226 protein-coding genes, 4 pseudogenes, 1 riboswitch and 1 other annotated feature (2 of these 232 only partly in view) are annotated in these 230,686 nt (G+C 38.4%); of the genes and pseudogenes, 179 read left to right on the forward strand and 51 right to left on the reverse strand.

The features are described from left to right. Window positions 1-48 carry the 5' portion of a hypothetical protein gene (locus tag G7057_RS06305; RefSeq protein WP_166162123.1) on the reverse strand. It extends 1,023 nt beyond the left edge of the window, so the window shows 48 of its 1,071 coding nt (coding positions 1-48); its start codon is at window positions 46-48; its stop codon lies beyond the left edge, outside the window. A gap of 217 nt (window positions 49-265) precedes the next feature. Between G7057_RS06305 and G7057_RS06310 the strand changes: the two genes are divergently transcribed. Beyond that, entirely contained in the window at window positions 266-856 is a 591-nt protein-coding gene (locus tag G7057_RS06310) for a hypothetical protein (RefSeq protein ID WP_166162125.1), read from the forward strand. A 421-nt stretch (window positions 857-1,277) separates the two neighbouring features. Here the strand turns inward: G7057_RS06310 and G7057_RS06315 are convergent, their stop codons facing one another. Then, entirely contained in the window at window positions 1,278-1,829 is a 552-nt protein-coding gene (locus G7057_RS06315; protein ID WP_166162127.1) for a tyrosine-type recombinase/integrase, read from the reverse strand. A 211-nt stretch (window positions 1,830-2,040) separates the two neighbouring features. Here G7057_RS06315 and G7057_RS06320 point away from each other — a divergent pair, with 211 nt between their 5' ends. From G7057_RS06320 to G7057_RS06345, 6 genes and pseudogenes are all read left to right on the forward strand, one after another. Beyond that, on the forward strand, window positions 2,041-2,319 hold the full coding sequence (locus G7057_RS06320) for a hypothetical protein (RefSeq protein ID WP_166162129.1): 279 nt from the start codon (window positions 2,041-2,043) through the stop codon (window positions 2,317-2,319). A gap of 406 nt (window positions 2,320-2,725) precedes the next feature. Beyond that, complete coding sequence (locus tag G7057_RS06325) at window positions 2,726-3,064, forward strand: PadR family transcriptional regulator (protein WP_166063447.1); 339 nt, start codon at window positions 2,726-2,728, stop codon at window positions 3,062-3,064. Continuing rightward, window positions 3,042-4,502 (forward strand): DUF2812 domain-containing protein, encoded by a 1,461-nt coding sequence (locus G7057_RS06330; RefSeq protein ID WP_166063448.1) that lies wholly within the window; start codon window positions 3,042-3,044, stop codon window positions 4,500-4,502. The genes G7057_RS06325 and G7057_RS06330 overlap by 23 nt, the downstream gene beginning before the upstream one ends. Before the next feature lie 136 nt (window positions 4,503-4,638). Then, window positions 4,639-5,127 carry a hypothetical protein gene (locus G7057_RS06335; protein WP_166162131.1) on the forward strand — a complete coding sequence of 163 codons (489 nt, stop codon included), beginning with the start codon at window positions 4,639-4,641 and terminating at the stop codon, window positions 5,125-5,127. 424 nt (window positions 5,128-5,551) lie between these two features. Then, window positions 5,552-5,908 carry a DnaD domain protein gene (locus G7057_RS06340; protein ID WP_227004695.1) on the forward strand — a complete coding sequence of 119 codons (357 nt, stop codon included), beginning with the start codon at window positions 5,552-5,554 and terminating at the stop codon, window positions 5,906-5,908. 146 nt (window positions 5,909-6,054) lie between these two features. Next, window positions 6,055-6,333: pseudogene (locus G7057_RS06345) on the forward strand (DUF2812 domain-containing protein); the annotation flags it as partial. Between the two features lie 89 nt (window positions 6,334-6,422). Here the strand turns inward: G7057_RS06345 and G7057_RS06350 are convergent. Together G7057_RS06350 and G7057_RS06355 are read right to left on the reverse strand one after the other, a co-directional pair. Beyond that, on the reverse strand, window positions 6,423-6,884 hold the full coding sequence (locus tag G7057_RS06350; protein WP_166162133.1) for a DUF3021 domain-containing protein: 462 nt from the start codon (window positions 6,882-6,884) through the stop codon (window positions 6,423-6,425). Further along, complete coding sequence (locus G7057_RS06355) at window positions 6,881-7,312, reverse strand: LytTR family DNA-binding domain-containing protein (protein ID WP_166162135.1); 432 nt, start codon at window positions 7,310-7,312, stop codon at window positions 6,881-6,883. Before G7057_RS06355 ends, G7057_RS06350 begins: the two co-directional genes overlap by 4 nt. Window positions 7,313-7,562: 250 nt before the next feature. Between G7057_RS06355 and G7057_RS06360 the strand changes: the two genes are divergently transcribed. The 12 genes and pseudogenes from G7057_RS06360 to G7057_RS06415 all read left to right on the forward strand — a co-directional run bounded on the left by G7057_RS06360 (window position 7,563) and on the right by G7057_RS06415 (window position 16,031). After that, a complete protein-coding gene (locus tag G7057_RS06360) occupies window positions 7,563-7,733 on the forward strand; it encodes a hypothetical protein (RefSeq protein ID WP_000713595.1) in 171 nt (56 codons plus the stop codon). A 13-nt stretch (window positions 7,734-7,746) separates the two neighbouring features. After that, window positions 7,747-8,364: a recombinase family protein gene (locus tag G7057_RS06365; RefSeq protein ID WP_001062587.1), complete on the forward strand. Its 618-nt coding sequence runs from the start codon at window positions 7,747-7,749 to the stop codon at window positions 8,362-8,364. Beyond that, window positions 8,364-10,508 (forward strand): type IA DNA topoisomerase, encoded by a 2,145-nt coding sequence (locus G7057_RS06370; protein WP_000108743.1) that lies wholly within the window; start codon window positions 8,364-8,366, stop codon window positions 10,506-10,508. Before G7057_RS06365 ends, G7057_RS06370 begins: the two co-directional genes overlap by 1 nt. Before the next feature lie 133 nt (window positions 10,509-10,641). Then, a complete protein-coding gene (locus G7057_RS06375; protein ID WP_000635249.1) occupies window positions 10,642-10,881 on the forward strand; it encodes a peptide-binding protein in 240 nt (79 codons plus the stop codon). A 48-nt stretch (window positions 10,882-10,929) separates the two neighbouring features. Beyond that, complete coding sequence (locus tag G7057_RS06380) at window positions 10,930-11,013, forward strand: 23S rRNA methyltransferase attenuation leader peptide (RefSeq protein WP_001814874.1); 84 nt, start codon at window positions 10,930-10,932, stop codon at window positions 11,011-11,013. Between the two features lie 124 nt (window positions 11,014-11,137). Continuing rightward, window positions 11,138-11,875, forward strand: coding sequence for a 23S rRNA (adenine(2058)-N(6))-methyltransferase Erm(B) (gene erm(B), locus G7057_RS06385; protein ID WP_001038795.1), 738 nt, complete (start codon window positions 11,138-11,140; stop codon window positions 11,873-11,875). A 169-nt stretch (window positions 11,876-12,044) separates the two neighbouring features. Then, a pseudogene (locus tag G7057_RS06390) lies at window positions 12,045-12,305 on the forward strand (topoisomerase DNA-binding C4 zinc finger domain-containing protein); the annotation flags it as partial. Window positions 12,306-12,444: 139 nt separating this feature from the next. Further along, the gene (locus G7057_RS06395) at window positions 12,445-13,155 is read left to right on the forward strand and encodes a methyltransferase domain-containing protein (protein ID WP_193566074.1); all 711 of its coding nucleotides are present in this window, start codon (window positions 12,445-12,447) and stop codon (window positions 13,153-13,155) included. Between the two features lie 32 nt (window positions 13,156-13,187). Continuing rightward, window positions 13,188-14,051, forward strand: coding sequence for an aminoglycoside nucleotidyltransferase ANT(6)-Ia (locus G7057_RS06400; RefSeq protein ID WP_002294505.1), 864 nt, complete (start codon window positions 13,188-13,190; stop codon window positions 14,049-14,051). A gap of 43 nt (window positions 14,052-14,094) precedes the next feature. Beyond that, complete coding sequence (locus G7057_RS06405; protein WP_002294507.1) at window positions 14,095-14,622, forward strand: phosphoribosyltransferase family protein; 528 nt, start codon at window positions 14,095-14,097, stop codon at window positions 14,620-14,622. A 131-nt stretch (window positions 14,623-14,753) separates the two neighbouring features. Next, window positions 14,754-15,562, forward strand: a pseudogene (gene ant(9), locus G7057_RS06410) (aminoglycoside nucleotidyltransferase ANT(9)). Between the two features lie 217 nt (window positions 15,563-15,779). Further along, a complete protein-coding gene (locus G7057_RS06415) occupies window positions 15,780-16,031 on the forward strand; it encodes a hypothetical protein (protein WP_002294510.1) in 252 nt (83 codons plus the stop codon). A 50-nt stretch (window positions 16,032-16,081) separates the two neighbouring features. Here G7057_RS06415 and G7057_RS06420 read toward each other — a convergent pair whose 3' ends face one another. Next, complete coding sequence (locus tag G7057_RS06420; RefSeq protein WP_002325145.1) at window positions 16,082-16,540, reverse strand: hypothetical protein; 459 nt, start codon at window positions 16,538-16,540, stop codon at window positions 16,082-16,084. Between the two features lie 67 nt (window positions 16,541-16,607). On the opposite strand from G7057_RS06420, the gene G7057_RS06425 reads away from it, so the two are divergent. The 15 genes and pseudogenes from G7057_RS06425 (at window position 16,608) to G7057_RS06495 (ending at window position 28,732) form a co-directional block, all read left to right on the forward strand. Next, a complete protein-coding gene (locus G7057_RS06425) occupies window positions 16,608-17,186 on the forward strand; it encodes a recombinase zinc beta ribbon domain-containing protein (RefSeq protein ID WP_088186203.1) in 579 nt (192 codons plus the stop codon). A gap of 442 nt (window positions 17,187-17,628) precedes the next feature. After that, on the forward strand, window positions 17,629-19,113 hold the full coding sequence (gene lsa(E), locus G7057_RS06430) for an ABC-F type ribosomal protection protein Lsa(E) (protein WP_002294513.1): 1,485 nt from the start codon (window positions 17,629-17,631) through the stop codon (window positions 19,111-19,113). A 53-nt stretch (window positions 19,114-19,166) separates the two neighbouring features. Continuing rightward, window positions 19,167-19,970: a lincosamide nucleotidyltransferase Lnu(B) gene (gene lnu(B) / locus G7057_RS06435; RefSeq protein ID WP_002294514.1), complete on the forward strand. Its 804-nt coding sequence runs from the start codon at window positions 19,167-19,169 to the stop codon at window positions 19,968-19,970. A gap of 674 nt (window positions 19,971-20,644) precedes the next feature. Continuing rightward, window positions 20,645-20,890, forward strand: a pseudogene (locus G7057_RS06440) (topoisomerase C-terminal repeat-containing protein); the annotation flags it as partial. A gap of 102 nt (window positions 20,891-20,992) precedes the next feature. Then, the gene (locus G7057_RS06445) at window positions 20,993-21,889 is read left to right on the forward strand and encodes a ParA family protein (protein WP_193566075.1); all 897 of its coding nucleotides are present in this window, start codon (window positions 20,993-20,995) and stop codon (window positions 21,887-21,889) included. A 91-nt stretch (window positions 21,890-21,980) separates the two neighbouring features. After that, window positions 21,981-22,196 carry a peptide-binding protein gene (locus G7057_RS06450; protein ID WP_001835296.1) on the forward strand — a complete coding sequence of 72 codons (216 nt, stop codon included), beginning with the start codon at window positions 21,981-21,983 and terminating at the stop codon, window positions 22,194-22,196. A 17-nt stretch (window positions 22,197-22,213) separates the two neighbouring features. After that, window positions 22,214-22,486 (forward strand): antitoxin, encoded by a 273-nt coding sequence (locus G7057_RS06455; protein ID WP_002326825.1) that lies wholly within the window; start codon window positions 22,214-22,216, stop codon window positions 22,484-22,486. A 1-nt stretch (window position 22,487) separates the two neighbouring features. Beyond that, window positions 22,488-23,351, forward strand: a complete 864-nt coding sequence (locus tag G7057_RS06460; RefSeq protein WP_166162141.1) for a zeta toxin family protein — start codon at window positions 22,488-22,490, stop codon at window positions 23,349-23,351. Between the two features lie 109 nt (window positions 23,352-23,460). After that, on the forward strand, window positions 23,461-23,760 hold the full coding sequence (locus tag G7057_RS06465; protein WP_227004551.1) for a hypothetical protein: 300 nt from the start codon (window positions 23,461-23,463) through the stop codon (window positions 23,758-23,760). Between the two features lie 650 nt (window positions 23,761-24,410). Next, complete coding sequence (locus G7057_RS06470) at window positions 24,411-24,617, forward strand: helix-turn-helix transcriptional regulator (RefSeq protein ID WP_166162143.1); 207 nt, start codon at window positions 24,411-24,413, stop codon at window positions 24,615-24,617. Between the two features lies 1 nt (window position 24,618). Next, window positions 24,619-25,059: a DUF2207 domain-containing protein gene (locus tag G7057_RS06475; RefSeq protein ID WP_166162144.1), complete on the forward strand. Its 441-nt coding sequence runs from the start codon at window positions 24,619-24,621 to the stop codon at window positions 25,057-25,059. Between the two features lie 254 nt (window positions 25,060-25,313). Further along, window positions 25,314-25,646 carry a TetR/AcrR family transcriptional regulator gene (locus tag G7057_RS06480; RefSeq protein WP_227004696.1) on the forward strand — a complete coding sequence of 111 codons (333 nt, stop codon included), beginning with the start codon at window positions 25,314-25,316 and terminating at the stop codon, window positions 25,644-25,646. Between the two features lie 5 nt (window positions 25,647-25,651). Further along, entirely contained in the window at window positions 25,652-26,023 is a 372-nt protein-coding gene (locus tag G7057_RS06485; RefSeq protein WP_166162146.1) for a hypothetical protein, read from the forward strand. 167 nt (window positions 26,024-26,190) lie between these two features. Then, complete coding sequence (locus tag G7057_RS06490; RefSeq protein WP_166162147.1) at window positions 26,191-26,961, forward strand: CPBP family intramembrane glutamic endopeptidase; 771 nt, start codon at window positions 26,191-26,193, stop codon at window positions 26,959-26,961. A gap of 262 nt (window positions 26,962-27,223) precedes the next feature. Next, window positions 27,224-28,732, forward strand: coding sequence for an IS3 family transposase (locus G7057_RS06495; RefSeq protein ID WP_166162085.1), 1,509 nt, complete (start codon window positions 27,224-27,226; stop codon window positions 28,730-28,732). 115 nt (window positions 28,733-28,847) lie between these two features. On the opposite strand, the gene istB is transcribed toward G7057_RS06495, so the two are convergent. The 4 genes from istB to G7057_RS06510 all read right to left on the reverse strand — a co-directional run bounded on the left by istB (window position 28,848) and on the right by G7057_RS06510 (window position 32,136). After that, on the reverse strand, window positions 28,848-29,615 hold the full coding sequence (gene istB, locus G7057_RS06500) for an IS21-like element helper ATPase IstB (RefSeq protein ID WP_068561764.1): 768 nt from the start codon (window positions 29,613-29,615) through the stop codon (window positions 28,848-28,850). Further along, window positions 29,612-31,162, reverse strand: coding sequence for an IS21 family transposase (gene istA, locus G7057_RS06505; protein WP_227004697.1), 1,551 nt, complete (start codon window positions 31,160-31,162; stop codon window positions 29,612-29,614). Before istA ends, istB begins: the two co-directional genes overlap by 4 nt. Next, entirely contained in the window at window positions 31,068-31,262 is a 195-nt protein-coding gene (locus G7057_RS11830; protein ID WP_227004714.1) for a hypothetical protein, read from the reverse strand. Before G7057_RS11830 ends, istA begins: the two co-directional genes overlap by 95 nt. Before the next feature lie 199 nt (window positions 31,263-31,461). Further along, the gene (locus G7057_RS06510; RefSeq protein WP_076768365.1) at window positions 31,462-32,136 is read right to left on the reverse strand and encodes a GNAT family N-acetyltransferase; all 675 of its coding nucleotides are present in this window, start codon (window positions 32,134-32,136) and stop codon (window positions 31,462-31,464) included. A gap of 153 nt (window positions 32,137-32,289) precedes the next feature. Here G7057_RS06510 and G7057_RS06515 point away from each other — a divergent pair, with 153 nt between their 5' ends. The 5 genes from G7057_RS06515 to G7057_RS06535 all read left to right on the forward strand — a co-directional run bounded on the left by G7057_RS06515 (window position 32,290) and on the right by G7057_RS06535 (window position 34,908). Continuing rightward, window positions 32,290-32,568, forward strand: a complete 279-nt coding sequence (locus G7057_RS06515) for a hypothetical protein (RefSeq protein WP_166162129.1) — start codon at window positions 32,290-32,292, stop codon at window positions 32,566-32,568. A gap of 339 nt (window positions 32,569-32,907) precedes the next feature. After that, window positions 32,908-33,135 (forward strand): helix-turn-helix transcriptional regulator, encoded by a 228-nt coding sequence (locus tag G7057_RS06520; RefSeq protein ID WP_373821140.1) that lies wholly within the window; start codon window positions 32,908-32,910, stop codon window positions 33,133-33,135. Then, window positions 33,116-33,583, forward strand: coding sequence for a hypothetical protein (locus G7057_RS06525; protein WP_166162149.1), 468 nt, complete (start codon window positions 33,116-33,118; stop codon window positions 33,581-33,583). Before G7057_RS06520 ends, G7057_RS06525 begins: the two co-directional genes overlap by 20 nt. Window positions 33,584-34,301: 718 nt before the next feature. Further along, entirely contained in the window at window positions 34,302-34,631 is a 330-nt protein-coding gene (locus G7057_RS06530) for an AbrB/MazE/SpoVT family DNA-binding domain-containing protein (RefSeq protein ID WP_166063455.1), read from the forward strand. After that, window positions 34,621-34,908: a type II toxin-antitoxin system RelE/ParE family toxin gene (locus G7057_RS06535; RefSeq protein WP_166063456.1), complete on the forward strand. Its 288-nt coding sequence runs from the start codon at window positions 34,621-34,623 to the stop codon at window positions 34,906-34,908. The genes G7057_RS06530 and G7057_RS06535 overlap by 11 nt, the downstream gene beginning before the upstream one ends. 279 nt (window positions 34,909-35,187) lie before the next feature. Here G7057_RS06535 and G7057_RS06540 read toward each other — a convergent pair whose 3' ends face one another. Continuing rightward, window positions 35,188-35,751, reverse strand: a complete 564-nt coding sequence (locus G7057_RS06540) for a recombinase family protein (protein WP_166063457.1) — start codon at window positions 35,749-35,751, stop codon at window positions 35,188-35,190. 404 nt (window positions 35,752-36,155) lie between these two features. Between G7057_RS06540 and G7057_RS06545 the strand changes: the two genes are divergently transcribed. The 10 genes from G7057_RS06545 (at window position 36,156) to G7057_RS06590 (ending at window position 45,739) form a co-directional block, all read left to right on the forward strand. Beyond that, window positions 36,156-36,755 carry a GNAT family N-acetyltransferase gene (locus G7057_RS06545; protein WP_166162151.1) on the forward strand — a complete coding sequence of 200 codons (600 nt, stop codon included), beginning with the start codon at window positions 36,156-36,158 and terminating at the stop codon, window positions 36,753-36,755. A gap of 120 nt (window positions 36,756-36,875) precedes the next feature. Then, window positions 36,876-37,313: a recombinase family protein gene (locus G7057_RS06550; protein ID WP_227004698.1), complete on the forward strand. Its 438-nt coding sequence runs from the start codon at window positions 36,876-36,878 to the stop codon at window positions 37,311-37,313. Between the two features lie 560 nt (window positions 37,314-37,873). Then, window positions 37,874-38,692 (forward strand): undecaprenyl-diphosphate phosphatase, encoded by an 819-nt coding sequence (locus tag G7057_RS06555; protein ID WP_166162153.1) that lies wholly within the window; start codon window positions 37,874-37,876, stop codon window positions 38,690-38,692. A gap of 53 nt (window positions 38,693-38,745) precedes the next feature. After that, complete coding sequence (locus G7057_RS06560; RefSeq protein WP_166162155.1) at window positions 38,746-39,069, forward strand: glycosyltransferase; 324 nt, start codon at window positions 38,746-38,748, stop codon at window positions 39,067-39,069. Between the two features lie 129 nt (window positions 39,070-39,198). Then, on the forward strand, window positions 39,199-39,786 hold the full coding sequence (locus tag G7057_RS06565) for a CDP-archaeol synthase (RefSeq protein WP_166162157.1): 588 nt from the start codon (window positions 39,199-39,201) through the stop codon (window positions 39,784-39,786). A gap of 16 nt (window positions 39,787-39,802) precedes the next feature. Continuing rightward, window positions 39,803-40,438, forward strand: a complete 636-nt coding sequence (locus tag G7057_RS06570; protein WP_166162159.1) for a CDP-alcohol phosphatidyltransferase family protein — start codon at window positions 39,803-39,805, stop codon at window positions 40,436-40,438. Between the two features lie 4 nt (window positions 40,439-40,442). Beyond that, window positions 40,443-41,312 carry a phosphatidylserine decarboxylase gene (locus G7057_RS06575; protein WP_166162161.1) on the forward strand — a complete coding sequence of 290 codons (870 nt, stop codon included), beginning with the start codon at window positions 40,443-40,445 and terminating at the stop codon, window positions 41,310-41,312. Beyond that, window positions 41,305-42,189 carry a UbiA family prenyltransferase gene (locus G7057_RS06580; RefSeq protein ID WP_166162163.1) on the forward strand — a complete coding sequence of 295 codons (885 nt, stop codon included), beginning with the start codon at window positions 41,305-41,307 and terminating at the stop codon, window positions 42,187-42,189. The genes G7057_RS06575 and G7057_RS06580 overlap by 8 nt, the downstream gene beginning before the upstream one ends. 18 nt (window positions 42,190-42,207) lie before the next feature. Beyond that, window positions 42,208-44,670: a PEP/pyruvate-binding domain-containing protein gene (locus G7057_RS06585; protein ID WP_166162165.1), complete on the forward strand. Its 2,463-nt coding sequence runs from the start codon at window positions 42,208-42,210 to the stop codon at window positions 44,668-44,670. After that, on the forward strand, window positions 44,660-45,739 hold the full coding sequence (locus G7057_RS06590; RefSeq protein WP_166162167.1) for a hypothetical protein: 1,080 nt from the start codon (window positions 44,660-44,662) through the stop codon (window positions 45,737-45,739). The genes G7057_RS06585 and G7057_RS06590 overlap by 11 nt, the downstream gene beginning before the upstream one ends. 43 nt (window positions 45,740-45,782) lie before the next feature. Here the strand turns inward: G7057_RS06590 and G7057_RS06595 are convergent, their stop codons facing one another. Next, entirely contained in the window at window positions 45,783-46,694 is a 912-nt protein-coding gene (locus G7057_RS06595) for an exonuclease domain-containing protein (RefSeq protein WP_166162169.1), read from the reverse strand. Between the two features lie 93 nt (window positions 46,695-46,787). Here G7057_RS06595 and G7057_RS06600 point away from each other — a divergent pair, with 93 nt between their 5' ends. The 3 genes from G7057_RS06600 (at window position 46,788) to G7057_RS06610 (ending at window position 49,004) form a co-directional block, all read left to right on the forward strand. Further along, complete coding sequence (locus G7057_RS06600) at window positions 46,788-47,408, forward strand: flavin reductase family protein (protein ID WP_166162171.1); 621 nt, start codon at window positions 46,788-46,790, stop codon at window positions 47,406-47,408. 67 nt (window positions 47,409-47,475) lie between these two features. Continuing rightward, window positions 47,476-48,141 carry a rhamnogalacturonan acetylesterase gene (locus tag G7057_RS06605; protein ID WP_166162173.1) on the forward strand — a complete coding sequence of 222 codons (666 nt, stop codon included), beginning with the start codon at window positions 47,476-47,478 and terminating at the stop codon, window positions 48,139-48,141. Window positions 48,142-48,158: 17 nt separating this feature from the next. Then, a complete protein-coding gene (locus G7057_RS06610; protein ID WP_166162175.1) occupies window positions 48,159-49,004 on the forward strand; it encodes a sugar phosphate isomerase/epimerase family protein in 846 nt (281 codons plus the stop codon). A 48-nt stretch (window positions 49,005-49,052) separates the two neighbouring features. Here the strand turns inward: G7057_RS06610 and G7057_RS06615 are convergent, their stop codons facing one another. After that, a complete protein-coding gene (locus G7057_RS06615; protein ID WP_166162177.1) occupies window positions 49,053-49,967 on the reverse strand; it encodes a carbohydrate ABC transporter permease in 915 nt (304 codons plus the stop codon). A gap of 428 nt (window positions 49,968-50,395) precedes the next feature. On the opposite strand from G7057_RS06615, the gene G7057_RS06620 reads away from it, so the two are divergent. The 5 genes from G7057_RS06620 to G7057_RS06640 all read left to right on the forward strand — a co-directional run bounded on the left by G7057_RS06620 (window position 50,396) and on the right by G7057_RS06640 (window position 55,196). Beyond that, a complete protein-coding gene (locus G7057_RS06620; RefSeq protein ID WP_227004552.1) occupies window positions 50,396-51,367 on the forward strand; it encodes an ABC transporter permease in 972 nt (323 codons plus the stop codon). A gap of 28 nt (window positions 51,368-51,395) precedes the next feature. After that, the gene (locus tag G7057_RS06625) at window positions 51,396-52,043 is read left to right on the forward strand and encodes a YesL family protein (protein WP_166162179.1); all 648 of its coding nucleotides are present in this window, start codon (window positions 51,396-51,398) and stop codon (window positions 52,041-52,043) included. Between the two features lies 1 nt (window position 52,044). Continuing rightward, on the forward strand, window positions 52,045-53,589 hold the full coding sequence (locus G7057_RS06630; protein ID WP_166162181.1) for an extracellular solute-binding protein: 1,545 nt from the start codon (window positions 52,045-52,047) through the stop codon (window positions 53,587-53,589). A gap of 81 nt (window positions 53,590-53,670) precedes the next feature. Beyond that, complete coding sequence (locus G7057_RS06635; RefSeq protein ID WP_227004553.1) at window positions 53,671-54,783, forward strand: glycoside hydrolase family 88/105 protein; 1,113 nt, start codon at window positions 53,671-53,673, stop codon at window positions 54,781-54,783. 14 nt (window positions 54,784-54,797) lie between these two features. Continuing rightward, window positions 54,798-55,196, forward strand: coding sequence for a DUF4064 domain-containing protein (locus tag G7057_RS06640; RefSeq protein ID WP_166162183.1), 399 nt, complete (start codon window positions 54,798-54,800; stop codon window positions 55,194-55,196). 42 nt (window positions 55,197-55,238) lie between these two features. Here the strand turns inward: G7057_RS06640 and G7057_RS06645 are convergent, their stop codons facing one another. Continuing rightward, the gene (locus tag G7057_RS06645) at window positions 55,239-57,536 is read right to left on the reverse strand and encodes a helix-turn-helix domain-containing protein (protein WP_166162185.1); all 2,298 of its coding nucleotides are present in this window, start codon (window positions 57,534-57,536) and stop codon (window positions 55,239-55,241) included. Window positions 57,537-57,841: 305 nt separating this feature from the next. Between G7057_RS06645 and G7057_RS06650 the strand changes: the two genes are divergently transcribed. The 12 genes from G7057_RS06650 to G7057_RS06705 all read left to right on the forward strand — a co-directional run bounded on the left by G7057_RS06650 (window position 57,842) and on the right by G7057_RS06705 (window position 73,574). Continuing rightward, the gene (locus G7057_RS06650) at window positions 57,842-59,179 is read left to right on the forward strand and encodes a glycoside hydrolase family 28 protein (RefSeq protein WP_227004699.1); all 1,338 of its coding nucleotides are present in this window, start codon (window positions 57,842-57,844) and stop codon (window positions 59,177-59,179) included. A 24-nt stretch (window positions 59,180-59,203) separates the two neighbouring features. Further along, entirely contained in the window at window positions 59,204-60,109 is a 906-nt protein-coding gene (locus tag G7057_RS06655) for a dienelactone hydrolase family protein (protein ID WP_166162189.1), read from the forward strand. Then, entirely contained in the window at window positions 60,106-61,080 is a 975-nt protein-coding gene (locus G7057_RS06660) for a pectinesterase family protein (RefSeq protein ID WP_227004554.1), read from the forward strand. The genes G7057_RS06655 and G7057_RS06660 overlap by 4 nt, the downstream gene beginning before the upstream one ends. Beyond that, on the forward strand, window positions 61,064-62,632 hold the full coding sequence (locus G7057_RS06665; RefSeq protein WP_227004555.1) for a glycoside hydrolase family 43 protein: 1,569 nt from the start codon (window positions 61,064-61,066) through the stop codon (window positions 62,630-62,632). The genes G7057_RS06660 and G7057_RS06665 overlap by 17 nt, the downstream gene beginning before the upstream one ends. A 27-nt stretch (window positions 62,633-62,659) precedes the next feature. Next, entirely contained in the window at window positions 62,660-64,156 is a 1,497-nt protein-coding gene (locus G7057_RS06670; RefSeq protein WP_227004556.1) for a tagaturonate epimerase family protein, read from the forward strand. Between the two features lie 80 nt (window positions 64,157-64,236). Next, a complete protein-coding gene (uxaC, locus tag G7057_RS06675) occupies window positions 64,237-65,643 on the forward strand; it encodes a glucuronate isomerase (RefSeq protein ID WP_166162193.1) in 1,407 nt (468 codons plus the stop codon). Window positions 65,644-65,856: 213 nt separating this feature from the next. Then, window positions 65,857-67,626, forward strand: coding sequence for a sensor histidine kinase (locus G7057_RS06680; protein WP_166162195.1), 1,770 nt, complete (start codon window positions 65,857-65,859; stop codon window positions 67,624-67,626). After that, complete coding sequence (locus G7057_RS06685) at window positions 67,619-69,118, forward strand: response regulator transcription factor (protein ID WP_166162197.1); 1,500 nt, start codon at window positions 67,619-67,621, stop codon at window positions 69,116-69,118. The genes G7057_RS06680 and G7057_RS06685 overlap by 8 nt, the downstream gene beginning before the upstream one ends. Before the next feature lie 134 nt (window positions 69,119-69,252). Then, window positions 69,253-70,182, forward strand: coding sequence for a carbohydrate ABC transporter permease (locus G7057_RS06690; protein WP_166162199.1), 930 nt, complete (start codon window positions 69,253-69,255; stop codon window positions 70,180-70,182). Window positions 70,183-70,184: 2 nt separating this feature from the next. Beyond that, on the forward strand, window positions 70,185-71,024 hold the full coding sequence (locus G7057_RS06695; RefSeq protein WP_166162201.1) for a carbohydrate ABC transporter permease: 840 nt from the start codon (window positions 70,185-70,187) through the stop codon (window positions 71,022-71,024). Between the two features lie 22 nt (window positions 71,025-71,046). After that, window positions 71,047-72,390: a sugar ABC transporter substrate-binding protein gene (locus G7057_RS06700; RefSeq protein WP_227004557.1), complete on the forward strand. Its 1,344-nt coding sequence runs from the start codon at window positions 71,047-71,049 to the stop codon at window positions 72,388-72,390. 83 nt (window positions 72,391-72,473) lie between these two features. Continuing rightward, window positions 72,474-73,574: a glycoside hydrolase family 88/105 protein gene (locus G7057_RS06705; protein ID WP_166162205.1), complete on the forward strand. Its 1,101-nt coding sequence runs from the start codon at window positions 72,474-72,476 to the stop codon at window positions 73,572-73,574. 42 nt (window positions 73,575-73,616) lie between these two features. Here G7057_RS06705 and G7057_RS06710 read toward each other — a convergent pair whose 3' ends face one another. Both G7057_RS06710 and G7057_RS06715 read right to left on the reverse strand, forming a co-directional pair. Next, entirely contained in the window at window positions 73,617-74,099 is a 483-nt protein-coding gene (locus G7057_RS06710; RefSeq protein ID WP_076767505.1) for an LURP-one-related/scramblase family protein, read from the reverse strand. 14 nt (window positions 74,100-74,113) lie between these two features. After that, window positions 74,114-74,797, reverse strand: coding sequence for a YjjG family noncanonical pyrimidine nucleotidase (locus tag G7057_RS06715; RefSeq protein WP_166162207.1), 684 nt, complete (start codon window positions 74,795-74,797; stop codon window positions 74,114-74,116). Between the two features lie 102 nt (window positions 74,798-74,899). Here G7057_RS06715 and G7057_RS06720 point away from each other — a divergent pair, with 102 nt between their 5' ends. Next, complete coding sequence (locus G7057_RS06720; RefSeq protein WP_166162209.1) at window positions 74,900-75,589, forward strand: class A sortase; 690 nt, start codon at window positions 74,900-74,902, stop codon at window positions 75,587-75,589. Between the two features lie 253 nt (window positions 75,590-75,842). Here the strand turns inward: G7057_RS06720 and G7057_RS06725 are convergent, their stop codons facing one another. Continuing rightward, complete coding sequence (locus G7057_RS06725; RefSeq protein ID WP_227004558.1) at window positions 75,843-76,283, reverse strand: VanZ family protein; 441 nt, start codon at window positions 76,281-76,283, stop codon at window positions 75,843-75,845. Window positions 76,284-76,370: 87 nt separating this feature from the next. Here G7057_RS06725 and G7057_RS06730 point away from each other — a divergent pair, with 87 nt between their 5' ends. Beyond that, window positions 76,371-76,700 carry a thioredoxin family protein gene (locus tag G7057_RS06730; protein WP_166162211.1) on the forward strand — a complete coding sequence of 110 codons (330 nt, stop codon included), beginning with the start codon at window positions 76,371-76,373 and terminating at the stop codon, window positions 76,698-76,700. An 18-nt stretch (window positions 76,701-76,718) separates the two neighbouring features. Then, window positions 76,719-76,979 carry a DUF6718 family protein gene (locus G7057_RS06735; protein ID WP_166162213.1) on the forward strand — a complete coding sequence of 87 codons (261 nt, stop codon included), beginning with the start codon at window positions 76,719-76,721 and terminating at the stop codon, window positions 76,977-76,979. A gap of 102 nt (window positions 76,980-77,081) precedes the next feature. On the opposite strand, the gene G7057_RS06740 is transcribed toward G7057_RS06735, so the two are convergent. Together G7057_RS06740 and G7057_RS06745 are read right to left on the reverse strand one after the other, a co-directional pair. Next, the gene (locus G7057_RS06740; RefSeq protein WP_227004700.1) at window positions 77,082-78,293 is read right to left on the reverse strand and encodes an MFS transporter; all 1,212 of its coding nucleotides are present in this window, start codon (window positions 78,291-78,293) and stop codon (window positions 77,082-77,084) included. A 73-nt stretch (window positions 78,294-78,366) separates the two neighbouring features. Continuing rightward, window positions 78,367-78,993 carry a histidine phosphatase family protein gene (locus tag G7057_RS06745; protein WP_166162217.1) on the reverse strand — a complete coding sequence of 209 codons (627 nt, stop codon included), beginning with the start codon at window positions 78,991-78,993 and terminating at the stop codon, window positions 78,367-78,369. A 128-nt stretch (window positions 78,994-79,121) separates the two neighbouring features. On the opposite strand from G7057_RS06745, the gene G7057_RS06750 reads away from it, so the two are divergent. The 5 genes from G7057_RS06750 (at window position 79,122) to G7057_RS06770 (ending at window position 84,333) form a co-directional block, all read left to right on the forward strand. After that, window positions 79,122-80,186: a DUF871 domain-containing protein gene (locus tag G7057_RS06750; protein ID WP_166162219.1), complete on the forward strand. Its 1,065-nt coding sequence runs from the start codon at window positions 79,122-79,124 to the stop codon at window positions 80,184-80,186. Window positions 80,187-80,188: 2 nt separating this feature from the next. Beyond that, window positions 80,189-81,079, forward strand: a complete 891-nt coding sequence (murQ, locus tag G7057_RS06755) for an N-acetylmuramic acid 6-phosphate etherase (protein WP_166162221.1) — start codon at window positions 80,189-80,191, stop codon at window positions 81,077-81,079. 27 nt (window positions 81,080-81,106) lie between these two features. Continuing rightward, entirely contained in the window at window positions 81,107-82,594 is a 1,488-nt protein-coding gene (locus tag G7057_RS06760) for a PTS transporter subunit EIIC (RefSeq protein ID WP_227004559.1), read from the forward strand. A gap of 63 nt (window positions 82,595-82,657) precedes the next feature. Next, complete coding sequence (locus G7057_RS06765; protein WP_227004560.1) at window positions 82,658-83,536, forward strand: MurR/RpiR family transcriptional regulator; 879 nt, start codon at window positions 82,658-82,660, stop codon at window positions 83,534-83,536. Between the two features lie 107 nt (window positions 83,537-83,643). Beyond that, the gene (locus tag G7057_RS06770; RefSeq protein ID WP_227004561.1) at window positions 83,644-84,333 is read left to right on the forward strand and encodes a hypothetical protein; all 690 of its coding nucleotides are present in this window, start codon (window positions 83,644-83,646) and stop codon (window positions 84,331-84,333) included. Between the two features lie 25 nt (window positions 84,334-84,358). On the opposite strand, the gene G7057_RS06775 is transcribed toward G7057_RS06770, so the two are convergent. Both G7057_RS06775 and G7057_RS06780 read right to left on the reverse strand, forming a co-directional pair. After that, a complete protein-coding gene (locus G7057_RS06775) occupies window positions 84,359-85,549 on the reverse strand; it encodes a coenzyme F420-0:L-glutamate ligase (RefSeq protein ID WP_166162225.1) in 1,191 nt (396 codons plus the stop codon). A 366-nt stretch (window positions 85,550-85,915) separates the two neighbouring features. After that, entirely contained in the window at window positions 85,916-86,572 is a 657-nt protein-coding gene (locus tag G7057_RS06780; RefSeq protein WP_166162227.1) for a YczE/YyaS/YitT family protein, read from the reverse strand. A gap of 473 nt (window positions 86,573-87,045) precedes the next feature. Between G7057_RS06780 and G7057_RS06785 the strand changes: the two genes are divergently transcribed. The 3 genes from G7057_RS06785 to G7057_RS06795 all read left to right on the forward strand — a co-directional run bounded on the left by G7057_RS06785 (window position 87,046) and on the right by G7057_RS06795 (window position 91,415). Next, window positions 87,046-88,560, forward strand: coding sequence for an MFS transporter (locus G7057_RS06785; protein ID WP_227004562.1), 1,515 nt, complete (start codon window positions 87,046-87,048; stop codon window positions 88,558-88,560). 497 nt (window positions 88,561-89,057) lie between these two features. After that, the gene (locus G7057_RS06790; protein WP_166162229.1) at window positions 89,058-90,518 is read left to right on the forward strand and encodes an MFS transporter; all 1,461 of its coding nucleotides are present in this window, start codon (window positions 89,058-89,060) and stop codon (window positions 90,516-90,518) included. 120 nt (window positions 90,519-90,638) lie between these two features. Continuing rightward, a complete protein-coding gene (locus G7057_RS06795; protein ID WP_166162231.1) occupies window positions 90,639-91,415 on the forward strand; it encodes an AraC family transcriptional regulator in 777 nt (258 codons plus the stop codon). Between the two features lies 1 nt (window position 91,416). Here the strand turns inward: G7057_RS06795 and G7057_RS06800 are convergent, their stop codons facing one another. Further along, window positions 91,417-92,259, reverse strand: a complete 843-nt coding sequence (locus G7057_RS06800; RefSeq protein WP_166162233.1) for a DUF72 domain-containing protein — start codon at window positions 92,257-92,259, stop codon at window positions 91,417-91,419. A 133-nt stretch (window positions 92,260-92,392) separates the two neighbouring features. Here G7057_RS06800 and G7057_RS06805 point away from each other — a divergent pair, with 133 nt between their 5' ends. Continuing rightward, the gene (locus G7057_RS06805; RefSeq protein ID WP_076767481.1) at window positions 92,393-92,566 is read left to right on the forward strand and encodes a tautomerase family protein; all 174 of its coding nucleotides are present in this window, start codon (window positions 92,393-92,395) and stop codon (window positions 92,564-92,566) included. A gap of 329 nt (window positions 92,567-92,895) precedes the next feature. Here the strand turns inward: G7057_RS06805 and G7057_RS06810 are convergent, their stop codons facing one another. Continuing rightward, on the reverse strand, window positions 92,896-93,942 hold the full coding sequence (locus G7057_RS06810) for an aldose epimerase family protein (protein ID WP_166162235.1): 1,047 nt from the start codon (window positions 93,940-93,942) through the stop codon (window positions 92,896-92,898). A 235-nt stretch (window positions 93,943-94,177) separates the two neighbouring features. Between G7057_RS06810 and G7057_RS06815 the strand changes: the two genes are divergently transcribed. The 3 genes from G7057_RS06815 (at window position 94,178) to G7057_RS06825 (ending at window position 97,840) form a co-directional block, all read left to right on the forward strand. After that, window positions 94,178-95,077, forward strand: coding sequence for a Gfo/Idh/MocA family protein (locus G7057_RS06815; protein ID WP_166162237.1), 900 nt, complete (start codon window positions 94,178-94,180; stop codon window positions 95,075-95,077). Between the two features lie 64 nt (window positions 95,078-95,141). Further along, a complete protein-coding gene (gene tkt / locus G7057_RS06820; protein WP_166162239.1) occupies window positions 95,142-97,142 on the forward strand; it encodes a transketolase in 2,001 nt (666 codons plus the stop codon). 332 nt (window positions 97,143-97,474) lie between these two features. Beyond that, window positions 97,475-97,840 carry a YccF domain-containing protein gene (locus G7057_RS06825; protein ID WP_166162241.1) on the forward strand — a complete coding sequence of 122 codons (366 nt, stop codon included), beginning with the start codon at window positions 97,475-97,477 and terminating at the stop codon, window positions 97,838-97,840. Between the two features lie 37 nt (window positions 97,841-97,877). Here G7057_RS06825 and G7057_RS06830 read toward each other — a convergent pair whose 3' ends face one another. The 3 genes from G7057_RS06830 to G7057_RS06840 form a co-directional block, all read right to left on the reverse strand. After that, window positions 97,878-98,855 carry an aldo/keto reductase family protein gene (locus G7057_RS06830; protein ID WP_166162243.1) on the reverse strand — a complete coding sequence of 326 codons (978 nt, stop codon included), beginning with the start codon at window positions 98,853-98,855 and terminating at the stop codon, window positions 97,878-97,880. A gap of 102 nt (window positions 98,856-98,957) precedes the next feature. Beyond that, the gene (locus tag G7057_RS06835) at window positions 98,958-99,815 is read right to left on the reverse strand and encodes a DegV family protein (RefSeq protein ID WP_166162245.1); all 858 of its coding nucleotides are present in this window, start codon (window positions 99,813-99,815) and stop codon (window positions 98,958-98,960) included. After that, window positions 99,805-100,362 carry a DUF1836 domain-containing protein gene (locus G7057_RS06840; protein ID WP_166162247.1) on the reverse strand — a complete coding sequence of 186 codons (558 nt, stop codon included), beginning with the start codon at window positions 100,360-100,362 and terminating at the stop codon, window positions 99,805-99,807. Before G7057_RS06840 ends, G7057_RS06835 begins: the two co-directional genes overlap by 11 nt. Window positions 100,363-100,502: 140 nt before the next feature. Between G7057_RS06840 and G7057_RS06845 the strand changes: the two genes are divergently transcribed. Continuing rightward, window positions 100,503-100,778: a DUF503 domain-containing protein gene (locus tag G7057_RS06845; RefSeq protein ID WP_166162249.1), complete on the forward strand. Its 276-nt coding sequence runs from the start codon at window positions 100,503-100,505 to the stop codon at window positions 100,776-100,778. Window positions 100,779-100,838: 60 nt separating this feature from the next. Then, window positions 100,839-101,672, forward strand: coding sequence for a DUF4352 domain-containing protein (locus tag G7057_RS06850; RefSeq protein ID WP_166162251.1), 834 nt, complete (start codon window positions 100,839-100,841; stop codon window positions 101,670-101,672). A gap of 51 nt (window positions 101,673-101,723) precedes the next feature. Here G7057_RS06850 and G7057_RS06855 read toward each other — a convergent pair whose 3' ends face one another. After that, a complete protein-coding gene (locus tag G7057_RS06855; RefSeq protein WP_166162253.1) occupies window positions 101,724-102,158 on the reverse strand; it encodes a universal stress protein in 435 nt (144 codons plus the stop codon). Between the two features lie 192 nt (window positions 102,159-102,350). Between G7057_RS06855 and G7057_RS06860 the strand changes: the two genes are divergently transcribed. From G7057_RS06860 to G7057_RS06875, 4 genes are all read left to right on the forward strand, one after another. Then, the gene (locus tag G7057_RS06860) at window positions 102,351-102,797 is read left to right on the forward strand and encodes a hypothetical protein (RefSeq protein ID WP_166162255.1); all 447 of its coding nucleotides are present in this window, start codon (window positions 102,351-102,353) and stop codon (window positions 102,795-102,797) included. Further along, a complete protein-coding gene (locus G7057_RS06865) occupies window positions 102,790-103,353 on the forward strand; it encodes a GNAT family N-acetyltransferase (RefSeq protein ID WP_166162257.1) in 564 nt (187 codons plus the stop codon). The genes G7057_RS06860 and G7057_RS06865 overlap by 8 nt, the downstream gene beginning before the upstream one ends. A 327-nt stretch (window positions 103,354-103,680) precedes the next feature. Next, complete coding sequence (proS, locus tag G7057_RS06870) at window positions 103,681-105,120, forward strand: proline--tRNA ligase (RefSeq protein ID WP_166162259.1); 1,440 nt, start codon at window positions 103,681-103,683, stop codon at window positions 105,118-105,120. Window positions 105,121-105,189: 69 nt separating this feature from the next. After that, the gene (locus tag G7057_RS06875; RefSeq protein ID WP_166162261.1) at window positions 105,190-105,720 is read left to right on the forward strand and encodes an acyl-CoA thioesterase; all 531 of its coding nucleotides are present in this window, start codon (window positions 105,190-105,192) and stop codon (window positions 105,718-105,720) included. 261 nt (window positions 105,721-105,981) lie between these two features. Here the strand turns inward: G7057_RS06875 and G7057_RS06880 are convergent, their stop codons facing one another. From G7057_RS06880 to G7057_RS06890, 3 genes are all read right to left on the reverse strand, one after another. Next, window positions 105,982-106,266: a DUF896 domain-containing protein gene (locus tag G7057_RS06880; RefSeq protein ID WP_166162263.1), complete on the reverse strand. Its 285-nt coding sequence runs from the start codon at window positions 106,264-106,266 to the stop codon at window positions 105,982-105,984. Between the two features lie 42 nt (window positions 106,267-106,308). Then, complete coding sequence (locus tag G7057_RS06885; protein WP_166162265.1) at window positions 106,309-106,920, reverse strand: alpha/beta hydrolase; 612 nt, start codon at window positions 106,918-106,920, stop codon at window positions 106,309-106,311. A 90-nt stretch (window positions 106,921-107,010) separates the two neighbouring features. Beyond that, window positions 107,011-108,177 (reverse strand): ROK family transcriptional regulator, encoded by a 1,167-nt coding sequence (locus tag G7057_RS06890; protein ID WP_166162267.1) that lies wholly within the window; start codon window positions 108,175-108,177, stop codon window positions 107,011-107,013. Window positions 108,178-108,380: 203 nt separating this feature from the next. Between G7057_RS06890 and xylA the strand changes: the two genes are divergently transcribed. From xylA to G7057_RS06905, 3 genes are all read left to right on the forward strand, one after another. Further along, entirely contained in the window at window positions 108,381-109,691 is a 1,311-nt protein-coding gene (gene xylA, locus G7057_RS06895) for a xylose isomerase (protein WP_166162269.1), read from the forward strand. An 18-nt stretch (window positions 109,692-109,709) separates the two neighbouring features. Next, window positions 109,710-111,200, forward strand: a complete 1,491-nt coding sequence (gene xylB, locus G7057_RS06900; protein ID WP_166162271.1) for a xylulokinase — start codon at window positions 109,710-109,712, stop codon at window positions 111,198-111,200. A 124-nt stretch (window positions 111,201-111,324) separates the two neighbouring features. Next, on the forward strand, window positions 111,325-112,818 hold the full coding sequence (locus G7057_RS06905) for a UDP-glucose--hexose-1-phosphate uridylyltransferase (RefSeq protein WP_227004563.1): 1,494 nt from the start codon (window positions 111,325-111,327) through the stop codon (window positions 112,816-112,818). Between the two features lie 215 nt (window positions 112,819-113,033). On the opposite strand, the gene G7057_RS06910 is transcribed toward G7057_RS06905, so the two are convergent. Then, window positions 113,034-113,261 (reverse strand): CsbD family protein, encoded by a 228-nt coding sequence (locus G7057_RS06910; protein ID WP_166162273.1) that lies wholly within the window; start codon window positions 113,259-113,261, stop codon window positions 113,034-113,036. Between the two features lie 223 nt (window positions 113,262-113,484). Between G7057_RS06910 and tsaB the strand changes: the two genes are divergently transcribed. From tsaB to G7057_RS06935, 5 genes are all read left to right on the forward strand, one after another. Then, window positions 113,485-114,210: a tRNA (adenosine(37)-N6)-threonylcarbamoyltransferase complex dimerization subunit type 1 TsaB gene (gene tsaB / locus G7057_RS06915; protein WP_166162275.1), complete on the forward strand. Its 726-nt coding sequence runs from the start codon at window positions 113,485-113,487 to the stop codon at window positions 114,208-114,210. Beyond that, entirely contained in the window at window positions 114,194-114,781 is a 588-nt protein-coding gene (rimI, locus tag G7057_RS06920; protein ID WP_166162277.1) for a ribosomal protein S18-alanine N-acetyltransferase, read from the forward strand. The genes tsaB and rimI (G7057_RS06920) overlap by 17 nt, the downstream gene beginning before the upstream one ends. Before the next feature lie 21 nt (window positions 114,782-114,802). Beyond that, window positions 114,803-115,267 carry a ribosomal protein S18-alanine N-acetyltransferase gene (gene rimI / locus G7057_RS06925; protein ID WP_166162279.1) on the forward strand — a complete coding sequence of 155 codons (465 nt, stop codon included), beginning with the start codon at window positions 114,803-114,805 and terminating at the stop codon, window positions 115,265-115,267. Window positions 115,268-115,297: 30 nt separating this feature from the next. Further along, window positions 115,298-116,314, forward strand: coding sequence for a tRNA (adenosine(37)-N6)-threonylcarbamoyltransferase complex transferase subunit TsaD (tsaD, locus tag G7057_RS06930; protein ID WP_166162281.1), 1,017 nt, complete (start codon window positions 115,298-115,300; stop codon window positions 116,312-116,314). 66 nt (window positions 116,315-116,380) lie between these two features. Then, complete coding sequence (locus G7057_RS06935; RefSeq protein WP_166162283.1) at window positions 116,381-117,175, forward strand: SDR family NAD(P)-dependent oxidoreductase; 795 nt, start codon at window positions 116,381-116,383, stop codon at window positions 117,173-117,175. Window positions 117,176-117,210: 35 nt separating this feature from the next. On the opposite strand, the gene G7057_RS06940 is transcribed toward G7057_RS06935, so the two are convergent. After that, complete coding sequence (locus G7057_RS06940) at window positions 117,211-119,157, reverse strand: ABC-F family ATP-binding cassette domain-containing protein (protein WP_166162285.1); 1,947 nt, start codon at window positions 119,155-119,157, stop codon at window positions 117,211-117,213. A 321-nt stretch (window positions 119,158-119,478) separates the two neighbouring features. Here G7057_RS06940 and G7057_RS06945 point away from each other — a divergent pair, with 321 nt between their 5' ends. Continuing rightward, window positions 119,479-120,108, forward strand: a complete 630-nt coding sequence (locus tag G7057_RS06945; RefSeq protein ID WP_166162287.1) for a redox-sensing transcriptional repressor Rex — start codon at window positions 119,479-119,481, stop codon at window positions 120,106-120,108. Window positions 120,109-120,141: 33 nt separating this feature from the next. Here G7057_RS06945 and G7057_RS06950 read toward each other — a convergent pair whose 3' ends face one another. Together G7057_RS06950 and G7057_RS06955 are read right to left on the reverse strand one after the other, a co-directional pair. Further along, a complete protein-coding gene (locus tag G7057_RS06950) occupies window positions 120,142-120,348 on the reverse strand; it encodes a YdiK family protein (protein ID WP_166162289.1) in 207 nt (68 codons plus the stop codon). A 36-nt stretch (window positions 120,349-120,384) separates the two neighbouring features. Next, on the reverse strand, window positions 120,385-121,056 hold the full coding sequence (locus G7057_RS06955; protein ID WP_166162291.1) for a CPBP family intramembrane glutamic endopeptidase: 672 nt from the start codon (window positions 121,054-121,056) through the stop codon (window positions 120,385-120,387). A 211-nt stretch (window positions 121,057-121,267) separates the two neighbouring features. Here G7057_RS06955 and groES point away from each other — a divergent pair, with 211 nt between their 5' ends. From groES to G7057_RS07015, 12 genes are all read left to right on the forward strand, one after another. Beyond that, complete coding sequence (gene groES, locus G7057_RS06960; protein WP_166162293.1) at window positions 121,268-121,552, forward strand: co-chaperone GroES; 285 nt, start codon at window positions 121,268-121,270, stop codon at window positions 121,550-121,552. Window positions 121,553-121,578: 26 nt separating this feature from the next. Further along, a complete protein-coding gene (gene groL, locus G7057_RS06965; protein ID WP_166162295.1) occupies window positions 121,579-123,195 on the forward strand; it encodes a chaperonin GroEL in 1,617 nt (538 codons plus the stop codon). A gap of 194 nt (window positions 123,196-123,389) precedes the next feature. Further along, window positions 123,390-123,686, forward strand: coding sequence for a hypothetical protein (locus G7057_RS06970; protein WP_166162297.1), 297 nt, complete (start codon window positions 123,390-123,392; stop codon window positions 123,684-123,686). After that, on the forward strand, window positions 123,683-124,489 hold the full coding sequence (locus G7057_RS06975) for a DeoR/GlpR family DNA-binding transcription regulator (RefSeq protein ID WP_227004564.1): 807 nt from the start codon (window positions 123,683-123,685) through the stop codon (window positions 124,487-124,489). The genes G7057_RS06970 and G7057_RS06975 overlap by 4 nt, the downstream gene beginning before the upstream one ends. Then, entirely contained in the window at window positions 124,489-125,427 is a 939-nt protein-coding gene (gene pfkB, locus G7057_RS06980; protein ID WP_166162299.1) for a 1-phosphofructokinase, read from the forward strand. Before G7057_RS06975 ends, pfkB begins: the two co-directional genes overlap by 1 nt. Next, window positions 125,414-127,276: a PTS fructose transporter subunit IIABC gene (locus G7057_RS06985; protein ID WP_166162301.1), complete on the forward strand. Its 1,863-nt coding sequence runs from the start codon at window positions 125,414-125,416 to the stop codon at window positions 127,274-127,276. The genes pfkB and G7057_RS06985 overlap by 14 nt, the downstream gene beginning before the upstream one ends. A gap of 130 nt (window positions 127,277-127,406) precedes the next feature. After that, a complete protein-coding gene (locus G7057_RS06990; protein ID WP_227004565.1) occupies window positions 127,407-129,293 on the forward strand; it encodes an alpha-amylase family glycosyl hydrolase in 1,887 nt (628 codons plus the stop codon). Between the two features lie 96 nt (window positions 129,294-129,389). Beyond that, window positions 129,390-130,784, forward strand: a complete 1,395-nt coding sequence (locus G7057_RS06995; protein ID WP_166162303.1) for a sugar transferase — start codon at window positions 129,390-129,392, stop codon at window positions 130,782-130,784. Window positions 130,785-130,953: 169 nt separating this feature from the next. Continuing rightward, window positions 130,954-132,426, forward strand: coding sequence for a nicotinate phosphoribosyltransferase (locus G7057_RS07000; protein WP_193566076.1), 1,473 nt, complete (start codon window positions 130,954-130,956; stop codon window positions 132,424-132,426). A 15-nt stretch (window positions 132,427-132,441) separates the two neighbouring features. After that, window positions 132,442-133,275 (forward strand): ammonia-dependent NAD(+) synthetase, encoded by an 834-nt coding sequence (nadE, locus tag G7057_RS07005; RefSeq protein ID WP_166162307.1) that lies wholly within the window; start codon window positions 132,442-132,444, stop codon window positions 133,273-133,275. Between the two features lie 21 nt (window positions 133,276-133,296). Continuing rightward, complete coding sequence (locus tag G7057_RS07010) at window positions 133,297-135,138, forward strand: LTA synthase family protein (protein WP_166162309.1); 1,842 nt, start codon at window positions 133,297-133,299, stop codon at window positions 135,136-135,138. A 15-nt stretch (window positions 135,139-135,153) separates the two neighbouring features. After that, window positions 135,154-136,248, forward strand: coding sequence for a glycosyltransferase family 4 protein (locus G7057_RS07015; RefSeq protein WP_166162311.1), 1,095 nt, complete (start codon window positions 135,154-135,156; stop codon window positions 136,246-136,248). A gap of 37 nt (window positions 136,249-136,285) precedes the next feature. On the opposite strand, the gene G7057_RS07020 is transcribed toward G7057_RS07015, so the two are convergent. Next, window positions 136,286-136,960 (reverse strand): YigZ family protein, encoded by a 675-nt coding sequence (locus G7057_RS07020; RefSeq protein WP_166162313.1) that lies wholly within the window; start codon window positions 136,958-136,960, stop codon window positions 136,286-136,288. 170 nt (window positions 136,961-137,130) lie between these two features. Between G7057_RS07020 and G7057_RS07025 the strand changes: the two genes are divergently transcribed. From G7057_RS07025 to trxB, 27 genes are all read left to right on the forward strand, one after another. Then, window positions 137,131-138,630, forward strand: coding sequence for a UDP-N-acetylmuramoyl-L-alanyl-D-glutamate--2,6-diaminopimelate ligase (locus G7057_RS07025; protein ID WP_166162315.1), 1,500 nt, complete (start codon window positions 137,131-137,133; stop codon window positions 138,628-138,630). Window positions 138,631-138,662: 32 nt separating this feature from the next. Next, on the forward strand, window positions 138,663-139,532 hold the full coding sequence (locus G7057_RS07030) for a DegV family protein (protein ID WP_166162317.1): 870 nt from the start codon (window positions 138,663-138,665) through the stop codon (window positions 139,530-139,532). 11 nt (window positions 139,533-139,543) lie between these two features. Continuing rightward, the gene (thpR, locus tag G7057_RS07035) at window positions 139,544-140,089 is read left to right on the forward strand and encodes an RNA 2',3'-cyclic phosphodiesterase (RefSeq protein WP_166162319.1); all 546 of its coding nucleotides are present in this window, start codon (window positions 139,544-139,546) and stop codon (window positions 140,087-140,089) included. Window positions 140,090-140,154: 65 nt separating this feature from the next. Then, window positions 140,155-141,516, forward strand: a complete 1,362-nt coding sequence (locus tag G7057_RS07040; RefSeq protein WP_166162321.1) for a DEAD/DEAH box helicase — start codon at window positions 140,155-140,157, stop codon at window positions 141,514-141,516. After that, entirely contained in the window at window positions 141,494-142,177 is a 684-nt protein-coding gene (locus G7057_RS07045; RefSeq protein ID WP_166162323.1) for a ComF family protein, read from the forward strand. The genes G7057_RS07040 and G7057_RS07045 overlap by 23 nt, the downstream gene beginning before the upstream one ends. Window positions 142,178-142,297: 120 nt before the next feature. Next, a complete protein-coding gene (gene hpf / locus G7057_RS07050; RefSeq protein WP_166162325.1) occupies window positions 142,298-142,858 on the forward strand; it encodes a ribosome hibernation-promoting factor, HPF/YfiA family in 561 nt (186 codons plus the stop codon). Between the two features lie 197 nt (window positions 142,859-143,055). Continuing rightward, entirely contained in the window at window positions 143,056-145,719 is a 2,664-nt protein-coding gene (gene secA, locus G7057_RS07055) for a preprotein translocase subunit SecA (protein WP_166162327.1), read from the forward strand. Window positions 145,720-145,793: 74 nt separating this feature from the next. Beyond that, a protein-coding gene (gene prfB / locus G7057_RS07060; protein WP_405002615.1) for a peptide chain release factor 2 occupies window positions 145,794-146,907 on the forward strand; the annotation gives its coding sequence in 2 pieces (ribosomal slippage) (window positions 145,794-145,853 and window positions 145,855-146,907; 1,113 coding nt in all). Window positions 146,908-147,139: 232 nt separating this feature from the next. Next, window positions 147,140-147,826 (forward strand): cell division ATP-binding protein FtsE, encoded by a 687-nt coding sequence (gene ftsE, locus G7057_RS07065; RefSeq protein WP_076767386.1) that lies wholly within the window; start codon window positions 147,140-147,142, stop codon window positions 147,824-147,826. Continuing rightward, the gene (gene ftsX, locus G7057_RS07070) at window positions 147,816-148,703 is read left to right on the forward strand and encodes a permease-like cell division protein FtsX (protein WP_166162329.1); all 888 of its coding nucleotides are present in this window, start codon (window positions 147,816-147,818) and stop codon (window positions 148,701-148,703) included. Before ftsE ends, ftsX begins: the two co-directional genes overlap by 11 nt. Before the next feature lie 172 nt (window positions 148,704-148,875). Continuing rightward, window positions 148,876-149,616 (forward strand): response regulator transcription factor, encoded by a 741-nt coding sequence (locus G7057_RS07075; RefSeq protein WP_076767382.1) that lies wholly within the window; start codon window positions 148,876-148,878, stop codon window positions 149,614-149,616. Beyond that, window positions 149,616-151,391, forward strand: coding sequence for a two-component system histidine kinase PnpS (gene pnpS / locus G7057_RS07080; protein ID WP_227004566.1), 1,776 nt, complete (start codon window positions 149,616-149,618; stop codon window positions 151,389-151,391). The genes G7057_RS07075 and pnpS overlap by 1 nt, the downstream gene beginning before the upstream one ends. Window positions 151,392-151,645: 254 nt before the next feature. Next, a complete protein-coding gene (locus tag G7057_RS07085; RefSeq protein ID WP_166162331.1) occupies window positions 151,646-152,539 on the forward strand; it encodes a substrate-binding domain-containing protein in 894 nt (297 codons plus the stop codon). A gap of 130 nt (window positions 152,540-152,669) precedes the next feature. Further along, window positions 152,670-153,530, forward strand: a complete 861-nt coding sequence (gene pstC, locus G7057_RS07090) for a phosphate ABC transporter permease subunit PstC (protein ID WP_166162333.1) — start codon at window positions 152,670-152,672, stop codon at window positions 153,528-153,530. A gap of 2 nt (window positions 153,531-153,532) precedes the next feature. Continuing rightward, window positions 153,533-154,348: a phosphate ABC transporter permease PstA gene (gene pstA / locus G7057_RS07095; protein WP_166162335.1), complete on the forward strand. Its 816-nt coding sequence runs from the start codon at window positions 153,533-153,535 to the stop codon at window positions 154,346-154,348. Between the two features lie 2 nt (window positions 154,349-154,350). Further along, window positions 154,351-155,103, forward strand: coding sequence for a phosphate ABC transporter ATP-binding protein PstB (pstB, locus tag G7057_RS07100; RefSeq protein ID WP_193566078.1), 753 nt, complete (start codon window positions 154,351-154,353; stop codon window positions 155,101-155,103). Window positions 155,104-155,156: 53 nt separating this feature from the next. Beyond that, window positions 155,157-155,816, forward strand: a complete 660-nt coding sequence (gene phoU, locus G7057_RS07105; RefSeq protein ID WP_166162339.1) for a phosphate signaling complex protein PhoU — start codon at window positions 155,157-155,159, stop codon at window positions 155,814-155,816. Window positions 155,817-155,923: 107 nt separating this feature from the next. Beyond that, complete coding sequence (locus tag G7057_RS07110; protein ID WP_166162341.1) at window positions 155,924-156,223, forward strand: ArsR/SmtB family transcription factor; 300 nt, start codon at window positions 155,924-155,926, stop codon at window positions 156,221-156,223. 82 nt (window positions 156,224-156,305) lie between these two features. Continuing rightward, window positions 156,306-159,146 carry an excinuclease ABC subunit UvrA gene (uvrA, locus tag G7057_RS07115; protein ID WP_166162343.1) on the forward strand — a complete coding sequence of 947 codons (2,841 nt, stop codon included), beginning with the start codon at window positions 156,306-156,308 and terminating at the stop codon, window positions 159,144-159,146. Window positions 159,147-159,333: 187 nt separating this feature from the next. Continuing rightward, window positions 159,334-160,851: a daptomycin-sensing surface protein LiaX gene (gene liaX / locus G7057_RS07120; protein ID WP_166162345.1), complete on the forward strand. Its 1,518-nt coding sequence runs from the start codon at window positions 159,334-159,336 to the stop codon at window positions 160,849-160,851. A 16-nt stretch (window positions 160,852-160,867) separates the two neighbouring features. Continuing rightward, complete coding sequence (locus tag G7057_RS07125; RefSeq protein ID WP_166162347.1) at window positions 160,868-161,149, forward strand: PspC domain-containing protein; 282 nt, start codon at window positions 160,868-160,870, stop codon at window positions 161,147-161,149. Further along, window positions 161,149-161,490, forward strand: a complete 342-nt coding sequence (locus G7057_RS07130; RefSeq protein WP_166162349.1) for a phage holin family protein — start codon at window positions 161,149-161,151, stop codon at window positions 161,488-161,490. The genes G7057_RS07125 and G7057_RS07130 overlap by 1 nt, the downstream gene beginning before the upstream one ends. Window positions 161,491-161,622: 132 nt before the next feature. Beyond that, window positions 161,623-162,558: an HPr(Ser) kinase/phosphatase gene (gene hprK, locus G7057_RS07135; protein ID WP_166162351.1), complete on the forward strand. Its 936-nt coding sequence runs from the start codon at window positions 161,623-161,625 to the stop codon at window positions 162,556-162,558. Between the two features lie 22 nt (window positions 162,559-162,580). Next, a complete protein-coding gene (gene lgt, locus G7057_RS07140; RefSeq protein WP_166162353.1) occupies window positions 162,581-163,432 on the forward strand; it encodes a prolipoprotein diacylglyceryl transferase in 852 nt (283 codons plus the stop codon). Between the two features lie 25 nt (window positions 163,433-163,457). After that, complete coding sequence (locus tag G7057_RS07145) at window positions 163,458-164,465, forward strand: NAD(P)H-dependent glycerol-3-phosphate dehydrogenase (RefSeq protein WP_166162355.1); 1,008 nt, start codon at window positions 163,458-163,460, stop codon at window positions 164,463-164,465. Between the two features lie 21 nt (window positions 164,466-164,486). Next, window positions 164,487-165,374, forward strand: a complete 888-nt coding sequence (gene galU / locus G7057_RS07150; RefSeq protein ID WP_166162357.1) for a UTP--glucose-1-phosphate uridylyltransferase GalU — start codon at window positions 164,487-164,489, stop codon at window positions 165,372-165,374. 92 nt (window positions 165,375-165,466) lie between these two features. Then, window positions 165,467-166,408: a thioredoxin-disulfide reductase gene (trxB, locus tag G7057_RS07155; protein ID WP_166162359.1), complete on the forward strand. Its 942-nt coding sequence runs from the start codon at window positions 165,467-165,469 to the stop codon at window positions 166,406-166,408. A gap of 90 nt (window positions 166,409-166,498) precedes the next feature. Here the strand turns inward: trxB and G7057_RS11840 are convergent, their stop codons facing one another. Both G7057_RS11840 and G7057_RS11845 read right to left on the reverse strand, forming a co-directional pair. Then, window positions 166,499-167,158 (reverse strand): amino acid ABC transporter permease, encoded by a 660-nt coding sequence (locus G7057_RS11840; protein ID WP_076767350.1) that lies wholly within the window; start codon window positions 167,156-167,158, stop codon window positions 166,499-166,501. Between the two features lie 79 nt (window positions 167,159-167,237). Continuing rightward, the gene (locus G7057_RS11845) at window positions 167,238-168,014 is read right to left on the reverse strand and encodes a transporter substrate-binding domain-containing protein (RefSeq protein WP_227004567.1); all 777 of its coding nucleotides are present in this window, start codon (window positions 168,012-168,014) and stop codon (window positions 167,238-167,240) included. A 298-nt stretch (window positions 168,015-168,312) separates the two neighbouring features. Here G7057_RS11845 and G7057_RS07170 point away from each other — a divergent pair, with 298 nt between their 5' ends. Continuing rightward, entirely contained in the window at window positions 168,313-170,040 is a 1,728-nt protein-coding gene (locus tag G7057_RS07170) for a phospho-sugar mutase (protein ID WP_166162363.1), read from the forward strand. Between the two features lie 207 nt (window positions 170,041-170,247). On the opposite strand, the gene G7057_RS07175 is transcribed toward G7057_RS07170, so the two are convergent. The 4 genes from G7057_RS07175 to G7057_RS07190 are packed head-to-tail and all read right to left on the reverse strand — an operon-like array spanning window position 170,248 to window position 173,706. After that, window positions 170,248-170,916: an ABC transporter permease gene (locus G7057_RS07175; protein ID WP_166164141.1), complete on the reverse strand. Its 669-nt coding sequence runs from the start codon at window positions 170,914-170,916 to the stop codon at window positions 170,248-170,250. A 5-nt stretch (window positions 170,917-170,921) separates the two neighbouring features. Beyond that, window positions 170,922-171,869, reverse strand: a complete 948-nt coding sequence (locus G7057_RS07180) for an osmoprotectant ABC transporter substrate-binding protein (RefSeq protein WP_166162365.1) — start codon at window positions 171,867-171,869, stop codon at window positions 170,922-170,924. Continuing rightward, window positions 171,866-172,510 (reverse strand): ABC transporter permease, encoded by a 645-nt coding sequence (locus G7057_RS07185; protein ID WP_166164143.1) that lies wholly within the window; start codon window positions 172,508-172,510, stop codon window positions 171,866-171,868. Before G7057_RS07185 ends, G7057_RS07180 begins: the two co-directional genes overlap by 4 nt. Further along, window positions 172,507-173,706: an ABC transporter ATP-binding protein gene (locus G7057_RS07190; RefSeq protein ID WP_166162367.1), complete on the reverse strand. Its 1,200-nt coding sequence runs from the start codon at window positions 173,704-173,706 to the stop codon at window positions 172,507-172,509. Before G7057_RS07190 ends, G7057_RS07185 begins: the two co-directional genes overlap by 4 nt. 318 nt (window positions 173,707-174,024) lie before the next feature. Here G7057_RS07190 and rapZ point away from each other — a divergent pair, with 318 nt between their 5' ends. From rapZ to whiA, 3 genes are read left to right on the forward strand one after another with little or no spacing between them, the layout of a single operon-like run. Then, the gene (gene rapZ / locus G7057_RS07195; RefSeq protein ID WP_166162369.1) at window positions 174,025-174,915 is read left to right on the forward strand and encodes an RNase adapter RapZ; all 891 of its coding nucleotides are present in this window, start codon (window positions 174,025-174,027) and stop codon (window positions 174,913-174,915) included. Continuing rightward, window positions 174,912-175,922 carry a gluconeogenesis factor YvcK family protein gene (locus G7057_RS07200; protein ID WP_166162371.1) on the forward strand — a complete coding sequence of 337 codons (1,011 nt, stop codon included), beginning with the start codon at window positions 174,912-174,914 and terminating at the stop codon, window positions 175,920-175,922. The genes rapZ and G7057_RS07200 overlap by 4 nt, the downstream gene beginning before the upstream one ends. Before the next feature lie 32 nt (window positions 175,923-175,954). Beyond that, window positions 175,955-176,896 (forward strand): DNA-binding protein WhiA, encoded by a 942-nt coding sequence (gene whiA, locus G7057_RS07205; RefSeq protein ID WP_076767333.1) that lies wholly within the window; start codon window positions 175,955-175,957, stop codon window positions 176,894-176,896. Between the two features lie 73 nt (window positions 176,897-176,969). Here whiA and G7057_RS07210 read toward each other — a convergent pair whose 3' ends face one another. Then, window positions 176,970-177,347, reverse strand: a complete 378-nt coding sequence (locus tag G7057_RS07210; RefSeq protein ID WP_166162373.1) for a single-stranded DNA-binding protein — start codon at window positions 177,345-177,347, stop codon at window positions 176,970-176,972. 178 nt (window positions 177,348-177,525) lie between these two features. Here G7057_RS07210 and G7057_RS07215 point away from each other — a divergent pair, with 178 nt between their 5' ends. Beyond that, window positions 177,526-178,239 (forward strand): response regulator transcription factor, encoded by a 714-nt coding sequence (locus G7057_RS07215; protein ID WP_076767329.1) that lies wholly within the window; start codon window positions 177,526-177,528, stop codon window positions 178,237-178,239. 11 nt (window positions 178,240-178,250) lie between these two features. Continuing rightward, the gene (locus tag G7057_RS07220) at window positions 178,251-179,660 is read left to right on the forward strand and encodes a sensor histidine kinase (protein ID WP_227004568.1); all 1,410 of its coding nucleotides are present in this window, start codon (window positions 178,251-178,253) and stop codon (window positions 179,658-179,660) included. 227 nt (window positions 179,661-179,887) lie between these two features. On the opposite strand, the gene G7057_RS07225 is transcribed toward G7057_RS07220, so the two are convergent. Then, window positions 179,888-180,121 (reverse strand): hypothetical protein, encoded by a 234-nt coding sequence (locus tag G7057_RS07225; RefSeq protein WP_166162375.1) that lies wholly within the window; start codon window positions 180,119-180,121, stop codon window positions 179,888-179,890. A gap of 81 nt (window positions 180,122-180,202) precedes the next feature. Continuing rightward, entirely contained in the window at window positions 180,203-182,389 is a 2,187-nt protein-coding gene (locus G7057_RS07230; RefSeq protein WP_166162377.1) for an LTA synthase family protein, read from the reverse strand. Between the two features lie 217 nt (window positions 182,390-182,606). Here G7057_RS07230 and G7057_RS07235 point away from each other — a divergent pair, with 217 nt between their 5' ends. After that, window positions 182,607-183,797 (forward strand): class I SAM-dependent rRNA methyltransferase, encoded by a 1,191-nt coding sequence (locus G7057_RS07235; protein WP_166162379.1) that lies wholly within the window; start codon window positions 182,607-182,609, stop codon window positions 183,795-183,797. A 453-nt stretch (window positions 183,798-184,250) separates the two neighbouring features. Here G7057_RS07235 and G7057_RS07240 read toward each other — a convergent pair whose 3' ends face one another. After that, complete coding sequence (locus tag G7057_RS07240) at window positions 184,251-185,513, reverse strand: BaiN/RdsA family NAD(P)/FAD-dependent oxidoreductase (RefSeq protein ID WP_166162381.1); 1,263 nt, start codon at window positions 185,511-185,513, stop codon at window positions 184,251-184,253. Between the two features lie 186 nt (window positions 185,514-185,699). Between G7057_RS07240 and G7057_RS07245 the strand changes: the two genes are divergently transcribed. The 20 genes from G7057_RS07245 to gatB all read left to right on the forward strand — a co-directional run bounded on the left by G7057_RS07245 (window position 185,700) and on the right by gatB (window position 209,480). Beyond that, window positions 185,700-186,230, forward strand: coding sequence for a nitroreductase family protein (locus G7057_RS07245; RefSeq protein ID WP_166162383.1), 531 nt, complete (start codon window positions 185,700-185,702; stop codon window positions 186,228-186,230). A 125-nt stretch (window positions 186,231-186,355) separates the two neighbouring features. Next, a complete protein-coding gene (locus G7057_RS07250; RefSeq protein WP_166162385.1) occupies window positions 186,356-187,057 on the forward strand; it encodes an ABC transporter ATP-binding protein in 702 nt (233 codons plus the stop codon). 16 nt (window positions 187,058-187,073) lie between these two features. Then, window positions 187,074-190,904 (forward strand): FtsX-like permease family protein, encoded by a 3,831-nt coding sequence (locus G7057_RS07255; RefSeq protein WP_166162387.1) that lies wholly within the window; start codon window positions 187,074-187,076, stop codon window positions 190,902-190,904. Window positions 190,905-191,161: 257 nt separating this feature from the next. Then, the gene (locus G7057_RS07260) at window positions 191,162-192,325 is read left to right on the forward strand and encodes an ABC transporter substrate-binding protein (protein ID WP_166162389.1); all 1,164 of its coding nucleotides are present in this window, start codon (window positions 191,162-191,164) and stop codon (window positions 192,323-192,325) included. A gap of 107 nt (window positions 192,326-192,432) precedes the next feature. Then, on the forward strand, window positions 192,433-193,311 hold the full coding sequence (locus tag G7057_RS07265; protein WP_076767309.1) for a branched-chain amino acid ABC transporter permease: 879 nt from the start codon (window positions 192,433-192,435) through the stop codon (window positions 193,309-193,311). A gap of 9 nt (window positions 193,312-193,320) precedes the next feature. Next, window positions 193,321-194,310, forward strand: coding sequence for a branched-chain amino acid ABC transporter permease (locus G7057_RS07270; RefSeq protein WP_166162391.1), 990 nt, complete (start codon window positions 193,321-193,323; stop codon window positions 194,308-194,310). Continuing rightward, window positions 194,307-195,080, forward strand: a complete 774-nt coding sequence (locus tag G7057_RS07275; protein WP_166162393.1) for an ABC transporter ATP-binding protein — start codon at window positions 194,307-194,309, stop codon at window positions 195,078-195,080. The genes G7057_RS07270 and G7057_RS07275 overlap by 4 nt, the downstream gene beginning before the upstream one ends. A 2-nt stretch (window positions 195,081-195,082) precedes the next feature. Beyond that, complete coding sequence (locus G7057_RS07280; protein ID WP_166162395.1) at window positions 195,083-195,787, forward strand: ABC transporter ATP-binding protein; 705 nt, start codon at window positions 195,083-195,085, stop codon at window positions 195,785-195,787. 3 nt (window positions 195,788-195,790) lie between these two features. Next, window positions 195,791-196,447, forward strand: coding sequence for a CBS and ACT domain-containing protein (locus G7057_RS07285; RefSeq protein WP_166162397.1), 657 nt, complete (start codon window positions 195,791-195,793; stop codon window positions 196,445-196,447). A 128-nt stretch (window positions 196,448-196,575) separates the two neighbouring features. Further along, the gene (locus tag G7057_RS07290; RefSeq protein WP_166162399.1) at window positions 196,576-196,977 is read left to right on the forward strand and encodes an SMP-30/gluconolactonase/LRE family protein; all 402 of its coding nucleotides are present in this window, start codon (window positions 196,576-196,578) and stop codon (window positions 196,975-196,977) included. A 194-nt stretch (window positions 196,978-197,171) separates the two neighbouring features. Next, a complete protein-coding gene (locus G7057_RS07295) occupies window positions 197,172-197,708 on the forward strand; it encodes a hypothetical protein (RefSeq protein ID WP_166162401.1) in 537 nt (178 codons plus the stop codon). A gap of 30 nt (window positions 197,709-197,738) precedes the next feature. Continuing rightward, on the forward strand, window positions 197,739-198,617 hold the full coding sequence (locus G7057_RS07300; RefSeq protein ID WP_166162403.1) for a M15 family metallopeptidase: 879 nt from the start codon (window positions 197,739-197,741) through the stop codon (window positions 198,615-198,617). 33 nt (window positions 198,618-198,650) lie between these two features. Further along, on the forward strand, window positions 198,651-199,274 hold the full coding sequence (locus tag G7057_RS07305; protein ID WP_166162405.1) for a glycoside hydrolase family 73 protein: 624 nt from the start codon (window positions 198,651-198,653) through the stop codon (window positions 199,272-199,274). A gap of 34 nt (window positions 199,275-199,308) precedes the next feature. Further along, window positions 199,309-200,418, forward strand: a complete 1,110-nt coding sequence (locus tag G7057_RS07310; RefSeq protein WP_166162407.1) for an ATP-grasp domain-containing protein — start codon at window positions 199,309-199,311, stop codon at window positions 200,416-200,418. Between the two features lie 263 nt (window positions 200,419-200,681). Further along, window positions 200,682-202,955 (forward strand): DNA helicase PcrA, encoded by a 2,274-nt coding sequence (gene pcrA / locus G7057_RS07315; RefSeq protein ID WP_166164147.1) that lies wholly within the window; start codon window positions 200,682-200,684, stop codon window positions 202,953-202,955. Window positions 202,956-203,017: 62 nt separating this feature from the next. Further along, window positions 203,018-205,063 carry an NAD-dependent DNA ligase LigA gene (gene ligA / locus G7057_RS07320; protein WP_193566117.1) on the forward strand — a complete coding sequence of 682 codons (2,046 nt, stop codon included), beginning with the start codon at window positions 203,018-203,020 and terminating at the stop codon, window positions 205,061-205,063. Next, a complete protein-coding gene (locus G7057_RS07325) occupies window positions 205,056-206,183 on the forward strand; it encodes a CamS family sex pheromone protein (RefSeq protein ID WP_166164151.1) in 1,128 nt (375 codons plus the stop codon). Before ligA ends, G7057_RS07325 begins: the two co-directional genes overlap by 8 nt. A 94-nt stretch (window positions 206,184-206,277) precedes the next feature. Next, entirely contained in the window at window positions 206,278-206,583 is a 306-nt protein-coding gene (gene gatC, locus G7057_RS07330; protein WP_076767287.1) for an Asp-tRNA(Asn)/Glu-tRNA(Gln) amidotransferase subunit GatC, read from the forward strand. Then, window positions 206,580-208,037 (forward strand): Asp-tRNA(Asn)/Glu-tRNA(Gln) amidotransferase subunit GatA, encoded by a 1,458-nt coding sequence (gatA, locus tag G7057_RS07335; RefSeq protein WP_166162409.1) that lies wholly within the window; start codon window positions 206,580-206,582, stop codon window positions 208,035-208,037. Before gatC ends, gatA begins: the two co-directional genes overlap by 4 nt. Window positions 208,038-208,049: 12 nt before the next feature. Then, window positions 208,050-209,480 (forward strand): Asp-tRNA(Asn)/Glu-tRNA(Gln) amidotransferase subunit GatB, encoded by a 1,431-nt coding sequence (gatB, locus tag G7057_RS07340; RefSeq protein WP_166162411.1) that lies wholly within the window; start codon window positions 208,050-208,052, stop codon window positions 209,478-209,480. A gap of 69 nt (window positions 209,481-209,549) precedes the next feature. On the opposite strand, the gene G7057_RS07345 is transcribed toward gatB, so the two are convergent. The 3 genes from G7057_RS07345 to G7057_RS07355 are packed head-to-tail and all read right to left on the reverse strand — an operon-like array spanning window position 209,550 to window position 213,552. Further along, window positions 209,550-210,578 carry a LacI family DNA-binding transcriptional regulator gene (locus tag G7057_RS07345; protein WP_166162413.1) on the reverse strand — a complete coding sequence of 343 codons (1,029 nt, stop codon included), beginning with the start codon at window positions 210,576-210,578 and terminating at the stop codon, window positions 209,550-209,552. 40 nt (window positions 210,579-210,618) lie between these two features. Further along, a complete protein-coding gene (pgmB, locus tag G7057_RS07350; protein WP_166162415.1) occupies window positions 210,619-211,287 on the reverse strand; it encodes a beta-phosphoglucomutase in 669 nt (222 codons plus the stop codon). Window positions 211,288-211,290: 3 nt separating this feature from the next. After that, on the reverse strand, window positions 211,291-213,552 hold the full coding sequence (locus G7057_RS07355) for a glycoside hydrolase family 65 protein (RefSeq protein WP_166162417.1): 2,262 nt from the start codon (window positions 213,550-213,552) through the stop codon (window positions 211,291-211,293). A gap of 213 nt (window positions 213,553-213,765) precedes the next feature. Here G7057_RS07355 and G7057_RS07360 point away from each other — a divergent pair, with 213 nt between their 5' ends. From G7057_RS07360 to G7057_RS07395, 8 genes are all read left to right on the forward strand, one after another. Then, window positions 213,766-215,898, forward strand: coding sequence for a PTS transporter subunit IIBC (locus G7057_RS07360; protein ID WP_166162419.1), 2,133 nt, complete (start codon window positions 213,766-213,768; stop codon window positions 215,896-215,898). A 67-nt stretch (window positions 215,899-215,965) separates the two neighbouring features. After that, a complete protein-coding gene (locus G7057_RS07365) occupies window positions 215,966-216,802 on the forward strand; it encodes an endonuclease/exonuclease/phosphatase family protein (RefSeq protein ID WP_227004571.1) in 837 nt (278 codons plus the stop codon). A 72-nt stretch (window positions 216,803-216,874) separates the two neighbouring features. Further along, complete coding sequence (locus G7057_RS07370) at window positions 216,875-217,858, forward strand: diacylglycerol kinase (RefSeq protein ID WP_166162421.1); 984 nt, start codon at window positions 216,875-216,877, stop codon at window positions 217,856-217,858. Between the two features lie 184 nt (window positions 217,859-218,042). Then, the gene (locus tag G7057_RS07375) at window positions 218,043-218,534 is read left to right on the forward strand and encodes a CarD family transcriptional regulator (RefSeq protein ID WP_227004702.1); all 492 of its coding nucleotides are present in this window, start codon (window positions 218,043-218,045) and stop codon (window positions 218,532-218,534) included. Between the two features lie 192 nt (window positions 218,535-218,726). Next, window positions 218,727-219,152, forward strand: coding sequence for a hypothetical protein (locus G7057_RS07380; RefSeq protein WP_227004572.1), 426 nt, complete (start codon window positions 218,727-218,729; stop codon window positions 219,150-219,152). A gap of 14 nt (window positions 219,153-219,166) precedes the next feature. Then, window positions 219,167-219,652 carry a ribonuclease domain-containing protein gene (locus G7057_RS07385; RefSeq protein WP_227004573.1) on the forward strand — a complete coding sequence of 162 codons (486 nt, stop codon included), beginning with the start codon at window positions 219,167-219,169 and terminating at the stop codon, window positions 219,650-219,652. A gap of 2 nt (window positions 219,653-219,654) precedes the next feature. Further along, on the forward strand, window positions 219,655-219,933 hold the full coding sequence (locus tag G7057_RS07390) for a barstar family protein (RefSeq protein WP_166162425.1): 279 nt from the start codon (window positions 219,655-219,657) through the stop codon (window positions 219,931-219,933). A gap of 14 nt (window positions 219,934-219,947) precedes the next feature. Then, complete coding sequence (locus G7057_RS07395) at window positions 219,948-220,682, forward strand: alpha/beta hydrolase (protein ID WP_166162427.1); 735 nt, start codon at window positions 219,948-219,950, stop codon at window positions 220,680-220,682. A 96-nt stretch (window positions 220,683-220,778) separates the two neighbouring features. On the opposite strand, the gene G7057_RS07400 is transcribed toward G7057_RS07395, so the two are convergent. Further along, window positions 220,779-221,201 carry a DUF2188 domain-containing protein gene (locus G7057_RS07400; RefSeq protein ID WP_166162429.1) on the reverse strand — a complete coding sequence of 141 codons (423 nt, stop codon included), beginning with the start codon at window positions 221,199-221,201 and terminating at the stop codon, window positions 220,779-220,781. A 130-nt stretch (window positions 221,202-221,331) separates the two neighbouring features. Continuing rightward, window positions 221,332-221,537, forward strand: a binding site (T-box leader). Window positions 221,538-221,617: 80 nt separating this feature from the next. Between G7057_RS07400 and argS the strand changes: the two genes are divergently transcribed. Next, window positions 221,618-223,309: an arginine--tRNA ligase gene (gene argS, locus G7057_RS07405; protein ID WP_166162431.1), complete on the forward strand. Its 1,692-nt coding sequence runs from the start codon at window positions 221,618-221,620 to the stop codon at window positions 223,307-223,309. A gap of 47 nt (window positions 223,310-223,356) precedes the next feature. Here argS and G7057_RS07410 read toward each other — a convergent pair whose 3' ends face one another. Further along, a complete protein-coding gene (locus G7057_RS07410) occupies window positions 223,357-223,971 on the reverse strand; it encodes a CAP domain-containing protein (protein ID WP_166162433.1) in 615 nt (204 codons plus the stop codon). Window positions 223,972-224,078: 107 nt separating this feature from the next. Between G7057_RS07410 and G7057_RS07415 the strand changes: the two genes are divergently transcribed. The 5 genes from G7057_RS07415 (at window position 224,079) to G7057_RS07440 (ending at window position 229,502) form a co-directional block, all read left to right on the forward strand. After that, window positions 224,079-224,858 carry a GyrI-like domain-containing protein gene (locus G7057_RS07415; RefSeq protein ID WP_166162435.1) on the forward strand — a complete coding sequence of 260 codons (780 nt, stop codon included), beginning with the start codon at window positions 224,079-224,081 and terminating at the stop codon, window positions 224,856-224,858. Between the two features lie 78 nt (window positions 224,859-224,936). Next, a riboswitch (Lysine riboswitch) is annotated at window positions 224,937-225,084 on the forward strand. 694 nt (window positions 225,085-225,778) lie between these two features. After that, window positions 225,779-225,991 carry a YdbC family protein gene (locus tag G7057_RS07425; RefSeq protein WP_166162439.1) on the forward strand — a complete coding sequence of 71 codons (213 nt, stop codon included), beginning with the start codon at window positions 225,779-225,781 and terminating at the stop codon, window positions 225,989-225,991. Window positions 225,992-226,014: 23 nt separating this feature from the next. Continuing rightward, window positions 226,015-226,389, forward strand: a complete 375-nt coding sequence (locus G7057_RS07430; RefSeq protein WP_166162441.1) for a zinc-ribbon domain-containing protein — start codon at window positions 226,015-226,017, stop codon at window positions 226,387-226,389. Between the two features lie 26 nt (window positions 226,390-226,415). Beyond that, a complete protein-coding gene (locus G7057_RS07435) occupies window positions 226,416-227,195 on the forward strand; it encodes a DUF975 family protein (RefSeq protein WP_166162443.1) in 780 nt (259 codons plus the stop codon). A gap of 321 nt (window positions 227,196-227,516) precedes the next feature. Continuing rightward, window positions 227,517-229,502, forward strand: coding sequence for an HIRAN domain-containing protein (locus tag G7057_RS07440; RefSeq protein ID WP_166162445.1), 1,986 nt, complete (start codon window positions 227,517-227,519; stop codon window positions 229,500-229,502). A 234-nt stretch (window positions 229,503-229,736) separates the two neighbouring features. Here the strand turns inward: G7057_RS07440 and G7057_RS07445 are convergent, their stop codons facing one another. Both G7057_RS07445 and uvrC read right to left on the reverse strand, forming a co-directional pair. Then, window positions 229,737-230,588 carry a DegV family protein gene (locus G7057_RS07445; protein WP_166162447.1) on the reverse strand — a complete coding sequence of 284 codons (852 nt, stop codon included), beginning with the start codon at window positions 230,586-230,588 and terminating at the stop codon, window positions 229,737-229,739. A gap of 70 nt (window positions 230,589-230,658) precedes the next feature. Continuing rightward, window positions 230,659-230,686 carry the final stretch of an excinuclease ABC subunit UvrC gene (uvrC, locus tag G7057_RS07450; protein ID WP_166162449.1) on the reverse strand. 1,775 nt of this gene lie beyond the right edge of the window, so 28 of the gene's 1,803 nt are visible here — the last part of the coding sequence; its start codon lies off the right edge, out of view; it ends in the stop codon at window positions 230,659-230,661.

The raw sequence follows: 230,686 nt of genomic DNA on the forward strand, positions 1-230,686 counted from the left end.
CAATACTTTATATTGTTCTTTATCAAAATACCAGCCTTCATTATCCATTTAGAGCCCTCCTATTTTGATTACTTGAAACACTATTCCCTTATAAAAAAAGATTTCCTGTAGATTTATACTATCTAATACATACATTATATTATTGCATTAAACATAAAATAAAACAGTATAATATAGATATGGAGAAAAGCAGTGTCAATTAAATTAAAAAATGAATTATTCACTACAACTTAATCCTGTAAGGAAGAAAAAGGAGGTCATTTATTTGTTATATAAAGATCCACTAATGGTTATTTACCAATCTGAAGATTTAAATACTGAAAACATTACTTATACAATAACAGAAGAAGAATTATCTTTACAAATTCAACAAACACATCAGTCTGCAATTCTTGGAGAATTAGCTGGAATGACTACTGAAATAATAGATATGCTCAATTCAGATTTTTTAGCCTCTGTTATAAATCTAAAAGAAGCTATTGCCATTGGTGCACTTCTTATTACAACTGCTAAAAAAGCTATTGAAAAAGGGAAGAAAGTAAAATTATCAGATAAAGCTATAGGGTATGTCGCAACAACTGAAAACCAAGAAGCAATTGTAGGTAACAAAGAGTTTCTAGGGACTGTGGGCCCATACTATATTCAAGACCCTAATACGACATTGGATCAGTTAACCAATATTAATATTTCTGGGTTAGATAGAGTATCTGGTGTATTAATTGCTTTTCAATTTAAAGAGGGTAATCGTATCCGGATCACTTGGGAAATTTACAATAATGAAATGAAGAAAGTATTGTACTGGAGTACTAGTCATAGAGCAGACGAGCAATCTCCTTTTCTAAAAAGTAAACTATAGAGAAACAATTATAAAAGTCAGCTCTTCAAATTGAGAAGCTGGCTTGTTCTGTCTCTTTTCATAGTCATAACTTAAGACTAATGATTATGTTGATAGTACATGATATTCAATGGCTTTTTTCATATCTATATCTTATGTTTATAAGTAAGATGATTTTTACAAAAAGACATAGTACCCATCAAATTAAAACGCATTTTAAGCTTCTTCATGGTTAATTACCCATCTATGAATCTGAAACAGCCTTAAAATGCGTTATTTTTACCTCTATATAATAGCGATAGAGGATGACTTTGCTAATACCGGTTATTTTAATCATTTCTTAGACGCTGTAGACTTGGCTAGCGTACAGTTTCACAGATCGAGTAACATTACGTTAGTTTACGCATGATCTCCTACCCTCATTATATGAGGATGTGAATGATCAAAAGCCTAATCGGAAGGTTAATAACGTTTCACTAATCTCGTCTTCATTAATCCCGATGTAGCGTTTGGTAATCTTCTCGCTGCTGTGACCAAAGATTTCCATTAAGGTGGCCACGTCTTTGGTTTTCTTGTAATAGTGGTAACCGAAGGTTTTTCGTAGAGTGTGGGTGCCGATATCATCGCGCCCCAACAGGTTAGCGACCTTTTGAAACATCTGATAGACCGTATTGACTTTTAAATGATTACCTTTGGTACTTGGAAATAGATAATCCTCTGGTTCTAGGTCTTTTGTATAGTCTTGGATTAAATCCTGCAAACTACTCAAATATAAAATGCGTGTTTTTCCGGTCTTTTGTTCCACAATCCGTGGATTCTTTGAGGAAATTACGTTTTTTTTCTTTAATTTCACGATATCAGACATACGTAAACCGCTATTAATACCGATCAGAAACAGAAAAACATCGCGTTCTGCGTTCTGATTGCGGCGTAAACAGAATAAAAAGTCGTTGATTTCTTGCTGCGTTCTTAATGGTTGGACGTTATAGGTCATTGAAATGCTCTCTCCTATCCTAAAACAGATACATGATTTCATTCATTATAGCGCTAAATCATGTATTGGACACCCTTATAAAAAAAGAACCCTATGGGTATAGGGTTCTCGATACACGATTTTATACAGTTTAATGTATTGATACGTCATAATAACTAGAATAAGATACTTATTATACTGAATGCAAATCAAAAAAATTGGAGGAATTATTATGTTTCTAATATTAGGAATTATTGCTATAGTAGCAACTGTTTTAAATCTTTATTTATATAAAGTAGGCAAAGATTATAAATTAGCAATGGCAATGGGATTATCATTCACAGCACTGACGCTTGTTGCAGGGTACAGCATGATATCCGGTTGGGTAAAGGTAAAAGATTGGGCTGCTTTATTAGATGCAGTACCTACTATGACAACAGTCCTATGGGGTTTAACGATTGTATCGATTTTATTAAATATAATTCCGATCCTTTTAGAGCAAAAAAAATAATTAAAACTAATCAACTATCTGATAAGAGTCTACTAAAATCAACACTTACTAGGTATTGATCTGATTGATTTTTCGCTGTCTATTATAAGTGTCGATTAAAATATTCAGGTTTCCTTACTTAAAAAAACGTGTATATATTCCCTTGAGATAATAAGGTTTTATATACACGACTTTAAGCAATTTCATGTATTTATAAAGCAGAAACTGAGTTTGTCACATTAAGAATTGAGTAAAACTCAGACAAATAATTAATAAATTATAATACTAACCAATAAAATTAAATGAATCATATAGATCGGTTGACGGTTTATATGATTTTTTTATTGACATATATCAGTACCTGATATACGATAATCGTATCAGGTGCTGATATAACTGTAGCCGATATGATTTCAAGGAGGGCAATATGAATAAGAAAACAACAAAAGTGCTGACACAGCCAATGTATTATATACTTTTAAGTTTAAAAGAAAAAAGACATGGATATGAAATTATGCAATATATAGATTGGCTTACTGATAGCCGTGTGAAGGTAGGACCAGGAACACTGTATTCACTTCTTTCTCGTTTTGAAGATGATAAGCTTATAAAACTTGTCTCAGATGATGATAATAAAAAGACTTATATAATTACAGATGAAGGTAAAGAGAGATTAAATCAAGAAGTAAAGAGATTAGGACAATTATTAGAAGATGCAAAGCTAGTAGAGGGAGGTCAAGAAGATGAATTTCAAGATAGAAAATAGATTTTTAGATATAACAAATTATCGATTAGTAGAGAAACACTTTGAAAAAATGGCTAGTCTTGGGTGGATGATCGATAAAATAACAATGGGAAGCTTGTTTATATATAAGAAAATAGATCCTGAAGAACTAGACTTTTCAATATCTCCATATGAAGTTGAAACAGCATTTACTGTAAAGAGTAAAGAAGAGTTAGAAGAGTTTCAATCTGTATGTGAGTCAGTAGGCTGGAACTATGCTATGAAGGCAAGTGATCTTCATATTTATTTCAAAAAGGCTGGAACAGAAGTGGTAGATATATCAACAGATGAAGAAGATGAGTTCAACACATTAGAAAGAATAGCTAGAAAACAATTGATATCATCTTATATCTTAATTCCTTTTTATATATACTTATCGTGGGCAATTCTAGGTGGAATATTTAAAGATATTCAAACTTTACAAAATGGAATGGTTCAGATAATAGCTCCTGTAATACCGATATTTCTCATATCAGCAATTTATCAAATAATAAGAATAAAAAAATTCTTAAAAATAAACAGGAAGAATATGGAACTCGGAGATTCATTAGAATATGTACACTCAAAATTTTACTTTGAAAAGGCGACTTCTTGCATATATTTATTATTCCTGATTTTATTTGTTTCATATAGTTTTTATTCAGCGTTTATATTAAACTCTAAGATTATTTTAATAGGATTTGTTCCTCTAGTAATAGGAGTAACAATAGGTATATTCTATAAAATCTTCATAAAACCATCTAAAAAAACTGTCAAATATAAGAAGGTGTTCTTAGGTCTAGCTCTTATACTATCAACACTAGCATCTATAAGTATAACTTTTATAAGTATCAATGCATTTGCAATGGATAGCAATAATCATGATATAGAAGAATACAAAGTACTTTCAGCTAATGATTTTAAAGAAAAACCTTCTGAAGATGAAGGAGATTTGATGAGAAATACTAGTTTTCTTATTCCAACATCTTACACATATTGGTCTTGGCCTAAAGGCGATATCTCTGTAAAGACTGAGTATTCAAATGGACTTACAGAAGGAATAGCTAAAAACCTAGTAGTGAGGTATATAAAGCAAGCTGAGAAATCTGTTGAGAATAGGATATCTTGGGAAATAGAGATTTTAGTGGAAGAAGATATCTATGATTATTCTCTAGAATCAAATGGTATAACAGAAGAAGAATTTGATCGTTTCAAGGTAAAATCAATTAAAGAAGCAGTAAAAGAAGCTATAAAGATAGCAAAAGAAAAAGCTATAATTAAGGACGATAAAAATCTATGGGATCTTGATGAAGTATACTTCTTAAACTATCGAAAAGATGAGATAGTTATAAGAAAAGGTAAAGAAGTGTTCTATATACATGGATTAGATTTTACCGATCTTAAAGTGATAGAGATAATAAAAAAGAGATTAGATTTATAAAATCTAATACCATTGAGTTTGTCTTAATGTCAATTAAGTAAAACCCAAGATTGTAAATTGATGAACATTAGTAGATAAATGCGACATTAAAATAATATGGATATATGAATAAATATAGATTTTACGGAGGTTGAAGATGCGAAATATTTATATAGATAGAACAGAATTTACTGGAGCTATAAGTGTATTTTCAAAAGATACTGAGATTATATCAGCAGGTACAACAATTTATTCTATGAGTGTTGGTGATAGAAATGAGGAGTATCAAAGATATGCTAACGATTATGATATTCAATTTATATTTGATGATTATATTCCACATTTAGAATTTTATACGGTTCCACAGGTAGATATTATGGCAAAAGATAGTAGAGGTGGATTTATCGGAACCATTGGCCAATCATGTGACTTAGAAAGTAACGCACCAATTTGTTATATCAATAAGGACTTAGAGTGCTTTATAATCGCTGAAAACGGAGCAGATTTTCTGAGTAATATAGAATCATGGCAAAACAATTTGAAACCCTATAATAAAATCATCTTTTATCGTTCAAAAGTAGAAGCAGAAATGAAACTAGAATTTATAGATTTATCTGATATAGGAACAGATGAAATTAATCTATAATTTTTAATACACATAATGAATAAAAATATTAATTATGTCGCATTATTAGAATTATACATCGTTAAAAAATTTATAATCCAGTTTGTCTTAATCTCAATTAAGACAAACTCAGAAAAAGTGCTAGAAGGACTGACAAGATTAAGATAGAGTAGATTTTATGCTCTATCTTTTTTCTTTTTAAGATGAAAAATAACCTTGATTACACAAGGTTTGGAACACATGATTTTATAAAATTTCATGTATTGAAAAAATACAATCTAACAAAGGGTGCCCAAATGTCATACGACTACAGAAAAGGAAAAAAGAAGAAAAACGGATCAATGATTTCCTCTCGAATACTTATTTTATTGTTATTCTCTAATTTATATTGTGATATAATAAAAAAATTACATATTATAATAAGAAAGAGTGATTAACTATTGAAATCCCGACAGAACAAGTCAAACAGAACTTAAAAACCTGGTTAACTGTTTTCGATTCAGATGTCATTTTAGAAGCAATGAATCGTACTCAATCAAAAGGCAAATCCTTTGTGTATTTAAATGCCATACTAACCGATTTCAAGCAAAAAGAAGTTAAGACTATTAAAGATATCAAAGAATATGATGAATCATTTAAGCATAAACAACAAAACTACACCAAACCATCACCTCGTAAGGAATCCCTACCAGAGTGGGCTTACTCAGGTTACACAATAAAAGACGAATTGGTTGACGGGGATGTTGACAAGCGCTTTAAAAATAAACTAGAAAAAATAAGAGCTAAAAACAGCACCCCTTAATCTGAATAGGGGAGGAGAGGAAGGGAAGAGTTAGTATGCACTCTAAGAAAAGTACATATAGTAAGTTTTCCGATAGAAAAGAACCGATTTACTGGATTGGTGGGTCTTCTTGTGCTGGAAAAAGTACATTTGCCAGGCAGTTTGCTGTAAAATATGGTTATACTTATGGAACTCTATTTTTATTGTATTTCTTTATTTTTTTTAGTAGTAATTCTTGGAATTTGGATAAGATATTGAACTTTAAATCATGGTATTTTACCCAAGGTTTATGGGAAATGGAGGGTATGTGGTTTTGGAAAGCGTTCATTTTTGAAACTCCGTTTGTTTTACTCCGTGTATTACCGTTATTTTTCTTTCTGTTTTTGGGTATCTATTATCTTTTACGTTCACTTATAAATGATGATTCAACAGTGATAACAAAATAAAATAAGGGAGTAACTTTTGGTTAGAGAAAGTTACTCCCTTATTTTATTTTTGGACAATAGAGTATATCCTAATGAGCTTATTTGGCGGATTACTTCTTATTTCTACGTTGTATCTTTTTATTAATTGAAGTTACTTCTTTTCTTGCAATATTCATAAAAACTAACCACATGATGATATAGATTACAATATAAATGACAGTAAAAATAAAAATATTGTTAAATTTCAAAGGAAACCATCCTGCTAAAATTGCTAATGGCAAGGACCCAATATAAGCAATTAAAAAATGAGTTATAGTCATTTTCAAAATACTCCAATCAGTGGCTTCAAAAATCAACGAACTGAAAGAAAAGACAAGACCTATGCAAGTCCATAAAAGAATAGACACTAACATTGCTGTTGCCGAATGTTCAAAATGATTCATAAATATTGTTGGGGCGGGAGAGTATCTTCCAGACGCAGAGACATAAGAAAATGCTATAGACATAACTAATCCTATAAATGTTCCATTAACAACGCCTGAATATAAGCATAGCGAAATTTTCTTTTTCATGATAATCGCTCCTTTATTTTTTTTAAGTACCTTCTTGATGAGGTTGTGATTTTTCCATTTTGGAATATAACTGTAGTCAAACCATTTGCTGTAAGCTGTAATTCTTTGACTACGTCTAAATTTATAATCTCGGTGTTAGATATTCTAATAAAATTCTCAGGAAGACTTTTTTCAAGTTCATATAAACGATAGTTAATCACTAATTCACTTTGGTTTGTACACCCAAATACTTTTTTTTGACTGGAATAAAAATTAATAAAATGATCAACAGGAATAAATAACTTTTGGTCATTTACAAGTCCATCGACAAAATATCTTCTTGTTTTGATATATGACACAATATCTTGTATGTTTTTTGTTTTTTCTTTTGTTGTTAAAATGACTAAATTATCCTTTAACTCGTTTTCTATCTGTAAATCAACTTCCATTGAAAACACCTCCTCTTCAAATTTAGAATAGCATAAAAATGTATATAATAATTAAATTTATGATAGGTGGTAGTTATATTAGGACAGGTGGTAAGTAGAAGTTATCACTGACTAGATAGTTTGTGTAATTCTCTATAAATTTGCTTCTATAAAGGTCAATAGAGTATACCTATTTGTCCTAATATGATTTTAGCAGTATAATTGACTTGGTGAATAGGTCATTTAAGTTGGGCATAATAGGAGGAGTAAAATGAAAAAATTTATTTATCGAGTTTTAGAAAATGACGAAGTGGTGGCTATTTTTAATGAGCAACAATATGCGCAAGATTTTATCGCTTACGAAAAGACAATTTCTGATAAGCAATTTGAAATTGAAAAAGTAGATATTGCTGATTGGTTATTGCAACCGAGAGAATTTTAGAGGTTGGTTGAAAATGGCTAAAATTGGTTATGCACGTGTCAGTAGCAAAGAACAGAACTTAGATCGGCAATTACAAGCGTTACAGGGCGTTTCTAAGGTCTTTTCAGACAAATTAAGCGGTCAATCGGTCGAACGCCCACAATTACAAGCTATGCTTAACTATATTCGTGAAGGGGATATTGTTATTGTTACTGAATTAGATCGATTAGGACGAAATAATAAAGAATTAACAGAATTGATGAATCAAATTCAAATTAAGGGGGCAACCCTGGAAGTCTTAAATTTACCCTCAATGAATGGTATTGAAGATGAAAATTTAAGGCGTTTGATTAATAGCCTTGTCATTGAATTGTACAAGTATCAAGCAGAATCAGAACGAAAAAAAATTAAGGAACGTCAGGCACAAGGAATCGAAATTGCTAAGAAAAAAGGCAAATTCAAAGGTCGTCAGCATAAATTTAAAGAAAATGATCCACGTTTAAAGCATGCTTTCGATTTGTTTTTGAATGGTTTATCCGATAAAGAAGTTGAAGAACAAACTGGAATCAATCGCCGAACGTTTAGAAGGTATCGAGCAAGATATAACGTGACAGTCGATCAAAGAAAAAACAATGAAAAGAGGGATAGTTAATGAGTACGGTTATTTTAGCTGAAAAACCAAGCCAGGCATTAGCCTACGCAAGTGCTTTAAAACAAAGCACCAAAAAAGACGGTTATTTTGAGATCAAAGACCCACTATTTACAGATGAAACGTTTATCACCTTTGGTTTTGGGCATTTAGTGGAATTAGCAGAACCAGGTCATTATGACGAAAAGTGGCAAAATTGGAAACTTGAATCTTTGCCGATTTTTCCTGATCGATACGATTTTGAAGTTGCAAAAGATAAGGGAAAGCAGTTTAAAATTGTTGCAGAACTTCTCAAAAAGGCAAATACAATTATTGTTGCAACAGATAGCGACAGAGAAGGTGAAAATATCGCCTGGTCGATTATCCATAAAGCAAATGCCTTTTCAAAAGATAAAACATTTAAAAGACTATGGATCAATAGCTTAGAAAAAGATGTAATCCGAAGCGGTTTTCAAAATTTGCAACCTGGAATGAATTACTATCCCTTTTATCAAGAAGCGCAAACACGCCAAATTGCCGATTGGTTGATCGGCATGAACGCAAGCCCTTTGTATACGTTAAATTTACAACAGAAGGGCGTACAAGGTACATTTTCACTAGGACGTGTTCAAACGCCCACCTTATACCTTATTTTTCAGCGCCAGGAAGCCATAGAGAATTTTAAAAAAGAACCTTTTTTCGAGGTGGAAGCTAGTATAAAAGTAAACCAAGGGTCGTTTAAGGGCGTTCTAAGCCCCACACAGCGTTTTAAAACCCAAGAGGAGCTTTTAGCTTTTGTTTCTTCTAAACAAGCTAAAATAGGCAATCAAGAGGGGATAATTGCTGATGTTCAAACCAAAGAGAAGAAAACGAATAGTCCGAGTTTGTTTTCTTTAAGTAGTTTGCAATCAAAAGTCAATCAGCTTTATAAAGCGACAGCGAGCCAAACTTTAAAAGCTATGCAAGGACTGTATGAAGCAAAATTATTGAGTTATCCAAGAACAGATACACCATTTATTACAGAGAACGAATTTGCTTATTTAAAAGCGAATTTTGGCAAATATAGCGGTTTTTTAGGACTTGATCTTGAAATGGTTCAAACAGAGCCTAGAAAGCGTTATGTGGACGGTAGTAAGGTACAGGAACACCACGCCATTATCCCAACAAAACAAGTACCTACCGAATCTGCATTAGCGAAAATGGACGATTTACAACGAAAAATTTATGCTTTAGTCGTTAAAACGACCGTTGCCATGTTTTTACCTGATTACTTGTATGAAGAAACCAAGATACAAACGAAAGTAGCTGATTTGCTGTTTCAATCGATCGGAAAGACACCAAAGCAAGAAGGGTGGAAAATTCTTTTCAAACAACAAACCAAAGAAGAAAAAGAGGACGTTCAAACGTTACCACTCGTTATCATTGGCGAACGTGCCGAAGTTGGTGTTAAGAGTGTTGAAAAAGAAACGCAACCGCCAAAAGCTTTTACAGAGGGTACATTATTAACTGCTATGAAAACGGCGAATAAAACGGTTGATGATGAAGAAGCAATCAAGATTTTACAAGAAGTTGAGGGGATTGGAACAGAAGCGACAAGAGCAAGTATTATTGAAGCGTTAAAACAAAAAGAATATATCCAAGTGATTAAGAATAAGCTTGTTGTAACTGAAAAAGGAAAATTATTGTGCCAGGCAGTTGAAAGTCAGCACCTTTTAACGAGTGCTGAAATGACGGCTAAATGGGAAACGTATTTAAAAAAAATCGGTAAAAGAGAAGGCAATCAAGAGAACTTTATTACGAATATCAAAAAATTCATTGTTCATTTACTGGAAGCTGTACCTAACGATATAGAAAAACTAAATTTTTCTGATTACCAGGAACAGAAAGAAAAAGAAGCAGAAAAAAGTATTGTAGGAAAATGTCCTAAGTGTGGCAACAATATTGTATTAAAAAAATCGTTTTATGGTTGTTCAAATTATCCTGAATGTAAGTTTACTTTAGCTGAACATTTTAGAAAGAAAAAACTAACCAAAACGAATGTAAAAGAATTACTGGAGGGAAAAGAAACCCTGGTAAAAGGAATCAAAAACAAAGAGAAAAAGCCCTACAATGCCGTTGTAAAAATTGGGGAAAAGGGATATATTGATTTTATATCTTTCTCAAAATAAACATAAAAGCCCTTTAAAGAGGGCTTTTATATATTAATCACAAATCACTTATCACAAATCACTTATCACAAATCACAAGTGATTTGTGATTGTTGATGATAAAATAAGAATAAGAAGAAATAGAAAGAAGTGAGTGATTGTGGGAAATTTAGGCGCACAAAAAGAAAAACGAAATGATACACCAATCAGTGCAAAAAAAGATATAATGGGAGATAAGACGGTTCGTGTTCGTGCTGACTTGCACCATATCATAAAAATCGAAACAGCAAAGAATGGCGGAAACGTAAAAGAAGTTATGGAAATAAGACTTAGAAGCAAACTTAAGAGTGTGTTGATAGTGCATTATCTTAAAATTTTGTATAATAGGAATTGAAGTTAAATTAGATGCTAAAAATTTGTAATTAAGAAGGAGGGATTCGTCATGTTGGTATTCCAAATGCGTAATGTAGATAAAACATCTACTGTTTTGAAACAGACTAAAAACAGTGATTACGCAGATAAATAAATACGTTAGATTAATTCCTACCAGTGACTAATCTTATGACTTTTTAAACAGATAACTAAAATTACAAACAAATCGTTTAACTTCTGTATTTATTTACAGATGTAATCACTTCAGGAGTGATTACATGAACAAAAATATAAAATATTCTCAAAACTTTTTAACGAGTGAAAAAGTACTCAACCAAATAATAAAACAATTGAATTTAAAAGAAACCGATACCGTTTACGAAATTGGAACAGGTAAAGGGCATTTAACGACGAAACTGGCTAAAATAAGTAAACAGGTAACGTCTATTGAATTAGACAGTCATCTATTCAACTTATCGTCAGAAAAATTAAAACTGAATACTCGTGTCACTTTAATTCACCAAGATATTCTACAGTTTCAATTCCCTAACAAACAGAGGTATAAAATTGTTGGGAATATTCCTTACCATTTAAGCACACAAATTATTAAAAAAGTGGTTTTTGAAAGCCGTGCGTCTGACATCTATCTGATTGTTGAAGAAGGATTCTACAAGCGTACCTTGGATATTCACCGAACACTAGGGTTGCTCTTGCACACTCAAGTCTCGATTCAGCAATTGCTTAAGCTGCCAGCGGAATGCTTTCATCCTAAACCAAAAGTAAACAGTGTCTTAATAAAACTTACCCGCCATACCACAGATGTTCCAGATAAATATTGGAAGCTATATACGTACTTTGTTTCAAAATGGGTCAATCGAGAATATCGTCAACTGTTTACTAAAAATCAGTTTCATCAAGCAATGAAACACGCCAAAGTAAACAATTTAAGTACCATTACTTATGAGCAAGTATTGTCTATTTTTAATAGTTATCTATTATTTAACGGGAGGAAATAATTCTATGAGTCGCTTTTGTAAATTTGGAAAGTTACACGTTACTAAAGGGAATGGAGATAAATTATTAGATATACTACTGACAGCTTCCAAGAAGCTAAAGAGGTCCCTAGCGCCTACGGGGAATTTGTATCGATAAGGGGTACAAATTCCCACTAAGCGCTCGGGACCCCTTGTAGGAAAATGTCCTAAGTGTGGCAACAATATTGTATTAAAAAAATCGTTTTATGGTTGTTCAAATTATCCTGAATGTAAGTTTACTTTAGCTGAACATTTTAGAAAGAAAAAACTAACCAAAACGAATGTAAAAGAATTACTGGAGGGAAAAGAAACCCTGGTAAAAGGAATCAAAAACAAAGAGAAAAAGCCCTACAATGCCGTTGTAAAAATTGGGGAAAAGGGATATATTGATTTTATATCTTTCTCAAAATAAACATAAAAGCCCTTTAAAGAGGGCTTTTATATATTAATCACAAATCACTTATCACAAATCACTTATCACAAATCACAAGTGATTTGTGATTGTTGATGATAAAATAAGAATAAGAAGAAATAGAAAGAAGTGAGTGATTGTGGGAAATTTAGGCGCACAAAAAGAAAAACGAAATGATACACCAATCAGTGCAAAAAAAGATATAATGGGAGATAAGACGGTTCGTGTTCGTGCTGACTTGCACCATATCATAAAAATCGAAACAGCAAAGAATGGCGGAAACGTAAAAGAAGTTATGGAAAACGGTGCTTCCTCTGTAGTAGGTGTTGATATTTCTCATAAAATGCTCGAAGTAGCAAAAGGAAAAACCCATTTTCCACAGATTGAATATGAATGCTGTGCCATAGAAGATGTGGATTTCCCAGAGGAGAGCTTTGATGTAATACTAAGTTCGCTTGCGTTTCATTATGTAGCAGACTATGAGAATTTAATAAAAAAGATATATAGGATGCTGAAGGCTGGTGGCAATTTAGTTTTTACAGTTGAACATCCTGTTTTTACTGCTCATGGAACACAAGACTGGTATTATAACGAAAAAGGAGAAATACTGCATTTCCCGGTGGACAATTATTATTATGAGGGCAAACGGACAGCTATGTTTTTGGAAGAAAAGGTTACAAAATATCATAGAACACTGACCACATATCTAAATACACTGCTTTCAAATAGTTTTATAATAAATCAGATTGTGGAGCCACAGCCGCCAGAGAACATGATGGATATTCCGGGGATGGCGGATGAAATGCGACGCCCAATGATGCTGATTGTATCGGCAAAAAAGAAGATGTAATAATATAGAAAAAATAAACGAGGAGTATGTAAATGAGATCAGAAAAAGAAATGATGGATTTAGTACTTTCTTTAGCAGAACAGGATGAACGTATTCGAATTGTGACCCTTGAGGGGTCACGCGCAAATATTAATATACCTAAAGATGAATTTCAGGATTATGATATTACATATTTTGTAAGTGATATAGAACCGTTTATATCTAATGATGACTGGCTTAATCAATTTGGGAATATAATAATGATGCAAAAGCCGGAGGATATGGAATTATTCCCACCTGAAGAAAAGGGATTTTCCTATCTTATGCTATTTGATGATTACAATAAAATTGATCTTACCTTATTGCCCTTGGAAGAGTTAGATAATTACCTAAAGGGCGATAAATTAATAAAGGTTCTAATTGATAAAGATTGTAGAATTAAAAGGGACATAGTTCCGACTGATATAGATTATCATGTAAGAAAGCCAAGCGCAAGGGAGTATGATGATTGCTGCAATGAATTTTGGAATGTAACACCTTATGTTATTAAAGGATTGTGCCGCAAAGAGATACTGTTTGCAATCGATCATCTGAACCAGATTCTACGGTTTGAACTACTTAGGATGATGTCGTGGAAGGTTGGGATAAAGACAGAATTTTCATTAAGTGTTGGGAAAAATTATAAGTATATTAACAAATACATTGATGAAGATCTATGGAATAGATTATTATCTACATATCGCATGGATTCCTATGAAAATATTTGGAAGTCATTATTTATATGCCACCAATTGTTCAGGGAAGTGTCCAAAGAGGTAGCAGAACTACTGGGGTTTGATTATCCAGAGTATGGTAAGAACATAACAAGATATACCGAGGACATGTATAAAAAATATGTTGAAAATGACTATTTTTAAAGATTAGCAAAGATTATTAACCATAAGCAAGGGGTGTAAATGTATGGAAAGTACTGATGTTATAAATGAAATTAGAGGTATATTACCTCGTAACTCAATTGGAAAATATGATTTACTAACTATTTTTACACATAAAACCGTTTTTGATAAAATTGTAAAAGTACTATCATTGGATTTTCAAAATAAAGTAGATTATGTGGCTGCCCCAGAAGCAATTGGATGGATACTAGGCACTGCCATAGCCAAAGAACTTGGAGTGGGGTTTATTGGAGTAAGAAAAGGTGATAAGCTGCCATACGCAAAAGAAGAGATTATTTCGACACATTTTACCGACTATTCAGGTCAAGATAAAAGCTTTGAAATATCTAAGAGTTCTATTGTGAGGAACAAAAGAGTTTTGATTGTAGATGATTGGATAGAGACAGGTTCTCAAATGAAGGCTTTAATAGCTTTGTTAGAGAAATTGGATTGCAGCATTATTGGGTTGGCTACTATTGGGATTGATATAAATGAGGTTACTCAAAAATGGATAGACAGCAGTTTTGTAGCTTATATTGGCTCAAACATATAATAAACCGAAAGAAAATCTTGAATCAAAATTTTGGATGGCGTTAATTTACAATACAACGAAAGATGTTTACTCTTTTTTTATAAATTTTAAGAGGCGTTAAAAAACAGTTTTCAGACGAAAGGAGATCGAAGTTGAGTATAGATTTAAGTAACAAAAAAATTCCGAAAGAAGCAATTCAAGCATTAAAAACTATAGCGGAACTACTTGATAATATGTTAATTGGGGTGTATTTGTATGGTTCGGCAGTAATGGGTGGTTTACGTATGAATAGCGATGTAGATATTTTGGTAATAACAAATCAAAGTTTATCTGAAAAAACTCGAAGGAATCTTACAAATAGGTTAATGCTTATATCTGGGAAAATAGGAAACATAAAAGATATGAGGCCTCTTGAAGTTACGGTCATAAATCAAAAGGATATTGTCCCTTGGCATTTCCCCCCAAATATGAATTTATGTATGGCGAGTGGCTAAGAGAGCAGTTTGAAAAGGGAGAAATTCCTGAGTCGACTTATGATCCGGATTTAGCAATACTTTTAGCACAACTAAGAAAAAATAGTATTAACCTTTTGGGACCAAAGGCAACAGAAGTAATTGAGCCTGTGCCAATGACAGATATTCGAAAAGCAATTAAAGAATCGTTGCCCGGGTTGATAGCTAGCATTAACGGTGACGAACGCAATGTGATTTTAACTTTAGCCAGAATGTGGCTGACAGCATCTACTGGTGAAATTCGCTCAAAAGATCTGGCAGCTGAATGGGCGATACCTCAATTACCCGATGAGCATGCTACTTTACTCAACAAAGCGAGAGAGGCTTATTTAGGAGAGTGTGTTGACAAGTGGGAAGGAATGGAATCTGAGGTGGCTGAACTCGTTAATCATATGAAAAAGTCTATAGAGTCTTCCCTTAATATCCAATTACCTTTTCGAATAGTTTAAATATAACAAAGACTAGTTGTTAATGTGCATTATTGATTGCTTCGATATGTTCCCCCATATATCAGTTTCTTAAAAAATAATCAAAATACCGTTGATACGTTCCCGCGAACGAAAGGGTTAAAAATCAGCTTAAGACATCAATGCCATCAACTCGAGCCACGTTGAGACGTGTGTTTTATTGTCCCACAAAAGTGCAGACGATTTTATCAGTGTAAAAATGGAGTACGCAGACGACCGAAAAATCCAGCCAGATCGTATCACCTACAGGCTTATTCAGGAGTATATCGAAGAAAAGTACGGCTTCAAAGTTCACACTGCAAACATTGCAGAGGTCAAAAGAAACTTAGGCCTGCCGATGTACGACGCACCAAACGCAGTTGAAGAACTAAAACGCCCATATAAACCAGCACCAGAATATAAAGTAGAAGCTATTAAAGACGCATTAAGGCACTTCAAGGTCATAGATTAAAGTAAAGTACCCTTTCAGCAGATCATTACTGTTGAGAGGGTCTTACTTTTTCAGAAGCCGGCCAATGTAAGGATAGCCCTACAAGATTGCGGGTCTTTCTCTTCGAGCCATGTTTCCAGATTGCTTATAGCGATATCCTTTTGAATATGGATGCTCTCTTCAAATCGATATTCGATTGCACATGTAAGGATATCAACAGGTTCATCAAGAACCTTACCGCCAAGAACTGGGTATTCGTCAATTACAATCCAGTCAGGTGGGAGACCATCAAAGAGAGCCTGCGGATACAATTCCCTAAAGTGAATCTCAATTTCCATAGCTTCGATCTCACCTTGTTCTTTATCTGGGTAACAAGTGGCATAAGATACATCGAAGCCTCTAGTGAGCAGCATCTGAACGACATTGATGAGTTCAATATCAACAGGAATGGTCTTATCGGCGCATTTACAACAAGGCTTCGACCAAATTTCACTGTATAGCTCTAAACATCGTGGACACATCGTCATCATACAATCACTTCCTTCACCAGTTTATAGAAAGTAGTTCTTTTAAGATTAAGTGCCTGCATAGTTGCAGTTGCAGTTTGCTCGCCAGTGCGGTGATATTTACCGCCGGGTACACTGGAATAACCGAGGTTACAAGTCTATTGTTTGGAGATGCGTCAGCCGTTTGGAGGAAAAAGGATCTGAATGTACTGCCCCTACCATAAACGAGGAAACATTGCAGACAGCAGTGGTCAAGGCTATTAACGAACTTTTGGCTAACAAAGAACCCTTCCTCCAGGCGTTGCAGAAAAACATAGCTACTATACTTAATGAAGAAAATGATAATGCCACCAATGATATTGATAGCAAATTGGAAGAATTACAACAACAGCTTCTTATCCAAGCAAAATCCAAGAATGACTATGAAGATGTGGCTGATGAAATCTACCACCTTCGAGAATTGAAGCAAAATGCACTTGTTGAAAATGCAGAGCGTGAAGGAAAAAGGCAACGAATCGCTGAAATGACTGATTTCTTTAATGAACAATCCTGTGAGTTAGAGGAATATGATGAGCAGTTAGTAAGGAGGCTTATAGAAAAAGTTACGGTATTTCATGATAAGTTCGCCGTTGAATTCAAATCAGGAGTCGAGATTGATGTAGAAGGGTAATCTTTAGAAAGAGAACAGAAGAATTATATTGGATTTTTAAAGATAATATGATATAATAAAACGACTTGGAGGTGGAAGAATGTATAACTTTTCTTGCTAATTATATGATGCATAATAAGATATTTAAAGAAACGGCTATAGAACCGTTTGTTTTGTTATGCAAATTGCAAGAAAGTTAAGTATTCTACACTCAATAATACATTACAGTAACCTTATGTTATGTATAACAAAAGGTAATAATAGTATTTGTTTTTGAGCCGTAAGAATTTACTTTCTTGCGGCTTTTAATATTTGTAAAAGAAAGGAAGATAAACGTGATAGACAATGATACTATGTCATTCATGACAAAATCCTTGCAGAGTTGGATAACATTATAGAGTAATTAATGCCGAAAACCGACTTTGCTTATAAAATTTTTATAATGTAAAGGAGGAAGAAATATATGTCCTTAATAAATGTTTCAAATCTAACTTTTTCATATGAAGGAAGTTATGACAATATTTTTGAAAATGTAAGTTTTCAGATAGATACAGATTGGAAACTCGGTTTTATTGGAAGAAACGGACGCGGTAAAACTACTTTCTTAAATTTACTGCTTGGCAAATATGCGTATTCCGGCAATATAAGTTCTACAGTTAAGTTTGAGTATTTTCCTTATGATGTGGAAGATAAGAGTCTATATACAATTGAAGTAATGAAGAGTATTTGTACGGAATGTATGGATTGGGAGATTTTTCGTGAAATATCATTGCTTGATGTTCAAGAAGATGCTTTATATCGTCCGTTTAATACATTGTCAAATGGTGAGCAAACGAAGGTCCTTCTTGCAGCTTTATTCCTTACAGCGAGTTGTTTCCTGCTTATTGATGAACCTACAAACCATCTTGACATCGATGCACGTAATGTAGTGCAAAACTATTTGAAACGCAAGAAGGGGTTTATTTTGGTATCTCATGATAGAAGCTTACTTGATCAATGTGTTGACCATATACTATCTATCAATAAAACGAATATCGAAATCCAAAAGGGAAATTTTACTTCTTGGTGGGAGAACAAAACGTTACAAGATAATTTTGAACTGGCAGAAAACAAGAAACTCCTTAAAGAAATAGGAAGGTTGTCTTATGCAGCAAAACGTAGTTCAAACTGGTCAAATAAAGTAGAAAAAAGTAAATATGGAACAACAAATTCTGGTTCAAAACTGGATAAGGGTTATGTTGGACATAAGGCTGCAAAAGCGATGAAACGTGCCAAAAATATTGAGTCAAGACATCAGGAAGCCGTTTTACAAAAATCAGAACTGCTCCACAACATTGAACAATATGATGACTTAAAAATTTCACCACTTGAATTTCACAAAGAGTGCTTAATAGAAGCGAATGATTTATCATTGTCTTATGGAGATAAAGAAGTATGCAGTAATCTTAATTTCAGAGTCAATATTGGTGATAGAGTTGCCATTATCGGAAAAAATGGGAGTGGTAAGTCTAGTATCCTAAAATTGATTAATGGAGATGATATTAAATTTACCGGAAATTTTATGCTAGCAAGTGGACTAAAAATTTCTTATATTTCGCAAGATACTTCATATTTAAAAGGTAATCTATCTGAATTTGCCTATAATAATAAGATCGATGAAACTCTATTTAAAACGATTCTTCGTAAACTGGATTTTAATAGAGAGCAGTTTGATAAGAACATGGTGGATTTTAGTGCTGGTCAGAAAAAGAAAGTACTAATTGCTAAAAGCCTTTGTGAAAGTGCACATTTGTATATATGGGATGAGCCATTGAACTATATTGATATTTTTTCACGTATCCAAATTGAAAAAATGATTTTGGAATATTGTCCTACACTATTGTTTGTGGAGCATGATGATGCTTTTTGCAATAACATTTGTACGAAAAATATTAATTTAGGTTTGTAGAGATTTTGAGTTGCCACAATAACTAAAAGATATTTACATGAAAGGGTGAAGAAATGTTAAAACAAAAAGAATTAATTGCAAACGTTAAGAATCTTACTGAGTCAGATGAACGAATTACAGCTTGTATGATGTATGGATCGTTTACCAAAGGAGAAGGTGACCAATACTCTGATATAGAGTTCTATATATTTTTGAAAGATAGTATAACCTCGAACTTTGATTCATCCAACTGGTTGTTTGACGTAGCTCCGTACTTGATGCTTTATAAAAATGAGTACGGAACAGAGGTAGTTATTTTTGATAATCTTATACGTGGGGAATTTCATTTCCTTTCTGAAAAAGATATGAACATAATCCCCTCGTTTAAAGATTCAGGTTATATTCCTGATACGAAGGCTATGCTTATTTACGATGAAACAGGGCAATTAGAAAATTATTTATCAGAGATAAGTGGTGCAAGACCAAATAGACTTACTGAAGAAAATGCTAATTTTTTGTTGTGTAATTTCTCTAATCTATGGTTGATGGGAATCAACGTTCTAAAAAGAGGAGAATATGCTCGTTCATTAGAACTCTTATCACAACTTCAAAAAAATACACTACAACTTATACGTATGGCAGAAAAAAATGCTGATAATTGGCTAAACATGAGTAAAAACCTTGAAAAAGAAATTAGCCTTGAAAATTATAAAAAATTTGCAAAGACCACTGCTCGATTAGATAAGGTAGAATTATTTGAAGCCTATAAAAATTCTTTGCTATTAGTTATGGATTTGCAAAGTCACCTTATTGAACAATACAACTTAAAAGTTACACATGACATTTTAGAAAGATTGTTGAATTACATTAGTGAATAGGAGAGTAACGTTATTCACAGTATTGGGTACTGAAAATTAACAGCATACCTCAGTTTTTCAAAAAACAGCGAAGCCTATGGATATGTTCCCGTCTACCGATAGTGCAAAAAGTGTCGTGGATATGTTTCCGAGAACGGACATACACAAATGACATTCATTCTGTCCTCTCAATCCATGTGGAAGCAGTATGTCTGTTAACAAGAAAATAATTATTGTTCGTCCTGACGAGTTGTTAGACTCGAAAAGGATAAACATCATTTTTAGAACCGGTAGCCGATTTTTGGCTAGCGGTTTTTTGGGCTCTTTGGCAAATAGTGGTGATTGAATCTCGCGCTATCCTATGGAAAACCGCCTTGTGTGAGGGGCTGCGAGACCGCTTCGATCCTAGAATTGCTGAAGCACGAATCTAGCGTCACTCACATTTCATCTTTTGACGTAGCTGAGACAAGGTGTTTTTCTTCGATCCGCTAGTGGTTAATCTCTTTTTGGTGCAAATATGGTTTAGAATTTCTTTGCATGGCTTAAGGGAGTGGAGAATCGGATATTAGTAGGATTTACATCCACAGATAAAAATAGGCTTGATTTTAACAGCGAAACTAAAATACCCTACTTAAATGAAGTGATAGATTAGATGTTGGGTTGTTAGGAGATGCTTAAAAATCCTATGCAATCAACCTAAGTGTGGTAACAATATTGTATTAAAAAAATCGTTTTATGGTTGTTCAAATTATCCTGAATGTAAGTTTACTTTAGCTGAACATTTTAGAAAGAAAAAACTAACCAAAACGAATGTAAAAGAATTACTGGAGGGAAAAGAAACCCTGGTAAAAGGAATCAAAAACAAAGAGAAAAAGCCCTACAATGCCGTTGTAAAAATCGGAGAAAAGGGATATATTGATTTTATCTCTTTCTCAAAATAAACATAAAAGCCCTTTAAACAGGGCTTTTATATATTAATCACAAATCACTTATCACAAATCACAAGTGATTAATCACAAATCACTTGTGATTTGTGATTCTTAATGATACAATATTACTATACAAAAAAAGAATGGGGCGTAGTTATGGAGAAGGAAAAACTAAAAATACTTGAAGAATTAAGACGTATTTTAAACAATAAAAATGAAGCAATTATTATCTTGAATAATTACTTTAAAGGTGGTGTTGGAAAGTCCAAATTATCGACTATGTTTGCTTACTTGACAGACAAATTGAATTTAAAAGTTTTAATGATCGATAAGGACTTACAGGCAACATTGACAAAAGACTTAGCAAAAACTTTTGAGGTAGAATTGCCACGTGTCAATTTTTATGAAGGCTTGAAAAATGGAAACTTGGCTTCTTCTATTGTTCATTTGACTGATAATTTAGACTTGATCCCTGGCACGTTTGATTTGATGTTACTGCCAAAATTAACTCGCTCATGGACTTTTGAAAATGAAAGTAGATTGCTTGCTACTCTTTTAGCACCTTTAAAAAGTGACTATGATCTCATTATTATTGATACTGTACCAACGCCAAGCGTTTATACAAATAATGCAATCGTGGCGAGTGATTACGTTATGATCCCTTTACAAGCAGAAGAAGAAAGTACAAACAACATTCAAAACTATATTTCCTATTTGATTGATTTACAAGAACAATTTAACCCTGGACTAGATATGATCGGTTTTGTTCCTTATTTAGTTGATAAGGACAGCGCAACGATAAAATCAAACCTGGAAGAACTGTACAAGCAACATAAAGAAGATAACTTGGTTTTCCAAAATATTATCAAGCGAAGTAATAAAGTAAGTACCTGGTCTAAAAATGGAATTACAGAACACAAAGGCTATGACAAAAAAGTTTTATCCATGTATGAGAACGTATTTTTTGAAATGCTTGAGCGAATTATTCAATTAGAAAACGAAAAAGAATAGAATCACAAATCACAAGTGATTAATCACAAATCACTTGTGATTTGTGATTGTTGATGATAAAATAAGAATAAGAAGAAATAGAAAGAAGTGAGTGATTGTGGGAAATTTAGGCGCACAAAAAGCAAAACGAAATGATACACCAATCAGTGCAAAAAAAGATATAATGGGAGATAAGACGGTTCGTGTTCGTGCTGACTTACACCATATTATAAAAATTGAAACAGCAAAAAATGGCGGAAACGTAAAAGAAGTTATGGATCAAGCCTTAGAAGAATATATACGGAAATATTTACCTGATAAACTTTAAAAAGGAGTGAAAATGAAATGGCAGTTACGTATGAAAAAACATTTGAAATAGAGATCATTAACGAATTATCGGCAAGCGTTTATAATCGAGTATTAAACTATGTTTTGAACCATGAACTAGATACTAAAAATACTCGTTTACTAGAAGTGAATCTTTTAAATCAATTAGAAGTGGCACAAGAAGTTGATTTATTTCAACAACCATTTGAAGAATTACAAGCTATTCATGAGTATTGGCGGTCAATGAATCAATATTCAAAACAAATTTTGACAAAAGAGAAAGTGGCTTAACATGGCGAATATTACTGACTTCACCGAAAAGCAATTTGAAGATCGTTTAGAAAAGAATGTTGAACGACTAACTAAAAATAGACTAGCGGTTGAATCGCCAACCGCTTTTTTACTTGGTGGGCAACCAGGATCAGGTAAAACTAGTTTGCGATCGGCAATTTCCGAAGAGACACAAGGAAATGTTGTTATCATTGATAATGATACGTTCAAACAACAGCACCCTAATTTTGATGAACTAGTGAAACTTTATGAAAAAGACGTAGTAAAATACGTTACCCCTTATTCTAATCGCATGACAGAAGCGATCATAAGCCGTTTGAGAGATAAAGGGTATAATTTAGTGATTGAAGGTACAGGACGAACAACAGACGTTCCTATTCAAACCGCAACAATGCTTCAAGCCAAAGATTATGAAACAAAAATGTATGTCATGGCAGTACCTAAAATCAACTCATATTTAGGAACAATTGAACGGTATGAAACTATGTATGCAGATGAACCTATGACAGCCAGGGCAACACCAAAGCAAGCACATGATATTGTTGTTAAAAATCTACCTAACAATTTAGAATTGCTTAAAAAAACGGGCTTATTTAGCGATATAAGGCTATATAACAGAGAAGGAGTGAAACTCTATTCAAGTTTGGAAACACCTTCTATTAGTCCAAAAGAAACCTTAGAAAAAGAATTAAATCGTAAAGTATCAAGTAAAGAAATTCAACCGACTTTAGAACGAATAGAGCAAAAAATGGTTCTAAATAAACACCAAGAAGCCCCTGAATTTAAAGCAATTCAACAAAAATTGGAAAGCTTGCGGCCACCTACACCACCAATACCCAAAACACCTAAGCTTCCAGGACTTTAAACCTTAAAATATGATAATATATCTTTAATAATGAGACGTGATAATACGACAATAGCAGATTTTATGGAAAATAAAGCAAACTTGGTAATAGTTACGAAAGGACAACTTTATGAAATATTATTACGAACATATACTTCCAAATGGAGTACATGTCATTATTAGAAGTGCGAATCCGAATGATGCAATTGAGTTGCATCACTTATTCAATAAAACTCACAGTGAAACAGATTTTTTAACAACCTATCCTGATGAATCTCATTTTGATTTAGAGAAAGAAATGGATAGTTACCAGAAATTAAACGATAGCGAAAATTCTTGTGAAATTTTAGCAGTAATTGATAATAAAATTATTGGAAGTGCTAGCCTAAACTCTGTTAGTCTAAAAGATAAGGAAAAACATAGAGCCTGAATAATTCATAATTTTTCAAAAAAGCTTCAAAAACCTTGTTATAACAGTCTATTTTGTTTCGTTCATCCGCACCCTTTGGGTGTACAAAAAGAACCCCTTTCTATGGTTGTTGGTAGTACATTAACCATAACAGATAGGGGTTCTTTTTTCACACCTTTTGGGTGCGAAAGTGAAATAAAGAATACGTTGATAGAACAACATTTCAAGGTATTTTCTGAAAACCTATGAATAATTCAGGATGAGAGATATAATTTAACTGGGAACGAAGAAGATGAAAAGATTATCATAAATGTTCATGATGTCAAAACAGATACACTAAAAAGAAAGATTGAGTTAGATAAACTAAGATTAATGCAACTGATCAAAAGATATGAAAAAACAGATCCAGATAAAATAACTTGGTATGATAGAACATTATTGGAATGGGGAGACCCTAAGAAGAAAAATAGATAAAAACATGAAATAGTTTTTATTATTGGAGTTTGTCTTAATAAGAATTGAGTAAAACTCAAATAGAATATAGAATTAAATAAAGTTATTTTAAAAGAGTGCGATAAAACGCACTCTTTTTTTGTATAGTCTGCTATACAAAAAATGCAAAGCGTGCTATACTAATATTCATACAAATTATATTCAAAAGGAGGCTAGTTTTGCAATCTAAAGTAAGAGTTTTACGAAAACAACATAAGTTATCACAAGAAGAACTGGCATTGGCTGTTGGTGTGACTCGTCAAACCATTACTTCAATCGAAAATGAAAAATATACTGCTTCGTTAGTTTTAGCCTATAAGATCGCACGATATTTTGAGATGTCGATTGAAGAAGTCTTTGATTTTACAAAAATAGAGGAGATTTAAGATGGAAAAATTTAAAGCGGAAATACAAAGTAGAAATAAGAGAGTAGTACTAGCTGCGTCAATTATATTTTTTGTCTATATTTATTTATCAAGGAAAACAGGAGTCCCAGATGCTATGAACGATCTTGTCGCAGGGTATAACTTAGGATTATTGATAGCTTTACAAGTAGGTGCAATTTATTTTATAACTAAATATAATAAAGCTTTAAAAAGTAATGATCAGTTAAAAAAACTGTATATAGAACTGCATGATGAACGAAAAAAACTTATACAGTACAAATCCTCAGTAATAGGAATGTCTATATTTATTTTTATTTTATTATTAGCTACAATTATTTCAGGATTTTATAATCTTATTGTTTTTTATACTTTATTAGGAGTTTGTTTAATGATTTTAATAACCTTAGTTTTTGTGAAGTTATATTTTCTCAAAAAAATATGAGTTTGTCTTAAATACAAGTATGACCAATCCAAGAGAATATTAAAGGACTAGTAAAAAAGGATAGTTATACTTCACACTCCGTACTTTTAAGATAAAAAAGATCCCTTTGGTTAAAGGATTCAGAATACACTATTTTATCTAATTTAATGTATCTATCTATAAAACAATTTCATAGTTGACCGAACAGTTAAATATGTTAAAATAAGCTTATGGGACGAAGAAAAAAATATGAGACTTACCAAGTCTTGCTTAAAATGGGCGAAATTTTTATAGAACATGGATATGAAGCTACATCTCTTGATGATTTAGAAAGGGAAACTGGACTTTTAAGGGGAAGCCTTTATAGAGAATTTGGAAGTAAAAGAACAATGTTCGAACTCTCTTTAAAAGAATATCTAGAGCGTGAACCTAATAGTAATACGACATTAGATCTATTACTAATAGGTTTTCAAGAATTGTCAGCAAGAGACCGTAGTTTGAGAATTTTTTTGAAAGAATGGTATTACTCTCAACGTAGTACTTCTGTATCGGAATTGTTAGGAAATAGATTAATTGAACGTTCAAAAATTTTAAATGAAAGTGAGTGAATAAAATGGAGAATAAAATATCAATTAAAAATAACAATTTAATTATACTACCACAAGGTTTAGATAAAGTTTGGTCATTAAAGAATAAACTAGAGATTCCTATGACTAATGTAATGGGAGCGACTATTGATAAAAATATATTAGATGTTAAAAAAGGATTTAGAGGACCTGGTCTAGAAATTCCAAACAAGTGGAGTGGAACGTGGACATTAAATGGAGAAAAAATTTTTTGGAATGTTACGCGAAAGGAAACTCCTGTAGTTATTCAATTGAAAAACGAAAAGTTTTCTCGTCTTATTTTAGGCTTAGATGATGCAATTGAATGGGTAGATGAAATTAATAATTCAATAAACACAAAGCATTACGAACTTGGTTAAATAATCTATTAGCCAGTATGTGATATTTATATAACCCTTGCAGAAAAGCGAACTTTATAATTAAGAAATCCGAATTTGAATTATATATTAGTTTAATAGAATACGTATTCTAAATCTAAATTTGTCTTAAATATCATTAAAGCAAACGTATAAGTTTAAGTAAGGAGATGTTAAAAATAAAAAAAATGCTAAAGAGTAAAGATTTTAAAACTAGTCTTACATTTTCTATTATAGGTCTAATCGCCAGTGTTTTTTTAGGAGTCTACCAGACTTCTACATTTACTGAGTCCATGGAACAACAAATTATTTCTCAACTTGGTTCGACACATGCACTTATTCTTGTAGCAGCAATGCAAGGATTCTTACTGACCTTTATAGCATCTTTTTTTGGTTTGAAAATAGCCAAAAAAGTCAGCTTATATTTAAATTTTAAATATGATAAAAAATCCATGATATTAGCAATCCTCATTGGATTCGCAACAGGATTAATAATCACATTCTCGGATCAATTTATTTTTGCCAAATATCTTTCATCTGAAATGACAAGCTATATTTTTTCCTTAGTATACTTTATTTCCAGTATTCTTTATGGTGGAATAGTCGAAGAAATACTACTCCGATTATTCATGATGTCGCTTTTGGTTTGGATACTTTGGAAATTATTTGCAAAATCTAAGGATTATTTGAATATACCTCATTGGATTTATATATTCTCTATCGTTCTTTCTTCAATCTTATTTGCAGCTGGTCATCTTCCTGCAACAGCTCAATTGTTTGGTATTTCTATACCTATATTAATCAGAATGTTTGTTTTAAATGGAATAGGTGGGCTAGGATTTGGTTATTTGTACTGGAAACATGGATTAGCCTATTCTATGGTTGCTCATGTAACAACACACATTTTTATGCAAATTTTATTTATACCAATTTTATCCTAAGTAAAACTTATAAATGTTAGTTGCAAGTTTGCCTGAAGCATAAGTATGACAAACTCAAAAAAATACATATAAAAGGGATAGGTTGCATTTTATGCTCTGTCCTTTTTTTATCAAAAAGGTGTATCGTATTGATAATTTCCTCTAAATGCCTTTGCTTTTAGAGGAAAAAAGAACCCTAATAACATAGGTGTCAGCGTCAAGTAGAATTGAACAGTTGGGCATGCGGACAAAATCTTAGACCAAATCGATTAGGAGGAAGTCTATGTATGCTTACGCTGAAAAATTAAAAGCCGTCAAACTTTACTTGAAGTACGAATCTTATGCGGCTGTCATCAATGAACTGGGGTATCCTTCGCGTATGGCTCTTCGGGATTGGATAGAGGCTTACCGTACGGATGGAGATGTTCAAAAAGAGATGACGCGAACGCCAAAATACACCGAAGAACAAAAACAAGCAGCAGTCACCCACTATCTTGAGCATGGTAAGTGTTATTCACGTACCTGCAGAAAACTTGGCTATCCAAGCCGGGGCTTATTAACAGAATGGATCATGGAGCGCGCACCTCAACCTCGCCAATTGATTAAAAAAGGGGTAAACTTAACACAACAAGAAAAAGAAGCCGCAGTTCTTGCACTGGTAACTCGGACCACATCCGCACAATCGATTGCGGATCAACTAGGTATTAGCCGAAATTCCCTCTACAATTATAAAGAACGGTGGCTCGGCAAGGACGTGCTTGGTATGGTCAATGACTCAAAGGAAACAGATGTTAATCAATTAAAAAGTCAAGTCAAGCAACTTCAAGAAGAGGTTCACCGCCTTCAGATTCAAAAAGACGTTCTTGAAAAAGCGGGTGAACTACTAAAAAAAGATCAGGGCATCCATCTAGAAGAACTCACCAATCAAGAGAAAACACTCCTGATTGATGCCCTTCGCCCTTTTTATCCGTTAAAGGAATTATTAGCCTGTGTCAGTATCCCTAAAAGCAGTTATAGTTATCACCACACTCAACTCGCTTTACCTGATAAATATTGCAAGGCTCGTACCATGATAATTGAAATTTTTCACAAGAATAAGCGGCGGTATGGCTATCGCCGAATTCATACTGCTCTGAAACATAAAGGGATGACTCTTTCAGAAAAAATTGTTCAACGTATCATGCGCGAAGAAAATCTCTTCGCTAAATCCGTTAAAATTAAGAAGTATAGTTCATACAAAGGAGAAATATCGCCTGCAGTTCCTAACATCCTAGAACGCGATTTTACAGCCAGTAAACCCAATACAAAATGGGTAACTGATCTAACAGAATTCCGTCTCCCTGCTGGAAAAGTTTACCTGTCTCCTATGATAGACTGTTTCGATGGTGCAATAGTGAGTTGGACGATTGGTGCTTCTCCTAATGCTGAATTGACTAATTCGATGCTAGATCAAGCGGTTTTAACGCTAAAAGAAGGTGAAAACCCGATAGTTCATTCGGACCGAGGGGCTCATTACCGCTGGCCAAGTTGGATTGAGCGAATGGAATCGCATCACTTAACTCGTTCTATGTCTAAAAAAGGTTGCACGCCTGATAATGCTGCGTGTGAAGGTTTTTTTGGGCGGTTAAAAAACGAATTCTTTTACGATGAGAATTGGTTAGATGTGTCAATTGAGCACTTTATACAACTTTTAAACAACTATCTTCATTGGTACAATCACGAAAGAATCAAGCTATCTTTAGGTGGGATGAGTATTATGGATTTTCGAAAAACACTTCCTTTAATAGCTTAAGGAATAATACCAATTCTTGTCCACTAGAAGTAAACAAACCTATTCAATAGGTTGCAACAAAAACAATCAACCGTATTTAGGTCCAAAATAATATCCGCACCCCCGTTAACGCCAATTAATTTTGAACACTTTCGCTCACAAACATGCTCTGGCGATGTTTCATACGGTAGCTAGCTTCATTCATGTGAACGACCTCCGCTCGATGCAGAATACGGTCTAAGATAGCCATTGCGACTCCCTCATCGCCCAATAATTCTCCCCATTGGTCGGGGCTCTTATTGGAGGTCAAGATGATTGAACTCCGTTCATATAGATGATTGATCAAATGAAAAAACAGGGTAGCTTCCCTTTGATCCATTGCCATATACATCAAATCATCAATAATCACTAAATCAGATGCTCGGATCCGATTGAGCTGGACCTGCGATTTCCGCGTGAATTCTTCAGTTTTCAGAAGGGAGAGTAGTTCTCCCATTGTCACGAATGTTACCTGAAACCCCTTCTGGATGGCCTCCATGCCTAAGGCAATGGACAAGTGCGTTTTCCCCACACCGCTCGGACCCAAAAAGATGAGATTATACTGCTGCTCAAGCCAAGTAAGCTCTTGGAGCTGGGTAAGCTGCCGTTTGCTCAGAGAAGTCTGATCTGATAGGTCGAATTCCGTCAGTGTTTTGTGGTACGGGAACTTAGCCCATCTCAATCGTTTCTGAACACTTTTTTCCTCGCGCTTCCTTAATTCGAAGCACACAATCTCCTGCACCAGTTCCCGGTAGGTCCAGGAGGCTTGTTCGGCTTTACGTAACAGCTCGGGCAACTCGCTCGCAGTTTCCACCAACCGCAACTGTCTGAACTGGCTTTGCAGCGCGTCCATGCTATCATTCATGAGGCGGCACCTCCCAGAATTTCCGTATAGGTACTCATCGGATGCGTCTCCACGTTGATATCAGCGCAATCCGATCGGACTGCTTGTACGGGTGGAACAGGCGGCGTCTCTTTCCGAGGGGCAGCCAAGTATTTAGCCACATCCGTAAAGTCATTCGCACTCATCAGATGTTCAGACATACACTTCTGTAGGGCCTCATCAATGACAGTGGGGTATTCGAGGGCCGCTTTCTGTAGAACGGCCAGTTGGTCTCTTTTATAGCGCGGATACTTCTCCATCAAGATATCAATGTATCGTGAGGCAAGCTCCAAATCTTTGAACTGCTGCGCAACGGTTTCCTTATAGCTTTGAATGCCCTTCGAACGATCGCGCCCATGGTTTTTATTTTTGATCAGTTTGCCTGTTGAAGTTTCCAGAGGATGGTTCGCCAGAATTTCCCCATCGGGCTGTTTTCTGATAATAAGCCGTTGTTGATCGTTCGTATCTTCCTTGATTTCAATAGCCACTGTATTCAGACCTTTCGGTCTGTAAGTGCCTAGTGGCACGGAATAACGGTTTGATTTATAAAAAACTGTATTGTCCTTGTTTACCGTTCTTGTTATACTTGAACCGGTGATACTCTCGGTTGAGAGTAGTTTAGAGACTGGTTTTAGGTGTTGCTTTTCGAGGAGAAACACTTCTACCGGTCTCTTTTTTGTTGTTCCATGAACCCTTCGGTTGCCCGTTCTTTCCAACCAGGCTAAACAGCGCTCATTCCAGTTCTCGATTGTCGTATAAATCCGGCTATCGGCGAAATTTCGTTTCACATACTTTACCGTACTCTCCACTTTTCCTTTGGATTCGGGGTCGGCTTTGCGGCATAAATGGACTCTGAACTTCCGTTGCTGTTTGTACGCTTGAAATTCAGCGGTCAGAATCATGTCTCCAGCGTGCTCACTCACAGTGATGAGGTGGTCCTGATCATAAACGATTTCTTCCGGCATGCCACCAAAGAATTCAAAGGCATTCTCGTGGCTTCGAATGGCATCACGAGTCGTAAAGGGGCGGTTTTGCCATTCCACATAGCGGTAGCGTGAATGGGAAAGTAAGAAACAAATGCAGTATAATTTGATTTCTCTTTGATCCTGTGTCTTTTGACGCGTTTCGCCCCAATCGACTTGCACCTGTTTTCCCATCGGTTGCTCTTCGACCGCTTCATATTGCCTTACAACTTTAGTTTTAGCTATCTGATATTCTTCGCGTATTTGATTCACATATAACCGCATCGTACTTTCACCAACGGTGAAGTCGGGGAATTTCTCAAGCAGCCAATCCTGTATTTGAGACGCATTCAGATGCGGATATTCTTGAAGCCAAGCAACAATCCAATCCTTGTATGGGTCCAATTTCTTCTTCCTCGAACCTAATGAATTGACCCATTCGAAAGCTTCTTCCGGTGTCTTCTCCATGTAGTTATAAACCGTTGTGCGGGATACCTTCAACTGCTTTGCGATTTGTTGGATGGAAAAGCCCCGCTCCTTCATCTGTTGAATTTCCAAATATAACATTAACTTCTTCTTCACCTTTCGTCCTCCAATAACCTAAGATACCTTTAAAAGTATACAGGATTGGAGATATTTTTTGCCGAAAGTGTTCAATCTTGTTCATCGAAAACTGTTCAATTTAGTTTAGCACTGACAATAGGATTCCCGATACATAGTTTTATAGAATTTCATTTATTATATGATTTTTATCTGTTTGAAGTTTTAACTATAAAAATAAGTCTGCTTTTCATACCTAAAATTAAATAAGGTTCTGCTAATATAACTTTCACTGGGTCCGATATACCACTCTGTAAAATACAAGATCACAGATACAACGCATAAGAATGTTCTACCATACAGTCTTCAATATCAAACAAGTCTAGATTCTGTGGATTGTAAACCCAGTAGTATCCTGAATCATAAACATAGGGCAGCTCATTACCTTTAGTGTCTAGAACCTCTATTTTTTCAGCTTCATTGTTTACTAAAAAAGAACCAATGTATTCATCTGTATTTTTTAAAGTCCCTTTAACTCGATGGTTTTTTGTTAATAAGGATGCACCTATTTTCTGATAGAGGTTATTAGCCGGTTTATCATCTCGAGTAAATATAGCTACATACTCGATTCTTTTTTCCCTTAATATTGTCAAAGCTTCCTTTATTAGAGCTTGAGCAATTCCTAATTTTTGATAATCCGGATGAACAGCAATTATATCCATATAAGATCCTTTATTTAAATGTTTTACATATGGGTAACTTTTATTTTGCTCATCGTCAAAAATACCAATATCAAGAATTCCAATAACAACATCATCTTGATTTAATGCAACTAATTCTATAGCTTCTAAATAACCCTCCTCAGAAGAATAGGTGTCTTTTTTAGCTTCAATTTGGTCATTAAAACGACTATATAAGTATGATAAAGCTTTACATCTAATCCAACTATCTTCAAAATCCTTATGATAGTGCGTAATATAGTAATTAATTTGTTTATTCATTCTATATAACTCCTTTGCTAATTATTATATCAGAATAGGATGTATTAATTTAGATACATGAAACTATCTAGTTTAATGTATTGATACGTCATAATAACTAGAATAAGATACTTATTATACTGAATGCAAATCAAAAAAATTGGAGGAATTATTATGTTTCTAATATTAGGAATTATTGCTATAGTAGCAACTGTTTTAAATCTTTATTTATATAAAGTAGGCAAAGATTATAAATTAGCAATGGCAATGGGATTATCATTCACAGCACTGACGCTTGTTGCAGGTTACAGCATGATATCCGGTTGGGTAAAGGTAAAAGATTGGGCTGCTTTATTAGATGCAGTACCTACTATGACAACAGTCCTATGGGGTTTAACGATTGTATCGATTTTATTAAATATAATTCCGATCCTTTTAGAGCAAAAAAAATAATTAAAACTAATCAACTATCTGATAAGAGTCTACTAAAATCAACACTTACTAGGTATTGATCTGATTGATTTTTCGCTGTCTATTATAAGTGTCGATTAAAATATTCAGGTTTCCTTACTTAAAAAAACGTGTATATATTCCCTTGAGATAATAAGGTTTTATATACACGACTTTAAGCAATTTCATGTATTTATAAAGCAGAAACTAGGGAAGAAGGATAATTGAAAACACAATATACGACAAGAGAATACCAGTCTTTCAAAGTGAAGTTGACTTCACTTTGAAAGACTGGTATAATTTATTTATTAAATGAAGTAAATAGATAGAGGGTGATCATTATTGGCAACTATAATAAATAAAGTGAAAGAAAAAAGGACTGAAAAAAAACTCACACAAGAAGAACTTGCAAATAAAGTTGGGGTTACTAGAAGAACCATCATTTCTTTGGAAAAAGGGAGTTATATTCCATCGCTATTGCTAGCTATCGATATCGCTCAGGTGCTAAACATTAGAATTGAAGATCTATTTTTTAAGGAGGAATGTAAAAATGAAAAAGATTATAGTTGAAACTGTTGGAAACTCAATTATGGTTAGTTTATTTGCCGCATCATTGGTTGAGTTTTTCTCAATGAATGCTCAATATACCGATAATGGGTTTGAATCTACAACGGGTAATATATCGATTGTATTTGTTGTTTATCTTGTTTTATTTGGATTGATTCGATGGGGGATCAGTAAAAGGAATAAAGATTATTCTTTAAAAGATGGTGAATTTAGTGCCTCTGATGAGAGAGAAAAAAATAATGCTTATTTTGCTTCTGTTGTTTCTTATAAAGCTATAATTACGAGTTTAATTATTTCTTTGTTTATATTTGTCTTTATAGAGATTACGACTAATCCACCTTTTAATAATACATTTGATTTATTTATTTCAGGAATAATACTATTTACAATTGTGATATGTGTAGGTTTTATTTCTTATGGAACAGCTTGGATATTTAAAGATACAAGATAGATAAGGTATTTTTGTTGAGTTTGTCAAAATCTCAATTAAGACAAACTCAGAAAAAGTGCTAGAAGGACTGACAAGATTAAGATAGAGTAGATTTTATGCTCTATCTTTTTTCTTTTTAAGATGAAAAATAACCTTGATTACACAAGGTTTGGAACACAAGATTTTATATAATTTCATGTATGACATTTACTAAATAACGAAATTTAATCAAACATGGTCTCTTGAATAAAGTGAAAAAATGAGCGATAATATCAATATCTATAAAGTTACATAAAAATAATAATTATAAGGAGTTTAAAAAATGAATAATATAGTTATTTTTTCACTTATTGCAACGCTATGTGTACTAATAATATCCCTTGCTCTAAGAATTAACCGGTTAAAATCAGATGTTGATCTTATAAAAATGAAATTGAATACTATGAGTGAGCATGTTGATCATTTGAACAAATAAGAATCCTTATTTTATAAAGGTTTTAGATACACGTTTTTAAGCAACTTCATGTATTGAAGTAAACTTACTTGCAAGTGCGTTTTTGGCTTCAAGTTAAAAACATATTATTATTCTACATAATTTCCTTCCTAATCAAATAAAACTCCTTTGGAAATTGTTCTAAAGGAGTTTTATTATTTTGTATTTCTACTAAAAATAGAGTACAATGTAATTACTAAGTAATTACATCGTGCTTACGAAGTGTTAAATGATGGAGGAAATAATATGATTACAAAAACAAGAAAACAAGGAAATTCTATTATGTTAACTGTCCCTAAAGAATTCGATGTTCCCAATGGTGTTGAAGTAGAAGCTAAGCTTGTAGAGAATGGTATACTTTATGAGTTTGTAGAGCCTAAAAAAGAGTTTTTTGATTTTAGTGAAGATGTTTTGGCTGATATTCTTTCAGAAGGTTATAATAAGCATGAGATATTAAAAGAATTTAGAAATAGAAAAAATGAGTTAACTTCTGCATTTAGATCTATTGCTGAAGAGACTGTTGCAAATTCTAAACCGATGACAAAAGAGGAGTTGGCAGCAGAAATTGGCTTATGAGATTCTACCTTCTAAACACGTAATAAAGTATCTAAAAAAATTAAAAGAGAAAACATTAAAAGAACAATTTTTAACGATAATTTATGATGAGATAGCAGTTCGTCCTTATTCGGGAGAAAAAAAAACGGGTGATTTATCAGGAATTTGGGCTATGGGATTCAAGTATGCAGGTACGACATATCGCGTTGCATATGAAATTAAAGATAATGCAGTGATACCTATCTTACTATGTGGAACGCATGAAAATTTTTATGAACAATTAAAAAAAATTAGGTAAGAACCCAACGTTATCAACTTGAGAGGATAGACTACACTTTAAAAGATAATTTTTAATAGCTGAGAGTTGTAATACCCTATATTTTTAAACCACTAACCTATATATTTATGAAAAATAGAAAAAATTAAAATGCATTTTAAGCCTCTTTCAAATCAAACGCTTCATCCTTATGCACAAAGAGGGCTTAAAATGCGTTATTTTATATTGTTTTTTAGTAATAATAAAAAAATCACTCTCATTCTCCCATAAATATTATAGATTCCTAAAGATTAAAATAGATTATTCCCTATTGTCTTTTAAGTAGCGGTAGAGTGTTGCCTTGCTAATACCAGTCATTTCCGTAATTTCTTTTACGCTATAAACCTGACTTTTATACAATTTTACTGCTCGATCAACATCTTTCTGGTTCACACGTGGACGGCCACCTTTACGACCTCTCGCACGTGCACTTTTCAAACCTTCTTTGGTACGTTCAACAATTAAATCACGTTCGAACTGACTAAATGCTTGGAAGACAGTCATCATTAAGCGTCCGTGAGGCGTGCTGGTATCGAAGTTTTCTTTCAAGCTCACCAGCTTAACATGGTGTTCTTCAAAATAGGTAACAAGATCAATCAAATCCTTTGTACTACGACCCAATCGAGAGAAACTTTCCACAATTACCGTATCTCCCGGACGAATTTTATCTTTTAAACGATTTAGTTGGGGACGATCCGCTTTGGTTCCCGTCATTTTCTCAGTTAGGATTTCATTACAATTTTGTTCATTGAGTAAGTCTAATTGACGATGTAGTTCTTGTGAACGCGTACTCACCCGGGCATAACCATAAATGTATCCACTCATGCTTTTCTTCCTTTCGTACTTTAATTCTGGTTTCATTGTATCATAAAAGGGTGTTATAGATACGTAGTTAATGTAACAAGTTATGATACAGAATATCGCCTCTTTTATTTAATAAAAGAGGCGATATGATTTTGTCTCATAATCGATTGTTTTTGATACAGAGGGATCCTCAGTCCTTTTGGAAATAAGGAATGGTAAAGAGTTTCCCTTTATATTATACTGAACAGATAAACAGAGAACAGGATATTCCATTTAATATCTGTAGCGGCCTTAAATGGAGTGACCATTCTACTTAGTATCGTGAAGGAGTGATTGCCATGTGGACGAAAAAGAGAATTACTTATAACACAGTGGTAGGAGGTAACACTGAAAACTAACCTCCGTTACTACAAAGGAGGATTTTTATGAAGATTCGAGAATACGAAGACCAAGACAAAACATCATGGATTCGCTGCCGAGTAGTATCCTTTTTGGACAGCTCCTATTTTGATGATGTTCAAAACTTTCGGGAAGAATACGAGAACCCTGTTATTCAAATGGTAGCAATAGAGAATGGGCAAGTCGTCGGCTTCCTGGATTGTGAGTATGAGGAGAAACCGGGAGATGCCTGCTACTTTGAGGGTTCAAAAGGCGGAGTGATTTGGCATTTAGGAGTCTTACCTGAATATAGGGGGCAGGGTTTAGCAACCGCGCTCTGGCGGGCAGCCCAAGAAAAGCTGAGAGAGAATGGGGTCGAACGGGTAGAGGTTTGGACCCAGGATGACATGGCTGCAACGCAGTGGTACCTTAAGCAAGGGTTCCTGTTCAGGGAAGCCTATCTGAATGCTTATTTGAAAGGGAATGCAAATAATTCGATATTACAGAGTTTTATCAGTTTTGAAAATATAGGAGAAGTATACGGGATCCGAAACTTCAACTTCGAAGCGCCAATCGAGCGAAAAGAAGAATTGGAAAAAATCTGCTACCGTCTTCATGAAGTGCGTGTCTATGAAATGAATATCTGAAGCAAGAAGGCCCTGAGTAAAATACTCAAGGTCTTCTTTAGTATAGTAGCTACAATTTCCGGAATCCGGTGAATAGTGCAGATAGATAACTCCTAAAAGAAATGCATAATAAATCCAAAAATAACGGGGACAAAAAGTGATCGACCGGAATTCCAAAAACTATTGCAGACGATTCAAACGGGTGATACATTGGTGGTCACAAAGTTAAACCGATTCGCACGCAGTACTCAAGACGAATTGAATACGATCAAGTACCTTTTTGAAAAGGGTGTTCGGATCAATGTCTTGAATCTAGGTGTGATTGAGAATACTTCAACGGGAAGATTAGTCTTTACCATATTCAGTGCCTTTGCGGATTGTGAACGGGACCTGATTGTGGAACGAACACAAGAAGGAAAGGAAATTGCCAAACAAAAGCCAGGTTTCAAGGAAGGGCGCCCTAAAAAGTTCTCCCCAAAGCAGATCGAATTGGTTATGAAGTTCCTAGAGACCCACTCCTATATGGAAGTCGAGAAGATGACAGGGATCAGTAAAAGTACGCTTACTCGATATAAGTGAAAGAGAGGAGATATGTCTTATGAGTGAAAATATATCAAATCAAGATAGCATAGAGCAAAGAAGTTTGGATTATCTGATCAGCAATTTGTTCAACTGAAAAGCTGGCTAGAGAGTGCCCATTTGAACACACACAGTACTAAATTTCCAGACATTGTATTTAATAACGGATTCATTGAGCATTTTGCTATTACCTCTTCATCTGAGGATAGAAAGGGAGCTCAGCAAACACGAGAATCAATAATTTTTAAAAAGAATAGTGAGATTAACTTTTTAAATAATTTAGACACTTAGCGCTCTACCTTATTCTCATCACACCTTCTCGCATTGGTATCGTAGATTGATCTGATGTAGGCGCTTGGATAGGGTATTATGGGGCCGTTTTAGGAGGAGTTATTACTTTACTTGTTATGGCTGAAATTGTCGAGTGACCATTTTTTCAGTGCTAGTCGACATTTTCCTAGCAAGTCTTAAAAAATTGCATAAATTTAATTCTTAGTGTTTCATAAAAGGAGCGGGTTTAGTAGAATAGACCTATTGAGTTTAAGGAGGAAATAATAAACATGATAGAAATATTGAAGGCAATCATTCTCGGTATTGTTGAAGGTATTACAGAGTGGTTACCGATTTCGAGTACAGGACATATGATTTTAGTTGAAGAATTTATTCAATTAGATATGACAGCCGCATTTAAAGAAATGTTTTTCGTGGTCATTCAATTGGGTGCTATTTTAGCAGTGGTGGTGCTTTACTTTAATAAATTAAATCCCTTCTCTTTTAAAAAGACTAAAGAAGAGAAAAAAGACACCATGGCAATTTGGTATAAGGTCATTGTTGGGGTCATTCCAGCTGCCGTTTTAGGTTTGCTGCTAGATGATTGGTTGAATGAGCACTTTTACAATTACTGGGTTGTTGCGATTATGCTGATCGTTTACGGTGTTTTATTTATTCTTGTTGAAAATCGTAACGAAGGTAAAAGCGGTAGTATCCACAGCTTCAGTGATTTATCTTATAAAACAGCACTAATGATTGGTTTTTTCCAATGCTTGTCTCTTATTCCAGGAACATCACGTTCTGGCGCAACGATTTTAGGGGCTATTATTTTAGGAACATCTCGTTTTATTGCAGCAGAATATTCCTTCTTCCTGTCGATTCCCGTTATGTTTGGCGCAAGCGCACTAAAACTAGTTAAGTTCGGTTTTGATTTTACTAGCCAAGAACTGACGATTTTATTAGTGGGCATGCTAGTTGCCTTTGTCGTTTCGATCGTTGCCATTAAATTCCTAATGCGTTACATCCAAAATAACGACTTTAAAGCCTTTGGTTGGTACCGAATTATTTTAGGAGCTTTAGTGATTGGTTACTTCGTTTTATTTGCCTAATCTTTTGAAGAAAATGCTATACTGAGAGTATTAAAAAGGGAAAAGGTGAGGCAATGTTCAGCCAAAGTGTTGTTGTGATACCAGCGTGCCAACTACTTGTACATGAGGTGAACCGTGGCAAAGGTCGCGCATTAAAAACCGCTTTTTCTTATATAAAAGAACAGCAGTTAGCAGTAAAAACCATTGTGACTGCCGACGCAGACGGGCAGCATGCTGCTGAAGATGTGATGGCACTTATCACTGTTGCCAAAGACTACCCTAACACGATTTTGCTAGGGGTACGTGACTTTGACCAAGACAATGTTCCCTCAAAAAACGATTTAAATAAATTGAAGAACCAGAACGCGGAAGCGTTCTGGTTCTTTTTGTTCCCATAGTGAATAGAACCGCCAAACTGAGTTTCTATTCACTCAAAATCCATCACCACCCATATGAAGAGGTTTTTCAGTGGCCTTATGCTATAATGCAGAAAAATAGAGGGCTAGTTTAAAGGAGTTTTTAGTGAGTTGAACATTATTTTAACGATGTATATTACCTTGATGCCTGTCATTTTGGCAGGTGTTGCTAATATGAAGCTGCTGAAATCCAACTGGTTATTAGGTTGGACAGCAAGGATTGATGGCGGAAAAACTTGGCGAGACGGCAGGCCTATTTTTGGTGAGAATAAAACATGGCGCGGGGCACTAGGAATGGTTGTGTGCAGTATCATTGCTATGATTATTTGGGGCTTTTTATGCCGTAGCTTTCCTTATCTGCAAAACCATAATCAGTTTTACCTAAACAATGACAACACCATCGTCTTTAATGGTTTCGTCGGTTTTTGGCTAGGAGTCGCTTATATTGTCTTTGAATTACCAAACAGTTTTTGGAAAAGACGGCAGGATATCCCAGCAGGTCAAGCATCAGAAGTGGCCCATCCATTAAAATATATGTGGCTGGATCAAATGGACTCCTTGTTTGGTTGCGCACTCGTCTTAGCCTACTTTCAACCGATTTCCATTTGGTTGTATCTGGCTTATGTCATTTTGGGGGCGGCGACCCACCTCATTATTAATACCGTATTAGTCAAGATGGGTTGGAAAAAATCAATTTAATAGAAAGGATGATTTTATGCGTAAATTAATGATTATTCCAGCATTTCACCGTGCCAACCTCCTTAGTTTAGTTGGTTTATGTTTTGCTATTTTAAGTATGTATACAACGATAACCGATCCCTTAACACGAGCAGTTATGTTTATGGTAGGGGCCGTTTTATGTGATTTATTTGATGGGAAATTTGCGTCACGTTTTGAGCGCAACACTGCTGAAAAGCAAATGGGAGAACTCGTCGATTCATTAGTCGACATGATTTCCTTTGTGGCATTACCGATTGTCTTTTTAATTATCGTAACTAACTTTTCACCATTATCAGTTGGGATTAGTTGCTTCTACGCGATTATGGCAGTGAGCCGTCTTAGCTATTTCCATGTCACCAAGGAAGACCAGCTAGAAGCAGACGGTCAGTACCGCTTTTTCATTGGCGTTCCCGTTACTTATATACTACTGGTTGTGCCGATTTTATATACACTATTTGAACTATTCGGGGCAGTCCAAACGACTGTTTTCCAAGCCATTTTACAAACCACTTATATTATCATGGGTGGCCTCTTTGTTTGGAAACGCCCCATCCCCAAACCAGCAGGCATGATGTATGCCGTCTTTGTCTTACTAGCGGTCATCATCCTAGCCGTTCTCATCAGTAGGTGATCAGATGGCAGACTACTACAATCGCCAAAAGGACACTATTGAAAAAGAAAAAGAAGTTGGCGGCAAAGCCATCGAATGGCTCTACCAAACTAGTTTCGGTCGACTGCTCTTAAAATTATTGGTCGGCCCAAGCTTTTCAAATTGGAAGGCCAAGCAAAATAGCAAACCGTCTTCAGCTAAGAAGATTGCGGATTTTGTTGAAAACTATGACATCGACTTATCAGAAGCAGAAAAGGATAGCTTTCATTCCTTCAATGATTTCTTTACACGTAAATTAAAACCAACTGCTCGGCCGATTGATTCTAATCCACAATCAGTGGTAGCCGTTTGCGATGGTAAGTTGCAAGTTTTCCCTTTGAATCATCAAACGCAGTTTACTATTAAGAATAGCCAATATAGTTTACTGGATATCATTCAAGACGAGACGCTAGCGGAAACCTTTAAGGGCGGTTATTGTTTCGTTTACCGATTAAGTATGGATGATTATCACCGTTATATTTATCCTGACGGGGGTCGTTGCTTAACAGAAGGCCGTATAAAAGGGAAGTTGCACACCGTCCGACCGATTGCCCATGAATTTGTATCTGTTTTTAGTGAAAATACTCGCCACTGGCAGTTGCTGGCGACCCAGCACTTTGGTCAGCTGCTGTATATGGAAGTGGGGGCAATGTTAGTAGGGAAAATTCAGAACCATGGGCATAGCCGTTTTGAAAGAGGGCAAGAAAAAGGTTACTTTGAATACGGCGCCTCAACGATTATTGTCTGCTATCAAAAAGATAAGCTAAAGGTAGCTGGTGATATTTTACGACAAAGTCGTGCAGGCGTAGAAGTAAAAGTTAAATTAGGAGAAAAGGTTGGCGAAGCATATGTTTAAAAGACTTAATGGGTATATCAATGAAATGTACCCGATTATACCGAGATTGCTTATTAGTTTATTAATGGTAGCTGTTCAGTATTTTGCGGTGATAACCTTCGCTCAAAATCAGCCAGCTTATCAGTTTAATTGGGCAGATGTGGGTGTTGTTTACACCGTCTTTGCTTTTTTATTTTTATTACGGATTGCAGATGAATTTAAAGATTTTGAAAATGATAAGATTAATTATCCAGAGCGTGCTTTACCATCTGGGCGTGTCTTTAAAAAAGATTTGTGGGCGTTAGGAATTATTTTGTTTATAACGATGGTAGCAGTGAATCTCTTGTTGCCGCAATCTGTTTTACCTTTTGCCTTAGTTGTTTTTTACGGCTTTTTGATGACAGTTTGGTTTTTCCAACGGGATAAAATTGAACCAAGTTTGGTATTAGCGCTTATTAGCCATAATCCAGTTCAGCTGATTTTAAGTTTTTACGTGATTCATTACGTTTGCTTTCGCTACCAGTTGCCTATTTGGACTTGGCAAAACATATGTGTGGCTTTAGCGCTCTATATTCCTGCCTTACTTTGGGAAATTTCTCGAAAAATTAAAGCACCGGAAGATGAAAATCAGTATGTGACTTATTCGCAAGTTTGGGGCTTTGAAGGCTCGTTGCGGGTTGTTTTGGCAGTTGCCGCTGTCGGTGTTTTCTTTGCCATGGTCTTAGTTTACCAACAAATGGGGTCCTTCTTACTAATTCTAGCTTACGGGGTATTGGTTTATTTCATTTATCGCTACTACCAAGCGCCTCAAGGCAAGCATTTGAAGGCATTAGTGCCAGCCTATTTAATTGCTCATTTGTTGATTTTCTTAGTCTTAATTTGTTTACGATACTTTTAGATGTTAGGAGATAGTCGCATGTGGTTGAAGGATAGTCAGCTAACCCTCCAAAATGCAGGGGGTAAAGCAACAGCATTGGCTGAAATGAAAAAAATAGGGCTCAATGTTCCCGATTTTATTGTCCTATCCGTTGCGGGTGGCGAAACAATCAGCGAACGATTAGAGCCTGCCTTAACAGAAAAAGAAAATGACCAACTATATCGTTTATTAGATGACTGCTGTTCGGATTATGACGTGTTTTCAGTGCGCTCTTCTGCTGTTAAAGAAGATAGTCATGACCTGTCTTTTGCCGGTTTATTCGATACGTATTTGAATGTGAGCCGCGATCAATTGGCTGAAAATATTGCTAAGTGTTTAGCATCAGCTCGTTCAAAACATGTGGAAGATTATGCTGATCATAACCAGTTAGACCAATCAGATTTGAAAATGGCAGTTATTATTCAAGGTATGGTTGCATCTGAAAAAGCGGGTGTTTTATTTACTGCTAACCCAAATGGTTTATTAAATGAACAAGTTTTAGTAGTTGGTAATGGTTTGGGAGATGGTATCGTCGATGGCATTGTGCCAGTTACGACTTACTATATTAAGGCAGATGAAGGTCTATCTTATTATGAACAAGACGAGGACTCACCGTTACTTGAGGCTGCGGAATTAGCAAGTTTGCTTCAACAGGCAAAGCAGTTGCAAACAACGAGTAAGAGCTATTTGGATTGTGAGTTTGCCATTTCAGGTGGTCAGGTTTATTATCTTCAATCGCGTCCGATTACGACACTAAAACCAAAAGACCAAGCGGGAACGCCGCTTATTTTAAATAACAGTAATTTGGTTGAAAGTTATCCGGGTATTAGTTCGCCATTAACAGAAAGTTTTATTCAGTATGCCTACCAGCAAGTTTTTAGAGGTGTCGCTTGGCGCTTTTCTAAATCAGACAGTCTACTAGAGGATTATGATGATGCTTTTTCAACCTTAGTGGTTAGCACTAATGGTCGCATGTACTACAACATGAATCATCTCTATAGCTTGCTTCAATTTCTACCCTTTCCGCAACAGGTCTTACCTATTTGGCAGGAAATGATGGGTTTTTCGCAAAAAGAAGTGATTTTAGCTCCCAATCTCAAGAAAAAAACGAGCCTCTTTGATAGTTTACGCATTTCTGCCCGCATACTGAAAGAGTTTTTCACGACACCAGGTCAGATGGCAGCCTTAAATCAATCCTTTGATCAAGTGGAAGATTATTTCAATGCCCACTACTCAGATCAAATGGGGATGGATGAGGTGAAGTCTCTTTATAACGGCTTAGCCGAGCGTATCTTAATGAAGTGGGATATTACCCTCGTCAATGATTTATATGCCTTTGTTTATACCGGTCTCTTGAAAAAGAGCTTATCTAAATGGGGCGGTGCGGAATCGGAAGAACAGTGGAATCAGTGGTTTTCTGGCATACCGGCCATTAGTAGTATGGAACCTGTTAGGGCCATGGAAGACTTGGCTAACTATGTTCTGCGTCACCAAATTTTGGATGACTTACTAGCACTTACTTCGGTAGATGAGCTAGAAGCTTATTTAGAAAAAGACCAAACAGGATTTGCACAACACTTTACCTACTATATTAATCGCTATGGCGACCGCTCGCTAGAAGAATTGAAACTAGAAACGGAAACGTTTCGCGCTAATCCGATGAAGGCAATCCAGCAACTGATTTCCTTTTGCCAGCACCCAACTAATCATGGGCAAACGAAACAAGCTGATCAATCCTTAACTTTTTCTGCTTCTTTTTGGAAAAAAGGATTGGTTCGTTATTTGAGTAAACATGCTCGCCTAGGAATTGAAAATCGTGAAATATCACGTCTAAACCGCAGCCGTATTTACGGTATGGTGCGGACGATGATGTTACGAATGGGGAAACTTGCAGAGGAAGCAGGTTGGTTAGACCATTCTCGAGATATTTTTTGGCTAACGATGGACGAAGTCATGACCTTGTCAGCAGAAACATCTGCCAAAGTAGTCGTTGAAGAACGACGTAACCGATATAACGGCTACGACCAATTGCCACCATACGGTTATTTGGTGTTTCAAGATCAAGTTGTTAATAAAGCTGTTCAAACGGTCCAATCATTGATAGATGATGAGCAGACTAATCATTTCCAAGGCATCGCAACGTCTAGTGGGAAAGTCAGTGGAGACGTGTTAGTGATTGCCAACCCCAATGAGGTAACGGAAAGTGTGATTGGGAAAATTCTAGTAACGACTATGACGGATCCGGGCTGGGTCTTTTTACTGACACAGGCTAAAGGGATTATCGCTGAAAAAGGGTCGCTCCTCTCCCATACAGCCATTATTTCAAGAGAGTTAAATATACCAGCTGTTGTTGGTATTAAACAAATTACCCAACGATTAAAGACCGGAGATCAGGTGGAATTAGATGCTAATACGGGGCGAGTAACGATTTTGAAGCGAAAGGGTGAGCAGAATGAAAGCTAACTGTCCCATTCTAACGGATAAAACGCTAGAGGCATTCGTTTCTTTTTCAACTCATTTATATGAACCCGCCTATCAGACTGAAAATCAAACAGAGTTAAGGGCGTTACTGACGACGAGCCATCCTTTAAGTCACTACTTTCAAATGATTCCCATTTGGGTTGTCGAGGATGACCACATTCTAGCCCGTGCTGTCTTGTCCATTTATCCGGACGATGATGCAGCTTACTTGGGTTATTTTGAAAGTGAAAACAATCCAGAAGCTGCTCGTTTACTCTTTGAAGAGGCAGTCCGTCAGAGTCGCTTGCATCAGAAGAAGCAGTTAGAAGGGCCGATGAATGCTAGTTTTTGGTTGGGCTATCGTTTGAAAACCAATCATTTCAACGACCAACCTTACTTTTCAGAAAGTTACCAACCGGACTATTACCAACAGCTTTGGGAAGCGAATAGCTTTAAACGGACTGACCGCTATTTTTCCAACCACTATGCGCCAGTCGATGAGCAGATGTCGCGGCATAAGTATGCGAAACGTTATCGCCAATTTCAAGAAAAAGGCTACATGATTAAGAGTCCAAGTCGAGCAACGTTGGATCAAGACTTTGCGGCTGTTGCCGAATTAATCCAAGACCGCTTCAAAAGCTTTCCCGTATTCAAACAAGTTAGCCCTGATGAGTTCATTTCCTTATTTTCAAACTTAAAACTGATTTTAAGGAAAAGGTACGTCAAATTGGCTTATACCTCTGCCGGCGAAATGGTGGGGTTTATCATTTCAGTTCCTGATTATGGCAATCTGTTTAACCGCCAGCAACTGACGGTGAAAACATTGCTATCCTTAGTTGCAATCAAATGTTTTAGTCGTCGTTACATTGTGATGAATATGGCTGTTAAAGAAGGGCATGAAGGATTAGGATCAGCGATGGTTTACGCCTTGATGACTGAATACAATAAACGCCGTATTCAAGCGACCTCGTCCTATATTCATGAGGGAAAAGTGTCGGGAAGCTATGTCTTTGGTAGTGTTGAAAGGCAAAGCGAGTATGCCTACTACGTGAGGGAAGTAGATGACGTCTGATGAAAATCAAAATAGGAGTTGGGACGTTCAAACGTCTCAACTCCTATTTGATTAGCAAGCGAAAGTCATCTTCAGATAGGAGATGGATATTTCGGCCTTGGCCTTGTAATTCGCGCACCATTTGAATTTTGCGACTTTCTAATGCGGTGCCGATTTTTTGCCAATCACTCATAGCAACTACCACATAGGTGGTTTCGTAGCTGAGTTGGCTGTCAAAATAGCCGCCAGCATTGGCAACAATTTGAGCGGCGTCGTCACGCTTAATGCCTTTTAGACGTCCGGTAAAGCACACATGTTTTTTATAAAAAGGATGACTAGGGTCAAAAGACTGGCTAGTTGGTTGAATCAGTGAGCGTTTCGGCGCAGGTTGACGGCGACTAGTTGCTTTAACAGGCCCGAAACGGTGAGAAAATAGTTTTCCCATCTGGTAGTTATGTTCAGTTAAAAAACGTTCAATGTCACCATCATAAGGACGCAAGAGGCGATTGGCAACTAAGCCGCATGCTTTTGCATCATCACCAGCATGGTGGTGGTGATCAATGGTTAAATCGTAATAAGCTAGTACACTTACTAGGCTGTTACTTGATAAATCGAGCAAGCGCTTGGCCATGGCACAACTACAAAAATAGTCATTTTCTAATTTAGGTAAATGATACCGTTCGATTGTTTTTTGCAAGCAGTTCACATCAAACGGGGCATAGTGAGCCACTAGCGGGTTGTCACCGATAAAGCCACGAATCTCATCATAAATTTGATCAAAACGAGGTGCATGGTGGACATCTTCTGGATAAATACCGTGAACAGCAATATTAGATGAATAAAACGGCTGCAAGGGATTGATTAACTGGTAGTAACGGTCAACTTCTTTTCCATTCGAAAAGCGACTCATCCCGATGGAGCAAATACTGTCTCCGCGGTTATTGGAGGTTTCGAAGTCAAGTGCGATAAAATCCAATTAAGCTCCCTCTTTCTAAATAAGTGTTAATCCCATTATACCGCACTTTATTTTGTTATAATAGAATTATTCAAACAGACAGGAGCTGGTGACATGCACCATTATTCAATAGAAGAGTTAGATAATAGTCGAATGTATAAAATGATTTCCGGAAGCATTATTCCGCGTGCCATCGGATGGATTACGACATTAGATGAAGAGAGTGAAGTCGTTAATGCTGCGCCATTTAGTTTTACAAGTGGTGTATCCAATGAAATGCCACTCATTTCAATGGCTATTTTAAGAAAAAATGGCGAAACTAAGGATTCTGCTCGCAACTTGCTTAAGTATAAAAATGGTGTTGTTCATATTGTGAGTGCCGATATTGTTGACGAAATGAACGAAACAGCTGCTAACTTAAAGGCAGACGAAAGTGAACTGGATCGCACCAACCTCCATTTAATTCCTAGTACTCGTGTCAAAACACCTGGTATTAAAGAAGCTAAAATTAGAATGGAAGTAACCGTTTATGATTATCATCCGGTCAAAGACCGTGCTGGTAAGATTGTGACCGACTTTTTCTTCTTAGAAGTCACCGATTTTCATTTTGATGAGGCAGTCTTTGATGTCGAAAAAGAATACATTAGCGTTGAAGCCTTACAACCTGTAGCGCGTTTGGCCGGACCTTATTATGCAACGTTGGACGATGTTTATCGCAAAGATCGCCCACAATAACAGAAGATGATTATTTACATTATCCCTCTTTTTAGCTAAGGTTTAGGAAAGGAGGGATTATGAATTCATGATACAAGAAAACCAACAGGCCATTTATATTATTGGCGATTCAACTGCTGCAGAAAAGACAGCCGATAAACGACCTGAAACAGGATGGGGCGAGTATATTGCCGATTATTTAGAGGGTTCTTATGAAATCCATAACCATGCTATGAATGGTCGTTCCACGCTGTCGTTTTTAGCAGAAGGCTTATTTGATGCAGTTGAAAATCAGTTGAAGGCTGGGGATTACCTGATTATCCAATTTGGCCACAATGATCAGAAGAAAGAGGATCCGAGCCGATATGCAGATCCTTACGGTAGTTATCAAGACCATATTCGCCATTATGTTGACCGTGCACGTCAAAAAGGTGCGACGCCGATTATTCTATCATCTATTACACGTCGGGATTTTATAGACGGTCAGGTTAATGCTGATATATTGGGCGAGTATCCAAGGTCAGCAATGGGATTGGCTAGCGAACTCGAGTTAGCTCATGCGGATATCTTTAAAAAAACACAAGCCTATATTAGCCAACTTGGTGAGGACGAGTCAAAATCACTCTACCTTCATTTAGAAGCTGGCGCTCACCCCAACTATCCAGACGGAATCAGTGATAATACGCATCTGAATGTAAACGGTGCCAAAAAGATTGCTGAACTTATCGCGGAAGAACTAAATTTAATTTTATAAGGAGGAATGTTAGAACAATGACAGCAGTAGACTTACAACTGGGTATTCGTGCCCACGATTTAGGCCAACTTCCCATCGAAGAATTAACGGATAAGATGATTGATTATGGCTTTAATCATGCCCACTTCGCAATTAAAAAATCCTTTCCCCATAGTGTGCCATCGGTTCAACAGATGACGCCTGGAACAGCTAACTATATTCATCAGCATTTTGCTAAAAAGGGAATTAAATTATCAATACTGGGAAGTTATGTGAATTTATCATCGTTAGATTTGGCTGTTCGAAAACAAGCGATTGCTGATTTTAAGAGTCATATCTATTTGGCTCATGAATTTGGTGCCGCTATGGTGGCAACCGAAACGGGTTCAGTTGGAAATGGTTATACAACTGATAACTTTACAGAAGAAGCCTATCAGATTGCCTTAGAATCAGTTAGAGAGATTGTTAAAGAAGCTGAACAATTTGGCGTAACGGTAGCGATTGAGGCAGGAATCAACCATCCGATTCATACAGCTGCCTTATTAAGACGACTGGTGGATGAAGTAAATTCGCCTAATATTAAAGTGATTTTAGATTGTGCTAATTTAATGGCTGTCGATAATTACGAGCGCCAAGAAGACGTTATTAATGAGGCACTTAGCCTATTAGATAAGTATATTATTGCCCTTCATATTAAAGATTTCATCGTTGAAGATGGAAAAATTAAAATCGTGCCAGTTGGCCATGGGTGGATGAATTACGAGGCTATTTTACGTTACGCTAAGTATCAAAAGCCACATATTTTTACTTCACTAGAAGCAACAACGGAACCTCATTTAACCGATAGTATTGCTCTTATTCAGGGCATCTACAACAAACTATAAAAAAGTCACCTGCTGGGGAGCAGGTGACTTTTTCATGGGGTAAACAGATTAACCTTTAACCGATCCAACCATAGCACCTTTTACAAAGTACTTTTGAACAAAAGGATAAGCAATTAACATCGGTAAAGTTGCAATAATGATAACAGCCATCTTAACTGATTGAGCAGGTGGAACAACATCAACCACTGATGCGTCAGCGTTCAGGCCACTTGAAACTAAAACGATTTGGCGAAGTAGCACTTGAACAGGCCATTTAGAAGAGTCATTAATATAGAGAATAGCAGATTGGTAAGTGTTCCAGTAGTTTACCGCATAGAATAGAGAGATTGTGGCAATTGATGGTAAGGATAGGGGTAAAATAATTCTAAAGAAGACCCCTAAGTCTGTACAACCATCCATTTTGGCAGATTCTTCTAAACTATCCGGAATCCCTTGGAAGAAGTTACGCATGATAATCATATTATAAGCACTAACTGCACCTGGTAAAATTAATGACCAAATGGAATCAATCAGTCCTAAGTTGTTAACAACTAAGAAAGTAGGAATCATACCACCACTAAATAACATAGTAAAGACAACCAAGAAGTTAACAAAACTTCTACCATGTAAATAGCGACGTGATAGAGCATAGGCCATAAATGATGTGAGAACCATACTAATAAATGTTCCGACAATGGTTACAAAAAGAGAAACGCCGATACTTTTAAAGATAGTGGGTGTCGATAAGATGTAACGATAAGCATCAAGTGAAAATGTTCTTGGGAAAAGAATAAAGGTACGAGTCGTAATTTCAGCAGGTGTTGCAAATGATGTTGCTAAGATATTAATAAATGGAACTAAGCACAGTAAAGAGAAAATAGTCAAAAATATAATGTTGACGATATCAAAGGCCTTTTCTCCTTTTGAGGCATATCTCCATTTATTAGCATCTTTTAAGCTAACTTTAGTTTTATTCTTGCTCATGTTTATACCTCCGTATAAGATTGATAGTCTAGTGTCATCGAGACGTTACTTGGATTATTATTTTTGCCGAAATAAAAATACAAAACGTTTACAGTTAAACTTTATCACGATGATGAGATGACGTAAATAATCAACAAACCACAAGGCCCATAAAACAAGTAAATGAGGTTGAAGAGTGGCGACTAAAATAAGATAATCATCTGGAAAATCCAACCTTATAAATGAGAATATGATACCGCTTACTCAAATAAAGCCTTCAAAATGGCGTAGTACCAACTAAAAAAAGGTAGCGCTTACACTAATCATGAAATGATTATTTCTGTAATGGCTATAATTGTGTAGGATAAATGTAGCCGAAATGAAACAAACGATTCACAACATACTATTCAATTATATTTCTATTAAATGATCGTTAGGAGGCATCCGTTTTGGAAAAAGCAACAGTAACAGCGACACCATTTCAACGGACAAAAAAAGAACTAAATGCACGTAAGCGCAAGAAAATGTGGGCGCAAATTAAATCAAATAAATATCTCTACTTAATGTTATTACCCGGCGTATTGTATTTTATTATTTTTAAATACTTGCCTATGGGTGGGTTGGTTATTGCCTTTCAAGATTATCAACCTTGGGCTGGGATTTCAGGAAGTCCATTTGTTGGCTTGAAACACTTTATTCGACTATTCACTGAAGATACCTTCATGATGCTGATGAGAAATACACTAGCCATATTTGCTCTTAATATCGTCTTCTCTTTCCCGTTTCCGATTCTACTTTCTCTCTTATTAAATGAATTGAGAAGTGACAAGATGAAAAAGGGTATTCAGACCATTATCTATCTGCCTCACTTTATGTCATGGGTAATCGTTGTTTCGATTTTCTATGTCTTATTAACAACAGAGGGCGGTGTGATTAACAATATTATTGTCGCAAACGGTGGACAACGCGTTTCCTTCCTGACAGAAGCAGCTTGGCTGAGACCGATGTATACCTTCCAACAAATTTGGAAAGGTGCAGGTTGGGGAACAATCGTTTACTTAGCAGCCATAACTAATGTGGATGAACAACTTTATGAAGCAGCAGATATGGATGGTGCTAATCGTTTTAGAAAAATTTGGCATATTACCTTGCCAGCCATTCGTCCAACCATCATTACCTTGTTAATTTTAAAAATTGGTGATGTTTTGGAATTAGGTTTTGAGCATATGTTCCTCTTAATGAACTCGATGAATAAGGAAGTCGCTCAAATATTTGATACCTTTGTCTATACAGCAGGTATTCAAAATGGTCAGTTAAGTTACTCAACAGCAGTAGGTTTGTTTAAAGGATTAGTTGGTCTGGTATTAGTTGTTGGCGCTAATAAGTTAGCAAAGAAATTAGGCGAAGACGGCGTTTACTAATTCATAGTCCTAAGAGGGGAGAAGAACAGTGCAAACATTAAACAAAATCGATAAACTTAACCATTATTTGATTGGGTTTTGGAAAATAATCTATCTGAATATGTTATGGCTGTTGTTCTCCTTATTAGGGTTAGGACTTTTTGGAGTGGGACCAGCGACTTATGCAGTAACAAAATATGTATTTAGGTGGTTGCATTTCAAAGAAGAACCAGCTGTTTTTCAAACAATTTGGGACTATTATCGAGAGAATTTCAAGCAGTCTAATATAGTGAGCTGGTTATTGATGGTAATCCTGCTAATAGTAACGATTAATCTTTTCAACGTGACGCAGTGGTACCTTCAAGTCGCTAATATACTAGTCTTATTAATGACTATCGTAGGCGGCACCCATTTGTTTAACGTAATGGCAGCCTTAGATTTTGATAATCTAAGAGATCAAATCCGAGCATCTCTGATGATGGGATTTGGTTACTTGCATTACACCATAATTTTGTGGTCAATAGTAATTGGGGTATACTATCTATTGTCCGCTACCTATCCAAGTCTAATATTCCTTTTTGGAAACGGATTCATCATCTTTTTAATCAGCTTTGTTGGAACTGTGATTGTAAAAGATTTTGAAAAAGTGACAAAAGAGGATGAAGAAATAAAAAAAAATTACTCAAAGGAGAGTTAAAATGAGCATAATCAAAAATGGTAAATTTTATACAGGTATTCTAACAGCTAGTTTATTACTAGCTGCTTGTGGGGGAAGTGGTAGTGAGACAGATTCAGCTACTGGCGGAAGCAGCTCTAAAGATAAGGAATCTTCTGAAACAGTAAGCTCAAAAGATACTATTTCATGGATGGCAATGTTGCATACGCCAACACCACCAAGTGGCGATGTTGAAGGATTGTTGGAAGATTATACTGGCGTAGACATTGAATTTAACTGGGTACCAGATGCATCTAAGGAAGAGCGTATTAACGCTGCTCTAGCATCAAATACACTAGCGGATGTTGTGTCATTAACACAAATTTCAAATACAACAGTACGCCAAGCATTAGGATCTGGCCTGTTCTGGGACGTTGAGCCTTATTTAGCAGACTATGAAAACTTAGCAGCGATTAGTGAAGCGACATTGGATGCGGCGCGAATTGGCGGCAAGGTATACGGTGTTCCTTTCCAAAAACCAATTGCACGTTATGGAACATTGGTGCGCAAGGATTGGTTAGACAACTTGGGATTGGAAGTGCCTCATACACTTGATGAGTTACGTGAAGTGGCACGTGCCTTTACAGAAGACGATCCAGATGGTAACGGTGTAGATGATACGGTTGGTTTTGTAGAACGTGCAGAGGCATTTGCCGTTGGTTTCCGTAACTTAACAGGTTACTTTGGAGCAGATAACTTCTTCACTGTGACAGAAGATAACAAAGTTATGCCATCATTCATGCAAGATGAATTTAAAGAAGCAATGGAATGGTACCGTGATATTTATGCAAATGGTTGGATGAACTCAGACTTTGCAGTTATGGCAAAAAATGATCAAAAAGATTACATTGTTAACGGAAAGGGCGGAATTGTCTTCTCTGGTTTGTTTGATGGAAACAACTATTTAACAGCAGCAGCAGGAACACCACAAGAAGAAGTAATGGATTGGGCATTAATTAATGATATGACTTATGGTGATGTAGACCGTCGTGTTCTTTCTGATACCAATGGTGGTATGGGTGGCTGGTTAGCTATTCCGAAAACAAATATTGAAACAGAAGAGGATCTACGCGTTGTCCTACAATTTATCAATGACTTGATAGACGAAGAACCATTTACATTGATGACACAAGGTATTGAAGGCGTTCACTACGAAGTTAGCAGTGAAGGCGTTTATGAACGTTTGGATGATACATTATGGCAACAAGAAGTTCAACCATTCTCAAGCTCTCGTCCATCAGAAGCTGTTATGACCTTTAAATCTAGCTCAGAGTTAACAAACCTTGCTAATGAATTAATTGCAGAAAATGCTGATTACGCTATTACAAACCCAGCACAATCATTGGATTCTGAAACATATACAGCAGAGTGGAGCACACTTAGCGAAGGAATCGAAGATGCCTTCTACAAATATATGATGGGTAATATTGAAATGGCTGACTTTGAAGCAGCAATTGAAACATTCCTAAACACAGGTGGCCAAGCAGTTATCGATGAATTTACAGCTAGCTACGCTAAAAATAACTAAATAACTAACATCTAATATGGCTTCCTTTCCAATTATTGGAAGGGAAGCTCTTTTATTAACTTACAATCGGAGGGTATATTGATGCTATCAACAAAAATAATGACGACACTATTGGAACGCTATCCTATTTTAGCTGAAAGTCATAACTATAAGGGTAAATGGTCGTATGATTATGGGGTTATTTTACGAGGTGTCTTAGCAGTCTTGAAGGAAGAGGAGCGCCCAGAATATATCGCTTATGTAGCCGATAATATGGACTACTTTATTGAAGAAGATGGCACTATTTCACGCTATAACTACGATGCGATGAACATCGACCACATTAATAATGGTAAAATTCTATTTTTCTTATATGAACAAACAAAGGAAGAGAAATATAAGATTGCTTTAGATCGTTTATTTGACCAGTTGGCTCATATGCCGCGTACATCTGAGGGAGGCTTCTGGCATAAACAAATTTACCCTTATCAAATGTGGCTAGATGGTTTGTATATGGGGGCACCATTTTATGCTGAATACCTCGTTCGATTTAAAGACGGAGAAGGCTTAGACGATGTTGTTAAACAATTTGAACTTTGTTACCGCCATACATTGGATGAGAAGACTGGCTTGCTTTACCATGCCTGGGATGAAAAGAGAGAGCAAGAATGGGCTGATCCACAAACAGGTCTTTCTCAGAACTTCTGGGGCCGTTCGATTGGTTGGTATATGATGGCTCTCGTTGATGTCATTGAATTATTAGCTGAAAGTTATGAAAAACGCCACATTCTGATTGATCAATATCGTAAGTTATTACAAGCACTTAAAGCCGTTCAAGACCCAAAAGCTAAAGTATGGTATCAAGTATTAGATAAGGGTCAAGAAAGAGGTAATTATTTAGAATCATCTGCGTCTAGCATGATTGTTTATGCCGCAGCAAAAGGCTACGATATGGGACTTCTTGATGATAGTTGGTTGGCATTTATTCAAGATAGCTTCCAAGGCTTGCAAGATGAATTTATTTTTTATACAAAAGAAGACTGGGTGAACTTAACACGTTCTTGTGAGGTAGCTGGTTTAGGCGGAGCCGATAAGCGTGATGGAAGCTATGTGTATTACATTAGTGAACCAATTATTACCAATGACTTCAAAGGATACGGCGCTTGTCTACAAGCAGCTGTGTATGCAGAAAAAGTACTGAATAAAGCCAACTAGAAAGAGGAATAGGTATGAATCGCAAACTAGAAAAAACGTTAGCTATAATAGGTGCTGGATTGGTGCTAGTATTGATGGGAGGATTTGCTTTAACGATTATGAATATTTCCTTTGATCAATTTGTCGAAGTGATTGCGCCTGCCTTCCAAGATAGCGTGGTAAATGTGGCATCAGAAGAGGGGTTTGAAACAGTCCGAACCTTAGCAGCTTGGTTTGCGGTGACAGCATTTGTAACCTTAGCTTTAGTATCGTTAGCCAATTTATTAATGAACCATTATCCTAAGCGGGCAGCCGTTTGCTATTTTGTAATAGGATTAGTTGTTTTGTTCGGCAGCCAGTTGATTGCTTATCCATTAGCCTTTATCTTCTTCGTTGTAGCAGCTTTGGCACTGTTGAGAAAAGAAACCGTATAACCAAATAAAGGCCAGTCTGAAAAAATCAGACTGGTCTTTATTTTATTCTGGTGTATGTTGTTTGCGATATTCACCCGGTGTCATATGTTCTTTTTTCTTAAAGGAACGAATGAAGTTTTGTGGGTTTCGATACTGTAGACGTTGTGAAATTTCCTTAACGGTAATATCAGTTTCGCGCAACCACTGCTTAGCAATATCGAAGCGGAAACCTGTTAAATAATCACTAAAGGTAATTCCGGTTTCTTTTTTGAAAATATTGCTTAGGTAGTTTGGATTGTAGTGAAGCCTATCGCCAATCGCCTCTAATGAAATATCTTCCGTATATTCTTCTTCAATAATCTTAATAATATTATCAGATAAACCTTGGAATTGCTCAGCAGTCTTTTCAAATATCTCTCGAGCGAGCGGTAAAATCGTGTCACACAATAACACGTTCTCAACTTCAGCAGGGTGCTTCCCTTCTAAAATCATGCTATACAACGCTACACCCTTATCTTGAGTCAAACTCGAAGCATTGGCTGACTGTGCCAGTTGCACTAAGTTTAATGTGAAGCGGAGCAAGGCTACTTGAATATTAATCGGATTGTTACTTGAACGGAAAATATCCTTTAATAGGGTTGTTCCTAATTCACTAGCTGTATCTACTTCACCTAAGCGAATGGCTTGGAAGAGTTGAGTCTCTAGTTCTTCTGGATAGCCCGTTACTTGGGGGACAGCAATCATACTTTCCACTTCATCGAAGAAAATGATGGCTTGATTACCCAATAAGAGATGATAAGTTAAAGTTTGTTTTCCTTTTTCTAAATTCTCTTTAGAAGCTAATAAATCTGTATAGAAAGGTGAAAAAGCTACACTGACAGAAATGCGCATATAGGTTCTTAAGGTATCAATAATGAGGTTAGCAAACTCCGTACATTTCTTCTTATTTGCTTCAGGATTCCCTTGATCTAAAGCAAGCAAGGTTACTTGCAGTTTATCATTTAAAACAACTGGTGTGAGACGACTGTCTGCAGGAATTAATTCACTAATCATTTGGTTAATTCCCACTAGGAAAACATCTTGATTTGTTAATTCGCGAGAACCGTAGTCATCAATTTGAATCAGCATGATGGTATAAATGTTGTTTGTTAGCTCTGGATAATGGTATAAATTCATTTTTTCTTTCAATTCGCTCTCGACAACGCGGTTGCGGTAAAGGTTACGCATAAATTGTTTTTCTAATTCAGGTTGATCACGCTCGTATAAGTTTTCCAATGTTTGCTTTTCCAATACAATAGCGTCCACTTGATCAGTGATAAATTCCCAATCGTTTACTCTCTCATCAGCAGAGGATGTAAAATTCAAGCGTGTTTTTAGCGTTTCAATCGGACGCGTGATTTTGTTAGCAATAAAGTAAGCAGCTAACCAACTCGCTGCTGTTATCATCAGCGCAAGAAAAATTAAACCATATCTCGTAAAGAGTAAGGCTTGATCAATTTCAGCACTTTCTAAAAAGGTGACATAGAGCCAATTGTTATAGTCTGACTTGGTATAAATCAAAGTGGATGAGGAAGAAGCTATTTCGATAATTCCAGATGAACGTTCATCGGAGGATTTTCGGATGTCTTCGATTAGCTGTTGGCTCAGCTCATCTTCAATTGGAGAACGTTCAATATTCGCAGAGAATAATAGGTCGTCATTACGATTTAAAATGAAAAATGGGCTGGAATCATTTGAAACATCTAATAAAGCTTGAATGCTCTTATTAGGGATTTCTGCAGATCCAACGGCTAACTTCTGAGTAGAGAAGACAGGCAGTAAACTAATCGATTGAATATAATCGTCACCTTTTATCCAATATAGGTTTTCTTCTCTTCCTTGGACGAAGTCTTCCTTAACTGTTTCAATTTCTTCTTCCGATAGCTGGGTTAATGTTCCTTCACGAACTTGCCAGCGTTGATCCAAACTAATAACGGAATAGACCGTTCCTGGCAGACTAAAAGTAGAAAAATAAGTGAGTTGAGAATTGATAGCACGATACTTTTGAAAATCTTGAATACCCATGGGTTGTTGGACCATATCGTAAAACTCATTGGTTGTACTATAAGCATTGTATAATTTTTCAATCGTCTGAATTTCTCGTTCAAAGGTATTTTTTAATTGATTTGTTGAAATAATTTTGCTGTCTTCTATATTGGTTTTAACAGAATCACGTGTTGATATATATAAAGCGGAAATGAAAAAAACAGCTAATGTCGTTGTAATAATAGCAATAACAAGGAAAATTTGGGTAAATGAGCTACCGTGTTTTCTAACAAAATCGACACGTGTTTTCTTCCATTTGGATAATAAGACCTTCATAGATAGACCTCCTTATAAGCATTCAAAAAACCATTATCAAAAATGATAACGGTTTAATAAAGCTAGTATAACACAATTATAAGTGTTCTGATGTCACGAATTTTTATAAGTGGGTAATCATTTACACAGACATAATCATTTTCAATGATAAATCTCAAGCTCATCCCTATCGCACGCCAACTATCCTTAAAAGATTATAGACGTAACCGCTTCCTAAAACTAAGCTGTAAGGGGTAACAAGCTAGGATAATTAGTAACTTTATCTGCTAGCTAATCACATTTAAGGAGAAGATATAGTCATGACTATTTTCAATATTTTGGATTATGGTGCCGTTGGTGATGGACAAACAGATGCGACAGAAAGTTTCAAGCAGGCCATTGCAGCAGCTGTTCAAGTAGGCGGTGGAACAATCTATGTGCCAAGTGGTATTTATAAAACGGGACCTATTCGTTTAGAGAGTCATATTTCGCTCGAAGTTAGTCCAGGCGCAACTTTGTCGTTTGTGACAAATCAAGATGCTTACCCCGTTGTTCATTCAAGATGGGAAGGGTGGACACAGGATGTGTATCAGTCTTGTATCTATGCGGAACATGCTGAAAATATAAAAATCTGTGGTGGCGGTATTATTGATGGTAATGGCGCTGAGTGGTGGGATCTATTCCGAAATCGCCGACAAGAATTACGTTATCCGAGACCAAAACTGATTAGTTTTGAACAATCAAATCGGATTACCATTCAAGATGTTGAGTTGCGTAACTCGCCAGCATGGACGATTAATCCGATTTTGTCTCATAACATTACGGTCGATAATGTGTCTATCATCAATCCAGCCGATTCACCAAATACGGACGGTATTGATCCGGAATCGTGTTCAAATGTCCGCATCTCCAACTGTAATATTGATGTGGGTGATGATTGTATCGCGATTAAGGCGGGAACAGAGGATGCACGTGAAAAAGTAGCTTGCGAGAACATTACGATTACAAACTGTACCATGATTCATGGTCATGGTGGTGTTGTTTTGGGTAGCGAGATGAGCGGAGACATCCGAAATGTGGTCATTTCAAATTGTATTTTCAAACAAACGGATAGAGGAATTCGTCTGAAGAGCCGTCGTGGTAGAGGTGGCGTGGTTGAAGACATTCGTGTTGATAATGTCATTATGGATGAGGTTATCTCGCCTTTCATTCTTAATCTCTATTATTTCTGTGGCCCTCGTGGTAAAGAAAAATACGTTTGGGACAAAAATCCTTATCCAATAACGGATGAGACGCCAACGTTTAGACGGATTCACTTTAACAATATTACCGCTCGAAATGTTCAAGGAGCAGCCGGCTTTATTTATGGATTGGCCGAAAATTATATTTCAGATATCAGTTTTAATAACATTTCTGTTGCCTTGGCAGAAGGTGTCGAGCCTGGACAGGTAGCAATGATGACGGGTCTAGATGATATGAATAATCGTGGTTTTTATGTAGGTAACGCGGAAGATGTGTTATTTAACCATGTGACCGTTGAAAACCATGAAGGACCGATGATTTATTTAGAAAATTGTCGAGATATCGTTGTTGAAAATAGTCATTCAAAACATACGAAACAAAAAGAAGAACTAGTCGTTGAAAAAAAAGTTGATTTTGCCTAAAGGGTAGAAGTGAGGGAATGTGTTATGGAAGCAGACCAATTATGGCGGTTATTGGGTGATTTGCCGCAACATCCGAGCTTATCAGCTGTGAAAATATCTGACGAACTGCACCCAGATGGCTATTATTTAGAAAAATGGTCGCTGGATTTGAATGGTGAAGAGATGGTTCCAGCATATGTTGCGCGTCCCATTAGCGTCAATGGTCGTGTGCCGTTAGTTCTTGTCAACCACTCGCATGGTGGTATGTATGACATGGGAAAAACAGAACTGCTTGAGCCGTCCCACTATTTACAATCGCCATCCTATGCTAAAACACTGACGGATATGGGCTATATTGCCGCTTGCATTGATATGTGGGGGTTCGGCGAACGCTCAGGCCGTAAGGAAAGTGAAATGGTGAAGGAAATGCTGTGGAAGGGTCAAGTTGTTTGGGGCATGATGCTCTACGATAATATGCGGTTTCTAGATATTTTGCTACAACGAGAAGATATTGATTCGAATCGTGTCGGCACGATGGGCATGTCAATGGGCGCTATGCAAGCGTGGTGGTTGGCTGCATTAGACCAACGAATAAAATTGGTTGTCGATATGGGTGGTCAAGTTGATGCCCATACGCTAATGGCAAATCGCTATCTTGATAAGCACGGCTTTTATTCGTATGTGCCTGGCTTATTGAAATATTTTGAAACAGCAGATATTCAAGAGCGGATCATTCCGCGCAAGCGCCTGACCTTAAATGGCGCATATGATCTGAATTGTCCTTTGGCCGGTGTGAAAAAGTTAGCAGTTAAATTAACAGAGGCTTACTCATCAGCAGGAGTTCCTAATCATTTCCAATCTTTATTATTTGGTTGTGGACACAAGGAAACTGCTGAAATGCGCTGGCACTGGCAACAGTTTTTCCAATCGGAATGGGGCGCTGACCAATGATTCTAGTTGGTAAAGCTCATTTTTGTCAGTTTAAGACGATTCAAAGTGCCGTTGATGCTCTTGAAAAACGTCCTCATCCACATTCAGATCGAACGATTTATATTTTAGAAGGCTACTATGAGGAGCAAGTGATGATTCAATCATCCCATCTTCATCTAAAGGGAATTGGACAGGTTGTGATTGATTATCACTTGAGTGCGAATCAGCTTGATGAAGATGGAGAACCATTAGGAACCTTTAAAACAGCCACCTTTTATCTAGCTGGTAGCCATCACTTAGTTGAGAATCTAACCATTATCAACTCGGCAGGCTATGGCGAACGTGTTGGACAAGCCATTGCGCTCTACGCTGATTGTGATGATACGGTCTTTCGTCAGTGCCGCATTATGGGCTATCAAGATACGCTATTTAGTGGACAGCTTCCAAGCAAACAAAAAGATGGAAGCGATTTTAAAACGATGGGTCATGACTTAGCTAAGCCCCGACACTATCGGCAGTATTACGAAGAGTGTTTGATTGCTGGTTCCGTTGATTTTATTTTTGGAGGCGCTCAGGCTTACTTTTATCGCTGTGAACTGCATAGTCGAAAGGAAGGCGAACGCCGCAATGGTTATATCACTGCAGCGTCAACACCTAAAGAACAAACGAATGGCTTTGTTTTTCAAGATTGCTTTTTGACTGCTGAAGAAGGGGTCAATCACGTTTACTTAGGTCGTCCTTGGCGGACTTATGCCAAAACAGTCTTTATAGACTGCCAATACGACTCCCATATTCATCCAGCTGGCTGGCATGACTGGTCAAAACCAAACAATCAGTTGACTGCCCGCTACTGTGAGTACAGTAAGCAAGCATTAGTAGAACGTGTAACTTGGGCAAAGCAATCAAAAGACCGCCCTCAAGATGATAAGCAATCGTTTTTCTCAGAAACTGATTTTATAAAAAGGATAGTGACATATGGAAAAGATGATTAAAAATCCTGTTTTACCTGGCTTTAATCCAGATCCCTGTATGATTCGTGTGGAAGATACTTACTACATCGCAGTGTCATCATTTGAATGGTTACCGGGTGTTCGTATTTATCAATCTCATGACTTAGTAAATTGGGACTATTGCACGGATGCTTTAACCGACCAAGTTGACTTAAGAGGGGATGCGACGGGTTGCGCCATTTGGGCACCGCAGCTGTCTTATGCGGATGGCCAGTTTCATTTACTGTATACCGATGTGAAAACGTCTGTCCGTCCCTTCAAGGACACGCCGAATTATTTGATTTCGGCACCGTCGATTCACGGGCCTTGGTCAGAACCGATATATTTGAATAGTAGTGGGTTTGACCCATCGCTATTCCATGATGACGATGGCCGCAAATGGTTGTCTAATGCCTTATGGGATTACCGAATGACGACACCAAACAAATCGTCAGGAATTGTTATTCAAGAATATGACCCAGAATTACAACAACTAGTGGGCGAACCACTAAAGATTTTTGATTGTACAGAGTTAGGTAAAACAGAGGCTCCGCATATTTATAAAATAAATGGCTATTATTACTTAATTATGGCAGAAGGCGGAACGGGCAGTGGTCATGCCGTGACGATTGCTCGATCAAAATCAGTAACCGGACCTTACGAGCTAGATCCGCATTATCCAATGATGACGGCTAGTCAACATCCTGAGTCACCGATTCAATGTTCAGGACATGCGAGTCTTGTCGAAACGCCAGATGGTGAGTGGTATATCGCTCATCTAGGAACGCGTCCATTAAAGGACCAACGTGCCATTTTAGGACGAGAAACATTTATCCAAAAAGTTGTTTGGGATGAAGATGGGTGGTTGCGACTAGCACATGGTGGTGTTGTGCCAGCAGTTGAGGTCGAAGCGCCAATTAGCTTTAACGGAGAGGTTCGTGCTTATGAGCATGACTTCCACGATGATTTTTCAAGTCCAAACTTAAAAGAAAATTGGAACAGTTTGCGGATGATGCCGAATGAAGAATGGTGCTCGTTAACGGAACGCGCTAATTATTTAAGGCTATACGGAGGCGAGTCGCTACACAGTTTATTTAAGCATCATTTATTAGCTATTCGTCAAACCGATTTTAACTTTAAGGCAACAACAAAAGTGATTTTCGAGCCAACGCTCTTTTTACAAATGGCAGGATTGATTTTATTTTTAAATGCGGAACATTATCTCTATGCCTATATTACCCATGAAGATGGGCGATATATTTTACGTGTGATTAAGGCGAATGGCGAGGTAACGGTAACCGATACAGTTGTGGAATTGCCGGAAGATATATCAGCTGGCATTGTCCTTTCAGTTGAGGTAGCAGGTGAAGAAGCTGTATTTAGCTATCAAACAGCTAGCCAAACAGAGGCAGCCGTTCTTTATAAAGAAACAGACTTGTCCTTCTTGTCAGGCGGATTTACTGGGAATTATGTGGGAATTGCCTGTCATGATATGAACCAATACAAAGGCTGCTATGCCGATTTTGAATACTTTGACTATAAAACAACAAACTAATTTAACTAAAGAATGGAGAACGACATCATGCAAGAGAGACAAACAAATCGCTTATTGGAAGAGGCATTTTTAGTAGAGGGTGGTTATAAAATTTACCCTAAATCAGTAACAGAACATGAAGAAACACAATTTGTAATGGTCAAGAAAGATGCTAAAAAGTATCTTTATGTCACAGGATCTGGCTCTTTATTTGATGCTTTAGAAGGAGAAATCGTTTCATCAGGAGCGAAGTTGGCGCCAGCCAACCACGCTAACCGCTTAGTGTTAAATACTTACTTTGATTGGACTAACCCACGTGCATTTGGAAATAAAGTAACAACTATGGGAGTGGGTGACCGTTTAGGTTTAGCGTCACCAGGCCATATTGCTGTTATGCGCAACTATCAAGTGAAACCGATTCTAGCACAACAAAGCATTCGCGAATTGACATTGATGGAGCGTAGTATTTATGATGTGTTAGATGCTGCAGCTTACGCAGCTGTTCAAGAAGGTTACACCGGCGGATTTGGAGCAGACGGTGACCACTTGAAACTAGAAGACGATATTAAATTAGCGTTGGATGCAGGTATGTCGATGTTGACACTAGACTGTTCTGACTATATTCGCAACGAAGTACCTGAGATGTCTGTTGAGGAACAAGAAGCAGAATACAACAAATTAGATGAATCACTTCGTAACCATTATGAAGCGGCTTACTTAGACCGTACCTTTGAAGCAGCCGGCATGTCAATTACTTTTGATAAAGCAGAATTGATTTATAACGTCTTACTTTATGCAGATGCCCTAACTTATATGGTTCATATTTACAAAGACTTTATCCAAAAAGCTGACCGTGCCATTGACTTCGAAGTGTCAATTGACGAAACAGCAACGGTTACGAAACCAGAATCGCATTTCTTTGTTGCCCAAGAATTAATTAATGAAGGTGTAACAGTGAACAGTTTAGCGCCGCGCTTTATTGGTGAATTCCAAAAGGGTGTTGATTACATGGGCGATCTAGAAGCTTTTGAAGTGGACTTAGCAAAACATGCAAACATTGCCAAATACTTTGACTATAAATTAAGTGTACATTCAGGCAGTGATAAATTCTCTGCATTCCCAATTGTTGCTAAACATACAGATGGGTTATTCCACTTGAAAACAGCTGGTACAAACTGGTTAGAAGCTGTTCGTGTTCTATCTAAACATAATACGGTTCTATTCCGTGAAATGCACAAGTATGCCTTCGATCATTTCCCTGAAGCGCAAGCTTATTACCATATTACACCTGATTTAGATGCGATTCGTCCGCTTGATGAAGTAAGTGACGAAGAACTGCCAGAATACATGAATGACCGCAATGCGCGTCAAGTATGGCATGTGACTTATGGTGTGTTATTAACAGCCGTTGATGAGGCAGGCGAGCGTCGCTTTAAACCAGAATTCTTCGCAAATATGGATGAGTTCGAGGAAGAATACCGTGAATCTCTAGTTGGCCATATCGGTAAGCATTTAGAAACACTACAACTTCCAAAAGCTGAATAAGACAATAATAAATAAAGAGGTTCAGCACAACTAAGGGTTTGAACCTCTTTTTATACTTAAAAATGGAGGCGGAACGATTTATGACTTTTATTCACCAAGACTTTATGTTAACTAATGAAACAGCTAAACACCTTTACCATAGCTATGCAGAAAAAATGCCTATTTTTGACTACCACTGTCATTTGATTCCAGATTGGATTGCGGATGACCATGTCTTCTCTGATATTACAGAATTATGGCTAGCAGGCGACCACTACAAGTGGCGGGCGATGCGAGCGAATGGTGTGCCTGAAGAAAAAATTACTGGCAATGCGTCACCAGAAGAAAAGTTTGCTGCGTGGGCAGAAACGGCAGAGAACACGATTGGGAACCCATTATTCCATTGGACGCAGTTGGAACTAAAACGTTACTTTGATATTGATGACTTATTAACGAAAGACAATTGGAAGGACATCTATGACCGTGCGAATCAAGTTCTAAAAGAAAAACAACTAACTGCTCGCAAGTTGATTGAACAATCAAACGTGACCTTTGTTGGAACAACTGATAACCCAACGGATGATTTAGCAGCACATGACCGTATTTTAGCTGATGAGTCATTTTCAGTTACCGTCGCACCATCATTTAGACCAGATGAGGCTTTCCATATTGAGGATAGCCGTTTTGTTGGTTTCTTAGACCGTATGACCGCTATTTTCGGTAATCCGCCAGCAACATATCAGGAATTACTGGCTCAATTGGAAGAACGCATTAACTACTTTGATGAGAGAGGAACACTTGCGTCAGACCATGCCTTAGAAAATATGGTTTATAGCCCTGCAACAGACGAGGAAATCGAAGCTATTTTCCAAAAAGCATTGCAACAAGCAAGCATTACAACCGATGAAAAAGAAAAATATTTGACTCGCATTCTGATTGATCTCGGCGAGTTATATGCAGATCGTGGTTGGGCAATGCAAATCCATTTTGGTGCGTTGCGCAACAATAACGATTACTGGTACGACCGCTTGGGAGCAGATGTTGGCTTCGACTCTATCCATGATTCAGTTAACGATGGTCGCCGTCTCAACCAATTGTTAAATGCGATGGCACGCAATGAAAAATTGCCAAAAATGATTATTTACAATTTAAACCCAACACAAAACTATGTTGTAGCTAGTGCGGTTGGAAACTTCCAAGTTAATAACGAAGGTATTAAGAGTAAGGTTCAATTTGGAGCTGGTTGGTGGTTTAACGATACGGAAGAAGGCATGCTCAACCAAATGAAAGCATTAGCTGATCACGGTTTATTAATGAACTTTGTTGGTATGCTGACAGATTCACGTAGTTTTGTCTCTTATCCGCGCCATGAGTATTTCCGCCGTATTTTATGTCAGTTCGTTGGCGAACAAGTGGAAAGTGGCAAGTTCCCTAACAGCGAACCTTTATTAAAACGACTGATTGAAAATGTTTGCTACCACAATGCTGTTAACTACTTTAAAAAATAAACGTTTATAGATTGATCACATTGCCGTAACAGCTGTTGCACAAATGTGATCAAAAAGGCAGCCCCGACATGCGTTTCCCGAATAATACTCGGATGGTCTACGACCACCCTGCGTTTTTTCGGTCCAACGATTCGGGGCTAAACGCCTTTTTTCCCACTCTCGTTAATGATTAGAAGATTAAATAAAGGAATAATAATGGAGGGTCTGGTTTGTATGTTGCTTAAAAAGAAACTGTTTCATTCACTTAGTTCAACCATCAATGCATTCTATCTAATTCTTATTCTTTTGTTTACCCTTTTAACGACTTCAATTATTTATTATGTGGCGAGCTCGCAAGTCTCTCGTAATACAGAAACGACCATGGATAGCGTCCTTCAACAGAAGATGTCTTATTTTTCTGACCTTTACCGTAATAGCTTTGAGCAGTTTTATCGATTAACAAAGGATCAAGCAGTTAGCCAATTAGCTGAAAGCGGTCGGCTGTCGTCTAATAATTATTTGGCCCTTTCAGAGCAGATGGAGCATCTTTTTCGGCAAAACGCCTCCTTCGTAGACTCGCTCTACTTAAATATTAATGGCTACGTGTTGACGCAAAGCGACCAGCAAAGTTTAAATCCTGACTTTAACCATTATGGGTTTTATGACTTATCAGTAAAGGGAAATGAGGATTACTATTGGCTGAATAACCATACGGATTATATCTTTGACCGCCAACAAGCAGTTCAAACCGTCTACCATTTAGTTAAAGATGAAGCTGACAACCCAATTGGGATTATTGTGATGAATTTAAAGACAGCTTTAGTAGAGCGGGCGCTGTTAGATCTATCATTGGGTGACTCGTACATGATGATTTTGTCGCCTGATACGTATCATGTTTCAGAAGATGCGCCTAGTAACACGGCTATTAACCATGTCATTTATCAAAGTTTTCGTAAAGGCCAATTGTCAACACTTGATCAACCCTTGGAAGATCATGATGGTAATCGTTATAACTTGAGAACGGCCATTCTCGGCACCAACAAGTGGCGGTTCGTACTCGTTACACCGAAAGCACGTCTGTTTGATTCAAAGATGACGCTCGTCTTACTCTTTAGTGTGCTGGCACTTTTATTAGCCTTAGTAGCGGTATTCTTTTTGAGAATGATTAACCGTTATTTGTCATCGCCTATTAAAAAAATGGCAGATAGCATGATGACAACAACTACCTATCATGAAAAACTAAGCTGGTCAGATGACATTCCACAAGAATTAGTCATTTTATATCAAACTTATAACCGCTTAACTGATCGTAATGTTCAGTTGGTTGAAGAGTCGACTGCTCAGCAACAGGAAAAGATGGCGCTAGAAGTTGCCTTATTACATGCTCAAATCAATCCGCATTTCTTATACAACACCTTATTTTCGATTAAGGGTTTGTGTGATATGGGAATGAATGAAGAGGCAAGTCTGATGATTAGTAATCTGTCTGATTTCTTCCGAACAAGTTTAAGTCGTGGTAAGGAAGTGATTAGTCTTGCTGAAGAAGTGAAAAATATCAAAAGTTATCTCTATATGATGGAGATGCGTTATGGTGACTTTTTTACTTACACTATAGCTATTCCAGAACGCTTTTATAGCTATCAAATTGTAAAGCTAAGCTTACAACCCCTTGTTGAGAATGCAATCTATCATGGCGTGATGAAGGATGAGAAGAAAGGCATGATTACCATAGTGGCCAAAGAAGAGGGGGATGATCTTATCATTATCGTTTCAGACAATGGAAAAGGGATTCCACCAAATCGCTTAAAGCTTATTCAAGACGAAATTCATACGCCTTATGTGACGGGGAGTCGGGAAGAAACAGGTGTTGGCTTACGCAGTGTTCATATTAGAATTCGGAATCGCTATGGCGAGCGCTACGGTATGAGTATGGCTAGTGTTGAAGGGCAAGGGACAAGGATTATAATCCGTATGCCAAAGATGAAGGAGGATCATCATGTTTAAAGTTGTGATTGCAGAAGATGACCGTATTATTAGACGGGCTATTTCAAATGCCAACTGGGCAAGTATTAACGCAACGGTTGTTGGTGAGGCAGCACACGGTCAAGCTGCACTTGAATTAGTTCGAAAGGAGCAGCCCCACCTCTTAATTACAGATATTAATATGCCGTTTATGACAGGCATTGAGCTGGCAAAAACCTTACGCCAAGAGGGAAATCAAACACGAATGATTTTCTTAACTGGCTATGACGATTTTGAGTATTTACACCAAGCGCTCTTACTCAAGTCAGATGACTATCTACTTAAGCCTGTTAAGTTAGAAGATCTGTTAGATAAAGCCAGCCTTGCTTTATCTGCTTGGCAAACAGCTCATCAAACGAAAGAACAACTGGAGCGCGGTTTACCCTTATTACACGAAAAATTTATTTCTGATCTATTGTTTGATTCAGAGGCTATGACAGAAAAAGATATTGTGGCTTCTCTGGATCAAATGGGCATTCAGTTGAATGGGCCTGCGTATGCAGTGACCACTGTTTTTTCTTTAAATGAAGAAACGGAGCAACTAATCAACCAACTAAACCCTTATCTTCAAAAGGGCATTCATGATTTGATGGTTTATCAAAATAATGAAGTATTTATTATCCATTCGTTAGTCGAGCAACCAGACCAGCTCGATGATTTTCGGGCGACTATTCGCCAAGACTATTGTCAGGGTAAATTATTTATTGCAGCATCCTCTGTATTCCAATCTTTATCGGCTTTAAAAACAGCTCTTGTGGAAGCTAAAATCAATATGGAGATTCAAAAAATAGCTGAGCTTGCCGAAAAAGGCAGTCATTTAGACGCCTTGTTTGGTATTAGAGATGGACAAGCGAGAATGTTTGCTGAATTAAATCCTGATCAAACGAGCTATGATAAGATTAGGAGTTTTTATGATTTTCTATCAGAAGGAACATTAGGATTAGTAGAAGCTAAAAAGATTGCCTTTAATTTTGTTGTCTTTTTGATTGTACAGCTCAACCAGCTTTGCCAAGAGGAAGTGGTTAATATTTACCAACTGAGCGAAGATATGCTGGCTGTCTCAAGCATGCCCCAACTTCTAGGACTACTCACTCCGATCATTCAAAAATGGGAGGCAGCATTTGAGCGGCAGCAAGCAGAGAATCAGTCAGATTCATTGGTAGATCGTACTGTTCAGTATATGAAAGACAATTTTTCAGATCCGGATTTGTCATTAGTTAAGTTAGCAGAGGCTATTCATGTAACATCGCCTTATTTAAGTCATTTATTTAAGAACGAAACGGGTCTTAATTTTACAGAGTACTTATTACAGCTACGGATGGAAAAATCGAAAATCCTTCTCCAATCGACCTCACTAAAAACCTATGAGGTGGCAGAAGCTGTAGGCTACACTAACCCGCATTATTTCAGTAGCTCATTTAAAAAATATACAGGACAACCACCCATGTCTTATCGTAAAAATAACACTTTTTAGGTAAGCGCAAACAAACAATAAGCAACAAAATTGATAACGATTTCAAAATACCTTAAATTTTTAGAGTAAAAGCAAAAAATATTGCATATTTCTGTAAAGCGCTTTCTGTTAATCTTTATACAGGAGGGGAAAACATGGAGAACACAATTGGCAATACAAACATAACAACAAAACCTAAAAAGAAATGGAATCTAAAAAAGAATTGGGTTCCGTATGCCTTATTGGCACCTGCTTTTATTATGATTTTTGCGTTTTTATTTTACCCAATGTTAACGGTTTTTTACTACAGTTTCCAAAACTATGATATTTCGGCACCTTTTTATGATGGCTTTGCCGGCTTACAAAACTATATTGATATTTTTACGAAAGATAAACAATTTTTGCCAAGTTTAATTAATAGTGCAAAATGGGTTGTCTCACAAGTTTCCTTGCAGTTATTCTTTGGTTTAGCAGTGGCATTGCTGTTAAATCAGAAATTTAAAGCGAGAGGATTTGTTCGTGCTGTTGTATTTGTACCTTGGGCAATCTCAGGGGTATTGACGTCTGTTATTTGGATGTTAATGTACAACGAACATATGGGTGTCTTCAACGATATCTTGATGCGACTTGGCATCATTGATAAACCAGTAGCATTTTTAGCGAGTACAACGAGCGCTTTTATTGCAGTTGTTATCGCAGAATTGTGGAGAGGGATTCCTTTCTTCGCTGTAACCTTGCTTGCATCATTGCAATCGATTCCAGAAGATATGTTTGAAGCAGCTCGAGTTGATGGGGCGTCACGCTTCCAACAATTAATTTATATTACACTACCTCAATTGAAACGTACGATTGTCTTAACAACCTTGCTTCGCTCGGTATGGGAATTCAACAACGTGGACTTGCTTTACAACTTAACCGGTGGTGGTCCTGCAAATTCAACCACAACTTATGCGATGTATATCGCTAACACTGCGGTTAACGGAACGAACTTTGGATATGGTTCTGCTTTAACGATTGTAGCCTTTGTTATTCTATCGGTTGCTGCAGGATTGTACTTGAAGCTTTCGAAATTTGAGGAGGAGTAAAGATGTTATTTTCTAAAAATCAAAAGGTAGATCGTCTCCTAACCTTCTACTTACCGATGGGGCTTATGCTTATGTGGACTGTCTTTCCAATTTATTGGACACTTAACACAGCATTTAAGCCAGAAGGTGATATAATTTCATCGCCTATTCAATACTTCCCGAGCAGCTTTACTTTTGATAACTTTGCTAATGCTTGGCGAGATGTTGGGTTTGATACTTACTTCGGTAATAGTATTTACGTAGGCGCACTAACTGTATTATTAACGGTAACACTATCTATTTTAGCTGGTTACGCATTAGGGCGTTACGAATTTAGAGGGAAAAAAGTTTTCATGCTGATGCTACTAATGACGCAATTTATTCCCCGTTCAATGCTAATTATTCCCTTGTTCGTTATCTTTAATAACCTTGGATTAATTTCTAATCCACTATCATTAATTTTAATTTACTCAGCTGTTCAAGTACCCTTTAACGCCATCTTAATGAGTGGTTTTATTGCTGGTATTCCAAAAGAGTTAGAGGAAGCAGCAGCTATTGACGGTGCGACACGCATCGAAACATTGGTAAAAGTTATTTTGCCGTTATTGATACCAGGTATCGTGGCAACAAGTGTAAACGTTTTTGTTTACGCATGGAACGAATTCTTATTGGCTTTAATGTTGACTAATAATCAAGCTAAATTCACATTACCAGTTGGATTAAGTTTCATGTTGGGAGAATTTAACGTTAACTACGGTGCTCTTGCAGCAGGAAGTATCATTGCGTTGATTCCATCAATTATCTTGTTCTCAATCGCTCAAAAACATTTAGTAAATGGTATGGGCGGAGCCGTTAAAGGCTAAAAATATAAGGAGGGTAACAGTCATGTTATCAAAGAAAGCAAAAGGATTGGGTTTGACATTAGCAAGTGCTATTTTATTAGCAGCATGTGGTGGTAGTTCATCGCCGGATACAGCTTCAAAATCTTCAACAAGCAACAAAGATGGTGAGAGCAATGAAGTTGTCACAATCACATTTTGGGATGAAAATGCTGGTCCAGAACGTACACCGATTTGGCAAGAAATTATTAATCGTTTTGAAGAAGAGAATGAAAATATTAAAGTTGAATATTTTGGTTTACCAAAAGACGAAGCGAAATCTAAAATTGATGCCGCTATCGCAGCTAAGGATGTTCCTGACGTAGCATCTATTCAAACAAGCTGGTTACCGGAATATTCTATCCGTGAAGCATTCTTGCCTTTAGATGACTACTTCGCAGATTCAGAATTAAACGGAAAAATTAACCAAGGTACCATCGATTTCAATAAGAAAATTGTTAATGATGGCAAGCTTTATGGTGTTCCTTATACACAGAACTTAGATGTCATTTGGATTCGTCCAGACTTATTCGCTGAAGCAGGCATTGAAGCACCAAAAACATGGGATGATTTCTTTAGCTCTGTGGATACAATGACGACAGATGATATGTATGGCTACACTATTCGTGGTGGTGCTGGTGGATCACTTCAATTGCAACGTTTGATGTATGCATACTCAGGTATTACTGAATATGTAACAGAAGATGGTAAAGCAACTGTTAACGATCCTGCACATAAAGAATTCTTAGAAAAATATTTTGCATTGTATTTAAACAATACACCTCAAAGTGATATTACAAATGGTTACAAGGAAATGGTTGCAACCTTTGATACAGGTAAAGCTGCAATGGTTCACCATAATATCGGTTCATTCGGTGAGCATAGCAAAGCGCTAGAAGCAGATCAATTCGAAGCAATTCCGCTTCCTGTAACGGTAGACGGTGGCAACTATGTCGCTGAAGGTGGAAATACAATTGGTGTTTCAATCTTTGCTGAGACAGAACACCCAGAAGAAGCCTTCAAATTCCTAGAATTTGTTAACAATGCTGAAAGCCAAAGTAACTGGAATAGACTAATTGGACAAATTCCAACGAACAGTGATGTTATGGCAGAAGATTGGATTCAAGATGCGCAACACTTAAGCGTTGCTTTCTCTGTTTACGATGATGAAAACACAGCTCTTTATGAACCTCCATTCTACCTACCAGATTACCGTTCAATCTTGGACAACCAAGTTGATCCAGCAATCCAATCTGTTATGGCTGGAGACCTATCGATTGATGACTTCCTAAGCGATTGGGCAGAAGCAATCGAAGCATCAGCTGCTAAATATGCAGAGGCCTTTAACTAAAGTTAAACGATAAAAAAGATAGGCAGAGGCTGGAGCAATCGTTCCGGCCATCTGCCATTTATAATAGAAGGAGCGACTTAAACGTGACACAACCATTGACGAAACAAGCCATTTTAGAAATTGCAGAAAAATCATGCCGCACATTAATGAATAAATTTACACCACCTGAATTACCGCCAGCGATGCGGTTCCACTACCATCAAAGTGTTTTCTTACTAGGGATGTTGAGAGTTTGGGAAGAAACAGGTAACGATGAGTATTTTGACTATATTCAAGGTTACTATGACGCTTTAATTGATGACTATGGAAACTTTGAATACGACCGCGATCAATTAGATGCCATTCAAGTTGGGATTTTATTATTCAAACTTCATGAAGTAACAGGGCAACAGAAATATATGATTGCCGCTCGTAAATTACGTTATATCATTGATACCATTAACCGCACAACGGAAAATGGGTTCTGGCATAAAGATAAATACCCTTATCAAATGTGGTTGGATGGCTTGTTTATGGCAGGCCCTTATTTAGTTAAATATGCCAACCAATTTCATGAACGTGATTTGATTCAAGTGGTTCTTTATCAAGAACGCTTGATGAGAAAACATATGACTGATCCAAAAACAGGCTTATTATTCCACGCTTGGGATGAGAAGAAAGTTCAACCATGGGCAGACAAAGAAACAGGTTGCTCACCAGAATTCTGGGGACGTTCAGTTGGTTGGTATGGAACAGCCCTAATCGATATTTTAGAAGCGATTGGCGATGACTACCAAGGACAAGAAGAATTGCCAATTGAAGTAGCCCGCTATGTGAAGAACGTCGTTGCTTTCCAAGATGACGAAACAGGTCTATGGTACCAAGTCGTTGATAAAGGTGACCGAGAAGATAACTGGTTAGAATCATCTAGTTCGTCACTTTATTTATATACGATGGCTAAGGCTCTTCATTATGGTTTTGTTAGTGATGATTACCACCATAATTTGGTGAAAGGCTTCCAAGGCTTGCTTGACCATATGACAACTGAAGACGAGGCAGGCTTGCATGTTCATGGTATTTGTATCGGAACGTCAGCTGGCTCATATGACTATTATGTGGGTCGCCCAACATCAGAAGATGATTTACACGGTGTAGGAGCGTTCTTACTAGCAGCAATGGCTGTATATGAATACTTAGAAGACTAAAAATAAGTCAGGATGCGCGCATCCTGACTTATTTTTTTAGCTTTAATTAGCTGATGAATTAGCAGCTTCTGCCATGACACAATCAATAATTAGAATAACACCTAATGCTAGCAAGGCATTTTCTTCATCAACATCCAATTCATAGGAATCGCCCCATGTAAGCCATTCTTTACTAATTGAGGCAACAGCATGATTGCCCTCGTAAATGCTATAGTCATGTTCAAAAATATGACCCTCTACTTCCCAATTCGGACCATCGATGGTATAGCGCGGTTTGAAGAAGGTCAGTTCTTTTTTAACAACGGCTACTTCTTCACCGCCCATCAAGAGCGAATAATTTGGCAACCAATTCCAAATGTTTTGCTTAATGAATAGGACTTCATGGCCATTAGTGTCAGTGACCGATAACTTTTTACCCCAAGATAACAATTCACCCTCAACAAAATAAACATCCCGTCCGTGCTCATCTTTAATGGTAAAGCGGTCGCGCCATGAAAAAACCTTTTGTTTCATATAAAATTTCATCTTTGTTCCTCCTTTTAAGCTAAAATCGCATGTAAATCCTGTAAATGGACAATCTCATAGGTAGGCTTGATTGAGGCAGGATATGGTTTTCTTTGTGGATTAAACCAACACGAATCAATCCCTGCTAACAGTCCGCCTTTAATATCGGAGGTCAAGGAATCGCCAATAATTAATGTTTCCTCCGTCTTAAAATCGGGAATCCGAGCAAATACATAATCAAAATATTCCGGCATGGGCTTTTGATAGCCTGTATCTTCGGATACAAAGACCCCTTTAAAATAAGGCAGTAAACCTGAATCAGTTAAGCGGTGGTACTGGGTTTTTGAAACGCCATTGGTGACGGCGTATAGTTTGTGGCTTTGCTTTAATTGGTCTAAGAGAGCGATACTTCCTTCAATGAGAAAGTGTCCCTTCTCTAGGTTAGCTCGGAAACGACGATCCATGTCGCTGCCATCAACGGTCAGCTGGTGAAGGATAAAAAAGTCTTCGAATCGTTTGCCCAATAGGCGATCACGAGCAATTAAACCCTGCTCAAATTGTTCCCATAAGCCTTGGTTGATATGAGAGTATGTCGCGATTGTTTCTTCAGTCGGATCAATGGCCATCTCTTCTAATAGACTAGAGATAGCAAAGTGTTCGGCTGCTTTAAAATCTAATAAGGTATCATCAATATCAAAAAGTAATGTCGTATAAGTCATTGGCGGCTCCTTTAAATGAAGTGTTTTTTCTATTTTACCACTAAATACCTTATTTTTTATGGTATTATGCTAGTAATAATAAACGGGATGGTGGGGAAGCGAATGACATCAAAAAAATGGCTAAACGGCTTTGCTATTTTATTATTTATAGTTGGGCTAGCATTTTTAATGCGGGGCTATTTCGAAGATTTTTTAATTAAACGAGTAACAAATGACAATCAGTTTAATCAGATTAGTGTAGAAACCATTCGAGAAAATGAAATGATCGAAGGAGAATTTGAATTTGATCAAACAGCCAATCTAACTTGGGAGCATATTTTAAATGGTTATCAAAATAGGGAAGACTTGCCAGTTATTGGTGGGTTAAGCATCCCGTCGATTGCGTTACAGTTACCTATTTTAAAGGGACTAGCAGAAAGTAACTTAGTTGCAGGTGCAGGAACGATGGCAGCTGATCAACGTATGGGACAAGGCAACTATTCTTTGGCTGGTCATAATTATGCCCGTAATCAAATCTTGTTTAGTGATATTCCTTATATGACAATTGGCGATACCATTTATATAACCGATATGGAAACCATTTATGTGTATGAATTGAATTGGCTAGAAATGGTAACACCTGACCGAGTAGATTTGGTGGAAGAGGTACCCGGTCGTAAAATGATTACGCTGATTACCTGCAGCCTAGATTTGACCATGCGATGGGTCGGACAAGGTGATTTAGTTGAGACGGTTGCTGTGGCTGATGCATCGGCGGAGCTATTAGCTGCATTAAACTTAATTGAAGAATAAGAAACGGACAGCGGAGAGATTCCGCTGTCCGTTTTGTATATTGTTAATCATCTTACCCCATGGTAGGCGGGATAAAAATCGGTAAATCAGGTGGTGAGTAGGTAAAGACAATGGACATTACGAGATAAGCAAAGACGATGATGAATAAAATCGCCAAGTTAATTGGTCTTGGCTTTTTCATAGGCCAAGGCGGACTTGTCCGCTTTTCTTATAAGTGATACTTAAAAATAAGGAAAGAAGCAAAGGATAGCCATTAGCGGTGACGGAATAAGAGTTGGTAGAGTCCAATGCCGAAGCTAGCTCCGACTGTATCGATTACGACATCTTTGACAGCTGGTCCTCGACCGGGTACAAAGGATTGGTGCCACTCATCACTAATTGCATAGACAATAGCAATTAAAATCGCTATTAACCAAGCTTTTTTACCGTGGATGCCACTCGCTTTAAGGGCATTTATATTTAAAAATCCAAGGACAAAGTAAACGGCGAAATGTGCGCCTTTGCGAATCACCCAATGGAGGATGTCGAGATTAGGCTGACTGTTTGGGAAAAGGGTCTGCCAAAATTGGAGAATAGTCTGTAACAGTGAGCCACTTAATTCACCTGACTGGTCACCAGGTTGGGCGGAAAATAAGAAGATAACAGCCATCCAAGCAAGCACTAAACCCCAACTGATCCATTTTTTTATTTGCATTTGCAGACCTCCTTATAAATATGCTAAGACTGATTATATCATGTTATAATAAAAGCAAAACTCAAAGAAAGGAAAAAGTGCATAAAAATGACCCTTTTAGCAGAAGCAAGCCAATTAGAAGACGTGACCAGGTTTATTAAAGAAAATCGTTTTGCACTTGTTTATGTCAAGCGTCAGGATTGCGGCGTTTGTCATGCAGTCTTGCCTCAATTGCAAAGTTTGTTGCAGACTTTTCCTGAGATTAAGTTGTTAACTGTGGATGCTGACCGACTGCCGGCAGTAGCTGGACAGTACAGTGTTTTTACGGTTCCAGCGATATTAGGATTTATTGACGGCAAGGAGCAACTGCGGAAAGCCAGATTTGTTGTGATGGCAGACTTAGAAGCGACATTCGAACAGTGGTTAGCCTATTATTAAATAAGTAGTGGAGGATTTATGGTAGAAAAATTTTTATTAGCAAGAACCTATAAGAAAAAAGGTAGCGCCGCAATTCCTTTGGAGGCTGTGGACTTTCTAACCTACATCCCTCAATTGGAAGCGACATTCAAGCGCAATGCTGAATTTTTAATTGTCAGTAAAGAAGCGGAAATGGCTTTCGATGAGGCTTGGCCGGAATATGCGCCGACAGAGGTTGTCGATAATGCAGCAAGCTTTGAAAAAGTAGTAGAAGAAAAAACAAAACGAGAAAAGAAATAATGAAAAAGGCATCAGAACAACAAAATGTTCTGATGCCTTTTTGATTTGAGGAACTTCAGGGCGAAAAAAGCAGCTGAACTTCCTCGAAGTAATTATAGTCTATTAAGCGGTTCTTTGATCGCGGTCGTATAAGAAGACGCACAGAATCATAATCGTTAATGCGACACCAATCGCTGCCATTCCGTAGAAAATACCGAATTGATCAGACAAGGCACCTGTGATAGTAGGCATCACGATGGAACCAATTCCGCCGAGCACCAACAAAATCCCCATTGCCATCGGGTACTCTTTAATAAAGCCACCAGTAGCAGCGATTGTTGTTGGATAAATCCCCGCCATTGATAGACCAAGTCCAAGAATGGCAAAGGTAATCATAACTTGATTGCGTGAAGCAAGTAAGACGATAAAGAAGAAGGTTGTTGCAAATGCTAAAACATAAAGGACATGTATGCGTTTAAAGCGTTCACCAATTGCTGAAACAATTAAACGACCAACCAATACACCAATCCACAATAACGAAGCTAAAAATTGAGAGTAGGCAATGGTTAGAATGCCACTATCGACAAAGTATTTAACTAACCAACCATTGATTGTTGATTCACCACATAAATAGAAGAATAGTAAACCAGCTAACAACCAGAATGTTTTTTTCTTCATAAATTCATAGGAGACAACTTTTTTCTTTTTCTCTGCACTAGCTTCCGTTAGCTTCATACGAGAGAAGAAAATGAGTGAAAGGGCGGTTAAGACGATGATAACCCCGCCAGCTAGGCGCCAACCATTTTCACCGATTAAACGAACCGATCCAATCACTAAGTATGGCGCCAGTAACGCACCGATAGCAAAAATAGAGTGTAAGAAGCTTAAGGCAGCAGAGCTGCTATTTGAAATTTCATTAACCACTGAGTTGTTGAAATTTGAAATACTACCACGACTTAAACCGGTAAAGAAGAATGATACTAATAGTAAAAATGGATTACCGGTAGTAATCATCAATAAGAAACCAGCAGTAACAAAGCTACTCATCAAAATAACTGCTTTTTTACGGCCAAGGTAAATCGGTAAAACGCCGGCGATAAAACTAGCTAATAAGTTACCGACATAGTGAGAAGATAATAATGAGCCGCTCACAGTATCGCTTAAGTTGTAGGCTTCACTGATATAAGGAAGCAAAGATCCCATAATCATTCCGTACAAACCATTAACAGCAAAGACATAGTAACAACATTTAATTATGTATTTTTCATCCACATTTAAACGTGAATAAAATGATTCATTTTTCAAAAAATCGCGCTCCTCTACTGAATAAGAAATAACGTTTCTTTATCAGAAATTATCTCTTCTATTATAAGCTATAACAGCTCTTTCTTCAAGAAGATAAACAATCTTATTCATCTAAATGAGCAGTCTCATTCCAAGACTCAAGAATAAAGCGATCACCTTGTCGCTTCAAACGTGAAACACTGGTATTTGCCATTGGTGTTTGCGAGCGAATATCTTTCAAATCGTAGCCCACTAAACTCAAAATGGTTGCGGTGAGTGTAATCGAGTGGCCTACAAATAAGAGGTTGGCATCCGAATAACGGTCGGCATAATCTGTCACTGCCTTTGTTCCTCGTTTAATTAAGTCAGGGTAGCTTTCGCCGCCAAAGGAACGGGGATCGTAGAGATGGGGCTGGTTGCGCAAGTGATAGAATGTTTCGGGCCATTGTTTGGCAACGGTGGGAATGTGGAGGCCTTCCCATTCACCATAACCAAATTCTTTCAGAAGCGGTTCAATCTCAAATGGGAGTTCAGTTTGAAATTGACTGTTAATCAAGAGCGCTGTATTTTTGGCTCGTAATTGTGGACTGCTAATCAATCTGTCAATGGGTTCGTTGCGCAGATAAAGGCCTGTTTTAACAGCATCTTCTCGGCTTTTTTCTAGTAGCGGTGAGTCGATGTCGCCACCTTGAACGTGGTCTTTAGCGTTTAATTCAGTTTGTCCATGCCGGACGAAATAAAGAGTTTGCATAATAGGCTCCTTGAAAAAATATTTTAAATAAAATCTTTTTATGAAATATAAGGGCTTTTAATTGAAAAAAAATTTCAAAGCACTTATACTAAAAACAGTGTGAAGCGTTTTCAAATAGGAGGGGTTTTATGTACGGTTTTTCTGTATTTTTAAATGAAGCAATCACTGATAAAACCATGGCTTATGTCAATCAGATGCATGAAAATGGCTTTAAAGGTATCTTCACATCAATTCATATCCCTGAAGATGATCATAGCAAATATTTAGGACGTTTACAAAAACTAGGGCAGCTAGCCAAAGAAAAACAGCTTGAATTAGTTGTTGATGCATCGGGATCAGCTTTAAACCATCTGAATGTTGGTTTTGGTAATCTGAGCTCATTAATTGAAATGGGCATAACAGCGATCAGGATTGATTATGGGATAAGCAATCAAGATGTAGCAACGATCAGCAGACAAATGGGTGTTGCTTTGAATGCGAGTACCATTTCAAATCGCGATATTGAAGAATTAACTCATTACGGGGCGGATTTTTCAAAAATGGAAGCTTGGCATAATTATTATCCGCGTCCAGAAACAGGACTAGGTAAAAAAGACTTCTGCCAGCAAAATGACTGGTTGAAAAAAGCTGGTTTTAAAGTTATGGCATTTGTTGCAGGAGATGAAAAACTAAGAGGGCCTCTTTATGAGGGGTTGCCGACTCTAGAACGTCACCGCTATCAACATCCTTTGACTTCAGCTTTAGAGTTAGAGAAAGATTGCCTTGTTGATAAAATATATGTTGGTGATCCTACGATAAAAGAAGCGACTATCAAGCAATTTTCGAGCTATTTACTTCACGATACGATTTCATTTCATGCGGTTTCTTTAGGTGATAATGAAGATATAGCCCGAACTGGCGGTCAGCATACGAATCGCATGGACGCTGCTAGAGATGTGATTCGTAGCCAAGAAGGTCGTTTAAGAAATGCTAATCAGACAATTGCAAAAGGGACCATTATGAAACGTTCGACGGGTTCAATTACTATTGATAATGACGCTTATGGCCGTTACAGAGGCGAAGTGCAAATAACTAAGCGCAATTTACCAGAAGATGATCGCGTTAATGTGGTGGGTCGAATTGCTGAAGATGAACTCTTCTTATTAGACTATTGTGGGCCAGGTCAGCGGTTTGAAATTGTTTGGGAGGAATAGAGATGAACTTAGATAAATTAACAACAGAAACGAGAAATCCAGAAACATTACAGCTTGATCAAATGAGCGTGGCGGATGTTTTGAAACAAATGAATGAAGAAGATAAAAAAGTACCTCTAGCGATTTCAGAAGTGTTAGGAGAAATCGAAGCGGCTGTTGAGCAAATTGTTAGCTCATTTAAGGCTGGCGGACGTTTGATATACATGGGAGCTGGCACAAGTGGCCGACTTGGCGTTTTGGATGCAGCAGAATGTGTGCCGACTTTTGGCGTTTCAGCTGACATGGTTGTGGGCTTAATTGCAGGAGGCGACAAGGCAATGACAGTCGCAGTTGAAGGGGCAGAAGATTCGAAAGAGTTAGGTCAGGCTGACTTAGAAAACCTTCAGCTGACCGAACATGACACGGTTGTTGGTATTGCGGCCAGCGGACGAACGCCTTATGTCATTGGCGGATTAATCTATGCGGATGAAGTTGGAGCTGCAACGGTAACTATTTCTTGTAACAAGGATGCGGAAATAAGCCAGTTTAGTCAAATTGCCATCGAAATTGATGCCGGCCCAGAAGTCCTAACAGGATCAACCCGTTTGAAAGCAGGAACGGCTCAAAAATTAATTTTAAATATGCTATCTACAACAGCCATGATTGGTACTGGAAAAGTTTACCAAAACTTGATGGTCGATGTTCAGCCGACTAATGAGAAGCTTGAAGAACGCTCGAAACGAATTATTATGCAAGCAACTGACTGCGATTATGAAACAGCAGCAGCTGCATTCGAAGCAGCCGGTAAGAAAGTAAAACTGGCCATTGTCATGTTACTAACGTCAACTACAAAGGAGGAGGCTGAAGAAAAACTAAGTCAGGCGAACGGATTTATTCACCATACATTATCGTAACTCGGTCTTATTTAAGGAGGAATCATGATGGTTTCAAAAGAGCAACAGTTAGCAAAAGATATTTACAGTAAAATTGGTGGGTCTAATAATGTTAGCAATGTTTATAACTGTATGACACGTGTTCGAATTGATTTGCGTGATGAAGGAATTGTCGATGTCGATGCTTTGAAAAAAGTAGCCGGTGTTATGGGTGTTGTCGAGGATGGTAACAACTTACAAGTTGTTGTTGGACCAGGAACTGCCAATAAAGTTGCCCTTGAGATGGCAGATATGGCAGGGAAAGAAAAAGGCGCAACAGTAGCAGAAAATCTTGACCAAGATTTATCAGGACGGCAACAGGCTGAACAACGGACAGCAGAAGTAAAAGCCCAACAAAAACAAAAAAATAATACTCCTTTTAAACGTGCTTTAAAAATAATCGCAAGTATTTTCGTTCCGCTTATTCCAGCTTTCGTAGGTGCGGGGATTATTGGCGGGATTGCCTCTATCATTCAAAACTTAATGACAGCAGGCCAACTAGATGCGGAAGCATGGACAGCTATTTTTAGTGTTTTAAAAATTATTCAAAACGGACTATTTGCTTATCTGAATGTTTATGTAGGGATTAATGCTGCGCGTGTCTTTGGGGCCACAGAAGGTTTGGGTGGTATTATCGGTGGGGTTGTTCTATTAAATGGGATGAACCCAGACTTGCCATTGAAGAATATCTTCACAGGAGATGCACTTGCTGCTAACCAAGGTGGGATTATTGGTGTTATCGTAGCTGTTTTCTTACTATCAGTAGTTGAGAAAAACCTTCGTAAAGTTGTTCCCAATGCTGTTGATATTATTGTAACGCCAACAGTGACTTTATTAGTAGTGGGATTATTAACCATCTTTATTATTATGCCAGTAGCCGGTGTTATTTCATCCAGTTTAGTTGGTAGCATTACCTGGATATTGAATGTTGGTGGTGCCTTTGCTGGTTTTGTATTAGGAGCATTGTTCTTGCCAATGGTTATGTTTGGACTTCACCAAATCTTAACGCCGATTCATATTGAAATGATTGCTTCATCAGGAAAAACACTTTTACTTCCTATTTTAGCGATGGCAGGAGCTGGTCAAGTTGGTGCTGCAATTGCATTATGGATTAGATGCCGTAAGAATAAACAACTAACTAACATGATTAAAGGCTCTCTTCCGGTTGGTATTTTAGGAATTGGTGAACCCTTAATTTATGCAGTTAGCTTGCCATTAGGTCGTCCATTTATCACTGCTTGTATTGGAGGTGGTATCGGTGGTGCTGTTATTGGCGCAATCGGTAACATCGGTGCAACAGCAATCGGGCCAAGTGGGATAGCTTTAATTCCGCTTATTCCAGACGGTATGTGGTGGGGCTATGTGTTAGGTTTATTGGCTGCTTATAGTGGTGGCTTCGTAGTGACTTACTTCTTCGGTGTTCCGAAAGAAGCAATGGAGCCAACTGAACTAGATGGCTCAACAACTAATGTTGATGATTTACTATCAAATCTATAAGATAGAGTGAGACTGGCTGATAAGTCAGTCTCTTTCTATCTCAATCAAGAGAGGAGTATTCTCGTGCAACAACAGCATCTGCTTTTAATGATTAAAGACAAGTTACCCCAGTTACCAGAATCAGAACGGAAAATTGCTGATGTCATTCTGGCGAATCCGTTAGAGGTTATTCAGATGAATGCTACACAATTAGCAGAAGCAGCAGATTCTAGTGCAGCAGCGGTGATTCGATTATGTCGATCCATTAATGTAAAAGGCTTTACCGAGCTGAAAATTCAATTATCAGCTCAAACACCTTTTTTGCAAGAAGACGTGCATACGGATATTTCACCTAATGAGAGCTTGGAACAAATTAAGAAAAAACTATTGGTCAATACGAACTATGTGTTAGAAAATACGAGTGATCAACTGGATACAGAGGTTGTTGAAGCAGTTGCAGACCGTTTAGCTGCTTGTAATAGTATTTATGTTTATGGACTAGGAGCCTCCTATATAGTAGCTATGGATATTAAACAAAAATTTACTCGTTTAGGTAAACAAGTTTTTTGTTCACAAGATCTACACGAGCTCGTTGCCTCAATGGCGATAGCTGACGAAGGATCTGTTTACTTAGGGATTTCGGATAGCGGTGAAAAGCAAGAAGGCCTTGTTTTAATGGAGGTAGCTAATCAACTGGGATTAACAACGATTTCTTTAACAAAAAACACGCCAAATTCACTTAGTAAATTAGCGGAACTTTCGTTAAAAACGGCCAAAATTATGGAACCACCACTGAGAAGTGGTGCAACAATTTCGTTACTTAGCCAACTCTATGCTGTTTCCATTGTCTTTTATTGTTTTATGACGAAACAGTATGATGACAATTTAATAAGTCTTGAACGGTCGTTAAAAGCGACGACAGAATTAGAGCGTATTTTGAAAGACTACAATCAATTGAATTGATACTAGCAAGCTTTAGACCCAAAATAAAGGTGTCTGAGGCTTGTTTTTTTGATTCTTCTATAAAATAGGGTATAGTTAGTAACGGTCTAAAAGAAAGGAGGGTCTTTATGGAAGAGTCTCAAAAATTAGAAAAACGCAAGAATCTCGTATTTATCATTGTCTTAGCGCTGTTAGTCGTCTCTATATTCTATGCGACATATATGCTATTTCAATCCTCAGGAGGTATCGCTGAACAAGAAGGCGAGCGTGTGAAAACAGATTATATCTTGATGATTCTACAGTGTTTAGTGGGTGCAATTGTTATTTTTATTCCGAAAGAAGTTGAGCAACGCTTTAAAGTTCATATACCTAATATGATTGAAATTACTTATTTTATATTTTTATTCTGTGCTATTTATTTAGGAGAGGTTCGTAATTTTTATTACCGTGTTCCTTATTGGGATGTTATTTTACACTTCTTTAGTGCAGCGATGCTAGGTGCAATCGGCTTTATATTAGTTGATTACTTGGCAGCAGCGAATCCATTGAAATTGAAACTAAGCCCTTTTTTCGTCTCGTTTTTTGCCTATTGCTTCGCTATAACATGCGGGGTTGTGTGGGAGATATATGAATTTCTAGCTGATGGTCTTCTTCAAACCAATATGCAAAAATTTATAACCGCCCAAGGGGAAGTCCTAATTGGGCGTGCAGCCTTGGTTGATACAATGAAAGACATTATTGTAGATGCTGTGGGAGCACTCATTATTGTGGTTTTAGGATATTATTCGTTAAAGAGAAAACAAGATAAAAAATGCTGAGTCGCAAGCCGACTCAGCATTTTTTTTATTTTGTATAGTTATCGAAGTAACCTTGGATGAAAACGATTGGTGTTCCTTTGTCGCCACTTCCTGAAGTTAAATCTGACAATGAACCAATAAGGTCTGTTAATTGACGAGGTGTTGTTCCTTGTGATTCCATTGAACCAACGAGGTCTTCGTCTTTATTCTTAATAAATTCAGAAATAGCTTGTTTCAATTCTTCACCTTGTAAGTCAGCAAAGTTATTATCCGCAAGGTATTTTAATTTAATTTCATTAGGGATACCATCTAGACCTGGTGTATAAGCAGGTGATACAACAGGATCAGCAAGCTCCCAGATTTTCCCGACTGGATCTTTAAACGCACCATCACCATAAACCATAACTTCAATGCTTTTACCTGTTTTTTCTTTCAGTAAAGCGTGAATTTTGTCTACAACTGGTTGAGAGTTACGTGGAAACAGTTTAACAGTATCTTCAGTTGCTTTGTTTGAGCCTAGTAAACCATATGTATCATTGAAGCCGCCGCCATCAATTGATTTAGAAAGGATGTTATCCAAGCTATAAACTTTTTCAGCACCGTTTTCTTTCAAAATCTTCTTAGTACGGAAACGACTATGGATGTCACAAGTCAAGACACTCTTTGTGTAGTCTAAAATTGATTTTGCATTGTTTGAGAAGATAACTTCACATTCGCTGCCACTTTCTTCTACAATCGATTTGTAGTATTCGATGTAGTCCACACCTGTAAATTTATGTTTTTCATAACCAAAGTGCTCACGGAATTCAGCTTCTGATAAAACGTCTGTCCATGGGTTCACACCTTTTTCGTCCAATGAGTCTAAGCTCACTAAATGGTTACCCACTTCATCTGATGGGTAGCTTAGCATAATAATGACTTTTTTAGCGCCTTGTGCAATACCACGTAAACAAATTGAGAAACGGTTACGGCTTAGAATTGGGAAAATAACACCAATTGTGTCATCACCAAATTTTGCTTTAACATCTGTTGCAATTTGATCGACAGTTGCATAGTTACCTTGAGCACGAGCGACAATTGATTCTGTGATTGAAACGATATCTCTGTCTCTAAATGTGAATCCTTCCACTTCAGACGCGTTCAATACTGTGTCGACAACAATCTCTTCGATATTATCGCCACTATGGATGATAGGGCTGCGAAGGCCTCTAACGACAGTTCCAACTACTCTTTCCACTACAATCTCTCCTTAAATTATCGAGTCATACCTTAATTCTACTATATATATAAAAGAATGCATCAACAAAAATATCCTATTAAACATAGGTACTGAATAATTATATGCTTATTGAATGATATTTACAATAATAGCGGCCGATAAAATGCGATTGTCTTGTTGAAAATGTCGAATAGGTGGTGTAAAAAGCAGCCACTCGACAGATTTTAGGCTAAAAGTGCTGAGCAAGGCCCAAAAAAATCTTCATTCGACACTTTAATCGGATTTTATGTCGAGTGAGAGGCTAACCAATCGTCTACTCGACAGTTCATGTCTATTTCAAAGCAAAAAAAGACATCAGGAAGAAAAATTCCTAATGTCTTTTTGTTAAATATGACTGTTTTCAATTTCAGGTTGATCATTTTCTTCAAGAGAAGCCATAACTGCTGTTAAACGTGTACGGAAGAATTGCATAAACGGTCCCATGAAGAAGGCTGCGATAATCGTTGTAATCCCAACCGTTGCACCGAAGAAAAAGCCAATTGCAATACATAAAATATCAGACACAACACGAGCAGTTTGGAATGAAATGCGACCATTTGATTTCTCTTCAATAATAATCGGAAGGGCATCATAAGGCGCAACGCCTTGCTCAGCTACGATATAAACAACCGCACCAAAGGCTAGAACTGTAATCCCAAAGGCTGATACGAGTAATCTTAACCAGAATGAACTGATGTCACCGACGTAAGTATCGATAAGATAGACAGTAAAATCAGACACATAACCCACTAATACAATATTAAAGGCAGTTCCGATTCCAATTAAATGACGTGCTGTAAAGAATACTAAAATTAAACCAATAGCATTTGAAAAAATCATGTAAGTTCCAAATTGAATATTAAAAAAACCACTTAAACCAAGATTGAATGTTGAAAATGAATCAGTACCTAGGTCTGCAATACGCATTAACCCAACCGCCAAGCCAATAATGATAACACCGGCTAAAGAAAAAAGAATTCTTCTTAACTTATTTGCGTTCATTTTATACCTCATTTAAAATTATTAGGGATAGACTTGTTTTCCCTCGTTATATTATAAAGATTAATGAGTTGAAGTCAACATTATACACTTTTTCCTCATGAAATATTCATGATAAACCATTGATAAGTGAATTCATTATGAAAAAATGAACAAACAAGCTGTTTAAAGTGAAATAAAGTGATAAAAGGCCTCGTTTTTTGCAAGCGAATACAACAGATTTGGTGCAAAAATAGTACACAATGAGGCAAAGATAGTTAATGAAAACACCTACATTTTTACCGTATACTTATCAACGTAACTTGTTGGAAGTGCTTCCCTTTAATCGTGAAAACTTTCTTATAAATACAACTTAAGTTTGCGTTATAACAAAGTTTTCAAGCGTAACTTTTTAATGTCAATTGTAATCGGTATCATAACTAAGTTTATTTTGGGTGGTAAATAATGTTATATAATATAAGGTGGAGGTTTTGTAAGTGAGTTCTACTGCAATGCAACAAAAAAATAATCAGTATCATACAGCCAAATGGTGGCAAATCGTTTTGTTCTCTTTGAACAATGCATCAACTAACCTATACTTGTTTGCTTTTGGTTTTGTTACTTACTACTCAACAGGGATTGTTGGGTTAGCAGCTTTATTCATTAGTCAGTTAATGGGTTATATTCGTATCTTTGATGGTGTTATTGACCCAGCTATCGGTGTGTTTATTGATAAAACAGATACACGTTTTGGTAAATACCGTCCGTTAATGTTCATTGGTAACATTATTACAATCGTATCCTTTGCTATTCTATTTACGACACACTTAGCACCAAGTGCAGCACGACTACCAATCTTAATTGCAGCTTTGCTTGTTCATAAGATTGGTTATTCATTGCAAGCGTCATGTACCAAAGCAGGGCAGTCTGTTTTAACGAGTGATCCAAAACAACGCCCAATGTTCAATATTTCCGATGGTATTTTCATGATTTTTGTTTTTACTGGTGGTCAAATGTTTGTATCAAACTACCTATTACCTCAGTTTAACAATGAGTTCTCACTTGGATTTTTCCAACAATTCGTAACGATGGTTATTATCGTGTCACTTGTTCTTTGTATTTTAGCTTGTATCGGGATTGCTTCTAAAGACCGTACTGAATATTTCGGAATTGGTGAAAATGCAAAAGAAACAACATTAAAAGATTATGCACAAATTATTAAAGGTAACCGTCCATTGCAAATGTTATCAATGGCAGCCGCTTTCGTTAAATTCTGTGTACAGCTAATGGCTGATCAAGTTGCGATGATTATCTTGTTTGGTGTTTTACTTGGAAACTTTGCTTTATCTGGTCAAATCGCTGGTTTAGTGATTATCCCTGACCTATTGATTACATTCGGTGCAACTGCATTAGCACGTAAAAAAGGCCTACGTGGTGCTTACGTGATTTACTTAAGCTTAGCATCATTCTTCTTCGTTATCCTAGGTTTAGTTCTTTATAACTTACAACCAGGTGATGTTGATCTTGGAAACTTAACATTGAAAGCAGTTCTGTTTGTGGCAGTTTATGCACTAGCACGTGGTTTATCTCGTTCACCATCTTCATTAGTTTTAACAATGTCTGCAGATATTTCAGACTACGAAGTAAGTATATCAGGCCGTTATGTAGCTGGTTTGATTGGAACTATTTTCTCATTAACCGATTCATTAGCATCTTCATTTGCGCCAATGATGATCGGAGCGCTACTAGCAATGGTTGGATTTAGCGATGTTTACCCAACAGCGCAAACACCACTAACACCAGAATTAAGAATGGTTGCCATCGCACTATTCGCTGTGTTACCATTAATAGCGTTATTGATTGCCCTTGTATTCATGAAATTCTACAAACTTGATTCTAAAGCAATGGAACAAGTTCAAATCAGAATCGCTGAATTAAAAGAAAAAGGCGAGTTTGTTGATATCCACGGCGACCTTGAAACTGCCGATGCAACAGATTCATCCTTATCATAACAATCCCCTTCCTGAGCCTCCCCTTGGCTCAGGTTTTTTTATAGACTAGGGGATTATAAGTTCAGCCATCAATGTCTAGCTCCCAAGTCCTGACCTAGTGAAAAAAAGATAAATTTGCCCCATTGCGCGCTTCGCTGATCGCTAACGCATATCATTCGACTAACCCGCTGAAGCGTGAAGTTTCCTGACAATTCAGGGTCAAATTTCCTATTTTTTCATAGGCCAAGGCGGACTTGTCCGCTTTTCTTATTTTCACCCATGGCATGTCAAGCAAATGCAAAAATAGTACATGAAGATGCAAAAGAAGTTAATGAAAGGGATTTCTAGAAAACGTATACTTAGTCCATCAAAGATTTGAAAATGCTATTACTGTTTGTCATCATTTTGCCCCAATGGAGAGGATGGGCATGAATTTAATTATCATTTTGTAATCGATATCGTATTTTTTAAAACCGTTTTCAAAATTACTTTGAGTCAAACAACTAGGAGGGTTTCACATGGCTTCAAAAGAATTAAATGAAAAAAAGTATCACCAAGCTAAACAGTGGGAAATCGCATTTTTCTCATTAAACAACTCTGCAACTAACCTTTATCTTTTTGCATTCGGATTCCTTACTTACTACGCAACGGGTATCGCTGGATTTGCAACGCTACTTGTAAGTAACTTACTCGGTGCAGCTCGATTGTTCGATGGTATTATTGACCCATCAATCGGGATTATCATGGATAAGTTCAATACACGTTGGGGTAAATTCCGTCCGTTAATGCTTGTTTCTAATATTGGATTGATCCTATCATTCTTGCTATTATTTAGTACTCACCGTTTAAGTGGCGCAGCTCAAGTTGTTGTTTTCTTGATTGCTCTTGTTTTCCACAAGATTGTGTATTCTGTTCAACAAACTGTTACTAAAGCTGCTCAACCAGCTTTAACAAACGACCCATCACAACGTCCATTGTTCTCTATTTACGATACAGTATTTAGTTCAATCGGTGTTTTCGCTCTAGGACAAGTTGTTGTATCTAACTTCTTAGCACCTCGTCATGGTGGCGAATTTAACCAAGCGTTCTTTACAGAATTCTTAATCGGTATTATGGTTCTATCAATGGTTCTAACTGTTCTTGCGATTATCGGAATTAGCCGTAAAGACCGTACAGAATATTTTGGTTTAGGTGAAGATACAGTTGAAACAAAATCACTAAAAGACTATCTATCTGTTATTAAAGGTAACACACCATTGATTACCTTAGCACTTTGTGGTGGTGTGATGAAATTTATCGCTCAATTAATTGGTGACCAAGCATTCCTTGTTATTCTATTCGGTATTATCTTAGGTAACTATGGTTTATCAGGTCAATTGTCACTATGGCAAATCGTTCCAAACTTATTAGTTGTTATCCTATTTACACGACTAGCAACACGTAAAGACTTAAAAACATCTTATACTGTTTCAATCCTAATTGCGATGGCAGCAATGTTAGTGATGTTAGTTATTCTTTGGACATCAGGCGACCCAACTCAAATTTTTGGAAACGGTGGCATGCTAGGAATCGTATTTGGTATTGCTTATATCGCTATGAAAATTGCAACAGCATACCCAACATCTATTGTATTGACTATGTCAGCTGATATTTCTGACTTTGAAACAGCTCGTTCAGGACGTTTCGTATCTGGTCTAATTGGAACAGTATTCTCATTAACTGATTCAATCGCATCATCACTTGCACCAATCTTTATCGGATTTGTTGTAGCAGGTATCGGCTTTAAAGATGCTTACCCAGATGCATCAGAACCATTAACACAAAACCTATTAAACGGTGGCTTGATGTTAATTGGTACTCCATTAGTGCTTTACTTAGTAGTATTTGTTTTAATTCGCAAATACCCACTAAACAGAGAAGCAATGGACAAAGTACAAGTTGCAATCGCTGCTAAGAAAAAAGAAGACTTGTTTCAATAATTAATAAAATGGTTAAACCGTGTGGGCCTCGTTGGCACCGCACGGTTTTTTTGTTTTGACTAATCCTCTTTATTTCTTTAAGATAAGATTGATAAAGTGAGAAGATAAGAGGGTGAAGCAATGGAAAACGGAGAGAATCTATATAGCATTATTTCCTTGGAGGATCCATCGAAAAAAGTAATGTCTTCGGAGTACATTGAAAAGGCATGGGAACGGGATAATGTCCTCATCCGGGCCATTCAAACAGGTAATAAAGATTTGTTGGCAGTGGCAAGAAGTATCATTACGGAGGAAGAAGACCAAATGTATTACTATGGCAATCCTGTTATTGCATCGAATATGCTGAGAACCCGTAAAAATGGTATGATTATTCGTAATACTATGTGCCGTGTAGCAGCCGGATTGGGTGGGGTGCCACCACTATACATTCATTTAATTGCAGAAAAATACGGTCGTTTAATTGAAAATGCCAATTCGATTGATTATTTAATTAATACCGTTTCCGTAGAGATGTTTGATGAGTATTGCGACTTAGTGGCGAATTTTTCGGCTGCCCATTATTCAGCCATTGTTAAGGAAGTTGCGGTTTATATTACTAACCATTTACAGGAGGAGATGTCGGTTTCGATTTTAGCGGAAACCTTCCACATTAATGCGTCTCATCTATCCCGTAAATTCAAAAAAGAAACCGGTTATACCATCAGTGAATACGTCAATCGGCAAAAAATTGACGCATCCAAGCTTCTCTTCTCCAGAGGGCACAAGTCAGTGATGGATGTAGCGGCTTCTTTAGGCTTTAATAGCAGTTCCTATTTTAGTAAGACCTTTAAAAAAATCACCGGTGAATCACCGGCTGATTATATTCAAAAAATGGCACGAACCAATTTAGAAGACTAGTTTAAAATAAATCAATTTGCTGCGGACCCAATTCTTCAAACGCCAATCCTAATAGATTTTTCAAGCTTTTGCCATTGGCTGCCGCGTGTCCACCAGAGTTATTATTGAAAATGACCGTCACTTCTTTAGAAGCTTCTTCTAAGGCAAGGGCGGTTTTTTTAATGCCAGCTAACTCGTCGTCGCTGTAATGATAGAGTGTGCGAATCGACCGCCATTCGTCAGGGTCAACGTTCTCGCCTAACCAGCCTTCATAATTATGGCCGTGCAGCCTTAAAATCGTTAAATCTGGATTTGTGGCAACTGGTGTAAAAGGCACGGAGTTATGTGGTGTTTGTGGTTGGTCAACAACCACATGAATAAAGGCCATCTCCTTTAGAAAGTTGAGAGTGCCAGTTTTAAATTCCTCGCTGTACCAACTGTTATGGCGAAACTCAACAGCAATAGGCCAGTCATCCATTAGCTGACGAACCGTCCGTAAATAACTAACATGCTCGCGATTGCAAATAAAGTTAGGTGGGAATTGGAATAAAATCGCCTTGATTTTTCCTACAGCCCTCATGGGTTCAAAGGTTATTTTATATGTCTCAAATAAGTGCGCTAACGAATCGTAATGCTGGTGCCAATCTTCGTGCTTGGTCATAGCCCGATAAGCTTTTGGAATAAACTGGAAGGCATCCGGTGTTTTTTCAATCCAGCTATTAATATTACGAGCGGGAGGGATGGCATAGAAACTACTATCTAGCTCCACAACGGGGAAGTTGTTGGAATAATCTTCTAGTTTTCGTTTAGGGTTGGGACAAATTAAGTCATGGTCAGACCAACCTGTTAAACCAATTGTAATCACAACGACCAGCCTTCTTTCATAGTAGATACGTTTATATTAAATAAAGGCCGAAGAATTTGCAATTTTACTGATTCTGATTGAATATTGCCCACCTATCGCTTATTCTTATTTTAAGAAAAAAGGAGGAATGACAATGCCATTTGTAAACATTCAACTAAAAGAAGGTCGTACACCTGCACAAAAGAAAGAAGTTGCGGAAGCGATTATTGATTTAATGGATCAATTAGACTTTGCCAAAGCAGAAAGTATCCGTGTTATTTTTGAGGATATGGCGGAAGAAGATTTCTACCAAGGACAAGCAAAATAAAGAAGAGTGGGAAAAAAGGCGTTTAGCCCCGAATCACTGGAACGAATAAGCACAGAATGGTCGTAGACCATCCGAGCATTATTAGTGAAGTGACGTCGGGGCTGCCTTTTTGAGCACGTTTACGTAACAATTATTCTTATGTATTTTAGGGACTGATGTTATTTTCCAGACTCTTTTGTCTGAATTCGTTCTTTGCAAATGGTTTTTGATTTTCAAAAACCGAAAAAACGAGAAAAACGGTTGTTGCAAACGAAAATTGATTTGCAACAACCGCTTATAGCCAAAAAGCGGTCTTTGAAAACTAAAAATAGCTTTCAAAGACCGTTTTTCTATTTTTCCAATTCAAATTGGTAAGTTGTCGTAGATACAAACGTTTCGCCCGGACGTAAAACCGTATTCCCAAAGTCATCGTGGTTGATAGCATCAGGGAATCCTTGTGTTTCAAGTGTTAGACCGGCATAGGCTTGAACCGCTTTGCCATTGACTTCAACACTAGCTGGGCCATTATGCATAAAAACAACGACAGATGGTTGGTCGGTTGTCATCACAATGCGGCGGCCATTTTCTTTATGGAAAATAACAGCATCGGGTCCTTCTGAATCGTGGTTCAACACAAATGGATGGTCTAGCCCTTTAACTGCTGTTGTTTGTGGGTGATCAGACTCTATTGCCTGTGCTAAAGGAGCCGCGTCTCTAAAGTCAAAAGGAGTTCCATCGACTGCAGGTAATTGGCCAGTTGGAATTGTTTTTTCATTCAATTCGATAAAATGGTCAGCCTTGATAAAGAGTGAGTGGTCCAAAATCGTTTGTTCAAGGTCTCCGTGCAAGTTAAAGTAAACATGGTTCGTTGGGTTAAATAAGGTTGGCTCGTCCGTTGTTGCCTTGTAACTAACAATCCACTCATTGTCTTCCGTTAGGGTGTAAGCCACTTCAACTGTTAATGTGCCGGGAAAATCATTAGCCCCAGCTGGGTCAACGTAAGAAAAAATAATCGCTGCGCGGTCGTCAGTTTGTTCCGTGCGATAGTTCCATAAAACCGCGTCTAGACCTTTAGGCCCGCCATGTAAATGGTTGCCACTTGTATTAACAGGTAGGGTATAGTCCTTGCCATCGAGGGTAAATTTACCATCAGCAATTCGTCCCGCAATTCGTCCAACCGTTGCACCATAAAAAGGACGGTGGTTAACGTAGTCGTCTAAGTTGTCTAAACCGATGACGATATTGTCGAACTGGCCATCTTTATCAGGAACAGTCCAATCAATAATGTGCGCCCCATAAGGGATGGCTGTGATGGACACGCCTTGGCTGTTTGTTAAGGTAATTGCATTAACGTCTTGATTGTTAAAAACGCCAAATAATTTCTCTTCAATCTTCATTCAAATTCCTGCCTTTCGCTTCACATGATGAATCTATTGTAACAGTTCTCATGGCCGATGGAATAATGAAATGTGGAAAATGGCGAGTGAATAAAAAATAATCTTATTTTACAGTAAAAATGCATGTTTATAGTGGTTTTGCTAAGATGAGAATATGATATAACAAAATTAGCTCGTCAATCCGTATAAAAAACCGCTATAATAATCGTATCAACACCACAAAAGGGGAGATTCTATGTTAAAAGTCGGCGTTATCGGCATCGGTAACATTGCGCAAAAGGCATATTTGCCTGTTATGGCAACCATGCATGACCAGGTAGAGTGGCATTTGTTTACGCGTAATCAAGATAAATTGGCTGCGGTCGGTAAACAACAGCAGTTTTCACATCTTCATCCATCCGTGGACAGTTTGATTGACGCAGGAATTGATGCAGCGTTTGTTCATGCGCCAACAGCGGTTCATTTTGACACCATTAAGCAGTTGCTAGAGGCTGATATTCATGTTTATGTGGACAAGCCAATTAGTGATCAGATTGCAGAAACAGAGGCTTTGGTTGCTCTTGCTAAGGAGAAAAATCTAATCCTGACTTGTGGTTTTAACCGTCGTTTTGCGCCGCATGTTCAAGCTTTAAAAGCTATTCCAGATAAGAAAATGATTCTTATTCAAAAAGACCGGGTGCAAAATTTTGAGGATGTTCGCTTTGCCATTTATGATTTGTTTATCCATATTTTGGATGCGGGGCTCTTTTTGCTAGATGATCCGATTGAATCCACACACTCAACCATTATTGGAAAAGAGGGGCAATTAAAGCGGATTGTTTTAACGATTCAAACGAAAGAAACGACTTGTATCGTTGCTATGAATTACGAAGCTGGCGCTAATCAAGAGGTTATGGAAGTGCAAAGTTTAGCGGGTATTCAGCGTGTCGTTGACTTGAATGAACGCCATATTAAAACACCGGCTGGCGAGCAAGTGATTCGCTTTGGCGATTGGGAAAATACACTCGTTAAAAGAGGCTTTGATGGTGTGATTCGTGAATTTATAACATCACTTTCAACGAAATTGAATCCGGTTTCGCTAGATAGCGCACTTGATTCTCACCGTCTATGTGAAAATTTAATAAATAATGCTTAATGAGTTTCATTTTATTCTTATTTAAGCTAGAATAATAAACAAATGGGTATCAAGGGGGAAAACAATGTTTGATCATATTGATGCATTAGCAGTTAACACAGTCCGTACACTTAGTATTGACGCGGTTCAGAAAGCAAATTCTGGACATCCAGGGTTACCAATGGGAGCGGCTCCAATGGCATACTCTCTATGGACTAAATTCTTGAAGGTAAACCCTAAAAATAGTTCTTGGGTAGATCGCGATCGTTTCGTTCTATCAGCAGGACATGGTTCAGCACTTTTATATAGTTTATTACATTTATCTGGTTATGATGTAAGTTTGGATGATTTGAAAAACTTCCGTCAATACGAAAGTAAAACACCAGGGCATCCAGAAGTTCATTACACAGACGGTGTTGAAGCAACAACTGGTCCATTAGGCCAAGGGATTGCAAACGCAGCTGGTATGGCGATGGCTGAAGCTCATTTAGCAGCAACTTACAACAAAGATAATTTCCCAATCGTTGACCACTTTACTTATTTCTTATGTGGCGATGGCGATTTGATGGAAGGTATTTCTCATGAAGCAGCAAGCTTAGCTGGTCATTTGAAATTAGGAAAATTAATTGGTCTTTATGACTCAAATGATATTTCTTTAGACGGTCCAACATCAAAAGCCTTTACTGAAGACGTGAAACAACGCTTTGAAGCATACGGCTGGCAACATATTCTTGTTAAAGATGGTAACGACCTTGAAGAAATTGCGAAAGCAATTGAAGAAGCTCAAGCTGAAACAGCTAAACCAACATTGATTGAAATTAAAACAGTTATTGGTTTCGGTGCCTCAAATGAAGGAACACATAAAGTACACGGCGCGCCACTAGGTGACGAAGGTGTTGCTTTTGCGAAAAATAACTACAAGTGGGACTTTGAAGCGTTCCATATTCCTGAAGAAGCTCAAGCTCGTTTCAATGAAACAATTGCTGCAAACGGCCAAGCTGCTGAAGAAGCATGGAATAACTTATTTGAAGCATACAAAGCAGAGTATCCTGAATTGGCTAAACAATTCGAAGATGCCTTTGCTGGTCGCCTACCTGAAGGCTGGGAAGACAAACTACCTGTTTACGAAGTAGGATCAGCTGATAAAGCAACTCGTGTAACAAGTAGTGAAGCAATCCAAGCTTTAGGCGAAGCAATTCCTTACTTCTGGGGTGGATCTGCCGACTTATCAAGCTCAAACAACACAATGAACCAAGCAGAAACAGACTACAGTGCTGAAAATTATGCTGGCCGTAACATTTGGTACGGTGTTCGTGAGTTCGCAATGGGTGCGATGATGAACGGTATTCTACTACATGGTGGTTCAAAAACTTATGCAGGTACATTCTTTGTCTTTACTGACTACTTACGTCCTGCAATGCGCTTAGCTGCCCTATCTCAATTAGGCGCAACTTACGTGATGACACATGACTCAGTAGCAGTTGGGGAAGATGGACCAACTCATGAGCCTGTTGAACAAATTTCAAGCTTCCGCGGTATGCCAAATATGAACTTAATTCGTCCAGCTGATGGTAACGAAGTGAGTGCAGCTTGGGCAGTAGCGGTTGAAACACATGACACACCAACATTACTTGTATTAACTCGCCAAAACTTACCAGTTCTTGAAGGAACAAAAGAAATGGCGCGCGAAGGCGTTCGTAAAGGTGCATACGTACTTTCACCTCAACAAGGTGAAACACCAGATGGTATCTTAATTGCAACTGGTTCCGAAGTAAGCCTAGCCATTGACGCTCAAGCAGCATTATTGGATGAAGGTGTTGACGTATCAGTCGTATCAATGCCAAGTGCATTCCTATTCGAACAACAAGATGACGCTTATAAAGCATCTGTTTTACCAAACAATGTCCGCAACCGTATGTCATTAGAGATGGGTGCAACATTAGGATGGGAACGTTATGTAGGACTTGACGGAATTGCTTACGGTATTGACCGTTGGGGAGCAAGTGGCGCAGGTAACACTGTCGTTTCAAAACTAGGCTTCACAGCTGATCAAGTTGTTAATACTTACCTAGCTAAATTTAAATAATCAATACAAAAGAAGCCATCCTTAAGCTGTCGATTCAGCTTAAGGATGTTTTTTTGCCTCCAAAACCAACTTCGGTAACAGAAATTAAGCTGAAGTTGGTTAAAGTAGTAAAAAAACCAACTTCAGCTCAAAAAATCACCCTGAAGTCGGCCAAAAGCCACTTTCGACCAACTTCAGCGGCTAAAAAGTGACTGAAGTCGGTTGCGCCGGCAGATTATCGTATTTGACCATTGATAATCCTTCAATAAAAAGCAAAGAAATCAGTATTTAGACGGATGTCACTCCGGCGAAAGGGTTTTATAATAGACTTAAATAGGAGTGAGGTGACGAATATGACCTTTTTAGGAAATGTGGTTTGGTTTGTCTTTGGTGGATTTATTAGTGCCATATCGTGGTTAGTTATTGGAGCGCTTTGGTGCCTCTCGATTGTTGGTATTCCAATAGGCTTACAGTGCTTTAAGTTCGCAAAGATGGCAGCAGCGCCGTTTGGTAAGGATATTGCCTTTAGTGATAATGGCTCATCTGTCTTCATTAATATCATCTGGATTTTCCTAGGTGGTTTCGTGATGGCGGCTGAAGAAGTGATTTTAGGAGCTATTTTTTGTTTAACCATCGTGGGGATTCCATTTGGTTTACAACACTTTAAACATGCCAAATTAGCATTAATGCCTTTCGGGGCTCGCATTTACCGTATATAAATGAGGCTGGGATATTTTGTCCCAGTCTCTTTTTTTTTTAAGAACGTGGTTTAAAGCGACTGATTGGTTGTAGTAATTCATTGATACCTGCTAACATCTCCTCTGTTAACTCAACATCAACAGCTTTAATATTATCTTCAATTTGCTCAGGCTTGCTAGCACCAATAATAGCTGAACTTATACCTGGATGGCGGAGAATCCAAGCAAGTGCGAGTTGCGGTAAGCTAATGTCTAACTGTTGAGCGAAGTGAGATAATGAGTCGACTGTTTCTAGTAGATGGTCATCTTCTAAGTACTTTTTCAAGCCACTAGAAATAGTTGCGTTGGCAGCTCGACTATCACTCGGCGCAGATTGTCCTGCTTTATATTTACCAGTGAGGATACCTTGAGCTAATGGTGAAAAGACGACTTGTCCCATACCATTTGCTTGTGAGACCGCTAAGATATCACTCTCGATATAACGTTCAATCATATTGTAAATGGGTTGATTGGAAACGAGAGGGCGGAAATTGTGTTCTTTAGCAATTCGATGAGCTTCTTGAATTTTATCTGCGGGCCATTCACTGACGCCTGCATATAAAATCTTTCCTTGGCGTTGCAAATCATCCAGTGCCCACAAGGTTTCTACTAGTGGAACAGTAGGATCATAACGATGACATTGATAGAGGTCAATATAATCCATATTTAGTCGTTTTAAACTAGCATCGCATTGTTCAAAAATATGCTTACGTGATAAGCCGCGATCATTTGGACCGTCTCCCATAGGAAAGTAGACTTTGCTAGCAACGACTAAGCTTGAACGATCGTATTGGGCTAATACCTTGCCTAAAACCACTTCCGCTTCTCCTTGCTCATAGACATTGGCAGTGTCGAAGAAATTAATACCTGCATCATAAGCGGTTTGGATGCATCGTTCAGCCGTTTGATCTTCGACAGATTTCCCGTAAGTTAACCAACTTCCTAGGGCAATTTCACTGACACGTAAGCCGCTTCTACCTAAGTTCCGATACTTCATGTGGCCTTCCTCCTTTTGTTTGTAAGGGTTTTCTTATAAACTTATCTTATACCAAATGAATCCACTTGGCTACTAAGACGAAAAAAAACTGACCCCTAAGGATCAGTCTAACACCATCACACCAATACCAAGTAAACCAGGGCCAGTGTGAACACCAAGAACAGGTGAAATTTGGCCTTCGCAGTATACTTTGGCACCGGCAATTAAATCACTAATACTATCTTTCATTTGCAGCATTTCTTTTTCAGCAGCACCGTGGCAGAGAGCGATATAATAGTCTTTGCTGTTGCCTACTTTTTCTTTTGCTAATTCAAGCATCTTGGCAATATTTTGCTTGCGACCACGGACTTTAGCAACCGTATCGTAAATGCCCTCTGGGTTACAAGAAATAATCGGTTTAATTTTTAAGACACTACCAAGAATTCCTTCAACCTTACCAATTCGGCCGCCTTTAATTAAATACTCTAACGTTTCTAGACCGAAAAAGACAGTGGATTTGGTCACAGCTTGACGTGCTTTTGTGACCACTTCTTGGAAATCTAAGCCTTTTTCTAATTGTTCAGCTGCATAAATCGCGATGAAGCCAGAACCGATACCGATATTACGCGTATCAATGACTTCGATCGTTAAGTCTTTACGATCTTCAATTACCAATGTCATGGTTTGATAGGTACCACTAAGACCACTTGATAAAATAGACGCAATAACATGCGTATAGCCGTCTGCTTTGATTTGATCAAAAAGGGCTTCAATATCGCTACCTAATGGTAAACTGGTTTTAGGGATTTCAGTTTTAAATGAGTCATAGACTTCTTGGGGTGAGATATCAACGCCATCTTTATAAGAGGCATCCTTATAATTAATCATTAATGGCATGGTGTAAAACCCATACTTTTCAGTTAGGTGAGCAGGAATATCGTTACATGAATCAACTAGAATGGCTACGCGATTATTTTTCAAGAGAATCGACTCCTTCTTTTTTTTGTTTATTAAATCCATTAATAGCAATAATCTTTTGTGTTAATAATTTTGATGCGAGTGACAAGGTCACCATTTTTAATGCAACATTTTCATTTCGAATTCCTTCTATGGTAAAGGAAAAATCAATGGTTCGATCAAGTTGACTAAATAAATGGTAAAAGGATTCCTCCAACTCTTTGCAAAATGAATTATAGGCTTCTTTTTCGCCTTTAATTGAAATTTGTAAAGCCATCCCTTTTTGCACATCGGTCAACGGTAACACTTGCTTTAATAAACTGATGACAATAAGCTGGGCAATATGGAGTTGAAAATATTTTTTCTTGATGGGTCGTTCAATTAAACCGAGTTTCACATAATTATTAATCATAGCGGGTGTAATAATTTTCTCGCTGCCGTCAGGAGTCAGGAAAGCGAGCTGTTCTTCAATAATGCTGAGCACTTGATCGTTGTAAACGCCAAATGTCGGCAAATCGTCCCAGCGTACAATCGACAAATTCGCTAAGTCCTTTGGCTTAGATTGTGACAAACTAACCACCTCGTTTCCTTTAAAATGCTATCTAGTTTTAATTATTAGGTTAAATGCTTTTCGTTACTAGTAAAATGTAACAGTAAACGAGGAATAATTCAATTGATAAATGGTAAAGAAAAGAATAAGGAGAGATAATAATGGCTTTTGTAACAGTGGAGATAAGTATGCGCCTTTTTGATAGCTTTTCTCTGAAGGATAAGCGTTCAATCGTCAAAAGTATTTTGAAAAAAATGCATAATCGATACAATGCCAGTTTAGCGGAAGTAGGCTTTCAGGAAATGATTAATCAGTCTCAACTAGCGGTTGCCGTAGCGAGCCAATCAAAGCTAATCGCTCAACAGACTGTTGAAATGATTATCAGAGATATGGAAAACCTCTATGAAGTGGAGATTTATGACCTATCATATGATTAGTAGAATATGAGTCATTTTGCTAAAATAAAAGGGGGTAGTCTAGACAAGGAGGCGTTTGTGATGAAAAAGTCTATTAGTTTAATCTTGCTTAGTGTCATGTGGTTGGCAGCCTGTGGCAGTGATAATGGAGAAACAAACAGCTCCATTAGCCAAACCGAAGCTAGTCAAGAACAAACGGACCAGAAAAGTATTCAATTTGTATCTGGTGTGACAGATTTTGTGACTAAAGGTGACAAATATAATTATTATGCGATTGAAGCTGTTGCAGAAGGAGCAGAACAAGTTACGGCAATTATTGAAGGAACCGCTGTTGATATTCGAAAAACGGATAATCAATGGCAGTTTACTTACCCATATCCAGGTCCCAATGTTGAAACCGACATTACCTTTACAACGGATGGTAGCGTCGAATATGGCCAGACTGGCATTGATTTAGCAGATTTAGAAGCGGATAGTTATGTGACGCTTTCTTTTATTCCAAATGAAAATCCAGTTATCGAGGAAGCAGCCGTCACTGTCAACGAAGGAGAGGCGCATACCTTCCGAAGTGAGGACTCTGCCATTGTAGAAGTTGTCACGGTGACTAACATAGAACTTATTCCAGCGAAAGGGGACTTAAACCCACTTGGAAAAGAGTTGTTACAAGTGGATGTTCATTACGCTAATGAAGGAACGACAGCAACATACATCGCACCAAATTATTTCACGGCAACGGATGTAGATGGGCACTTTTTACCGATTCGCTACAGTCATTTTTGGTTGATTGAAGTGCAAGCGGGAGAAAGCTTTGCTGAAACCATCTATTTTGATGTCACCGATGATGGTCCTTACCAAATCCATTTCTTCGATGGTGCCTGGTTAGAAAATGACAGTGCAAATGGTGTGAGTATATAAAAAAACGTTGAAAGCTAAAATTTTAGCTTTCAACGTTTTTTAATTCTGAACTTATCTAACGACTAAGACATCACAAGGTGCATGCTTGACAACATAGTTAGAAACAGAACCTACTAAGGCTCTTGTGATGGCACCTTTTCCTGTTGCGCCAATGACAATTAAGTCCGTTCCTAATTCTTCAGGGAATGCTTCAGCAATCAGAGTTAAGGGATTACCAGTTGTGACGACCTTATTTGCATTAACACCTGCATCCTTAGCAAAGGATATCATTTGATCCACAAAAGCTGTGTCTACATCGCTAAAGACATCAGGTGTGATGGCTGGCGCAAACGGCGTTGACGCAGTAACATTTCGCGTGTCCATAATAAAAACAACAGAAAGTTTGGCTTGGTTACGTTGAGCAATAGATACGGCTTTTTTAAATGAGTGCTCGGACTGCTCGGAACCATCAACAGGAACTAAAATGTTTGTATAGTTTTCTAACATTTGATCCATCTCCTTTTCATGTTTCTTTCTTATGTACATCTTCCTATCTTTATTTTAACGCAAATTCTGGACAAATGAAAGCATTTACTTTTTTTAAATAGACAAATCAAGCGAGGACGAGGGATATCTTTCGCCATTAAGGGGAAGTTTTAGTAAACTAAAAGTCTAAATAAGGATGAGGAGTCGATTGTAATGGGCTTAATTTTAACGATAGATGAAATACATGAACATATGGAAGGTTTGGGCTTGTTAAATGAACAAACTTCAAAAAGTTTGCTCTATGGGCAAGTTATGCCTACCACTGGACAGTGGTTATTTTTTGGTAACTATGCGTTACTGGCAAAAGGGGCTTACTATGTGTTCGCTATGGAGGAAGAGCGGATTATTTTAATTCCACTAGGGAAAATGTCTGGTAAAATCAATAAAAAAGTGGATCCTATTTTTATTCCGTTTGATGAATTAGAAGAGATAAAAATAAAGGGCGGTTTAATGCACAGTGTTACCTTCTTGAGTCAAGAAAATGAGCTGACACTGAAATTCGCTAAGCATGGTCTTGGTATGAAATGGCATAAGGAAAATCTTGAGCGTACGATGGCTGATATTCACCAACTTGCGGACCGAGTAAACAACCATGGCTAATTTATTTGCTCTCGCACATAACCGTAGTATAGACTCTCAACGACTGTTACTTCGGCCAGTTTGCTTAGCGGACGCGGTTGATATGTTTGAATATGCCTCAGACGCCGAGACAGTCCGTTTTGTCTTTGACCAACATCAAACCCTAGATGAGACTAAAGAGACGATTAGTCATTTCTTTATGAAAGAACCGCTGGGAAAGTATGCGATTGAATTGAAAGAAGAATCGAAAATGATTGGTACGATTGACATACGACCAGATTTCACCCATAAAAAGGCAGAACTCGGTTATACTTTGAACCGACACTATTGGGGAAAAGGTTATATGACAGAGGCTGCTGAGTCATTAGTGGCATTAGCCTTTAATGAATTGGGGATGGAAAAAGTTCTAGCTATGCATGATTTACGTAATCCTGCTTCAGCTAGAGTCATGTTGCGTTTAGGGATGCAACATGAAGGTGTCTTAAGACACCATCAGTTCCATAAGGGTGAATTTGTTGATATGGCTATTTATGGCATTTTAAAAGATGAGTATCTGAGAAATCAGCGCTTAGATTAGGAGGGCGGATTAAACCGTCTTCCTTGTTTTTAAGATTGCTATTTATTAGTATTTCCCTTACAATATGGGTGCATACATTTAGGAATAGTACATAGAGGATGGGTTAAGAGAGCTTTTCCATGGCTGGAAGAAAAGCCCCCGCTGCTGTATGGAACCTGCCTAGTGAGTTTTCGTTGTATGGCCGGTTAGCTGCCGTTATCAAGATCAAGCAGGGCTTATAACAAGCCAACTAAGGTGGTACCGCGGAGTAAAGTATATTTCGTCCTTCATATGAGGATGCGATGTGCTTATTTTTTTTGAATAAAAAGAGGTAAAGGAGTTAGGAAAATGAGTAACTTACAAAAAGAAGATTTTTCAGCATGGTATATTCAAACCATTAAACAAGCTGATTTAATGGATTATTCACCAGTTAGAGGGTGTATGATTTTCAAGCCAGATGGTTACGAAATCTGGGAACACATCCAAGAGGAATTTAACGCACGCTTTAAAGAGGAAGGCATTCGTAATGCTTATTTCCCAATGTTAATTCCAGAGTCATTCTTTACAAAAGAAAAGGACCATATTGAAGGATTCAGTCCAGAATTGCCATGGGTAACAGAAGCTGCTGGTGAGAAATTAGAAGAGCGTTTGGCTTTACGTCCAACATCTGAAACAATGATTGGAACGGCTTTTAGTGACTGGATTAATTCATACCGCGACTTACCATACGAAATCAACCAATGGGCTAACGTTTTCCGTTGGGAGAAAAAAACATTGCCATTCTTACGTACGTCAGAATTTTTATGGCAAGAAGGTCATACGGCTCATGAGAATGAAGAATCAGCTCGTGAACGTACAATGAAAATGCTAGCTGTCTATAAAGACGTTATTGAGAGTGTGTTAGCTGTTCCTGTTTACGAAGGACAAAAAACACCATCAGAACGTTTTGCTGGTGCTGTTGATACCTATTCAGTTGAAGCAATGATGAAAGATGGTAAGGCTGTTCAAGCTGGAACATCTCATTATATGGGAACAAAATTTGCGGAAGCCTTTGATATTAAATACTTAAATCGTGATAATGAGCATGTGTACGCACATACAACATCATGGGGTGTATCAACACGCTTAATCGGTGCAACAATTATGACTCATGGTGACGAACAAGGATTGATTTTACCACCTAAAGTGGCTGCTAAACAGGTTGTTCTTGTACCAGTTGGCCCATGGAAGAAAAAACCTGAAATTGTTGAACGCTTGGACGTTCTATTAGCGGATTTGAAAGCAAAAGGTATTCGTGCATTGATCGATGATAGCGACAATTCACCTGGTTTCAAATTTAATGAGTGGGAATTACGTGGTGTCCCAATGCGTATTGAATTTGGACCTCGTGACATGGAAAACAACCAAGTAATGGTTAAAATGCGCGATCTTGATGGCAAAGAAGCTATTTCCTTAGATGGCATTGTTGACTATGTGGTTGAAGCTTTAGATAGCATGCAAGTTCGTTTATTGGAAACGGCACGCCAAAATCGTCAACAACATGAGTACACTCATATTGATACTCTAGATGAGTTGAAAGCTCATATTGAAGAGAAAAAAGCTACTGGCGAACTACCTGGTTTTGTTTTAGCAGGATGGGATGGCGAATTGGAAACGGAAGCTAGAATCAAAGAAGAAACAGGCTTCACGACTCGTAATATGCCATTTGCACCGCCAGTTGAAAAACAAACATGTATCGTAAGCGGCAAACCAGCTAAGCATACTGTGTGGTTGGCTCGCGCCTATTAATAATTACGACTGTGTAGAGGTTGGGACTTTGGTTCCAGCCTCTTACTAATCATGAAAGAAGGAAGAAAAATGGCAGCAGAATTACAGAAAAATAGTCGCTATTGTCGAGAAACAAGAGTGATTCAAACGCATCGTGTTTTTCCTTTCCATGCGAATGCACATGGGACATTGTTTGGTGGGGAGTTGATGAAGCAATTGGATGATTGCGCGTCGATTACGGCTCAGCGTTTTAGTCGAGCAGCTATTGTAACGGCATCAGTTGACTCGTTAAACTTCTTGAAGCCACTCATGGTTGATGATTCCGTTTGTATTGAGACCTTTGTTTCTGGTGCTGGAAAATCATCGATGGAAATTTTTGCTAAAGTATTAGGCGAAAATCTGCAAACGGGCGAACGCTATTTAGCTGCAACTTGTTTTATGACCTTTGTTGCCCTTCGAAATAATGATGGAATTGCTGTCCATTTGCCTAACATTTTACCTGAAACACCAGAAGAGCAATTTATTTGTCAGGACTATGAGAGTCGAAAAGCAAACCGGATGGCTATTCGTCAATCACAAGCAGAATTTGATAAGCGTATTACCATCGAAATGCCTTGGTAATGATACATCTAGACAGAAAAAGAGAGCTTGGCAATTGCCAAGCTCTCTTTTTGTTATAGACTAGGGGATTATAAGTTCAGCAATCAATGTCTAGCTCCCAAGTCCTGGCCTACTGAAAAAAAGATAAATTTGCCCCATTGCGCGCTTCGCTGCTCGCTAACGCATATCATTCGACTAACCCGCTGAAGCGTGAAGTCTCCTGACAATTCAGGGTCAAATTTCCTATTTTTTCATAGGCCAAGGCGAACTTGTCCGCTTTTCTTATTCTTTTTCTGAATCCATAAAGGTGATATTGTTACTTTTTAGAATACGTTGTGCGTTTTCTAGGTGCATATCACGCTGTGCTTTTTTTAGTTTCTCAGGTGTTACGTCTGTTCCTTCTGGATCATAAACCGTTGAGTTCAAGAGAACATCTTGGAACGCATTGCGGAAGTTTTGTAGATATGCTTCACGCAATTTTTTTTGTTCTGCTTTTTCAGCGGTAGTCAAAGTTGTTGTTTTTGCTTTTTTTGCTAATTCGTTAATTCGTGCTAATGTTTTATCCATTTAGCCACATTCCTTTCTTGCTTAAGCGTACTGAAGAGGGTTTTAGGAAAGATTCTGTTGATACCATGACAAAGCATGTTCGACTTCGTCCTTGGTCAAAGAATGGCCAGCGTTTCCCCAAAAAGTTGTTACATTACCGTTTTTGGCTTCGATTTTATTGGTCAAACCATGTGTTTCGTCAGGTGGACAAATTGGATCATTGGTTCCTGCGCCAATAAAAATAGGCAATTGATTCAATTCGACCATATCCCGATTATGAAAAGGGACCATTGGATGCAATAGTAGGGCTGCTCGATATGCATCATTAAAGAAGTATAGCATACTTGCTGCTATATTTGCACCATTTGAGTATCCAAGTGCGACTACGTTTTTGCGGTCAAATCCGTATTCAACAGCCGCCTCATTCACAAATTGATAAAGTTCTTTTGTACGACTCTCTAAATCTTCTTCATCAAAGACACCCATGGCTAGTCGGCGAAAAAAACGATTCATGCCGTTTTCGGAAACATTTCCTCTTACACTTAGGATGCTAGCTTGAGGATTAATTGTTCTCGCAAGTGGAATCAAATCTTCTTCGGTTCCACCCGTTCCGTGTAGCAATAAGAAAACAGGTTGGGTCTTGTCATTTTCAATATATATATGATGATGTGTCATCTTGCATCCTCCTTTGACTCGGTTTTAATATCTCGGTTTCGAAGTAATTATAGCACGGATTGCTAAAAAGGTCAAAGGTGGAGAAAATGGCTAGTGCTTGTTTAATTGTAAGAAGTTTAAATTAGGAATATGGAAAAATGCTTGTAGATTGACAACTGTTCCGCCTAGCAAGGTGGCTTCTTTGCCAATGTTAGATAGTTCTAGCGGAACACTCTTAGCAAATTCACTGACCATTTTTTCTTGGATAAGAGTCAACAAAAAGGGTAACTCTTCAAATAAAGTAGCATTTAAAATGACTAATTCAGGATCAAAATGCACAATCAGATTATTCAATCCAACTGCCAAATAGCTGGCTGTTTTTATTACAAGTTCGACTTCTAGTTTTTCACCGTTTAAATAGCCAGCTGCTAAATCTTTTAGGCCGAGTTCAGGGTTATTGGTTTGATAACGGTAGCTTTCTAAAACAGCTAGCTCCGAACAATATTGCTCCATACAGCCTTCGTTACCACAGGGACACTTGATACCAAACGGTTGTATAATCATATGGCCAATTTCGCCACCTTGACCTCTATTGCCATGATAAAGCTCGCCGTTAATGAGAATACCGGCACCGATACCACTATGGATACTGATGCTAACAATGTTTTGTTTCATGGTGGTGAAGGCTTTTTCACCAAGAGCACTTAGGTTTGCTTCGTTTTCCAAAAAGATAGGAACATGAAGGAGTTCTTCTAATTCCTTGGTTAAATCAATGTCGTCTAAGTTCGAGTAAGGGGTAAATAGAATCTGGTTATCGTGAACAATACCGTGAACCGCTATGGTAATTCCAATCAGTTCAAAGGTTCGTTTAGAATAGTGGTGTTCAAATTTAGTGACGATCTCTTTAATACGTTCTACGACAGTTTCCTTATTAATGGTGCGGCCAGTTTCTTTGTATTCGGCAATTAATTCACCATTTAAATTGGTTAAAATACTCGTAATATAATCGTAGCCTAAATCAATGCTTAATGAGCAACCTGCTTCTTTATTGAGTTCCAATAGTATCGGTTTTCTACCGCCAGAAGAGGTACTATTGCCAGCACCTGTTTCTAAGACGAGTGAGTCATCTAATAGTTTTTTGACAATTTCTGAAGTGGAGGCCTTGTTAAGACCTGTCACTTGGGAAATAGCGGCCCGCGATATAGCGGGGTGGTGGATAATAGTATTAAGAACGAGCGTCTCATTCTGTTCTCGAATAGAAAATTTATCAGTTATCATCATAATACTCCTTTTTAAAATATGGCTAGTTTGTTTAAGAATCGAATAATCTACCTTAAAATAGCACAAGTGATCATTCTTTGTAAAGAAGACGTTCAAATAAACATTTATACATCAGAAAAGAAAGCGTTTGACAATGAAAGTGCTATCAACTAGAATATAGTTAGTTAGCACAACAAACGAACAATAAAGGAGAATGAACCATGACTTTTTTTCCAAATGTAGAAAAAATTAAATATGAAGGTAAAAACACAGAAAATCCATTTGCTTTTCGTTACTATAACCCTGAGGAATTAGTTTTAGGAAAATCAATGAAAGATCATTTACGTTTCGCAGTTGCTTATTGGCATACATTCGTTAACGAAGGAAACGATCCATTTGGAGTTGGCGTTAACCAACGGACATGGTTAGCAGAAGATCCAATGGAAACGGCTAAAAACCGTGTTGAAGCAGCTTTTGAATTCTACCAAAAATTAGGAGTAGACTATTTCTGTTTCCACGATATGGACGTGGCACCTTATGGCGATTCATTAGAAACATTCTTCAAAAACTTAGATGAAATTGTTGATTTAATTGAAGAAAAAATGAAGGAAACAGGGATTAAATTACTATGGAATACAGCTGACCGTCATGCTAATCCAATCTATGTGAACGGTGCAGCATCATCTAACAATGCAGACGTGTATGCCGTATCAGCTGCTCAAGTTAAAAAAGGGATTGATATTAGCAAACGCTTAGGCGGTAAAAACTTTGTATTCTGGGGTGGACGTGAAGGTTACGAAAACTTATTGAATACAGACATGGCATTTGAAGAAGCAAATATTGCACGTCTATATAATATGGCAATTGACTACTCAAATGAAATTGGTCATGGGGACTTAACATTCTTACTAGAACCAAAGCCTAAAGAGCCAATGAAACACCAATACGACTTTGATGCTGCGACAACAATGGCCTTCTTGCAAAAATATGACTTAACAGATCGCTTCAAATTAAACTTAGAAGCAAACCATGCAACCCTTGCTGGTCATACGTTTGAACATGAAATGGCAGTAGCACGCAGCTACAATGCACTAGGTTCACTAGATGCGAACCAAGGTGATCTGTTATTAGGTTGGGATACAGATGAGTTCCCTACAGACCTATACTCAGTAACATTAACGATGTACGAAGTGTTAGAAAATGGCGGTATCGAACCAGGTGGTATCAACTTTGATGCGAAAGTGCGTCGGACATCATTCGAAATGGAAGACTTATTCCTAGCGCATATCGCAGGTATGGATACATTCGCACGTGGCTTGAAAGCAGCAGCACGTCTGAAAGAAGATCGTTTCTTCGATAAGATTAAAGAAGAGCGCTACGCAAGCTATCAAGAAGGTATTGGAAAAGACATTATTGATGATAAAACAGATTTGAAATCATTATTTGACTATGCTCTATCAAACAAAACCGTAACCAATAAATCAGGTCATATCGAGGCGGTTAAAGCTCGTCTAAACGACTACATTTATTAATAAACAGGAGGTAGAAAAATGGGATATGTTCTTGGTCTAGACTTAGGAACAAGCTCACTAAAGGGCCTGTTAGTTAATAAAAAAGGGGAGCTTGTTTACTCAACATCGGCGGATTACCCACTGATTCAACCTCAAAAAGGGTATAGTGAGCAAAATCCTGAAGAGTGGTTTCAAGCAGCCATTACTGTTTTAGAAGCAACCTTAACAGCCATTCCAGATGCTAGAGACCAATTAGAAGCCATTAGCTTTTCAGGTCAGATGCATAGCTTGGTGTTACTGGATGAAGCAGATCAAGTGGTTCGCAATGCCATTTTATGGAATGATGTGAGAACCACTCAACAATGTGAACGCATCAAAGAAACATTAGGCGACAAGCTAATTCCAATTACTAAGAACAAAGCACTTGAAGGCTTTACTTTACCAAAGATTTTATGGGTTCAAGAAGAGGAAGCTGAGAACTTTAAAAAGGCCAAGACATTCTTATTGCCGAAAGACTACTTAGGCTTCCGTTTGACAGGATCCAAACAAATGGAATATTCCGATGCGGCAGGAACCTTATTGTTGGATATCAATCAAAAAGCATGGAGCCAAGACATATTAAAAGCCTTCGACTTAGCAAGTGACTTTTGTCCGAAGCTCGTTGAATCAGCAGATAAAATTGGCAACCTTACTGAGACGATTAGCCAGCAACTAGGATTAAAACAAGCTGTAGCTGTTTACGCTGGTGGTGCAGATAATGCGAGTGCAGCTCTTGGAGCTGGGATTATTTCATCTGACGTCGGTATGGTGAGTATTGGGACATCTGGTGTCTTCCTATCTTATGAGGAGGCAGGAAAAGAATATGGCGGAGACTTGCATTATTTCTTCCATGTTTTAAAAGATGCTTACTATTCAATGGGTGTCACATTAGCAGCGGGTCATAGCTTATCTTGGTTTAAAGAGACCTTTGCTAAAGAGGAATCTTTCGAAGAATTACTAAAGGATATTCACCAAGTAGAGGCGGGATCGAATGGGTTGCTGTTTATGCCTTATATTTCAGGCGAACGGACACCTTATACAGACAGTCAAATTCGCGGCAGCTTTTTAGGAATGGATAGTGGTCATAAACGCCAACATTTTGCTCGTGCTGTTTTAGAGGGGATTACGTTTTCTCTGAAGGATTCGCAACACTTGATGGAAACGCGCGCTGGCAAGACATTTGAAAAAATTGTCTCAGTGGGTGGCGGTGCTAAGAATCCCGATTGGTTACAAATGCAGGCGGATATTTTTAACGCTAAAATCGTAACCTTAAAAACAGAACAAGGACCAGGTATGGGGGCTGTGATGTTAGCGGCACTTGGACAAGGCTGGTTTGATTCAGTAGAAGATTGTGTAGCAGCTTTTGTTGAAGAAAGTCAAACTTATTATCCAAATCCTGAACAAGTTAAGCGGTATGAAGCGGTTTATGCTATCTACCAACAAGGCTATGAGGCAACTAAAACCATTAGCCATCAATTAAGTCAGTTATAAAGCTAACCACCCAGTCAGATAACGACTGGGTGGTTTTATTGAAAGAAACACGCCAAAAATGTGGTAATATGCTAGAATAGCTAATAGACATGAATTCATTTCAAAAAAGAAAAGAGGTTTATCGGTGGAAACTAGCAAAACAATAGATCAGCTTATTTGCGATTTTGTAGCAAAAGGCGTGTCATCGCATATGATTCATCCTCTTGATACTTATTATGCGACTAATAGATTATTAAATATCTTAAAAAAAGATCATTTTGAGACTAACCTTCTGCCCTCTATGCCATTGCAGGGCTTACTGGATTTGATGGATCAGCTGGTTCAGTACGCTGTTGAAGAAGGCGTTATTGAAGATAACTTACGCAGCCGCGAAGAATTAGAAGCAGAAATCATGGATGTGGTAACGCCTGCACCTTCTGTCATTAATCGGACATTCTGGGAATCTTACCAAGAAGCCCCTATGCGAGCGACTGATGAATTTTATAAATTATCAAAACGTAATGACTATATCAAAACGCGTCATATTGCGAAGAATGAACAGTTTAAAGTGGATTCGAAATATGGCTACTTTGACATTACGATCAATTTATCTAAACCTGAAAAATCAAAACAAGAAATCGAAGAGGCAAAATTATCGGTAGGTAACTATCCAGAATGTCAGCTATGTGCGACCAATGAGGGTTATAAAGGAAGAGCAGGTATTTCAGCTCGGACTAACCACCGCGTTATTCGAATTCCTATTCAAGAAGAAAATTGGGGATTCCAATACTCACCATATGCCTACTATAATGAGCATTGTATCGTTTTCTCAAAACACCATACTCCGATGGTCGTTAACAAACAGACGATTAGTAATTTATTGGAATTAGTGACGGTCTTACCACATTACTTCATGGGGTCTAATGCCGGATTGCCTATTGTGGGTGGATCACTCTTAGGACATGATCATTATCAAGGGGGACGTCATCATTTTCCAATGGAAGAGGCCAAAGTATTGGAGTCTTGGGATTGGCACGCTGATTCAGAAGTTCGAGCAGAACGGTTACATTGGCCGTTATCCGTTATTCGTTTACGGGCTATTGATCCAAACTCACTGATTAAAGCGGGAGCTGAAATTATGGAGGCTTGGTCAACTTACTCGAATGAGGCGTTAGCGATTCTTTCTGAAACTGCTGGTGAAAACCATAATGCGGTCACTTTAATTGCCCGTCGTAATGGCGAGGCTTATGAATTGGATGTTGTTTTACGCAATAACCGCACAAATGACCAGTATCCAGATGGTATTTTCCACCCACATCAGGACGTGCAACATATTAAAAAGGAAAATATCGGCTTAATTGAAGTACTAGGAACGGCAATTTTACCGCCGCGTCTCAAGTCAGAACTAGCTGAAGTCACTCAGTTTGTTTTAGGCGAAACAGATCAAGTAGCAGATTATCATCTAGAATGGGCCAACGAACTGAAAGAAGCAGGTAACATAACCGCTGAAACAGCGACAGCTCTTATTCAAGAATCAGTCGGCAAAAAATTCGAGCGCGTGCTAGAAGATGCAGGTGTCTTCAAGCAAGATGAAGCAGGACAAGAAGCCTTTGCGGAATTTGTAAACCAATTTAAATAGAAATGAGAAAGAGGACAAAACCGGCTTTAATGGTTTTGTCCTCTTTTGTTGATGCGTTATGTCGAGTGGCTTAGCGAAGAAGTGTTCACTCGACAGTTTTTGAGCGAAATGTGTCGAGTGGCGCAAAAATAATGTCCCACTCGACAGATTAGCAGCTATTCCATACAAAAAGCCTTCTGGAATACTACTTCCAGAAGGCTTTTTCTTAATGAGATCTAGATATCGTCTACACGATCATCGGCTCTGCGTTGAAGCTCATCAATTTTATCGTCAGCTTTATCTTTAGCTTCACCGATTTTTTCTCTGGCTTCTCCTTTTTTCTGTTGCAGCTTACCTTCGATTTCTTTACTCTTATCATCGACTAAGTCGCCATATTCTTCCTTTACTTTACCTACAACCTTATCTTTCAACCCTTTTGCTTTATCTTCAAACCCTTTTGCCATTTGTAATTCCTCCTAACTTATAGTTAAAAATAAATATAAAAGAGAAAAGTTGTGCATCTCTTACTCTATATTTTAGGTAAATATAGAAAATATGCAAACAATAACCCTTATCGCTAAAAATGAGAAAAGGGCATGATAAGAAGATTTTTAGATGTAATTACGCTATAATGTGAGTAATAAAAAGAGTGAAGCCCGACGGAACAGGCTTGGAAGGAAGAGTTTTTTGAAAATACTAGCTATTGAATCATCAAATCAAACATTAAGTGTTGCGACTATGGAGGATGGATTAGTTGTAGCAGAATATACACGCAATGGTAATCTTCAACATAGTACGCAGTTGATGCCAGCAGTTCAAGATGTGTTGCAGGCTGCCAACTGGACACCACAGGACTTAGATCGTATAGCTATATCAAAAGGACCAGGCTCATATACGGGTGTGCGTATTGGCGCAACCATTGCTAAAACACTAGCATGGACACTAGATAAGCCGCTAATTCCTGTTTCCAGCTTAAAAGTATTGGCAGCTAATATTGACCATTTTGACGGCTTAGTCGTACCGATTATGGATGCGAGACGAAATAATATGTATACCGCTGCCTTTGAGATTACTAACGGGCAAATTGAAGAAGAATTAGCAGAGTGTCATATCGCCAGTGAAGACTGGTTTAATCAATTAAAAGAAACCAACAAACCGATTCTTTTTGTCGGCCAAGACCTTGCGAATTACCAAGACGCTATTGAAGCGAATTTAGGTCAACAGGCTTACTTTTCTCTTAAAAAGCAGTGGTTGCCGAGCGCTGGTGTGTTAGCTAATTTAGCTATAACTGCTGAAGCAGAAGATGTTCATATCTTTACACCGGAGTATTTGAAGAAGCCAGAAGCAGAAGAGAATTGGCAAAAAGCTCATGAGGGATCACGAAAGGGTGATTACGTTGAAAGAATTGATTAATCAATTCCAGAGTTTTGTAGAAACCATTCAAAAAGAAATTGTGCACCCACAAAAAAGTCAGTTTTTGTCGAGTCGTGTAGACTATTTACCCGACCATTTTCTATCGAGAAACGGTACGCAACTACGTCTAGAAATTGGCGAAAGACGTCATATTGCGGATGTCCTTTATATAGAAAAACTAGGCTATAAAGGCAAAACGCCTTGGGGCTATGCAGCCTTAGAAAATGATATTGTCAGAAATACCAAATCCCTTTATTTGATTGTTTATGAAGGCTTTGAGCCGGTTGCTTTTTTAGGCGTTAGACTGGAAGACCAAGACATTCATATTACTAATGTTGCGGTTGTACCAGATTGGCAGCAGCAAGGAGTTGGCCAGCAACTCTTCCATTTTTTAAAAGAAGTAGCGCGTGAAGAAGCTGTGAAGACCCTTAGTTTGGAAGTACGTGTGTCCAACGATCAAGCACAGGGGCTTTATCACAAATTGGGCTTTACGTCCGTTCGAATTAAGAAAAACTACTACCACGGTGATGGGGAAGATGCTGTGGATATGTTATTAACGTTAGACCAATGATATGAATAAGGAAGGTACAAGATGAAGGTGACAGACTCTGTAGTAATCCTTAACGGAGAAAATCCAACGATCGCTCAATCTTTGTATGATGTGACGGTTGCTGCAAACAACGGCCAAACAACTTGGAAAGTGTCCTCCTTTCAAACGGAACTTTCTGATTCTAACCATCTTTACTTAGGCTATTACAAAGAGGATCGCTTAGTCGGTTATATTGGCTGTCAAATAATTCTCGATGAAATGTCGATTAATAACTTTGCAGTACACTCAGATTACAAAAAACAAGGGATTGGCACAGATCTAATCAAGCAGCTATTAGCTGTTTGTGAAGAAAAGGAGATTCGCTTCTTTTATTTAGAAGTGCGCGTCTCTAATCAAGCGGCTATCCACCTTTATAAAAAGATGGGATTTGAGGAAGTAGCCCTTCGGAAAGATTACTACCAACAACCTAAGGAAGATGCCTATATCTTTCAATTGATAAAAAAATAAACCGGCTAGCCCTAGAGGTGAAGAGAAAAAATGAAGAAACAAGATGAATTAATTTTAGCAATCGAAAGTAGCTGCGATGAAACAAGTGCGGCTGTTATCAAAAATGGTGATACCATTTTATCGAATATTGTGGCATCTCAAATTAAGAGTCACATGCGGTTTGGCGGAGTTGTACCTGAAGTAGCTAGCCGCCACCACGTTGAACAAATCACACAAATTATTGAAGCAGCATTGGAAAAGGCAGAACTTGAAATGGCTGATATGGATGCCGTTGCTGTCACAGAAGGTCCAGGATTAGTAGGGTCTTTATTAATTGGTGTTAGTGCAGCTAAGGCATTGGCTTTTGCTCATGGGAAACCATTAATTGCAACCAACCATATGGCTGGTCATATCTACGCTAACCAGCTGGTTCAACCTCTACAGTTTCCATTACTATCACTAGTTGTCAGTGGTGGCCATACGGAATTAATTTATATGCCTGAAGATGGTGTGTTTGAGATTATTGGTGAAACACGAGATGACGCAGCAGGTGAAGCTTACGATAAAATTGGGCGTGTACTTGGCTTACCGTACCCAGGTGGAAAAGTGATGGATGAAATGGCACACCAAGGCGAAGAAACATACGATTTCCCACGTGCCATGATCCATGAAGATAACTATGATTTCAGTTTTTCAGGTTTGAAGAGTGCGGTTATCAACACCATTCATAATGCTAGACAGAAGGGCGATGACATCGATCCTCACAACATTGCCACTAGTTTTCAAGCAGCAGTAGTGGATGTGCTAGTTGCGAAAACTATTCGCGCTGCTAAAGAAAAACCGATTAAGCAACTCCTACTAGCAGGTGGGGTTGCAGCTAACAAGGGACTTCGTGAAGCCCTCACTCAAGCTGTTGCAAAAGAATTGCCTGATGTGGAGCTTCTTATTCCACCATTGTCATTATGTGGTGATAATGCTGCGATGATTGGTGCGGCTGCGCATTACCAATACATCAATGAATCATTTGCAGAGCTTAGTTTAAATGCGCGACCAGGTCTTGCTTTATAAGCGTCTTTCCTTATTAATCATTCAGCCAAAATGGCTGTTCGAAAATAAAGAGAATAGGTGATCAAGATGAAAGTAACGAACAAAACGATTGTCGTAACAGGTGCCGGTGCCGGAATGGGACGTGAAATTGTCTTAGAAATTTTAAGGCGAGGAGGCCGTGTTGCCGCAGTCGATATCAATCAAGCGAGTTTAGAACAAACCAAGCAATTAGCTGGTGAAAAGGCTAAAGATGTCTCACTCCATGTGATGGATATTAGAGACCAAGCGGCTATTGAAGCTTTGCCACAAACTGTGATCCAGCATCACGGTTCCATTGATGGTGTGATTAATAATGCCGGTGTTATTCAGCCTTTTATCCCAGTTTCAGAGTTAGACATGGATAAGGTTCGTTTCGTAATGGATGTTAATTTTTACGGGACGCTTTATTTTGTAAAGAGCTTGCTGCCTTATTTTGAACAAGCGCCAGAAGCGCATATTGTTAATGTATCGAGTATGGGTGGCTTTCTCCCTGTGCCGGGGCAATCTGTGTATGGTGCCTCTAAAGCAGCCGTTAAATTATTAACAGAAGGCTTACATTCAGAGCTGAAGGATAGCCATATCCATGTTAGCGTTGTGTTTCCGGGCGCTATTAAAACAGATATTATGACCAATTCGAAAGTTGATCGTGGTCCAAGTGCCGGTGACAATGAGAAGATGGCTGACAAGATTACAACAGCACCTGCAGCAGCTAAAATGATTGTTGATGGTATGGAGGCAAATAAATACCGGATACTTGTTGGGAATGACTCCAAATTAATGGACTTGCTTTATCGCATCATGCCTAAAAAGGCAGCAGCTATTATCGCAGAGAAATTGAAATAGTAAAAAGAGCCGTCGACGACGGCTCTTCTTTTGTCTTATAGATTTTCTAATTCTAGTGTTAATGATTCCCATTCGTGCAGCAAGTGATCTTGTTTTTCTTGCTGTGCGAGTAGTTGGTCATGTAAGTCTTGTACCTTTTCATGGTCACCAAATACTTCGGGAAGGGTAAGGGCTGTTTCGATTTCCTCAATAGCCACTTCTAATGCTTCTAGTTCTGACTCAGTACTTTCGATGGCGCGCGATAGTTTGCGTTCCAACTTAGCCCGTTCTTTATTGGATTGGTAATCTTTTTTCTTCGTATCGGTTTGAGTAGTCGTTGCTAACTCTGCTGCTGCTTCATCGAGAAGCAGTTGGGCGAGCGCAGCTTCTTCTTGTTTCTTCTCGACGTAATAATCGTAATCGCCTAAATAGAGTTTGCTACCATCTTCAGATAGTTCCAAAATACTCGTCGCAATCCGGTTAATGAAGTAGCGGTCATGCGATACGAATAATAGGGTACCATCGTATTCAATCAAGGCATTTTCCAATACTTCTTTACTGTCGATGTCCAAGTGGTTGGTTGGCTCATCTAGCATCAAAACATTGTTCTTTTCCAAGGCTAACTTACACAAAGATAGTCGAGCGCGTTCGCCCCCGCTTAGAGAATAAATCGTTTTTTCAACATCTTCACCGCTAAAGAGGAAGCTTCCCAAAATACTTCTGATTGCTGTCTCATTCATAGTGGGATGCAGATCCCAAATTTCAGCAAGAACGGTTTTATTTTCAGTTAAGTTTTTTTGTTCTTGGTCATAATAGCCGATTTCTAAGTTAGACCCATAATGGATGTCTCCTTTGATAAGTGGTAGTTCCTTGTTAATACTTTTAAGGAGAGTTGACTTACCAATCCCATTTGGTCCGACAATTCCAATGGCTTGATGTTTGCGCAAGTCCAAATGAATAGGGGCAGAGAGAATCGTGCTATCATAGCCAATGGCGCCATTTTCTAGAATCATGACCACATTGCCGCTTTCCTTTTCAATATCAAATGAAAAGCGAGCGGATTTTTCGTCACCTTTTGGTTTTTCGAGTCGAGTCATTTTATCAAGGCGCTTGCGTCGGCTCTGTGCCATTTTAGTAGTTGATGCACGAACTAAATTACGAGCAATATAGTCTTCTAATTTAGCAATTTCGCCTTGTTGTTTTTCGAATTGTTTCATTTCTTGCTCTAATCGGGCTGCTTTTTCTTTTAAGTAAAAGGAATAGTTGCCTTTGTAATAATGGATGCGATTGCGGCTAATTTCGTAGACACTGGTGGCCACTTTATCTAAAAAGTAGCGATCGTGAGATACGATAAGCAAGGTGCCACGATAAGCGATTAGGTAGTTTTCTAACCAAGCTAATGTATCAATGTCCAAATGGTTAGTTGGCTCGTCCAAAATAAGTAAATCATTTTTTTCGAGTAGGATTTTTGCAAGTGCTAGGCGTGTCTTTTGACCGCCGGAGAGTTGCGAAACAGGTCGTTGGTGGTCTTCCTCGTAAAAACGGAAGCCGTGTAGAACTGAACGGATTTCTGACTCGTAGCCGTAAGCATTCTTTTCTTGAATTTCTTGTTGCAAGCTATCATACCGTTTTAGAGCTGCTTCAAAGGCTAGAGTGTCTTGCATCAACGTTTCATCGGTCAAGGCATGGGCTGCTTCTTCAGCTTCTTTCGTTAGTTTAATAATAGGTTCGAAGACCGACAACATTTCTTCCCAAATGGTATTGTCGGAATCAACTGTACTGTATTGGTCTAAGTAACCAATACGGAGATCTTTTTTCTTGGCAATCTTGCCTTCATCTGTGGGTTCAAAATCAGCTAGTATTTTTAATAAAGTCGATTTACCAGCACCGTTACGGCCGACCAAGGCAATTCTCTCTTGATCTTGAATGGTAATTTGAATATTTTCAAATAGGACTGTTGAACCGAAATGACGCGCAAGATTTTGGCCTTGCAATAATATCATAGGTGTATCCTCTTTCTCTATATAATGGTCGTTAAAATGTCAAATAAGAACATGCCATTTCATTTTATCATAGAATTTTAACAAGAGATAGGAACATTAATAGAAAAGCTAATGATTGTGAATAATGTCGCTACTTTTATTTAAAGCTTATTAAAATAAGGAAAACAAAGAATTTTTTTCACAAAAAGATACAAATTAGAGCAAAATACTAGATATTTCACAATGTGGTGCTATAATGTTATTATGTATTAGATTGCTAAGATTATGTGATTATTCTTTTTTATATAGATTTAAAACGTTATGCTGAAAGGGAGCGTTGTAATGTCAACAGAAATACCAAGAGCAACTGCCAGACGGTTGCCAATTTATCACCGTTATTTGAGATATCTGCATAACGCAGGAAAAGCAAGAATTTCATCAAATGAATTAAGTGAAGCTGTCAAGGTGGACAGTGCGACTATCCGTCGTGACTTCTCTTATTTCGGTGCTTTAGGAAAAAGAGGATACGGTTATGATGTGGAGTATCTACTTGATTTCTTCAGTAAAACATTAAACCAAGACCGATTAACAAACGTTGCTCTTATCGGAGTAGGTAATTTAGGTCATGCTTTATTAAATTACAACTTCCACTTGAGCAATAATGTGCGCATCAGTTGTGCTTTTGATGTGAACGAAGAAATTGTTGGCAAAATCGTTAGTGGTGTTCCTGTTTATGATATGTCTGAAATGATTGAACAACTACGCATCCAACAAATCGATGTTGCCATTTTAACAGTCCCTCAAAATGTTGCTCAAAAAGCGACTAATGATTTAACTGAGGCTGGTATAAAAGGTATCATGAACTTTACTCCGATTCGATTATCAGTTCCAGAAGATGTTCGTATTCAAAATGTTGATTTAACGAATGAATTGCAAACATTGATTTATTTCTTAGATAATAATATTTCCTAATAAAAAACAGTTAAGCTGCGGCTTAACTGTTTTTTATTTAGGATCGATATTTTTCTTGATTTTATAATACGTATCAAGCATTCTAATGCCGTTAACAATATTATTTGTAGCGAATAGAATACTTAGAATAGCTAAAAAGCCCCAGCCTGATGTGTTGACACTATCAACGGCAAAGTAGACAAATAGCAAACCAAAAACAAATTTCATACCGATTTGGATGAGAATATCTTTTAAAGTCATGAGATTCCTTTCTAAACAAACATAAATAATAAGCGGTTATTGAAACAGCTCAGGGAAATAAAGCGGTAAGCTGGCATAAGCATTCATTAAAGCATGCGCCATGATAGGGGTAAAGATGTTATTGGTTTTAAAGTATAAATAGCAAAACCATAATCCTAAAGACCCGTAAACAAGCATATGACCATCAAAGTGGATAAAGGCGAACAACAATGAGCTGATGACAGCTGATCCGACAATTCCGACACTTGATGAAGAGAGTTGGGCAAAAATCGCTTTTCTAAAGACAAATTCTTCCATGATTGGTCCAAATAAAACAATCATAAAAATTAAGAAAGGATAGTCACTAGCGGTGTCTAACAAGGTTTGTGTATTGACCGATTCAGAAGAGACGTTAAAGACAGCCATTTCAATTAGAGACGTTACAATTTGAAGTACAATTGAGCCGACAAATCCAATTAATCCCCATAACACAATCTTTTTAGTAGGTGCAGATGGTTTATCCGTTAGTTCTGTTGAAGGAGTCCATTCCTTAGTTCGGTTGAGTAAAATCATCCCAATTGTTCCTAAAAAGGCAAATAAAATGGTTAAATTCAACCTCATTTCAATTTGACGATTTTCTAGGAATAAAAACATTAAGGGAAGGGGTAATAGCTGAGCAGCGATGTAAACAAAAATAATTTTAGTCGCTGTAGAAAGTTTCTTTTTCATAAATCTCACCTTTCTGTTAAAGTTAAAAAGCAAGGATGCTTTTTCTTCAATAACGTGAAGTTTAAAGTCTATATGAAAGTATATCACAATTTTAAAAAAAAATAATAGTTTTGTCTTGCATTCACTAGTAGATTTGATTAATATAGAGTCATAGATTAGCACTCGTTAGATGAGAGTGCTAATTCAAATGATAGATTATGGAGGGATATTTGTGTTAAAACCATTAGGAAACCGCGTTATCATTGAAGTTGCTCAAGAAGAGGAGCAAACAGTCGGAGGGCTGGTGTTACCATCTTCAGCACAAGAAAAATCACAAACAGGTATTGTGATTGCAACGGGCGAAGGACGAGTAACTGACAACGGTACAAAGATTGACATGGTTGTTAAAGAAGGGGACCGTGTTCTTTTTGAAAAATATTCCGGTACCGATATTAAATACCAAGGCAAAGATTATCTCGTTATTAAAGAAACAGATGTCGTTGCAATTATTGACTAATTAAATTGATGAGGTGAATAGAAATAATGGCTAAAGATATTAAATTTTCTGAAGACGCTCGTGCAGCCTTACTAAGAGGCGTTGATATACTAGCAAATACAGTAAAAGTAACACTTGGACCAAAAGGACGTAACGTTGTTTTAGAGAAAGCATACGGTTCGCCGCTAATTACAAATGATGGTGTTACCATTGCTAAAGAAGTTGAATTAGAAGACCACTTTGAAAACATGGGTGCTAAACTTGTTTCTGAAGTTGCATCTAAAACAAATGATATTGCGGGAGACGGAACAACAACAGCAACTGTTTTAACGCAAGCCATCGTACGCGAAGGATTGAAAAATGTAACTGCCGGTGCAAACCCAGTTGGCATTCGTCGTGGTATTGAGTTAGCAACGAAAGAAGCTGTTGCTGGACTAGCAGAAATTTCTCAAACGGTTAACTCAAAAGAATCAATTGCTCAAGTAGCTGCTGTTTCTTCAGGTTCTCGTGAAGTAGGGGAATTAATTGCTGAAGCAATGGAAAGAGTTGGTAACGACGGCGTTATCACTATCGAAGAGTCAAAAGGAATTGACACAGAATTAGATGTTGTTGAAGGTATGCAATTTGATCGTGGTTACTTGTCACAATACATGGTAACTGACAACGATAAAATGGAAGCAGAACTTGAAAATCCATTTATCCTAATTACTGATCGTAAAATTTCTAACATTCAAGATGTTTTGCCTTTGCTAGAAGAAATTTTAAAAATTGGTCGTCCATTATTAATTATTGCAGACGATGTAGATGGCGAAGCACTACCGACATTAGTATTGAACAAATTACGTGGAACATTCAATGTTGCTGCTGTTAAGGCACCAGGATTTGGTGACCGCCGTAAAGAAATGCTACAAGATATTGCTGTATTAACAGGTGGGACAGTGATTGCTGAAGACCTAGGACTAGAGTTGAAAGATTCAACAATCGAACACTTAGGACATGCAAGCAAAGTTGTCATCACAAAAGATAATACAACAATCGTTGAAGGAGCAGGGGACAAAACAGCAATCGCACAACGCGTTGCTCACATTCGCGCCCAAGCAGCAGAAACGACATCAGACTTTGACCGTGAAAAACTACAAGAACGCTTAGCTAAATTAGCTGGTGGTGTAGGAGTGATTAAAGTTGGTGCTGCTACAGAAACAGAATTAAAAGAACGTAAATTGCGTATTGAAGATGCACTTAATGCAACTCGTGCAGCAGTTGAAGAAGGAATCGTAGCTGGTGGTGGTACAGCGCTTGTCAATGTTCAAGCTCGCGTAAGTGCGCTAGAACTAACTGGAGATGAAGCGACTGGTGTTCGTATCGTGGCTCGCGCTTTGGAAGAGCCAGTTAGACAAATTGCTGAAAATGCTGGACTAGAAGGTTCTGTTATCGCTGCAAGAATTAAAGGTGAAGAACAAGGCATGGGTTACAACGCAGCAACTGACGAATGGGTAAACATGATTGAAGCTGGAATCGTTGACCCAGCTAAAGTTGTTCGCTCTGCTTTACAAAATGCAGCAAGTGTTGCCGGACTAATCCTTTCAACTGAAAGTGTTGTTGCAGACAAACCTGCTCCAGAAATGCCAGCACCTGGAATGGATCCAGGCATGGGTATGATGTAAGACAAACAAAAAGAGAATGGGCATGCCCATTCTCTTTTTTTGTTCGCTTAAAAAATAATACAAATTAAGAGGAGTGTTTATCAGTGTCAAACGAATACTGAGACTCTATTTTTGATGTCCATTAGCTAGCTCACTTTGAATGATATACATCGAAAATGGATGGGTCGGTTATTTTTTTTACAAAAGTATTAGGAATGACAGTCGTTCATGAAGAAGGTGACGACTTTGCAACATGGATATCCGTTTCTCCACTTGTTCATGAGCTTGCTTTGATGGGTGATGAGTTGGGGGCACACAGTCTTGAAGACAAGGTTGTTACGGTTGAAAATGCCTATGGATTGATTAATTTATTGGAATTTTCTGAACGTCATGTCTTTGGCAGATGCGGACACTGGACATTAATTGAGAAATCTCAAGATAAACAGAATATAATCATCCAGAAAAGAGGCGAAAGCCTCTTTTTTTTGCTTCATTTGAACGAAAATGAATGATTGTGGTTGAATTTGGCTGTTTTTGGTGGTATATTAATGGCGAGGTGAGGAAAGTGCTTACAGACGAACGGTATCGATTAATATTAGAAAGCTTAGAAAGAGAATCATTTGTTAAATTACAAGACTTAGTAGATATAACAGAATCATCAGAATCAACTATCAGAAGAGATTTAAAGAAACTTGAAGAAGAAGAAAAACTTGTCCGTGTTCATGGTGGTGCACGACGCATTCATCATCTTGTTGGCGAAGATATGATGGAAGAAAAATCATTTAAACATATTGATGAAAAAAGAGACATTGCAAAATTAGCAGCTAGCTTGATTCGAGACAAAGAACTGGTTTATCTCGACGCAGGGTCAACAACTTATGAAATGATTCCCTTTTTAAAAGGAAGAGAGATAACCGTTATAACAAATGGGATTCCGCATGCAAGCCTATTAACAGATTTAGGAATAACAACTATTCAAATTGGTGGGAAGATTAAACAGCGAACGAAAGCAGTCATTGGTCCTGAAGCACATTGGCAAATTCAAAATTATCATTTTAGCAAAGCATTTTTAGGTATGAATGGGATTGATGTTGATTATGGCTATACGACACCCGATGTTGAAGAAGCAGCGATTAAACAACTGGTGATGGCAAAGTCAGGCCGATCGTTTATTTTGGCAGATGCGTCGAAAATAAATACAGTGACCTTTGCAAAAGTTGCGGATATTGAAGATGCAACTGTTATTACGACAGCTCTTTCGAAAGAGTTGAAAGCGTTATTAGAGGAACAAACAACAGTAATGGAGGTGGAATGATGATTTACACAGTGACGCTAAATCCATCAATTGATTATATTATTCACCTTGATCACCTTGATATAGGAGGGGTCAATCGTATTTCGAAAGACTTCAAATTACCTGGTGGGAAAGGGATTAATGTATCGCGTATCTTAAACCAACTGGACATCTCAACAACGGCACTTGGTTTCACAGGTGGCTTTACAGGACGATTTATCACAGATTGGTTAGATCAGGAAGGGATTCAAACCGACTTTATTGAGGTTAATGATGACAGTCGCATAAATGTTAAATTAAAAGCAGAAAAAGAAACAGAGATGAATGGCGATGGACCTTATATAGATGCAGCTCAAGCAGACTTACTGCTTGAACAATATGACCACTTTACAGCAGATGATCTCGTTGTTCTATCCGGTAGCCGACCAAAAAGTTTGAGTGATCGTTACTATCAACAAATGATTCAAAAGCTAGCTGGAAAAAATATTCCCTTTGTTATTGATACGACAGGGGCAGACTTGAAAGCCGCGCTCCCTTATGAACCATTATTAGTTAAACCCAACCACCACGAATTGGGAGATTTGTTTGGCGTTCAACTAGAGACGGTCGCCGATATGATTCCTTACGGCAAACTGTTGTTAGAAGAAGGTCCTCAATTTGTGATTATTTCACTAGCTGGCGATGGCGCTCTTTTATTTAGCCAAGAAGGAACTTATCACGGACAAGCGCCTAAAGGAAAGGTAAAAAATTCAGTAGGTGCAGGGGATTCTATGGTAGCTGGATTCGTAGGCACTTATAGCCAAACTCAAAATCCTTTAGAAGCATTTAAATTCAGCATTGCCTGTGGAAGTGCTACCGCATTCTCCGATGACTTAGCGAAACGACCGGATATTGATGCCTTACTTTCAGATATACAAATTAAAAAAATAGATGGAGTTGAAACGTATGAAGATCAATGATGTGTTACTTAAGGAACTCATGATTATGGATTTGACAGCCACAACAAAGGAAGCGGTCTTGGACGAAATGATTGCCAGTCTTATTGGCCATGGCATTGTGACCGATGAGCAAACCTTTAAGGCTGGCATCCTAGCTCGTGAGAACGAGTCATCGACAGGCTTGGGCGATGGAATAGCGATGCCACACGCTAAAAACGCTGCTGTTCAAAAGCCAGCAGTCGTTTTTGCTAAAAGTAAAGCCGGCGTTGATTATGATTCGCTAGACGGACAACCGGCTCATTTGTTCTTTATGATTGCTGCACCAGAAGGCGCTAATAATGTTCATTTAAATGTATTAGCATCTCTATCCCGTCAATTAATTAATCCGGAAGTCTTGAGTCAACTGAAGGCAGCTCAAAATGCGGAAGACGTTCAAGCTATTTTTTCGGCTGCAGAAGAAACCGCTGATAAAGAGAAAAGCCAAGAAATAGAGTCAGTTGGCGAGCGACCATTTGTTGTCGCTGTTACAGCTTGTCCAACCGGTATTGCCCATACTTATATGGCAGAGGATGCCTTGAAAAGAAAAGCGGCAGAGCTAGGGGTTGATATTAGAGTTGAAACTAACGGGTCTGAGGGTGCTAAAAATATTCTAACTGATGAAGAAATTCAGCGTGCATCAGCTGTCATTATTGCGGCGGGCAAAAAAGTATCCTTGGACCGATTCGATGGCAAAGCCGTTTTACAACGACCTGTCAGTGATGGCATAAACAAAGCAGAAGAATTGATTAATAAGGCAGTCAAACAAGAAGCACCTATTTGGCATGCTACGGGTCAAGTGAGCCAAGCAGAGCAGACTAACGAAAAACAATCTGGACTAGGCAATATTTACAAGGATTTAATGAACGGCATTTCTCATATGTTGCCATTCGTAGTAGGTGGCGGAATTATTTTAGCGATTTCTTTCTTATTTGAAAGTAGCTTTGGTAGTGACAGTATTTTATTTGAATCCTTCAATACGATTGGCGGAACAGCCTTTACCTTCTTAATTCCTATTTTAGCAGGCTATATTTCTTATAGTATTGCCGATCGACCTGGATTACTGCCAGGTATGGCAGGCGGGATGATGGCTGTTAATCAAAATGCAGGTTTTCTTGGAGGCTTAGTAGCCGGTTTTATGGCAGGTTACATTGTTCATACGCTCAAAAAAGTCTTTAAAAACCTTCCGAAAACGTTAGAGGGCTTAAAACCGATCTTAATCTACCCTGTCTTTGGCTTATTAATTACGGGATTATTGATGTTCTTTATTGTAGGGCCTATTTTCTCAGCGATTAATACAGCAATGCTGACATTCTTGGAGAACTTAGGGGCGACAAATACTATCTTATTAGGCGCACTACTCGGTGGTATGATGGCGATTGATATGGGTGGTCCGTTCAATAAAGCAGCCTATGCCTTTTCAATTGGTATCTATACGGATACGGGCGATGGTGCCTTTATGGCCGCTGTTATGGCAGGTGGTATGATTCCACCATTGGCAATTGGTTTGGCAACTCTATTGTTTAAAGATAAATTTACAGATGCGGAACGCCAATCAGGCTTGTCTAATTTTGTCCTAGGCTTTTCATTTATTACAGAAGGCGCTATTCCATTTGCGGCAGCAGATCCATTGCGTGTCATTACATCGTCCATCATTGGATCGGCAATTGCAGGTGGCTTAACACAGTTTTGGCAAGTTTCTATTCCAGCACCTCACGGCGGTATCTTTGTAATTGGCTTGGCCGAACAGCGATTAATGTTTATTTTAACACTTCTCATTGGTATGGTTATTTCAGCTGTTATTTTAGGTCTATGGAAGAAAAAAGTTATTTAATGAATAGAATGAAAAAGCTGTCTGAAGAGGCAGCTTTTTTGTGTGAAAAAAGTTAGCGCTAACAAATGGAATTTTGTTGCTAATAGATAGAACGGATGATATCGTTTACAAAAAAAGGAGTGGATTGATTTTGAAACAATTTCTTGTCATTGCTTTGTCGGCAATCGGTATACTAACAGCTTGTTCAGATGCGGGTACTCATGAAATTACTTCTCAAACTTCTAACGAGCCAGAGTTACTCACAGCAAAAGAGATTCAGCTTTTACCAGAATATCCAAGTCAACAAGATAGTATTTTATTAACGATTGACGAATCCGTTTATTTCAACGATGTCATTAAAGAAATCACTCTGGATGCGACAGCATTCGGAATTGAAGCACCCATCACAATGGACGGGTCGCTAAATGAAATTAGTTTTGGTATTGATGATCAGCTTTCTCCAGGCGAGAAGACACTTGTGCTAGCTGTAACAGACCAGAACAATCACACCGAACAAATCGAAAAAACAATTACTGTAGTAGCGAAAGAAGAAAAAGATAGTCCTTTAGCTTTTGATTGGGACGAAGCTCGTATTTATTTTGCTTTAACAGACCGTTTTTATAATGGGGATCCTTCCAACGATAATCCCTTTGATGACGTCATTGATTTAGACCATCTTGAGACCTATCATGGTGGTGACTTTCAAGGGTTGATAGATAAGATACCTTATTTGCAGGGGTTGGGGATTAATACCTTATGGATAACGCCAATTGTTGATAATATTGATTGGAATGTCAGAGCAGGGGTCAATGATAAGCAATATGGCTATCATGGCTATTGGGCAAAGGATTTCACACAGTTAGATGAACATTTAGGCGACTTAGCAACTTTCCACCAACTCATTGAAACGGCTCATGACCATGGCATAAAATTGATGGTTGACGTTGTCTTAAATCATACGGGTTATGGAATGAAGATTACTGATGGGGATCAATCCATTGCGAATTTTCCGACTAAAGAGGAGCAAATGGTTTTTGACGGGCTGATTCGAACAGATCCCGTTGCGAATCACCAAATTGTAGGTGAGCTATCAGGATTACCCGATTTACAAACAGAAGAGGCAGATGTAAGGCAACAAATCATTGAATGGCAGACGGATTGGTTGGAAAAAGCTCAAACAATTCGAGGCGATACCATCGATTTTTACCGAGTAGATACGGTTAAGCATGTAGAAGATACGACTTGGAAGGCTTTTAAAAATGAATTAGTAAAAGTGAAATCAGATTTTAAATTAATTGGTGAGGATTATGGTGCTTCAATCGATAAGAATGGCGGCTATCTGAATGACGGTGAAATGGATAGCTTACTAGATTTTGAGTTTAAACAAATAGCGGGTAGTTTCGTTAACTGGGATGTTATGGGGGCACAAGAAAAATTAATTGATCGGAATAATAAGCTGACATCTGATGCGACGATGGGGCAATTTTTATCTAGCCATGATGAAGATGGTTTTCTCTATAAGCAAGCAGGTGGCGACCTCGGTAAGCAAATGGTTGCGGCGTCCCTAATGATTACAGCTAAAGGCCAACCAGTCATCTATTATGGAGAAGAAATTGGCTTAACAGGAGCGGCTGCTAAAAATATGGATAATGGCGAATATAGTGAGAACCGCTATGATTTTGATTGGGAAGCAAGCGAAGGATCGGGCAGTCAAGTTTATAATCACTACAAAACACTATTAAATATTCGCAAAGATTACAGCAAACTGTTTTCTAAAGGCAGTCGCGAAACGATTGCGGGTTCTAATGATGAGGGCTACCTTGTCTTTAGTCGTAGCTATCAAGACGAGCAAGTTGTGATTGCCTTAAATATCTTCGATCAAGAAAAAGAAGTGACTATTGAACTTCCTTTTTCAACGTCTAGCCAAGTCATCGACCGCTATAGTGGCAAAAGCTATACTATACCATCTGATCGTAAACTTACCCTAACCCTTCCTCCAAGAAGTTTAGGTGGCACTGTGATTATAACAATGGAATAAGAAAAGCATCTATACTTTGACAGTTGTCTCTGTTCCTCTGTTTGATTTCATGCTAAAATAGATGAAGTCATAATGACTTTAAGGAGGTAATAGACCGTGAATCAAAAAGAGGAATGGACAAAATCACGAAAATTCTTCATTATATTGATTGATTTGCTGCTATTTATCGGTTCATTATTACTGTCTTTCCGCTTGAGATATGGAGCAAATATTCCTATTCGCAATCTTGAAGCTTTTAAAGGCAGTATCATCTATGTTTCTATTGGATTTATCATCGTTAGTATCCTATTTGGAACATACATCTTATATAATAAATCGGTCAGCGACTTTTTATTCATTACCATTATCGGACAAGTTGTCGTGTCCTTGTATATCATGGCACTGACGTTCGCAGGAAGATGGCTGGCGTTTCCGCGCTCGGTTATTCTGATTCACTTTTTTGTTGGCTGTATCGTCTTGTTTACGTGGCGTGTGCTCGTATTCAAGGTTTACCAAAAATTAAGTGGTAGTAAACGTGTGATGATTGTGGGAATGGAAAAAGAAGTCTTTGCGGCAGTTGATAACTTTTCCAACACAAAGAGCATCCGTCATGTGGTGTCTCATGTGGTTCTGTCTGACTACTATGAAAATGTCAAAAGTCATCTAAATGATATTGATATTGTTTATCTGGCCAGTCAAATTGAAGAATCAGAGAAATTACGCATTTATGATTTGTTAATGCGTGAAGACAAGAAATTCTTCTTGAACACCAGCTTTGAAAATCTTGTTATGGTTAATCCAAACATGATGAATATTGAAGACGAGAGTATTATTGAAGTATCACCGTTTCGAATTGCGTCAGAAGATGGCATCATCAAACGGTTGATTGATATTGTGTTTTCATTGTTGCTTATTATTGTGTCATCACCGATTATGGCAGTGGCAGCTGTCTTAGTGAAACGAAGTTCAGAAGGCCCGATTTTATACAAGCAAACCCGAATTACCAAAGACGGAAAAGAGTTTGAGATTCTAAAATTCCGTAGTATGGGAATTACTGCTGAAAAAGAATCAGGTCCCGTTCTAGCGACAAGCAATGATATGCGTGTCACGTCTGTTGGAAAATACTTGCGTTCCTTACGCATTGACGAGTTACCTCAGTTGTTTAACGTCTTAAAAGGCGATATGTCAATTGTTGGTCCGCGTCCTGAGCGCCCATTCTTTGTCGATCAGTTTAAGGAAGAAAATCCGCACTACTACTTGAGACATAATGTGCGTGCCGGCATTACTGGCTATGCCCAAGTTTACGGAAAGTATGCATCAGACTTTAATAGTAAGCTGAACTTTGACTTAATCTACATTAAGGAATATTCCTTGATTTTAGATTTAAAAATTATGTTGCAAACTGTTAAAATCTTGTTCGATAAGGTAAGCTCACGTGGGTTGGATGAAACCGAACGGACGATGCATTCCGAACAAGAGCTGATTGCTAAAGGAATTAAAGTCATCCATTAAAGATAAGTTTATAAGGGATACCGGCATGTTAAAGTGTCGCTATCCCTTTTTTATAAGCTTTTTTATGCTAAAAAAAAAGAAATCTCAAGCGCTTTGCGCTATAATAATAGAAAAGTAGGTTGGCTACTAGTGTGTATTCAACCAAACGTGTAAATAAGGAGTGCTCATGGTGGGATTAAAATACAACGACGACAGTCTAGCATTACATACGGATTTATATCAAATTAATATGATGAAGGCTTATTGGGATGAAGGCATTACAGACAAACATGCTGTTTTTGAGCTTTATTTTAGAAAAAATCCGTTTAAAAATGGCTATGCCATTTTTGCAGGGTTAGAACGATTAGTAGCGTACATTAAGACCTTACGCTTTACTGAATCGGATATTGCTTATTTAAGAGAATCACAAGATTACCCAGAAGAATTTTTACAGTACTTAAGTGACTTCCGCTTTACGGGTAGTATCCGTTCTGCCATTGAAGGGGAGTTGGTTTTTGCCAATGAACCGATTGTTCAAGTAGAAGGAACATTGGCGCAATGCCAACTCATTGAAACAGCGCTATTAAACATTGTGAACTTTCAAACGCTGATTGCAACTAAAGCTGCTCGTTTACGTTTAGTAGCAGAACAAGATACCTTAATGGAATTTGGTTCAAGACGTGCACAAGAAATGGATGCATCTTTATGGGGTGCACGTGCTGCCTATGTGGGTGGTTTTGATGCAACGTCTAATGTTCGTGCAGGTAAATTATTTAATATTCCTGCAGTAGGAACGCATGCTCACTCACTTGTTCAAGTTTACCGCAATGACTACGATGCCTTTATGGCTTATGCCAAATCTCATAAAGATTGCGTATTTTTGATTGATACCTATGACACTCTTCGCTCAGGCTTACCGACTGCGATTCGTGTTGCCAATGAAATGGGTGATAAGATTAATTTCTTAGGCGTACGGATTGACAGTGGTGATATGGCTTACCAATCTAAAAAAATTAGACAGCAACTGGATGACGCTGGGTACCCTGATGCTAAAATTTACGCATCAAATGACTTAGATGAAATGACGATTTTAAACTTAAAAATGCAAGGTGCTAAGATTGATGTATGGGGAGTAGGAACTTATTTAATTACAGCCTACGACCAACCGGCATTAGGAGCCGTTTATAAATTAGTTAGTATCGAAGACGATAACGGTAAAATGGTGGATACCTTGAAAATTTCAAGTAATGCTGAAAAAGTGTCTACACCAGGCCGTAAACAAGTTTGGCGGATTACGAGACGAGAAGATGGCAAATCTGAAGGGGACTATGTGGCTTTATGGGATGAACGTCCTGATCAAGAAAAAGAACTCTTTATGTTCCATCCAACCTATACGTATATCAATAAAACAGTGACTGACTTTAATGCACGTCCGGTATTACAGGATATTTTTATTGATGGTGAATTAATCTATGACTTGCCAACGATTCAAGACATTAGACAATATTCAACGGAAAGAAAAGATGCCCTTTGGGATGAGTATAAACGTATTCTTAATCCAGAAGATTATCCAGTTGACTTGTCACAAAAGGCTTGGGATCACAAGATGAATACCATCAAGGAAATTAAACAAACCATTCGTAAAGACGACCCAGTATTCTAAAAGGAGGAAAGGTAAATGCGTCCGTTACAACAAGACATTATTGAGGCATTAAAAGTGAAATCACACATTGTGGCAGAAGAAGAGATTGAGGCCAGTAAAGCGTTTCTAAAAGACTACTTAAAGGCTCATCCATTCCTTCAAAGTTTGGTACTCGGTATCAGTGGCGGGCAGGACTCGACACTAGCCGGTAAAATAGCTCAACTTGCTGTTGAAGAACTGCGTCAAGAGACAGGAAATGATAAGCTGCGTTTTATCGCAGTGAAACTGCCATATGGCAAACAGCTGGATGAAACCGATGTGATGGATGCTTTGGCTTTTATTCAGCCAGATCAAACGATTTCCGTAAATATTAAAGAGGCAACAGATGCGATCGTATCAGCCTTGGAAGAAAATGACTCTGAAATCAGTGACTTTAATAAAGGAAATATTAAAGCACGCCAACGCATGGTTGTTCAATATGCCATTGCTGGTCAAACCAGTGGTGCAGTGATTGGAACAGATCACGCTGCAGAATCGGTGACCGGTTTTTATACGAAATTTGGAGACGGTGCAGCAGACATATTACCGCTATGGCGATTAAACAAAGGCCAAGGAAAAGCTATGCTTAAGGTATTGAATTGTCCGCCTCATTTATATGAGAAAGTGCCGACAGCCGACCTAGAAGAAGATCGTCCCGCCTTACCAGATGAAGTGGCATTAGGGGTGTCTTATCAAGCGATTGATGCTTACTTAGAAGGTAAAGAAATTAATGAAAATGAAGCACAAATCATTGAACGTTGGTATGTCCGTTCTGAACACAAACGCCATTTACCAATTACGATTTACGATGATTTCTGGAAGCAATCATAGAATGACTAGGGAGTGAGTAGTGTGAATACAAGGATGACGTCAAAAAAGGGAAGGCAGTGGTTGTCGCTCATCGCAACAGTCTTCATCTCACAACTTTTATTGCAGTGGTTTCAAAATGAGCTAAATATTAGCCTCGTCTTTAATTTTGTATTCCGCTGGCACACCATAAAGTTTCTCATTAGTTGGCTGGTGCTTCTTGTTCCAGCTATCTGGATATGGGCAGTTGTTGGAAAGGTGAGGTTAGCAAACCTGACCTTTTTCAGCTTGTCTGCTATTATCGGTTTTATGAGCTTTGAAAAAATGAGACAACGGAGTGAGCCGCTCTATCCGTCAGATTTTTCTATGGTGAGTAGTGTGGGGTCATTAGTAGAGATGCTGACACCTACCCTTTTATTTGCCATTGTTATATTGGTTTTAATGATTGGCGTGCTTCTTTTTTTTGTCATTAGGCAAGAACGTAAGCAAACAAGCCTCAAACTATCTAAGCGCAGTCGAATCGTCATGCTCTTGTTGAGTAGTTTCGGCTTAGTCTACCTATCAACCTTTTCAAAAGAGGGTAATCTGGTCAAAAAAGCTTATGATTATTCAGCATACTGGATTCCTTATAGCCAGCAGATGAACTATTATAACAATGGTTTTGTAGCGGGTTTTCTATATAATTTACCGGCTGACACTATGGATAAACCAGCAGGGGATGAAGGTGACGTTTTACAGACTATCGAGGAAACGTATAGTGAAAAGGCTGCTGCTATCAATAGCCAGCGATCTGCTACAGTTGAGCAACCCAATATTATTTTTATTATGAATGAAAGTTTTGCTGACCCTTTTGATTTAAAGGAAACATCTCAAGTTTGGGACCCCATTCCCTTTACGAGAACATTGTCTCAAGAAAGTTGGAGCGGGCGGATGTTGTCTCAAGGTTATGGTGGGGGAACCGCCAATATTGAGTTTGAAGCTTTAACCGCTCTTTCGATGGAGCCCTTTGCTGCGCATGTTTCGACACCATTTACGCAATTTTTACCTAAGGAAACGACATTTCCGTCTATCGTATCTAAGTTAAAAGGACGCGGTTATTATGCGACAGCAATCCATCCTTATAATACGTCTATGTATAAAAGACGCCAAAATTATGATAATCTAGCATTCGATGCTTTTTATTATGATGAAACAATGACAAATCGCCTGAAGATAGATAATAATCCGTACATATCCGACCAGTCTGCTTACGATGAGGTCATTCAAGTGATGGCTGATTCAGTAGAAACGGATTTTGTTCATTTGGTTACGATGCAAAATCATATGCCTTATGCAGCTAAGTATGACGATTATCCTCTCTTTCAAGAGACTGGTTATCGTAATGAAAAGATCAACCAATATTTGCAAGATTTAAATTATAGTGATCAAGCTTTAGAGCAATTCTATGAGGACCTACAAGCTTTAGATGAGCCAACAGCTGTTGTGTTTTGGGGTGACCATTGGCCGAGTGTTTTTGGTGAAAAGATCTTAGAAAATAACGGCCAAACCACTTTGCACCAAACACCTGCTATCATCTTTACTAATTATCTGTCTGACAGCCAACCGCTAGGACTAATTAGTCCCATTTATTTTTATAGTGAACTGGCTCGTTTAACCGACCAGCCTGTCAGTGGATTTGACGCTTTCCTGATGGATTTGCGTCAAGAAGTGCCAGCATTTGAAAAAGGTATGTATTACTCAAAAGAGAAAGAAGATTTTGTAAAAAGTCGTGATGACTTATCAGAACAAGCACAACATTTGTTAGAAATCTACGATTGGATTATGTATGATATGACGACAGGGAAAAAAACGCTCATTAATAGTGGTTTCTTTGATGATTTCAATTAAGAAAGGAGGAGTGAGATGAGTTTTTCGATGCGGTTTGTGATCTTGTTTGTACTGACAGTTATCGTTAGTTTTACTGTCACTGCTATTTTTAGGAAACTAGCGGGACATTTTGGATGGGTTGATCATCCAGGACCTAAAAAAATTCATACAAGACCAATAGCGACATTAGGTGGTATTGCCATTTTTGTCAGCTATTGGATGATGTATCTTATCGGTATTCCGCCCGTTAATCAAATTGCAGATATCGGACCTATCTTCATCAGCTCCTTCGTTATCCTTCTAACCGGGATTATTGATGATCGACATGAGTTAAAGCCTTGGCAAAAAATGCTAGGTATTTTGCTAGCAGCTAATATTTACTATTTTTTCACAGAAGTGAGATTCGATCATTTGACGATTGCTTATTTGGGAAGAATTGAATTTAGTGAGATTGGCTATCTAGCGATGATTTTGTGGATTGCGGGTATTACTAATGCGGTTAATTTGATGGACGGATTGGATGGTCTAGCAGCTGGTTCGTCAATTATTTCGTTAACAACTATGGGATTAGTGAGTTATGTGTTTTCAATCTCCACCAATGTACCGATTGTCGCCATGACTTTTTTATTAGTGGCAGCGCTGATTGGTTTTCTTCCCCACAACTTTTATCCGGCGAAGATTTTTTTAGGTGATACTGGTTCATTGTTTATTGGCTTCATGATTGCGACCTTATCATTGAATGGCTTGAAACATGCGACTTTTATATCATTACTCATTCCAGTTGCTATTTTAGGTGTACCATTGACAGACACGCTAGCATCCATTATTAGACGCTTACTTAACCGACAGGCCATTAGTCAGAAGGATCGTGGCCATCTTCATCATCGTTTATTGAAGCTAGGCTTCAACCACCGCCAGACCGTGCTCGTTATATACGCTCTAGGCATTATTTTTTCCTTAACAGCGATGTTGTATCCCTTATCTTCATTTTGGGGATCAATTATTTTAACGTTAGGCTTGTTATTTGGAATGATCTTATTTATTGCTTCTTTTAACTTGATTGGTAAGGAAGAAAATAGCTTAAAACGATTCCTACAAAAAATAATAGGTAGTCCAGACAAAAAGGACTGAACCACTCTGAGGTAATGAGAGAGTGGTTCAGTCCTTTTTAGTCTTCATCATCTTCGTCGCTGTCTTCCTCAATCTGTTGTGAGACTGCTTGTTCAACATATTGTACGTCTTCTGCTTCGAAGGTAATTTGTCCATTCATCAGATCAATGAGTTCAGCTTGAAACTGGTCCACTTCAGCTGTTTTAACACCCACTTTAAAGCTAACCGTATCGGTATAGATGGTGTCAATAAGGGGATAAGTAGACTGTAATAAATAATTTTCTAATTTGCCAGAAGCCGAATAACTTACCGTACAAACAAGAGGTATCTGTAAGGACCGTTCGACTAGTCCAATGGAACGAAGGGCAGATGAAACGGATTTTCCGTAAGCACGAATCAGTCCACCGGCTCCTAATTTAGTACCACCGAAATAGCGAGTCACTACTGCTGCGACATAGCGTAAATCATTCTTTTTTAGAACTTCAAGCATAGGTACACCTGCTGTTCCAGATGGCTCACCATCATCGTGAGCACGTTGGATATGATTGGTATCGCCAATTAAGTAGGCTGAACAATTATGAGTGGCTTTCCAGTGCTCTTTTTTAACCCCTTGGATGAATGCTTTTGCCTCTTCTTCGTCAGTCACACGCTTAAGGCTACAAATAAAACGGGATCCTTTAATAATAATTTCTTCTTGCCCTTCTTGAGAGATGGTTTTGTAGGATTCTAACATGAGTCGTCTCCTTTCCGATTTTTCATAGATTTATTTTAGCATATTTAAGAAAATTAAACGAAAGTGATAAAATATTTAATAAAACGTAAAATCTTTCCAGGCGTCCTATTTTGTTTTATTATAAGGTATAATAGCTTGTGAAACCGAAAGGCTTAGAATGAGGTGTAATAGTGAACTTAGAAAATTTATTGAATCACTTAACTATAAAAAAAATAACGGGTGAATTGTCTGATCAACCAATTCAAAAAATAACACAAGATACACGAGAAGTAGAGGCTGGAGATATCTTTATTTGTATTGAAGGAAGTAATTTTGATGGTCACCAATATGCTGCAACTGCGATTGAAAAAGGTGCTATTGCCGTTATCGCAAGAAAAACAGTTGAAACTAACGGGTCTGTACCGATTATTTATGTCAATAATACAGATAAGGCAATGGCAATTCTAGCTAATGCTTTCTATGATTTTCCGAGTAACCAGTTTCAATTAGTGGGTGTTACGGGGACAAATGGGAAAACAACCATTTCCTTTATTATCGAGGCAATTATGAAGTGTCTTAAAAAAGGGACAGGATTGATTGGAACTGTCGGCATCCAAATTAATGACGATTTTTATCCAACTAAAAACACAACACCAGACAGCATTACGCTCCAACGTGTTCTAAAACAAATGCGAGAAGAAGCGGTGGACTTATGTGCTATGGAAGTATCTTCGCAAGCACTGGTTAAAGGTCGCGTTTGGGGTGTGAATTTTGATGTGGCTGTCATGACGAACTTAACCCATGAACATATGGAACTTCATAATACGATGGCAGAATATCGCGAAGCCAAAAAGTTATTATTCTCTCAACTAGGCAATAGCTATAGCCAACCCTTTAACCGACCAAAAGTGGCTGTTTTAAACAAAGACGATGAGACCTTTGAAGGTTATGCGTTAGCAACCGCTGCGGAAGTTATTTCCTACAGTGTTAAGGACAAAGCGGCTGATTTTTTTGCGGACCGTATTCACTATGATGAAGATTCAACTCAATTTGATCTTGTCGTAGGTGATAAGACTTACCCTGTTAAGTCAATCCTAGTCGGAGAGTATAATGTAGCCAATGTATTAGCTGCGATAGCCGCTGTTTACGCGCTAGGTTATGATTTAGAAGCGATTATTACAGCCTATGAAAGCTTTAAAGGTGTTGTTGGTCGAATGGAACTGGTTTCAACAGCCAAGGAAGATGTAAAAGTTTACGTGGATTATGCCCACTCACCAGACGCTATGGAGAAAGTTCTTGAAACAGTCAAAATGATCTCAAAAGGCAAGATTATTTCAGTATTTGGATGCCCAGGTAAACGGGAGGCAGATAAACGACCAATAATGGCTAAAATTGGAGTGGAACAATCCGATTATGCTATTATGACAACCGATGAAACGAAGCAAGATGATCAGTCTCAAATTTGGGAAATGATGAGATCGGGTATACCGGAAGGGATGACTAACTATAGTTATATCGAAAACCGAACCGAAGCAATCTATAAAGCCGTTGAAATGGCAGAGCCTGGTGATATTGTCTTGTTACTTGGAAGGGGTCATGATACCATTTACTACGATGAAAAAGGTAGAATTTATCATTTCTCAGACCAAGAGGCAGCTAGAAACGCCCTTGAGAGAAGGAAACTTATTTAAAAAACCAGCAATAATTGAAGGGAATCGTTTAAATGAAAACAGCAATCGTTACTGATAGTACGTCCTATCTAACGGAAGAGTTAAGGCAGAAGCATGATATTTATATGCTGCCTTTACTAGTCCAAATCGGGATTGACTCTTACCAAGAAGAAATAGACTTATCGGCAACAGAGTTTTATGACATCGTTAGAGAGTCTGAGGATTTTCCAAAAAGTTCGCAGCCAGTTATTGGAAAGACTATTGAAGTGTTTGAAGAATTAGCTAAAGACTATGATGCGATTATTTCTATTCATTTGTCTTCGGGCATTAGTGGCACTTACCAGAGCGTCCATTCGTTAGTAGAAGAATTTACGAACTGCCAAATCTATCCATTTGATTCAGAAAACAGCTGCTACGTTCAAGGTCGCTATGTTCTTGAAGCGGCGCGTTTAGCTAAAAAAGGCATCCATCCTGATCAAATTATCCAACAACTTGAACAAATGAGAAGTCGCTCACAGGCCTACTTTATTGTCGATAATCTGAATAATTTACAAAAGGGAGGCCGTTTATCTGGCAGTGCCGCACTGGTTGGGTCAATGTTGAAGATTAAGCCGATTCTTCATTTTGAAAATAAAGTGATTACCGTATTTGAGAAAATTAGAACGCAAAAGAAAGCAATGGCTCGTATTAATGAACGTTTAGGCGAAGATTTGGCCAAAGTAGATTACCCCGTTATTGCGACCGTTATTCATGCTAATGTTGAAGATAAGGGTCGGGCTTGGATGGGTGAATTAAAAGCTCTGTATCCAGATGTCCGCTTTGAATTGAGCTACTTTGGTCCAGTTATTGGGACTCACCTAGGAGAAGGTGCGTTAGGTTTAACATGGACTGAAGATGTGGAAAGAAACTGCCCAGAACTGTAAGGTGGAATCAGATGAGAGTCTTTGTTGGGATTCAATTCAGCTCAGCGCTGAAAGATGATTTAGAAGCTTACCAAGCTAAGTTAGCTGATTGGTCTGAAAAAGGCCGTTTGACTCGAAAGGAAAACTTTCATTTAACGCTATGTTTTATTGGTGAAATCAGTGAAACCGACTATGTGCAATTATTTAAGCAGTTATCAGAAAAACTAGCTAAGACAGACCGCTTTTCTCTTTTAGGTGGTGAGTGCGGCTATTTTATTAAGAAAAATCGTTATATTCCATGGGTTGGTGTGCTATTAACAGCAGACTTGTTGGCCGTTTTTAAAAAGGTTGAAGCTGTTATAAAAGAAATGGGATTGGCTGTTGAAGACCGGCCCTATACGCCTCATGTAACTATGGCTAGGCAAGTTGTTTTACTGGATGAAGAGAAGTGGTGTCATCAGCCAGTTGCCTTCAATGAGTGTGTGTCTCAAGTGACACTTTTTCAAAGTCATCAAGTGGATGGGCAGCTAGCCTATACGCCCTTAAATCATATTTTATTAAATAAGCAAAAGAGCTGAGGAAAAAAACGTCCTCAGCTCTTTTTTGCGTATTTATTAATAGATGGGAAAAAGGGGGAATCTACATGGAACAGCAACTATATGGACGCGCGATTCTTCAAACAGAATGGCAGGGAAATCAGGTGATACTTGATCAAATTGCAATTAAAACAGCAGCTTTTCAAAAAACAACAAGTGGTTGGCAGTGCCAACGTTGTGGCACAAATCAACAAGAATTTCTAATATCAGGGCCCTGTCATTGTGGTAATCATTGCTTTTACTGTAGTCAATGCTTAGCTATGGGCAAGATTAAACGGTGCAGTTTTTTATACGGTTTAGAGGAGAAAAATGATTTTGTAATCGACCACTTACCTCTTTTGAAATGGGAAGGAAGCTTATCGGCCGAGCAAGAACGGGCCTCTGCTGATTGTTTAAGGAGTTATGATAAAAGGGAACGACGATTAATTTGGGCAGTGGCAGGTGCAGGCAAAACAGAAATGATTTTTCAAGTGATTGCCCGTTGTCTTACAGAAAAAGGGCGAGTGTGTATTGCCTCCCCACGTATTGATGTTTGCCTTGAGTTATATCCACGATTTAAAGCAGCTTTTCCTTATATACCGATTGTCTTATTGCATGGTCAAATCGAGGAAGACTATCAATACAGCCCATTTGTCATTGCGACAACCCATCAATTGTTACGATTTCAGTCTGCCTTTGATTTACTAGTCATTGATGAGGTGGATTCTTTTCCTTACTATAATAATGCTATGCTTAATTTTGCGACAGAAAAAGCGGTGAAAGCAAGCGGTTGTTTGCTCTATTTAACTGCTACACCTCCTCAAAAAATGCAAAAAATGGTTCAAAATAAGCAACTAGCAGCGACTATTTTACCTGGCCGCTATCACGGCTATCCCTTGGTTGAAGCACAGTGCGTCTGGGTGGGAGACTGGCGTAAGGCGATCCGTCAAAAGAAAGGTGGATCCTGTTTAAAGTTGATTGATCGTCATCTAAAAAGTAGCAGACGGTTTATTTTATTTTTACCGCATATTCAACTGATGCTAGAACTAGAAAAACAGTTGAAAGAGACCTACCCAGACAAACGCTTTGCTTCTGTTTCTTCAGAAGACCCCAAGCGAATTGAAAAAGTAGAAGCGATGCGTGCTGAAGCTTATAATTGTTTATTATCTACGACTATTTTAGAAAGAGGCGTTACCTTTCGTGACATTGATGTTTTGGTCTTAGGGGCAGAAGATGCTGTTTTTACTGAATCGTCACTTGTGCAAATTGCTGGCCGTGTTGGACGTCACAGGGATTATCCAAGCGGGTCTGTTTGTTTTGCTCATTATGGTTATACGAAAGCGATGAAGCGAGCCTGCAGACAAATTAAACGGATGAATCAGCGAGCACGAAAAGGAGGCTTGCTCCATGGCGAATTGCTTGATGTGTAATCGACCGCAACGGCAGGGAATCAGTTTGTGGGACATGGTTAATTTTCAACCATTCAGTCCAATAATTGTTTGCGATCGTTGCCAATCAGCGTTTACAGCGATTGAAAAAAATAAAGCCTGTCCGGGCTGCTCGCGACTGCAAAAGGATGATCAATTTTGTGAAGATTGTCAGAAGTGGCGGTTGAGCTACCCAGAAGAGTTTATTCAGCATCAGTCATGTTATCTCTATAACGAAGCCTTAAAAGATTGGCTCCATAACTATAAAATAAAAGGGGATAGTCGTTTGGCGCTTGTTTTCAAAGCAAAGCTAACCGAGATTTATCAGGATTATTCAGATTATGTAGTTGTACCACTGCCTATATCTGAAAAAAGCTATATAGCTAGGGGATTTAATCAGTCAGAGCTGCTGCTAGAAGCTGCAAAAATTCCTTATCAATCTTTGCTGAACAATCATTATGAAGGCGATAAGCAATCACAAAAAAACCGCCAGCAACGTCTGCAATCCGAGCAACCCTTTAGCTGTACTCGTTCGGTAGAGGGCATTCGAAAAGTCTTATTATTTGATGATATTTACACAACCGGCAGAACGTTACTTCATGCGAAGGCGATTCTTTATCAGGCAGGTGTAGAAAAAATTGAATCTTTAACAATTGCACGTTAAATCTGTTTAATCAATTGTAAAATAGGAACGCTTACATTATAATATAGTTAAAGGAACTCTTATGAGTGGTCCATAAGAGTGTCTTTTCTGATGATGAATCAGACGAAAGGAGAGAATGCTATGTTTAAGTACAATGTCCGAGGAGAAAATATCGAGGTTACACAAGCTATAAGAGAATACGCAGAAAAGAAAATAAGTAAGTTAGAACGTTATTTCAGTAACGTTCCGGAAGCAACCGCTCATGTGAATTTGAAAGTTTATTCTGATAAGACAGCAAAAGTAGAGGTTACTATCCCACTTCCTTACTTGGTATTGCGTGCCGAAGAGACCTCCATTGATCTTTATGGTAGCATTGATCTGGTTGTTGATAAGTTAGAAAGACAAGTACGCAAATATAAAACAAAAATCAACCGTAAATCCCGTGAAAAAGGATTTGAAATGACGGCAGATATCTCAGCTTTAGAAGAGCACGTTGAGGAAAATAATGGCCAATTAGAAATTGTCCGTACAAAACGTCTATCATTGAAGCCAATGGACAGTGAAGAAGCTGTTCTTCAAATGAACATGCTCGGTCACAACTTCTTTATTTTCGAAGATGCTGATACAAACGGAACGAGCATTGTTTACCGTCGTAAAGATGGCAAGTTTGGGCTAATCGAAACTGATGGCGAAGTAAACTAGACTGTAAAAAGCAGACCAGAGATAATCTGGTCTGCTTTTTTTATTGGCGTAAATAAAAACTACTAAAGAAAATGATACAAAAGTGAAGTCATTAATGGTAAAATGAACAAGATACAGAGATTGTATACATGTTTACGACGAAAACTAAACATGAGGCAAATGAATATAACAAGAATAAATGTTAGAGGAGATTTAGAATGGCCAATTTTATGAAACGTCTTTTCGAAAACGATAAAGCAGAACTAAAAAACTTAGAAAAAACAGCAGATAAAATCATTGCCCTAGCTAGTCAAATGGAAGCATTAAGCGATGATGAATTGACTGCGAAAACAGCAGAATTCAAGGAACGCTACCAAAAAGGCGCAACACTTGATGACTTATTAGTCGAAGCATTTGCGGTTGTTCGTGAAGCAGCAAAGCGCGTATTAGGCCTTTATCCATATAAAGTTCAGCTAATGGGTGGTATTACCTTACATAAAGGGAATATTTCTGAAATGAAAACCGGTGAAGGTAAAACATTAACCGCAACAATGCCCGTATACTTGAATGCTATTTCAGGCGAAGGTGTTCACGTTGTAACAGTTAACGAATACTTGGCAAGCCGTGACGCGGTAGAGATGGGTGAATTGTACCGATTCTTAGGATTGACAGTTGGATTAAACGTGGCTGGCAAATCTTCAGAAGAAAAACGTGAAGCTTATAACTGTGATATTACATACAGTACTAATAATGAATTAGGCTTTGACTATTTACGTGACAACATGGTTGTTTACCGTAATCAAATGGTACAACGCCCACTTAACTTTGCAGTTGTCGATGAAGTTGACTCAATCTTAATTGATGAGGCAAGAACACCATTGATTATTTCTGGACAAGCAGAAAAATCAACAGCACTCTATAACCGTGCGGATTTCTTTGTTAAAGGTCTTAAAGAAGACGAAGATTACACTATTGACTTAACGTCTAAATCGATTGCTTTAACAGACGAAGGAATTGAAAAGGCAGAAAAAACATTCCACGCGAACAACTTGTATGATGTGACCAATACGCGTCTTGTTCACCATTTGGATCAAGCTTTGCGTGCTAACTACATTATGATTCATGATGTTGACTATGTAGTTAATGAAGGTAAAGTCCAAATTGTTGATCAGTTTACAGGTCGTATTATGGAAGGCCGTCGTTATTCAGATGGTTTGCACCAAGCTATTGAAGCCAAAGAAAATGTTGAGATTCAAAATGAATCACGCACAATGGCGACGATTACGTTCCAGAACTACTTCCGTATGTATAAAAAATTATCAGGTATGACGGGTACAGCTAAAACAGAAGAAGAAGAATTCCGTGAAATTTACAATATGGAAGTTGTTGCTATGCCTACAAACAAGCCAATTATCCGTATTGATAATGCTGATTTATTATACCCAAGTCTAAAGAGTAAGTTTAACGCTGTAACGGCAGATATTAAACAACGCTATGAAAAAGGGCAACCGATTCTTGTGGGTACCGTTGCGATTGAAACATCAGAATTGTTATCTAGTTTGCTGACAAAAGAAGGTATTCCTCACCAAGTCTTGAATGCGAAAAACCATTTTAGAGAAGCAGAAATCGTTATGAATGCTGGACAAAGAGGAGCTGTTACCATTGCCACTAACATGGCTGGTCGTGGGACTGATATTAAATTAGGACCAGGTGTAAAGGAAGCTGGCGGTTTAGCTGTTATTGGTACAGAGCGTCATGAATCACGACGTATTGATAACCAGTTACGCGGTCGTTCTGGTCGTCAGGGAGACCCGGGTGAGACACAATTCTACCTATCTCTTGAAGATGATTTGATGAGACGCTTTGGTTCAGAACGTATCCAACAAGTATGGAGCAAATTGAATGTTGAAGAAGAAGAAGACGACTTAGCGATTCAAAGTAAAATGTTATCACGCCAAGTTGAATCTGCTCAAAAACGTGTCGAAGGAAATAACTACGATACACGTAAGAACGTTTTAGAGTATGATGAGGTTATGCGTGAACAACGTGAGATTATGTACGGTCAACGTCTAGAAGTGATTATGGAAACAGAATCACTTAATGAAGTGACAATGAATATGATTACACGCACTATTGAGCGCTTAGTAGATAACCACACAAGTGGTGAGAAAGAAAACTGGGATCTAAAAGCAATACGAGACTTTGCAGCAAATGTATTGGTTCATCCTGATACAATTAGCATTTCAGACCTAGAAAATAAAACAGCAGCAGAGATTAAAGATGATTTAACGAGTCGAGCAAAAGCTGTTTACCAAGAAAAAGATAAAGAACTAAGCAGCGAACAAATGTTAGAGTTCCAAAAGGTTGTTATCTTGCGTGTCGTTGATAACAAGTGGACAGAACACATCAGTAACATGGAGGAACTGCGCCAAGGAATTGGACTGCGGTCATATGCACAAAATAACCCGCTAACAGAATATCAAACAGAGGGCTATAATCGTTTCCAAGAAATGATTGCATCTGTGGATTATGATGTAACGCGTATTATTATGAAATCTGAAGTTCGTCAAAACTTACAACGCGAATCCGTTGGAGCTGGCTCAACAATTCGACCAACTCGTGAAGGTGAAGCAGGATCAGCTGACCGTATTGAGCAAGTCAAACGCGCTCAGTTAGCAGCAATGCAAATGCGCCAAATGTTAGTTGCCCAACAAAAGGCTATGGCTGCTAAAAAGCAACAAGAAGCTGCTAATCAAGCAGAAACTGAAACAGAACAAGCAACACCGCCAACAGCTGTAACGAGCGATAAAGTCGGACGTAACGATCTTTGTCCATGTGGCAGTGGTAAAAAGTTTAAGAATTGTCATGGTAAAGACTTATAAGAGTCGCAAGCATGAAAAATGATGGGCGGGGGCATTCTCCGCCCATCATTTTTATGCAAGAAGGGAGATCTATAATGGAATTAAGTGAAATTAAATCATTTTTAGAAGAATCAGAAGGAAAAATCGCAAGCTTCAGGAGGTCTCTTTGACTTAGAGGTACTGGAAGCAGATATTGCTGAATATGAAGATCGTATGTTGGATCCAGAGTTTTGGAATGATTCTGAAAAAGCTCAAGAGACAATTAATGAAGCCAATCAATTGAAAGGTGTCTATCATACTTTTCAAAAACTAGCGACCGTGCAAGAAGACTTAGAAATGATGTATGAGATGATGAAGGAAGATCCAGAATCTGGTTTTGAAGAAGAGCTAGAGGCGGGAGTTGAAGAATACAGTCTGCTACTATCGGACTATGAATTAACGACCTTACTAAATGGGCCGCATGATAAAAATAACGCCATCTTAGAAATTCATCCTGGTGCTGGTGGGACGGAATCGCAAGACTGGGGCAGTATTCTGTTAAGAATGTTCACACGTTGGGCAGATGCTAAAGGTTTTGGCGTAGAAACATTAGACTATCAAGCGGGTGATGAAGCGGGCATTAAGAGTGTAACCCTATTGATAAAAGGGTTAAATGCCTATGGCTACTTGCGATCAGAAAGAGGCGTTCACCGCCTTGTTCGTATTTCACCATTTGATTCAGCTGGACGTCGTCACACATCCTTCTGTTCGATTGATGTTATGCCAGAAATTGCGGCAGACAATGCTGAAATTGAAGTTGATCCAGATGACATCCGTGTTGATACCTACCGTGCTAGTGGTGCTGGTGGTCAGCATATCAATAAAACATCTTCAGCTATTCGAATTACCCATATTCCAAGTGGGATTGTTGTTCAAAGTCAATCACAGCGATCACAATTCCAAAACCGTGATACAGCGATGGGAATGCTGAAAGCAAAGCTCTTCCAAAAACAAGAAGAGGAACGTGAGCAAGAGTTAGCTGCTATTCGTGGTGAGCAGAAAGAAATCGGTTGGGGTTCTCAAATTCGTTCTTATGTCTTCCATCCTTATTCAATGGTTAAGGACCACCGAACAAACTATGAAACAGGAAATGTTCAAGCTGTTGTTGATGGCGATTTAGATGGCTTTATCGACGCTTACTTAAAAATGAACATGGTTTCAGATGACTAACCTTCTATTTATGATATTGTGAGTAAATATGATGATGGTAACCGACACATTTTGAAATATAACTGTAAAGAAACTAATACAGACATCCTTTATATCCATGCTATAATGATTAGGCAGTCAAGCATAGAAAACGTATCTACCGCAAACACTCAGCTGTTTGTGGTTTTTTCAGAAAGAAAGTCTATTGAAAAAATGAATAGATATTAAAAAATATAAAAAGATGGGTGATAATATGATTGAGATGCTTAATGTCTCAAAGAAATATCCGAACGGTATTACGGCTGTTAATAATTTAAATGTTAAGATAAATCAAGGTGAGTTTGTATATGTAGTAGGTCCCAGTGGGGCAGGAAAGTCCACCTTTATTAAAATGATGTACCGTGAAGTAAAGGCAACATCAGGAATTGTTAAAATTGGGAAATTTGACGTGACCAAGCTAAAAGAGCGTGATGTACCAATGTTACGTCGTTATGTTGGTGTTGTCTTCCAAGATTTTAAATTACTACCTAAACTGACTATTTTCGAAAATATTGCTTACGCAATGGAAGTTATTGAGAAAACACCAAAACAAATTGAAAAACGTGTCTTTGAAGTATTAGATCTTGTTCGACTAAAACATAAAGCGCGTATGTTCCCAAATGAATTATCAGGTGGGGAACAACAACGGATCGCGATTGCACGTGCGATTGTTAATATGCCCGGCATTTTGATTGCTGATGAGCCAACAGGTAACCTTGACCCAGATACGTCAATGGAGATTATGGCTATTTTAGAAGAAATCAATAATCAAGGAACAACCATTTTGATGGCGACACATAATAGTCAGATTGTAAATGATATTAAACACCGCGTTCTAGCCATCGAAAGTGGCCGAATCGTCCGTGATCAGCAGGAAGGAGAATACGGATATGAAATTTAGAACAATGATGAGGCATATCCGTGATGCAAGTAAAAGTCTAGTTCGTAATGGTTGGATGACCTTAGCAGCGATTAGTGCTGTTACGATGACATTATTGCTTGTAGGCTCATTCGTTGCGATTTTATTTAATGTTAATAAATTAGCTACTGATATTGAAAATGATGTTAGTGTGCGTGTCTTTATTGATTTAGGTGCACAAGACTCAGACCGTGAACATTTAAGGTCAGAATTGGAAAAAATTCCTAATATTGAAACAATTACCTATTCAACACGTGATGAAGAATTGGATAAATTAATTGGGAGCTACGGTGAGGAGTTCAATCTCTTTGGCGGAGATGATAATCCCTTGCATGATGTCTTTATTTTAAGCACAGCTATGCCAGATCAAACCGGTGCTGTTGCTGAAGCGGCAGAGAAATTAACCTTTGTGGCGAAGGTTGAATATGGTGGAACGACAGCTGAAAAACTGTTTGATACGATTTCAACTATGAGAACGATTGGCGTTATCATTATTGTCGGTCTATTACTCATTGCTGTTTTCCTTATCTCAAATACGATTCGAATTACGATTTTCTCTCGTAGTACAGAGATTGAAATTATGCGTCTCGTAGGAGCTAAGAATAGCTATATTCGTTGGCCAATTTTAATTGAAGGATCATTTATCGGTTTAATTGGATCGTTAATTCCAACCATAATATTGGTTTTCATGTATCGTTTCCTTTATCAACTTGGAACAGACTATCTAATCGGATCTAATTTCGCCTTATTATCTCCTGAGTCCTTTATTTATTACACAGGGTTGGCACTGATTGCTATTGGAGTATTCATCGGTTCATTTGGTTCAGTCATATCGATGTCACGTTTCTTAAAAGTTTAATACACAATAAGTAACACCAGAAAGGATAAAAAACTTTCTGGTGTTTTTGTTTTGTAAAAAAAGAGATTCTTTCCATTTCGAAAGGTCAGTGATAGAATGAATGTGGATTGAGGAGGGTATGACTATTTTCATAAAACTCTCACTCAAATAAAATAAAGTCCTGGAGGAAAAGATGAAAAAAGTACTGATTGTTGATGATGAACCGTCAATTTTAATTTTACTGGCATACAACCTCGAAAAAGAAGGCTACCAAGTCATCCAAGCCTCTGATGGAAAAGAAGGCTATGACTTAGCTTTAAGTCAACCGTTTGATTTTATTATTTTAGATTTGATGCTGCCATCTATGGATGGTATGGATATCTGTAAAGGATTAAGAAGAGAAAAAATTGAAACACCGATTTTAATGCTGACAGCTAAAGACGATGAACTAGAAAAAATTATCGGCTTAGAGCTCGGTGCAGATGACTATATGACAAAGCCATTTAGTCCGCGAGAAGTTATTGCGCGTATGAAGGCTATTTTTAGAAGAACGGAACGTCGATTGCAACAAGACGAGCCTTCTTTTGAAAAAGAAACAGAAACTGTAGAAGAGCCAGCGTTTGTAGAAGAAAAGATTGTCATAGGGGAAGTTGTGATTTTTCCTGATCTGTATGAAGTGCATGTCAAAGGTGAACCGATTGATATTACACCTAAAGAATTTGAATTATTATTATATATGGCAAAACGCGCTAACCGGATTTTAAGCCGTGAGCAATTACTGAATGCCATTTGGAATTTTGATTATGCAGGAGAGACACGTATTGTTGATGTTCATATTAGTCATTTACGTGAAAAAATTGAAGAGGACACTAAAAATCCACACTATATAAAAACAGTACGCGGATTTGGCTATAAGTTTGAGGAGTCTAAGTAATGCGTAAATTTGCCAATCAATTTTTAGCCTTATTTATTGGCTTGTTCCTTCTGTTATCGATTGGTGTTGTTATTTATACGAACCAACTGGTTCGGACGGCAACGACAACATCCATTATTGAAGATGTTGAGAATCGCGCTAAAAATATAGGCTCTTTGCTAGATGAATGGATTTTACAACATACGAGTTCAGTCATGACTGCAGTGGAAGATTTTCCTTCCATGTCCTTTCTATTAGATGAAAAAGATACGATTGCTTTTTTTGATGAGAAAGGGACGGCAGTTCATCCCGACAAACAAGATGACAATGTTTTGAAGTCTAATGATATGGAAGACGTTTTAGCTGGCGAACGTATTGGGACAAGTGGTATTCAAATGGATGATTCAGGTAGGCGTCAATACCATGTGGCAGTCTCACTGTTCAATGGTCGTGGTGATTTTATTGGGATTTTCCGTCTTACTCATCGGCTGGATGAATTGGACCAACTTGAGAATCAGCTGACACAGTCTGTTTTTATCTTTAGTTTTGTTTCGATTGTCTTAGCGAGCTTTATTGCCCTTCACTTAACCAATCGTGTTTCTCGCCCCCTTAAGCAGATTGAAACAGTCATTAACCATATTTCAGAAGGTGACTACAGTGAGTATTACAAAGGGATGGACTATCCAGAAATTATGGCACTAGGTCAGACTGTGAATAAATTAGCCGATAGTTTAGATGAAAAAAATAGAACAATTCTCCAATCTAATGAACGACTATCAGCCTTGCTTGACCGTCTGATTGTGGGAGTAGTCTTATTGGACAGTGAGCAACGGATTGAAATGATGAACCCAGCTGTTTATCAAATTCTCGGAATTGATGAAAATTTACTAGGTCGTTCATTTTTAGAAATGTCTAAAAGTTACGGTTTAGTCCAAATTATCCAACAAACTTTTCAGAAAAAGAAAAATCGAAATGAAGAAATTTATATTTATTACCCTAACGAACGGATACTAGATGTTAATACTATGGTGGTACCAGACGCTAAGGGAAATCAAGTGATTGTGCTTCTTTATGACATCACAGAAATTAGACGTTTGGAGAAAGTGAGAACAGATTTTGTTGCCAATGCCTCACACGAGCTACGGACGCCTGTTACAGCACTAAAAGGATTCTCGGAAGTTCTTTTAGATGGTGCCCTGGATGATCCAGATCGTTTGCGTCAATTTTTAGAAATTATCTATAAAGAGTCGAAACGGTTAGAAATTCTCGTTAATGATATTCTAGAGTTGTCGCGAGTTGAACAAAAACAAGTGCCAATGAAAAGGGAATGGATTAGTTTAAATGAGACAGTGGAAACGTGTTTCAAAATTATTAAACCGCAAGCAGCTGCGAAAGGATTGAAGCTGCGCCTTTTATCTAATAATGCAGATCCGATTCGCTTTATTGGTGATCAAAGTCGTTTAGAGCAGATTTTGAATAATTTAATTTACAATGCTGTAAACTATACCGATAAAGGTGGTAAAATTTCAGTTTTACTAGAGGAAACAGAAGATGAGATTGTTTTCCATGTCGCTGATACGGGTATTGGTATTCCGGAAGAAAGTATTGAGCGTTTGTTTGAGCGGTTCTATAGAGTTGATAAAGGTCGCAGTCGCAATTCCGGTGGAACCGGCTTAGGATTATCAATCGTTCGCTATCTTGTTCAAAATATGGGCGGGACGATAAGCGTAAAAAGTACGCTTGGTTTAGGAAGTACCTTCACTGTTCATTTGCCAAAAGTAGTGGAAGAATTGTAAGGATTCATTCTCCTTTACAATTACATTTACAAAGTCTTTACATAAAATTTACAATGTCATAAACAAAACCCTGTTAAAAGCTTAACTTAACAGGGTTTTTACATTGTTAAAAATGATGACGCTTTCTTTATTTTAAAAAATAGCTGTTTTAAATCTAAAACTTTACATTAAACCATTAACTAAATTTACATTGAACGAATAGAATAGAGTTATGGCAAATCGCTAAAGACATAACAAAAAGGATGGTAAGTAGAATGCAATTAAAAAGTCTATCTAAATTAGTTCTTTCATTAGGTGCTGTAGGAGTATTGGCAGCGTGTGATCCAGCAGCAACAGGCGGAGATGATGCAACAAGCGATAATGGCGCATCAGAAGCAACTACAGGTACCATTAATGTGGTTTCTCGTGAAGACGGTTCTGGAACAAGAGGCGCATTTACTGAGATTACTGGTGTATTAGAAGATGATGTTGATAATACTTATGTAGAGGCAGTTATTCAAAATGGTACAGAAGGAGTCATTTCAACTGTATCACAAGATCCAAATGCGATTGGTTACATTTCACTAGGATCATTAAACGATAATGTAAAAGGGGTAGCGATTGATGGTGTTGAACCAACATCTGAAACGGTACAAAACAATTCATTCCCAATTGCACGTAACTTCAATATTGCTTGGGGCGGAGACCTTGAAGCAGTTGCACAAGACTTCGTTGATTTCATTATGTCAGCTGAAGGTCAAGAACTAGCATTAGAAGAAGGCTACGTAGAAGCAGTTGTTGATGCGCCAGCTTACGAAGGTGACGGCTCACAAACTGGAACAATCGCAGTTGTTGGCTCAACTTCAGTAACACCATTAATGGAAGTTCTTTCTGAGGAATACCGTGCGTTAAATCCAGAAGTACAAATTGACATTACGTCAAATGGTTCTTCAGCAGGTATGACATCTGCAATTGATGGTACAGCTGATATTGGAATGGCATCTCGTGAATTAAAAGATGAAGAAAAAGCTGAATTGACGTCGAAAGCTATCGCTGTTGATGGGATTGCAGTTGTTGTAAACAAAAACAATGGTATTGAGGGCTTGACGCTAGAACAAGTTAAACAAATTTTTACTGGTGAAGTTACCAACTGGGAAGACCTACAATAAGATCTTCGTTATTGATAATGAAGAGGACCAGATTATTCTGGTCTTTTTTTGAGATATAGTATACTTAGATTAAGAGATAAAAGTGGTTAATTGTGGTTTGGGAAACCGGTTATGAAGGAGAGGGGAAGTCATGAAGAAGAAATATTTTTGGGAAAGTTTTATGAAGTGGGTTTTTATTGCTTCAGCGTTTGTCTCTGTTATTTCTATTGTTGTTATTTTTTATTTTATTTTTGAAGGCGGCGTGCCATTTATGGTTCGCTATGGCATAGGGGACTTTTTATTCGGAACAAAATGGACACCATCGAATGCTAATCCGGAATATGGTATTTTGCCGATGATTATTGGTTCATTGGTCATTACTTTAGGGGCAATCTTAATTGGGGTACCTACGGGTGTCTTTACATCCATTTTTATGGCGAAGTTCTGTCCGCCTAAATTATATCGTTTTGTTAAGCCTGCCGTTAATATGATGGCAGCTATTCCATCAATCGTCTATGGTTTCTTTGCATTGCGTCTTATCGTTCCCTTTATGCGGAATTTAGTAGGCGGTACAGGGATGAATATCCTAACAGCCTCTATTCTTCTGGGAATTATGATTCTTCCTACTATTATTGGGCTATCTGAATCATCGCTTCGTGCAGTACCTAACAGCTACTACGAAGGTAGTGTAGCGTTAGGGGCAACACATGAGCGCTCTGTTATTCGTGTAATGGTTCCAGCAGCGAAATCAGGTATTATTTCCGCTGTTATTTTAGGAGTTGGACGTGCAATTGGTGAAACAATGGCGGTTATCCTTGTAGCTGGAAATCAGCCACGTATCCCAACGAGTGTGACACACGGTGTTCGGACGATGACAACGAATATTGTATTGGAGATGGCTTATGCAGCGGGTGAACACCGTGAAGCATTGATTGCAACTGCCGTTGTCCTCTTCATCTTTATTATTGTTATCAACGCAGCATTCTCGATTGTGAAACGGAAGGGGATCTAGAGATGGAATCAAAAATTATTAAATTCTTAGTTTATTTCTTTTCATGCATCACATTCGGTTCGCTTTTTTATGTCATTGGCTTTATCCTCTTAAATGGGATTAGCAGTCTGAACTGGAGTATGTTCGCATGGAACTATACGACTAGTAACGTATCAATGATGCCGTCAATCTTGACGACCTTCGTTGTTGTTTTCTTAGCCTTACTGATTGCAGCTCCAATTGGTGTTTTTACAGCCTTTTATTTAGTTGAATATGCTGATAAAAACAACAAATTTGTTAATGTGATTCGTGTTGCAACGGATACACTATCGGGAATTCCTTCTATTGTATATGGTCTTTTCGGTATGTTGTTCTTTGTTATTTTCCTAGGCTTTAAATACTCGATTATTTCGGGGGTTTTAACATCTGTAATTATGGTTTTACCTGTTATTATCCGTTCAACGGAAGAAGCTTTGCTAGCTGTTCGCAATTCATTGCGAGAAGGAAGTTTCGCACTAGGAGCAGGGAAATTACGTACGATTTTTAGAGTTGTTCTACCAGTTGCGATGCCAGGTATTTTATCTGGAATCATTTTGGCAGTTGGTCGGATTGTAGGTGAAACAGCCGCTTTGATGTATACACTTGGAACATCAGTTAATGTGCCTGACAACCTTTTCCAATCAAGTCGTACCTTAGCATTACACATGTACATTTTAGCCAGTGAAGGTATCCACGTACGAGAATCCTATGCAACCGGTGTTGTCTTAATCGTTATTGTACTAATCATCAACGGTATTTCAACATGGCTCAGCAATCGATTAACAAAAGGAGCGAAATAAAAATGAGTAAAATTATTGTTAGAGATATGAATCTATGGTACACCGATTTCCAAGCTTTGAAAAACATTAATATGGAAATTAAAGAAAATGAAATTACAGCCTTCATCGGACCTTCAGGCTGTGGAAAGTCAACATTCCTAAAAAGCTTGAACCGTATGAATGACTTAGTAGCAGGATGCCGTATTGAAGGGGATATCCTATTAGATAACAAGGATGTTTATGCTTCTGATTATGATGTCAACATGCTTCGTAAACGCGTTGGAATGGTGTTTCAACATCCAAACCCATTTCCGATGAGTATTTATGACAACATTGCCTATGGTCCACGTACACACGGCATTAAAGATAAAAAAACATTAGATGAAATTGTTGAGAAGAGTTTGAAAGGCGCAGCAATTTGGGACGAGGTGAAAGACGACCTGTCTAAAAATGCCTTGCGTATTTCTGGTGGACAACAACAACGGATTTGTATTGCTCGTGCTTTAGCAGTTGAACCAGAAGTCTTGTTAATGGATGAACCAACATCTGCCTTAGATCCTATTTCAACAGCGAAAATTGAAGACCTTGTACAAGAGTTGAAAGACCGCTATACCATCGTGATGGTTACCCACAATATGCAGCAAGCGGCTCGTGTGTCTGATAAAACAGCATTTTTCTTAACAGGAGAGACCGTTGAATTTGGTGAAACATCACAAATCTTCTCTAATCCAAGAGACAAGCGTACAGAAGATTATGTATCAGGAAGATTTGGGTAATTGCGAAAAAGATGTTAAAATAGACATATAAGACATAAGTGAGGTGTGCTGCAGTGAGAAGAACGTTTGATGATGATTTACAAACTATGCACGGCCAGTTTACAAAAATGGGATTAATGGTAAACGAAAATATCTTAAGAGCGGTTAAGGCGTTTATTAATCATGATAAAAACCTAGCTGTCGAAGCAAAGCAAAAAGATAAGGATGTTAATGACATTGAAGTAGAGATTGAAAATCTTTGCTTCCAATTAATTGCCTTACAACAACCTGTATCTAGCGACTTACGATCGATTGTAACAGTGATGAAAGCAAGTTCGGATTTGGAACGTATGGGCGACCATGCTGTCAGTATTGCACGATCTGTCATTCGAGTGAAAGAGCGCCATAACAAACGTATTCCAGAAGTTGAGGCTAAAATCGCTGAGATGGCGGAAGTCGTTAAGAAGATGGTTGAACAAGTGATCGATGCCTATGTCCACGTTGATGAATCAAAGGCACGTCAAATCGCTGAAATGGATTCAAAAGTAGATAAGCATTTTGTCGAAATTAACCATTACTGTATTAAGCAAATGGCAATCGATTCAGAACTTGTCCCAGGTGGATCAGATTACATTGCGGTTGCTGGTTACTTAGAAAGAATTGGCGACTACGTGACTAATATTTGTGAACGTATCGTTTACCTCAAAACTGGTGAGATTTTAGAATTAAATTAATAAATAGGATAAAAAGAAAGTAGCTGGTGGTACCAGTTACTTTCTTTTTATTATTTTGATTATAAAATCTGTTAAAATGGAGATAAGATAAATTGAGGAGTGTTTACATGGCTAAAAAAATCGAGGATGAAACGATTCAGCAAGCAACAAAAATTTTTAAACTGCTCGGCGATAATACCCGCTTTCGAATACTCTATTTATTACAAGATAAAGAATGGAATGTTAATGCTATTGCAACAGAATTGCAGATGGAGCAATCTGCTGTTTCCCATCAACTAAAAAAATTAAAAGAAGCACGGCTCGTTAAAAGTAGGCGTGTAGGTAAAAATATGTTATACAGCCAAGATGATAATCACGTCTATGAAATCCTTCATATGGCAGTCACTCACGTGAAGCATACTCATTAAAACGAATCGAACGAGTGTTCTTTTTCGTTGAAAGATGGTATGATAGGATGGAACAGAATTTAAAGATGCGAGGAAGAGTATAATGGCAAAAGATCAAATTATCGTGCGCGGCGCACGTTCTCATAACTTAAAAAACATTGACGTCACTATTCCACGTGACAAATTAGTTGTTGTTACAGGATTATCAGGGTCTGGAAAAAGTTCACTAGCATTTGACACCCTTTATGCAGAAGGACAAAGACGGTATGTTGAGAGTCTCTCTGCCTACGCTCGCCAATTCTTAGGACAAATGGAAAAGGCAGATGTCGATACCATTGATGGACTCAGTCCAGCCATTGCGATCGATCAAAAATCAACTAGTAATAACCCTCGTTCTACGGTGGGAACTGTAACTGAAATTAATGATTTCCTTCGGTTGCTGTTTGCACGAGTGGGCCATCCCATTTGCCCGAATGACGGAACGGAAATTAGTAGCCAGTCCCCTGAACAAATTGTTAATCAAATTTTAGAGCTGCCTGAACGAACAAGAATGCAAATTTTGGCTCCGGTTGTTTATGGAAAAAAAGGCCAACACAAAAAAGTGATTGATGATATGAAACGTCAAGGCTTTGTTAGAGTTCGTATTGATGGTGAGCTGTATGACATAACAGAAACGCCTGAGCTAGATAAAAACAAAGCTCATAACATTGATGCCGTTGTGGATAGAATTGTTGTTAAAGAGGGCATTCGTTCTCGTTTATTTGATTCAGTTGAAACAGCACTTCAATTGGCAGAAGGTTATGTTGTCATTAATGTTATTGATGGGGAAGATATGATGTTTAGCGAACATTATGCTTGTCCGCATTGTGGATTTACAGTCGGTGAAATAGAGCCCCGTCTCTTCTCCTTTAATGCGCCATATGGAGCCTGTGCAGACTGCGATGGCTTGGGCATGAAGTTAGAAGTGGATTTGGACTTAGTTGTACCCGATATGACATTAACGATTGAAGAGGGAGCCATTGCACCTTGGAATCCAATCAGTTCTAACTATTACCCTGAAATGCTCCGCCAATTTTGTACAGAATTTAAGATTCCCATGGATATCCCTTTCGAGAAGTTAAGTAAAAAGGAAAGAGAATTCGTTTTATTTGGGTCAAAAGGGAAAAAATTCCATTTCTACCATAAAAATGAATTCGGTGCCGTCCGAGATGTTCAAATTCCATTTGAAGGTGTTGTTAACAACATCGACCGCCGTTACCATGAGTCATCAAGTGACTTTACGCGTAAAGTGATGCGTGAGTATATGACAGAGTTACACTGTCAAACGTGTAAAGGGGCGCGTTTAAATGAACAAGCCTTATGTGTAAAAGTGAATGACCAAAACATCTCACAAGTGACCAATCATTCGATTGAGCAAGCGCTGGCCTTTTTTGAACAACTCAATTTAAGTGAGTCTGAGTCAGATATTGCTAAACCAATTTTGAGAGAAATCAACTCTCGTTTATACTTTTTAAATAATGTAGGCTTGAACTATTTGACACTCAGTCGGGTCGCTGGCAGTTTGTCTGGTGGAGAAGCTCAACGGATTCGTTTAGCTACTCAAATCGGGTCTAACCTATCGGGTGTGCTTTATATTTTAGATGAGCCGTCGATTGGCTTGCACCAGAGAGATAATAATCTCTTGATCGAATCGATGAAGAGTATGCGTGATTTAGGAAATACATTGGTGGTTGTCGAGCATGATGAAGATACCATGTTACAATCGGACTACTTGATTGATATTGGTCCAGGTGCAGGTGAGCGCGGCGGCGAGGTTGTTGCTGCTGGGACGCCTAAACAAGTCATGAAATCGAAAAAATCGATTACTGCTCAATACTTATCAGGGAAAAAGTTTATTGCTGTGCCAGAAGAAAGACGATCTGAAGATCGCGGTGCGGTGCTGGTTGAAGGAGCCGAAGAAAATAACTTAAAGAATATCGATGTTTCCTTCCCAATTGGTAAATTTATTGCAGTAACCGGTGTATCCGGTTCAGGTAAGAGTTCGCTCGTTAACCGTGTGTTGAAACTAGCTTTATCGAGAGAATTAACGCGTACCAAGGAAAAACCAGGTAAGTTTAAACGATTATCAGGTTATGAAGAGCTTGAAAAAGTGATTGATATTGATCAAAGTCCAATCGGTCGGACACCACGTAGTAATCCAGCTACTTATACAAGTGTGTTTGATGATGTCCGTGGCTTATTTGCTAATACTAATGAGGCTAAAATTAGAGGCTATAGCAAAGGGCGCTTCAGTTTTAACGTGAAAGGCGGCCGCTGTGAAGCGTGTAAGGGAGACGGTATCTTAAAAATTGAGATGCACTTCTTACCGGATGTCTATGTGCCATGTGAAGTGTGTCATGGCAAACGCTATAACTCTGAAACCTTGGAAGTACGCTATAAGGGTAAAAATATTTCTGAAATTTTGGACATGACGATTGATGAAGCTGTGCCATTTTTTGAGGCTATCCCTAAAATTAAGCGTAAGCTACAGACGATTGCTGATGTTGGTTTAGGTTATATCACACTTGGTCAACCAGCAACAACCTTATCTGGTGGGGAAGCACAACGGATGAAGTTGGCAAGTGAATTGCAACGCGTTTCTACTGGTAAGACGTTCTACATTCTAGATGAGCCAACAACTGGTCTTCATACAGATGATATTGCACGACTACTTGAAGTATTGCAACGTTTAGTGGATGCAGGTAATACCGTTTTAGTTGTCGAGCATAATCTCGATGTTATTAAAACGGCAGACCATATTATTGATATGGGACCAGAGGGCGGCGATGGCGGCGGTACAGTTCTTGCAACTGGCACACCGGAGGAAGTAGCAGCTGTTGAAGCCAGCTATACTGGCCAATACTTAAAGAAAATACTCGAACGAGACAAAGCACGCCAAAGTTAATGATAGGAAGAGATTGGGAGTTACTCCCAATCTCTTTTTTTGTCAGTACTGAAATGTAGAGCGAAATCAATCTTAGGTCCTATGACAAATGTAGTCATCCTTGGCATAATAGAGACATAAGATAACGACTTAACTAACCGTCAATCAAATATAAACCAAGTAAGACCATACCAAGGAGGAACTAACCATGAACGAGAGAGAACGTATTTTAGCATTGGTAAAAGAAGGCATTATCTCAACTGAGGAAGCCATTGAATTACTCGAAAATGCTGCAAAAAAACATGGCAAAGATGCTGTAAAAACAAATCAAGATACTGATTTCATGACTGAAGAAACAACCCAAGAGCCGCAAACAGCTGAAGAGCAGATTGAAGAAGCAGAAAAGAAAGACAAAGAAAACTTCGAAAAAATTATTGAGGAATTAGCAAGTGAGATTTCATACTTCTCTTCCCGGGTGGATGAAAAAACAGAAGCACTTCAAGTCTTGCGTAGACAAATTAGTTTAAAGCAAGAGCGCAGACAAGAAATTGCGACGCATGAAGAGCTAGATACAGTAACACCGGAACTTGAGATGGAAGCCGTTCGTTTGGATGAAGAGCTAGACGGATTGAAATCACAAGAAGAGGCGTTAAGAGAAGAAAAACGTCAAATGGAAGAAAAAATGCGGACGTTGAAAAAAGAACAGCTTGAAAAAAATATCAAATCAATCGGCGATAAGTTTGGAAGCAAGGAAGAGTGGCAAGAAACGGCGACTGAATTTTCAGGTAAATTAAACCGTTTAGGCTCTCAAATCGGTAGCTTCCTAACATCAACTATTAACAATGTGATGGAAAATGTTGAATGGAAAGAAGTAGACTTGAATATGAACGTACCAGGTTTAGTTTCTAAAAAATTCCATCATGATTTTGTTTACGAACAAGCAACAGCTAGTATTCTAGATTTCCAAATCGCTAATGGGAATGTTAGCTTTGAAAAATGGGATAAAGAAGATATTAAAGTAGCAGCAGATATTAAAATCTATGCTAAATTTGAGGAAGAAACACCGATGGAAGCCTTCCAAGCTCGCAGTACAATTGATATTGACGAAGATCATTTCACCTTCCATGTTCCAAATAAACGGGTTCGTTGTGACATGACGGTTTACTTACCGGAAAGAGAATACGATTATGTTGCCTTTAAAATGTTGAATGGCAACATTACTGTTAACGACTTCGCAGGTAAAGACATCTATGCTAAAACAACTAATGGTAAAATGACCTTTAATAAGGTATCAGCAACCATGCTAGAGTTGGACGGTGTGAATGGTTCAATTACAATCACAGATGGTTCAATTGTTGATGTGATGGCTAAAGTGGTTAATGGGTCTATTACAACGAGCAGCGCAATCAACAGCTCATCACTCTCTATCGTCAATGGTGATATTCGCATGACTTACCATGATACAGAGGCAAAACGAATTAAAGCTTCTTCTGTTAATGGAAGTGTCAAACTGGCTATACCGGAAGAAAAAAGTATTGAACTAGACGCTCGTAGCTCGCTAGGATCGATTAAAAATCGTATTGAAGCTGTTGAAATTCTAAAACAACGTGATGAAAAAACCAATAAACATCTTGAGTTTAGAAAAATAGAAGAAACAGCTACAGTTGTGGTAGAATTGAAAACAACAAATGGAAGTATTATGATTAAAAACACAGACAAATATTAAGAAATGAGGGATTAGCATGAAAAAGTTAACAAAATCAGCAACAGATAGACAAGTCAGTGGTGTGTTAGGTGGGATTGCAGAATACTTCGGTATTGATTCTACCATTATCCGAATTATCTTTGTTATCTTTGCCTTTGCAGGAGTAGGATCGCCAGTATTCTTATATATTTTATTAGCTATTTTACTACCTGAACCAGAACGTCCACGTTCAAACCGTCGTCCAAATGCTTACGGTAACGAAAGAAAAGAAGCAAAACCGATTCAAAAAGATGAAGATGAGGATTGGAGCGATTTCTAATGGGATTTTGGAAAAAAATAGCGATTAATTCAATAATTTTTATTGCATTAGCATATTTGATTCCAGGATTCACAGTTAGAAGTGTTTGGACAGCCTTTGGGGCAAGTATCGTCCTGTCTATCGTTAATGTATCTGTCAAACCAGTCTTACATATTTTTTCTCTTCCAATCACGATTATGACATTGGGCTTGTTCAGCTTCATTATTAACGCCTTGATGCTGTCACTAACCTCATTCTTTGTTGGTCCGGGATTCAGCTTCAGTAGCTTTGGTGTGACCTTATTGGTTTCCTTGCTACTGTCATTAGCACAAAATATGATTCAAGATAAGCATGACTATTAAATGAGAGGCCTTTTCCCAGGAGGGAGAAGGTCTTTTTTTACCTTTATATACTGGCCTTTAAATGTTATCATTAAGAGTAAATAAGACTTCTTTTAAGCGACTATAAAAGGATAGAAGAGTGAGGGAACAACGATGTCCAATAGTGTGACGATACAAGAATTAGTGAAAACATCAACCTTTAAAATTATTGTTGGTGAAGAGTTCTTAAATAAAAAAATAACATCAACAGAAATTTACCGCCCAGGGGTAGAATTAACAGGCTATTTTGCTTTTTATCCATCATGGCGCGTGCAATTAATGGGGCAAACAGAGCTCTCATTTATCGAACGGATGACACCTGAGGAACGTCTCGTTATTATGCGTCGTTTATGTCAAAAGGAAACACCGTGCTTTATCATTTCGAGAAATATGGAAGCTCCTGTTGAATTAGTAAAAGCTTGTCAAGAAGCGGGAATTCCGTTATTGCAGGCGCAATCTAAAACGACGCGTGTATCAAGTAATATCACTAACTTCCTAGAGAGCCGCCTTGCAGAGCGTGTTTCTATGCACGGGGTTTTAGTGGATGTCTTTGGTATGGGTGTTATGATTACTGGAGACAGTGGTGTTGGTAAATCTGAAACAGCGCTAGAGCTGATTCAAAAGGGCCACCGTTTAGTAGCCGATGACCGTATCGATTTATATCAACATGATGAGGATACGTTAATGGGAGAATCGCCACCAATTTTACGCCATTTGATTGAAATTCGTGGCATTGGAATTATGGACGTGATGACTTTATTTGGTGCTGGAGCAGTAAAACAATCAAATGAAGTAAATTTAATTGTTAATTTGTCGTTATGGGCGAAAGATAAAAAGTTTGAACGTTTAGGCAGTACCGAAGAAATGGTAAACATTTTAGATGTTCAAGTTCCTAAAATTACTGTCCCAGTTAAAACAGGTCGTAACTTAGCGATTATTGTTGAAATGGCAGCGATGAATTTCCGTGCCAAAACAATGGGCTATAATGCTGCTGAAACATTCGAGCGCAATCTAGACTTGTTAATTAAGGAAAATTCTAAAGAAGACTAATTGAATAGATAGGGGACATGATATGAATCAGTTTATTGCAGCAATCAATCCGGTTGCATTCCGACTAGGTGGTATACCAGTCGCATGGTATGGCATTTTAATCGGCATTGGTATTGTCGTAGCCATGTCACTAGCGTCACGAGAGGGAGACCTTAAAGGCATGCCGCAAGATTTTGTCGTTGATATGGCCTTTTGGACTGTTCCGATTGCAATTGTTGGCGCACGTATCTACTACGTTGTGTTTGAGTGGCAGTATTACATCCTTCATCCAGAACAAATTATTCAGATCTGGAACGGTGGGATTGCTATATATGGGGCCTTGATTGCTGGCGGAATCACCGTATATTTTTTCACTAAGACTAAACAAGTGCCTTTCTTTTTGGCGCTAGATGTTCTAGCACCAGGTGTTCTAATCGCTCAATCAATCGGGCGTTGGGGTAACTTTATCAATCAAGAAGCACATGGGTCAGAAGTGAGTAGACAATTTTTAGAAAAATTGTTATTGCCAGAATTTATTATTAATCAAATGAATATTAACGGCACCTATTATCATCCGACCTTTTTGTATGAATCACTGTGGTCATTGATTGGTTTTGTTGTCATTTTGATTTTAAGAAGACAGAAAAAGATTTTGCGTCAAGGAGAGGTCTTTTTAACCTATGTGATGTGGTATTCCTTTGGCCGTTTCTTTATCGAAGGAATGAGAACAGACAGCCTATATTTGTTTGATGTCATTCGTGTATCACAACTGTTGTCGATTATTTTATTCGCTGGTGCTGCGGTGGTTTGGGCTTATCGTCGCTACAACAATTACCCAAAAGACCCATTTTACACTGATATTGATTTAGGAATGAAAAACCCTGAATCTAACTAACTGTTTGAAGATTCGGAGGACGATTATGAAAGAAAAAATTGCTGTACTAGGACCAGGATCATGGGGTACTGCCTTAGCCATGGTTTTAGACGAAAATAACCACCACGTTCGTTTGTGGGGGGTTGAAGCTAATCAAATGGATGAGATTAACCAACAGCGTACCAATAAGAAGTTTTTACCAGACACGATTATAAGTGAGGGCATTGAGGCTTATACAGATCTTGCAAAAGCAATTGACGGTGTCGACTATATTTTATTTGTTGTACCGACAAAGGCAATTCGTTCGGTTGCCCAGCAAGTGGCTGCTTTATTAGATGGCAAGAAGAAGCCAATTATTATTCATGCGAGTAAAGGGCTAGAACAAGTCACTCATAAGCGCATCTCGACTATTATCGAAGAAGAAATTCCAAGTGATCTGCATCAAGGCGTGGTTGTTTTATCTGGACCAAGTCACGCTGAAGAGGTAGCAAAAAAAGATATTACAACGATTACAGCTGCTTGTGCAATTGAAGAGTCCGCAGTGAGTGTTCAACGTATTTTTACAAACCACTATTTCCGTGTATATACGAATACAGACATTATCGGTGTTGAATTAGGCGCAGCTTTGAAGAATATTATTGCAGTTGGTGCAGGTGCCTTGCATGGTTTAGGTTACGGCGATAACGCAAAAGCGGCATTGATGACGCGGGGTTTAGCTGAAATCAGCCGTTTAGGCGTTGCGTTTGGTGCGGACCCACGTACCTTTATTGGACTAAGTGGTGTTGGCGATATTATCGTAACAGGGACCAGTGTTCACTCACGTAACTGGCGTGCCGGAAACTTGATTGGTAAAAAAGTACCGCTTCAAGAAGTATTAGATAATATGGGTATGGTTGTTGAAGGTGTTCAAACAACTAAAGCTGCCTACGAATTAGCCCAACAACAAGGGATTGAAATGCCAATTACAGAAGCCATCTACCGTGTCCTATATGAAGATGCGGATGTCGATCAAGTGATTCGCGATCTAATGATGCGTGACCATAAAGCAGAATAATGTAAAGGTGATGATAACCACATGAAAAAAGTAAAAAAAGCGATTATTCCCGCAGCAGGATTTGGAACACGTTTTTTACCTGTAACCAAAGCGATGGCAAAGGAAATGTTGCCGATTGTTGATAAGCCAACGATTCAGTTTATCGTAGAAGAAGCGATTGAATCAGGTATTGAAGATATTTTAATTGTAACTGGTAAAAGTAAACGTCCAATTGAAGACCATTTTGATTCAAATATCGAATTAGAAGCAAACTTACGTGAAAAAGGTAAAACAGACCTCTTGAAAATTGTTCAAGAAACAACAAAATTACGCATTCATTTTGTTCGTCAATCTTACCCACTAGGGCTAGGTCACGCCGTTCTTCAAGCTAAAGCATTTGTTGGCGATGAGCCGTTTGTCGTTATGCTAGGTGATGATTTAATGAAAGATGACGTGCCATTGACACGTCAATTAATGGATGCTTATGAGCGCACACACGCATCAACGATTGCTGTTATGCAAGTGCCTCATCAAGAAACATCTAAATACGGCATTATCGATCCGGATAATGAGTTAGAAGAAGGCCTTTATAATGTCCGTCAGTTCGTTGAAAAACCTAAACCAGAAGATGCGCCGAGTGACTTGGCGATTATCGGTCGTTATTTATTGACACCTGAAATCTTTGATATTTTAGAAAATCAAGAAGTGGGTGCCGGTGGTGAAATCCAATTAACCGATGCGATTGATACCTTAAACAAAACACAGCGCGTGTTCGCTAAGACTTTTACTGGCAACCGTTATGATGTGGGAGATAAATTTGGTTTCCTTGCAACGAGTATTGATTATGGTTTGAACCATCCAGAAATGGATGAAAAATTGAAAAATTATATTATTGAATTAGCTGCTCGCTTAGAAAAAGAAGAACAATAAGATCCTTCAGTTCTGTGAGCAGAAAAATAGCATTTCATCCTGCTTACGATTAAACTTAAGAAGATAAATGAAGAAAAGGGAGCAGTTGGCAAATGGAAATACAAGAAAAATTATATGATGTCGTTATTATTGGGGCAGGTCCTGGCGGTATGACAGCTGCTTTATATGCCTCACGCGCAAACTTAAGCACACTCATTATTGAACGTGGTGTGCCAGGTGGCGAATTAATTAATACAGCTGAAGTAGAAAACTACCCGGGTTTTGATTCGATCAAAGGTCCTGAATTAGCAGATAAAATCTATGAAAGTTCAATGCGTTTTGGCGCTGAACATGTATATGGTGATGTTAAAGGCATTGAAAACGATGGTGACTACCGTATTATTAATGCTGGTAAAAAAGGTTACCGTACAAAAGCTGTTATTATTGCAACAGGGTCTTACCATCGTAAATTGAATGTTCCTGGAGAAGATAAATACAACGGTCGCGGTGTTTCTTATTGTGCTGTATGTGATGGTGCATTTTTCCGTAATAAAGACTTAGTTGTTGTTGGTGGAGGAGACTCTGCAGTTGAAGAAGGAACTTACTTAACACAATTTGCAGATGTTGATATTGTTCACCGTAGAGATGAGTTGCGTGCTCAAAAAGTCTTACAAGATCGTGCTTTTAAAAATGAAAAAGTAGATTTTACATGGGATAGTGTCGTTGAAGAAATTAAAGGAGACGACATGAAGGTGACGTCAGTTGCTGTTAAAAATGTGAAGACAGGCGAAGTCACAGAGAAGAGTGTTGACGGAGTCTTTGTTTATGTGGGAATCCTACCGCAAACTGATGCCTTCCGCGATCTTGGTATTACCGACGAAGAAGGTTGGGTAATCACTAATGAATTAATGGAAACAACTGTCGCTGGGATTTTTGCAGTCGGCGATGTTCGCCAAAAAACATTGCGTCAAATCACAACGGCTGTTGGTGATGGTGGCGAAGCAGGAAACCGTGCTTACCATTATGTTGAAGAGTGGAACGAACGTAATAACTAATCGAAATCAAAAACACACCCAAAAATTGGGTGTGTTTTTCTGTTTGAGTGAATAGAACTCCGAAAAGTAGTTTCTATTCACTCATCATCATTATTTTTTACTGTAAGCGAGGCGCGTTTCCATCTTATTAGCAATCAAGGTCAAAATAGAAATGACAATCAGATAGTAAATCGCTACAATTCCCCACATTCGAATGGTTTCCATGTTGTTGGCAGTGATAATTTTACCATTCATGGTTAATTCTCTAACTCCGATAACAGATAGCAGAGAAGTATCTTTCAATGTAATGATGAATTGATTGATAATCGATGGTAGCATTGTTCTCAATGCTTGCGGTAAGACAACTTTTTGCATCGATTTCTTGTAAGGTAAACCGAGACTGCGTGCAGCTTCCATTTGCCCTCCGTCAACCGCTTCAATTCCACCGCGAACAATTTCAGCCATATAAGCACCGGCGTTTAAACTCATGGTAATGATTCCGGCATTCCATTCCGTTAATGAAATACCAGTCGCCATCGGGATACCAAAATAAACAAAGTAAATTTGTACTAATAGTGGTGTTCCGCGGATAATCCAAATATAAGCATTGGCAACACTTTGAAGTAACTTGTTATGAGAAACCTTCATCAAACCAAAAATAATTCCCAAAATTGAAGCGAATAGTAAAGCGAATAAGGTAATTTGAACAGTTTGCCACATCGCATCCATAAAAGATGGGAAATGCTTGATAAATAATTCAAAAAATAACATGTCTATCATTCCTAACATTTAAAATATGACGATAGATGACAAAAGTTAAGGGCAGGAAAAGTCCAGCCCTTAACCTTTATTATTCGCCTAGATAACGTGCGATAATTTCATCGTACTCGCCGCTATCACGTAAGTTTTGTAGTCCTTTATTAAACATTTCAACAAGCTCAGGTTGTTTGTCTTTCAATGTAGCGAAACCATATTCGCCACCTTCTTCAGACTGAGTGATCACCTTTAGTTCCATTCCACGAGTAATCTCGTATTGGATAACAGGGTAGTCTTCGAAGACTGCAGAAGAATTTCCAGTCAATGCATCTTGGTACATAGTTGAAGAGTCTTCAACATATTTAACTTCGAATCCATACTCATCTTTAATGCTTTCTGCAAATGATGCACCTACAGTTCCTGTCTTGGCAACAACTTGTGTACCTGCTAAGTCAGCTAGTGAGCTATATCCAGAATCAGCTTTTACAGCAACACCGACACTACTTGTATAGTAAGCGTCTGAAAAATCATATTTTAATAGACGTTCTTCGTTAATAGACATACCTGCAATAACGCCATCGACTTGACCAGCTTCTAAGGCTGTTACAGCTGCGTTAAATCCTAATGAACGTAGATCATACTCAAAGCCTTGATCCTCAGCAATTGCATCTAGTAAATCTAAATCAATCCCAACAAAATCGCCTTCGTCATTTTGAAATTCAAAAGGAGCAAATGTTGTATCAGTCCCGATGATGTAGACTTTCTCTCCACTAGCTTCGCTTCCAGTGTTTTCGTCACCAGATCCACACGCAACAAGAACAGTTGCCGCCAATGCTGTTAGACCAAATTGAAAAAATTTCTTTTTATCCATGATACATCTCCTCCTATGCGAAAGTAATGTTATGTTTGGTAACATAATGAAATGTCTTGAAACCCACTACTTTTCATAAAATAAAGAATACCACGCTCTTTTTTCGCTGTCAATGCTTGAACAAATATTATTTTCATTTTATTAATCTTATTCTCATTTATTATGTTATAAAATATAACACGTTCCTGTCAGAATGAAAAAGTAAAAACAACATTTTAAGCTGTAATACAATGAAAAGGCTTATTAATTAAGCTCATAATGTTATAATAAAGAAAACGATGTTATGGAGGTCATATGGATGGTTTACATGGAGACGTATAAACAATGGAAAAATTTTGATAACATGGAAGAAAACTTAATTAAGGAACTAAACAGTTTAGAAGGCAACGATGACTTAATTAAAGATGCATTCTTCTCACCTTTAGAATTTGGAACAGCAGGGATGCGTGGTGTTATTGGTGCTGGTATTAACCGAATGAATAGCTATACTGTTCGCCAAGCGACAGAAGGACTAGCACGTTTAATGGCATCAAAGGGAGAAGAAGAAAAGAAACGTGGTGTAGCGATTGCCTATGACTCTAGACATTTCTCACCAGAGTTTGCGATGGAAGCTGCACGAACTTTAGGAAAACATGGTATTCCTTCTTTCGTATTTGAAAGCCTACGTCCAACGCCGGAATTATCATTTGCGGTGCGTCATTTAAATACCTTAACAGGAATTATGATTACAGCTAGCCATAACCCACCAGAATATAATGGCTATAAAGTATATGGTGAAGATGGCGGGCAAATGCCACCTGCAGATGCGGATGCCTTGACAGACTTTATTCGTGCAATCGATAACCCACTTGAAATTGCAGTGATGAGTGAAGACGAGTTGAAAGAAAGCGGCCTGTTAACTATTTTAGGTGAAGAAATAGACCAAGCTTACTTAGCGGAGGTCGCTACTGTATCTGTTAACCCAGAGCTAATTAAAGAAGTCAGCCAAGAAATGAAATTGGTGTTTACACCACTTCATGGTGCAGGAAAAATGCTAGGAGAACGTGCGCTAAAACAAGCAGGCTTTGAAGGCTTTACGTTAGTTCCTGAACAGGCTGAAGCTGATCCTGAATTTACAACTGTGAAATCGCCTAATCCAGAAGAGCCAGGTGCCTTTGAATACGCAGAACGTTTAGGAAAAGAAATCGGGGCAGATATTTTAGTTGCGACTGATCCAGATGCTGACCGTTTAGGAGCTGCTGTTCGCCGTCAAGACGGTGAATATGAAGTGATCTCAGGTAATCAAATTGCATCATTAATGGTTGATTATCTCCTACTAGCGAAACAAGAATCGAACACATTGCCAGATAATGCAGTAGTTTTAAAATCAATTGTGTCTAGTGAATTCCCAACTGTCATTGCGGAATCTTATGGTGCAAAAATGGTTGATGTTCTAACAGGCTTCAAATTTATTGCTGAGAAGATTAAGCAGTATGAAGAAGATGGCAGCTATGACTTCCAATTTGGCTTTGAAGAAAGCTATGGTTACTTAGTGAAACCGTTCGTTCGTGATAAAGATGCCATCCAAGCCTTAGTTCTGATTGCTGAAGTAGCAGCTTACTATAAGAAAAAAGGTCAAACCTTATATGATGGTTTGCAAGCACTTTACGAAAAACATGGCTACTACCAAGAAAAAACTATTTCAGTAACCATGAGCGGCTTAAGTGGGGCAGAAAAAATTAAAGCATTGATGGCTAAATTCCGTCAACAAGCACCTGAAGCATTTGCTGGTAAAAAAGTAGTAGAAACACAAGACTACGGAACTAGCGAGAGAACACGGGCAGATGGTCAAAAAGAAGCTATCGATATGCCAAGTTCAAATGTGTTGAAATATGTTTTAGAAGATGGCAGCTGGATCGCTATTCGACCAAGTGGAACAGAGCCGAAAATTAAGTTCTACATCGGTGCAAAAGCAGACAGCCAAGCAGCCGTAAATGAAAAAGTAACAGCCTTTGAAAAAGAAATTAAAAGCTTAACAGCTGAATAAGAACAAAGAAAAAGCTTGGATTTTTCCAAGCTTTTTTGTAGACTAGGGGATTATAAGTTCAGCCATCAATGTCTAGCTCCCAAGTCCTGGCCTACTGAAAAAAAGATAAATTTGCCCCATTGCGCGCTTCGCTGCTCATTCAGGGTCAAATTTCCTATTTTTTCATAGGCCAAGGCGGACTTGTCCGCTTTTCTTATTTGTTCTTCATTAAGCACGTCTACTTGCTCGTTTAGAAGGATCTAAACGATTTTCTAAGTAACCCAACAACAAGTCGGCAATAATCGCCATTAAAGCAGTTGGAATAGCGCCGGCTAAGATAATAGCACCACCGTTTGTCGCGTTGACACCACGGGTAATGATATCACCTAATCCACCTGCACCAATAAAGGTACCGATAGAAGTGATTCCAATTGCTACTACTAAGGCGTTACGAATACCAGCCATAATAACGGCTAGGGATAGTGGCAATTCAACCATAAAGGTTAATTGCATACGCGTCATCCCCATTCCTTTTCCAGTATCTAGTAAAGAGCCATCAACACTCTTCACACCTGTATAAGTATTCTTAATGATAGGGAGTAAGGAATAAAGGAATACTGTGGCAATAACCGTATCTGCTCCTAAACCAAGTCCCAACATTAAAATAGATAGTAGGGCAAGTGAAGGGATGGTTTGGATGACGTTAGCAATCCCAATCACCCAATCAGCTAGTTTTTTATGGCGAGCAATCCAAAAGCCTAGTGGAATCGCAATAACAGCTGAGAAAATAACACCATAAATTGATATCAAGAAATGGCGCCAGAATTGACTAAGGACATACAGACCATTTTCTGATAAGTAAAAGATTAATTGTTGGAGTGTATTCATTTGACTCATTTCCATTATTCTTGACCTCCCAACGGTTTAATCACTTTATCTTCAAAATAGTTATGTTCTTCTAAGAAATCATAAGCAGCTTTTTGAGGTTCAATCAAGTTGTTATCAACTTCATAGTTCATTTGTTGCATCTTATCATCGCTTAGAACACCTTCTAATTTAAGAAGAATGGTTTCTAACTCAGGATACAACTCAAGAATGTCTTCGGTAGCAACAGGACTAGCGTCATAAGGCGGGAATAGGTTTAAATCATCTTCCAATACGACTAAGTCATAACTAGCGATACGCCCATCTGTTGAGTAGCCGAGAACGACATCCATGCTACCAGCTTGAAGTGCATCGTAGACAAGACCAATTTGCATGGGATAGATTGTATTAAAATCAAAACCATATAGGTCTTGGAAGGCTGCATAACCATCACCTTCACGCTCCATCCATGAGTTGTCCACACCTGCTGTTATTGAATCAGCTAAATTAGCTAAGTCACTAATTTTAGTGACATTATTTTCTTCAGAAAATTCTTTTGTCACAAGGAAGGCATAAGTATTAGCAAAGCCATAAGAAGGGAACCAAACCTGATCAAATTCTTCATCAAAACCTGCTACAACCGTATCGTAGGCTTTGTTTGGATCAGTAATAGGATCAAGTCCTAGTTCACCTGTTAAAGAGGTACCCGTATAGCGAACGGCTGACACGTTAGCATCACCACCGATGAGTGCTTGATGGTTTAGAGTCGAAGACCCTAAGTTATTAACCAATCCAATTGATGCATCTGGAATATAGTGGCTAATCATACCTTCTACTAAGTAAGCTAGTACTTGCATTTCAGTTGTTGTTCCACCCGTTATAATAATCCCATCGCTTGAATAAGTCGCACCTAAACCAGGTAGGGAACAAGCTGAAAGCAGAATCGTTAATAAGGGGATAACAAACCATTTTTTTATTTTTTTCATGATAAGGCTCCTTTCTCAGAAGACGTTTTTGGAGTGACCAGAATCTCCACCTTGCCAAGAAGGAAGTCAGTGAGTAGAGCTAAGATCGTTACTGGAATGGTTCCCCAAATAATCATTTCTTGGTCATAGACATTTAAGCCATTGAAGATGTAATCACCTAAACCACCAGCACCAATATAAGAAGCTAGTGTTGCCCAGGCGATCACATAAACGCCTGCTAAGCGAATACCTGACATAATAACAGGGGCAGCTAAAGGTACTTTCACCTTCCAAATTTGTTGTTGGCTGGTCATTCCCATTCCTTTAGCAGCATCAACGATATCTGAACGCACACCCAAAATACCAATGTAAGTATTTCTCAAAATAGGTAGTAGCGAATAGATAAACAAGGCGACAATGGCTGGTAATTTACCCACACCAAATAGAGGAATCATCAATGCCAGAAGTGCGAGTGACGGAACGGTTTGTAAAATAGATACAAAGCTAATCACATATTGTGACAGTTTTTCAGACCGAGTCAAAGCAATACCAAGAGGCACTGCTACAAGCGTCCCTAATAACAAGGCAACAAAGGAAATAAAGAAGTGTTCACCTATTTTAGAAAGGAGTTCGACACCATTCGTTTGTAAAAAGCTCATTATTCAAACAGCTCCTTTTGTTCAGTTGCTTCTGTCTCCTCGATAATCGTTGTTTCGATGACTTCTTCTAACTCATCTAAGTCAGCATCTTTCCAGATTGAATCATAAACAATATCAACGATTGAGGCGCGTGTGATTAAACCAATTAAACGGTCTTCCTCATCCACAACGGGGATGTTTTTATAGCCGAGCGTTAGAATACGTTGAAGAGCATCTCTTACAAGAGCACCTTCACGAACAAATAACACTTCTTCCATAACTTCTTCAACCATCACGTTGCGGCGGCGGTTTTTCTCAATAATCTCAACCGATAAAATACCAAGTAATTTTTGATCTTCATCAATAATAAAGAGGTTATCGACACGTTGTGCACGCATGACTTTAATAGCATCAGCCATGGTTTTTCCAACTTCTAAAGTAATAACGCGGCGATTCATAATTTGTTCGACTGTTTTGAGATTGGTTTGCGCTTGTGTTAGACGCTCTTCACCAATAAAGTCTTCTACAAACTCATTAGCGGGGTTTGCTAATATATTATCGGGGGTATCAAACTGAACAACTTTACCATCTTGCATAATTGCAATGCGGTCAGCAAGCTTTAAGGCTTCATCCATATCATGGGTAACAAAGACAACCGTTTTACCCATTTCCTTTTGCAGATGTTTGACTAGTTCTTGCAAGGCATCGCGTGTAATCGGGTCAAGCGCACCAAAAGGCTCATCCATTAAAATGATATCTTGGTCGGCTGCTAGAGCACGGATAACACCAATCCGTTGCTGCTGTCCACCTGACAACTCAGAAGGGTAACGGTCTAAGTATTCGAGCGGTAAATCTACCCGCTTAATTAAGTCTTCAGCTGTTTGACGTTGCTTGTCTTCTGGCCAACCTAGTAATTTAGGGACCAAAACAATATTTTCATAAATAGTCATGTGAGGCATCAAGCCGATTTGCTGAATCACATATCCAATCTTGCGTCTCAGTTTAACCGCATTTTTCTTTTGAATATTCTGACCGTTAATCAGGATTTCTCCCTCAGTCGGTTCGATCATCCGATTAATCATTCGCATGGAAGTTGTTTTACCACTCCCACTCGTTCCGATAAAGACAATAAATTCACCTGTCTCAAAGGACAATGATATATTATCAACGGCTTTCTTTCCGTTCGGATATAATTTCGTTACATTCTTAAATTCAATCATAATTGACTCCTCCAGTATGTTTTTTAGGACATAGCACTCTAGTAATCGTCTCAATAATCCTTTTTAAATGCAAAGAAAAACCATTGAAGTACGAAAAAACTGTTTAAATAAAACCGCTTACTTCCCTGTAGTAAAGGACTTCCATAGAGAATTATTATATTTTGATGAGGAGTGTAAAAATATATGCATTCAAAATTTAAATATAACGATAGAATTGAAATGTAAGCGAGAATATTTTCATAAATAACGAATAAAGATGTATACGACACGCCCGGTGTGTTATAATAATCTTTAAGCAAAGAAAGAGGAGGAATAATCATGGCTGATGTACTCGAACTCGTTATTATTACAGGCATGAGCGGTGCAGGGAAAACAGTTGTACTGCAAACATTTGAAGATTTAGGATATTTTTGTGTGGATAATATGCCGCCAAGCTTGTTGCCAAAGTTTTGGGAGCTTGTAAAAGAATCAGGGAAAATTAGCCGTGTCTGCTTAGTGATTGACTTACGCTCAAGAGCATTTTTTGACGAAATTATGACAGCTATTGGCAGCTTAGATAACACCTCATTTATTACAACAAAAACAATCTTTTTAGATGCGTCAGATGACGTTTTAGTTTCGCGTTATAAGGAAACCAGACGTAACCATCCACTAACTCAAACAGCTGGAACCCTATCAGAAGGAATTAAAAAAGAACGTGAACTATTAACGGATATTCGCAGCCGTGCACAGTGGATTGTGGATACAAGTAAAACAACGCCACGTCAATTACGTGAAATGATTTTAGAGAAATTCCAAGATAAAGAACATGGCTTGTTCCATATAGAGGTCGTATCCTTTGGCTTTAAATATAGTGCGCCGATTGATGCCGATATCTTGATGGATGTACGTTTTTTGCCAAACCCACATTATGTCGATGAATTGCGACCGTTAACGGGATTAGATAAGGCAGTCTATGATTATGTGATGCAACAGCCTGAAACAGAAACCTTTTACCGCAAATTTACTGATCTATTAGATTATATTATTCCCGGCTACAAAAAAGAGGGAAAAACGAGTGTCACTATCGGTATTGGATGTACAGGAGGTCAGCACAGATCCGTTGCCCTCACTGAACGCGTAGCCCTCCATCTTCAAAATGATGGTTATGTCGTGAACATCACTCATCGTGATAAAAACAAACGAAAAGAGGCTACGAATCGGTCATGAGTGAACTAATAAAATCCAAAAAACGCCAACATAAGATTGTTGTTTTGGGTGGAGGAACAGGTCTGCCTGTTATTTTAAAACAACTAAAACAATATAATGTTGATTTAACTGCTATTGTAACGGTTGCGGATGATGGCGGTAGTAGCGGTGTTATTCGTGACTATGTAAATATTATCCCACCTGGTGACATTCGTAACTGTATGAATGCCTTATCTGATTTACCTGATATATATAAGGAGATATTCCAATATCGTTTTGATTCCAGTGATGATTTCTTCTCGGGCCATGCGATTGGGAACTTAGTAATTGCGGCTTTAGCTGAAATGAAAGGGAGTATTTTTGATGCTGTTCGTTTGCTATCAACGATGATGCAAGTGAAAGGCAAAATTTTCGCTGCTGCTGAAGAACCATTAACCTTGTATGCTAAATTTGATGACGGACACATTGTTAAAGGCGAATCGAAAATCGCTGAACACCGTAAAAAAATTGAACATGTCTGGGTAAAACCGTTAGATGAGAGCCGAGAAGCGGTTGCTTCACGCGACGTGCTTCGTGCTATTAGTGATGCCGATGTTATTGTGATTGGACCGGGAAGTTTGTATACTAGCATTTTACCTAACTTAATGATTAGTAATTTAGGTCAAGCAGTTTTGAATGCAAAGGCTGAAGTGGTTTATATTTGTAACATTATGACTCAACTTGGCGAAACAGAAAACTTTTCTGATGCAGACCATGTAAAAGTCTTACATGAGCACTTAAATCAACCATTTATCAATACTGTATTGGTCAATACAGAAGAAGTCCCAAGTGAGTATTTGAATCAACAGGCAGACGAAGAATATCTCTTCCAAGTTCGCCACGATTTTCAATCCTTACGTGATGAAAACTGCCGTGTGATTTCAGCAGATTTTCTTAATTTAAAAGAGGGCGGCGTCTACCATGACGGCGAAAAAGTAGCCTCAGAAATTATTAACTTAATGTCATCAATGCGATTGAATACACTATAAACAAGTCACTACTAAAGAGAGGAGGAACAGCGATGTCATATGCTTCAGAAGTAAAAAAAGAGCTAACAACCTTAGAAGTTCACCGTGAACATGCTAAGGCAGAACTAACAGCGCTTATTCGAATGAATGGGTCGGTGAGTATTTATAACCAAAGTTTGGTCTTAAATATCCAATCAGAAAATGCAGCCATTGCTAGACGTATGTATTCATTATTGAAAGATCATTACAACTCAGAAGGTGAGTTACTCGTTCGCCGTAAAATGAAGTTGAAGAAAAACAATATTTATATTGTGCGCTTAAAGCACGGTGTAAGGGAACTTCTCGACGAATTAGAGATATTCGATGGGCTGAGTTTTAAGACTCATGTTTCAGAAGAGATTATGATGAATGAACAGAAGCAACGGTCTTATTTACGTGGTGCCTTTTTAGCAGGTGGCTCAGTAAATAGCCCGGAAACGAGTCGTTATCATTTAGAGATTTATTCTAACTATGAAGATCATAATCAAGATATTTGTCAGATTATGAATCAATTCGATTTTAACGCACGTACGATCGAGCGACGAAATGGTTATATTACTTATTTGAAAGAAGCAGAAAAAATTGCTGACTTTCTAGCTCTAGTAGGTGCTCACAATTCGATGATGCGTTTTGAGGATATTCGTATTGTTCGTGATATGCGTAACTCAGTTAACCGCTTAGTTAACTGTGAAAATGCTAATATGAATAAGACGATTGATGCTGCAGCTAAACAAATTGAAAATATTGAATTTATTGATGAAATGGTTGGATTAGATAAACTACCAATTAAACTGAAAGAAATCGCAGTATTACGATTAGAAAATCCAGATGTCAGCTTGAAAGAGTTAGGAGAAATGGTGCCAAGTGGTGAAATTTCTAAATCTGGTATCAACCACCGTATTCGAAAAATCAATGAGTATGCAGACAAACTAAGAAGTAAAGAAATTGTTTATTAGAACAGGCCGAGACATAGTCTCGACCTGTTTTTTTCTATACGGGTCTTCTCATGAGAGGTGAGTGAAGACCACTTTAAAAAGGGAGTTCGACAATATCAGGACTATCAGATGTAGTCGTTTGTGTATCCTGTTTCTTTTTAGGCTCGATGAAATGAAGATCATCAACAATCAGCTCAACAACATAGACTTTTTGATTGTTGCCATTTGTATAGGAACGAGAAGCTAAGCGACCGTTAACACCAATGAGCGACCCTTTTGAGCAGTATTGTTTCAATAAATGAGCAAGTTTATCCCAAACGACAATAGGGATAAAGTCGGCTTGGCTTTGACCATCCTCTTTTTTCTTGAGTCTCTGAACAGCTAAGGTGTTGTTAGCAACAAAACGTCCAGCTCCTACTTCCTGTAATTCAATCGGACGGACGATCCGTCCTATTAATGATATTTGATTCATGTTTATCACTCCTTTTATCTTCTATATATAATATCCGCAAAAGAAAAAATTTCCGTTTTTTTTCTTCACAAAAAGTTCAAAAAATCATGATACAGTAGTTGGGAAGAATCTTGCTTATTGAGAGAAAGCTAATCAATAATCGGTTATAATAGAGAAGACAGAAAGAAGGGTGACCGTCATGAATATATTAATGATTGAAGATAATGAAGCAGTCTGCGAAATGATGGATATGTTTTTTGAAAAGGAAGCTTGGCAACCCCAATTTGAAGGTGATGGCAAGCAAGGATTAGATGTATTTCTAGCAGACCAAGAAAAGTGGGATATGATTATCCTTGATTTAAACTTGCCAACGATGGATGGCATGCAAGTTTGCCAAAAAATCAGATCAGTATCAGACCACGTTCCCATTATTATGCTCACAGCTCGTGATTCGGAAAGTGATCAAGTGATCGGTTTGGAAATCGGGGCAGATGAGTACGTAACCAAACCGTTCAGTCCTTTGACTTTAATGGCAAGAATCAAAGCCCTGTATCGCCGCTCTAAATTAGCTAACCCGGTCAAAGAACCAGAGAATGACAGTCGGTTTGATATTACAACAAATCGCGTAAAAATTAGTACATCAACGCGTGAAGCCTTTCTTGATGATATTAGTATTGAAAGCTTAACACCTAAGGAATTTGAAATATTTGCTTTATTGGCTAGCCATCCTAAACAAGTTTTCTCCAGAGAGCACCTATTGACCAGTATTTGGGAAGACCCCTACTTTGGAGACGAGCGTACGATTGATGCTCACATTAAAAAGCTTCGTCAAAAAATTGAACAAGTCGGACCACAATTGATTCAAACGGTCTGGGGAGTCGGCTACAAATTCGATGACACCATAATCGAATAGGAGGAGACCATTTGAAATTTATTTATAAGCAACTTTGCTCCTTCTTTATTGTCATTTTTATTACGGCAACAGCAATTGGATTAATATTCGTTCGTTTCCTCGTTCATAACATTTATGAGCAAAAAGAAGAACAGCTCTTTGGTTATGCTGAAGCGATTATTGATGAAAGTATGACGACTCAGGAAATTCAGGCGGGTATGAAAATAGTTGCTCAGCAAGATGTACTCTTAGCCCTATATAATAGCAGTGATCGCTTAGTTTATCCTACTAACGATTCGAATTATGTGAGTGGTTTGAGTGGGCAGGACCTTGAACGTCTAAAAGAAGGCGAGCGAATTTCCTTAACTCAGCGAGACCGTGGCTTTATGAATGAGGAGATTTCGATTGTGACAGTCTATTTGCCACTCTTCAATAGCTTGTCTAAGGAATTTTCAGGTTTTGTGGCGGTTGCTTCACCTGTTAGTGGCATCCAGAGTGACATTAGTGACGTCCAGAAAAATATTATTCTAACCGTTTTAATGGTTGGCGGGATTGCAACAACGATAAGCTTTGGGATCGCTGACTATTTAACCCGTCGTATTACCCGTATGAGAAAGGCTACCAATGAAATTGCGCAAGGAAACTTCGATATTTCACTGGTTGACTATCAGAAAGATGAATTCGATGAACTGTCTCGTGACTTTAATGTCATGGCCAAGTCTCTGAAAGAATCGCAAGAAGAGATTGAACGGCAAGAAAATTTGCGCCGGCAGTTTATGATGGATATCGCCCATGAAATGCGCACCCCATTAACCAGTATTAATGGTATTTTAGAAGGCTTAGCTCATGATATGATTCCAGAAAAGAGTAAAGGCCGAAGCATCGCCCTCATGCATCAAGAGACGAAACGAATGATTCGGATGGTGAATGAAAATCTAGACTATGAAAAAATCAGGTCGAATCAATTGGTCTTAGTGAAGCAGGAATTTCATATTGGTGAGGCTTTGTTAAATGTGCAAGAACAACTTGAAAAGAAGGCAGCTAGCAAAGGAAACCAAATTAAGGTGACTGTTGCGCCGGCAGACTTACAGGTCTACGCAGACTATGATCGTTTCATCCAAATCATTGTGAATCTCACCAACAATGCTATTCAGTTTACTGATCAGGGGCAAATTCATTTGTCGGCTGAGGAAACTGATCAGGCTGTCGTTATAAAGGTGACGGATAATGGTATTGGAATCGATGAAGGAGATATTCATTCTATTTGGGAACGGTTCTACAAGGCTGATATTTCACGTAAAAATAATAAATTTGGTGAAAGTGGTATTGGTTTAGCTATTGTACGGTCACTGGTTGAAAAGCATGATGGACAAATAGCAGTTAGCAGTGTGCTAAATGAGGGGACGACCTTTACCATTACATTTCCTAAAAAAATAAGTTAGATAAAAAGCCTCCAACTCTGATTTTGAACTGCCCCCTGTCAAGTAGACAGGTAAAAAAACAAAATAGTTTATGCCATGTATAACGTTTGTTGTGCATGGCATTTTTAATTGCCCCCGTATTGGGTGTTGGCGAAGGAAATGCCCTCCGGCCTTCGTGTTTGCTTGTGGATTGCCGTGGGACCGCCCGGAGCCAAGGTCTCCGGGCTTGCGCGCCAGCTGACTGAGCGTCACTCCTTCTTGCAAGTGCTCCTGGACAACCGTTTCCTTGAAGGCTCGGCTGTAAGTATTATTTTTTGCCTGGCTCTGAATGCCGGACATGCCATGTTCCAGGTAGCGAAGGTCGTTTCGGCTAACAACAATCCATAATCCTTCTTTAATTCCCGATAACTTTTTCCTTCTTCCAGATAGAACTGGATATACCTTTCCAGTTCTTCAGTTGTATGTTTCCTATTTGAACGCATAAAAACTCCCCCTAAAATAGTTTTACTTTTTCAAGTGTCTACTTTAGGGGGAGCATATCATTTTGAGTTGGAGGCTTTGCTTTATTCCATTTCTTGTGTTTGCGTGTCGTCGGCAGATTCTTCTACATCTGTTTCTTCTGTTTCGACTTGGTTAGCTGGAAACTCAGGTGCATCAGTTTGATACAGTGGCACAGTAGACTCATCTTTGTTTTTCTTCAAGACGGATGTACTGTCTTCGCCTGCTTCTAAATAATCGTTTAACAATTGACCTGGAGAATCCAAGTAATTAACAGATTCTTTATCAGCTGGTGTAAAGTTAGCTGGTGAGTAGAAACGAAGTAGGTCGCCATTTAAGACTTGATCAGACATATTTAATTGGGTTTGACCGACTTCTTTCAGGGCAAGTACTTCTTTTGTTAAATCTGTCTCAACATCGAGTGTTGTTGCTAGCATACGACCAGATTTTGTATCGTAAACATAGCTATCTAAGATAGTATAATCTGGTGTCACGAGCGTTCCATTTCTAAAGACAACAGTTTGGTCATGCTCGTCAGAAAGTAAATCTTGTCCCATTTGAACGTAAGATTCTGTTTCGACACCGAGTAAATGAAGAACAGTTGGTAGAACGTCAACTTGTCCACCGAATGTGTCTTTGATTTCGCCGCTACCAATTCCTGGAATATGGATGATAAACGGTACACGTTGTAGCATAGTGTTTTGGTAATCATTCCAAAGAGTTGGACTCTTGCCAAGCAATGGTGCTAACGTACGATTTCTTGAGTTTGAAATACCATAGTGGTCACCGTATAAGACAAACATGGTGTTATCATATAGATCGATTTCTTTCAAGTATTGGAAAAATTCTTCCAATGCTTGATCGGCATAGTGAACTGTATTGAAGTAGCCGTTAATGGTTTGATCAGTTGTATCAGGAATATCAAAAACAGTGTTTAATTCATCATCTGGGAATGGGAAGTGATTAGAAACGGTAATAAATTTCGAATAGAAAGGTTGTTCCATTTTTTCTAAATATTGAGCCGATTCTTGGAAGAATAGTTTATCTTTCAAGCCGTATTCCAATGAATTTTCTTCATTAAGAGTGTAGCTTGTTTCAGAACTAAAGAAATAATCATAACCCATTGATTTATAAACGTTATCACGGTTCCAAAATGATCCCACATTACCGTGGAAAACAGCTGATGTATAGCCTTTTGATTTCAACAATTGTGGACCTGAATGTAAGACGTTCTCAGCACCTAGTTGTGTAAAGGCAGAACCTTGTGGCAAGCCGAATAATGAATTATCAACGAGCAACTCAGCATCACTTGTTTTTCCTTGGCTTGTTTGGTGGAAGAAGTTTTCAAAACTATAAGAGTCTTCACTATTGTAAAGGCTGTTTAGGAAAGGTGTCACTTCACTTTCAACACCATTTTCTTCAACCATAGATAGGTTCATTAAAAATTGTTGCATACTTTCCAAGTGGATAAAAATCACGTTACGGCCTTCAGCTTGACCGAAGTAAGTAGCGTTAGCTGCTGCGTGATGGTCTTCTAAGTAATCTAAAACAGGTGCCATATCTGAACTATCTGCGCTGGCACGAACCGAGTTAGCTTGGGCTGTTTTAACACTGTCATAAGCTGTGTATACATTTAAACCTAAGTATTTTACAATGTAGTTACGGTCAAATGTCCGTGTCAGTAGTTGTGGACGGTCAATTTCTGCTAGACTTAAGTTACCGAAGAATACGCCGACTGCCAAGGCTAATGTAGCAAAAGCGTATTGCTTTTTAAAGGCTTGTTCGGTATTTGAAAAAGAGACCTTCTTTTTATATAGGAAAAGAAGTAAAATGAAATCAGCCCAGTAGAGAATATCACGCATATTTAACATGGTAATTGCACTGGTTCCGATACCGCCGCTTAAAGAAAAGGCGCTGAGAATCGTTTTGATTGTAATGAAATCCGTGAATTCTCGGTAATACAGAATATTTGAAAACAAGAGTAATGTATTTAATGCATACAGAACCAAGAGTGCGCGGTAACCTTTTTTAGCGTCCGAGAACAGTAACGAGATCCCGAAGATAAGTAAGGTACTCGCAAGTGGATTAATAAACAAGAGCAGTTGTTGATAAAAACCATCAACTCCTAAAGAAAATTCCAATTGATAAGCAAGGTAAGTTTTCAGCCAGAATAGTAGGACCGCAATAAGAAAGAAACCGTAACGCTTAGGGTTGGTCTCTTTGATTTTTTGAAACAAGGTTATCCCCTCCATATGGACATATTTTATCAGTAAGTTTCAAGGTTTATTTTCATAAAAAAACGAATTGTATCTTTTCTGTTAAAAAAGTGTAAATTCGTATATGTATTATATGACTACCGTTATTAACAGTCAAATAAAGTTATGCGTTTGATGACTATTCTTAATGTTTATGTTGTAATATTGTGATAAAAGGCTTGAAAGTGAAAAAGAAATGAGAGTAGGAAATAAGATGAGTACAAGAAGAGCAATCAGTGTGACGCAAAAATCAGCGTCTTTTATTAGAAAAGGTGATCCTTTATTGGTGAAAGAAAGTTTTCCTAAAGAGCTTCACTTTGAAGAAGGAGAAGTCGTGTCATTAGTTGACCCACAAGGGCAGTTTGTAGCTAATGCTTACTTAGCTATTCAAAACAAAGGATTAGGTTGGATTTACAGTTATCACAAGGAAGAGGCGTTTGACCAAACCTTCTTTATCCAGCAATTCCACACGGCTTTAGCGAGACGTCAAGCTTTGTTAGATGATGAGATGACGACTGCTTTTCGTTTGTTTAACGCTGAAGGAGATGGTATTCCTGGTGTAACGATTGACCTTTATGATAGTTATGCGGTTTTCTCTTGGTACAGTAAAGGCGTTTACCGTTATCAAGCAGAATTGATTGAAGCCTTTAAACAAGTTTTTCCATTTGTAACAGGTATTTACGAAAAAAACCGCTATCAATCAGATGATCAGGCAGCTAGTGATTTTGTAGAAGGCCAACAAGCACCAGAACCGCTTTACGTCAAAGAGAATGGTGTCATGTATGCGACTTACTTAGATGAAGGTTGGATGACGGGTATCTTTTTAGACCAACGTCATGTTCGTCAAGCGATTATGGAACGTTATGCGAGTGGTAAGTCTGTCCTCAATACCTTTAGTTATACGGGGGCATTTTCAGTAGCCGCTGCTATGGGTGGCGCTGCTCATACAACCAGTGTGGATGTTGCTAATCGCTCTTTGGAAAAAACGAAAGAACAATTTGTCGTGAATGGCATTGACCCAGATACGCAACTCATTCGTGTGATGGATGTTTTTGATTACATCCAATACGCTAAACGTAAGTCGTTAGCCTTTGATTTGATTGTCGTTGACCCGCCATCATTCGCCCGTACTAAGAAACGGACATTCTCAGTGGTCAAAGACTACAGTAAAATGGTTGAAGATTTAATTGATATTTCAGCAGATGATGCGATTTTTGTTTGCTCATCCAACGCCGCTAACTACAAGCGCGATAAATTCAAAGCAGACATTGAAAAAGCCTTTAAAAATAAAGAAGTGGGCTGCCGCATTTTAGAAGAGCACCGCCTACCAGAAGACTTCCCAGCACCAGCTGCCAGTCAAACAAGCCAATATTTAAAAGTCTTTATTATTCAAAAGACTAAATAGAAAATTGCTCCTACAGTTGTTTGCTCCAAAACAGCTGTGGAGTTTTTTTATAGACTAGAGGATTATAAGTTCAGCCATCAATGTCTAGCTCCCAAGTCCTGGCCTACTGAAAAAAAGATAAATTTGCCCCATTGCGCGCTTCGCTGCTCATTCAGGGTCAAATTTCCTATTTTTTCATAGGCCAAGGCGGACTTGTCCGCTTTTCTTAGTTAAATAGTCGATACAGCTGGATTTGAAGTTTTGTATCGACAAAAATGAGCGATACGAAACAAAAATGGACTTGGGAATATTCCCAAGTCCATTTTTTATATACGAATAATTGTTGCGCAAACGTGCTCAAAAAGGCAGCCCCGACATGCGTTTCCCGAATAATACTCGGATGGTCTACGACCACCCTGCGTTTTTTCGGTCCAACGATTCGGGGCTAAACGCCTTTTTTCCCACTCTCTTTTATTAGTCATCGATTGCGGCATGATAGCCAGAAGTATGCCCAGTAACGAAGGCACCTGTAATATTATAGCCACCTGTATAGCCATTGTAGTCCAATAACTCACCACAGAAATATAAACCGGGCATTAGCTTACTTTCCATTGTCTTCGGATTGACTTCCTTAGTAGAGACACCACCACCGGTAACAAATGCTTTGTCTAGTGGATGTGTGCCATCAGCTTGGAAGGTAAATGATTTACAAAACTCTGCAAATGCTTGAATGTCTTTAGGGTTCAATGATTTAAGTGTTTGGTTTGGATCGATTCCTACACGCTCAAGCCCAAATAGTAAATAGCGCTCTGGCATTAAATCTTTCCAACCATTTTTAACACTTTTATCTGCGTGTTCTTTAATAAGCTTTTGCATGTCTTGTTGAAGCTGTCCCAGACTTTGTTCTGGAAAAACATCCAAACTCATAGTTACAATGTCTACTTTATCGCGTTTCTTTGTTTGATGAATAAACATGGAACAACGAAGGGCAGCAGGGCCAGAGACACCAAAATGGGTAAAAATCATATCCATTTGATGATTGGTCACTTTTTTACCTTTTTTATTTAAGACACTTAAGGCAACGTTTCTTAGTGATAAACCTTTTAGAACACGTTCTTTAATAAAGGGTTCTGGTGACGTAATCGGAGCTTCTGTTGGATAAAGCTCTGTAATCGTATGACCGACTTCTTTAGCAAAACGGTAGCCATCGCCTGTTGAACCTGTTCGAGGTAATGACTTTCCACCAGTAGCTAAAACAATTCGGTCTGCCGGCAGAATTTCACCGGAGTCGAGTTCAACACCTTCAATAGCGTTGTTCTGAGAATAGATAATTTTAGCAACTGTTGCGTTGGTCCGAACCGTCACGCCTTGTCTTTTCAGTTCTTCAATAAAGGTTTCCAGGATAGTTCTTGCGCGGTCTGTGACCGGGAACATTCGACCATGGTCTTCCTCTTTGAGTGCAACACCACGTGATGTAAAATATTTCATAATATCGAATTGGTTAAATTGGTTAAAGGCGCTGTGTAAAAAACGGCCATTACCAGGGATATGAGCAATGATTTCTTCTTCAGGTCGGTTATTAGTAACATTACATCGGCCTCCACCAGTAAGCAGCAGTTTTTTGCCGAGATCTTTGTTTTTTTCAACGATTGTTACGGCTGCACCAAATTCTGCAGCAGTGGCAGCAGCCATTAGGCCACTTGATCCGCCACCAATGACGATAACGTTTTTCTTCATAATAGTTTCCATCCCTTTCTAGGGGTCTTGATAAGACTATTTTAACATAATCAGTGGTCTCAACCTATGCAAAGATTGTTCACAATTTTATTTAAAAAATGGCTGAAAATAATGGACAAATAGCGTATAATATTAAAAAATGATGAATTTGCTTTATTAAGCGATTAACAGAAAGAAGGCAGAAAAATGGAATTTGAAAAAGTTATTGCTCAAAATCATACGAGTGAGCATTTTAAGGGGATACATTTAACCCGAGCACAGATTGAAAGTATCGTTAAAGCTGGACAATCAGCACCGATTATTGATGAGCTGCGAGACCAATTCCATATTTCTGTGATTAGCAGTGAACGTGCATTGGAATACTTAACAGAAAGCGGTAAGAATATTCCAGCTGATTTAATAGAAGAAGTGAGTTTAGGTGGACCTGTTTACTTTATTATTTCTGTTAAGGAAAGTGACTTGTCTGAAGAATCTGCCTACCTTTATGCAGGCATTGTAATGGGTAACATGCAATTACAAGCAACCAATAGTTTCTTGGGTTATCGATTTGCCTCTGAACAAAAGAAAGTTACTTTAATCGACCAAGTTTTAAAAGAGCGTTTAGAAATTCCCCAAGATTTTAAACCTGTTCAAGTTTTGAAAGTTGGTTACGTTGAAGAGGATATCAAAAAGAGAAAAGTTTCGCATGGCGAAGTTTTAACTAATATCATTAAGTAATGAAAAGCACCGCCGTGTTCGCCAAGGACACGGTGGTGCTTTATCTATTTAACAATTTTAAGTATAATAATATCAAAGAAAGCAATTTTGACTATTTATTTATAATATAGAAGAGAAGTGAAGGCATGAGTTATGTAAGCTTAAAAAATATTAGTAAATACTACCAAATGGGTGACAATAAAATTGTTGCGAACGATAATATAAACTTTGATATTGAAAAAGGTGAATTTGTTGTTATTTTGGGTCCGTCAGGGGCTGGGAAGTCAACCGTCTTAAATATATTGGGCGGCATGGATATGGCTAGTGAAGGTGAGATTATCATCGGTGGCACTAATATTGCTGACTACACAGAAAAAGAACTAACGACTTATCGTCGATTAGATGTTGGATTTATTTTCCAGTTTTATAATTTAGTTCCTAACCTTACTGCTAAGGAGAATGTAGAATTAGCATCGCAAATTTCTGGAAAGGCCTTGGATGCTGAAATGGTTCTGAATGCAGTAGGCTTGGAACAGCGTATGGATAATTTTCCTGCCCAATTGTCGGGGGGAGAGCAACAGCGTGTGGCCATTGCGCGAGCGATTGCTAAACAACCGAAGCTACTCTTATGCGACGAGCCAACGGGTGCCCTTGATTATGAAACAGGCAAACAAATTTTGTCCTTATTGCAAGATACCTGTCGTAATACAGGCACGACGGTCATTGTGATTACGCATAACCAAGCCATTGCCCCAATGGCAGACCGTATTATTGAAATAAACAATGCCAAAGTTCGGGCAATCCGCCAGAACCCTCAACCAAAGGATGTTTCAGAAATAGAATGGTAAAGGACTGACAACTGTAATGAAGAAGAAAGCACTATGGAAAGATATTTGGAAGGAAGTTTCCAATAATAAGGCACGATTTATTGCCTTGCTCGCCATCATTACATTAGGTGTTGGTTTTTATGCAGGTATTAGTGCGGCAGGACCAGACATGTTGAAAATCGCTAATAATTATTACCGAGATAACCAACTTTTCGATTTGAAAATTTTATCTACTTACGGCATTGTCGATAAGGACATCGAAGCAATCGAAGAAGTTCATGGCCTAACATTCGAGGCAGTTAGCACCATAGATGTGGCGGTTGAAGCCGATGCTTACCTATTAAAACTGTATCCTTATCAAGCAGGCAAGCAAAGCATGAATAACTTTGAGATAGAGTCTGGTCGCTTACCTCAAAAAACAGGTGAAATCGCATTAGATGCTAGCCAACTATTGAAGAGTAGCTATCAAATTGGTGATCAAATCCATTTTGACATAGATAACCAAGAAGAGAGCGCCGACGAAGAGGCAACGATTCAAGTCATTGATCAAAGCTATACAGTGGTTGGTTTTGTTCATTCGCCTATTTATATTGAAAACATTTCAAGGGGAAATACTACTGTTGGAAAGGGGACTTTAGATGGGTTCGGTGTTGTTGTAAGAGATGATATAACCGCCGATATTTATTCAGAGGTCTATGGACGCTTTAACAATAGCGAGTCTCTCATCGCTTATACAGAAGAGTATGAATCCTTAGTCGACAAAAAAGCCAATGAAGTAGAAGTCACTTTGAATGGCCGGCCGATTGAACGGATCAATGAAATCCGCAACGATGCCCGTAAAGAGCTATTTGACGCAGAAAAAGAACTGGAAAGCGCTCGTCAACAATTGAAGGATGCTGAAGAAGAATTACTATCGGCCCGCCAAGAACTGGATGAAGGCAGAGCAGAATATGAGGCAAATCAGGCACTCTTCGACAGAGAAATTTCAGCTGGACAAGCCCAACTTGCCCAAGAACAGGCCAAACTAGATAAAGCTTGGGCAGACTATCGTAGCGGTCTGGATCAGTGGCAAGAAAATGCCCGAAGCTATGCCGATGCTCAGGCAAATTGGCAAATTCAACGCGATCAGCTACTCCAACAACTAGATGCGGCAGTTTCTATAGAAGCTCTAGCGGAGAATCCAATTCCAACGCCCGAAGGAAAGGCGTTAGGAGAGCAAATCCAATTATTATTGGATGGAGAAGCGGAAGTTGAAAGTGCCCAAAGCCAACTTGAAATTTATGGTGAAAGTTTGCAAGCTCAAGAACAATTATTGGAAGAAGGACAAGCAGATCTACTGCTTGCTAAAGACCGATTAAACCAAATCCAATCCGATTTAACAGCTGCGGAAACGGCTCTTCAGTCACAAACAGATTTGTTGGCTAACCGTCAGAGTCAATTGCAACTGGTGAAGGAAATTTTACAAACACCTTATGACTCACTAACGGAAGAACAGAAATCGACCTATTTACAAGCGCTAAATGACCAAGGAGCTCGCACGGATTTGTTTGCTTCAACCCTCGCTTATTTAAAAGGAGAAGCTACAGCTGATACCATTCCCTTATCGGAAGAAGAACGCCTCCAATCCAGCTTAGCGACTGGCATTAACCAACAAACAGAAACAGTTAGTAGACTCCAATCAAACGCTTCAACCCTTCAAGCAACTATTAAGCAAGCTGAAACAGATTTATTAGACCAAGGTCAGATGCTGACTAATGCAAAAAATGTCTATGCAACGAGTGTGGCTAATCTTGACCAAAAACAAAAAGAATTAACACAAGCTAAAAACATCTTACAAAATAAAGTGCAACTCGCTATGCAAGACATTCAAAACCAAGTGGTTAAGGCGGATAAGCAGTTTGAAGACCAAGCAGATGCATTAGAAGCGGCTCGAACAGAATTAGCTGCTGGTCTTAGCGAACTTGAGTCAGGACAAGCTGAAATCGATAAGGCATACAGTCAATTGAACGCTGAGAAAGTGGCAGGACAAGAAGCACTTGATGATGCTCTTCAACAATTAGAAGAGGGAGAAGCGGACTATTCAGAAGGGTTTGCTAGCTTTGAGTTAGAACGGATAAAAGCAGAAGATGAAATAGCAGATGGCGAAGCAGAATTGGCGACAGCCAAGCAAGAGCTAGCAGATTTAGATACGCCTGTTTATTTTGTTCAAGATCGGACAGTTAATCCCGGTTATCAAAGTTACCGTGATAATGCAGATCGTATTTCTGCTATTGCAACCATTTTTCCGATATTCTTTTTCTTGATTGCAGCTTTAGTTAGTTTTACGACGATGACTCGTATGGTTGATGAGCAGCGTCAACAAATGGGAACGTTAAAAGGATTAGGCTATGGCAATCTTGATATTGCAAAGAAATTTGTAGTCTATGCTGCAGCCGCTTGTTTTGGAGGAACAGTTTTAGGATTATTAATTGGCTATAACTTGTTCCCAAGAGTAATTGTAAAAGCCTACAGCACCTTATATACTCTGCCAGAACTAAACATTAGCTACTACCTATCTTATGGCATCCTATCTTTACTAGTAGCGTTACTTTGTACGATTGGCCCGGCTGCTTATACAGCTCACCGCGCCCTAAAAGAAAGCCCAGCTTCAATGATGAGACCGAAGTCACCAAAAAATGGCAAGCGTGTCTTACTCGAACGGCTGCCATTTATTTGGAACCACCTAGGATTTAATGGCAAAATTACCGTTCGTAATCTTGTTCGCTATAAATTAAGAAATAGCATGACGATTATTGGTGTCGCAGGGAGTACGGCTCTCATTCTAACTGGTTTTGCCATTACCAATTCAATATCTGGCTTGGCACGTATTCAGTTTAGTGAAATTGCTACTTACGATGCGGTAGTTGCCTTAGCTGAAAATCAAACGGCTGAGGCTGAAGCAGGTTATCAGCAATTGAAAGATGCTTATTCACAATTGGATAATAGTTTATTAACCTTACAGGCATCTTATAAAGCAGATCGACCAAGCATTTCTACCCAAGATGTAACCATTTTTGTGCCAGAGACAACGGATAACTTAGCCGATTTTGTAAAGTTAAAGGACCGCAAGAGTGATGAATCTTATCAATTAACTGACGACGGTATTATCGTAACAGAAAAGCTAGCACGTTTAATGGCCGTTGAAGTGGGGGATGAATTAGTTATTCGTGATGACCAAGAAGTGAGCTATCGTATGCCGGTTCAAGCGATTACTGAGAATTATACGGGACATACCATCTACTTAACGGCAGCTTTATATGAAGAAATTTTTTCTGAACGCTTCGAGGCCAACACAGAATTATTGACATTTAAAGAAAAAGGGGACTGGGAACGACAGTTTGCTGAGGAGAGTATGGAAGCAGGCTACATTAACTTGATTACATTTATCGATACAATCGATAAACAATTCTCCGATACTTTGGAAATATTGGATTTAGTAACGGTGGTCTTGATTATCTCAGCTGCAGCCCTAGCCTTTATCGTCCTTTATAATTTGACCAATGTGAATGTATCAGAACGGATTAGAGAATTATCAACGATTAAGGTGCTCGGTTTTTATCATACGGAAGTAAGCATGTATATTTATCGCGAAACACTTATTTTAAGTTTACTAGGGATTTTAGCTGGATTTGGACTGGGCCGTTTACTAACCGTAGTCATCCTAGGTATGGTTGAAGTGGACTTTATGCTCTTCCCAATTACCATCTCATTGTCGAGTTATCTCTATTCTTTCTTGTTGACCATTCTATTTTCTATGATTGTTATGGTCATTATGCACTATAAATTAAAACATGTTGATATGATTGAGGCGCTCAAGTCAGTTGAGTAGTTGTCTAAGAAATGGAGTTAGTTGCTTGCTAGCTCCATTTTTTTTAAAAATGAAAGAAAAGATGATTTTCAAAATGAAAAGGAGGAGGAAATTGACTTTTTGATAGAAAAAAAGAAAAAGGTTCAAAAACAGGTTGCTTAAATTGTCAGAATATTCTATACTATGAACATTAAAAATTAAGGAGAAAAAAGAAATTCTCCTAATTTTATAAACTATCAACAGCAAAGATGAACTGCGTTGAACATGGAGGAATATATATGAAGAAAAAGTTTTGGTTAGGACTAGCATCTACAGTGCTATTGGCTGCATGTGGAAACGGGGCAGATTCTGATTCATCAAATGGTGGGGCAGCAGATGCGTCAGGCGCAGTAATTGGTGGTAACTTTGAATTATCAGGCGGTGCAAGTGCATACGGTACGCCAATGGATCAAGGTGTAAAACTTGCTGTTGAAAACATTAATGATGCTGGTGGTGTCTTAGGTGAAGACGTTACTTACATCAGCTATGACAACAAAACAGAACCTCAAGAAGCAGCCAGTGTTGCGACTCGTTTAGCAACAGAAGACAATGTTTCAGCAATCATCGGACCTGCAACAACAGGTGATGCGAATGCTCAAACACCAGCTGTAACGCGTGCAGGTGTGCCAGCGATTTTACCAGCTGCAACAGGTGACTCTGTAACGAAAGACGGCGAAACAGTATGGGAATATATTTTCCGTGTTTGTTTCCAAGATTCATTCCAAGGAGAAGTTTTAGCTAACTTTGCTCAAAACAATCTATCTGCTACAAAAGCAGTTATTGTTGTTGATAACTCAACTGACTATGGTGTGGGATTAGCAGATGCCTTTAAAGATGTCTTCACGGGTGAGATTGTCCAAGAAGAAGTATTCTCAACGGGAGATACTGACTTCCAAGCGATTTTAACAAATATCCGTAACTTAGACTACGACGTTATTTTTATCCCAGGTTACTATGAAGAAGCTGGTTTGATTATCAAACAAGCTCGTGAAATGGGAATTGAACAACCTATTTTAGGACCAGACGGTTTTGCTAACTCAGTATTGGTTGAATTAGCAGGCGCTCAAAATGTGAACGATGTGTACTATACAGGACACTTCACACCAAATAGCGATGACCAAAAAGTAAAAGACTTCTTAGCAGAATATGAAGAAACTTACGGTGTAGCGGCTGACTCATTTGCAGCCTTGGCTTACGACGCAGCTAACTTAGCATTTGCAGCAATGGAAGCAGCTGGATCAACTGATCCTCAAGATGTAACAGATGCGCTAACAACAATTACAGACTTTGAAGGTATTACAGGAACATTCTCATTGGATGAAAACCATAATCCAATTAAAAACACATTCGTTATCGAGCTTCAAGAAGGTGTTGAAGTAGCGAATACAGTTGTAGAACCATAGAAATAAAGATTATTATTGTTAATGCTTTTCGAAAGGAGGCTAGGACATCTGTCTCAGCCTCCTTTTCTGCGGAAAGTATCATTAAAAAGAAAAAAAGAGGTGTCATTATGGAGAGCTTTATCCAGCAGATGATAAACGGAGTCTCACTGGGAAGCATCTACGCGCTAATCGCACTTGGATACACCATGGTGTACGGTATTATTAAATTGATTAACTTTGCACACGGTGATATTTACATGGTCGGTGCTTATGTTGGTTATAGCTTAATTAGTAATGTTGGGCTTAGTCTTGTACCAGCGCTTATTCTATCCATGTTATTTTGTGCGATTCTAGGTGTTTTGATTGAGAAGGTGGCTTACAAACCACTAAGAGGAGCAACGCGAATTGCGACTTTAATTACCGCAATCGGGGTTTCTTATTTATTACAGAACTTGATGATTTACTTTATGGGAGCAGGGAGAAGAGCCTTCCCATCTGCTTTAGAAAATCACATTTTTAAATTTGGTAACATCGCTATTAATAGCCAACAAATTACCATTATTTTAACAACTATTTTCTTGATGATTGCTTTACAAGTCATTATTAAATACACCAAAATGGGTAAAGCCATGCGTGCGGTTAGTACCGATATGGATGCTGCCCAATTAATGGGGATTAATGTGGATAATGTCATTTCCTTTACCTTTATTTTAGGATCTGCCTTAGCAGGTGCAGCAGGAGTATTAGTTGGTATTTACTATAATTCAATTAATCCACTTATGGGTGTGACACCCGGTTTGAAAGCCTTCGTAGCAGCTGTGTTTGGCGGTATCGGTATTGTACCGGGTGCCATGGTTGGTGGCTACTTAATTGGTGTCATTGAAACAATGGTTAGTGCTTACGGTGGGTCAATGTATAAAGATGCAGTTGTTTACCTCATCTTGATTATTATCCTTATTGTGAAGCCATCTGGTATCTTCGGCAAGAATACAAAAGAGAAAGTGTAGGTGAGTCAGATGAAACAATTTAATAAATACAATCTGGGTTGGCTTATCCTCACTGTTGTTGCAGCGGTAGCATTGTATATAGGTGTTAGCACACGAACTATTTCTGCCTTTCACCAAATCACTTTAGTTTCGATTATGATTAACATTATTTTAGCGGTTGGTTTGAACTTGGTTATCGGTTTTTCTGGACAGTTCTCACTCGGACACGCTGGTTTTATGGCCATTGGTGCTTATAGCGGTGCCATTGTTGGCGATAAGGTAGACGGTATTGGCGGTTTCCTACTTGGTTTAGTAGTGGGCGCGGTTCTAGCTATGTTAGTGGCTTTGATTGTCGGTATTCCAACCTTGCGTTTAAAGGGTGACTATTTGGCTATTGCCACTTTAGGGGTGGCTGAAATTATCCGAATTATTATTATTAATATTCCGGATATTACTAATGGTGCACGTGGGATTACTGGTATTGCCTTTCCATTTGATTCGAATACATCCTTTATTATGGTTGCTTTTATCATGGTCGTTTTATCGACTATCGTAACAGTTAACTATATTAAGAGTAGTCCAGGTCGTGCGACCATTTCTATTCGAGAAGATGAAATTGCAGCAGAATCAATGGGAGTTAATACGACTCTGTATAAAGTAATTGCTTTTATGATTGGGGCTGCAACGGCGTCTATAGCAGGTTCGTTATATGGGACATTCTTTAGTGTAATCAACCCAAGTGATTTTACATTCCAACGTTCAGTTGATATTTTAATCATTGTTGTATTTGGCGGTATCGGTAGCGTAACAGGCACATTTGTGGCGGCTGTTGTACTTGGTATTTTGAATACATCGTTGCAATCCTTTGGAGAGATGCGGATGATTATTTATGCGCTAGCTTTAATTGCGATTATGGTTTTCCGTCCAGGTGGGTTATTGGGCAACAAAGAGTTTACTATTTCAGCTTTGCTTGATCGTAAAAAACGCCAGCCAAAAACAGATAAGGAGGCAGGACAATGAGTTTACTAGAAGTAACAGATTTAACCAAAAACTTTGGCGGTCTTGCTGCCTTGTCTAACGTCGATTTTCGATTAGAGGAAAATGAATTAGTTGGTTTGATTGGGCCTAACGGTGCTGGGAAAACGACTTTCTTTAACTTATTGACTGGTGTTTATGTGCCATCAGAAGGGGATATCATCCTAGAGAATGATGGCCAAAAAATAAAATTAAATGGTAAAAAACCGTTTAAAATTACTGACTTAGGGCTAGCAAGAACGTTTCAAAATATTCGTCTGTTTAAAGATTTGAGTGTCATGGATAATGTTTTAATTGCTTTCCATAGTAAAAAAGGTGTGGGTAGCTTACATAGTATTTTCCGAACACCAAAATTTTATCAAAATGAAGAAGCCATGAAAGCAGAAGCATTAGAGCTATTAAAGATTTTTCGTTTAGACGGAAAAACAGATACATTAGCCCGCAACTTGCCATATGGTGAACAACGTCGTTTAGAAATTGTTAGAGCGCTAGCAACACAACCGAAAATTTTATTTTTAGATGAGCCTGCTGCAGGGATGAACCCGCAAGAAACAGCTGAATTAACAGACCTCATTCGTCAAATTCAACAACAGTTCAAAATTACGGTTGTTTTAATTGAACACGATATGTCGCTTGTTATGACGGTATGCGAACGCATCTACTGTTTGGAATACGGCCGTTTAATTGCAGAAGGAACCCCTGAAGATATTCAGAAAAATCCTGCAGTTATTAAAGCTTACTTGGGAGGAGACTAGCAATGCTGAAAGTAAATAATCTGTCCGTCCAATATGGCATGATTCAAGCTGTTAAAGATGTCTCTTTCGAAGTGAATGAAGGAGAAATTGTCACACTAATCGGTGCAAACGGTGCTGGGAAATCAACCATTCTACGTACTCTGTCTGGGCTAGTTCGTCCAACAGCTGGTAGCATTGAATATTTAGGACAAGACATTACCAAAACACCTGCTCGTAAAATTGTAGAACGACGTCTCATCCAAGTACCAGAAGGCCGTCATGTTTTCAAAGGGCTAACGGTCCAAGAAAACTTAGATTTAGGTGCCTTTACACGAAAAGGAAAAGATGGTTTAAAAGAAGATTTAGATAAAATTTTTGAACGTTTCCCTATTTTAGCAGAACGTCGTAATCAGGATGCGTCAACCCTATCAGGTGGCGAGCAACAAATGTTAGCGATGGGACGTGCCTTAATGTCTCAACCTAAATTGTTGTTACTCGATGAGCCCTCAATGGGACTAGCGCCAATCTTTATTAAAGAAATCTTTCGAATTATTCAAGATATTCAAAAGCAAGGAACAACTATTTTACTAATTGAGCAAAATGCCAAAGTGGCTTTGGAAATTGCGAGCCGCGGATACGTGCTTGAAACAGGCAAAGTGGTCTTGTCGGATACAGGAGAAAACTTGTTGAAGAGCGATGAGGTTCAAAAAGCATATCTAGGAGGGTAATGAATGGATGTCAATAGTTATATGTCAAAAGAGTTAGTTACAATTGCTCCAAACACTAAGATTTTAGACGCTTTAGATTTAATGAAAGAAAACAAGATTCACCGCCTACCCGTTGTGGAAGATAATCGTTTAATCGGTTTAATTACAGAAGGTGTCATCGGTCGTAATACACCGTCAACGATGACCAGTTTAGATATGCATGAAGTCAACTACTTACTTAATAAGACTAGTGTAGCTGACATTATGGAAAAGAAAATCATTACCATTAATAAAGAAGCTTTACTCGAAGAAGCGGCTTTGAAGATGCGCCAAAACAATATCGGTGTGTTACCAGTTGTTGAAGGCAGTGACCAACTTGTTGGGATCATTACCGAAAAAGATATCTTTGAGGCCTTTATTGATGTATTAGGATTTTACACACCGGGCGTGAGAGTGGTTATTAATATTGCTGAAGACCGCAAGGGTGTCCTTGAAGAAGTGACCAATGTTTTTTATGAAGCAGGTATCAGCATCCAACAAGTTGCTGTTTACCGCAAAACCGATAAAATTCAAGTCGTGATTCAAGTGGAAAGCGATGATGTAACGGCTATTCAAACGAGCCTAGAAGCTAAAGGCTATGAAATTGGATCTATTATGTATAAAGAAGCGACAATCGCTTAATACTAAAAACAGCAGTTTGGGACTTATTCCAGACTGCTGTTTTCTAATTTGGAATGTAAGGGCCTTCATTTGATATGTGGGATAATATCAGTATAGTAGAGATAGGCAAAAAGAGAGGAATGACGAAGATGTATCAGACGTTTGAACCAGAACTTGTTTATTTTGCACAAAACGGCTTGTTGGAAGGTCCAGTATGGGATAGTCAGAATCAACTGCTTTATTTTGTATCCATAACGGATCACGTGATTTATGTTATGAACGAACAGACAAAAGAAATTAGAACATACCTCACTTCGGGGCCAGTTGGCGCAGCTGTTCTCTACGGAGAACATGAGTTATTATCTGCTGAAAAAGAGGGTATCTTTAAAATTAATAAAGAGACAAGTGAACGAACCTTTTTATGCCAGCCTAATCAGGATGAACGTTTACGCTATAACGATGGTAAGCTTGATCCAAAGGGGCGATTTCTAATCGGTAGCATGGGCTATAATCAAACGGTTGAAAACGGAGCAAGCCTTTATGTTGCCTAGGTGGCGAACACTTAAACGACCTTTATATTACCACGGCCAAGAAAGACGGCGAGCCCTTATCAGGTGGTTTGTTTAAAGTGAAACTCAGATAAGTCGCTCTTAAATTTTTTTGTAAGAATGAGGCTATAAGCTGTAGGATGCACGCAATGGGTGTTATAATAGTGACATATCTATAGTTTGAGGAGGCGTTTTGATTGAATCAAGCATTGGTTACGATCGTTCTACATGCTATTAAAGAACAGTATGTGAGTGAAAAAGCTTTTTATTCTGGACAACTAGGGATCTCATCACAAAGTTGGGATCGTTGGAAAAAAGGAGAACATGGACTGAAACCTGATAATATGCAGATTGTAGCGAAACTATTTTCTGATTATGAGTGGATGTTAGTCCAAAAGGTATCACGTAACGCAGAGATACTACCAGAAGTAGCGGATGATCCGGTAAGAGAATATCAATTCTTAAAGTACCAGATTGCTAAAAAATGGTTGACGACTGGTATAGCTGCTGTAAAATGGAAAAATGTTGAAGAGACTAATACGGATCAACCGATTCGTAAGCCGTCAGTCACATCTTTACGATTAGAAACAAACTATGATTTTTGGAGTTATAAGGACATTATTGACCTCAGACTTCCAAGTGTTATTCGTCAACAAATTGAAACAAAGAAAGTGGACTTACTAGAGTGGTTTGAAGATAATGACCCTGATAGTATCCACACATTGCAACCGTAGCGAGTCAAGAAATAGAAGAGGGATTTAAAAATGGCTGGAAAGCATCGACGTAAAAATCGAAAAAGAAATCGAAACAGAAATTATATATTTACGATACTGATTGTTTTACTATTAGGAATTACCGTATTGCATTCCTGCCAGAATAAGACAACACCTAATCAAGAAACCGTTATAAATAATAGTCAACAATCCGAAGTGGTTGAAGAAGAAACGAGTCATGAGTCAATCGACAGCACACTAACTGAGAAGGAACAACTCGAGCAACAACTTGTCCCCACACCAGATGCTAATGTCGATGATTGGAATTTAATGCTCGTTAATCGGGAAAACCAACTAAGCGATAATCCGGTCTTTGACCAATATATCACCTATGAAGGCAAACCCATTGATGCTAGAATTGCAGATGCCTATGAACAAATGGTGGCTGACGGGCGAGCGGCAGGTATGGAATTTATATTAATATCCGGTTACCGCTCGATTGAAAGCCAACAAAGCAACTATGATTCTGTCTATCAAACTTATATTAACCAAGGCTATTCAAGTGAAGAAGCGATAAGCAGAACAGAAGCCTATATTGCCTTGCCGCATGCCAGTGAGCATTCGACTGGTTTGGCAGTTGATATTACAGAGCCTACGCTCGCTAGCACAGGAGACGGTTTAGTAGAGGCATTTGAGGAAACAGCTGAGGGACAATGGCTAGCAGAAAATGCAGCCCACTATGGCTTTATTTTACGTTACCCTAAAGGCAAAGAAGCGATTACCTTTATTGCTTATGAGCCTTGGCACTTCCGCTATGTTGGTGTTGAAAATGCCTTGTATATAAAAGAAAATGAGTTAACTTTAGAAGAATACATTGAGATTTTGAAAGAGAATGACGCTATTCAGCAGCAAATCTCCGAATTAGAATAAGCATCACGTGTGTAAAAAAGCCAGGAGGAAGTAATGGCCAAAAAAAAGATAAAGAGAAGAAGCAAAAAAGAGATTCAAGCATTAAAGAAAAAAATAGTGCAGTTTCTTTTTGGTGTGTTAATCATTTATATGGCTGGCCATGCTTTAGCTACGCAATTTTCTGCTTTTAGTAGTCAACGCCAGATTGAGAAAACGAGCAATGATGGCGGCTTTATTGAAACAATTGCCCCCATTGCCCAAGCTATGCAAGATCGCTACGGTGTTCGCGCTAGTTTGAGTATTGCTCAAGCTATACTAGAATCGGATTGGGGTTCCAGTGATTTAGCTGCTCATTATAATAATCTCTATGGTGTAAAAGGTGGCGAGAATGATTCCGTTGTCGCACTGGAAACACTAGAATTTTACGATGGTGAGTGGTTAACGATTACCGCTAATTTTAAAGTCTATGAAAATCTGGCGGCTTCGATTGAAGATCATGCTGTATTGATGGTAAATGGGACAAGTTGGAATCATGAACTCTACCACGGTGTCATTGAAGCGAATAGCTATGAAGAAGCCGCCCATGCCCTTCGCGAAGCGGGCTATGCAACAGACCCAGACTACCCCCAAAAACTGATTCAAGTGATTGAAGAACATGAACTCTATAAATATGATTAAGTTGTAAATGATGACAGGCAATTGAGGTGATAAAATGGCAAAAACACGATTACCAGGACAAAGAATTGGCATAATCGGTAGTGGGATGACTGCCTATTCTTTACTTCTAGAAGCAAAGCGAATGGGCTATCATTCTATCCTTTTAACAGATAAACCTGACCAGCAGGTTGCTAAGTTGGCAGACCAAGTGATGGCAGGCAGCTTAATGGAAACGGAGAAATTGATTGACCTAGCCAATCAGTCTGATGTGTTAGTATTTGAATCAGATCAAGTTGATACCGAACCATTAGCTAGTGTTAAAGGTTATTTACCTATGCCCCAATTATCAGACATGCTATCAATTACACAGGACCGTTTGATTGAAAAAGTATTTTTAGAATCCTTAAATATCAATGTGACGCCTTATGCAACGATTACTAGCTTAGAGGACTTGCAGGAAGCTGTAAAATCAATTGGCTTTCCTTGCGTTTTAAAAGCCATTCGGGTCGAAGCTAATCAAATACCGAATATGGTTTTATATAGTGAAGAAGACTTTTATCATGCTGAACGAATGCTAAAAACCGGAAGCTTGCTGTTAGAGTCTTGGGTTGCCTTTGATAAGGAGTTAACGATGACAGCAGCTGTGGATGCGGATGGTCAGGTTAGTTTATTTCCTTTAGTAGAAAAGGTTGTTGGCGATGGCAAGTTGCTGGCTGTACATGCGCCGGCTAGAGTATCGAATGATGTTAATCAGGCTGTTCAAATGATGGCACACGCTGTCGCAGGTGGGATGGCATTAGTTGGCTTAGTGACTATCGAATTGTTTATGACGCCTTCGGGAATGCTTTATGTCAAACGAGTAGGTGTTAATCCTCAAGAAGCCAACCATTTTCTAAGTGAAAGTTGTGCGTTTTCTCAATATGAAGCCTTAATTCGCTTAGTCTGCCATTTACCGCTGCCAGAATTAACACCACAACGCGCTGTTACTATTCGCTATCTTTACCGCGAACAGTTGGATGTATTTAAAGAGCATTTTCCGCTTCATCCAGAGTGGAAGGTAACCTTTTATCCGAGTGATAACGAAAAAGCCAACAAAGCAATCGGTTATGTGGTTGCTCAAGTAGACCATATTGAAGATTTCGACCGAAAATGGGAATGGGAGTAAACTTTACAAATACTTTACATTCTTTTAACGGTTAATCAATGAAGGTGGGGTATATTAAATGTACCCAAACCCTTCATTGGTTTCCCACAATAACCATGAATGGCTCCAGCTAGTTTCTAGCTGGAGTTTTTTTTGTTTTTAGGCCCACTATTGCCCTTTAAAGCTTAATAAAAATTTAGTCGTTTCGTTGCCCATAAAGTTGTAAAATGATAGACTAAAGCATGATGCATACAACTAGAAAAAAGCTTGTATCAACAGAAAGGATGGCCGTCGTGCAAGAACAGAAACTATTGAATGGGATGAATCCTAGACAAAAAGAAGCTGTAGTGGCTACAGAAGGGCCATTACTCATTATGGCAGGGGCAGGAAGTGGTAAAACTCGCGTTTTGACTCACCGAATGGCATATTTACTACAAGAAAAATTGGTAAACCCCTGGAATATTTTAGCAATAACCTTTACTAATAAGGCCGCTAATGAGATGAAAGAACGGGTTATCCGTTTAGTCGGCACTGCAGGCAATGACATGTGGGTCTCAACCTTTCACTCCATGTGTGTCCGCATTCTTCGTCGCGAAGCTGAAAAAATTGGCTACAGTAAAAACTTTACGATTTGTGATCAAAGTGAAACTGAAAGTCTTATGAAACGAATTATAAAAGACAAAAATCTCGATCCTAAAAAGTTTGAAGCGCGCGCAATTTTAGGTAAAATTTCAACCGCAAAAAACGAACTACTGACACCCGAAGAATATGCTAATATGGCAGCTGGCAACTACTTTGATAATATTGCAGCAGAGTGTTATCAAGCCTATCAACGTGCTTTAGAAAATGCACAGTCTATGGACTTTGATGATTTAATTATGTTAGTGGTGAAACTCTTTGAAAAAGATGCTGAGACATTGGCTTATTACCAACATAAATTCCAATATATTCACGTTGATGAGTATCAAGATACCAACTATGCTCAATACCGTTTAGTTAATTTAATTGCTAAAAAACTACATAATATTTGTGTGGTTGGGGATGCTGATCAGAGTATTTATGGTTGGCGTGGGGCTGATATGTCGAATATTTTAAACTTTGAAAAAGACTATCCTAATGCCAAAGTTGTTTTGTTAGAGCAAAACTATCGCTCAACAAAAAGTATTCTTCAAGCGGCAAATAATGTCATTAAAAATAACAGTAACCGCCGAGATAAGATGCTATGGACAGATAATGATGACGGAGAATTAATCCATTATTACCGTGCCCAATCAGAGCATGATGAAGCGCGCTTTATTGTCTCAACCATGTTAGACGCTGTTCGAGAGCAGAAACGTCAATATGGTGATTTTGCTATTCTCTACCGGACCAATGCCCAGTCTCGTGTTATTGAAGATACACTGGTTAAATCAAATATTCCTTATAAAATGGTTGGCGGACATAAGTTCTACGACCGTAAAGAGATTAAAGATGTGATGGCCTATCTTCGTTTGATTGCCAACCCAGCTGATGATTTGAGCTTTAACCGCATTATTAATGTGCCTAAACGTGGAATTGGTGCAGCGAGTTTGGAGAAGTTGTATCAGTTTGCTAATGTTTACAATTACTCTTACCTAGAAGCAGCCCAAAATGTTCCTTTGTCACCTTTAACAGGTAAAGCAGCTAAAGAGACCGCTAAATTCGCTCAAATGATGGTGCAATTACAAAAACAAGCTGAATTTTTAACGGTTACACAAATTGTTGAAGAACTGTTAAAACAAACGGCCTATATTGAACGTCTAAAAGAAGAGAATACGCTAGAATCTGAAGCACGAATCGATAATATTAACGAGTTCCTCTCTGTGACACAAGAATTTGAAAAAATGCAAGAAGACGCTGATTTAACAACTTTCTTAACGGACTTGGCTCTTGTATCTGATTTAGATCAAGTTGAAGAAGTACCGCAAGAAGAAGTGACCTTAATGACCTTGCATGCAGCTAAAGGACTGGAATTCCCGGTTGTCTTTGTCATTGGCGTTGAGGAAGGGATTTTCCCATCCTTCCGTTCATTAATGGAAGAGTCTGATATGGAGGAAGAACGTCGTTTAGCCTATGTTGGGATTACACGTGCAGAAGAAAAATTATATTTAACCAATGCTTACAGCCGTCTCTTATATGGACGGACTCAAAACAATCCACCATCGCGTTTTATTGAAGAGATTGGTGATGACTCTTTAGAGTATGCTAGTCAAGTGAGGAGCGCCTCATTTAGTAGTCAACAACCAGCGACGACTTACCGTCAACGCTGGCAAAATGATCGCTACGACCGTGCCTTTAGTGAAGCTCAACCTGCTCCAAAAACACCTGCCAAGCCCGTTCAACAAGTCAACCAGACAGGAAACAGCGGTGCTGACAAGTTAGCTTGGCGTGTGGGTGACAAAGCAAGTCATAAAAAATGGGGAACCGGTGTCGTTGTTCAAACAACTGGCGAAGGAGATGGCCTTCAATTGGATATTGCTTTCCAAGGCGTCGGAATTAAACGATTATTAGCATCCTTTGCACCGATAGAAAAAGTCTAAAGAGATTAGGAGGGAAAAGACAATCTGCCAGTTTGTTAACAAGCTGTGGATTCTCTTTGCAAATCAAAATGAAAAAATTAACTTTAATAGAAGCTGAAAAACGCGTAGCAGAATTACGTCAAAGCTTACAAACATACAGTCATGCCTATTATGTTCTGGATCAACCACTTATTTCTGATGCTGAATATGACAAGCTTTACCATGAATTAGTTGCTATCGAAACCGATTATCCAGAACTGATCACTAAGGAATCCCCAACCCAGCGCGTTGGTGGGCAGATTTTACCCGGATTTGAGAAAGTTAGTCATGATGTGCCGATGTTGAGTCTTGGTAATGCCTTTAATAAAGAAGACTTACTGGCTTTTGACCAACGGGTGAAGAAGCTAACCGATCAACCGATTCGCTACATTTGTGAATTGAAAATTGACGGCTTAGCGGTTTCGCTTCGTTATGAAAATGGTGTTTTTGAAAGAGGAGCAACTAGAGGAGATGGCGTTATTGGTGAAGATATTACGCAAAACTTGCGTACCGTCAAAGCCATTCCCTTACGCCTTAACAAGCCTTACTCCTTTGAAGTAAGGGGCGAATGTTATATGCCCAAAGCGTCATTCGCTAAGTTAAATGAAGAACGCGATGAAAAAGGACAAGATATTTTTGCCAATCCAAGAAATGCTGCAGCAGGTTCGCTGCGTCAATTGGATTCTCGTGTGACGGCCAGGCGTAACTTAAGTATCTTCCTATATGGAGCGGCAGATTTTGCTGAATTAGCTGTTGAGTCGCAATCTCATCTGCTAAAAGAGTTAGCTGAACTGGGATTACGAACGAATCCACAGCACCAAGTCTACGAATCAATGGAAGATGTTTGGACTTTTATCGAAGAGATGACGACCAAGCGACTAGACTTGTCTTATGATATTGACGGCATCGTGATTAAAGTGGACCAGTTTACTGCTCAAGAAGAAATTGGCTATACCGTAAAAGCACCACGCTGGGCAATTGCTTATAAATTTCCAGCTGAAGAAAAAGAAACGCTGCTTCGTGACATTGAGTGGACAGTTGGCCGTACAGGCGTTGTCACACCAACTGCTGTGATGGACCCTGTGTTTATCGCAGGTTCAACCGTGCAACGAGCGAGCTTACATAATGTGGATTTATTAAAAGAGAAGGATGTCCGCTTAGGTGACACGGTTGTGATTCATAAGGCTGGCGATATTATTCCTGAAATTTTACATGTTGTTTTAGATAAACGACCAGAAGATAGCGTCCCTTATCCGATTCCTGAGCGCTGTCCAGATTGTGACAGTCAGCTAGCTCATTTGGAGGAAGAAGTAGCATTACGCTGCTTGAATCCTAAATGTCCTGCTCAGATGAAGGAAGGATTGTCTCATTTTGTCTCCCGTAATGCGATGGACATTAGCGGATTAGGTGTGAGAGTTGTGAGCCAAATGTATGAAAAAGGACTCGTTAAAGACTTGGCAGACCTCTATACATTGACTATGGAACAATTGCTTACCTTAGATAAAGTAAAAGAAAAATCAGCGACTAATATTTTAACGGCTATTGCTGAAAGTAAGAGTAATTCAGTGGAGCGATTAATTTTTGGTTTAGGTATTCGTAATGTTGGTTCAAAAGCAGCTCGTATGCTGGCGGAAGCCTTTGACAGTATCGATAACCTCATGACTGCTACTAAGGAAGAGATAGCAGCTATTGAAGGCTTTGGTGATATTATCGCCGAGAGCGTGGTTGCTTTCTTTAGCCTAGAGGAAGTGCATGACTTGATTGAGTCCTTCCGCAGTAATGGTGTTAACTTGACCTTTAAAGGCAGACGACCTACAGCGACTATTAGTGAAGAAGCATCGGTTTGGGCAGGCAAGACTGTCGTTCTAACCGGTAAGTTGACACGTTATAACCGTCAGGAAGCCACAGAGATGATTGAAAGCTTAGGCGGAAAGGTAACCGGTAGTGTTTCAAAGAAAACAGACATATTGGTTGCTGGAGAAGATGCAGGTAGCAAATTAACCAAGGCCCAGTCACTTGATGTTGCCGTTTGGACGGAAGAAGAGATGCTACAGCACTTAGAAAGAAGTGAAACAAGTGAAAATGAATAGAAAAACCTGGCGAATAGCCCTATTAGGAATAACCTTAGTCAGCTTAACAGCCTGTACGCAGTTAAGTGAATCAGAACCAATCAGTCAAAAAGCCCCCGATACTGTACCTGCAGAAACCACGTCTAACCAATTGTCCAATGATTATTATCGAGCTTTAATTGTTGATGGTAAGTATCAGACTAGCCAAAACCGTGGTGTCAGCCTCAATTTAAATTCAAGTATTAATATGAAAGACTTTGAGTCAGAGTTATTAGACATTTCAAAAAATGTGTTTTCAACGAATGAGTATTTTTTCCAAGAAGGTCAAATTATTACGGCAGATACAGCAACTGAGTGGTTGGGAAGAAAATCAGAAGATAATCCCAATGGGCTGAACCCAGAAGGAAACGGCGAAACTGATCCCGACAAACGTATTCCTATTTATTTGTCTCAAATCCTTGAACAAAACTATATGATTCAAACCGAAAAGGGCTTTGAGTTAGGTGGGATTGCGATTGGTTTAGCGATGAATGCCACGGATTACTATAGCGTTAAAAATGAACAAGAGTTGATCAATAACTATGAACAAGAATTAAACCAAGAAACAGTTATTGAAAATGCTAAAAAATACGGCAATGAGATTGTGTCTCGTTTACGCTCTGTAGAAGGACTAGGCGATATTCCAATTGTCGTTGGGATCTTTGTTCAATCAGAGCAAGATAGTTTAGCAGGTGGCCTGTATACGCACGAAGGCTTGTCATCAAGTGGTAACAAGATAGAAGAATGGGTAGAGCGCAATGATAAAAAAGTGCTGTTTCCCAATTCTGTCGAATCTGAAGATGCATCACACTTTGCTAACTTTAAAAACGAAATCCAAGAATTTTTCCCTAATTTAAGTGGGGTAACGGGTGTCGGTCGTTATTCAAATAGCCAGTTACAAAGCTTGGAAATTAATATTATGACCCAATTTTATGGCGTAACGGAAATGATTGCTTTTACCCAACAGGTGACTGACGCAGCCACTCAATATTTGCCACAACAAGCTGCGATTCAAATTAAAATTCAGTCTATTGATGGTATAGAAGCCTTTTTATCACGAAACCAAGGCAGTCAGACCTTTAATTTCCATATTTTTGAATAGAAAAGTGAACATTAAAGAGGAAGAGGGCTACTTTTGTGCTAGAATAGAGCAGAGTAGCAATCATAAGAATTGATGAACGAAAGAGGGGAAAACAATGGCAATTACTGAAGAAGAAGTACGCCATGTAGCGAAATTATCAAAGTTAGAATTTCGTAGTGATGAGATTGAAGCCTTCACTAAAGGACTAAGTGATATTATTGATATGGTTGAACAATTAGATGAAGTTGATACAACTGATATTCCTGTCACAACGCATGGTTTTGAATTGAAGAACGTATTGCGTAAAGATATTGCTGAAAAAGGTACCGATCGTGACCTATTATTTAAAAATGTAAAAACCGCAGAAGATGGCATGATTCAAGTACCAGCTATGATTGACGGTGAGGAGGAAGGCGCATGAGTATCTTCGATCAAACAATTAGCAGCCTACATGAAGGACTAGTTAACAAAGAATATACGTCAGTTGAATTAACAAAAGCAGCGTTTAAACGCATTGCTGAAACTGATCCTAAAGTGGATGCATTCCTTGCTTTAAATGAAGAGGAAGCATTAAAACAAGCAGTAGCAGCTGATGAAAAAGGCTATACAGCAGAAAATATTTTAAACGGAATTCCCTTGGCGATTAAAGATAACATCGTGACTGATGGCTTAACAACAACAGCAGCAAGTCGTATGTTAGAGGACTTTGTTCCGATTTATGACGCAAACGTTGTGTCTCAATTGAAAGCAGCAGGAGCTGTTAACGTTGGTAAATTGAACATGGATGAATTCGCAATGGGCGGATCAACCGAAACATCTTACTTTAAAAAGACTAAAAACCCATGGGATCTAACAAAAGTTCCTGGTGGTTCTTCAGGTGGATCAGCTGCAGCTGTTGCATCAGGAGAAGTATTAGCATCTCTTGGAACGGATACAGGTGGATCAATCCGCCAACCAGCAGCCTTCAATGGTCTTGTTGGGATGAAACCAACTTATGGTCGTGTATCACGCTATGGTTTGATTGCTTTTGCATCAAGTTTAGACCAAATTGGACCATTGACTCGTAATGTCACTGATAATGCGATTATGCTTGAAGCAATTAGTGGTTATGACAAACGAGATTCAACAAGTGTTAAACTAGAGGTTCCAAAATTCAGCGCTAACTTAAATGGTAAAGTAGCGGGTATGAAGATTGCTCTACCAAAAGAATACTTCCAAAATGGTGTATCTGAAGAGATTCAAGAAGCCGTTAAAAAAGCTGCTCGCCAATATGAAGAAATGGGCGCAATCGTTGAAGAAGTGTCACTTCCGACACTATCATACGGTATTCCTGCTTACTACATTATTGCGTCTTCAGAAGCATCATCAAACTTGCAACGTTTTGACGGTGTTCGTTATGGTTACCGTTCTGAAAACTCAAGTACGCTTGAAGATATGTATGTTAACAGCCGTTCAGAAGGCTTTGGTATGGAAGTAAAACGTCGTATCATGCTAGGAACATTCTCATTGAGTGCTGGTTTCTATGATGCTCACTTTAAGAAAGCAGGACAAATTCGTACCTTAATTAAACGCGACTTTGCTCGTATTTTTGAAGGTTATGACTTTATCCTAGGACCAACCACAACAAAAACAGCTTACGGCTTGGGAGAGAAATTCGAAAAAGACCCAGTTGAAATGTATATGTCAGATTTATTGACTGTTACTGTTAACTTGGCTGGTGTTCCGGCGATTTCCGTACCGGGTGGTTTTGCAGAAAATGGCATGCCGATTGGTATTCAATTGATTGGGAACTATTTTGAAGAAGAAAAATTATACCAAGCTGCATTTGCACTAGAACAAGCAAATGACTACCATACAAAACACCCAAACCTGTAGGAGGAAACTGAGATGAATTATGAAACAGTCATTGGACTTGAAGTCCATGTGGAATTAAAAACTGAATCAAAAATGTTCTCCCCATCTCCAGCACATTTTGGGGCAGAACCAAATACAAATACAAACGTTATTGACTGGGGTTACCCAGGGGTCTTGCCAGTTATTAATGAAGGTGCCATTGGTTACGGAATGAAAGCTTCTTTAGCTTTGAACTGTGACATTAACCTAAATAACTACTTTGACCGTAAAAACTATTTCTATGCAGATAATCCAAAAGCTTACCAAATTACTCAAATGGATACACCAATCGGTTACGACGGCTGGGTTGAAATTGAAGTAGATGGTAAGAAAAAGAAAATCCGTATTAACCGCGTGCATTTAGAAGAAGATGCTGGTAAAAATACCCATGGATCAGATGGTTATTCTTATGTGGACTTGAACCGCCAAGGAACACCTTTGATTGAGATTGTTACTGAAGCAGATATTCGCTCACCAGAAGAAGCTTACGCTTTCTTGGAAGCATTGCGCGAAATTATTATGTACACAGGCGTTTCTGATGTGAAGATGGAAGAAGGATCAATGCGTTGTGACGCTAATATCTCTCTTCGTCCATATGGTCAAGAAGAGTTCGGAACAAAAGCTGAATTAAAGAACCTAAACTCATTTAACTTTGTTCGCCGTGGTTTGATTTACGAAGAAAAACGTCAAGCTAAAGTATTGAATGCAGGTGGCGTGATTCAACAAGAAACACGTCGTTTTGACGAAACAACAGGTGAAACATTATTAATGCGTGTTAAGGAAGGTTCAAGTGACTACCGTTACTTCCCAGAGCCAGACCTACCAGCTTTAGAAATTTCACAAGAATGGCTTGAAGAAGTTCGTGCAGAATTACCAATTATGCCGAAAGAACGTCGTCAAGTTTACATCAATCAATACGACTTACCTGAATACGATGCAATGGTATTGACCCTTTCAAAAGAAATGTCAGATTTCTTTGAAGGAACAATTGCTGCAGGCGCAGATCCAAAACAAGCATCGAACTGGTTGATGGGTGAAGTTTCTGCTTACCTAAACAGTGAGAAACTAGAACTACACGACACTAAGTTAACACCAGCTAACTTAGCAGGAATGATTCAATTAATTGCTGACGGTACAATCAGCTCGAAAATTGCGAAAAAAGTATTCCGTTTGTTGGCAACTAAAGGCGGCGATGCTAAGGAAGTCGTTGAGAAAGAAGGATTGATTCAATTATCCGATCCATCACAACTTCTACCAATTATCAATGCTGTCTTAGATGGTAACCAACAATCAATCGAAGACTTTAAAGCAGGGAAAGACCGTGCAAAAGGCTTCCTTGTTGGTCAAATTATGAAACAAACAAAAGGTCAAGCAAACCCAGGTATGGTAAACAAATTACTAGCTGAAGAACTTGGCAAACGTTAATAGTAGATAAGGATGGTCGATACAGCTTTAAAAAAGCTCTACCACATAAAAAAGGATTGAGCCTCAGACTCAATCCTTTTTTTCATTAATATCTAGAACGGTTTCGCGCTCCACCAATTGATGGGGTACGACAACTCTCAGGCCTGCTGAAGGCTGATCAGGTTCTTTTAATTGCTTAATTAAGGCCTGGATGCCGTGGCGACCCAAGTCTGGTATGGCAACATCGACACTTGTTAAATAAGGGTGCGTCAATGTTGCGAAAATAGAATTGTTAAAACTAATGAGTGACAAATCATCAGGTACTTTGTAATGATGTAATTCAGCTAGTTGAATGATACGAAGGGCAAAGATATCATCAATCACAACAACTGCCGTTGCTTTCGTTTCTTTTAAATGATCGCCGAAGTGCATGTAATCTTCAGGACCTAACAAGGTAACTGCTGGGAAAACGTCAAGTCCAGCCAGCATTAATGCTTTTTGATAACCAAAGTAACGTTCGAAATACAAGATTTCCTCGGTTGTATTACTAATAAATAAAATACGCTTGTGACCATTTCTAATTAAATAATCGGTTGCGTGCTTTCCGAGTAGTTGGTTGTCATTATCGACGTAAGAAATCTTCTCTTCATGTCTGTAAGGTTGGCCGACTAACGTAAAGCGAATCTTATGTTTCGTTAAGTAATCAACGATAGGATCAGACCGATCTGAATAAAGAAGGATGAAGCCATCGACTTGCCGTTGCAAATGCATCTGTTTAACATTTAAAAGTAAATGATCAAAGTCGCGTGCAGAAGCGATGGCCGTTGCCATCCCATGTTTATGGGCTTCTTCGTTAATGGCTTCGATAATCTCCAAATAAAAGGGATTTCCTAGCCGTTCTTTTGAATCGAAGGGAGGAAGAATAACGCCGATTGCATTTGCAGAACCTTTACCTAAGTTTTGGGCGGTTTTGTTTGGTACATAACCCATTTCTTCCATCACTTTGCGAACTTTTTTCTTAGTAGCAGGTGAAATGCTGTGGTGATCGTTAATGACCCGAGAAACAGTCGATGTCGCAACACCGGCACGTTTCGCCACATCTTTTACAGTAATCGTCATGATTATCCTCCTTCTTTATTTTATCTATTATACTACTATTTTAGGCGTTTGTCTGCTGCCATTCTGAAACCAAATAATCATAAGACAATAGACTTGTATCAGAAACAAGGGGGATATCCTTACCCAAATCTTCTGCTGTCCCAACACCGATTGGAAGAGCGCCTGCTGCATGAATCGCTTGAATACCAGCTTTAGCATCTTCAATTCCTATACAATGTTGGATAGGAACCCCAATTAATTCTGACGCTAGTAAAAATAAATCAGGAGCGGGCTTTCCTTCTTTAACAGCAGCTGGATCAGCAATGGCATCAAAGTACTCAGTTAGTCCCATACGCTCGAGTAAGAAAGGACCATTTTTGCTAGCAGATGCTAGGGCGATTTTAATGTTTTTGTCTTTTAGTTCTTTTAAAAGATTTAGAATACCTGGATAAATATCGTTAGCTGAAAAAGCTTGAATGGAGTCAACGTAAAAATCATTCTTTTCTTTTGCGAAGGCTTGAAACTCTGCATCGCTATAGCGTCCAGTTTGTCCGCCATGCTCAAGAATCAATTGTAATGAATCCTCACGACTGACTCCTTTTAGTTTTTCATTGAAACGGCGATCAATATCAATACCTAGTTTGTTAGCTAAACCTTTCCAAGCTTGGTAGTGGTACTCAGCGGTATCTGTAATGACACCATCTAAATCGAATAATACGGCTTCAAACATCTGTTATTTCCCCCTTGTTTCAACTTCAAGTCGATCTGTTAATGTAACAGCTTCACCATACAAATGAAGTGCTAGTGCTTCACCTTCTAGTAAGTCGATTGATACGGTTTCTTTGTTAGCTGTAATTAATAATAAGCGGCCACGATAGTTGATATGGAAGGCATAACTATTCCATGAAGCGGGCACAAACGGTGCAAAAGATAGGGTTTCGTTCCAAGTCTTCATTTGAGCAAAGCCTTGAACAATCGCCAACCAACTTCCTGTCATGGATGTAATATGAAGGCCATCTTCTGTATCATTGTTGTAGTTATCTAAGTCAAGTCGAGCTGTACGTTGATACATCTCAACAGCTTTTTCTTCCATCCCTAATTCAGCAGCTAAAATAGCGTGAATAGAAGGGGAAAGTGACGACTCGTGAACGGTCATTGGCTCGTAGAATGCAAAGTTTTTACGAATTTCTTCTTCAGTATACTGATTGCCGAAGTAATAAATACCTTGCAAGACGTCCGCTTGTTTAATGAAGCAAGATCGTAAAATGCGATCCCATGACCAATTTTGGTTTAATGGTAGATGCTTAGGATCAACCTCAGAAACTGCCATTAAATCTTTGTCCATGAATGTATCATGTTGGATAAAGACACCTGTCTCAGGGTCAATAGGATAGTACATGTTGTCTACGATGTCTTGCCAAGTCGCTAGTTCGTCGGCAGAAATCGTAATCGTTGCAGTGTCTTGATACTTTTTATAATTTTCGATGGTGTAACGTAGCACCCAAGCTGCGATTGTATTCGTGAACCAGTTGTTATTAACGTTATTTTCGTATTCGTTTGGTCCTGTTACGCCATGAAACATGTATTTGCCTGTTTGTTTAGAGAAGTGAACGCGGTCTGCCCAGAAACGTGAAATTTCGAGAAGGATTTCAAGCCCTTCTTTTTTCAAGTAGCTGTCGTCGCCAGTGTAGTTAGTATAGTTGTAAATAGCGTAAGGAATAGCACCGTTACGATGGATTTCCATAAAAGTAATTTCCCATTCGTTATGGCATTCAACGCCAGTGAATGTCACCATTGGATACAAAGCGCCAGCTAAACCTTGTTGACGAGCATTATGAATAGCGCCATCTAGCTGGTTGTAGCGGTACTTCAATAGATTTTTCGTTACACTTGAATCAGCTAAAGCTAAGTAAAGTGGTACGGCATAAGCTTCTGTATCCCAATAAGTTGCACCACCATATTTTTCACCTGTAAAGCCTTTTGGTCCAATGTTTAAACGCTCATCTTCACCGTAGTAAGTTGAAAACAGCTGGAAGAGGTTGAAACGAATCCCTTGTTGGGCTGCAACATCACCATCAATAACCACATCTGCTAACTTCCAACGCTCTAACCAGGCAGCAGCATGGGCAGCTTTTAATTCTTCGTAAGTTTCTGTTAGGTCAGTTAATAGACCCGTTGCAACAGCTACTTGCTGGTTTTCTTCAATGTCTCGGCTAGTAACAATAGCGACGAATTTATCTAATTGAATGGTTGTTCCTTCTGCTAATTCAAAATCAAAGGATTCTTCAGCTAAAAGACTAGACTGTGCTGGTTCAGATGTAACAGTTGTACGGTTTTGCATAGCTGCTGTTACGGTGAATTGGTCCACCCCGAATGGATTAGGGATGGTACGCATGGTTAGGTGAGACGGTTGTGTCTCGATTTCTTCCCAGAACATTTCGCCATAGTTGCTATCTTCATTTTGAACGTTACCGTTCAGTTTTGATACGACATTTAATGAGCCGTTCCCTGATAAGGTTTCAACGGTTAGTCGAAATGCGCCGATTTCTTTTTTCGTCAAACTCAAGAACCGTTCAAAATTAAAGCGAACAGTAACATCATTAATAGTTAGAGTAAAATGGCGAGTGAGAACACCAGTCTTCATATCTAATTCCAAATAAAATTCTTCTGGATCCATAGTTGCTAAATCAACTGCTTGATCATTGACATACAAGTCAATGGACGCAAAGTCAACCGCGTTAATCACTTTACCAAAATATTCAGGGTAGCCATTTTTCCACCAACCAACACGTGTTTTGTCGGGGTACCAGACACCAGCAAGGTAAGTCCCTTTATGGTGGTCACCAGAATAAGATTCTTCAAAATTTCCACGCATCCCCATATAACCGTTACCAATACTTGTTAATGATTCTTGCAAGCGTAAATTTTCCCGGTCGAGTGTATTTGTATATACCTTCCATGGGTCAACATTGAAGAGACGTTGTACGTTATTCATTCATAATTCCTCCTAATAAATTAATAAATACTTGCCTTAATAATAGACGCAACCGGTTGCGTAGTCAAGAGGTTCATTGAATTATTAATTTTATTAAATAAATATTGTGTTTTAAACTTGGTATTAAGGGTTTACAAATTGTTTGAGAGATACTATAATATATTTTAACGAAACCGTTTGCGTTATGCATCGGAAAGTTGAGGAGGAAATAGTTTGAAAAAAGTATTTAATTTTGAATTTTGGCAAAAATTTGGAAAAGCATTGATGGTTGTAATTGCCGTTATGCCGGCAGCAGGTTTAATGATTAGTATTGGTAAAACATTACCACTGATTAATGCAGACCTAGCGTTGCTAACAACAACTGCTAGTGTGATTGAAAACATTGGTTGGGCAGTCATTGGCAATCTTCACTTGTTATTTGCTTTAGCCATCGGGGGAAGCTGGGCTAAGGAACGTGCGGGTGGTGCATTTTCAGCAGGAATTGCATTTATTTTAATTAACCGTATTACCGGAAGTTTATTTGGTGTCACAGGGGATATGCTAAATGATCCAGAAGCATTTACTCATACTTTCTTTGGTACAAAGATTATGGTAAACGGATTCTTTACGAGTGTACTTGAAGCGCCAGCGCTTAATATGGGTGTATTTGTTGGGATTATTGCCGGTTTTGTTGGCGCAATGGCTTACAATAAATACTATAATTTCCGTAAGCTGCCAGATGCGTTATCATTCTTCAATGGTAAACGTTTTGTCCCGTTTGTGGTGATTCTATGGTCGGCAGTGATTTCACTAGGATTAGCTGTTGTTTGGCCGTATATTCAAGCAGGAATCAACAACTTTGGTTTATGGATTGCGCAGTCGCAAGACTCTGCACCTGTTTTAGCACCATTCTTGTATGGAACGTTAGAACGTCTGCTACTACCATTTGGCTTACACCATATGTTGACGATTCCAATTAACTACACGCAATTAGGTGGCACATATACGATTCTTTCTGGCGCACAGGCAGGTACACAAGTATTTGGTCAGGATCCATTGTGGTTAGCATGGGCAACTGACTTAGTAAACTTGCGTGGTGTTGATGCATCACAGTATGAGTATGTCATCAATGGTTGGGTGCCAGCTCGTTTTAAAGTTGGACAAATGATTGGTGCATCAGGTATTTTAATGGGACTTGCTTTAGCTATGTTTAAAAATGTCGATGCAGACAAACGTGGTGCCTACAAATCCATGTATATTTCAGCAGCATTAGCTGTTTTCTTAACAGGTGTAACAGAACCGCTTGAATTTATGTTTATGTTTGCGGCAGTGCCATTGTATGTCGTTTATGCCTTTATTCAAGGGACTGCATTTGCGATGGCAGATATCTTGCCACTACGTTTGCATTCTTTTGGTAATATTGAATTATTGACACGAACACCACTTGCAATTAAAGCAGGGCTGAGTGCTGATTTGATTTATTTTGTTATTGTAGTGATTGCTTATGGTGTCTTAACTTATTTCTTAGCGAGCTTCATGATTCGTAAATTTAACTTTGCAACACCAGGCCGTAATGGAAATTATGAGGTGGATGCAGAAACAACACCTTCATCAAATGGAGCAGCAGTTGATAGTCAAGCAGCGTCTATTGTTGGACTACTAGGTGGACGCGACAATATTGTTGATGTGGATGCGTGCATGACACGCCTACGTGTAACTGTAAAAGAAAACGCTGATGTTGCTCAGGAGCTAGAATGGAAAAAACTTGGCGCAATGGGACTGATAGTGAAAGATAAAGGCGTTCAAGCGGTCTATGGACCTAAAGCAGATGTCTTAAAATCTGATATTCAAGATTTATTGGATTCCGGTGTAGCATTACCAGCATATACATCTGATAACTCAATGCAGCGTGAAAAAACAGATTTATTGAGTGTAGCTACTGGTAACATTATTGCCATTGAAAAGGTTAACGATCCCGTTTTTGCAGGGAAAATGATGGGAGACGGATTTGCTGTTGAACCAACAGATAAGCTGGTTTATTCCCCAGTTGCTGGTAAAGTCGTTTCTGTTTTCCCGACTAAGCATGCCATTGGTTTGCAAACGGCATCGGGTGTAGATGTTTTAGTTCATATGGGATTAAATACCGTTGAATTAAAAGAAGCAGCTTTTAACTTGCATGTTGAAGAAGGACAAACCATTGCTGCTGGAGACTTATTGGCAGAGATGAACTTAGAAGCTGTTAAGGCTGAAGGAAAAGAAACAACGATCGTTGTTGTTTTAACCAATGGAGATAAGGTACAATCTTACCAACTCACTCAAGAAGGACAGCAAGATGCAAAAGCTGTTATTGGTTATTTTGAAAGCTAATCAGATAAATAAACAAAAAGCTGGGAAGTGATTCCTGGCTTTTTGTGTCATTAGAAAGGAAGAGACTATGACTTATATCATGACGTTAAATACACACAGCTGGATGGAAGAGGAGGCCAATGAAAAACTAATACAGTTGGCCGACCGGATTATTGAAATGGATTATGAAGTTGTTGCATTACAAGAAGTGAATCAACTTCTCGATTCTAAACAAGCAACAACCGATCAGTTTTTTCAAGCTGTAGCTAAACAACGTCCCATTCATGTTGATAACTTCGCTTATGTCTTAACAGAGTTATTGAAAGAAAGAGGACGTAGCTACTATTGGTCTTGGACTGCTAGTCACATTGGTTATGACCGTTATGCGGAAGGGGTAGCGATTTTATCTAAACAACCTATCCAAGCTAGCGACTGTCGTGTGTCTGTCGAAGATGACTTTTCAGACTACCATACGCGCCGCTTATTAATTGGGAAAACGAAGGTGTTTGGACAGACGGTTCGTATTGTAAGCAGCCATTATTCGTGGTGGCAAGCAGATCAAGAAGCAGGTTTTTCTTATGAATGGGATCGAACCCTTGACTACTTAAAACAAGAGTCTGGACCGATTATGTTAATGGGAGATTTGAATAACGCAGCTGATGTTCGTGAAGAAGGTTATGACTACGTACACCAAACAGCGCCACAATTACATGACGCTTACCAATTAGCTTCTGAAAAACAGGGCCGCTATACCGTTGAAAAAAGTATTGACGGCTGGGAAGGGAATCATCAACAACTGCGTATTGACTATATTTTTCTGACGGCAGATTTTAGCGTTGAAACTTACCGGGTTATTTTTGATGGGAAAACAGGGCCAGTAGTCAGCGATCATTATGGAGTGGAAGTGCGACTTGTTCATCGATAAAATTTAGCTAGAAAAACCAAAGTGTGCTATAATGACTGGCATATTGAATAGCGAAAGACGAGGCACTGAAACATGCGAGCAAGAATAATTTATAATCCAACAGCAGGTCGAGAAATTTTAACGAAAAATATGCTCGACATTTTGCGCATTCTAGAAAAGGCTGGTTATGAAACGAGCACCTACGCGACAACAGCGGAACCAAAGTCTGCACAAAATGAAGCAAGACGAGCGGCTTTAGCTGGTTTTGATTTACTTGTAGCGGCAGGTGGCGACGGCACCATTAATGAAGTAGTTAGTGGGATTGCCGATTTAGAACGACGTCCGAAAGTAGGGATTATCCCTGCTGGTACCACTAATGACTATGCACGAGCATTGAAAATTCCACGATCAGATTTGTTGGCTGCTGCTGAAGTGATTGCGGCTGGACACGTCATACCCATGGACATTGGTCAAGCCAATGATCAGTATTTTGTGAATATTGCAGCGGGTGGTTACTTAACCGACTTGACTTATGAAGTTCCAGCTAAACTAAAAACGATTTTTGGTTACTTGGCTTATTTGGTAAAAGGTGCTGAAAAATTGCCAAGTGTGAGACCGATTCACATGCGAGTGGAGTATGAAGGCGGCGTTTATGATGGTAGCGCGTCAATGTTTTTCGTGGCAATGACCAATTCAACGGGTGGCTTTGAAATGCTAGATCCTAATATTGTCTTAGGTGATGGGAAGTTTTCCTTGTTTATCTTAAAAACTGCTAATATTTTTGAAATTCTACAAATTATTGCAGCAGTCTTGAATGGTGGAAAACATTTAAATCATCCACAAGTCCTTTATGCGAAGACCAGTTTTGTAAAAGTCGAATCGAAAGATAACCAACGCTTGATGATTAATTTAGATGGCGAATATGGTGGCGATGCCCCAACGACTTTCACTAATCATCAACAGCATATTCAAATTATTGGGAATCGTTCAGATTTTGCAGACCCAATTGATACGTCTAACCACCGTAACCAGTTTGTGGATATGGTAGAACAACTTGAAACAACTGAAATGGATTAAGGAAACTGTCCCTTTTAAAAAGAGGGATAGTTTTTTATTTTCAAAAAAAAGTTGCTATAACAAGCATCATTTTTAGTCGCTTACATTTTTTTGTTTTTTCTGTTATAATATATATATAGTGATGTGCAAAAAATATATATTGTTCGTTGCACACAAATTTAAAGGAGGACTTGCATTGTATCAAGTGGAAGATTATGTTGTTTATGGTAACGAAGGTGTTTGTCAGATTACGGCGATTGAAGCGCTTGATTTAACAGGTATGAACGAAAAAAAAATATATTACGTTTTACAACCTGTTTATAGAAGTGGTACAGTTTATACACCAGTCGATACTAAAGTTTCAATGCGACCTGTCATTACCAAAGAGGCTGCAGAACGTTTAATAAGTGAGATTCCTACCATCCAAGCAGAGACAGATGGGCCGACAAATGCGACATTCCTAAAGAACAAATATACTGAAATGCTGCTCGCTAATGACTGCAGTGAATTAATACAAATTATTAAAACGGTGACAACGAAAGAAGATATTGCCGAAAAGAAGAATAAAAAAATCGGTCAGACCGACAAATATTACTTGCGTAAGGCAGAAGACCTGTTGTATAGCGAATTTTCCATTGCCTTAGATATGCCAACCAATCAAGTGCACACATATATTAAAGAAAAGATTGAAGCTTAATATAGATGGATTATCAAACGAAGACAGTGAATAAGCTGGCTTCGTTTTTTTGTTGTTTAAAGGAAATAAAAAAACACTTTTAACGTCCTCCAACTATAAATAAGACGTTTTTCAGACCTTGGACCAGTGTCAGCAGGCTATCTTTGAGCTATAATAAACAAGACTGAAAAAGAAAAGAGGTTGTATCCATAGATGAATAAACTGTTAGCTTGGTTTCAAGAAACAATGAAAAAGACAAACCGCCCAGATGATTTAACACGCTTTTTATTAAAATTAGGTGTTGTTCTAGGATTGATGGGGATTATATTATCGCTCAAAACAATATTGTGGTTAGGTTTTTCAGCGATTATTGTGTTGTACGTCCGAATATTTTCGAAAGACAAACAACGCTATTACAGAGAAAATCAACTTTATTTAAAATACCGAAATCAAGTAATGGGACGGATTAATGATTTCCGTAATCGCTTGATGAATAAGCAAAATCGGATGAAGCAAAGAAAAACACATCGCTTTTACAAGTGCCCAGAGTGCGGCCAAAAAGTAAGAGTACCAAAAGGCAAGGGTAAGATCGCCATCAAGTGTCCGTCATGTAGTCATAAATTTGTGAAGAAGAGTTAAGGAGCGTTATGAAGATGTTAGCAATAGTTAAAAAGTGGTTGTCCAAATCATCACTCTTATTTTTAATGGTAGGGCTGCTAGCTGCCTGTACAACTGTTGATTTTGAACAACTCGTATCACCGCTAGAAGACAATCAAACTGAAGTTGGTGTCATAGAAGGCGAATGGTATTCCTCCAAAGACGAGGTAACCGACTACTTGATTACCTACGACGAACTGCCACCCAACTACTTAACCAAATCGGAAGCTAGAGAATTGGGCTGGGATAATGCTAAAGGAAATCTTTGGGAGGTAGCAGACGGCATGTCCATTGGCGGCGATTATTTCGGAAACTACGAAGGGTTGCTACCTGACGAGTCGGGCCGCGATTACTATGAGGCAGACATTGACTACGAAGGTGGTTACCGTAACGCCAAACGCCTTATTTTTTCGAATGACGGTTTGATTTACTATACAGATGATCATTACAAAAGCTTCGAACACCTATACGGGGAGGAGTAAGCATGGAACAAATCATTTTAGATGGTAGAGAATTTTTAGACAAGGAAACAAGTCATGATTACCTTAGCCGGCAGTTAGGCTTAGCCGACCATTATGGTCGAAATTTGGATGCTTTGTGGGACTGCCTAACAACGGATTTCACTCCTAAACGGATTGTGATTCGTCACCCACAAGCGATCAGCCAGCAACTGGGCCGCTACGGTGTGATGCTTTTAAGTTTATTTAGTCAACTGAAACGCGCTAACCCCAGCATCGTTGTCGTCATGGCTTATCAATTTTAGATTGAGGTGTAAGAATGAAAAACTTAAAACGAATCGGAATTATCGTTGCTACAGTATTCGTTATCTGCTTTGCTGGCTTTTTCTGGTATGTGAATGACTACTATGAAGGAACAGAAGTGGCTATTTCAGCGCTTGCGTCAGATGAATCGGTAACAGTAAAAGAAGCAGACGGTGTGATTCAGTTTAGCCCAAGCCAAGTAGTGGATGAAACAGTTGGCATTATTTTTTATCCGGGTGGAAAAGTGGATGAAACAGCCTATGCGCCCTTAATGAGAGGGTTAGCAGAATCAGGTTATCAAGTCTTCTTAGCAGAAATGCCCTTTAATCTAGCAGTCTTTGATAGTGATGCTGCAGAGGACATTATCGCAGCTCATCCAGAAATCACAAATTGGTATTTAGCAGGACATTCATTAGGCGGCTCGATGGGCGCTATTTTCGCTGAAGCTAATAGCGATAAAATCAAAGGTCTTATTTTATTGGCTTCCTATTCAACAGCAGATTTATCGGAATCTGGCCTGGCTGTGATGAGTATTCACGGTAGCCAAGATGGGGTTTTGAATATGGAAAAATTAGCGGAATATCAACCGATGTTACCAGCTGATTTTAAAGAAGTCATTATTGACGGCGGCAACCATGGACAGTTTGGTGATTATGGTCATCAAGAAGGTGATGGACAAGCAAGTCTATCAGCCAAAGACCAACAAGCAATGACTATTTCAGCAATAACCGAATTTATTCAAGCTCATTAATCGAAAAAGAATGGCACCCAAGATCTTGGGTGCCATTTTTATGTAAGTGTGTAAGATACAGCTCCAAATTGAGTGTTGTATCTCTCAGTTTAGCTTTTATTCATTCTTCTTATGTGAAATAACCTGTGTGTCTCGGTTAGCAGCGATTTCCTTGGCGCGGTTTTCTGCTTCTTTTTTTGTGGAAAAGGTATCAGATGCTTGTTTGGCGCCTTCTGTTTTTACTTCCCAGTGGTCGTCCTCTTCGACGTAGCGGACATGGACGTCCTTTTCAATATAGTCAGCACCTTTATTGTTAGCATCAGCTTGATGGTCGGTAATATCTTTTTCCTTGAGTTGCTGTTTATCAGAACTAGTAGCGTCTTCAGCCCATTCTTTGGCTTTAGCAGTTGCGATTGGAATAGCGTCACTTTCTTTGTAGCCATCAGCTAACATGGCATTGGCGATATCAATGGCTTTAAGTCTAGTCGTCTGGTCAAAGTTTTTCCAACTATTGGGATAATCGTTTTCTGTCCAAGGCATCACATTTCCTCCTCAAGATGAGTTGTTTTATGACTTTAGTTTACTGAAAAAAGAAAGTAGACTCAAAAGATAAGACTTTTCAAAAAAACATGGACAAGTCAAGCTTTTATTGCTATATTATTGTAGATATAGAGATTCGATAAAGAAGAGAGTAATTTGTCAGATTCCTTTTTAGCGAGTGGGAAAGGTGAGAGCCCACAAGGAAGCGAGAAATGAACCGCACTTCTTTTGAAAATAGTCTGAAATGAGTAGGATTGTTCGGGTAGCTCCGTTAACGGTAAGAAGGGTGCTGTCTGGCACTGAACGAGAGTGGTACCACGGATGATCGTCTCTCTTTTGCATGGCAAAAGAGGACGCTTTTTTTTGTCTACAAGAGAACAGTAAATAATGGCAAGAAACCATGAAGGAGTAGAAGAATGGATTATAAATTACTAATTGCAAAAGAAATTCACCAACATGTTGCTGAGCATTTAACAGAAGAAGCGGTTTTTAACTTACTTGAGAACCCTAAACATGATGATCATGGGGATGTGGCTTTCCCAGCTTTCGCTTTAGCGAAAGCATTGCGCAAAGCACCACCAATGATTGCGAATGAACTAGCAGAGAAAATTAACCACCCATTTATTGAAAAAGCACAAACAGTAGGACCTTACTTAAACTTTTTCCTAAATAAGAGTGAAATTAGTGCAGCTGTTCTAAAAGAAATCGCTAGCGAAAAAGAAGCATTCGGTAATGCGACAGTTGGAGAAGGTAAAACAGTTCCAATCGATATGTCATCACCAAACATTGCTAAACCAATCTCAATGGGGCATTTACGTTCAACTGTTATCGGGAATGCATTAGCTAATATTGTTGAAAAAGTTGGTTACCAACCGGTTAAAATTAACCACTTGGGTGACTGGGGAACACAATTTGGTAAGTTGATTGTGGCATACAAAAAATGGGGAAATGAAGCAGATGTTAAAGCTGATCCTATCGCACAATTATTGAAACTTTACGTTCACTTCCATGAAGTAGCGGAAGAAGAAACAGAGTTGGAAGACGAAGCGCGTGAATGGTTCAAGAAACTAGAAGACGGCGACCAAGAAGCAAACGAGCTATGGAAATGGTTCCGCGAAGAGTCACTAAAAGAGTTCATGAAAATCTACGATATGCTTGATATCGATTTCGATTCATTTAACGGAGAAGCATTCTACAACGATAAAATGGATGAAGTGGTTCAATTACTAGAAGAGAAAAACCTTCTAACGACTGACCGTGGTGCAACAATCGTTGATTTAGAAAAATACAACTTGAATCCTGCCTTGATTAAGAAGAGCGACGGCGCAACGCTATATATTACACGTGACCTAGCGGCAGCTATCTACCGTAAACGTACTTACGATTTTGCATTGTCTTTATATGCAGTGGGTAACGAGCAATCAAACCACTTCAAACAATTGAAGGCTGTTTTAACTGAAATGGGCTATGACTGGGCAGATGATATGCACCACATTCCATTCGGCTTGATTACACAAGGTGGTAAGAAACTTTCAACACGTAAAGGTAAAATTATTTTGCTAGAAGAAGTGTTGAACGAGGCAACAAACTTGGCTATGGCTCAAATTAATGAGAAAAACCCAAGCCTTGAAGATAAAGAAGAAGTAGCTAAACAAGTTGGTATTGGCGCTGTTATTTTCCACGATCTTAAAAATGATCGCTTAAATAACTTTGACTTTGTTTTAGAAGAAGTGGTGCAATTTGAAGGTGAAACGGGTCCTTACGTACAATATACGAACGCTCGTGCGTTAAGTATCTTGCGTAAAGCAGCGGTGGAACTTGACCTTGACCAACCACTAAGCTTGAGTGACGACTATGCATGGGATGTGATTAAATTAATCAACAGCTTCCCAGTTGTAGTGATGACAGCCTTCGAAAAATTCGAACCATCTGTGATTGCTAAGTATGCTTTACATTTATCACAAGCCTTTAACAAATACTACGGTAACACACGTATTTTAAATGACGATGCAGAAAAGAATGCTCGTCTTGTGCTAGTTAAAGCAACAACAGTTATTTTACAAGAAAGCTTACGTCTACTAGGCGTTAAAGCACCAAATAAAATGTAATTAAAAACCAAGAAAGACTGCGACAAAACGCGTCTTTCTTGGTTTTTTTAATAGGCAGTGCCAAAAATTTGAACCAAGTATAAAATATCACCGTCATAGTAGATGCCAACACCTAGTTCTGAAAAGTCAGCCTCAATCATATTTTGGTAGTGGCCGGGGCTTTCTACCCAACCATCGAAAAGAAATTCTGCCATCCCCACATCATCCAAATGATAAGTGGCTAGTGCTAAGTTTTCTCCTGTGATTTGATAAGAATAAGAAAGACTCTCTTCATTTAACACCGTATAAAAGTCACTGCCATCCGGTCTTGTATGCGAAAAGCTTTGAGCAGACTCGAGTGCTCTAATATCAGCGGCTTGTTGGAGGGTTTCGTTTTGGGTTAAGGTTCCGACTTCTAAACTGCTACGTAGATCGTTAGTTAGTTGTAGGATAGTATCGCGAAGTAATTGCTCATCGACTTCGTCAGGCTGGCTAAAGGGTTGATTAATAACAAAGTGTTCCATGCTAGATGAATCTGTGATAGATTCACTAGTCGGAGCTTGCGGTGCTAAGTTTTGGAAAAAAGGCACGATCTGAGTGACTAATAGCCCACTGTCAACCACATAGAAGAACGTCCCAATTAGCAAAAAAATCGTTATGGCTCGTTTTAAAAATTGTCTCATCCTTTAGCCACCTCATTCCCTTTTCTTATTGTATTATAGCAAACATTTACCCTCCACCCGTAAAATATGCTATTCTTGTCATAAGAAAATGAGTAGGGGGAATGAAGATGGTCCAAATAAGTCAGTGGCAGCTGATTGAACGCCACAGTCAACCAACAGTTGTTATCAAAGAAACAGTTGCCCTAAATCAGTTAATTCCTAATTTAAACAAGCATAAAGTAGAGCTATTAACCTATTTAACAAGCCAAAATAGCTACCCTGCCGGCGATTTTTTTGTCTACTACCATCAATTCAGAAAAGGGGGAGTCACTTATGAAGCAGGATTTCCTCTTGCTGTACCACTCAATGGAACCGGCTCTATTGAGCCATCTCAAAAAGTGGCAGGCCTTTATTTAAGTTGTTACGACAAAGGACCTTACGAAAAAATACCCAAACTCTATAAAGAAGCAGAGAAATGGTTAGCTGACCACGGTTTTGTTAAGTACGACCAATCAGAGGAGATTTATCTCAACGATCATGAAGACGAAGACCAGCTGCTCACCCAACTCTTAATTGCGGTTCGTCCATTAAACCTGATCATATACTTAAACCAAGCTCAAACTCTTATGGAAGAAGCACGTCAAATAAGCGATACAACGAACAATCATGAACTCATTAGTTATTTTAGTCAAACGGTCGACAAGTGGAATCAGTTCCTATTTGCCTTAAATAACCAACTACTACCTACCCAAAAACCAACTATAAAAGCAGCAAAGCAATTGGAACAACTTCCCCAAGCTTATGCCGTTCGAATTGCCCAAACTTATCGCTACTTCGCTCAGCACAATGTCACTCTTGCATTTGAAGAATATGACCTCTTACAAGCTGAACTGATGAGACCTTTATAAAGGATTTATGATAATAAGCTATTCTCATTGAAATTGAAAGCAATAAGGGCTATTACAAGCAAGATAATAATCATGTTCAATATTGAAAGAGGATGCGAAAAAAATCAGTAGGTTTCGAAAGGGTTTTTCGCCGAAATGCAGCTTAGCTGTGTTGGGGTCCGTTTGAATAAGACGGGAACTGCCTGATAGTCTTGCCCAAAGACTATTAAGGAGTGCTGTCATTGTTGAGGGCAGAAGGAAATCCCCAGTGACCTTTTGCTCACTGGGGATTTTTGTATCCATTTTAGGTGCGTTCCGCTTTGAACTGCCCCCTGTCAAGTAGACAGGTAAAAAAACAAAATAGTTTATGCCATGTATAACGTTTGTTGTGCATGGCATTTTTAATTGCCCCCGTATTGGGTGTTGGCGAAGGAAATGCCCTCCGGCCTGCGTGTTTGCTTGTGCATTGCCGTGGGACCGCCCGGAGCCAAGGTCTCCGGGCTTGCTCGTCAGCTGACTGAGCGTCACTCCTTCTTGCAAGTGCTCCTGGACAACCGTTTCCTTGAAGGCTCGGCTGTAAGTATTATTTTTTGCCTGGCTCTGAATGCCGGACATGCCATGTTCCAGGTAGCGAAGGTCGTTTCGGCTAACAACAATCCATAATCCTTCTTTAATTCCCGATAACTTTTTCCTTCTTCCAGATAGAACTGGATATACCTTTCCAGTTCTTTGGTTGTATGTTTCCTATTTGAACGCAAAAAAACTCCCCCTTAAGTAGTTTTACTTTTTCAAGTGTCTACTTTAGGGGGAGCATATCATTTGCGCTCAGTTTATTTTTTTATAGCGAACAAAAATATATAATAATAATTGCAATTTTTACTAAAAAACACTAGACTTATGAAAGAGAGCAACGCTTATTAGTTGAAAAAGGAGAGATAAAGATGGCTGACTTAAATTATGAAATTGTTGCTGAGATTGGCGTTCTGAGCACCTCAAAAAGTGGCTGGACGAAAGAGTTAAACGTAGTGAGTTGGAATGGTGGTGAACCAAAATACGATATTCGTGACTGGAGCCCTGACCATACGAAGATGGGTAAAGGAATTACCTTAAACGAAGAAGAAATGGGACAATTGCGCTTGTTAATCATCAATTAATTCGTTAGAAAGGATGACAGGCCATGTTTTTATTTTTTGATGTGGGACAATTTCGCAAGCAACTTAACTACAACCAAACCTTAACTTGCCACAACTGTGGCCATTTTGGTCGCTATGAGGTTTACTTAATGGGGAATCGATTCCGATTATTTTTTATTCCTATTTTTACCTTTGGGAAAAAATATATGGTTAAATCAAGTTGCTGTGAGAGTTGGTATGTGTTGGATTCACAGAAAGGTAAGGCAATTGAGCGGCATGAAACAGTTAGTATTGAATTGACAGATTTAGACCTCTATCAAGAGGGAAGACAAGCGACGGGCAGGTGTGACCTTTGCCAACATGCTTATCCAACGGGGTCAAGATTCTGTCCGCATTGCGGGAATCCGCTTCAAGACTAAGCTGACATGACTATAGGAGGAAAATTATGAAAACGAACAAAGAGCTTCGAATGATTGGGAGAGAAAATTTAAGAGGAAATTATTTAACAGCGGTATCTAACTTAATTTTAGTTGGTGTTTTTGGTCTTATTCTTCAAAGCATCCTTGGAAAAGTGTTCGGTATCTCAATAATAGATATAACTGCAGATATAACTGCTAATGATTTAAGCGATCCATATGGCGTTAAGCAATTTATAATAACAATGATTACATCATTTGTTTCAGCACTTTTAACGTTAGGTTTGACTTGGGGATTTTTAGATATTCAAGATGGTGAAAAATTAACGGTCGGTCACTTATTTAAACCATTTAAAGAAGACATGGGTAAATCAATTGGTTTTTCATTAGTTAAGCAGTTCTTATTAATGCTGTGGTCACTACTATTGATTGTACCCGGAATTATTAAAAGCTATTCATGGGCGATGGCAGAATTTATTTACTATGATAACCGTGATTTAGCAATTAAAGATATTCTAGCTGAAAGTTCTTATATCATGAAGGGAAGCCGTTGGAGACTCTTTAAAATGGACTTTTTCTACAGCATTTTATATTTTATTCCTATTCTACTATGGCTTGTTTTCTTCTTAGTAGCATTAGCAAGTCAGGGTGATAATGCGAGTTATGTTTTTGTTTTTGCATTCCTAGGTATTTTCGTCGCTGTAATGGGGTTAACTGCAGTCCTAGCCTTTATTATTGAACCGCGTCGACAATCAGCACGCGCAGCCTTCTATGTAGATTTAGTTGGGAAAAGTAACGATATTGTCTAAGTAAGAAAAGCGGACAAGTCCGCCTTGGCCTATGAAAAAATAGGAAATTTGACCCTGAATTGTCAGGAGACTTCACGCTTCAGCGGGTTAGTCGAATGATATGCGTTAGCGAGCAGCGAAGCGCGCAATGGGGCAAATTTATCTTTTTTTCACTAGGTCAGGACTTGGGAGCTAGACATTGATGGCTGAACTTATAATCCCCTAGTCTATAAATAAAAGCGAGTAAAGACATCTGTCTTTGCTCGTTTTTTGTTTAGACGACTTGTGTTATAGTTGAGATAAGAAGTTTACCACTAAAGCGATGGGTAAGGGTGAGGGCAGATGAACGAGAAAATGAGTATTTATGAAACAATTTTAAAGCAAAGAGAAGACGATTCATCTCTTCCTTATACATTCCAGGATCCACAACTAGCAGGAAGAGAAGACACCTTATTCATATTAATGACCGATGGCATCTCATTTGCGCAAAAGGAAGAAATTGCCTTACAATGCTGCCAGATGATTAAAGAGATGCTGATTAGACAAACAGATACAGCCTACAATAAAATCCAACCTTTTTTAAAACAATACCCGATGCGCCTCTTTTTCATTGAGCTAAGAGAGCGACTCAAAGCGCTATTAGAAGAAGGGCTAATCGACAGTCAAGAGCTCCATAAATTAGGAATGAGACTGGTAAAAACAAGTACATCTCCAGAAGAAGTAAAGCTTGGTATTATGATTTTAGGCCTTTATCCTAATGACTTAACGATGAAAGTGTTGCGAACATTAGGATTTCATAGTGACTATACGGTTTATGCAGCAGAAAGTATCCGTCAAAGCGCCACTAAAGAAAATCAATTTTTATTTGAGTTACTGCAAAATACCGATGGCTACGGCAGACTAGCAGCTCTCTTTTTGATCAAGGCCGTGTCAGACGAACAAAAAGAATGGATTATTAATCACGCTATTAAGAGCGATTTTTTGTCTAGTATTTATGTCAATGTCGCCTTACAAAAAGCTGATATTCGTCATTATTTACTCTATTCACCGATTACAGCCGAAAACTACCGCCATTCGATGTATGTGTTAGCTTATCGTGAGCCGACAGATGAAGGGCAGTTAGCAGATGATATATTACTCTTTATGCGAAAAATGGTTGACGCAAGGGAATTTGCAACCTCCTTTATCGAACAAGCAGGCTTAGTTATGATTTGGTTACAAGTCATTGATAGCTGGAAGCGGGACTATGCTTATCTTGAAAAACAGCTTGATAAAACGGAGCAATTGAGTGACTATTGGGATCAGCGTTTTAATAACTACGAAGAAATGATTCGGATGATTGAAGTCTTTTTAAATAAACCAAAATGGCAACATGTGGCCTTACAAGAATTAAAAGTTGCCAAGGAAACAGATTTTCTGATTGTCAGTGTGTTACAGTTTTTAGAAATGAAACCAGAGATGGCAGACTTTATGCCACGGTTGGCGGCTAATCCATTAGGGTTGAATTTACTCGATTTCTTCTTGGCTAACAATCCGCTCTATTATTTTGAAGAAGTGTGCTACTATCTGTCGAATTTGTTGAGTGACCACGTTTTTGATTTACCTTTTAAATTCGAAGAAGAAATTGAAAAAGAATCCCGGGACCTATTTAAATTGAATATCTGGATGGAAACCTTGTTTAAAACCATGCTAGAAAAAGATTTGTTTGCTCTAGAGTGGTGTTTGGATGCCTTAAATTACTATCATCCAAAAATTAGACGACTAGCCTTGCAAGCGCTGCGGAAATACCAAGACTTGTGGGAAGAGGAAGACGTTGATGATGCACTAGAAAGCTTATTTGAATTCGAAGAAAATAAGCGTAACATCAGAATTTTACGCCGCTTGTTGAAAAAAGAAGATGATTCAAACAAAGAAAAAATGAATTTGCCACTTCCTTATATTATTAGTGAGCCGGCTTTGACCGACAAAAAGTTGTTGGATACCTATATCGCTGGAATGACTTACCGGGATTTATCGATTGTGGAAGAGTTGATTAAGCGCGGGAAAATCTTACAGCTTGTTCGTGAGAAAGACAACGAATTTGATCGTTATGCGATTGGCATTACTATGGAGGATGGCTATTTAATTGGCTATGTTCCAAAGGCAGATAATCGTGTCCTAGCGACTCTGCTCGATTCCAACGAAAAACTCTATGCGCTTGTAGAAACAGACGCCCTAGAAGCCGATGAGACAATGATTTCTATTTATCTCAGAAAAACAATTGAGGGACCGTTAAAAGATAGAGGCTTATCAAGGGATAATATAGTAGCTTTCCCGAGTAAAAAATAAAAAGAGTGGGAAAAAAGGCGTTTAGCCCCGAATCACTGGAACGAATAGGCACAGGATGGTCGTAGATCATCCGAGCATTGAAAGATGCACTGTGGGCTTTTAGCCCAAGTGTATCATCATTGTAAGTTTCTAAAGCAACAACAATGATGACAAAGTGACGTCGGGGCTGCCTTTTTGAGCACGTTTGAGCAACAATGATTCGTATATATTTTAGGGGCTGGGAGCCCCTTTTTGTTATTCATAGTCATTCATATAGAAAATACCAATTGTTCCCATTCCAGTGTGAGCAGAAATGACAGCTCCGATTGGATAGTCGATAACGTTTGCTGGTTTAAGCGTATCGTGCAAATGGTCTTTCATCTCTTTAACCGTTTCAGTTTCGTTCGTATGAACAATTAAAATGGTTTGCTTTTCAATGTTTTTGGCTTCTGATTCTAAGCGTTTGTACATACGGTTTAGCACTTTTTTACGACCGCGTAGCTTCTCTTTAGGCTCTAACTTACCATCAACGACCTCAAGCAGCGGATGAATATTTAAAAGTCCGCCAAGAAAGGCACTAGACTTCGATAAACGACCGCCTTCAGCTAAGTAGTTTAAGTCTTGAACGGTAAAGAGAGATACCACATGTTTGACCATGAATTGCATACGCTCTTCAATTTCATCTAAACTGAAGCCATCAGCTTTCATTTGAACGGCTTCACGAGCCATTAAGGCAATGCCGAGTGAGGCGTTCTGAGAATCTATAATTCGCAAATCAAAATCAGGATAGTCTTCTTTTACTTGTTGGTAGGCTAAAACGCCTGCTTGATAGGTTCCAGATAGGCCGCTTGAAAGGGCGATGTAAATACCACTTTCCCCGACTGACGCTAGCTTGCGGAACAAGCTATCAAATTTTTCTAGACCCACTTGGCTCGTTGATGGATGCTTGCCTACTTTTATAAAATCATAAATTTGGTTGTTTGTAATGTCAATTTGGTCATTATATTCCTTACCGTCCATAATGACAGATAGCGGTAAATGGTTTACTTCATGCTCTTGAAGATAGCTTAACGGCAAATCACAAGCACTATCGACAATAATCTTCATTTCTTATTCCTCCTAACGTTTTCACAAAATCTAAATCCTAGTATAGCATGTTCTTTTCAAAGTTGGTTTCTTAAGCCTCCGAAGATGGTGTATTTTCT

Origin of the sequence: Jeotgalibaca arthritidis (assembly GCF_011100465.1) — a bacterium.
GTDB lineage: Bacteria > Bacillota > Bacilli > Lactobacillales > Aerococcaceae > Jeotgalibaca > Jeotgalibaca arthritidis.

What these genes read in the sequence shown, in the direction of transcription:
- G7057_RS06315 (WP_166162127.1), bottom strand. Translation starts at nt 1,829, where the DNA reads ATGACCTATAACGTCCAACCATTAAGAACGCAGCAAGAAATCAACGAC.
- G7057_RS06320 (WP_166162129.1), top strand. Translation starts at nt 2,041, where the DNA reads ATGTTTCTAATATTAGGAATTATTGCTATAGTAGCAACTGTTTTAAAT.
- G7057_RS06325 (WP_166063447.1), top strand. Translation starts at nt 2,726, where the DNA reads ATGAATAAGAAAACAACAAAAGTGCTGACACAGCCAATGTATTATATA.
- G7057_RS06330 (WP_166063448.1), top strand. Translation starts at nt 3,042, where the DNA reads ATGAATTTCAAGATAGAAAATAGATTTTTAGATATAACAAATTATCGA.
- G7057_RS06335 (WP_166162131.1), top strand. Translation starts at nt 4,639, where the DNA reads ATGCGAAATATTTATATAGATAGAACAGAATTTACTGGAGCTATAAGT.
- G7057_RS06350 (WP_166162133.1), bottom strand. Translation starts at nt 6,884, where the DNA reads ATGAAAAAGAAAATTTCGCTATGCTTATATTCAGGCGTTGTTAATGGA.
- G7057_RS06355 (WP_166162135.1), bottom strand. Translation starts at nt 7,312, where the DNA reads ATGGAAGTTGATTTACAGATAGAAAACGAGTTAAAGGATAATTTAGTC.
- G7057_RS06360 (WP_000713595.1), top strand. Translation starts at nt 7,563, where the DNA reads ATGAAAAAATTTATTTATCGAGTTTTAGAAAATGACGAAGTGGTGGCT.
- G7057_RS06365 (WP_001062587.1), top strand. Translation starts at nt 7,747, where the DNA reads ATGGCTAAAATTGGTTATGCACGTGTCAGTAGCAAAGAACAGAACTTA.
- G7057_RS06370 (WP_000108743.1), top strand. Translation starts at nt 8,364, where the DNA reads ATGAGTACGGTTATTTTAGCTGAAAAACCAAGCCAGGCATTAGCCTAC.
- G7057_RS06380 (WP_001814874.1), top strand. Translation starts at nt 10,930, where the DNA reads ATGTTGGTATTCCAAATGCGTAATGTAGATAAAACATCTACTGTTTTG.
- G7057_RS06400 (WP_002294505.1), top strand. Translation starts at nt 13,188, where the DNA reads ATGAGATCAGAAAAAGAAATGATGGATTTAGTACTTTCTTTAGCAGAA.
- G7057_RS06405 (WP_002294507.1), top strand. Translation starts at nt 14,095, where the DNA reads ATGGAAAGTACTGATGTTATAAATGAAATTAGAGGTATATTACCTCGT.
- G7057_RS06415 (WP_002294510.1), top strand. Translation starts at nt 15,780, where the DNA reads ATGGAGTACGCAGACGACCGAAAAATCCAGCCAGATCGTATCACCTAC.
- G7057_RS06420 (WP_002325145.1), bottom strand. Translation starts at nt 16,540, where the DNA reads ATGATGACGATGTGTCCACGATGTTTAGAGCTATACAGTGAAATTTGG.
- G7057_RS06445 (WP_193566075.1), top strand. Translation starts at nt 20,993, where the DNA reads ATGATACAATATTACTATACAAAAAAAGAATGGGGCGTAGTTATGGAG.
- G7057_RS06455 (WP_002326825.1), top strand. Translation starts at nt 22,214, where the DNA reads ATGGCAGTTACGTATGAAAAAACATTTGAAATAGAGATCATTAACGAA.
- G7057_RS06460 (WP_166162141.1), top strand. Translation starts at nt 22,488, where the DNA reads ATGGCGAATATTACTGACTTCACCGAAAAGCAATTTGAAGATCGTTTA.
- G7057_RS06465 (WP_227004551.1), top strand. Translation starts at nt 23,461, where the DNA reads ATGAAATATTATTACGAACATATACTTCCAAATGGAGTACATGTCATT.
- G7057_RS06475 (WP_166162144.1), top strand. Translation starts at nt 24,619, where the DNA reads ATGGAAAAATTTAAAGCGGAAATACAAAGTAGAAATAAGAGAGTAGTA.
- G7057_RS06480 (WP_227004696.1), top strand. Translation starts at nt 25,314, where the DNA reads ATGGGCGAAATTTTTATAGAACATGGATATGAAGCTACATCTCTTGAT.
- G7057_RS06485 (WP_166162146.1), top strand. Translation starts at nt 25,652, where the DNA reads ATGGAGAATAAAATATCAATTAAAAATAACAATTTAATTATACTACCA.
- G7057_RS06490 (WP_166162147.1), top strand. Translation starts at nt 26,191, where the DNA reads ATGTTAAAAATAAAAAAAATGCTAAAGAGTAAAGATTTTAAAACTAGT.
- G7057_RS06495 (WP_166162085.1), top strand. Translation starts at nt 27,224, where the DNA reads ATGTATGCTTACGCTGAAAAATTAAAAGCCGTCAAACTTTACTTGAAG.
- istB (WP_068561764.1), bottom strand. Translation starts at nt 29,615, where the DNA reads ATGAATGATAGCATGGACGCGCTGCAAAGCCAGTTCAGACAGTTGCGG.
- istA (WP_227004697.1), bottom strand. Translation starts at nt 31,162, where the DNA reads ATGTTATATTTGGAAATTCAACAGATGAAGGAGCGGGGCTTTTCCATC.
- G7057_RS11830 (WP_227004714.1), bottom strand. Translation starts at nt 31,262, where the DNA reads ATGAACAAGATTGAACACTTTCGGCAAAAAATATCTCCAATCCTGTAT.
- G7057_RS06510 (WP_076768365.1), bottom strand. Translation starts at nt 32,136, where the DNA reads ATGAATAAACAAATTAATTACTATATTACGCACTATCATAAGGATTTT.
- G7057_RS06515 (WP_166162129.1), top strand. Translation starts at nt 32,290, where the DNA reads ATGTTTCTAATATTAGGAATTATTGCTATAGTAGCAACTGTTTTAAAT.
- G7057_RS06525 (WP_166162149.1), top strand. Translation starts at nt 33,116, where the DNA reads ATGAAAAAGATTATAGTTGAAACTGTTGGAAACTCAATTATGGTTAGT.
- G7057_RS06530 (WP_166063455.1), top strand. Translation starts at nt 34,302, where the DNA reads ATGATTACAAAAACAAGAAAACAAGGAAATTCTATTATGTTAACTGTC.
- G7057_RS06540 (WP_166063457.1), bottom strand. Translation starts at nt 35,751, where the DNA reads ATGAGTGGATACATTTATGGTTATGCCCGGGTGAGTACGCGTTCACAA.
- G7057_RS06545 (WP_166162151.1), top strand. Translation starts at nt 36,156, where the DNA reads ATGAAGATTCGAGAATACGAAGACCAAGACAAAACATCATGGATTCGC.
- G7057_RS06555 (WP_166162153.1), top strand. Translation starts at nt 37,874, where the DNA reads ATGATAGAAATATTGAAGGCAATCATTCTCGGTATTGTTGAAGGTATT.
- G7057_RS06560 (WP_166162155.1), top strand. Translation starts at nt 38,746, where the DNA reads ATGTTCAGCCAAAGTGTTGTTGTGATACCAGCGTGCCAACTACTTGTA.
- G7057_RS06570 (WP_166162159.1), top strand. Translation starts at nt 39,803, where the DNA reads ATGCGTAAATTAATGATTATTCCAGCATTTCACCGTGCCAACCTCCTT.
- G7057_RS06575 (WP_166162161.1), top strand. Translation starts at nt 40,443, where the DNA reads ATGGCAGACTACTACAATCGCCAAAAGGACACTATTGAAAAAGAAAAA.
- G7057_RS06580 (WP_166162163.1), top strand. Translation starts at nt 41,305, where the DNA reads ATGTTTAAAAGACTTAATGGGTATATCAATGAAATGTACCCGATTATA.
- G7057_RS06585 (WP_166162165.1), top strand. Translation starts at nt 42,208, where the DNA reads ATGTGGTTGAAGGATAGTCAGCTAACCCTCCAAAATGCAGGGGGTAAA.
- G7057_RS06590 (WP_166162167.1), top strand. Translation starts at nt 44,660, where the DNA reads ATGAAAGCTAACTGTCCCATTCTAACGGATAAAACGCTAGAGGCATTC.
- G7057_RS06600 (WP_166162171.1), top strand. Translation starts at nt 46,788, where the DNA reads ATGCACCATTATTCAATAGAAGAGTTAGATAATAGTCGAATGTATAAA.
- G7057_RS06605 (WP_166162173.1), top strand. Translation starts at nt 47,476, where the DNA reads ATGATACAAGAAAACCAACAGGCCATTTATATTATTGGCGATTCAACT.
- G7057_RS06610 (WP_166162175.1), top strand. Translation starts at nt 48,159, where the DNA reads ATGACAGCAGTAGACTTACAACTGGGTATTCGTGCCCACGATTTAGGC.
- G7057_RS06615 (WP_166162177.1), bottom strand. Translation starts at nt 49,967, where the DNA reads ATGAGCAAGAATAAAACTAAAGTTAGCTTAAAAGATGCTAATAAATGG.
- G7057_RS06630 (WP_166162181.1), top strand. Translation starts at nt 52,045, where the DNA reads ATGAGCATAATCAAAAATGGTAAATTTTATACAGGTATTCTAACAGCT.
- G7057_RS06635 (WP_227004553.1), top strand. Translation starts at nt 53,671, where the DNA reads ATGCTATCAACAAAAATAATGACGACACTATTGGAACGCTATCCTATT.
- G7057_RS06640 (WP_166162183.1), top strand. Translation starts at nt 54,798, where the DNA reads ATGAATCGCAAACTAGAAAAAACGTTAGCTATAATAGGTGCTGGATTG.
- G7057_RS06645 (WP_166162185.1), bottom strand. Translation starts at nt 57,536, where the DNA reads ATGAAGGTCTTATTATCCAAATGGAAGAAAACACGTGTCGATTTTGTT.
- G7057_RS06655 (WP_166162189.1), top strand. Translation starts at nt 59,204, where the DNA reads ATGGAAGCAGACCAATTATGGCGGTTATTGGGTGATTTGCCGCAACAT.
- G7057_RS06660 (WP_227004554.1), top strand. Translation starts at nt 60,106, where the DNA reads ATGATTCTAGTTGGTAAAGCTCATTTTTGTCAGTTTAAGACGATTCAA.
- G7057_RS06665 (WP_227004555.1), top strand. Translation starts at nt 61,064, where the DNA reads ATGGAAAAGATGATTAAAAATCCTGTTTTACCTGGCTTTAATCCAGAT.
- G7057_RS06670 (WP_227004556.1), top strand. Translation starts at nt 62,660, where the DNA reads ATGCAAGAGAGACAAACAAATCGCTTATTGGAAGAGGCATTTTTAGTA.
- uxaC (WP_166162193.1), top strand. Translation starts at nt 64,237, where the DNA reads ATGACTTTTATTCACCAAGACTTTATGTTAACTAATGAAACAGCTAAA.
- G7057_RS06680 (WP_166162195.1), top strand. Translation starts at nt 65,857, where the DNA reads ATGTTGCTTAAAAAGAAACTGTTTCATTCACTTAGTTCAACCATCAAT.
- G7057_RS06685 (WP_166162197.1), top strand. Translation starts at nt 67,619, where the DNA reads ATGTTTAAAGTTGTGATTGCAGAAGATGACCGTATTATTAGACGGGCT.
- G7057_RS06690 (WP_166162199.1), top strand. Translation starts at nt 69,253, where the DNA reads ATGGAGAACACAATTGGCAATACAAACATAACAACAAAACCTAAAAAG.
- G7057_RS06695 (WP_166162201.1), top strand. Translation starts at nt 70,185, where the DNA reads ATGTTATTTTCTAAAAATCAAAAGGTAGATCGTCTCCTAACCTTCTAC.
- G7057_RS06700 (WP_227004557.1), top strand. Translation starts at nt 71,047, where the DNA reads ATGTTATCAAAGAAAGCAAAAGGATTGGGTTTGACATTAGCAAGTGCT.
- G7057_RS06710 (WP_076767505.1), bottom strand. Translation starts at nt 74,099, where the DNA reads ATGAAATTTTATATGAAACAAAAGGTTTTTTCATGGCGCGACCGCTTT.
- G7057_RS06715 (WP_166162207.1), bottom strand. Translation starts at nt 74,797, where the DNA reads ATGACTTATACGACATTACTTTTTGATATTGATGATACCTTATTAGAT.
- G7057_RS06720 (WP_166162209.1), top strand. Translation starts at nt 74,900, where the DNA reads ATGACATCAAAAAAATGGCTAAACGGCTTTGCTATTTTATTATTTATA.
- G7057_RS06725 (WP_227004558.1), bottom strand. Translation starts at nt 76,283, where the DNA reads ATGCAAATAAAAAAATGGATCAGTTGGGGTTTAGTGCTTGCTTGGATG.
- G7057_RS06730 (WP_166162211.1), top strand. Translation starts at nt 76,371, where the DNA reads ATGACCCTTTTAGCAGAAGCAAGCCAATTAGAAGACGTGACCAGGTTT.
- G7057_RS06735 (WP_166162213.1), top strand. Translation starts at nt 76,719, where the DNA reads ATGGTAGAAAAATTTTTATTAGCAAGAACCTATAAGAAAAAAGGTAGC.
- G7057_RS06745 (WP_166162217.1), bottom strand. Translation starts at nt 78,993, where the DNA reads ATGCAAACTCTTTATTTCGTCCGGCATGGACAAACTGAATTAAACGCT.
- G7057_RS06750 (WP_166162219.1), top strand. Translation starts at nt 79,122, where the DNA reads ATGTACGGTTTTTCTGTATTTTTAAATGAAGCAATCACTGATAAAACC.
- murQ (WP_166162221.1), top strand. Translation starts at nt 80,189, where the DNA reads ATGAACTTAGATAAATTAACAACAGAAACGAGAAATCCAGAAACATTA.
- G7057_RS06760 (WP_227004559.1), top strand. Translation starts at nt 81,107, where the DNA reads ATGGTTTCAAAAGAGCAACAGTTAGCAAAAGATATTTACAGTAAAATT.
- G7057_RS06770 (WP_227004561.1), top strand. Translation starts at nt 83,644, where the DNA reads ATGGAAGAGTCTCAAAAATTAGAAAAACGCAAGAATCTCGTATTTATC.
- G7057_RS06780 (WP_166162227.1), bottom strand. Translation starts at nt 86,572, where the DNA reads ATGAACGCAAATAAGTTAAGAAGAATTCTTTTTTCTTTAGCCGGTGTT.
- G7057_RS06790 (WP_166162229.1), top strand. Translation starts at nt 89,058, where the DNA reads ATGGCTTCAAAAGAATTAAATGAAAAAAAGTATCACCAAGCTAAACAG.
- G7057_RS06795 (WP_166162231.1), top strand. Translation starts at nt 90,639, where the DNA reads ATGGAAAACGGAGAGAATCTATATAGCATTATTTCCTTGGAGGATCCA.
- G7057_RS06805 (WP_076767481.1), top strand. Translation starts at nt 92,393, where the DNA reads ATGCCATTTGTAAACATTCAACTAAAAGAAGGTCGTACACCTGCACAA.
- G7057_RS06810 (WP_166162235.1), bottom strand. Translation starts at nt 93,942, where the DNA reads ATGAAGATTGAAGAGAAATTATTTGGCGTTTTTAACAATCAAGACGTT.
- G7057_RS06815 (WP_166162237.1), top strand. Translation starts at nt 94,178, where the DNA reads ATGTTAAAAGTCGGCGTTATCGGCATCGGTAACATTGCGCAAAAGGCA.
- tkt (WP_166162239.1), top strand. Translation starts at nt 95,142, where the DNA reads ATGTTTGATCATATTGATGCATTAGCAGTTAACACAGTCCGTACACTT.
- G7057_RS06825 (WP_166162241.1), top strand. Translation starts at nt 97,475, where the DNA reads ATGACCTTTTTAGGAAATGTGGTTTGGTTTGTCTTTGGTGGATTTATT.
- G7057_RS06830 (WP_166162243.1), bottom strand. Translation starts at nt 98,855, where the DNA reads ATGAAGTATCGGAACTTAGGTAGAAGCGGCTTACGTGTCAGTGAAATT.
- G7057_RS06845 (WP_166162249.1), top strand. Translation starts at nt 100,503, where the DNA reads ATGGCTTTTGTAACAGTGGAGATAAGTATGCGCCTTTTTGATAGCTTT.
- G7057_RS06850 (WP_166162251.1), top strand. Translation starts at nt 100,839, where the DNA reads ATGAAAAAGTCTATTAGTTTAATCTTGCTTAGTGTCATGTGGTTGGCA.
- G7057_RS06855 (WP_166162253.1), bottom strand. Translation starts at nt 102,158, where the DNA reads ATGTTAGAAAACTATACAAACATTTTAGTTCCTGTTGATGGTTCCGAG.
- G7057_RS06860 (WP_166162255.1), top strand. Translation starts at nt 102,351, where the DNA reads ATGGGCTTAATTTTAACGATAGATGAAATACATGAACATATGGAAGGT.
- G7057_RS06865 (WP_166162257.1), top strand. Translation starts at nt 102,790, where the DNA reads ATGGCTAATTTATTTGCTCTCGCACATAACCGTAGTATAGACTCTCAA.
- proS (WP_166162259.1), top strand. Translation starts at nt 103,681, where the DNA reads ATGAGTAACTTACAAAAAGAAGATTTTTCAGCATGGTATATTCAAACC.
- G7057_RS06875 (WP_166162261.1), top strand. Translation starts at nt 105,190, where the DNA reads ATGGCAGCAGAATTACAGAAAAATAGTCGCTATTGTCGAGAAACAAGA.
- G7057_RS06880 (WP_166162263.1), bottom strand. Translation starts at nt 106,266, where the DNA reads ATGGATAAAACATTAGCACGAATTAACGAATTAGCAAAAAAAGCAAAA.
- G7057_RS06885 (WP_166162265.1), bottom strand. Translation starts at nt 106,920, where the DNA reads ATGACACATCATCATATATATATTGAAAATGACAAGACCCAACCTGTT.
- G7057_RS06890 (WP_166162267.1), bottom strand. Translation starts at nt 108,177, where the DNA reads ATGATAACTGATAAATTTTCTATTCGAGAACAGAATGAGACGCTCGTT.
- xylA (WP_166162269.1), top strand. Translation starts at nt 108,381, where the DNA reads ATGACTTTTTTTCCAAATGTAGAAAAAATTAAATATGAAGGTAAAAAC.
- xylB (WP_166162271.1), top strand. Translation starts at nt 109,710, where the DNA reads ATGGGATATGTTCTTGGTCTAGACTTAGGAACAAGCTCACTAAAGGGC.
- G7057_RS06910 (WP_166162273.1), bottom strand. Translation starts at nt 113,261, where the DNA reads ATGGCAAAAGGGTTTGAAGATAAAGCAAAAGGGTTGAAAGATAAGGTT.
- rimI (WP_166162279.1), top strand. Translation starts at nt 114,803, where the DNA reads ATGAAGGTGACAGACTCTGTAGTAATCCTTAACGGAGAAAATCCAACG.
- tsaD (WP_166162281.1), top strand. Translation starts at nt 115,298, where the DNA reads ATGAAGAAACAAGATGAATTAATTTTAGCAATCGAAAGTAGCTGCGAT.
- G7057_RS06935 (WP_166162283.1), top strand. Translation starts at nt 116,381, where the DNA reads ATGAAAGTAACGAACAAAACGATTGTCGTAACAGGTGCCGGTGCCGGA.
- G7057_RS06940 (WP_166162285.1), bottom strand. Translation starts at nt 119,157, where the DNA reads ATGATATTATTGCAAGGCCAAAATCTTGCGCGTCATTTCGGTTCAACA.
- G7057_RS06945 (WP_166162287.1), top strand. Translation starts at nt 119,479, where the DNA reads ATGTCAACAGAAATACCAAGAGCAACTGCCAGACGGTTGCCAATTTAT.
- G7057_RS06950 (WP_166162289.1), bottom strand. Translation starts at nt 120,348, where the DNA reads ATGACTTTAAAAGATATTCTCATCCAAATCGGTATGAAATTTGTTTTT.
- G7057_RS06955 (WP_166162291.1), bottom strand. Translation starts at nt 121,056, where the DNA reads ATGAAAAAGAAACTTTCTACAGCGACTAAAATTATTTTTGTTTACATC.
- groL (WP_166162295.1), top strand. Translation starts at nt 121,579, where the DNA reads ATGGCTAAAGATATTAAATTTTCTGAAGACGCTCGTGCAGCCTTACTA.
- G7057_RS06970 (WP_166162297.1), top strand. Translation starts at nt 123,390, where the DNA reads ATGACAGTCGTTCATGAAGAAGGTGACGACTTTGCAACATGGATATCC.
- G7057_RS06975 (WP_227004564.1), top strand. Translation starts at nt 123,683, where the DNA reads ATGATTGTGGTTGAATTTGGCTGTTTTTGGTGGTATATTAATGGCGAG.
- pfkB (WP_166162299.1), top strand. Translation starts at nt 124,489, where the DNA reads ATGATTTACACAGTGACGCTAAATCCATCAATTGATTATATTATTCAC.
- G7057_RS06985 (WP_166162301.1), top strand. Translation starts at nt 125,414, where the DNA reads ATGAAGATCAATGATGTGTTACTTAAGGAACTCATGATTATGGATTTG.
- nadE (WP_166162307.1), top strand. Translation starts at nt 132,442, where the DNA reads ATGCGTCCGTTACAACAAGACATTATTGAGGCATTAAAAGTGAAATCA.
- G7057_RS07015 (WP_166162311.1), top strand. Translation starts at nt 135,154, where the DNA reads ATGAGTTTTTCGATGCGGTTTGTGATCTTGTTTGTACTGACAGTTATC.
- G7057_RS07020 (WP_166162313.1), bottom strand. Translation starts at nt 136,960, where the DNA reads ATGTTAGAATCCTACAAAACCATCTCTCAAGAAGGGCAAGAAGAAATT.
- G7057_RS07030 (WP_166162317.1), top strand. Translation starts at nt 138,663, where the DNA reads ATGAAAACAGCAATCGTTACTGATAGTACGTCCTATCTAACGGAAGAG.
- thpR (WP_166162319.1), top strand. Translation starts at nt 139,544, where the DNA reads ATGAGAGTCTTTGTTGGGATTCAATTCAGCTCAGCGCTGAAAGATGAT.
- G7057_RS07040 (WP_166162321.1), top strand. Translation starts at nt 140,155, where the DNA reads ATGGAACAGCAACTATATGGACGCGCGATTCTTCAAACAGAATGGCAG.
- G7057_RS07045 (WP_166162323.1), top strand. Translation starts at nt 141,494, where the DNA reads ATGGCGAATTGCTTGATGTGTAATCGACCGCAACGGCAGGGAATCAGT.
- hpf (WP_166162325.1), top strand. Translation starts at nt 142,298, where the DNA reads ATGTTTAAGTACAATGTCCGAGGAGAAAATATCGAGGTTACACAAGCT.
- secA (WP_166162327.1), top strand. Translation starts at nt 143,056, where the DNA reads ATGGCCAATTTTATGAAACGTCTTTTCGAAAACGATAAAGCAGAACTA.
- ftsE (WP_076767386.1), top strand. Translation starts at nt 147,140, where the DNA reads ATGATTGAGATGCTTAATGTCTCAAAGAAATATCCGAACGGTATTACG.
- ftsX (WP_166162329.1), top strand. Translation starts at nt 147,816, where the DNA reads ATGAAATTTAGAACAATGATGAGGCATATCCGTGATGCAAGTAAAAGT.
- G7057_RS07075 (WP_076767382.1), top strand. Translation starts at nt 148,876, where the DNA reads ATGAAAAAAGTACTGATTGTTGATGATGAACCGTCAATTTTAATTTTA.
- pnpS (WP_227004566.1), top strand. Translation starts at nt 149,616, where the DNA reads ATGCGTAAATTTGCCAATCAATTTTTAGCCTTATTTATTGGCTTGTTC.
- G7057_RS07085 (WP_166162331.1), top strand. Translation starts at nt 151,646, where the DNA reads ATGCAATTAAAAAGTCTATCTAAATTAGTTCTTTCATTAGGTGCTGTA.
- pstC (WP_166162333.1), top strand. Translation starts at nt 152,670, where the DNA reads ATGAAGAAGAAATATTTTTGGGAAAGTTTTATGAAGTGGGTTTTTATT.
- pstA (WP_166162335.1), top strand. Translation starts at nt 153,533, where the DNA reads ATGGAATCAAAAATTATTAAATTCTTAGTTTATTTCTTTTCATGCATC.
- pstB (WP_193566078.1), top strand. Translation starts at nt 154,351, where the DNA reads ATGAGTAAAATTATTGTTAGAGATATGAATCTATGGTACACCGATTTC.
- G7057_RS07110 (WP_166162341.1), top strand. Translation starts at nt 155,924, where the DNA reads ATGGCTAAAAAAATCGAGGATGAAACGATTCAGCAAGCAACAAAAATT.
- uvrA (WP_166162343.1), top strand. Translation starts at nt 156,306, where the DNA reads ATGGCAAAAGATCAAATTATCGTGCGCGGCGCACGTTCTCATAACTTA.
- liaX (WP_166162345.1), top strand. Translation starts at nt 159,334, where the DNA reads ATGAACGAGAGAGAACGTATTTTAGCATTGGTAAAAGAAGGCATTATC.
- G7057_RS07125 (WP_166162347.1), top strand. Translation starts at nt 160,868, where the DNA reads ATGAAAAAGTTAACAAAATCAGCAACAGATAGACAAGTCAGTGGTGTG.
- G7057_RS07130 (WP_166162349.1), top strand. Translation starts at nt 161,149, where the DNA reads ATGGGATTTTGGAAAAAAATAGCGATTAATTCAATAATTTTTATTGCA.
- hprK (WP_166162351.1), top strand. Translation starts at nt 161,623, where the DNA reads ATGTCCAATAGTGTGACGATACAAGAATTAGTGAAAACATCAACCTTT.
- lgt (WP_166162353.1), top strand. Translation starts at nt 162,581, where the DNA reads ATGAATCAGTTTATTGCAGCAATCAATCCGGTTGCATTCCGACTAGGT.
- G7057_RS07145 (WP_166162355.1), top strand. Translation starts at nt 163,458, where the DNA reads ATGAAAGAAAAAATTGCTGTACTAGGACCAGGATCATGGGGTACTGCC.
- galU (WP_166162357.1), top strand. Translation starts at nt 164,487, where the DNA reads ATGAAAAAAGTAAAAAAAGCGATTATTCCCGCAGCAGGATTTGGAACA.
- trxB (WP_166162359.1), top strand. Translation starts at nt 165,467, where the DNA reads ATGGAAATACAAGAAAAATTATATGATGTCGTTATTATTGGGGCAGGT.
- G7057_RS11840 (WP_076767350.1), bottom strand. Translation starts at nt 167,158, where the DNA reads ATGTTATTTTTTGAATTATTTATCAAGCATTTCCCATCTTTTATGGAT.
- G7057_RS11845 (WP_227004567.1), bottom strand. Translation starts at nt 168,014, where the DNA reads ATGGATAAAAAGAAATTTTTTCAATTTGGTCTAACAGCATTGGCGGCA.
- G7057_RS07170 (WP_166162363.1), top strand. Translation starts at nt 168,313, where the DNA reads ATGGTTTACATGGAGACGTATAAACAATGGAAAAATTTTGATAACATG.
- G7057_RS07175 (WP_166164141.1), bottom strand. Translation starts at nt 170,916, where the DNA reads ATGAGTCAAATGAATACACTCCAACAATTAATCTTTTACTTATCAGAA.
- G7057_RS07180 (WP_166162365.1), bottom strand. Translation starts at nt 171,869, where the DNA reads ATGAAAAAAATAAAAAAATGGTTTGTTATCCCCTTATTAACGATTCTG.
- G7057_RS07190 (WP_166162367.1), bottom strand. Translation starts at nt 173,706, where the DNA reads ATGATTGAATTTAAGAATGTAACGAAATTATATCCGAACGGAAAGAAA.
- rapZ (WP_166162369.1), top strand. Translation starts at nt 174,025, where the DNA reads ATGGCTGATGTACTCGAACTCGTTATTATTACAGGCATGAGCGGTGCA.
- G7057_RS07200 (WP_166162371.1), top strand. Translation starts at nt 174,912, where the DNA reads ATGAGTGAACTAATAAAATCCAAAAAACGCCAACATAAGATTGTTGTT.
- whiA (WP_076767333.1), top strand. Translation starts at nt 175,955, where the DNA reads ATGTCATATGCTTCAGAAGTAAAAAAAGAGCTAACAACCTTAGAAGTT.
- G7057_RS07210 (WP_166162373.1), bottom strand. Translation starts at nt 177,347, where the DNA reads ATGAATCAAATATCATTAATAGGACGGATCGTCCGTCCGATTGAATTA.
- G7057_RS07215 (WP_076767329.1), top strand. Translation starts at nt 177,526, where the DNA reads ATGAATATATTAATGATTGAAGATAATGAAGCAGTCTGCGAAATGATG.
- G7057_RS07225 (WP_166162375.1), bottom strand. Translation starts at nt 180,121, where the DNA reads ATGCGTTCAAATAGGAAACATACAACTGAAGAACTGGAAAGGTATATC.
- G7057_RS07230 (WP_166162377.1), bottom strand. Translation starts at nt 182,389, where the DNA reads ATGGAGGGGATAACCTTGTTTCAAAAAATCAAAGAGACCAACCCTAAG.
- G7057_RS07235 (WP_166162379.1), top strand. Translation starts at nt 182,607, where the DNA reads ATGAGTACAAGAAGAGCAATCAGTGTGACGCAAAAATCAGCGTCTTTT.
- G7057_RS07240 (WP_166162381.1), bottom strand. Translation starts at nt 185,513, where the DNA reads ATGAAGAAAAACGTTATCGTCATTGGTGGCGGATCAAGTGGCCTAATG.
- G7057_RS07245 (WP_166162383.1), top strand. Translation starts at nt 185,700, where the DNA reads ATGGAATTTGAAAAAGTTATTGCTCAAAATCATACGAGTGAGCATTTT.
- G7057_RS07250 (WP_166162385.1), top strand. Translation starts at nt 186,356, where the DNA reads ATGAGTTATGTAAGCTTAAAAAATATTAGTAAATACTACCAAATGGGT.
- G7057_RS07255 (WP_166162387.1), top strand. Translation starts at nt 187,074, where the DNA reads ATGAAGAAGAAAGCACTATGGAAAGATATTTGGAAGGAAGTTTCCAAT.
- G7057_RS07260 (WP_166162389.1), top strand. Translation starts at nt 191,162, where the DNA reads ATGAAGAAAAAGTTTTGGTTAGGACTAGCATCTACAGTGCTATTGGCT.
- G7057_RS07265 (WP_076767309.1), top strand. Translation starts at nt 192,433, where the DNA reads ATGGAGAGCTTTATCCAGCAGATGATAAACGGAGTCTCACTGGGAAGC.
- G7057_RS07270 (WP_166162391.1), top strand. Translation starts at nt 193,321, where the DNA reads ATGAAACAATTTAATAAATACAATCTGGGTTGGCTTATCCTCACTGTT.
- G7057_RS07275 (WP_166162393.1), top strand. Translation starts at nt 194,307, where the DNA reads ATGAGTTTACTAGAAGTAACAGATTTAACCAAAAACTTTGGCGGTCTT.
- G7057_RS07280 (WP_166162395.1), top strand. Translation starts at nt 195,083, where the DNA reads ATGCTGAAAGTAAATAATCTGTCCGTCCAATATGGCATGATTCAAGCT.
- G7057_RS07285 (WP_166162397.1), top strand. Translation starts at nt 195,791, where the DNA reads ATGGATGTCAATAGTTATATGTCAAAAGAGTTAGTTACAATTGCTCCA.
- G7057_RS07290 (WP_166162399.1), top strand. Translation starts at nt 196,576, where the DNA reads ATGTATCAGACGTTTGAACCAGAACTTGTTTATTTTGCACAAAACGGC.
- G7057_RS07300 (WP_166162403.1), top strand. Translation starts at nt 197,739, where the DNA reads ATGGCTGGAAAGCATCGACGTAAAAATCGAAAAAGAAATCGAAACAGA.
- G7057_RS07305 (WP_166162405.1), top strand. Translation starts at nt 198,651, where the DNA reads ATGGCCAAAAAAAAGATAAAGAGAAGAAGCAAAAAAGAGATTCAAGCA.
- G7057_RS07310 (WP_166162407.1), top strand. Translation starts at nt 199,309, where the DNA reads ATGGCAAAAACACGATTACCAGGACAAAGAATTGGCATAATCGGTAGT.
- pcrA (WP_166164147.1), top strand. Translation starts at nt 200,682, where the DNA reads ATGGCCGTCGTGCAAGAACAGAAACTATTGAATGGGATGAATCCTAGA.
- G7057_RS07325 (WP_166164151.1), top strand. Translation starts at nt 205,056, where the DNA reads ATGAATAGAAAAACCTGGCGAATAGCCCTATTAGGAATAACCTTAGTC.
- gatC (WP_076767287.1), top strand. Translation starts at nt 206,278, where the DNA reads ATGGCAATTACTGAAGAAGAAGTACGCCATGTAGCGAAATTATCAAAG.
- gatA (WP_166162409.1), top strand. Translation starts at nt 206,580, where the DNA reads ATGAGTATCTTCGATCAAACAATTAGCAGCCTACATGAAGGACTAGTT.
- gatB (WP_166162411.1), top strand. Translation starts at nt 208,050, where the DNA reads ATGAATTATGAAACAGTCATTGGACTTGAAGTCCATGTGGAATTAAAA.
- G7057_RS07345 (WP_166162413.1), bottom strand. Translation starts at nt 210,578, where the DNA reads ATGACGATTACTGTAAAAGATGTGGCGAAACGTGCCGGTGTTGCGACA.
- pgmB (WP_166162415.1), bottom strand. Translation starts at nt 211,287, where the DNA reads ATGTTTGAAGCCGTATTATTCGATTTAGATGGTGTCATTACAGATACC.
- G7057_RS07355 (WP_166162417.1), bottom strand. Translation starts at nt 213,552, where the DNA reads ATGAATAACGTACAACGTCTCTTCAATGTTGACCCATGGAAGGTATAT.
- G7057_RS07365 (WP_227004571.1), top strand. Translation starts at nt 215,966, where the DNA reads ATGACTTATATCATGACGTTAAATACACACAGCTGGATGGAAGAGGAG.
- G7057_RS07370 (WP_166162421.1), top strand. Translation starts at nt 216,875, where the DNA reads ATGCGAGCAAGAATAATTTATAATCCAACAGCAGGTCGAGAAATTTTA.
- G7057_RS07380 (WP_227004572.1), top strand. Translation starts at nt 218,727, where the DNA reads ATGAATAAACTGTTAGCTTGGTTTCAAGAAACAATGAAAAAGACAAAC.
- G7057_RS07385 (WP_227004573.1), top strand. Translation starts at nt 219,167, where the DNA reads ATGTTAGCAATAGTTAAAAAGTGGTTGTCCAAATCATCACTCTTATTT.
- G7057_RS07390 (WP_166162425.1), top strand. Translation starts at nt 219,655, where the DNA reads ATGGAACAAATCATTTTAGATGGTAGAGAATTTTTAGACAAGGAAACA.
- G7057_RS07395 (WP_166162427.1), top strand. Translation starts at nt 219,948, where the DNA reads ATGAAAAACTTAAAACGAATCGGAATTATCGTTGCTACAGTATTCGTT.
- G7057_RS07400 (WP_166162429.1), bottom strand. Translation starts at nt 221,201, where the DNA reads ATGCCTTGGACAGAAAACGATTATCCCAATAGTTGGAAAAACTTTGAC.
- argS (WP_166162431.1), top strand. Translation starts at nt 221,618, where the DNA reads ATGGATTATAAATTACTAATTGCAAAAGAAATTCACCAACATGTTGCT.
- G7057_RS07410 (WP_166162433.1), bottom strand. Translation starts at nt 223,971, where the DNA reads ATGAGACAATTTTTAAAACGAGCCATAACGATTTTTTTGCTAATTGGG.
- G7057_RS07415 (WP_166162435.1), top strand. Translation starts at nt 224,079, where the DNA reads ATGGTCCAAATAAGTCAGTGGCAGCTGATTGAACGCCACAGTCAACCA.
- G7057_RS07425 (WP_166162439.1), top strand. Translation starts at nt 225,779, where the DNA reads ATGGCTGACTTAAATTATGAAATTGTTGCTGAGATTGGCGTTCTGAGC.
- G7057_RS07430 (WP_166162441.1), top strand. Translation starts at nt 226,015, where the DNA reads ATGTTTTTATTTTTTGATGTGGGACAATTTCGCAAGCAACTTAACTAC.
- G7057_RS07435 (WP_166162443.1), top strand. Translation starts at nt 226,416, where the DNA reads ATGAAAACGAACAAAGAGCTTCGAATGATTGGGAGAGAAAATTTAAGA.
- G7057_RS07440 (WP_166162445.1), top strand. Translation starts at nt 227,517, where the DNA reads ATGAACGAGAAAATGAGTATTTATGAAACAATTTTAAAGCAAAGAGAA.
- G7057_RS07445 (WP_166162447.1), bottom strand. Translation starts at nt 230,588, where the DNA reads ATGAAGATTATTGTCGATAGTGCTTGTGATTTGCCGTTAAGCTATCTT.